Genomic DNA, 223755 nt, shown 5'->3' with positions numbered 1-223755 from the left:
ATGACCCATGCGCGTGACTTCCTGGCCTTGCCGGAAGCCAGCAAGAAAATGGAAAAAACGGCCAAGGATTTGCGTCTGGCGGTCGGTCTCGATGCCGGACGCTTTTCCTACGGTCAACTGCTCGAAAAGCCCGAATTTGCCCCGGCGCTCAAGCTGCTTGAAGAGGAAGTCAGCAACTTCGCCGCCTTGCTTGAAACCCAGGCCGAACGTGCTGAGGGCTTGGAGAAATGCTGGCAGCGGGCGCTTGAATTAGTCCAGGCGATCGGCCACTGGCAAAAGGAAGTCGATGACGGTTATGTGCGCTGGGCGGAAGCTTTCACGCATGCGCTGCAACTCAACTCGACGCCGCTTAGTGTCGCCAATATTTTCCGCAAGCAGATGGGCGGCCATCCACGGGCCTGGATTTTCACCTCGGCGACGCTCGCCGTGCAGGGCAAGTTTCATCATTACTGCGCCGAATTGGGGCTGGGCGATCCGGAGTCGGCCTGCTGGCAGAGTCCCTTCGATTACGAAAAGCAGGCCATGCTTTATGCGCCGCTCGGCATGCCGGAACCGAATTCCTTCGGTTATACCGATGCCGTGGTCGAAGCGGCCTTTCCGGCCGTGGTTGCGGCCGGTGGCGGGGCTTTTTTCCTGTGCACCAGCTTGCGCGCCATGCGCCGGACGCACGAACTGCTCAAGGCCAAGCTCAAAGATCAGGGTATCGACATGCCTTTGCTGATTCAGGGCGAGGGTAGCAAGAACGATCTGCTGCAACGTTTCCGCCATCTCGGCAACGCCATTTTGGTCGGTAGCCAGAGTTTCTGGGAAGGCGTCGATGTGCGTGGCGAGGCTTTGTCGCTCGTCGTGATCGACAAGATTCCCTTCGCGCCGCCCGATGATCCGGTGCTTTCGGCGCGTATCGAGCAGATGAAGCAGCAGGGGCGCAATGCCTTCATCGAATACCAGTTGCCGCGTGCCGTGATCAACGTCAAGCAGGGCGCCGGCCGGTTGATTCGCGATGAAAGCGATACCGGCGTGCTGATGATCTGCGATCCCCGACTTCTGTCAAAGCCTTACGGGCGGCGGGTGTGGCAAAGTCTGCCACCGATGAAGCGGACCAAGGAGTTGAAGGACGTGCTTGATTTTTTTGCCCGGCGTAACGGCAATGTTTGATCGACCAGCCCTGAATGCCGAGTTGCTGGCCGCTGGCAATCTGGACGGCAATGCGCTCCAGCAATCCCACCCCAGCTTGTTTTCAGCGGCCGAGCTGACGGTTTCGGCCGGGCAGGCCGAGGCCATGGCCGGGTTGATCGCTGCCATCGAATCGGTTGTCGCCATGCCGGCCTATCGCCAGCGTGTGCTTGGCTGGGCGCCGCTCGGCGCCCGGAAGGATGTTGCGGCGCGTGGTGTGTTTTACGGCTACGATTTTCATCTCGCGGTCGACGGCCCGAAACTGATCGAAATCAACACCAACGCTGGCGGTGCGCTGCTCAATGTCTGCCTGCTGGCGGCTCATGGCCGGCGTGATGAAGCGCAGCGCCTGCGTCAGGCATTCGTTGCCATGTTCAGGGAAGAGTGGCGGCTGATGCGCGGCGAGCAGCCGCTGAAGCGTATTGCCATCATTGATGAGAATCCGGCCGGGCAATACTTGGCGCCGGAGTTCGAGCTTTTTCGCCAGTTGTTCGAAGCGCACGGCATTGCTGCAGTCGTGGCTGATCCGGCTGAGCTGCAACGCGATGACGATCGTTTGCTGTATCGCGGTGCGGTAGTCGATCTGGTGTACAACCGGCTGACCGATTTTTCGCTCGATACTGCGGTCAACGCCGATTTGAAGGCTGTTTTCGAGGCTGATGGCGTGGTTGTGACACCGCATCCGCAGGCTCATGCACTGTATGCCGACAAGCGCAACCTGATGCTGCTTTCCGACCCGGCTGCGTTGGCCGACATGGGCGTTCCCGAGGCGACGCAACGCCTCCTGCTGGCCGGCATTCCGCGTACCGTGGCGGTTGAGCCGGGCGCGAGCGAGGCTTTCTGGGCCGGTCGAAAAAACTGGTTCTTCAAGCCGGCAGCCGGTTTTGGCAGTCGTGCCGCCTACCGTGGCGATAAATTGACCAAGCGTGTTTTCGAAGAAATCCTGCAGGGCGGTTATATCGCCCAGGAAATCGTTCCGCCCTCCGAGTTGACCGTGGCAGTGGCCGATGCGGCGCAAGTGATGAAGCTTGACCTGCGCTGTTATGTCTACGCCGGCCAGGTTCAACTGATGGCGGCCCGGCTTTATCAGGGGCAAACGACCAATTTTCGTACGCCGGGTGGTGGCTTTGCCCCGGTGTTCGCTGTATGAAACCGAGGCATCAATGAAGGTTTTTGGGATCGCCGGCTATTCCGGTTCCGGCAAGACAACCCTGCTCGAAAAACTGATTCCTGTCCTGACAGCGCGCGGGTTGAAAGTGTCCGTCATCAAGCACGCTCACCATGGTTTCGATATCGACCGTCCGGGCAAGGATTCCTACCGTCACCGTGAAGCTGGTGCAGCGGAAGTGCTGCTCTCCTGCCACGACCGCTGGGCCTTGATGCACGAACGACGCGATGAAGGCGAGGTGACGCTGGCCGAATTGCTGGCCCGGTTGGCGCCTTGCGATCTGGTGCTGATCGAAGGGTTCAAGCAGGAACCGGTGCCCAAGCTCGAAGTCTACCGGCCTGAAAATGGCAAGCCGCCCTTGTTCACCGAACGCAGCGACATTGTGGCGATTGCGACCGATGCCGAGCTGGCGACGCACTTGCCGACGTTGCCGCTCAATGATGTCGGTGCGATCGCCGATTTTGTGATGACTACTCTCGAATTGCAGGAACGCCCATGCTGAGTTTTGAACAAGCCCTGGAAAAATTGCTGGCCGCAGCCCAGCCTGTCGAAGAAATCCGCTCGCTGCCGCTGACGGCCGCTGCCGGGCGCATTTTGGCCCTCGCACAACGGTCGACCGTGGCAGTCCCGCCGCTCGATAACTCGGCGATGGATGGCTATGCCGTGCGTCTGGCCGATATCGCCGCCAAGGGGGTTCGCCTGCCGGTCAGCCAGCGCATTCCTGCCGGCACTGTCGGCACGGCGCTGCAGCCGGGTAGCGCAGCCCGTATCTTCACCGGCGCACCCGTGCCGGCGGGCGCCGATGCGGTGGTCATGCAGGAGCTTTGCGAGCACGGCGAGGGCGGGGTCGTCATCAACCATCTGCCGCGTTCGGGTGAAAACATTCGACGGGCCGGTGAGGACATTTCGGTTGGCGCCGAAATCCTGCCGGTTGGCGTCAAATTGCAGCCGCCGCACATCGCCCTGGCTGCTTCCGCCGGTCTGCCCGAGTTGCCGGTCTATCGTCGGGTTCGCGTCGGTGTCTTCTTCACCGGCGATGAACTGGTGCAACCCGGCGAACCATTGCCGCCAGGGGCGATCTACAACTCGAATCGTTATGCGCTGGTCACGCTGCTTGAAGGTATGGGCTGCGAAGTGCGCGATCTGGGCACGGTGCCGGACAAGCTCGACGCCACCCGCGAAGCATTGCGCAAGGCGGCGACCGACAATGATCTGATCATTACCAGCGGCGGTGTTTCCGTAGGTGAGGAGGATCATGTCAAGCCGGCGGTCGAGGCTGAAGGTCGGCTCGATATGTGGAAAATTGCCATCAAGCCGGGCAAGCCGCTGGCCTTTGGCGAAGTACGTCGCCCGGACGACGCCGGAAAAGCCTGGTTCATCGGTCTGCCGGGAAATCCGGTTGCTGCCATGGTGACTTTCATGGTGATGGTCCGCCCCTTCATTCTTCGCTTGCAGGGGGCGGGGCAGCTGATGCCGCGTAGTTTTGCGCAACGCGCCGATTTTGAATGGCTGCGTCCGGATGCGCGCAAGGAATTCCTGCGCGCCCGGATCAATGCCGACGGCGGCATCGAACTCTACGTCAACCAAGGCTCAGGGGTGGTAACCTCGCTGTGCTGGGGCGATGGCCTGGTGATCAATTCGCCGGGGAAAACCATTGCCCGCGGCGATCTGGTCGAATTCGTGCCTTTTGCGGAGTTGCTGTCATGAGCGTCACGATCCTCTATTTTGCCAGCCTCAAGGAAGCGCTCGGGCGCGGCAGCGAAACAATCGAACTCCCGGCCGGGGTCAACACGGTCGGTGCCTTGCGCGACTGGCTGGTGGCGCAGGGGCGGGAATCATTGGCGGTGGCGAAAAATCTTCGCTGCGCTATCAATCAGGATATGGCCGGGCTCGATGCGGCGGTGAAGAGTGGCGATGAAGTCGCCTTTTTCCCTCCGGTCACGGGCGGCTGAAAGGAAAGCAAGTAATGTCGATTCAATGGTTCCCGGGGCACATGACCTCGGCCCGCAAGAAGGCAGCCGAAACGCTGGCCATGGCCGATGTCGTGGTCGAGGTACTGGATGCTCGACTGCCCCAGGCCAGCAGCAATCCGATGATCCACGAACTGCGCGCTTTTCGGCAGCGTCCCTGCCTCAAGCTGCTGAACAAAGCCGATCTGGCCGATCCGGTAGCGACCAAGGCCTGGATGGAATATTTCGAGCAACAGCCCGGCGTCAAGGCTGTCGCCATTTCCTGCAAGAAGGCCAGCGACGTCGCCCGCGTGCCGGGGCTGGCCCAGAAGCTGGCGCCGCATCGCTGCGATGCGGTCAAGCCGCTGCGCCTGATGATCATGGGGATTCCCAACGTCGGCAAATCGACGCTGATGAATGCGCTGGTCAAGAAGCGGGTTGCAGCCGTCGGCGACCAGCCAGCCGTGACCAAGAGCCAGCAGCGCATCGACATCAGTTCGCGCCTGACCATCTACGATACGCCGGGCATGCTGTGGCCGAAGATTGCCCATCCGATCGATGGCCTGATGCTGGCGGCCAGCCACGCGGTCGGGGTCAATGCCTATATCGACGAGGAAGTAGCCACCTTTCTTGCCAGCTTCCTGCTTGAGCAATATCCGGCGATGCTGACGGCGCGCTATGGCTTTTCAACTGAAAACATGGATGGCGTTTCGGTGATCGAAGCGGTCGCCAAAAAGCGCGGCTGCCTGCTCAAGGGGCGGGGCGGTGAATATGATTTCGAAAAGGCTGCGGCCATCCTGTTGATCGATTATCGTAGTGGCGCACTCGGCCGAATCAGTCTTGAAACCCCCGTCTTGCGTGCTGAACGGGAGACACAACTGGCCGCGCTGGCAGCCGCAGCTGCTGCGGCTGATGCCGAAAAAGCCTGAAAAATCAGTGGGGCGAAAATTTATTTGTCTCTCGAAACGCAGAGTACTAGGCGTTTTCGAAACTCTTGTATATAATTCGCGCCCTGTTGGTGATCGTTATTGATCGCAGCGTAGTTCCTCGATAGCTCAGTCGGTAGAGCGCCGGACTGTTAATCCGTAGGTCCCTGGTTCGAGCCCAGGTCGGGGAGCCAAAAGCCACTGTTTCAGGTCACAACCTTCTGATTCGGCTGTCTTGAGTTGTGCCCATGTGGCTCAGTGGTAGAGCACTCCCTTGGTAAGGGAGAGGTCGGCAGTTCGATCCTGCCCATGGGCACCACACGTTTTGTTTCCGCAAGTTTGACTGCCGCTGCTAATGCATCGGCTTTTTGCGTTTACGGCCTTCGTTTCCGGAGGCCGCGAAGTTTAGACCCTGAGCAGCGCAATTTTCAGTGGCGGTTGGCCGTCATGGCTGGGGAAGTCTTCTTCCGGCATGATCCATTCGATTTCCCGTACCGTTCGACCTGATTTTTTAGCGCAACGCAGCAGCTGGTCGCCCCATATTTCACGCGACAATTGGGCTGCATTGTTGCAGCAGATCAAGGTTCCGCCCTCGTTGGTGCACGCTAGCGCCAGCTTCATCAAGGCCGCATAGTCATTGACGATGTCGACCACGCCAAAAGCGCTTTTGGCGTAGCGTGGCGGATCGAGGAAAACGAGATCGAAGCGCTTGGCTTCCAGTTTTGGAAAAGCCGGCATACGTTTGCCGCGTACCATGCTGGCCTGGCCGATGCCGGCGAATTGGCGCATGGCAGCAAAGGCATCGCTCTGGACGAAGCGCATGCGTATCGGCAAGTCGTTCAGCCGGGCATTTTCCTTGCCTACGTTGAGATTTGATTCGGCAAAATCGACGTTGACCACGTGCGTAGCACCAGCCTTGGCCGCCGCAACACCGATCCCGCAGGTATAGGCAAACAGGTTGAGAACGCTCTTGCCGGCGGCTTCCTGAAGAATCCGCCGACGACCGGCGCGCATGTCGAGGAAAAGCCAGGGGTCCTGCCCGCTGTGGCGTCCCTGGACCAGGTAATTCAAACCCAGCTCACTGAACTGCCGCTGCTTTTCGGCCTCTGCTTGCTCCTGGCCTTGCAGCGGGTTGGCAATGCGTGAATTGCTCTGGCTGCGGTCGTTGTAAACCGTGATCAGGCCGGGCAGGGCGCTCGCGTAATAGTTTTCGATGGCGATCCGCTCATCGGCTTCGAGCGGTACGTGGAAGGTCTGGATCAAAAGCAGGTCACCGTAGCGGTCGACCGTGAGACCGGGGTGATTTTCGGTGCTGCCGTTGAAAAGCCGGTAGGCGTTGGTTTTTTCGCCGTGCAGTGACTCGATGAGAGTCTGGCGGGCCGAGAAGGCTTTTTCTATAGCGCTGACAAGTGGCAGGGAAGACATGGCGGTTTCCGGTGAGGGTTACAGCAATCACTGCGGTCGACCGCAGCCAGAAAGCCGAAAACCGCCAATTTTACCGGACTCCGCCGAGGCGGAGCCGGTTTGAACCGATCAGGTGCGGAAACGTCCGACGATCTGTTCGAGATTCACGGCAACCGCTTCAAGGCTGCTGGCCGACTGGCTCATGCCGGACATGCTGTGGCTGGTTTGCTCGACCATGTTGGCGATTTCCTCGACGCGTTGGGCAATCGATGTCGAGGTCGCACTCTGTTCGCGCGTCGAGCCTGCGACTTCACGGATCCGGTCAAGTGTCTGGTGTGCTCCGTTTTCGATGCTGGTCAGCGAGTCGGCCGCCGAGGCAGCCAGTTCTGCGCCTCGCTCGACTTCTGGCAGGGCGGCATCCATGGTGCGGACAGCGCCTTCGGTTTCGTGTTGAATCCCGGCGATCATCTGCTCGATTTCGGTGGTTGCGCTTGATGTCCGTTCAGCCAGTTTGCGCACTTCATCGGCCACCACCGCAAAACCACGGCCTTGTTCGCCGGCTCGGGCAGCCTCGATCGCGGCATTGAGTGCCAGCAGATTGGTTTGTCCGGCAATATCCTTGATGACCGAGGCAATGCTTGAAATCTGGTTGGCGCGGTCGTGCAGTACCTTGATGTTTTCAGAGGCGCCCGAGACGGTCCGGGCAATTTGCTGGATCGCCTGAGTGGCCTGGTTGACCCGTTCAGTTCCCTGATTGGCCAGTTGGACTGCCGTATGGGAAAGCTGTTCGGTATCGGTTGCGTTATCGGAAATATGGTTCGAACTGACCGTCAATTGCTCGATGGCTGCTGCCATCGAAGACGTCGCATCGGCTTGCTGGTGTGCGGCCATGGCCACTTCACGCGAGGCGAGGCTGATTTGCTCCGAATTGGTCACCACATTGCGCGCATCGCGCCGGACTTGTTCAAGGATGTCGCGCAGGGAGGCAGTCATGATGCCCAGCATGAACAGCAAACTGCCACGTGGCGCATTGCCAACCGAGGTGGTCAGGTCGCCGTCGGCAATCTGCTTCATGACTTCAGCGGCCTTGGCAGGCTCGCCACCAATCTGGCCGAGAACGCTGCGCGAAACGACAAAGCTGAGCAGGCCAATGATCAAGATCGGAATCAGGGCAATGGACAGCTGGGAAATCAGGCGGTCACGGAACAACTGCTCTTCCGAGTCGAGATAGATGCCTGTGCCGATGACCCAGTTCCACGGACTGAATTTCATAACGAAAAGCAGCTTGGGGAATTGCGTTGTTCCACCTGGGCGCATGAAGGTAGTTTCGACAAACCCTTCATTGCTCGATTGAACGGAATTCATGATTTCACGAAGCGTCAGGCGCCCTTGGGCATCCTTCAGCTTTTCCATCATGTTCTGACCTTCGAATTCACGTTTGACGTGAGCGATGCCAACCCCTTCGAGGGTCCATGCATAATAATATTCAGTCTTGCCGTCAGCGCCGCCGTAGCGCGCTTCACGGATGGCCGAAGCGGCCAGTTGTTGTGCTTCCTCGCGGGTCATTTTTCCGGCCACTTCCTGGGCATGGAAAAAGCTGACAATGTTGTGGATACCCTGAACGCCGGTCCGGACTTGTTCGCGATGTCCTTCCTGCAGTGCCTGGCGAGCGCTGTTGGCACCCAGTACGGCGATCAGCCCCATGCCGATCACAGCCGCAATGACGATCAGGACGAGACGGCTGCGTAGCGAGAGATTACTCAGCATTTTTTTCCCCTATTTTGAGCGGTTTTTGTTTTTTGGTACGCATCTGTGCAAAACCAGATAATGCTAATAAAGAGCATACACCCGGATGAGGGTGGTGTGGCACAAGAGGAATATCTTGTCCGATACGGACCGTGGGTGGGCTGGACAGCCCACCCCGTGGAGGCCTAGCCAGCTTCCGGAGACGACTGGCTGGTCGGCAGAATCAGATTCAATGCCACCGCCAGCACGCCGCACAGGCTGATGCCTTGCAGCGAGAAACTGCCGATGCTCAGGCCGAGACCGCCAATGCCGGTGACCAGCGTGACGGAAACGATGCACAAATTGCGCGGGCTGGAGAGATCGACGCGTGCATCCATGATGGTCTTCAAGCCGATGCCGGCAATCGAGCCGAAGAGCAGCATCATGATGCCGCCCATGACCGGCATCGGGATGGTCTGGAGCAGGGCGCCGAATTTGCCGACAAAGGCCATCATGATCGCGAAGCAGGCAGCCCAGGTCATGACGACCGGATTGAAGTTTCGGGTCAGCATGACGGCCCCTGTTACTTCGCCGTAGGTGGTGACCGGCGGGCCGCCGAACAGGCCGACGATATTGACGGCCAGTCCGTCGCCGAGCAGCGTGCGATGCAGGCCGGGCGATTCGGTGAAGTCCTTGCCGGTGACCGAACCAATCGCCAGGACGCCGCCGACGTGCTCGACGATCGGGGCGATGGCGACCGGGATCATGAACAGAATGGCTGCCAGATTGAACTCCGGTGAGCCGAATTGCGGCATGGCGATCCATGCGGCTTGTTCGACCTTGCTGAAATCGACAATCCCGGCAAAAAGCGAGACAGAGTAGCCAACGGCAACACCGATCAGGATCGGCACCAGCTTGAGCAAGCCACGGGCACGAATGGCGGTCAGCATCGTCGCGGCCAGCGAAATGGCCGCAATCGACAGTGCCGTGCCATAGGGAACGACCTGCTGGTCGCCGGCTTTGCCGGTTGCCATATTGACCGCCACCTGGGCCAGGCCGAGGCCGATCACCATGACGACCGGGCCGATCACTACCGGTGGCAGCAGACGGTGGATGAAATTGACGCCGCGCCATTTGACCAGCCCGGCCGCAACGTAATAGAAGAAACTGGCCGAGGCGAGGGCGCCGAGCGTCGCCGGCATGCCCCAGGTTTGCACCGAGTAGGCAACCGGGGCGATGAAAGCGAAACTTGAGCCGAGATAGATCGGCACCTGGCGTTTGGTGCAGATCTGGAAAATCAGCGTGCCAACGCCGGCGCCAAGCAGGGCCAGGCTGGGGTTGAGACCGGTCAGCAGCGGGACGAGGACGGTTGCGCCGAAAGCGACGAACAGGATTTGTGCGCCGGAAAGAGCTGTCCGCCAGGTGGGTTCGTGGGTGGTGCTCATGGCTTACTTGGTTCCAAAAATCTTGTCGCCGGCATCGCCGAGACCGGGAATGATGTAGCCGTGTTCGTTCAAATGGCTGTCGACCGCAGCAGTGTAGATTTCCACTTCGGGATGAGCTGCCTGCAGCGCGGCAATGCCTTCCGGTGCGGCGACCAGCACCAGGGCGCGGACGTGCTTGCAGCCATTGCGCTTGAGCATGTCGATGGTGGCGATCAGCGAGCCGCCGGTTGCCAGCATCGGGTCGATGATCAAGGCCATGCGCTCGTCGAGCTGGCCGACGAAGCGCTCGAAATACGGCTCGGGCATCAGCGTTTCTTCGTTGCGGGCGATGCCGACGACACTGACTTTGGCACTCGGAATCAGGTCGAGTACGCCGTCCAGCATGCCGAGACCGGCGCGCAGGATAGGCACGACAGTGACTTTCTTGCCCTTGATCTGGTCGATTTCAACCGGGCCGGCCCAGCCGTCGATCGTGCAGCGTTCGAGTTCAAAATCCCGGCAAGCTTCGTAAGTCAGCAGACGGGCCAACTCAGCCGTCAGCTCGCGGAATTTCTTGGTACTCATGTCGGCCGCACGCATCAGGCCGACTTTATGTTTGACGAGGGGATGGCGGACTTCAATCACCGGCATGGTGTTCTCCAAAAGTACTATTTTTCTAAGGCTTGCAGGTTAACGGATTCGCGCTGCCGGCGCACCATCAAGCGTCAAAAAATCACGGTTTTTCGGGTGTTTCCGGGCTGTTTTGAAGTTTTAGCCAGCGTTGCCAGTGACCGCACGCCGAACGTGCCCGGCGTTCATCGCCATCCCAGCCTCCGCCGCAGCACAGACCGGTCACCGTTTCCGATTCGATCAACACGCTGGCGTTCGTCGCGCCGGGTTGGCGCGGCCCCTGCCAGCGTTCGCAACTGGCGCAACGTTTGCGGTCGACTGCTTGAATCAGCAAGATTTGGCAGCGCGGCAGGCGGCAATGCTCTGGGTGGCCGGGGTCAGCGGGCCGTTTTCCTTGCTCCAGCCCTTGATGCCGTTTTTGACGTTGTACACCTGGGTGTAACCGGCTTGTTGCGAAAGAAACTGGCTGACCGGCTTGGTCCGGTTGCCCGAGCGGCAGATGACGATCACCGGCTCATTGGGTTTGGCGACCGGCTTGATCTTCTCCAGCCAGGCTGCCGGGTCGGAGCGGCCGCGTTCGTCGAAAAAGGTAATCAGCCGGCTGCCGCTGATGATGCCGGTTTCTTCCCATTCCGGCAGCGTGCGGATGTCAATGACCGGAACGCCGCGCTTGATCAATTTGTCGAGCTCCGCATTGTCGATGTCGATTACTTCGGCCTGGGCAAATGTGGTGGCAAAGGCCAGAAAGGCAGCAAAAATCAGTCGGGGCATGGGTTTTATTCCGGTATTTAATGAACCGATTATAGATGGCCTGCAGCCCGACGGACGGAATGCGCTCTCCGGCGTGGGATAATCGCTGCTTTTTTCGGGGCAGTCATGGCGCTCAAATCGACCATCTTCAAGGCAGAGCTTCAGCTTGCCGATCTTGATCGCTCACATTTTGGCGACTATTCGCTGACCATTGCCCGGCATCCTTCGGAAACTGATCAGCGGATGATGATCCGCCTGCTGGCTTTCGCCATGTTTGCCTCCGAAACGCTGGCATTTGGCCGGGGGCTGTCGAGTAGTGAAGATGAGGCGGATCTGGCGGATACCGACCTGACCGGTTTCATCAAACGCTGGATCGACGTTGGGCTGCCTGATGAACGCAATATCCGCCGTGCCTGCAGTCGTTCCGGGGAAACTGTCGTGCTGGCTTATGGCGCGCGGACGCTCGATCTCTGGTGGCAGGCGTCGGCCAGCAAACTGGCCGGGCAGAAGAATCTGCGGGTCTATGCACTGGCGCCCGACGAGTCCCAGGCGCTGGCCGGGCTGGCGGCGCGCAACATGCGCCTGCAGTGCACCATTCAGGATGGGGTGATCTGGCTGGGCAATGACAGCAGCCAGGTCGAACTCAAGCCGCGTTTGCTGTTCGGGCCCGATCAGTAATGCTGTGAAAGAAGCGAGCCATGGCGGCTCGCTTTTTTTACGCCTGTTTTTCGCGTGCTTCCTTGTGCAGCGAGGCCCAGACCGATGCGCCGATAATCACGGCGATGACGGCGAGGGAGAAGCCGACCGGAATCTTGTAGAGATCGATCAGCAGCATCTTGACGCCGATGAACATCAGCACGATGGCCAGGCCGTACTTGAGCAGCGAGAAGCGGTCGGCCACGCCGGCCAGCAGGAAGTACATCGCGCGCAGCCCGAGGATGGCGAAAATGTTCGAGGTCAGCACGATGAACGGATCGGTGGTGATGGCGAAAATGGCCGGAATCGAGTCGACCGCGAAAATCAGGTCCGAAATTTCAACCAGGACGAGGGCCAGAAAAAGCGGCGTGGCGTAGCGCAGTCCATTTTTGATCACGAAGAACTGTTGACCGTGAAATTCGGTCGTGATGTTCATGTGCCGGCGTATCCAGCGAATCAGTCGATTGTTTTCCAGATCAGGTTTTTCGTCGGCAAACCAGTACATCTTGACGCCGGTAACCAGCAAAAATGTGCCGAAAACATACAGAATCCAGTGAAACTGGGTAATCAGCCAGGCACCGGCAAAGATCATCACGGTGCGCATTAGGATGGCGCCGAGTACGCCATAAAGTAGAACCCGTTTCTGCAGTTCGGCCGGAATGGCAAAAAAACTGAAGAGCATCATCCAGATGAAAACGTTATCGACGGCCAGGGCTTTTTCGATCAGATAACCGGTGATGAATTCGAGCGCCTTGGTGTTGGCGATTTCGCGCCCGACGTTGCTGTCGAGATGCCACCAGAGTCCGCCGGCAAAAGCCAGGCTGAGGCTGATCCAGATCAGCGACCAGATACTTGCCTCCTTGAAGCTGACGCGGTGTTCCTTGCCGCCGCCGACCACCAGCAGGTCAATTGCCAGCATGATTGCGACGATGGCTGAAAATCCAACCCACAAGCCAAGATTGCCTACGGTTTCCATGATCGTTCCTTTCGTGCATTCCAGAAAAGCAAACGGCCCGAGCCGGGTTGGGCGAGGGGCCGTGGAATGCCAAAAGGTGCCTCGCCATTGCGGCAAAGGTCTTGCTCACAGCGTTGATCTGCTGCCCGGTTGCCGGAAGGTTTGGGCCTTCGTGATGACGACAAGTCGGTTAGGAGCTACTCCCCCTTGGGTGAATCGACTGTAATCAAACCGGATCTGGCTGTCAAACGGGGGGGCTGGCTCAGTGGAAAATTTTCCAGGCCACTTCGATCCCTGAAATGATCAAGTCGCCGATGTCGGCTGAGTCGACAAGATTTGATTTTTCGCGCTGTCGGCGGGCGCGTTCTTTTTCCGTACCGAGGATTGCATCGGCCAGCATGGCCGGGTCACGTGTCGTGCGCTTGATTTCGGCTTGCTGGTAGGTGGCCAGCGCCTGTTCGACTGCTTCCGGATCAAGAATGGCGATCGGTGAGCGGCAATGCGTGCACGCATAGTCGCGCTTGATATCGACGGGCGCACCGCAACCGGTGCATCGGACACTGCCGATTCTTGCCTTGAGTTGATCGACCTCTGCCACGGTCAACTGTCGGACAAAGCCTTTTTCGATCATGAACTGGGCGAAGCTGGTGAATCGTCCGTGCTTTTGCAGGCAGCGGTGGTAATTGAAGTGTCCGCTGCGGACGATGTCCATGCTATGCAACAGGCGTTCGTCGCAGCGCGGGCAGTGGAGGCTGTCGCGTAGCGGCAGGCGTTGATCGTCGCGGTGCTGGTGAATCAGCCGGAACAGCTCGATGATGCTGCCCGGCGTCAGTTGTGCGCTTTCAAAGTCATCGAACCAGATGCCCTGGCAGGAAAAACATAGATCAAGCTCGACTTCACCGTGCAACTGGCGCGCCAGGCGCCGTTGAACCATGGGCTGTCGGCAGGAAGGGCAGGTGGCTGGGGTCACACCGGACGAATGCTGCCGAGGTTGAGCTTGACGCCTTTTTTCATCTTGCCGATGACGTGCATTTCGCACGCCTTGCAGTCGAACTTGAGGATCAGTTTTTCATTGCCGTTGACCAGGGTCATCGGGTCCGACTTCAGGTGCTTCACTTCCTTGGGGCAGAGATTGAAGCTGTAGCGCAGGCAATGGCGGGTGATCATCAGCGAGACCATGCCTTTTTCCTGGTTTGCCTCGTAAGCCTCGGCGATCAGTTTGACGCCGTGTTTTTCGTAGAACTGGCGGGCCTTGGCGTTGAACACGTTGCCGAGGTAAGTCAGTTCTTCCTGCGGGTAAGGGACTGGCTGGCTGGCCGGTGTGGCGCGGGGTGGGCGGGTGTGGGCGGCAATCCGCGCGGCTTCGAGCTTTTCGGTCGCTTCGCGGCGCAGCGCATTGATCGCGCTGGTCGGCAGGAAAAAGGCTTGCGACAGCTTCAGTTCGACCGGTTGGGCGGCAAACATCGTGTTGCCGAACTTGCCGAGTTGTTCGCTCAGACCGCTCAGTGCGCGTTCGGCATTCTTGGCCGTTTCCTTGCTGTGGGGCAGGTCGACCGTGACGCTGATCCGGTCTTCGTCGGTCAGGGTCAGCGCAAAGCCGTCGGTGGTTTCGCTGAACACCGGCTGGATCGAAATACGGCGTTCGGCCGATTCCTTCTCCAGCGAGCGTTCGAACTCCTGGTCGCGGTTGCGGAACAGCGTTGCGCCTTCGGTCAGTTCGGACGGGATTTCAACCGGGAAGAGCGTCTTGCCTTCCGCGCGGTTGATGCGCATGCCGACCACTTCGCCGTGGCCGTCATAGAAGCAGACGCCGTCGCCGTTATTGAAGTCGATTGCGCTGTTGACCGTGAAATAGCCATCACCGATCTCGGCAACCTCGCCAATCGGTTCGCCGACAAAACTTGGCGAGTCAAACGCGCCGATATCGTCCTGGCGATCGTTGGCGAAGTAATCGGTATAGCCCCGGTTGTAGGTTTTGTCCGGCTGCGGCTCGAAGGTGTAGCTGCTGTGGCCGGAGGAGGCGCGGCTGAATTCCGGGTGGTTGGCGATGACTTCATCAAGCAGCGTGCGGTAATGCGCGGTGATGTTCTTGACGTAGCTGAGGTCCTTCAGGCGGCCCTCGATCTTGAACGAACTGACGCCGGCCTTGGCCAGTGCGAGGATGTTTTCGCTCTGGTTGTTGTCCTTCATCGACAGCAGGTGCTGGTTCTCGGTGATCGTTTTGCCCTTGTCGTCGATCAGCGTGTAGGGCAGGCGACAGGCTTGCGAACACTCGCCACGATTGGCGCTGCGACCGGTGTGGGCATGGCTGATGAAGCACTGGCCGCTGTACGCAACACAGAGTGCACCATGGACAAAATATTCCAATGCAACAGTGGTTTGCGACGATATCTTGATAATTTCGTTTAAGCTCAATTCACGGGCCAGAACAACCTGCGAGAAGCCTGCATCTTCAAGGAATCTCACCTTGTCTGGATTGCGATTGTCGGTCTGCGTGCTGGCATGCAACTGGATCGGCGGCATGTCGATTTCAAGCAGACCCATATCCTGAATGATCAGCGCATCGGCACCGGCATCGTAAAGTTGCCAGGCAAGCTGCCGGCTGTCTTCCAGTTCGTCGTCGCGCAGAATGGTGTTGAGTGCGACAAAAACCTTGGCGTGATAACGATGGGCAAAGGCGGCCAGACGGGCAATGTCGGCGACGCTGTTGCCGGCCCCGTAGCGCGCCCCAAAGGAGGGGCCGCCGATGTACACGGCATCGGCGCCATGCTTGATGGCTTCGATGCCGAAATCGGCATTCTTGGCCGGGGCGAGGAGTTCGAGCGGGTGATGGATTCTGGTCATCTGGGTTTAGTACGCAAAACGCGGGGCAAGTTCTTCAATGTTGAATTCACGCAGGATGGCCTCGGCCCGTTCGCGCGCATTCTTTCGCGGTCGACCGCCGTTGCTTGCCGATTTTGAAGCGATGATCAATTCGTTTTTCATCGAATGCTCCCAGCCGACCAGTTCGGTGACGGTGACCTGATAGCCGTGCGATTCAAGCAGCAGGCAACGCAACACATTGGTCAGGTGGCTACCCAGTTCGCGGGTGTGAATCGGGTGGCGCCACAGTTCGGACAGCGATGTCGCGGCGAGAGATTCGTTTTTCCGGGCGCGCATGGTTGCGGCGACCTCGGCCTGGCAGCAAGGCACCAGCACGATATGCCGGGCCTGCTTGGTCAGTGCGAAGCGGATGGCATCGTCGGTGGCTGTATTGCAGGCGTGCAGGGCGGTGACGACGTCGATCTGCTCGGGCAGTTGTTTTGAGTGGGTCGATTCTTCGACCGTGATGTCGAGAAAGCTCATTCCCTCGAAGCCGAGCCGGGCAGCCAGTTCGCGTGATTTATCGACCAGTTCCTTGCGCGTTTCGATGCCATAAATGTGGCCGCGTTTTTCTTCCGCCTGGCGATCCTTGAAGAACAGGTCGTACAAGATGAATCCAAGGTAGGACTTGCCGGCGCCATGGTCGGCCAGGCTGCTGGCATCGGCCAGCAGCGGCTCGATGAACTGGTAAAGATGATAGACCTGCTTGAGTTTGCGGCGAGTGTCCTGGTTGAGCTTGCCGTCACGCGTCAGGATGTGGAGTTCCTTGAGCAGTTCAATCGACTGGCCGGGACGAATTTCAGGAATTTCGGCAGGAGTATTTTGCTTTTTCATAGGGCGTGATTATCGCATTCAAATGTCTGTCACTTTTGTGTCAACCGAATCGAAACTGCGTCGTTATTAGGCTCATGGTGATCCAACACCGCACTTCATACGGAGAGACAAATGGGCAGTTTGAGCAACGAATCCTTCGAACAATTCCTGGATTCCCTGAAGAAAGCCGGTATTACGATTTCAAACGAAGCCGAACTACGTGAGCGGCTGGCAGAAGCTCAACGCTGGCGTTTCGCCTTCCAGACGCTGGCAGCCAACGGCAAACTTCTCGGCATCAGTTTCGAGGATCATTCCGAAGGTCGCAACGACGCTGAAATCAGCCGTGCATTCAACGAATTCCAGTTTTCAGAAAAATCCAAGGCAGTGTTTTCTGCCAATCTGAAACACTAAGGTTTTTGGACCCCGCTACGGCGGGGGCAAAAAGAAAGACGGGCGCCGAAATGGCGCCCGTTTTGTTTTGTCCGGTCATTGCGAGTGAAGCGAAGCAATCCGGATTTTTGACGTCCACTGGATCGCTACGGCCAGCGGCCTCGCGATGACGGTGTTTTAGTGCTGCAGCCATCGCAATGATGGCGCGAGGCTCTCCATCATCGCAAGGCGGGTGCAGCGATCCTGTCTCCTTAGCGGGTAATCGGCTTATAGCGAATCCGCTTCGGCTTGGCACCTTCTTCGCCGAGACGTTTCTTCTTGTCTTCTTCGTATTCCTGGAAGTTGCCTTCGAAGAAGTTCCACTGCGAATCGCCTTCGGCTGCCAGGATGTGGGTACAGATGCGGTCAAGGAACCAGCGATCGTGCGAGATGACCATCGCACAGCCGGGGAATTCGAGCAGCGCATCTTCCAGCGCGCGCAGCGTTTCCACGTCGAGGTCGTTTGACGGTTCATCGAGCAGCAGCACGTTGCCGCCGGTCATCAGCGTCTTGGCCAGGTGCAGACGGCCGCGCTCACCGCCGGACAGGTTGCCGACCTGCTTGCCCTGGTCGGCGCCCTTGAAGTTGAAGCGGCCGATGTAGGCGCGCGACGGCATTTCGAACTTGCCGATCTGCAGGATGTCGCTGCCCTGGGCCAGTTCCTCGAACACCGTCTTGGAACCGTCGAGGCAGTCGCGCGATTGATCAACGTAGGCGATTTTGACCGTCGGGCCGATGTCGACCGTACCGGAATCCGGCTGCTGCTGGCCGGTGATCATCTTGAACAGCGTCGATTTACCGGCGCCGTTCGGGCCGATGATGCCGACGATGGCGCCGGCCGGGATGGTGAAGCTGACGTTGTCCATCAGCAGCTTGTCGCCGAAGGTCTTGGTGACACCGTTGAACTCGATGACCTTGCCGCCCAGGCGCTCGCCGACTGGAATGAAGATTTCCTGCGTTTCGTTGCGCTTCTGGTATTCCTGGCTCGACATTTCCTCGAAACGGGCGATACGCGACTTGGACTTGGCCTGGCGCGCTTTCGGATTCGAGCGCACCCATTCCAGTTCCTGCTTCATCGCCTTCATGTGGGCGTCGATCTGCTTGTTTTCGGTTTCCAGGCGGGCTTCCTTCTGCTCCAGCCAGGACGAGTAGTTGCCCTTGTACGGAATGCCGTGACCGCGGTCGAGTTCGAGAATCCACTCGGCGGCGTTGTCGAGGAAGTAGCGGTCGTGGGTGACGGCAACCACGGTGCCCGGGAAGCGGACGAGGAACTGTTCCAGCCATTCGACCGATTCGGCGTCGAGGTGGTTGGTCGGTTCGTCGAGCAGCAGCATGTCGGGCTTGGCGAGCAGCAGTTTGCACAGCGCGACGCGGCGTTTTTCACCGCCGGACAGGTTGCTGATCACGGCTTCCCAGGCTGGCAGGCGCAGCGCATCGGCAGCCAGTTCCATTTGCGCTTCGGTATCGGCACCGGCGGTCGAGATGATCGCTTCGAGGCGGGCCTGTTCTTCGGCCAGCTTGTCGAAATCGGCGTCTTCTTCAGCGTAGGCGGCATAAACGGCTTCCAGCTTGGCTTGGGCCTGCATGACTTCGCCGAGTGCGGATTCAACTTCTTCCTTGACGGTCTTGGCGGGGTCGAGTTGCGGCTCCTGCGGCAGATAGCCGATTGACACGCCGGCCAAGTGCTGGACTTCGCCATCGTATTCCTTGTCCACGTTGGCCATGATCTTCAGCACGGTCGACTTGCCGGAACCGTTCAAACCGAGCAGGCCGATCTTGGCGCCGGGAAAGAAGGAGAGGGAAATATCCTTGATGATCTGCCGCTTGGGCGGGACGATCTTGCTGACGCGCAGCATCGACATTACGTATTGAGCCATGGACCTTGCCTGTCGCTGGAAATGAATAGCCGCAAAGTCTACGAGGCTTCGCGGCAAATGAATAGTGTTTCGCCCAAAACAAAAAGGCCAATCCGGAGATTGGCCTGAATGTCTGGTTTTACTGGCGCGCCCGGAGCGATTCGAACGCCCGACCCTCTGGTTCGTAGCCAGATACTCTATCCAACTGAGCTACGGGCGCGCTGTAAAAACTCAACTTCATTGACTCACCGATTTTTGAAACCGGCTTACTGCTTTTCTGTTGGCGCGCCCGGAGCGATTCGAACGCCCGACCCTCTGGTTCGTAGCCAGATACTCTATCCAACTGAGCTACGGGCGCGCTGTCAGAGGGGCGCATTATACGTACAAAATCGCGGAATGCAAGGCCTATCCACTAAAATATCGAATGCGCCAATTTTCTGTTCGAATGCCGAAGTATCCCGAGTGCTGGCAAAGTTGCGGTTCATGCGCCAGCGGCCCGGTGTTCATTCTTGAAATTCTTGTCGAGATCGGGGACGAAATATCGTTTGGCGACAATATCCTGACGCTGGAGACCGGCAAAGTGGCGCTCGATATTCCCGTGCTGCACGCCGGCAAGGTGGTCGCTATCCACGTTATCGCCGGCGACACGGTGGATGAAGGGGCGCTGCTGCTGACGCTCGAAGCGGAGTAAGGTCAGGCAGGCAAGGGGGCGGGAATGAAGGGGAGGCGGCCCGAGTTGAGGTAAACCTCGCAACGCTCGATATAGTCACGGGTGCTTTTGGGCATCGGAGTGCGGGCTCGGGCGAGATAGAAAATCAGGTCACGCCCCTGGCGAATGAGTAGCAGGCCATCGGAGATGCGATGGCCGAACAGGTCGGGCTGGCGTTTTTCGATGGCTTGCGACCGTGGTGTGAAATTGCCCAGGCGTTCGGCGGCCGTGACCAGTTGTGACCAGACTTCAAAAATATCATGGTCGGTACGCAGGTTTTCTGCCTTGATCTTGGCGGCATTGGCAAAATCGCGAACCGGGCTTTCGATGGCTGAAAATGGTTCGATGACCGAAAAATTGTTGATCATGGCATTGGCGATTTTGTCGATATCGCGCATGGTTTGCCCGATTTTGATGTAGCGGCTTTCGTAAAAATCTTCGAGCGGAATAGAAAAAGCCCGGAAAGGCTCGCCCCACAACTCGTCAATTCCTTCTTCACCGCTGCGATGCAGGACGAAGCGGCCGAGCGCCATGGCATCAAGCAGGCATTGTCCGCATTCACGCATCAGCGCATCGTCGCTGCTGATCTCGATTCCGTCGGCCTGCAATTCGACCAGGCGCCGGAAAATATCGGTAGCCCGATTGAAATAGGCCCCGGCGAGCATTGCTGCCTTGACCCGTTTGCGCGCCGGGTCGGTTTCGGATTCGTGGGCCGCCTTGGCTTCGGCCAGTCGGGTACCGGGAATGTTGAGGCCGTGTTCGGTGTGGTTGAACAAACGGCGCGTCAGGCCCTCGATCAGTCGTTTTTTTGCTTCCAGCGTATCCGCCGGGACCGGGTAGGTCTTGATCCAGTAGCCATCATAGAAAACCCGTTCTTCTCCGTCGATCAGGCGGCGAGCTCCCTCTGTCGGATTATTTGTGGGGCAGTCTGTACTGAGTTGATCAACCGTGGTCATGGCTTTGTGGCTTTGCTTGGGCGCTTCATGTGGCTAAAACGCACTGGCGAATCTGCGTCCGGGGAAGCTGGGTGTATCGAGGGGGTGGATTCTGCACGACATTTGGGGCGCTGTCGCGCCGCTACCTTCACAAAACACTTTCAGGCGAGCAATGCAACCGACTTGATTTGTGCGTATACCGCCAGACCGGGGCGAATCGACAGGTTTTCAGCCGAGCGCCGCGTGATTCGGGCAAGCAGCGGCGTGCCTGCAACATCCAGCTTGATCAGCACATGACCCGGTGTGGTGGTGGGGGCCACTTCAACAACAGTGGCGCTGACGCTGTTCAGAATGCTGCTTTGCTCCTGGGGGACCAGTGCCAGGCTGACGTCGCGGGCATGAATGCGGCAGCGTATTGGCGTGCCGGGTGCTTCGCCGTGGCGGGATACGAAAATGGCGCCGCCCGGGAAGCTCAGTCGTGTCAGGTCATGAGCTTCATGCGCGGCAATCGTTGCCTGAATCACGACACCGGCGTCGTCGGCAAAGATACCGGGTAGATCGATGCGCGACAGCACGTCGTTCAGCGGTCCATCGGCAATCACGCGACCTGCGTCGAGCAAGACCAGATGATCGGCCAGACGTGCGACTTCGTCGGGGGCATGGCTGACATAAATGATCGGGATGGCCAGTTCGGCGTGCAGCCGTTCGAGATAAGGCAGGATTTCAAGTTTGCGCTTGAGATCGAGGGCGGCGAGAGGCTCGTCCATCAATAGCAGCGTGGGCGCAGCGAGCAGGGCGCGGGCAATGGCGACGCGTTGGCGTTCTCCGCCCGAGAGTTGTTCCGGCGAACGTTCGAGGAGCGGGGTGATGCCGAGCAATTCGGCAATTTCAGGCAAGGCGAAGCGGTTTGCTGCGGTCGACGCCCTTTTTTGCCCATATTCCATATTGCCGCGCACGGAAAGGTGCGGAAACAGGCTGGCTTCCTGAAAAACTACACCCAGCGCGCGCTGATGCGTCGGGACGAAGTGGCCACGGGATTCATCCTGCCAGACCTGTTCGCCCATCGAGAAATAGGCATGGCGAGCACGTTCAAGGCCGGCCATGGCTCGCAGACAGGTGGTTTTCCCCGAGCCGGAATGGCCAAACAGCACGCTAATGCCGCTGCCTGGCAGCGTCAGGTCGACATCCAGCTGGAAGTCCTTGCGGTCGACGCGAAATTTGGCCCGGATTTGACGGTTCATAGGACTTTTTGCCGATTCGGGCTGTAGGCGTACAAACCCAGCAAGACGATGAAGCTGAACAGCAGCATGCCGGCAGAGAGCCAGTGCGCCTGGGTGTATTCGAGTGCTTCGACATGGTCGTAAATCTGGACCGAAACGACGCGCGTTTTATCCGGGATGTTGCCGCCAATCATCAGCACGATGCCGAACTCACCGACCGTATGGGCGAAGCCAAGAATTGCCCCGCTCAGGAAACCGGGTTTGGCCAGTGGAACGACGACCGACCAGAACGCATCCCAAGGGCTGGCACGCAAGGTGGCGGCGACTTCCAGCGGACGTTCTCCGATAGCTTCGAAAGCATTGCGGATCGGCTGCACAACGAAAGGCAAAGAGTAGAACACCGAGGCGATGACCAGTCCGGGAAAGGTGAAGGGCAGCAAGCCGATCCCCAGAGCCTGGGTCAGATGGCCGACCGGACCATTCGGCCCCATGGCCAGCAGGAGATAGAACCCGAGAACCGTGGGGGGCAGCACCAAAGGCAGGGCAACGACTGCACTGGCGATGCCCTTGAAGGCGGAGCGGGTGCGCGCCAGCCACCAGGCGATCGGTGTGCCGATCAGCAGCAGCAACAGCGTGACCGTCGTGGCCAGCTTGAGGGTCAGCCAGAGCGCGGCGATGTCGGCAGAGGGGACGATGCTTTCCATGGGGAGCCGGTCAGTGCAATTGATATCCAAAAGATGGATGGCTTGTGTGAGGGCCAGAAAAGTCGCGGATGATTTGACTGCCTTGTGCGGGTTTTCCGGTCAACGGACGGATGTTGGCACAAAAACGACGGGCCGGAATAGCCGTGAGCGACTTTCAGGCTGCCCGCCGGCCTGATTATTCGCTGCCGTCCTCACCCAAACCGTATTTCTTGATCTTGTCGTGAAGGGTGGTCTTGGCGACAACCAGCGCTTCTGCTGTCCGGGCCAGGCTGCCGTGGCGGCGCAGGGCATCGGCGATCAGGGCGCGTTCGAAAGCCTCGACCGTTCCTGAAAGCGGAGTAGGGCCGTCACTTTGCGGCTGGCCGAAAGGCGGCGATCCGCTTTCGATGCCCAGTACGCAGCGGTCGGCCACGTTGCGCAATTCACGGACGTTGCCCGGCCAGTGATAGCCGACCAGCTGGCGCACACGGCCGGCCGAGGTTTCCGGAACCGGGCGCTGGTGGCGGGCCGAGGCTTGCAGCAGGAAATGCTCGAACAGCAGCGGAATATCCTCGCGCCGCTCGCGCAAAGGCGGCAGGCTCAGCGTGGCGACACTGAGGCGGTAATATAGGTCATTGCGAAAGCCGCCGCGCGCCGAAAGATCCAGCAAGTCTTCCTTGGTGGCGGCGATGACGCGGCAGTTGATCGGAATGGTCGTGTTCGATCCCAGGCGCTCCAGCGTTCTTTCCTGCAGCACGCGTAACAGCTTGATCTGCATGGCCAGCGGCATGCTCTCTATCTCGTCGAGAAAGAGCGTTCCGCCGCTGGCGTATTCGATCTTGCCGATCCGGCGCTTGGCCGCCCCGGTGTAGGCGCCGGCCTCATGGCCGAATATTTCGCTGTCGAACAAGGTTTCCGGCAGGCCGCCGCAATTGATCGCCACGAAATTTCCATCGCGGCGCAGGCTGGCATCGTGCAGGCAGCGGGCAATCAGCTCCTTGCCGGTCCCGGTTTCGCCGTGAATCAGCACATCGGCGGCACTGTCGGCGAGGCCGAGCAGCATCTGGCGAACCTTCTGCATGCCGGCCGCCCGGCCAATCAGCTTGCTTTCGAGTTGATTGCGTTGGTCGAGCTGGCGACGCAGGTTGCGAACCTCCAGCACCAGACGGCGTTTTTCCAGGGCGCGGCGGACAACTTCGACCAGGTATTCCGGGGCAAAGGGTTTCTGGATGAAATCGTAGGCGCCATCCTTCATCGCCTGTACCGCCATCGAAATATCACCGTGGCCGGTGATCAGAACAACGGGAAGTTCCGGGTCGATGAGCAGCGTTTCACGCAGGAAAGCCATGCCGTCCATTTTGGGCAGCCGGATATCGCTGACCACAATGCCGGGGAAATCGTGGCCGAGGCGGCGCCTGGCCTGCTCGGCACTGCCGACGCACTCGGTTGCGATGCCTTCGAGTTGGAGGGCCTGCTCGCAGCCAAGGGCGACGTCCGGGTCATCCTCGATGATCAGTACTTTGAGTGTTTCGGTCATGGTTTTCGGGGTTCCGCGGTCAACGGGATTTCCAGGGTGAAAATGGCACCGCCGGCCGGGTGGTTAGCGCCACTCAGCGTACCGCCAAAATCGCGCACGATGCCGGCCGAAATGGTCAGGCCGAGGCCCAGGCCCACGCCGGCTTCCTTGGTGGTAAAGAAGGGTTCGAACAAATGGGCGAGGGCTTCTTCGGCCAGTCCGGGGCCGTGGTCGCGAACGGTCAGGCGAGCTTGCTGGCCGATGGTTTCACAGCTGATTTCGAGGCACGGCGCGCTTTGTCCATCCATTGCATCAAGGGCATTGCCGATCAGGTTGACCAGCACCTGCTCCAGCCGGTTGGCGTCGCAGAGCGAGAACGGTTCGGGCAGCGGGCAGTGGCGAATGATATTGATGCTGCGTTCGCTCAGACGCTGTTCGAGCAGGGCGAGCGCGTTATCCAGCGCACTGCACAGCGCCACCGCTTGCAACTGGCCGCTTGATTTCCGGGCAAAGGCGCGTAGTTGTCCGGTGATCAAGCCCATGCGGTCGACCAGTTGGGCGATTCGTTCGAGGTTGGCGCGGGTCGTCGTCAGGTCGCCCCGGTCGAGAAAGCGTACGCCGTTGCCGGAAAGCGTGCGCAGCGCAGCCAGCGGTTGATTCAGTTCGTGGGCGATACCGGTCGATAGTTGTCCGATGACGGCGAGCTTGCCGGCCTGGACCAGTTCATCCTGAGCGGCTCGCAATGTCCGTTCGGCCCTGATCCGTTCGGCAATTTCATCCTGCAGCAAATGATTGGCGGCCGACAGGTCGGCGGTGCGTTCATCGACCTTACGTTCCAGTTCATCATGTGCTTGTTGCAGCGCCTCCCTGGCGGCCAGGCGGTCCTTCAGGTGGCGCCGGCGTTCGTCGAGCATCAGGCCGAGCATGAACAGGAAGGCAGCACCGACGCCGGCCAGTGCTGCACGGCTTTGGGCAATGTCGTCGACCTGTTCAAGGTGCGAGAGGACGGTCAGTGTCCATGGCGTGCCGGGCAGCGGGCGCGATTGCGCCAAAAAACGGCCTGCAATGGGGTAGACCGTGACCATCTCCGGGCCTTCCTTGGCAATCCGGACCAGGCGTGCGCCGTGGTCGAGTTCCTGTATTTCCTTGAGGCCGAGCGGTTTCAGGGCACGCCGGTTGTATTGCTGGGTCTGGTCAAAGGCGCTGCGCGTGTTTTCGTCAAGCGGCCGCAGCGTGGTGAATTTCCAGTCAGCGACCGAGCCCAGAATGACCACACCGTTTTCGTCGGTCACCATGACCGGCGCCTCGACGGTGCTCCATGATTTTTCCAGTTGCTCAAGGCTGACCTTGATGACGGCCACGCCTAATGTCCGGCTTTCGTCCGCCAGGGTCGACGCCAGGTAATAGCCGGGTTCGCCGCGGGTTGTTCCGATGCCGAAAAAGCGGCCGTTGCCGCTGTCGATCGCTTCACGGAAATAGGGGCGGAAGGAGAGATCTTCGCCAATGAAACTATCGGCCCGGCGCCAGTTGCTTGAAGCCACAACATGGCCGCTGGCATCGATGACATAGATCGACAGCGTGCCGGCACGATCATTCAGTTGTTCAAGGTAGGCGTTGACTTGCGGTGCCAGCTTGTTGCCCACCGGTTTCCTGAGCAGATCAAGGACGTCGCGTTCAAGCCCGAGCGTGCCGGGAAGAAAGGCATATTTGCCGATCTCGCGTTCCAGGCTGGCGGTGTAGAGGTCCAGCCGGTGCAGTCCGGTGGCTTGCAGGTCGGCAATGCCCAGTTGCTGGGCGATGCGGTGCGCAGCGAAACTGCTCAGGCCCATCAGCACGAGAAGCAGGATGAAAATCGGCAGGTGGCGCAGTGAGCGGCGGCTGGACATGGTCGGCAAGCGGTGGAGTTGCGTATGGTAGCAGGGCTTACAGCAGGTCGATCAGTTGCTTGGCGATCAGGATGCAGACAACGCCCAGAAAGGCTTTGCGGATGAATCCGGCACCATGTTTCAGTGCCAGTTGGGTGCCGACCTGGGCGCCTGCCAGATTGCAGACGGCCATGGTCAGGCCGACGGCCCACAGGATAGGGCCGTGACTGGCAAAAAAGCCGATGGCTGAAATGTTGGTTGCGACATTGACCACCTTGGCGCTGGCCGAAGCGCGTACAAAATTCATGCCGAACAGGCGAACGAAGCCGAAAATCAGGAAGCTGCCGGTGCCGGGGCCAAAAAATCCGTCATAGATGCCGATGACGAGTCCAAAGAGTGCGCCCAGCCAGGCGTCGCGCGGGCTGGCTTCGCGTTCTTCGCTCTGGCCGAGGTCCTTGCGCATGAAGGTATAAATCGCAACGGTCAGCATCATGACGACGACCAGCGGGCGCATCGCTTCGCGTGAAATCCAGGCCACCAGTGCGGCACCGATCCAGGCGCCGAGCAAGGCGGTTGCCGTCGCCGGCAGGACAATCCGCCAGGGAATGCTGACGGCTCGGGCATAGCGCCACAGCGAGGCGCTGGTGCCGGCAATGCTGGAAACCTTGTTGGTCCCGAAAAGCGTGGGGATGGCCGTTTGAGGAAATGAGGAGAGCAATACAGGAATCTGGATGAGGCCGCCGCCCCCGACGACGGCATCGACCATGCCGGCGAAGAAAGCTGCGGGAGCGAGAATGAACCAGTCGATTGTCATGATTTGCCAAAAAAAGGACCCGGTGCAAAGCGCACCGGGTCATTAAAATGGTTCGACTCGAGGGAAGCCGAACCGAGGAGAGGGTACATGTCAGGCAGCAGCGGGAACGAGTTCTTCCCCTTCGACCGGCAGGGCTTCGTCGGCATCGGCCAAGGTTTCATCAACCGGGACGATGGCGTTTTCCCACTTGGCGACGACGGCCGTGGCGATGGCGTTGCCCAGCACGTTGGTCACGGTGCGGCCCATGTCAAGGAAGTGGTCAATGCCAAGAACCAGCAGCAGGCCGGCTTCCGGCAGGCCGAACATCGGCAGAACGGCGGCCACGACGACCAGCGATGCGCGCGGTACGCCGGCAATCCCCTTGCTCGACACCATCAGCACCAGCAGCATGGTGATCTGGGCGGTCAGGGTGAGCGGGATGTTGTAGGCCTGGGCGACAAACAACGCGGCAAAAGTGGTGTAGATCATCGAACCGTCGAGATTGAAGGAGTAGCCCAGCGGCAAGACAAAGCTGGTGACGCGGTTCTTGATACCGAACTTTTCCAGTTGCTCCATCAGCTTCGGATAAACCGATTCGCTGCTGGCAGTTGAAAAACCGACCAGCATCGGACCGCGGACCAGTTTGAGCAGGCGGAAAACATCCTTGCCGAGGACAAAATAGCCGGCTGTGATCAGGACGATCCAGAGTGCAGCCAGGGCGGCGTAGAAGCTAATCAGCAGTTTGCCGAAAACCATCAGCATGCCGAGGCCTTGCAGGGTAATTGCGCCGGCAACGGCACCAAAAACGCCGACCGGGGCAAAACGCATGACGTAGTCGGTAACCTTGAGCATGACGTGGACGATTTCTTCCATCGTGCATACCAGGCTGCGGGCTGTCTGGTTATGCAGATGGCCCAGTGCCAGGCCGAAAAAGACGGCGAAAACGAGAATCTGCAGGATTTCATTGGCCGCCATCGCTTCGAAGATGTTCTTCGGGAAAACGTGAGTGATGAAATCCTTCAGGTTCAGGGCGCTGGTTTTCAGGCTCAGGGCACTGCCTGTATCCGGCAATGCCACGCTCAGTCCTTCACCTGGACGCAGGATGTTGGCAAAGACGAGGCCGAGCAGCAGCGAGCAGAATGATGCACCGACGAACCAGCCGAGTGCCTTGGCACCGATCCGGCCGACGGTCTTGGAATCGCCCATGCCGGCCAGGCCGGCAACCAGCGTTGCAAAAACGAGCGGGGCGATGATCATCTTGATCAGGCGCAGGAAAATGTCGGTCAAAATACCGAAATAAGATGCAATTTCCTTGGCCTGGGCCGGGCTGGATGCCAGCGTATTGCAGGCATAGCCGACAATGACACCGAGCACCAGGGCGATACCGATCAGGGTAGTCAGCCGGTTCATTTTCATGATGTTTTTCCTTGTTTTGAAAATTGGACGAATTCAGCCGTTCAAGCGGCGTGGGTCGGAATCATTTGCGGCCGGGTCAGCACTTCCGGGCGCAGCACTTCTGCGAGTTGTTCGGGACTCATCAGCTTGCGTTCGAGGACGATTTCAGCAACGCCGCGACCGCTCAGGTGCGCTTCAGCCGCAATCTCGGTGGCATTGGCGTAACCGATGTAGGGATTGAGTGCGGTGACGATGCCGATCGAGCGCTCGACACTGGCGCGCAGGGTTTCACGGTTGGCCGTGATGCCATCGACGCAATGGTCGGCCAGCGCCTTGCAGCCCTTGCGCAGGTGCAGCACGCTCTTGAACAGGCTGTGGGCGATGATCGGCTCGAAGGCGTTGAGCTGCAGCTGGCCGGCTTCGACCGCGAAGGTGACGGTGGTGTCGTTGCCGATGACTTCGAAGGCGATCTGGTTGACCACTTCCGGAATCACCGGATTGACCTTGCCCGGCATGATCGACGAGCCAGCCTGACGCGGAGGCAGGTTGATTTCGCCGAAACCGGCACGTGGACCGGAGGAGAGCAGGCGCAAATCGTTGCAAACCTTGGAAAGCTTGACGGCAACGCGCTTGAGCACGCCGGAAAGCTGCACGAAGCTGCCGCAATCCTGGGTCGCTTCGATCAGATTGGGGGCGGTCACGACCGGCACGCCGCTGATTTCGATCAGGCGACGGCAGACCAGCGGGGCGTAGTCGGGGTGGGCGTTGATGCCGGTACCGATCGCGGTGGCGCCGAGGTTGATTTCACGGATCAGCAAGGCGGCTTCCTTGAGGCGCTCTTCATCTTCGCCGAGCATCACGGCGTAGGTCGAGAATTCCTGGCCGAGCGTCATCGGTACGGCATCCTGCAACTGGGTGCGGCCCATCTTCAGCACATCGGCGAATTCTTCGGCCTTGCGCTCGAACGAGCGGCGCAGGTAGGCCATGGCGTCGACCAGGCGGAAAATGCCGACGTAGGTGGCCAGCTTCAATGCGGTCGGATAAACGTCGTTGGTCGACTGACTCATGTTGACGTGTTCGTTCGGGTGCAGGTGCTTGAACTCGCCCTTGGCATGGCCGAGGATTTCCAGCGCGCGGTTGGCGATCACCTCGTTGGCATTCATGTTGGTCGAGGTGCCGGCGCCGCCCTGGATCACATCCACCACGAAATGATCGTGCCACCGGCCGTCGATCACTTCCTTGCACGCAGCGACGATGGCGTCGCAGCGCTTTGCGTCAAGCAGGCCGAGCTGTTGATTGGCTTGGGCTGCTGCTTTCTTGATCTGCGCCAGGGCGCGGATCAGGTCGGGATAGACGGCGATTGAAATGCCGGTAATGTCGAAATTTTCGAGGGCGCGCAGCGTATGGACACCGTAATACGCTTCGGCGGGGATTTCTCGGTCACCGAGCAGATCATGCTCGATACGGTGGGATGTCAGCTTGTTCATTTTGTCTCCTGTTCATCGTTGTTGGCCGAGCAATTCTTGGCATTCGGCTATTCTCTTAATGCATGGTGCGTGCCAGCTTCTGGAAATGATCAGGTGACTGATTTTTATGGGGTTTATTGGGTGGTGTTTTACCCCGGTTTCGGTTTTCCGATGTTTTGGCTGCGACGGCTGTTCGGTTTTCCGAACGACTGCGGTGGTGGTCAATTAAATCCGGGATAGCCTTGCTTCGTTTGCCATCAGCCTGGTGTTGCGTTTCATATTGGGCAAAAACGCAAGCGAGCCGTGGTGGTTTATGCAATTTGCTGCCCATCGTCCGACCGTTTTGTTTTATCCTCACGGGCGTTGTTTTCACCTCGAATCGGCCTTCGCGCTGATTGCCCATCCTTATCAAGGCAAGGTTTGATATGAATTTCGGCTTCAAAGGATTTATGACTTTTCTGGCGCGGCTACTTTCTGTGGCCTGTCTGCTTGTTTCCCTGCCTGTGCTGGCAAATGATGGCGGAGGCAGCGCCGCGCCCGAGCCGCAGGTTTTCACGGTCAACGTCGGTGAGGGCAAGTATTTGCAGTTTGGCGTCGTTTTCGAAACCGCCACGCCGGAAGCAGGCCATGAACTGGCGTTGTACAAGCCGAAGATCAGGCATGCCATCATCCTCATGCTCTCCGGAGTCGATGTCGAGGAACTGCGTAGCCTGAAGGGCAAGAAAGCGCTGGCCGGCGAGATCATCGAAACGGCCAATCACGTCATCCACGAAACCGAAAAAACCGGTGTCAAGGAAGCGCTTTTCACCAGCTTCATCATTCAGTAGTTATTGATTTCAGGCAGTTTCCAAGCGGTTTGTTGCTATTTTGTTGCAGTGCACAAAATTGCTTGACAAGGTAATTCCATCCGTTAGAATGAAATCATGCTGCGGTGCACCATTGACGCCGCAAAGATTACCCCAACCCTACGGAGAAAATTACCATGATGTTCAAACCTGAAGATTTCGCCAAATCCGGTTTCAACTTTGCCCTGTTCTTTGCCAACACCGCTTTTGAAGGTGCTGAGCGTCTGGCTCTGTTGAACCTGGCTGCAGCCCGTTCGATTTTCGAAGCCTCGCTGTCCAACGTCACCGCCATCCTGGGTGCCAAGGATGTCAGCGCCTTCGTCAATCTGCAAAAGGGTCTGTCGGCTCCTTCCCTCGAAAAGGGTGTGGAATATTCCCGCAACGTGATCGCCATCGCCAACGAAACCAAGGAAAAGCTGGCCAAGGAAGTTGAAACCCACGTTGCAACCGCCAACGCCCAGGTTTCCGGTCTGGTTGAAAAGGCCCTGGCTTCTGCCCCGGCGGGTTCCGAAGTGGCTGTTGCTGCTGTCAAGACCGCTATCAAGACCGCCAACGAAGCTTACGAAGGTCTGAACAAGGCTGCCAAGCAGGCTGCTGATGTTGCCGAAGCCAGCGTTGCTGCTGCGACTGCCGCAACCATCAAGGCTGCCAAGGCTGCCTGATCGCTGTTCCGCTCCCCGACGGACCGGTTCGCTAACCGGTCGCCGGAAAGCCCTTGCTTAGCAAGGGCTTTTTTTATGGCTCAAGCCATGCTGGACAGGGCATCCATCAGTTCATCATTTCCGCCCGAATCAGCAACAAGGCCGTGCTGGGCATCGACTTCGACTGAATAACCGACGTTGCGCAAAAGCTCGGCCCAATATTCGGCATCTTCGCGCTTGTTGTGCCAGGGGCCGGCTTCGACGATCCAGCGGTCGCGATGGTCAAAACGTTTGGTCAGAACACGGAACACGCTGCCTCCTGCTTATTTCCGGCCAGCCCGGACCAGCTTGCCCTTGCCGCCGCGATTGCCACGGCAGATTTCCAGGCGCTCGCCCTTGAGCTTGCCGGCGGCGCCGTCAACCACCGGAATGATGTCATCCAGTGCGGTTTTTCCGGGGGTGGCGTCAATCAGTTTAAGGCCACGCCCCTTGGCGAGCAGGCGGATTTCATCAATGCCAAAGACCAGTGCGCGCCCGTCCTTGGTGATGCAGGCCACTTCGCCATCGGCCGGTGCCGCCATGAAGATGGCCGGGGCTTCGTTGTCGCCCAGCGTCAGGAAGGCCTTGCCGGCCTTGCCGCGCGACAGGAAATCGGCGCCCTGGCAGCGGAAGCCGTAGCCGCCGTCGGCTGCGACGAGATAGGTTTTGTCGCTGGAAACGGCGAGCGCCAGGCAGGGCTTGCCACCATCCTGGAAGTCGGTCAGCGAAGTAGCTGGCACACCATCCCCCTTGCCGCCGGGAATGTCCGAGGCGGCAATCGAGTAGGCACGGCCCTTGGTATCGAGCAAAATCAGATGGTCGACCGTGCGACACGGCAGGCAGGCCATCAGGCTGTCGCCGGAACGGAAGGTGAGTTGCGTCGGGTCGATGTTATGGCCCTGACGCGAGCGCAGCCAGCCGTGCTTGGAGACGATCAGCGTGGTTGGCTCGTCGACGATGGAGACTGTTTTGGCGTCCGACATCGTGACCTTGGCGTCGGCTTCGATCAGCGTGCGGCGGTCGTCGCCGTATTTCTTCGCATCGGCCTCGATTTCGCTGGCCACGCAGGCGCGCAGCGCCGGTTCCGAATCGAGCAGGTGATTGAGACCCTTAGCTTCTTCACGCAGTCTGGCCAGTTCCTCACCAATCTTGATGCCTTCCAGCCGGGCCAACTGGCGCAGGCGGATTTCGAGAATGTCTTCGGCCTGGATCTCGGACAGCTTGAAGTGCGCCATCAGGTCGGCCTTCGGGTCGTCCGATTCGCGGATGACCTTGATCACCTTGTCGATGTCGAGCAGGACGGCGAGCCGGCCTTCAAGGATGTGGATGCGCTTCTCGGCGGCCGTCAGGCGATGGCGTGTGCGTCGTGCCACGGTCGACAGGCGGAAACGGCACCATTCCTCGATCATGCTGTAGAGCGATGCCTGGCGCGGCGTACCGGTGACGCCGAGCACGGTCAGGTTGATCGAGGCATTGGTTTCGAGGCTGGTGTGGGCGAGCAGCATGCGGACCAGATCGTCCTGCCCCTGGCGTGAGCTGGCCGGTTCGATGACCAGACGGACGGCGTGTTCCTTGCCCGACTCATCGCGCACGCCGCTTTCCGAAATGGCCGAGAGGAAGGCGGCCTTGAGATTGAGCTGTTCCGGCGTGAACACTTTTTTGCCGGCTTTTTCCTTGGCGACCGGATTGGAGCAGGCTTCAATTTCCGACATCACGGTGGCCGTCGACACACCGGGCGGCAATTCGGTAATGACCAGCTTCCATTGGCCGCGTGCCAGGTTTTCAATTTTCCACTTGGCGCGAACGCGCAGGCTGCCGCGGCCGCTCTTGTAGGTGGCGGCGATTTCCTCGGGGCTGGAAATGATCTGCGCACCGCCCGGGTAGTCCGGGCCGGGAATCAGCGCCAGCACTTCGTCTTCGCTGAAATTCGGGTTCTTGATGATGTTGACCGCGGCATTCGCCACTTCGCGCAGATTGTGCGCCGGAATTTCAGTCGCCATGCCGACCGCGATGCCGGATGCGCCGTTGAGCAGGCAGAAGGGTAGACGCGCCGGGAGCAGGGCCGGTTCATCGTTGGCGCCGTCGTAGTTCGGCTTCCAGTCGACCGTGCCTTCGTCGAGTTCTGCCAAGAGTAGTTCGGCAATCGGCGTCAGGCGGGCTTCGGTGTAGCGCATGGCGGCGGCGTTGTCGCCGTCGCGCGAGCCGAAATTGCCCTGACCGTCGACGATCGGGTAGCGCAGGCTCCAGTCCTGCGCCATGCGCACCATCGCGTCATAGACCGAGGAATCGCCGTGCGGGTGATATTTACCGATCACGTCACCGACGACGCGCGCCGACTTCACATGGCGTGGGCTCTTGTACAGGCCCATCCGGTGCATGGCGTAAAGGATGCGGCGTTGTACCGGCTTCTGACCATCGGCAGCCGAAGGTAGGGCGCGGCCGGTGACGACGCTCATGGCGTATTCGAGATAGCGGCGGGCGGCGTAATCGGCCGGCGAGGGAATGTCCGGTGCGGCTGCGGTTGCCGATGGCGGCAGATCGGGGGGCAAATCCGGCGGTAATGCCGTTGACGGTTGTGCACCCATGGCGGGGCCCGTGACGGTGCTCTGCGGTTGATCCGCAAGCGGTTTGGCGCTGGCATCGAAAAGGTTGAGCTGGTCGGTCATGGTGTTCGGCGATTCCGGTCGGCAGGCTCGCCTGCTGAGGTCAATGGGGCAAGGTGCAAATGTTACGTGTTTTCTGATCCGGACGCTGCTCCGAGTTCGACTTGTCGGAGTTGCCGATCGCTAAAAACAGGAATGCTTACATTCCATGCATATAACTTCACCAATCATTTGGCCGATTCTGGCTAGCATGTAGCGGTGTTCCGGATTTCCGGGGCATCCTCTTGAATCAGGCTTAAAGGAATCAAAATGGGAATTTTCAGCAGCATCATGTCCAAGCTGGGTTTTGGCAGCGATTCAAAGGCGGTTAGCGATGAAACTGCCGCGCCGGCTGCCGAGTCGGCCGCTGTCGCTGTGCCGCAGGCAATCAGCGCGGTCGACGTCGTTGCCAAGCTCGAATTGCTGGCGGCGGCGCATGCCGAAAAACTGAACTGGAAGGTATCGATTGTCGATCTGCTCAAGTTGCTTGGTCTGGACAGCAGTCTGGCCGCCCGCAAGGAGCTGGCCGGGGAACTGGCTTGTCCGGCAGAAAAAATGGGCGATTCGGCACAAATGAATATGTGGCTGCACAAGACCGTGTTGCAGAAACTGGCTGCAAACGGCGGTAATATCCCGGCCGAACTGCTCTAAAAGCACGGCTGGTATTTGCCCACCAAGCCCGCGTCAGCGGTAATGCAGTTCAGTTAAGGCTCTTTTAGGTGACGAACGGCGTAACGAGCCGGTCTGGCTTTGACGACACGGGGGCATTTTCGCCCCCGTCGTTTTTCCACGATAGCCATCTGCAACTGCAAACGCAGGCGCGCCAGATGGGACGGCAGTTTCCCCGGACTCATTCCCGCCGCCCAGATCAGTTCGTGCTGGATGATGTGCAGTGCGCGCAGGAAGCTCAGATCGGTCGGAGCGACGCGCGCTTCAGTGGCCGCCTTGGCGATTTCAAGTCTGATCAGGTTGTAGGCAATTAAGGCCCCCCAGATTTCCTGATTGACCCCTTCGGGCAAACGCGAGCGCAAGGTCAGCGCTTCGCCCAGCATCGATTGTTTGAGCTCGCGGTAGCTGGTTTCAATTTCCCAGCGCCGGCGATAGCAGTCTGCCAGATCCTGCGCTTTGAAGCGGCGGCGATCGAACAATGAGGTCAGCAGTACCCGGCTTTGACCATTGGCCGACTCGACTCGAATGGCACGGGCCTCCCAGGCCTCGGGCAGATCAGGGACCTTGACGCGCGCTTGAGGAGATATACGCAAACGAACCCGACAATCCTCGGGCGTTCCCGACAGGACTTCGTATTGCGTGTTGGACTTGGCGGGGATCAGGTAATGCCGCTCGGTGCCCGCAGCACTCAAGCCCAACAATATTTCCGCAGAAACAAAGCCCTTGTCGAAGACGGTCAGGGAATGGTCCTCGATCCGACCGATCAGCGCCTTGGCGTAAAGCATTTCGTTCTGGCCGTATTGGCCAAACTCGATGGCCGAGACCAGATGGGTGGGCAGTGCCGTCAGGCTGACGGCACGCACCTGAGGATAGGAGGCCACTTTGCCGCTGGCGTAGCGTTGGGCACCAAAGAATTCGCGGTTCTCGGGGCTGTCCGGCACCCGAAAGGTGGTGCCATCGACCGCCCATAGCGAAAGTCCCTTCCACTGATTCGCGACCTTCTCCTGTGCGCACCAGGCTTGGGCCGTTTGCTCGAACAACCATTGCAGCGGGGCTTGGCCAAGGCGAGCCCGCGCCTGCGTGATCGCACTCTTGCAGACCGCCTCGATTCGGGTGTCGGGCAAGGCCAGATCCAGGGTGCTGAGTACTTCTTCCATCGACTGGCGACGAAACAACGCCAGGGCGATCACCAGCCAGACCACTTGCTCCGCCGGCAAACGACGGCGGCGAACACTCGCCACCCCATGCGCGCTGAGCGCCTGCTCAATCCACTCATACGGCAAATGAGCCGCCAGACGATCGAATCCGATCGTCGGCATGACATCTGTCGTAATGGAGAGCTGGCTGGACAACATCGTTCGCCACGTTAACCATTCGGCGAACTGTCCACAAGCCCCAAAATGAAAAATGCCGCTCACCTAAGTGAACGGCATTACCGCGTCAGCGGGCTTTTTTATTTACTTGATCCTTGCACACACTCGAACAATTACGTAGCGGCGCACTGCATGGTTGCCGGCATCTCAAGCTGGCTTGCGGCTTGCACGAGTTTCCGCCTGAAATTTTCAATCTGGCTGATACGCTGGAGGTACTCGATTTATCGGGTAATGCCCTGTCTGCCTTGCCCGACGATCTGCCGCGCCTCACCAGGCTGCGCATCATTTTTTGCTCCGATAACCAGTTCGCCGAGTTGCCCGAGGTGCTTGGTCGTTGCCCAACACTGGAAATGATCGGCTTCAAGGCCAACCAGATCAGCATTGTTTCCGGCCAGGCGCTGCCGCCGGCCTTGCGTTGGTTGATCCTGACGGACAATCGCGTTGCCGAACTTCCGCCGGAAATCGGTGATTGCGTCTTTCTCCAGAAGCTGATGCTGGCCGGCAATGCACTGCGTGCCTTGCCGTCGCGTATGGCGGCTTGTCGGCGGCTTGAGCTGCTGCGTCTGTCGGCCAATCAGTTGCCGGGACTGCCGGCCTGGTTGCTCGCCTTGCCTCGCTTGTCCTGGCTGGCTTATGCCGGAAATCCGTTTTGTGCCGATTTTGCACCGCTTGATGCGCCGCTGATCCGCGCCATTCCGTGGTCCGGTTTGCGGCCATCGATCAAGTTGGGCGAGGGGGCTTCGGGGGTGATTCATCAAGCCGAGTGGCTTGAGGGGGATCAGCGGCTGGCTGTCGCCGTCAAGTGTTTCAAGGGCGCGATGACCAGCGACGGTTTACCGCATCACGAAATGCAGGCTTGCATTCACGCCGGAGAACATGCCCATCTGATTCCGTTGCTCGGTCGGGTTATCGACCACCCGGAGCAGGTCGAAGCGCTGGTCATGGCCCTGGTCGATCCCGCGTTCGTCACCCTGGCCGGTCCGCCCAGCCTCGAAAGCTGTACGCGCGATATCTATTCCGCCGCGTTGCAGTTCCCGCTTGCGGCAGCCATCCGGCTGGCGCATGGCATTGCATCGGCCGCCCGACATTTGCATGCGCAGGGAATCATGCATGGCGATCTGTATGCACACAATATTTTGCATGCCGGCGATGGGCGGGCATTGCTCGGAGATTTCGGTGCCGCCTCCTTCTTCTCCCGGACCGACCCCACTTTGGCACGTGCGCTGCAAGGCATCGAGGTCCGGGCATTTGGTTGTTTGCTGGAGGAATTGCTCGAACGCAGCATTGTCGCGGTCGACCCGTCAAATCACCATGAATTGCTGAGTGAGCTGCAACAGCGGTGCGTCCAGGAAAATGTCATGGACCGACCGGCTTTCAGCGAAATCGAACGCAGCTTGCGGCAATGCATGTGATCCCTGGCCGTCGGTGATTCTGGCGATCTGTGCATATTGAAAATCGTATTGTCTGAATCTGTTCCTGTCCGGCTTTGGCTGATTAACTGGCGGCCATCATCCGATCAGGAGCAAATGCATGAGCAAGCCAGTCAGCAAGGTCCGGGAAGCCAAGCTGGAGTTGTACCGCAAAAGTGGGAAAATCCACGCCAAGGCAGTTGGCGGAAAATTCAATAACTTGCGCTGGGCTGTTGTCTGGCTGACCCAGATCATTTTCTATGGTGCCTGCTGGCTTGGCTGGGAAAGTCAGGGCGTGACGCGTCAGGCGGTCCTGTTCGATATCGCGCACGAAAAATTCTACCTGTTCGGACTGGTTCTCTGGCCGCAGGATGCCTTGTTGCTGGCGTTTGTCCTGATTATTGCGGCGACGGCTCTTTTTTTGGTGACGGCACTGGCGGGCCGCTTGTTTTGTGGCTTTGCCTGTCCCCAAACGGTTTACACCTCGATCTTCGTCTGGGTCGAAGCCAAGCTGGAAGGGGATCACCTGGCACGGCTGAAGCTCGATCAGAGCCCGATGAGCTGGCGAAAAGCAGCGATCAAGCTTGGCAAGCACGGCGTCTGGTTTTTGATTGCCGCCTGGACGGGGATTACCTTTGTCGGTTATTTCACGCCGATCCGCGAATTGCTCGCCTCGATTGCCGATTTTGGCACCGGGCCATGGGAAACCTTCTGGCTGGTTTTTTATGCCGCATTCACCTACATCCAGGCTGGCCTGGCCAGGGAATCGGTTTGCCAGCACATGTGTCCCTATTCACGATTCCAGGGGGTGATGTTCGATCCGGAAACGGCCAATGTTGCCTACGATGGCCAGCGCGGCGAGCCCCGTAATCTCCGGCGCCATGCGGCAGGGGCGGGCGATTGTATCGACTGCGGTGTTTGCGTTCAGGTCTGCCCGACAGGTATTGATATTCGTGATGGCCTGCAATACCAATGCATCAACTGCGGCTTGTGCATTGATGCCTGCGATCAGGTCATGGACAAAATTGGCACGCCGCGCGGCCTGATCCGTTTTGCTTCCGAGCGCGAGCTGGCCGGGCAGCCAAAGCCCGGAGGGAAACGCTTTCAGCGCCGGGTTGCCGCCTATGCCGGCTTGCTGCTGTTGTGTACCGGCATGACGCTCTGGACTGTCAGCCAGCGTTCGCTGCTGATGGTCGATGTGCTGCGCGATCGCGGTGCGCTGTTGCGTGAAACGGCGGATGGAGCGATAGAGAATTCATACACCCTGAAACTGATGAACCTTGATGAAATGACCCAGGAGTTCCAGATCGAGGTCAGCGGCGTGCCGGGGCTGCAAATTGTCGGCGCCTCCCGTTTTTCTGCCGATCCGGGCAGCATCCGGGCGGTTCCCTTGACGCTTCTGGCTCAGGGCGAGCAGCAGTTGTCGGGTATCCAGCCGATCCAGTTCAGGATCTTTGCACTCAACAATCCGGCCGCCCAGGCGCAGGAGAAAAGCAGCTTTGTTTTGCCTTAACGCTGGGCGGACAGCGCGCGTGAAACGAAATGCCGTGGCACGCGCGTTTTCGGCGTGTTGCCGGAGAACCAGGCGCGCACATCCTCATCCAGACCGATGCCGTGCATGTAGTTGTAGAGCGCCTTGTTCAGCGCCTTGCCGAGGGCGTTGTGGTCGACGCCGGTCGGGTCGATGAATTCGACATCGTTGGTCGCGAAGGTGATCGGCGGCAGGGCTTTTAGCTTGATGCCGTACTCGGCCGGGTTGAGGCCGACGGGAGAATGCACGGTGCAGGCGAAGCGGTGGAAGAAGCCGGACTGGATGCAGCCTTCCATGAACAACTGGCGCACGTATTCCAGCGCGTCGACGGTGTCCTGCACGGTTTGTGTCGGGAACCCGTACATCAGGTAGGCATGAACGAGGATGCCGGATTCGCTGAAGGCGCGGGTGACGCGCGCCACCTGATCGACCGAGACGCCTTTTTTCATCAATTGCAGCAGGCGATCCGAGGCGACTTCCAGTCCGCCGGAAACGGCGATGCAGCCGCTGTCGGCCAGTTGGTTGCACAGTTCCGGTGTGAAGGATTTTTCGAAACGGATATTGCCCCACCAGGAAATCGCCCGGTTGCGCTTCTGCAGTTCGTCAGCCAGCGACTTCAGTGCTTTCGGCGGCGCTGCTTCGTCGACAAAATGAAAGCCGGTCTGCCCGGTTTCGGTAATGATTTCCTCGATGCGGTCGACCAGCAACGCAGCCGGCGCGCCGTCGTAGCGGCCGATGTAGTCGAGGCTGACGTCGCAGAAGCTACATTTCTTCCAGTAGCAGCCGTGGGCCACGGTCAGCTTGTTCCAGCGCCCGTCCGACCACAGCCGGTGCATCGGATTGAGCATGTCGAGCAGCGACAGGTAGCGGGTGAGCGGCAGGCCGTCCCAGGTCGGCGTACCGACTTCGGCGAACGGCACATCCGGCTCGCTATTGTTGAAGTAGCGCACCTTGCCGTCGACCCGGGCGTAGGTGCGGACCAGGTTGAGGCGCGGGCGCTGGCCGGCGAGGTGCTCAAGCAGCGCGAGCAACGGGCGTTCGCCATCGTCGAGCGTGATGTAGTCGATGTGGTCGAAGACGCGCGCTTCCTTGAGCTCGCGCAATTCGGTATTGACCCAGCCGCCACCGAGCACGGTGACGATTTCCGGGTGTTGCGCCTTGATCGCCTGCGCCATCCGGAAGGCGGCGTAGACCGAGCCGGGGAAGGGGACGGAAAGCAGGACCATGGTCGGTTTGCTGCGGTCGACGGCGGCCAGGGTCAGTTTTTCCAGCGTCTGGTCGACCAGCGTGGGCGGCGTGGCCAGGGCGCGGGCCAGCGGTTCGAAGGTCGGTTGGCTGCGGGCCAGCGACTCGGCGTAGCGAACGAACTCGAAGCGCGGATCGACGGCTTCGCGCAGCACGTCGGCGACATCGTCGAGATAGAGCGTTGCCAGGTGGCGCGCTCTGTCCTGTACGCCGAGCGAGCCGAAGGCCCAGGCCAGCGGGTCGCCGCCATCGTCATCGATGTAATTGTCGAGTGAGGCGAAGCGCGGTCCTTCAGGCAGAAAATTACGGCCGCAGATGCGGTGGCCGATCGACGGGTCACGGCCTTGCAGGAAGGCGACAGCCGGGGTGATCGTCGCGCTGTAGCGGTCGAATTGTTCGTCGAAATAGGCGACTATCGGCGAACGCTTGCGTGCCGGGATGGCTCGGACATGCTCGCGGATAGCGGCCATGCCGGATGGCGAAAACAGTTCGAGAACAAGCCCCAGCGCAATGTCTTCTTGTACGGCATCGACCCCGCGCGAGCGCAGAAAACCCGTCAGGTAGGCGGTGGACGGGTAGGGCGTGTTGAGCTGGGTCATCGGTGGGATGACGGACAGGATGCGGGGCGTAGTGATGGACATGGCAGGGCGAATCATAACGGGAGGGCGCCGGATTGCGGCCGGAAAAAAACCGGGCAGTGGCTTCAGGCGCTCAGGCCGGGTGGGGCTGGGGATTGAATTTGAAGCGTTTGGGCAGGTCGACCGCGGCAATCTTGCCGAGCGTCAGTCCGTGCCAGTCAATCCGGGTAGAGCGGCCCTGCATCAGACCGAAGAAGGCATTTTCTTCGGCCGGTTGGCCGTTGATGTCGCAGCACTGGCCGATAAAAGTGGCCAGGTCGCGGTCATCGAGCAGGCCGATACCGAGTTCGGTGTCGAACAGAATGTTGCCATCGGCATCCAGATAGATGGCCTTGATGGCGCCGGTCGCCTGACCGGTCTGGCTGACCAGTTCACGTTCAGGCGTGGCGTTGAAACGAAAAACCCACGGGGTGCAGGCGAGACTGACAAAGACCCGCTGCGGCCCGTTTTGGACAAACCAGCAGCCTGATTCATCACAACCATACTGCTGGTTGATGAAGTTGATCAGGCCACTGTGGGTGACACGCTCTCCCTGCAAGCGCCAGTCGCCCCGCCGGTCGAGCGACAACCAGTCGTAACAGGCGGGGACATTCGGCCACTTGGCAATGCCGGAGAGATTAACCGTCATCAGTCGGCGTACGCTTCCATCGGCGGGCAGGCGCAATTCAGGTTGCGGTCGCCAAACACATCATCGATGCGATTGACGCTCGGCCAGAACTTGTTGGCGGCAACCCAGGGCAGCGGGAAGACGGCCTGCTGACGGCTGTACGGATGCGTCCAGTCAGCGTCGATCACATCAGCCTGCGAATGCGGGGCATTCTTCAGCGGATTGTTATCGGCTGACCACACGCCGTTCTCGATCTGGCGGATTTCTTCGCGAATGCTGATCAGGGCGGCGATGAAGCGGTCCAGTTCAGCCTTCGACTCGGATTCCGTCGGCTCGACCATGATCGTGCCGGCGACCGGGAAGGACACCGTCGGCGCATGAAAACCGTAGTCCATCAGACGCTTGGCGATGTCGATCTCGGCGATGCCGGTGGCGGCCTTGATCGGGCGGATGTCGAGAATGCACTCGTGCGCGACGCGGCCGTTCTTGCCGACGTAAAGCACCGGATAGTGCGCGTCGAGCTTGCGGGCGACGTAGTTGGCGTTGAGGATGGCCACTTGCGTGGCCTTCTTGACGCCTTCGCCGCCGAGCATGGCGAGGTACATCCAGGAAATGGTCAGGATCGAGGCCGAACCGAACGGGGCAGCGGAGACCGCACCCTGGCCGGCATTGACGCGATCGGCTTCGCCGGTGGCGGCAACGGCGTGGTCGGCCATGAACGGTGCGAGATGCGCCTTCAGGCCGATTGGGCCCATGCCCGGTCCGCCGCCGCCGTGCGGGATGGCGAAGGTCTTGTGCAGGTTCATGTGGCTGACGTCGGCCCCGATGAAGCCGGGCGAGGTCAGGCCGACCTGGGCGTTGAGGTTGGCACCGTCCATGTACACCTGGCCGCCGTGGCTGTGCACGATGGCGCAGATGTCGCGTACGGCTTCCTCGAACACGCCATGCGTGGACGGGTAAGTGATCATCAGGCAGGCCAGGTTGGCGGCATGCTGTTCGGCCTTGGCTTTCAGGTCGGTGACATCGACGTTACCGTTGTCGTCACAATCGACGACGACGACCTGCATGTTGCACATCTGGGCCGTTGCCGGGTTGGTGCCGTGCGCCGATTTCGGGATCAGGCAGACATTGCGATGGCTGTCGCCACGGCTGGCGTGGTAGCGGGAAATCGCCACCAGACCGGCGTATTCGCCCTGCGCACCGGAGTTCGGCTGCATGCAGATGGCGTCGAAGCCGGTGACGGTCTTCAACCAGTCGGTCAGGCTGGCGATCATTTCGAGATAGCCGACAGCCTGGTCGCGCGGGGCGAACGGGTGCATGCCACCGAATTCAGGCCAGGTGACCGGAATCATTTCGCTGGTCGCGTTCAGCTTCATGGTGCAGGAGCCGAGCGAAATCATCGAATGGTCGAGCGCCAGATCCTTGTTCTGCAGCGACTTGAGGTAGCGCAGCATTTCGTGTTCGGTGTGGTGCGTATTGAACACGGGGTGGCTGAGGATGGCGTCGCTGCGGAATAGTTCGTCGGGCAGCGCGGAATCGGCAGCGGCAACCTGGGCGTCGATCACTTCCATGTCGAGCGTGACCTGGGCGATCAGCTTGAACAGGGTAGCGACATCGTTGCGCGTCGTCGTTTCGTCGAACGAAATGCCGAGCACACCGGCCGAAACGCGGCGCAGGTTGTAACCGGCGGCCAGCGCATCGTTATAGACCGAGTCGGCACGGGGGCCGAGGTCGAAATGAACGGTGTCGAAGAATTGCTTGGTCAGCAGGTTGATCCCGGCGCGCTTCAGGCCCTCGGCCAGAATGGCAGTCAGGCGATGGATACGACCGGCAATGGTGCGCAGGCCTTGCGGACCGTGATAGACGGCATACATGCCGGCCATGTTGGCGAGCAGCACTTGCGAGGTGCAAATATTGGAATTGGCCTTCTCGCGGCGGATGTGCTGTTCGCGCGTCTGCAGCGTCATGCGGTAGGCGGTGTTGCCGCGCGCATCCTTGGAAACGCCGATGATGCGGCCCGGCATCGAGCGGACGAAGGCTTCGCGGGTAGCGAAGAAAGCGGCGTGCGGGCCGCCGAAACCCATCGGAATGCCGAAACGCTGGCTCGAACCGAGGGCAATGTCGGCGCCCATCGCGCCGGGCGACTTGAGCAGGACCAGCGCCATCAGGTCGCTGGCCACAGCGACGGTAGCGCCCTTGGCTTTGAGGCTGGCGATGGTCTCGCTCAGGTCGTGCACGTCACCGGTGCTGCTCGGATACTGGAGCAGGGCGCCGAAGAATTCTTCGTCCTTGACGCTGTCGACCGCGGCAATAACCAATTCGAAGCCGAAATAGCCGGCGCGCGTATTGACCACGTCGATAGTCTGCGGGAAGCAGTTGGCATCGACCAGGAAGCGGTTCGACTTGGACTTGGAAACACGGCGCGCCATGGTCATGGCTTCGGCCGCGGCGGTGGCTTCGTCGAGCAGCGAGGCGTTGGCGATTTCCAGGCCGGTCAGGTCGACGACCATCTGCTGGAAATTCATCAGCGCTTCGAGGCGGCCCTGGGCGATTTCGGCCTGATAGGGCGTGTAGGCGGTGTACCAGCCCGGGTTTTCCATCACGTTGCGCAGGATGACCTTGGGCGTCAGCGTGTCGTAATAGCCCATGCCGATGCAGGACTTGTTGATCACGTTCTTGCTGGCAATCGCCTTCAGGTCGGCCAGGGCTTCGTGCTCGCGGCGCGGCGCGGGCAGCGGCAGGTCGGCCGGCAGGCGAATGGCAGCCGGGACGGTCTGGTCGATCAGCTGTTCGAGGCTGTCGGCGCCGATGGCGGCGAGCATGGCGGCCATTTCGGTCGAGCATGGACCAATATGGCGGCCGATGAACTCGTCGTGCTGTTCCAGCGCGGAGAGCGGTTGATTGAGCGGCATGGGCTGTCCTTGCTTAGGCGGCGTCAGCCAGGCCTTGGTAGGCGGCAGCGTCGAGCATCTTGTCGAGATCGGCAACGTTGTCCGGCGTCATCTTGAACAGCCAGGCGCTGTAGGCGTCCTGATTGACCGATTCCGGTGCGTCGGCCGCAGCCTGGTTCACTTCGGTGACGGTGCCAGCGATCGGGGCGTAGACGTCAGCGGCTGCCTTGACCGATTCAACGACGGCGATTTCCTTTTCAGCATCGAAATGGGCGCCGACTTCCGGCAGTTCGACGAAAACGAGGTCGCCGAGGGCTTCCTGGGCGTGGTCGGTAATGCCGACCGTGACGGTGCCGTCAGCGTTGAGCAGCATCCATTCGTGGGAGGCAGCGTACTTGAGGTTGGCGGGGACGTTGGACATGGTTTTCTCCTGAATGGGGGGTAATTAAATGACGGCTTTGCCGTTGCGGGCGAATACGGGTTTGGTGACTTTGGCCTTGAGCAACTTGCCACGGATATCGACTTCAACTTCATCGCCGATGGCGACGCCAAGCGGCAGGCGGGCGAGGGCAATGGATTGCTGCAAGGTGGGTGAGAAACTACCTGAGGTAATTTCTCCATTGCCTTGTTTTGTAACGACAGTTTGGTGGCCGCGCAGCACGCCCTTGTCGAGCAGGATCAGGCCGAGAAACTGCTTTTGCTGGCCTGCTGCGGTCAACGCTGCTTTACCAACGAAATTGCGTTCGTCCTTCATGGCGACGGTCCAGCTCAGGCCGGCGTCGAGCGGTGAAACGCTTTCGTCCATGTCCTGGCCGTACAGATTCATTCCGGCTTCGAGGCGCAGCGTGTCGCGCGCGCCCAGGCCGCAAGGGGCAACACCGGCGGCGTTGAGCTTGTTCCACAGGGCTTCGGCTTCACCGGCCGGCAGCATGATTTCGTAGCCATCTTCACCGGTGTAGCCGGTGCTGGCGATGAAATACTGGTCGACTTCAGCGGCAAAGAATGCCTTCAGGCCTTCGGTTGCCGTCTTGGTCTGCGGCAGTACTTCCCAGACCTTGGCGCGGGCATTCGGCCCTTGCACGGCGATGATGCCGAGCGGTTCGTTGCCGTCACGGCGCTGGGTGATGCTCACGTCCAGCTTCCATTCGGTGACCTTGGCCTGCATCCAGTCCAGATCCTTCAGTGCTGTGCCGGCATTGACCACGATGCGGAAACGCGTTTCGTTGATGAAGTAGATGATCAGGTCGTCAATCACGCCGCCGGCGTCGTTGAGCATGGCGGCGTACAGTGCCTTGCCGGAAACCTGCAGCTTGGCCACGTCATTGGCGACCAGGCGGGAGAGGAATTGGCGGCAATCGGCGCCGACGACATCGACCGGGCACATGTGCGAAACATCGAACATGCCACAGTTGGAACGCACGGCATTGTGCTCTTCGATCTGCGAACCGTAGTTGACCGGCATGTCCCAGCCGCCGAAATCAACCATCCGTGCATTCATTGCGCGGTGCGCTGCGTTTAAAACCGTTTTCTTCAGCATATCAATCCTTTACGAACATTTATTAATGTCGAATCTAGAAACGGAAAAGGGGTGAAACGAAAGAACGAATCTTGCGTTTCACCCCTCTGTCCTCGATACCTGAGAGATTTGCCCCATCGGTGGGCGCTGTTGACGCCGCTCTCCAGAGTTTTTTGCACGATGCGAGCATCGTGCTTGTCCCGCGGTCCTTTTGCCTGAGCGTTTTCGGGTGAAATTGCGCCTTCGGCGGCAGACTGTATCTGCGCTCTCCCACGGAACGGGAGGCACTATAGCGGGATGCATGGGTCGAGGCAACCTGCTGCACTGCACAAGGCTCTTGGCGCCTTCGTGTTAAACTCAGCGTTTACAAATGCAAACCAAGCCCGTGATTCCGACCAATTTCGATTTTCATAGCCATTCTGCCGTTTCCGATGGTTTTTTGCCGCCGCATGAGGTGGCAAGACGGGCTGCGGCCAATGGCGTCGATCTCTGGGCTTTGACCGACCACGATACCTTGGGTGGTTTGGCCGAGGCGGCAGCGACTGCAGCCGAGGTCGGCATGGGGTTCGTCAATGGTGTCGAAATCTCGATCGAATGGCGTAACACGCCGATCCATGTCGTCGGCCTGGGTTTCGATGCGCAGCATCCGGGGTTGAGCGGTGGGCTGGAAGCCTTGCGCCTTGGTCGCGTCGAGCGGGCGCAGCGGATGTCCGATGCGCTGGCAGCGATTGCCATTCCCGGCGTGCTGGAAGGTGCGATGCGCTATGCCGGTAATCCCGACCTGATTTCGCGCGCTCACTTTGCGCGCTACATGGTCGAAATCGGCATTGCCCGCGATGTGCCGGGCGTGTTCCAGCATTATTTGACGCCGGGCAAGCCGGGCTATGTCGATCATCGCTGGGCCTCGCTCGAAGAAGCGATTGGCTGGATCAATGGCGCCGGCGGCGTTGCCGTGGTGGCTCATCCCGGTCGTTACAAGATGTCTGGCGGCGACATGCGCCGTTTTCTCGACGATTTCAAGGATCTGGGCGGGCAGGGGGTCGAAGTGACCTGCGGCAGTCATTCGCCCGATCACATCATGCATTTTGCCCGGCTGGTCCGGCACTACGCCTTCCACGCCTCGCGCGGCTCGGATTTCCACGGGCCGACTGAAAGCTATGTCGATCTCGGCAAGCTGCCGCAGCTACCGGAAGATCTCAAACCCATCTGGCGTCTGGTTCGTTAATTTATGGCTCGTGTTGTCAATATTCATCCGGATTCACCGCAGCAGCGCTTGCTCGTGCAGGCGGCCGAATTCATTCGCAATGGCGCACTGGTCGCCTTGCCGACCGACTCCTGCTACGCGCTGGGCTGTCATCTCGGCGACAAGGAGGCGATGGACCGTATTCGCCTGATTCGTCAGATGGACGATAGGCATCACCTGACGCTGATGGTGCGCGACTTGTCTGAAATCGCCCATTTCGCCCGCGTCGACAACGCCCAGTACCGCTTGTTGAAGGCTGCGACGCCGGGCAGCTACACCTTCATTCTCGAAGGTACCAAGGAATTGCCGCGCCGCGTGCTGCATCCGAAACGCAAGACCATCGGCCTGCGCGTGCCGAATCACCCTGTCGCGCTGGCGTTGCTCGAAGAGTTGAACGAGCCGCTGCTGACCACTACGCTGCAATTGCCGGGCGACGAGTTTCCGTTGACCGAAGGCTGGGAAATCCAGGATCGCCTCGAAGATCAGCTTGAGTTGATTCTCGATGCCGGCCATTGCGGCACCGAGCCGACGACGATCATCGACCTGACCGGCACGGCGCCCGAGCTGATTCGTGCCGGGCGCGGCCCGCTGGCGCTTTTTGGGCTGGATTAAGAGGTAGACCGTGGAAAGCCTGATCCAGACCATCGCCATCTCGGCCTTGCCGGTGATTTTTGCGATCACGCTGCACGAGGCGGCGCATGGTTACGCGGCACGCCATTTTGGCGACCCGACGGCTTATCTGGCGGGGCGGATCACGCTGAATCCGCTGCGCCATATCGATCCGGTCGGTACCATCCTGATTCCAGCGATGATCCTGCTTTTTTCCGGTGGCTCCTTCCTGTTTGGTTATGCCAAGCCGGTGCCGGTCGACTTTGGCCGCCTGCGCCATCCCAAGCGCGACATGCTCTGGGTGGCGGCGGCTGGGCCGGCGGTCAACCTGTTGATGGCGCTGGGCTGGGCTGCGTTGCTCAAGCTGGCCGTCAGCGCGCCGGAAAACCTGTATTCCCTGCCACTGGCTGAAATGAGCCGGGTCGGCGTGCTGATCAATTGTGCGCTGATGGTGCTCAATTTGCTGCCGCTGCCGCCGCTCGATGGCGGGCGGATTGCGGTCAGCCTGCTGCCCTATTCGCTGGCCTGGAAGTTTGCCCAGCTTGAGCGCTGGGGGTTCCCTATTTTGCTGGTCCTGTTGTTCACCGGTATCCTCGATGCCATCATGAATCCGCTGCTCGGTCTCGCGACGCGGATAATCCGAGCCATTTTCAGTTTCTAAATAAAGACTATGTACGCAGAACGTGTTCTTTCCGGCATGCGCCCGACCGGCGCCCTTCACCTCGGCCACTACCACGGTGTTCTCAAGAACTGGGTCAAGCTCCAGCACGAGCATCCCTGCCTGTTCTTCGTCGCCGACTGGCACGCCCTGACGACGCATTACGATAATCCGCAGGGTATCGAGCAGGCCAGTTGGGACATGATCATCGACTGGCTGGCCGCCGGGGTTGATCCCAACCAGGCGACGCTGTTCATCCAGTCCCGCGTCCCGGAACATGCCGAACTGCACCTGCTGATGTCGATGATGACGCCGCTCGGCTGGCTTGAGCGCGTGCCGACCTACAAGGACCAGCAGGAAAAGCTGGCCGGCAAGGATCTGACGACCTATGGCTTCCTCGGCTATCCACTGCTGATGAGCGCCGATATCCTGATCTACCGGGCCGACAAGGTGCCGGTCGGTGAAGACCAGATTCCGCACGTCGAATTCACCCGCGAGCTGGCTCGTCGCTTCAACCACATGTACGGCCGCGAACCCGGTTTCGAGGACAAGGCACGCGAAGCCGTCAAGAAGCTGGGCGGCAAGAAGGCTCGTCTGTATGAAGAACTGCGCACCCGCTTCCAGCAGAATGGCGACAAGGAAGCCATCGAGCAGGCCAAGGCGATGCTTAATGAAATCCAGCACCTTTCCGCGGTCGACCGCGAAAGACTGTTCGGTTTCCTTGAAGGCACCGGCAAGATGATCCTGGTCGAGCCGGGCTACCTGCTGACCGAAGAATCCAAGATGCCGGGCCTGGATGGTCAGAAGATGTCGAAGTCGTATGGCAACACGATCACCATGCGCGAATCCGAAGAATCGGTGACCAAGAAAGTGCGCAGCATGCCGACCGATACCAATCGCGTGCGCCGCACGGATCCGGGTGAACCGACCAAGTGCCCGGTCTGGCAACTGCATCAGGTGTATTCCAACGATGCCTGCAAGGAATGGGTTCAGCAGGGTTGTCGCACCGCTGGTATCGGCTGTATCGAGTGCAAGCAGCCAGTGATCGACGGCATCCTGCGCGAGCAGGTGCCGATGCGCGAACGGGCCCAGATGTATCTCGACGATCCGACACTGGTCAAGAACATCATTGCCGACGGCTGCGACAAGGCACGCGATCTGGCGCGTGAAACGATGCGCGATGTGCGTGAAGCCATGGGGCTTGAGTACCACTGATGCTCGATAACATTGATATCGAGGCGCTGATCTGGATCGCCATCGGCTTTGGTGGCCAGGCGCTGTTCATGATGCGCTTCGTCATCCAGTGGTGGAGCAGTGAAAAGGCCAAGATGGTCGTCATACCGGTTTCGTTCTGGTATTTCAGCCTGGCCGGCGGCATCGTGCTGACCATCTACGCCATTCACCGCAAGGATCCGGTGTTTATTTTTGGTCAGGCGCTGAGCCTGATCATCTACGTGCGCAACCTTCATTTGCATTACAAGGGCAAGGGCCGCTCGGCCGCCTCGTGAGCATGAATACTGCGGTCGACGTGCCTGTTTCGGATCTTTTTGTTCCGGTTGCCCGCATTTATGGCGAGGCGATGCAGCACCTGCCGCAGGATCTCTACATCCCGCCGGATGCGCTCGAGATCATGCTCGATGCTTTCGAAGGCCCGCTCGACTTGCTGCTTTACCTGATCCGCAAGGCCAATGTCGACATTCTCGATATCCCGATGGCGCCGCTGACCCGGCAGTACCTCAGCTACATTGATAGCATGCAGGTGAGCAATCTCGAACTGGCAGCCGAGTATCTGGTGATGGCGGCGATGCTGATCGAGATCAAGTCGCGCATGTTGTTGCCGCGCCCGAAGCTGGGCGATGGCGATGAGGCCGAAGATCCACGGGCGGAGTTGGTTCGCCGCCTGATGGAATACGAGCAGATGAAAATCGCCGGCCAGAAGCTCAACGAACTGCCGCAGGCGGATCGCGAGTTTTTCTGGGTCGAAACGCTGGTTGAAAAATCGCTTTATGTGCGTTTGCCGGAAGTCTCGGTCGATGATCTGAAAGAGGCGTGGATGTCGGTGGTTCGTCAGGCAAAATTGACGAAAAACCACAAAATCAGTCGCGAAGAGTTGTCGGTACGCGAACATATGGGCATTATTCTTCGCGTTTTGCAGGAACGCGGTGGTTTTGTCCAGTTTGAAACGCTGTTTGATCCTGAAATGGGCGCCCCGAGTCTGGTCGTTCACTTTCTCGCCATGCTTGAATTGGCGCGCGAAAAGCTGGTCGAGATTACACAGACCGAATCCTTTCAACCCATTTACGTGAGAGTGCAGCAAGGTGGAACCGAGCCTGGTCAAGAAAGTGCTTGAAGCGGCCTTGCTCGCCGCCCGCGAGCCGATGACGCCGCTCGAGTTGCGCAAAATGTTTGACGATTCCTTGTCGACCGAGATGATCCGCAAATTGCTCGATCAGTTGCGGGCTGAGTGGGAAGATCGGCCGGTTGAGCTCATCCAGTTGGCGTCCGGTTGGCGTTTTCGAACGCGGGCCGAGTATTTGCCGTATCTTGATCGCCTCAACCCGGAGAGGCCGCCACGCTACTCACGGGCGGTGCTTGAAACCCTGTCGATCATTGCCTATCGTCAGCCTGTGACGCGTGGCGATATTGAAAACATTCGCGGCGTTGCGGTAAGCAGCAACGTCATTAAAACCCTGGAAGAGCGAGGCTGGATCGACGTCGTCGGCCATCGCGAAACCCCCGGTCGGCCGGCACTGTTTGCCACGACCAAACAATTTCTCGATGATCTGGGCTTGCGTAGCGTCAGCGAACTGCCGCCGCTCGAACAAATCAGCCAGACACTGGAGCTGAACCATGAAATCTAAACGTACTCCGCTTCGTCCGTCGCCCCAGAAGGGTGAGGGCGGTTTTGAAAAACGCAGCGAACGCGGTGTCGACCGCAAGAGCGATGCGCCGCGTGGCCGTGGGCCGCGTCCGGCGCCGGTCGAGGCGGGTGAAGCCGGCGAGGGTGTGCCGACTGCAGCGCCGGCTGCGGCGCCGCGTCGCCGTTCCGGGCCGCCGGCCATCGGTCGGGCTAATCGCGGCAATGTCGCACGCAGCGGCAAGCTGATCGCCGAGGCCAAGCCGGAACGCCTGCAGAAAGTGCTGGCTCAAGGCGGTGTCGGTTCGCGTCGTGAAATGGAAGAGTGGATTGCCGCAGGCCGGATCAGCGTCAATGGCGTGACGGCTGTGCTCGGTCAAACCGTGATTCCGACCGACAAGGTCAAGATTGGCGGGCGTCTGGTCAATCTGCGCTTCACCAGCGCCCGGGTGCCGCGCATCGTGATGTATCACAAGCCGGAAGGCGAGATTGTCTCGCGTGACGATCCGGATGGCCGTCCTTCGGTTTTCTCGGCTCTGCCGCGCATCCGTGGCGGGCGCTGGATCGCAGTCGGTCGTCTCGACTTCAATACCTCCGGCCTGTTGCTGTTTACGACCTCCGGTGAGTTGGCCAACAAGCTGATGCATCCGAGTTCCCAACTGGTTCGCGAATACGCCGTGCGTGTGCTTGGCGAACTGACCGACGAAGCGCAGAAGCAGTTGCTCGCCGGGATTGAGCTTGAAGATGGCCCGGCCAGCTTTGCCTCACTGGAAGATGGTGGCGGGGAGGGGGCGAATCATTGGTATCGCGTGACTATTTATGAGGGTCGCAACCGCGAAGTGCGCCGTATGTTCGAGGCGGTCAATTGCACGGTAAGCCGCCTGATTCGTGTCCGCTACGGGCCGTTCCAGTTGCCGCCGCAGCTCAAGCGCGGCCGTGTCCGTGAATTGACCGATGCCGAGGCCAAGCTTTTTGTTCGCGAACTGGATAAGGCTATTGCGCCGCCACCTCAGGACCCGGAGAGCGCATAAAGTCGGGGGGATTCATTTACGGGAAGGGATAAACTCGTTATAATTCACGGGTTTGTTCCTCCCGCCATTTTTGGTGGGGCATCTTTTTTTCAATGAGGTGGGCGTTTCGCCCATTTTTTATTTGTGGCTATGGATTTAAATACGCTGCTTGAAACGACCGTTGTCGGTCTGGGTTATGAACTCGTCGATGTCGAGATGTCGCCACGCGGCCGGACTATTCGTGTCTTTATCGATGCGCCGGGCAAGGCGACGGGGATTGACGTCGAGGATTGCGCCAAGGTTTCCAACCAGTTGTCGCGTGTTTTCGAAGTTGAAAACTACGATTACGACCGCCTGGAGATTTCTTCGCCGGGCCTGGATCGGGTTGTCAAGAAGGCGGCTGACTTTGAGCGTTTTGCCGGTCAGGATATCCAGATCAAGCTGCGCATTCCGCATGCCGGTCGCCGCAATTTCCAGGGCGAACTGCTTGGTTGCAAGGATGGCAAGGTTGGTCTGCGCCTCGAAAAAGATGATGTGGAACTCGAATTCAATAATATCGAAAAGGCACGCATCGTGCCCCGATTCGACTGAAGGACTAGGAGGTTTTAGCCCATGAGCCGTGAACTGTTGCTGCTGGTTGATGCACTGGCCCGCGAAAAGAACGTCAACAAGGATATCGTCTTTGGTGCCCTTGAACTGGCGCTCGCTTCTGCGACCAAAAAGCGTATCCATGATGAAGCCGATGTGCGCGTTGCTATCGACCGTAATACGGGTAACTTCGAGTCCTTCCGTCGCTGGCAGGTTGTGCCGGATAACGAATACGTCAACGAATATCTCGAAACGCCGCTGTCCGAAGCCCAAAAAGAAGATCCGGAAATTGAAGCCGGTGATTCTCTCGAAGAAGCGCTTGAGCCGATCGATTTCGGCCGTATCGGCGCCCAGGCAGCCAAACAGGTCATCCTGCAAAAGATTCGTGACGCCGAGCGCGAACAGATCCTGACCGATTTCCTGGATCGCAAGGAGCACGTCGTTTCCGGCACCATCAAGCGCATGGAACGTGGTAACGCGATTGTCGAAGCCGGCAAGATCGAAGCCCTGCTGCCGCGCGACCAGATGATTCCGAAGGAAAATCTGCGGGTCGGCGATCGTGTTCGTGCCTATCTGCTGCGCATCGACCGCAATGCTCGTGGTCCGCAAATCATTCTGTCGCGTACTGCGCCTGAATTCATCATCCGTCTGTTCGACATGGAAGTGCCGGAAATCTCCGACGGCCTGATGGAGCTCAAGGCTTGCGCCCGTGATCCTGGTCTGCGCGCCAAGATTGCTGTCAAGTCGAACGATCCACGTGTCGATCCGATCGGTACCTGCGTTGGTCTGCGCGGTTCGCGCGTCACCGCCGTGCGTAACGAAATCGGCGGCGAAAACATCGACATCGTCCTGTGGTCGGCTGATCCGGCCCAGTTCGTCATCGGCGCACTGTCGCCGGCTGAAGTCTCTTCCATCGTTGTCGATGAAGAAAAGCACGTCATGGATGTGGTGGTGGACGAAGATAACCTCGCCATCGCCATCGGTCGCAGCGGTCAGAACGTTCGTCTGGCTTCCGAGTTGACGGGCTGGACGATCAACCTGATGACTCAGGATGAAGCTGGTAAGAAGTCTGAAGCCGAGCACGCTGTGACCCGCATCATGTTCATGGAAAAGCTGGATATCGACGAAGAGCTGGCTGACCTGCTGATCGACGAAGGTTTCTCGACCCTTGAGGAAGTGGCTTACGTGCCGCTCGCCGAAATGCTCGAAATCGACGGTCTGGACGAAGATATCGTCAACGAACTGCGCAATCGTGCCCGCAATACCCTGCTGACCGAAGCCATCGTCACCGAGGAACAACTCGAGAATGTGGCCGACGACCTGATTGGTCTTGAAGGCATGAGCAAGGAACTGGCCGCCAAATTGGCTGGCAATGGCGTCAAGACCCGTGATGATCTCGCGGAACTGGCGGTAGATGAACTCACGGAAATGACCGGCATCGACGAAGAGCGTGCCAAGGAAATTATTCTGAAGGCACGTGCTCACTGGTTTGAGTGAGCGGGAGGTAGCAAGTATGTCCGCAACAACTGTTTCTCAATTTGCCGTTGAACTGAAAATGCCGGTCGCGGCCCTGCTCGAGCAATTGGGCAAGGCCGGGGTTGGCAAGCAAGGCGCCGATGATTCGCTGACGGATCAGGACAAAAATCGTCTACTCGACTACCTGCGCCGTGCGCACGGTGACGAGTCCAAGACCAAGATCACCCTGATGCGCAAGCAGACGTCCGAAATCAAGGCAACCGATTCGCATGGTCGGGCCCGTACTGTCCAGGTTGAAGTTCGCAAAAAGCGTGTTCTAGTCAAGCGTGAGCTGGGTGAGCATGCAGGCGATACCATGGGTGAACTGGCAGACGAGTCCCATGAATTGCCGGTCGACGCTATCGTCGAGGTGCCGGTTGTTGAAGCTGAACCGATTCCTGAGCCGGTTGTCGAGCCTGAGCCGATGCCGGAACCCGAGCCGGAACCTGTGCCTGAGCCGGTTATCGAGCCTGAGCCGATTCCTGAGCCGGTTGTTGAAGTGGCGCCGGTTGAGGCTGTTGTTGAGGCGCCTGCGGTGGTTGTCCCACCGACCCGCGCCCAGGTTATCGGTGAAGCCGAACTGAAAGCACGTGAAGAGCAGGATCGTCGCTACCGTCAATTGCGTGAAATTCAAGAGCGCGAACTGAAGCAGAAGCAGGAGCGCGAAGCTGATCTGGTGCGCGCCCGTCAGCAGGCCGAAGCGGCGGCTGCCGCTGCCAAGGCAGCCGAGCTTGCCAAGCAGCAAGCTGCTGCCCTGGCCAAGGCGCAAGCGCCCGCTGCCGAAAAAGGTACCTTGCACAAGAAGCCGGATGCTCCGGGCAAGGATGCCAAGAAGGCTGGCGGTCGTGCCGATGATGGCAAGAAGAAGCCGGGCATCAAGACGCGTTCGTCCGATACCGGAAGCTCCTGGAAAGATGGTCGTCATGGCCACAAGAAGCATGGCAGCAAGGCCGATGACGGTCAGGGTAGCTTCCAGGCGCCGACCGAGCCGGTCGTGCGTGAAGTGCACATTCCGGAAACCATTTCTGTTTCTGATCTGGCTCACAAGATGGCCATCAAGGCGACCGAAATCATTCGCGCCATGATGAAAATGGGTTCGATGGTTACCATCAACCAGGTGCTGGACCAGGAAACGGCCATGATCGTGGTCGAGGAAATGGGGCACGTTGCACTGGCTGCCAAGCTGGATGATCCGGATGCCTTCCTCGAAGACACCCAAGGCGTCGAGCACAAGGATGTGCCCGTATTGCCGCGTGCGCCGGTTGTTACTGTCATGGGTCACGTCGACCACGGCAAGACCTCGCTGCTCGACTACATTCGTCGCGCCAAGGTTGCGGCTGGCGAAGCCGGTGGCATTACCCAGCACATTGGTGCCTACCACGTTGAAACCGAGCGTGGCATGGTGACCTTCCTCGATACCCCGGGTCACGAAGCCTTTACGGCGATGCGTGCTCGCGGTGCCAAGGCGACCGACATCGTCATCCTGGTGGTTGCTGCCGACGACGGCGTCATGCCGCAGACGAAGGAAGCCATCCACCACGCCAAGGCTGCCGGTGTGCCGCTGGTCGTGGCGATCAACAAGATGGACAAGCCGGATGCCAATCCGGATCGCGTCAAGCAGGAACTGGTTGCCGAAGGCGTCATTCCTGAAGAGTACGGCGGCGATTCGCCGTTCGTGCCGGTTTCCGCCAAGAAGGGCATGGGCATCGACGAGTTGCTTGAGCAGGTTCTGCTTCAGGCAGAAGTGCTTGAACTGACCGCCCAGAAGGATGCGCCGGCCAAGGGTCTGATCATTGAAGCCCGTCTCGACAAAGGTCGCGGTGCTGTGGCCACCATGCTGGTTCAGTCCGGTACCTTGAAGCGCGGCGATGTCGTGTTGGCCGGTCAGGTCTTCGGTCGCGTTCGTGCCATGCTGGACGAAAACGGTAAGCCGATCAACGAGGCTGGTCCGTCCATCCCGGTTGAAATCCTTGGTTTGTCGGACGTTCCGGCGGCTGGCGAAGAGGCGATTGTCCTGGTCGATGAAAAGAAAGCTCGTGAAATCGCGCTGTTCCGTCAAGGCAAGTTCCGCGACGTCAAGCTGGCCAAGGCCCAGGCTGCCAAGCTCGAGAACATGTTCGAGCAGATGAAGGAAGGCGAAATCAAGACGCTGCCCCTCATCGTCAAGGCCGACGTGCAAGGTTCCCAGGAAGCGTTGGTGCAAACCCTGGCCAAGCTGTCGAACGAAGAAGTCCGTGTGCAGATTATTCACGGTGCCGTCGGTGCGATCAGCGAATCCGACGTCAATCTGGCGCAGGCTTCCGGCGCGGTCATCATCGGCTTCAATACCCGTGCCGATGCCAATTCGCGCAAGCTGGCCGAAACCTTCGGTGTCGATATCCGTTACTACAACGTGATCTATGACGCGGTCGACGAAGTGAAATCGGCTCTTTCCGGCATGTTGTCGCCCGAGAAGCGCGAGCAGGTTACCGGTATGGTCGAAATTCGCCAGGTATTCATGGTTTCCAAGGTGGGTGCCATTGCCGGCTGTTACGTCCTGGAAGGTTTCGTCAAGCGCGGTTCCCGTGTTCGCCTGTTGCGCAACAACGTGGTTCAGTGGGACGGTGAGCTTGACTCGCTCAAGCGCTTCAAGGATGACGTCAAGGAAGTTCGCAGCAACTTCGAGTGTGGTTTGTCGCTCAAGAATAACAACGATATTCAAGAGGGCGATCAGCTCGAAGTGTACGAAATCCAGGAAGTGGCGCGTACGCTCAAATGAAGCGCGGGTTTCAACGTAGCGACCGGGTCGCGGAACAAGTCCGCCGCGACCTCGCCGATCTGATTCGTACCGAGCTGAAAGATCCGCGCGTCGGCATGATCAGCCTGACCGAGGTCCAGCTGACGCCGGATTACGCCCATGCCAAGATTTTTTTCACGACGCTCAATGCCGAGCATCTTGAAGAAATCGAGCGTGGCCTGAAGCGGGCGTCGGGTTTCCTGCGGCGTGAACTGGGGCGTCGGATTCATATCCACACGCTGCCGGAGTTGCACTTCATTTACGATAATTCGCTCGAACGCGGGGCCAGCATGTCGGAACTGATCGACCGTGCCTCGGCCCTGAGCGATCAAACGCCGGACGACTGAGTTTTCATGCAAGTCAAGAAGACCTGGAAACAGGTCGACGGTGTGCTGTTGCTCGACAAACCGATCGGCCTGACCTCCAACGACGCGCTGCAAAAGGCGCGTCGTTTGTTTTCGGCCGCCAAGGGGGGGCATACCGGGACGCTCGATCCGCTGGCGACCGGTCTGTTGCCGCTGTGTTTTGGCGAAGCGACCAAATTTTCGGCCGACCTGCTCGATGCCGATAAAACTTACGAAGCCCTCCTGCAACTGGGTGTCACGACTGACTCCGGCGATGCCGACGGGGTGGTTTTGACCACTGCTGCGGTCAACGTCTCCGAAACCGATGTTTTGGCCGTCTTGCCTCGTTTCATTGGCGATATCCAGCAGATTCCGCCGATGCATTCGGCCCTCAAGCGCAATGGCCGGCCGCTTTACGAGTTGGCGCGCAAGGGTATCGAGGTTGAGCGTGAGCCGCGTGCAGTGACGATTCACAGCATCGACATGCTGGGGCTGGAGGGTGACACCCTGAGCTTGCGCGTCAGTTGCAGCAAGGGGACCTACATCCGCGTACTGGCCACCGATATCGGTGCCTTGCTTGGTTGTGGCGCGCACCTGAAAGGCTTGCGACGGACCCGGGTGGGTGACCTCGATCTGCAGAATTCAGTAACCCTTGCCGAGCTTGAAGCACTCGATGAGGCCGGACGGGCAGGGCGCCTGCAGCCGGTCGATGCGCTGGTCAGCAGCCTGCCGGTCATTTCGGTCGAAGGCGAAGCCGAGCAACGCTTCCGGCACGGTAATCCGGTCGATTTGCCAGTCGGCATGAGCGGCAAGATCCGTGTTTATGCGGCGGGATACCTGATTGGTGTGGGCGAGCCGGGGCCTGATGGCCGGCTTTGGCCAAAACGTTTGGTACAACTCGCCGTAAAAGAGTTATAATTCAAGGCTTCCTGTTGCCAACAGGGAGTTTTTTAACTGGCGCTGGCTCTATCAAACCGGGGCGGCGTCGTAACCATGAAAGAGAGTTTGAAATGGCATTCACTACTGAAGTCAAGGCTGCAATCGTTGCAGAATTCCAGCGCGCTCCGGGCGACACCGGTTCTTCCGAAGTTCAGATCGCTCTGCTGACCGCACGCATCAACGACCTGACGCCGCACTTCAAGGAACACTCCAAGGATCACCACTCCCGTCGTGGTCTGCTGCGCCTGGTTAGCCAGCGTCGCAAGCTGCTGGACTACCTCAAGGGCAAGGATGTTGATTCCTACCGTACCCTGATTACCCGCCTCGGTCTGCGCAAGTAAGCCAGAACGAAGCCACGAAAGAGCGGCCCGGATTTTTCCCGGCCGCTTTTTTTGCTTTTTGCAGTGCTGTTTGTCGTTTTGTTGTAAGTTGTTGATAAATCGTTGTTTATTGTGTTGAGAGTGAAAGGAAACTATGTTTAATGTCGTGAAAAAAACGTTCGCCTATGGTGCCCATCAAGTCACCATCGAAACCGGCGAAGTTGCCCGCCAGGCTGGCGGTGCTGTCCTCGTTTCCATGGAAGAAACCGTGGTTCTGGTTACCGTCGTGGCTGCCAAGAATGCCAAGCCGGGCCAGGATTTCTTCCCGCTGACCGTCGATTACCAGGAAAAAACCTACGCTGCCGGCCGTATCCCCGGTGGTTTCTTCAAGCGTGAAGGCCGTCCTTCCGAAAAGGAAACGCTGACCTGCCGCCTGATCGATCGCCCGATCCGTCCGCTGTTCCCGGAAGGTTTCTACAACGAAGTTCAGGTTATCGCTACCGTGATGTCCCTGAACCCGGAAATTGACTCCGACATTCCGGCCCTGATCGGTGCTTCCGCTGCGCTGGCTATCTCCGGCGTGCCGTTCAACGGTCCGATCGGCGCTGCCCGCGTCGGTTACATCGATGGCCAGTACGTCCTGTGCCCGACCCTGAGCCAGCTCAAATCCAGCCAGCTCGACCTCGTTGTTGCCGGTACCGAAGCGGCCGTGCTGATGGTTGAATCCGAAGCCGATCAACTGTCCGAAGAGGTCATGCTCGGCGCCGTGGTTTTCGGCCATACCGAAATGCAGAAGGCGATCAACGCCATCAACGAACTGGTTGAAGAAGCCGGCAAGCCGGAATGGGAATGGCAAGCTGCGCCGAAGGATGAAGCGCTGGTTGCCAGCCTGACCGCCCTGGTCGGTGCCAAGCTCGAAGAAGCCTACAACATCACCGTCAAGCAAACGCGCAGCCAGGCCGTCAAGGTCATCCGTGCTGAAGCCGTTGCTGCCCTGTGTAGCGGTGCCGAAGGCGCCCCGGACGAAAACACTGTTGGCAATCTGTTCCACGAAATCGAAGCTTCCATCGTTCGTGGCCGCATCCTGAGCGGTGCTCCGCGTATCGACGGTCGCGACACGCGCACCGTGCGCCCAATCACCATGCGTTCCGGCGTCCTGCCGCGCACCCATGGCTCGGCGCTGTTTACCCGTGGCGAAACCCAGGCGCTGGCTGTCGCCACGCTCGGCACCAACCGCGACGAGCAGATCATCGATGCGTTGGCCGGCGAATACCGCGACCGCTTCATGCTGCATTACAACATGCCCCCGTATGCTACCGGCGAATGCGGTCGTGTCGGTACGCCGAAGCGTCGCGAAATCGGTCATGGCCGTCTGGCCAAGCGTGCGCTGCTTGCCGTGCTGCCGAAGCCGGAAGATTTCTCCTACTCGATGCGTCTGGTTTCGGAAATCACCGAATCCAATGGTTCGTCCTCAATGGCTTCCGTTTGCGGCGGCTGTCTGGCGCTGCTGGATGCTGGCGTGCCGCTCAAGGCACACGTTGCTGGTATCGCCATGGGTCTGATCAAGGACGGCAACCGTTTCGCCGTGCTGACCGACATCCTCGGCGACGAAGATCACCTCGGCGACATGGACTTCAAGGTGGCTGGTTCGACGACCGGTATCACCGCGCTGCAGATGGATATCAAGATCCAGGGCATCACCAAGGAAATCATGCAGGTTGCACTGGCTCAGGCCAAGGATGCCCGTATCCACATTCTGAACCTGATGCAGGAATCGGCTGCAGGTCCGCGTGAAGAGATGTCTGCTTACGCGCCGCGTCTGTACACCTTCAAGATCAACCCGGAAAAGATCCGTGACGTCATCGGCAAGGGTGGTGCAGTTATCCGCGCCCTGACCGAAGAAACCGGTACGACGATCGACATCCAGGACGACGGTACGATCACCATCGCCGCCACCAGCGGCGAAGCGGCTGCTGCCGCTCGTTCGCGTATCGATGCGATCACCGCGGAAGTCGAAATCGGCAAGATCTACGAAGGTACCGTACTGAAGATTCTTGATTTCGGTGCCATCGTTTCCGTGTTGCCGGGCAAGGATGGTCTGCTGCATATCTCGCAGATCGCCCAGGAGCGTGTCAACAAGGTCGAAGACTACGTCAAGGAAGGCCAGATCGTTCGCGTCAAGGTTCTCGAAACCGACGACCGCGGTCGCGTCAAGCTGTCGATGAAGGCTGTTGCTGCAGAAGAGGGTGGCGCTGCCGCTCCTGCACCGGAAGCCGCTCAGTAATAGCGTGGTCAGCGGGCCTGCTTCGGCAGGCCTCTGAAAAAACAAAGGGCGCCGCAAGGCGCCCTTTGTTTTTGCGGTTCGGTGTAAGTCGACCGCAGGAATCAGACGGGCGAATTACTTCGCCATCTGGCGTTCCTTCATTTCTTCCAGCGTCTTGCAGTCAATGCACAGCGTGGCCGTCGGGCGAGCCTCCAGGCGCTTGATGCCAACTTCGACGCCGCATTTGTCGCAGAAGCCGTAATCGCCGCTTTCGATGCGGCCGAGCGTTTCGTCGATTTTCTTGATCAGCTTGCGTTCACGGTCGCGATTGCGCAATTCGATGGCGATATCGGTTTCCTGGCTGGCACGGTCGTTCGGGTCGGCAAAGACAGTTGCTTCGTCCTGCATGGTGTGTACCGTGCGGTCGATATCTTCACCCAATTCCTTTTTGAGTGTTTCAAGGATTTTGCGGAAATGCGCGAGTTGCTTCGCGCTCATGTACTCCTCGCCCTCTTTGGGTTCGTACGGGGGGAAATGTTTGTGGAGGAGCTCTTCTGCCATTTTGCTTGTGTGTCCCAGTTACGAAAAAGGCGATTAAATATCAGATTGGCGTAGTTTTCGCAAGAAAAGTTTGTTTCAAAAACATAGGCTCCTGATCTGGTGCGGATTTCGGGGTGGTGCTATAATGCAATTCTTGTGTCGGGGCGTAGCGCAGTCTGGTAGCGCATCTGCTTTGGGAGCAGAGGGTCGTGAGTTCGAATCCCACCGCCCCGACCATCCATTTCTGGTTTTCCCCCTCTAGTGCCCGTAGCTCAACTGGATAGAGCAGCTGCCTTCTAAGCAGCAGGTCGGGGGTTCGAGTCCCTCCGGGCACACCAGCGCAAATTCTTCTGCTGCGCTTTGGTTTCGATAAATCCATTTGGTAAGTAGCTGGCGGTTCGCCGTGTTTTTCGGTGAGCCCCATTCGTCAGGCAAAGAGCCATGTCGGCTCAACCTGGCAAATCCATCATGTCGTGTGGCACGGTGGTTATGGCGCGGATAGCGCATCAAGGAAGCAAGAACGTAATAATGATTGTTGAACAATTAAGAGACAAAGCACTCAAGCTTTGCGCTGATCATGGCATTACCGCCCAGCCTTATGCTGGTGGTTGGTGGCTTGTAGGTGAAAAAATAAATCGTGTCGTTGGCGAGTTGGCTGGCCTGAGTGCCTCTGACCTGATGCCATTGCCGATCATGGCTCGATAAAACGGGTCTGCGCTGTAAAAACAAAGCCGGGGAAACCCGGCTTTTTGCTTGATTGGGCGCCACACCGGTTATGCTATGTCTTTTGCAAGACACGGCAATTCGCGGGAGAGGTTGATGCTGTCCGGAATACCTGATGATGAACCGCTGAGTTTCATTGATGAACCAGAGTTGCCCGAAGGCGGGGATTTGCCTGTCTGGCGGATTCTGGTGGTTGATGACGAGCCGGATGTCCATGAAGCCACGCTGCTGGCGCTCAAGGACATGCAGATTGAAGGGCGCGGACTGGCCTTTGTTCATGCCTATTCCGCCGGCGAGGCCAGAGCCTGCCTGACCCAGTATGACGACCTGGCTGTCGTGCTGCTCGATGTGGTGATGGAATCCGATGACGCAGGTTTGCGTCTGGTGCGTTTCATCCGCGACGAATTGGGAAATCGCGCCATGCGCGTGATTTTACGCACCGGCCAGCCGGGCTATGCACCGGAAATCGATACGATCCAGCTTTATGACATCAATGATTACAAGACCAAGTCGGAGCTGACCCGAGTTCGCCTGTTTACCTCGTTGACCGTGGCAATCCGCTCTTACTGGCAAATTCATCAGCTTGAAGCGAGCCGGCGTGGCTTGGCCCTGATTGTTGGTGCAGGTAACGAGTTGAGCAAGCCACGTGGCCTGCAGCGTTTTGCCGAAGGTGTTGTGACTCAGTTGTGTGCCTTGCTCGGGATTGGTGAGGAAGGCTTGGTCTGTGCGGTTGATGGGGATTTTGGACGTCCCCCGACCGTGCTGGCTGCCGCTGGGTGTTACGCCGGATGGATGGGGCGGTCGCTCGACGATATTTCCGACAGGCGGGTGCGCGAAGAGCTGGAGAAGGTTTTTTCCGGACGCAGCCACCAGTTTGGCGAGGCTACCTGCCTTTATTTCGGTGGAACGGGCAACCAGGCGTTGGCGGCATTCGTCGATGTCCGGCACCCACTCAGCACGCTTGATCGCAATTTGCTGGAAGTGTTCTGCAGCAATATTTCGGTCGGCTTCGAGAATATGCAGCTTTACCGCCGGATCAGTAACCTGGCTTTCGAGGATGGCCTGGTCAAGTTGCCGAATCGCAACAGCCTGCTGACCCTGATCGATCAGCGCCCCAGTGAGGCAGATACCCTGGCGCTGGTCGATATCGATGGCTTTGCCGATATCAACAGCATTCTGGACCAAAGTTTCGGCGATGCCGTACTGGTTGCTGTGGCAACAAGGTTGCGCCAGATGTTTCCGCCCACGGTGGTGGTTGCCCGCGTCGGTAGCGATGTTTTCAGCGTACTGGGACCGGCGACAGAGATTACGCCGGAAAGCATTGCACATATTTTCTCGGCGCCTTTCACGGTCGACGCAGAAAATTTGCGACTTTCGGCCACCGCTGGCCTGGTCAATCTGAGTGATTCGTCGTTCAAGGGCGTCGAGTTGCTCAAGAATGCTGCGGTTTCGCTCAAGCTGGCGAAAAACTTCAGCCGTGGCAAATCGCTTTACTTCGAGCCGGCGCACGCCAATTCGGCGCGCGAACGGATGCAACTGCTCAGTCAGCTGCGTCAGGCTTTTTCTGCCGAACGCCTTTTTCCCGTCTATCAGCCATTTGTCGATCTGGCGAGTGGCCGCTTTGTCGGGGCGGAAGTGTTATTGCGCTGGCGGACGGAGGAGGGTGCGTTCGTTCCGCCGGATCGTTTCATTCCGCTGGCCGAGCAATCCGGCCTGATGGTGGCGATCGGCGATTGGGTGATGCGCAGCGCCTTTCAGTTTCTGGCGCGTCTGGCTGCCGTCGGGCTGACTGATTTCCGGATGGCGATCAATGTGTCGCACGTTCAGTTTCGCGAACCTGACTTCGTCGACCGCCTGGTTTCGGCCATGGCTGAATACAAGGTCAGTCCGGCCAACGTCGAAATCGAGCTGACCGAATCGGTGGCCATCGACAACATCGAACTGATCGGCAAAAAGCTGGCTGCCGTGCGTGCCGCCGGCGTTGCAATCGCGATCGACGATTTCGGGACGGGCTATTCGTCGCTCAACATCATTCGCCAGTTGAACGTCGATCGCCTGAAGATCGATCGTGCCTTTGTCAGTGGTGAAGGCAGCAGCGACGATCACTACGGTATTGCCCACATGGTGATTCAGCTGGCTGAACAGCTCGGGCTGGAAACCATTGCCGAAGGGATAGAAACCGATGCACAGCGCGATTCGCTGCTGGCCATGGGCTGTCGCGATGGCCAGGGATATCTCTTTTCCCGACCGTTGCCGGCCGAGGAGTTTCTCGCCTTGCTGCGGACTTGAGCGAGCAGCCGCCCAAGTCCGCGCAGGTTTTTACTCCTTGATTGCTTCGATGGCGATGTCGATACGCACTTCGTCACCGACGTAAGGCGCGTACTTGCCGGCGTTGAATTCGGAACGCTTGACCACGGTAAAGGCGTTGGCGCCGATCGCATCCTTCTTCATCATCGGGTGCGGCATGGCCTGGAAGGAAGTCACGGTCAGGGTAACCGGCTTGGTCACGCCCTTCAGCGTCAGGTTGCCTTCGATGCTGGCCGGCTTGTCACCTTCGAAAACCACTTTGGTGGACTTGAACGTAGCCGTCGGGAACTTGGCGGTATCGAGGAAGTCTTCGCCCTGGATGTGCTCGTTGAAGGTCGGGTAGCCGGTATCGACCGATTTGGCATCAATCACGATGTCGACCGCACCGCTCTTGGCAGCCTTGTCGAAGATGACCTTGCCGGTCGTCTTGTTGAAGCGGCTGAGCTGGGTGGAGTAGCCGAAGTGGCTGTACGAGAAGCGCGGATAGGTGTGCGTGCCTTCAACCACGTAGGTTTCCGGTGCGGCCAGTGCCGGGATGGCAACGGTCGAAGCGAGGACGAGGGCGGCGGTGAGTTTGCTCAGTTTTTGCATGGTGATTCTCCTGTTTTGAGGTTGGGGTTACTTGCTGTTGGCGGTAATGCGGAATTTGATCAGGACATCGTTGGCGACAATGTCGAACTTGGCCCAGGTGCCTTCGCCAATTGAAAAATCGGCCCGGCGGATGGTGAAACTGCCATCGAAGACGCCGCTCTTGCCTTGTGCTGCAAAGGTGGCGGGGACGACAACATCCTGCGTCTTGCCCTTGATGCTCAACTGTCCGGTTACTTCGTACTTGTTGCCGCCGAGGGCCTTGACGCCGGTCGAGACAAACTTTGCCGTCGGGAAGACCTTGGTGTTGAACCAGGGTTTGCCGGCCACTTCATCGTCGCCTTCCGGTGCGCCGGTATCGACGCTGGCCAGTTCGACATCGAAGCTGGCCTTGGCAGCGGCCGGCTTGGCCGGGTCAAAAGTCAGCTGGCTGGAAAAGCGCTTGAATTTGCCGTCGACCGCGACACCCATCTGCTTGTACGTAAAGTTGATGGCGCTCTTATCGGCTTGAACCTGGGTGAATTCGGCGGCCTGTACCGAGAAGGCGGTGGCCAGTGCAAAGGCGAGGGCGATGCGTTTCATGTTAATGCTCCTTGGAATGGCGGGGCAGCATCCGGCGAAGGATGTCGTCCTTGTCGATAAAGTGGTGTTTGAGGGCGGCCGCGATGTGACCGAGCAGCGTTGCGACAAAAAGCAGGTTGAGGCCCATGTGAATGGTCTGCAGCAACTGGCCGAGTTCCTTGTCCTTGCCGATCAGGTCGGGGATCGGCAACAGGCCGAACCAGACTGTCTGGAAGCCTTTGGCTGAACTCATCAGCCAGCCGGACAGCGGGATGGCCAGCATCAGCAGGTAGAGCGCCAGGTGCCCGGCGTGAGCAATCCATTGCAGCGGTTTCGGCATGCTGGCCGGCAAGGCGGGCGGCTGATGCGTGATGCGCCAGGCCAACCGGACCAGGACGAGCAGGAAAGCACTGACGCCAGCCCACTTGTGCCAGGAATAAAGTTGCAGCTTTTCCGGCGAAAGCGGCAGGTCATGCATGTAAAAACCGAGTGCCAGCAGGCCGATGAGCAGGATGGCCATCAGCCAGTGCAGGCTTTTGGCTGTTCGGGTGTAGTGCTTTGTCACGGTCAACCTCCTTATTGCGGCAAAAATGAATAAGCGTCCATGGCGATGACGTAATCGTCGATGCCGGCATGGATGCGTTGTGGCTGTGCGTTCTGCCCGGCTGCGCCGAGGGCCACGTAAAGGGGCAGCAGGTGTTCTTCGCTCGGGTGCGCCTGAACGCCTCCGGGGGCCTGGCGGCGATAGTCGAGCAGGGCGTCGATGGCTCCGGCGCTGATCTGCTCGCTGATCCAGGTCGAAAACTGGCGGACATAAGCAGGCGTCTGCCCGTCGCTGGCTGCCGCGGCCTGATAGTCGCGCAGGTTGTGCGTCACATTGCCCGAGGTGATGATCAGGAAGCCGCGTGCAACGAGCGGAGCCAGTGCCTGACCCAGGCGATAAGCTTGCTGTACGCCGCCCCGGCTCTGGATCGAGAGCGGAATGACCGGAATGTCGGCTTCCGGGAACATCAGGCGCAGCGGTACCCAGGCGCCGTGGTCCAGGCCGCGTCCGGCATCGGCCTGTGCCGGAAGACCGGCTGACTGGAGTGCAGCGACCACTTCTTCGGCAGCTTCGCGGCAACCTGTGGCCGGGTAGCGCAGGGCATAAAGCGCTTCCGGAAAGCCCCAGAAATCATGAATGGTCTCGGGGCGGTCAGCAAATCCAACTGTCGGTTCTACCGTATCCCAATGTGCGCTGACTACGATGATGGCTCGCGGCGAGGGTAGGGCGCCCGCCGCGGCGGCGATGGCGGCTCCGGCAGCACCGGGGCGCAAGGCGAAGGTCGGGGCGCCGTGAGGTACGAAAAGCGTCGGTAGATGATGTGACATGAATGCAACTCCTGAATCGATGGGCGTACTTTATTCCTCCTTTTTGAGTCGAAATAGCAGACAATCAACAAATGTTTATTGCTAATTGAGCAACAATGGATCGACTTGAAGCCATGCATCTGTTCGTTCGTGTCGCCGAGTTGGGCAGTTTTTCTGCGGTTGCGCAGCAGTTGGGCGTGGCCCGCTCGGTCGTGACACGGCAAATTGCCGCACTCGAAAGTCACCTCGGCATCAAATTGATGGTGCGCAGTACGCGTCGGCTGGCGATGACCTCGGCGGGGACGGCTTATCTGGAAAAGTGCCGGGTGATCCTGAATCTGGTCGAGTCGGCTGAAACCGATGTGGCCCAAGAGCGCCTGGCGCCGCGCGGCAATATCCGCATCAGCCTACCGCTGACTTTCGGCATCAAACGCCTGGCCCCTCTACTGATCGAATTTTCCGGCCTTTATCCGGAGGTCAGCCTGGACATGGATTATTCCGATCGTCGGGTCAAATTGATCGAGGAGGGGATCGATCTGTCGATCCGCATCACCCGCCGGCTTGATCCCGGTGATGTGGCGCGCAAGATTGGTTCGGGGCAGATGTACGTTGTGGCCTCTCCGGATTACCTGGCGCGCCACGGTCGACCGCAGCATCCGTCCGAATTGATTCATCACGAATGCCTCGGCTACACGGCCGGTGGCAGCATGCAGCACTGGCAATTCCTGATTGCCGGCCAGCCGGAAAGTTTTCCCGTGCGCAGCAGAATCAATGCCAACAACGGCGAGGTCCTGACCGAAGCTGCTGCCCAGGGCTTGGGGCTGACCTTGCAGCCTGATTTCATCCTCGATGCATTTCTGCAGGCCGGGCGTATCGAAAGTATTCTCGACGCGTTTCCCGTGCCCGAACTGGGGATCTATGCCATGTTGCCGAGTAATCGCCATGTTCCGCACAGGGTGCGGGTCTTGATGGATTTTCTGAGCCAGCGGCTGGGTTGAGTTCAAACAATAATGTGATGACATTATTCTGGTAAGCTCATTCAGGATTTCAATAAAAAGAGCCGGGAATCGTTATGCGAATCATGATCGTCGACGACAACGCAGCCATGCGGAAAGTCCTCGCCGCCCTGTTTGTCAGTGCCGGGCATGAAGTGGTGGCCGTCCTTGAGGATGGCAGCCGGCTTGAGCAGTCTGTGCACGATACGGCGCCGGAGTTGCTCTGCCTTGACTATCACTTGCCGGGTCGCAACGGGCTGGTGTTGCTGCGGACCATCAATGCGCTGGCGCCGGATGTCGATGTGGTTTTCATGACCGCATCGAGCGAACAGAATATTGAAGGCATGGCGGCCGATGCCGGAGCAGCCGGATTTATCCGCAAGCCTTTCAGCCAGTCCCAGATCATCGACGAATTACATGCCATCGAGGAAACGCGCAAGCACGCGCGCCAGCCTCAACGCAAGGGGCCGGCCTTGTTCGGCGGTCGGGTCAGCGGCAGCGTGGTGGTGGCCGATGACAACAGTTCGGTTCGTCTGGTGCTCAAGGGCTTGCTGGAGGAATGCGGCCTGAAGGTTGTCCAGTCGGTGGCCAGCGGTTCTGAGGCGATTACTGCGGCGCGGCAGCATAAGCCGAAACTGCTCTGTCTCGACGTCAACATGCCGGTCATGGGCGGGATCGAGGCGTTGCCGCAGATCGTTGCCGCCAGCCCGGAAACAGCGGTCATCATGGTGACCGGTTGCGCGGACAAGAAACTGGTTGCCGAGGCCGCCGGTCTGGGTGCGCGTGGTTACATCATCAAGCCATTGCGCCCGGCTTACGTGCAGGATTTCGTCCGCAAGCTGTTCGGTATCTGATTTTTTAAGGGCATGCCGATGGATCGTCGCCTGTTTCTTGCACTTCCTTGGCTGTTGGCCGGCTGCAAACCGGCGTCGCCGGCTTTTCGCAATACCGAATTGAACAAGCCGGCTTTCGGCAAACGGCTGGCGCTGCAAGATCATGAAGGCCAGATGCGCTCGTTGGCTGATTTTTCCGGCAAGGTCATCATCCTTTTCTTCGGTTACACCTCCTGTCCGGACATTTGCCCGACCATGCTTGCCCGCCTGGCGGAAGTGATGAACAAACTGGGGACGATGGCCGAGCGGGTTCAGGTGCTCTTTGTTACGCTCGATCCGGAACGTGACAGTGCCGCGAGGCTGAAGGATTTCGTCCCGTGGTTTCATCCCTCGTTCCTCGGTTTGCGCGGTTCCACGGAAGAAACCAGGCGGGTTGCCGAAGAGTTCCGGGTGTTCAGCGCCCGCAAGGAAGTCGGCAGCGAGTTGGGCTACATCCTCGATCATTCGGCCGGCGCCTACTTGTTCGACCCCACCGGGCAATTGCGGCTCTACGTCGGAGACCAGGCCGGTGTCGACGATATCGTGGCCGATATTCGGCTGCTTCTGGCCGGTTGACCGCGAAATTTACTGAATGAAGGGAAGGTTCAGCGTATCGGTATCGTTCGCTGCACCGCTGAATTCCCGGCACAGATCGAGAAAGGTCTGCATCGCCGGGTTGATGTTGCGCTGGCGGTGCCGGGCAAAATAAAAGTGGCGGCGGAGATCGAATTGCGGTGTCTTGATCTCGACCAGACTGCCACGGCGGAAAGCTTCGCGCAGCGACAGGCGCGACAGGCAGCCGATGCCGATGCCCGATTCGACGGCCCGCTTGATCGCTTCGGTGTGTTCCAGTTCGAGCTGGATGTGGGCATGGGCCAGGGGGCGGGCAATTGCCCGGTCGAACAATTCGCGCGTGCCTGAACCGCGTTCGCGGACAATCCATTTTTCTTCGGCCAGCCGACTTGTCTCGGCAGCACCCGCGGCAGCCAGTGGATGATGCGGGGCACAAAAAACGACCAGTGCATCGTCGATCCACGGTTCCAGTACCAGATCCGGGTGGTTGGCTTCGCCTTCGATCAGGCCGAGATCGAGTTGATAACCGAGCAGTCGTTCGACAATGCTGTGCGTGTTGGCGACCTGCAAGCCGATTTTGGCTGCCGGATGGCGTTGCAGGTATTCGGCAACGACCAGCGTGGCCAGGTAGTTGCCGATGGTCAGCGTGGCGCCGACGGCGAGCGGCCCGAGCGTGCTGCCGGACAGAAAGCCTTCGATATCGGCCGCCCGGGCCAGCATGTTCTTGGCTTGCGGCAACAGTGCCCGGCCGGTGCCGTTCAAATGCAGCGATTTGCCGATGCGGTCGAACAAGGGGCAATCGAATTGCCGCTCCAGTTCAACCAGCGCGCTGCTGGCGGCTGATTGCGACATCGATAATTGCTCGGCTGCGCGCGAGACGTTTTCAGTCCGGGCAATGGCAGCAAAGATTTCAATCTGGCGCAGGGTGATTCGCATATCTATTTTATCGTTAGATGTTAGAGAAATTATCCGCTTATATATCTAAGAGGCAAGACCTATCATCCAGTTCAGCCAATTCTCTGCAGGAACATCATCATGAGCGCACTTGCTACCGAAAAAATTCTCTCCGTCCATCACTGGAACGACACGCTGTTTTCGTTCCGCACGACGCGCGACCCGGGGTTGCGCTTCATCAACGGCCAGTTCGTGATGATTGGTCTTGAGGTCGATGGTCGCCCGCTGACCCGTGCCTACAGCATTGCCAGCGCCAATCACGAGGAGCATCTCGAATTTTTCAGCATCAAGGTGCCGAATGGTCCGCTCACCTCGCGCCTGCAGCACCTGCAACCGGGTGATCCGATCATTGTCAGCAAGAAGCCGACGGGAACGTTGGTCCTGCGCGATCTGAAGCCGGGCAAGCGGCTTTTCATGTTTGCCACCGGTACCGGCCTGGCGCCGTTCATGAGCTTGATCCATGATCCGGAAACCTATGAAAAATTTGAACAGATCGTGCTCATCCACGGGGTGCGCCTGACCAATGAGCTGGCCTATCACGACTACATCGAGCACGAGATCAAGGAGCACGAATTCTTCGGCGACTGGGCGCGTGAGAAGCTGGTTTATTACCCGACCGTGACGCGTGAAAAATTTCGCAACAATGGCCGTCTGACCGACCTGATCCGTTCCGGCAAGCTCTACGCCGATCTCGGAATCGATCGGCTCGATCCGGCGAGCGACCGGGCGATGATCTGCGGTGGTCCCGACATGTTGAAAGACACGGCAGCTTTGCTCGACGAGCTCGGTTTCGAAATTTCGCGACATATTGGCGAAGCCGGTGATTACGTGATCGAACGGGCTTTCGTCGAAAAATAGTCGGTTTCTTCGGGCTGACGAAACGCGAACCGGCGGCGCTTTGATACAGGGGCGGGTTAAAATACTGCCTTTGTATTCCGGCGTTTCCGGATAGGGTTTTTACAGCATGCATAACATCGAAAAAGTGCCGACCGTCGGCTTCGTTAGCCTGGGTTGTCCCAAGGCCAGCTCGGACGCTGAGCGTATCCTGACCAAGCTGCGTGCCGAAGGTTACGAAATCTCGCCGAGCTACGAGAATTCCGACCTGGTGATCGTCAATACCTGTGGATTCATCGACGCTGCCGTCGAGGAATCACTCGACGCCATCGGCGAGGCGCTCAACGAAAACGGCAAGGTCATTGTCACCGGCTGCCTCGGTGCCAAGGGCGACATCGTGCAGAACACCCATCCGTCCGTGCTCGCCGTGACTGGCCCGCATTCCGCCGACGAAGTGATGGGTTACGTACATAGCCACCTGCCCAAGCCGCACGATCCGTACAGTGATCTGGTGCCGGCCCAGGGTGTGCGTCTGACGCCGGATCACTTTGCCTATTTGAAGATTTCCGAAGGCTGCAACCATAGCTGCACTTTCTGCATCATCCCGTCGCTGCGCGGTCCGCTGGTATCGCGTCCGGTTGGCGATGTACTAGCCGAGGCCGAGAATCTGGCCCGCGCCGGCGTCAAGGAAATCCTCGTCATCTCGCAGGACACCTCGGCCTATGGCGTCGATCTCAAGTACCGCACCGCCTTCTGGGGCGGCAAGCCGGTCAAGAGCCGGCTCAAGGAATTGTGCGAGGCGCTGGCCAGCTTCGGCATCTGGGTTCGCCTGCATTACGTTTATCCGTACCCGTCGGTCGATGATGTCATTCCGCTGATGGCCGAAGGCAAGATCCTGCCTTACCTCGATGTGCCGTTCCAGCACGCCAGCCCGAAAATCCTGAAGGCGATGAAGCGTCCGGCCTCGGCTGAGAATACGCTGGAACGCATCGCCAAGTGGCGCGAAATTTGTCCGGAAATCGTCATTCGCTCGACCTTCATCACCGGCTTCCCCGGTGAAACGGAAGAGGATTTCGACCAGCTGATCCAGTTCCTCGAAGATGCCAAGCTTGATCGCGTCGGTGCCTTTGCCTACTCGCCGGTCGAGGGAGCCAAGGCCAACGAACTCGGCCTGCTCCTGCCGGAAAGCGTGCGCGAAGACCGCCGTCGCTGGCTGATGCAGGTTCAGGAAGACATTTCGGCAGCCAAGCTCGAAGCCAAGATCGACACCACCATCCAGGTGCTGGTCGATGCGGTTGATGAAGAAGGCACGATTGCCCGCTCCAAAGCGGATGCACCGGAAATCGACGGCCTGGTGTACATCGACGGCTATTTTGATGCCCAGCCGGGCGATTTCCTGCAAGTGAAGGTTGTCGACGCCGACCACCATGACCTCTTCGCCCAGCCTGTCTGAACGGCTGGTTGCGCATCTGGCCGAAGTGGTCGGGGCACAGCATGTCCTGACCGATCCGGCTGAGATTGCCCCCTTCGTGACGGATTGGCGGGGGCGGTTTCATGGTGCGGCGCACTGCGTGGTGCGCCCGGCGAACAGTGCTGAAGTAGCTGCCGTGGTCAAGGCGTGTGCCGAAGCCGGGGTTCCGGTCGTGCCTCAGGGCGGCAATACCAGCCTGTGTGGTGCGGCGACGGCCGATGATGCGGGCTTGGCCATCGTCATCAGCCTGGGGCGCTTGAACCGCATTCTCGCGGTCGACCCTGCCAATCACACCATTTCGGTTCAGGCCGGCTGTACGCTGGCGGCAGTCCAGGAAGCCGCTCGCGCTGCTGGCCGGCTGTTCCCGCTGGCTCTGGCGTCGGAAGGTACTTGCCAGATTGGCGGCAACTTGTCGACCAATGCCGGCGGCGTTCAGGTCTTGCGCTATGGCAATACGCGCGAACTGACGCTCGGTCTTGAAGTCGTGCTGCCCAACGGCGAATTGTGGGGTGGCCTGCGCGGCCTGCGCAAAGACAATACCGGCTACGACCTGAAACACCTTTTCATCGGTGCCGAAGGAACGCTGGGCATTATTACGGCGGCTGTGCTCAAGCTTTACCCATTGCCGCGCAGCCTGACGACCAGTTTCATCTGCCTGGCTTCGCCGGCTGCCGCGGTCGACCTGCTGAATGCAGCAAAATCGCGATTCGATGCGCAATTGACGGCTTTCGAACTGATTTCGGAAGAGGCGCTGGGGCTGGTCCTGAAACATATTCCCGATGCGCAGCGACCAATTGCCGGTTCGCCCTGGTATGTGCTGGCCGAGTTTGCCGATGCAGCACCGGCTTCGGTCGAAGCCTGGCTGGGCGAGATGCTTGAGGCTGCAGCGATCAGCGATGCCGTGCTGGCGCAGAGCGAAACGCAGGCGAGGAAATTGTGGGCCTTGCGTGAAAATATTTCGGAGGCACAGAAAATCGAGGGGGTGAGTATCAAGCACGATGTTTCGGTGCCGGTTTCACGTATCCCGGAATTTCTCGCCTTGGCCGATGCGGCGCTGCTTGAAGCGTTTCCCGCAATCCGCATCGTGGCCTTCGGGCATGTCGGTGACGGCAACCTGCATTACAACCTGTCGAAACCCGATGCGCAGGAAAATACGGCTTTCATTGCCAGCCAGCCGCAGGTCAATCGCATCGTGCATGACACGGTCGACGCGCTGAATGGTTCGATTTCGGCGGAGCACGGGATCGGCCAGTTGAAGCGCGATGAACTGCTGCGTTACAAGAGTCCGGTCGAAATGGCCATGATGCGCTCGATCAAGCAGGCGCTTGACCCGCGCAACCTGATGAATCCGGGCAAGATTCTCTAAAACGCAGCACGGCGGGCGATGCCTGCCGGTTCAAACCTTTTCCGGGATGGCGGCCATGACTTTCAGCCAACCCTGGGCAGCCTCGTCGCCCGCGGCAGAAAAGGCCGCCGCAAGGTGGCGGGCCTGGATGCCGGTCAATTCCTCTTCCAGCGCGATCCCGGCATCGGTCAGCGTCAATTGCTTGACCCGGCGGTCATGCTCGGCCAGGTCTACGCTGACCAGCGCCGATGCGATCAGTTGGCGCAATGGCCCGTTGAGTGCCTGTTTCGATACGCCGAGGATGCCGAGCAGGGTATTGACCGATGTTTTCGGGTGGCGCCCGACAAAATACAGTATCCGGTGATGTACCCGACCCAGCCCGCGCTGCGCCAGCAGTTGATCCGGCTGCGAGGTAAAAGCACGGTAGGCGAAGAAGAACTGCTCGGCGGCGTTGCGCAGTCCATCGATGTTATTTAGGTCAACCATATTGACATGGTAGTGGGGTTTGCCTAAGCTGTCGATAGGTCAACAACATTGACATTAAACATGAGCCTAGCCAATCAAAATCCCCGTTTTTCCCAGCGTATTGCCGATCTGCATCCATCACCGATCCGCGAAATACTCGCCGTCATCGAGCGGCCCGGCATGATTTCGTTTGCCGGTGGTTTGCCATCGGCTGACACCTTTCCCGAACTCACGCTCGATGGGATGCCGATCACCAGCTTGCAATACGGGGCCAGCGAAGGCGATACAGCCTTGCGCGAGCGCGTTGCCGACGAGTTGAATGAACGCGGCCTGCGCTGCGATCCGGCCCAGGTCATCATTCTTTCCGGCTCGCAGCAGGGGATCGATCTGGTCGCCAAGCTGTTCATCGATGCCGGTACGCCGGTGGCTGTTGAATCGCCGACCTATCTCGCGGCCTTGCAGGTTTTCCGCTACTTCGGGGCGAGTTTTTCCGAGCTGGATGCCAAGTTGCCACAGGCCGGTTTGTCGAGCCAAAACCGTCCGGCTTTTGCCTACGCCATTCCGACCTTCCAGAACCCGACCGGGCATTGTTACAGCACCGCCGAGCGGGACAATCTGGCGGCTGCCTGCGATGCCTTGCAGGTGCCCTTGTTCGAAGACGATCCCTATCGTGACCTGGTGTTTGACGATTGTGACCGGACGCCGGTTTGCGCCCGGCTGAAACGTGCCTCATGGGTTTATCAGGGCTCATTCTCGAAAAGCCTGGCACCGGGGTTGCGTCTCGGTTACCTGGTTGCTTCGCCGGATTTGCTGCCCTATCTGGTGCGGCTCAAGCAGGCCGCCGATCTGCACAGCAACCGACTCAGCCAGTGGCTGGTGCTCGAACAATTGCGCAGTCCCGAGCGCACGACCAGAACAGCGGGGCTGGTCGACACCTACCGACGTCGGCGCGATGCATTTGCCTGTGCGCTGGCACAGCATTTTGCCGGATTGGCCGATTGGGAAATTCCGCCGGGCGGCCTGTTCTTCTGGTTGGAACTGAAAGCGAAAATCGACACGCGCCAGCTGTTGACCGCAGCGATCGAGCGCGGCGTCGCTTTCATGCCGGGCGAAGCATTTTTTGCCGATGCAGCGTCAGCCCGTAGTACCTTGCGCCTGAACTTCAGTCATGCCAGTGAAGCTGATGCAGAGCGCGGTCTGGCCCTGCTGGCCGAATTGCTGAAAGAGGAAACGGCTCGCCAGCTGAGGGCTGTCAGAGCTGAGAGTCGCTGAGTGGGCGAACAAATGGCAGGCTGAAACTGAAGCGGCTGCCGATGCCGACCGTGCTTTCAATATCGAGTCTGCCGCCCATCAGCTCAATCAGTTTGCGGGCAATCGGTAGTCCGACACCGATCCCACCATGACGGCGCATGGCGCTGCCGTCGGTCTGGACAAGCACGCCATCGAGCAGGCGGAGTTTGTCGGCAGCAATGCCCGGCCCGGTGTCGCTGACACAAAAACGAATGGTCAGCGCATCGTCGTTCGATGATTCGATTTGTGCCGAAATGGTGATTTGGCCGTGTTCGGTAAATTTGATGGCGTTGCCGACCAGATGCGTGAATATCTGGCGCAGGCGGTCGATATCGCCGATCAGCAGGCTCGGCAGCCGCGGATCGTCTTCCTCGACCAGTTTCAGTCCCTTGGCTTGGGCCGCGCGTTGCTGGTTGTCGAGCAGGGCGCGCAACATTTCGATCACGGCAAACGGTGCCGGGGACAGGCTGATCTGCCCGGCCTCAAGGGCTGAAAGTTCGATCAGGTTGTTGATCAGGCGCAGCAATTCGTCGCTGGAGCGACGCAAGGGAACCAGGAGCTCATGCTGTTCCGCGGTCAACGTCTCAAGACTGAGCAATTCGCCCAGGCCGATGATGCCGTTCATCGGTGTCCGAAGCTCATGACTGATATTGGCCAGAAACTCGGTTTTTGCCCGGTTTGACAATTCGGACTGCCGGCGGGCTTGTTCCAGGTGCTCGAGCAGTTGATCCTTTTCGTGTTCGAGCCGGAAACTGTCATGCAGCGTGGCGTAGAAATAGTCGGCACTGCGCGTGGCAATCAGCAGGAAGAGAAAAGTCATCATGCTGAAGGCAATGTGCAACAAATCCATACCCAGCGAGGCGATGGCCACGGCAAGGATGATCGGCCAGGCATAGAGCCGGAAGGCAATTTTGTCGGCAGCGAGAACGGGGACAGCACCGGCCACCATGCCGGCCATGACGAAGGCAGTGAATAACTGCAGGGTGGTATCGCTGTCGATCATCAACAGCAAGGCGCCAACGCTCCAGGTCAAGCCGCTGGCCATGGCGCCGACTCGCGCCCGATACTGCCAGCGAACTGCTTGTTTCTGGCGTTGCGCATCATCGAGCCGGGCATGCCGGGTGGCCAGTGCAACGCGCAGCCCGGCGACGAGTACGGCTGCAACCCACCAGGCCAGCAGCGCGGGGGAGCCGAAGATATCGTGGGCGACCCAGATCAGAAAACCGGCATTGATCACCGACATGATCTGGCCCAGCCGTACGTTGCGGTAGAGCAGTTCTACCTGACGACCAAGAAAGAAAATGTCGATGGATGGTTTCAATGCAGTGCCTGTCCGGTGGTTTTGGCGAAAAGTTCGGCGACATCGTCCGCGGTGAAACGGTATTCGCGGTTGCAAATATCGTCGCGGATCAGGATTTCACCATGTTCTTCGAGAATCGATTCGGTATCGGCCCGACCCAGGCTGATGACCATGTCGCGTACCTTGTCCCAGTCTTCCGGGCAGTGATAGACGATGGGCTGTGGGTCATAGACGCGTACGCCGTGATCGGCCGTATCTTCATGGAAGAGGCGGGTGAGCAGGGCTTCGGCATCGAGTTCGAGCAGTTCGGCAGGTTTGACCGTGCTGGCCATGTGGCTGATCCGATTCCAACCGTCCGGATCGTGATTGTCGGCTTGCGGCATCTTCTGCAGGAAGAGGCAGGCTGCGGCATTCGGGCCGGCCGTGACGAACAGGCGTGACGGCTGCTGCTCCGATTGTTCGAGGTAATGCTCGAAAATCTCGCCGATGCTGTTGCCTTCGAGCGGCACGAAGCTCTGGTAAGGCTGGCGGGCATTCGGCATATCCAGGCTCATCATTAGCTTGCCCCCTTGGTCGGCGCCAAGCAGGACCGGCACCGGGGCCGGCAGAACGACCGGGTTGCTGCGGGCCATGCCGCGCATCTGGAGTTGTTCGTTGCAATCCATGATCAGCGACTGGATCGGACCGTTGCCGCGCAGTTGCAGCGTCAGGCGACCCGGTTGCTTGAGCTGGCCGGCAATCAGCGCCGTGACAGCCGCCAGTTCGCCAAGCAGTTGGGCGACAGTCGGCTGGTAGTTGCGGTCAACCTGCATTTGTTGCCAGGAATCACCGAGATGAACAACCGCACCACGGATATCGAGATGCTCGAAAATAAAGCGGCGGATGGTGCTTTCGCTCATTTCAGTACCTCTTCGTAACGGGCCGGATCAAAACCGACCAGCAAGGTTTTGCCGGTGTCGAGCACCGGGCGCTTGATCAGGCTGGGGTATTGGGCCATCAGGCTGAGGGCCTTGGTTTCATCGACATCGGCGCGTTCTTCCTCGCTCAGTTTTCGCCACATCAGGCCACGTGTGTTGAGCAGTTTCTGCCAACCGGCACGAGCGCTCCAGTCGGGCAGGTGAGCCTCGGCCACGCCGGCTTTCTTGTAGTCGATGAATTCATAGGCAACACCTTGTTCGCCCAGCCAGGCGAAGGCTTTTTTCATGGTGTCGCAGTTCTTGATGCCGAATACCTTTGTCATTGCTGCCGATGCTTGTTGCAAAGCAGCAATCATATCAGCCCGGTGAATTTCTCTGGGTAGTCGGCGGGGGACTTTTTAGCGAAATTCGAAGGCTTCGCGATGAAAGGCCGGGGTTGGCAAACCGGCTGACTTCAAGGTTTTTTCGAGGGCCTTGCCCCAATCGGCTGGGCCGCAGAACCAGACGCTGCTGCCGCTTTTCAGTCGATGGGTGATTTCGCTGGCAGCCAGTGGACCATCGCGGCTGGTCAGTTGATGGTGCAGGCGAACGCCGGCGGCCTGGCAGCGTGCTTCGAGATTGTCCGGAAAACCGCCGGCTTGTCGACTGCAGTAGAAAAGATCGATTTCGGGCCGGGCTGCGGCCTGTTTGGCCAGGACTTCCATGCGGGCAAGGAAGGGCGTGATGCCGATGCCGCCGGCGACCCATATTTGCGGATGACCGGCCTTGTCGCGGTCGACCGGTTCGGCAAGGCCAAAATCGAATTGACCGTACGGGCCTTCGAGTCTGACCGCCTGTCCCGGTTCGAGCAGGTGCGGCAGTTGCCTGGTCAGGTCGCCCAGTTCCTTGATCGCCAGGGTCAGCGTTCCTTGTTGCGGATCCCAGGCCGAGGCGATGGTGAAGGGGTGAGCCCCTTCGCCGGGGCGACCAAAGTCAATGAACAGAAACTGTCCGGCGGCATGTCCGGGCCAGCCCTTGTGCGGCCGGCAGACCAGTTCAAGCACGTGGTCCGCGTGTCGTTGCAGGCTTTCAATCCGTGCCGGGTATTGGCGATGCCGGCCAATCCGGTTGGCCAGGGAAAGCAGGGCCGGGATCAGGCCGGCGGCGGCGAGCAGTGCGGTCAGCCAGCCGAGCGGCTGTTGCCAGAAATTGCCCGGCATGAGCAGTAGACCGTGGAATGTGCCAGCCACGAAAACAGCGCCGAATCCTTTGTGCAGCAGGCGAAACCAGCGATAGGGAATACGCCGGATCAGGGCGATCACCACCATGGCCAACAGGATGTAGCCGGCCCATTCGCCGACATCCTTGGCCAGGCTGATCCACCAGTCTTTCGGTCCTTTCGGGCCACGCACTCGTTCCGGCAACCAGCCCAGGCGGGACAGTTTCTTGGGCAGCCATTCAAGCATCCAGTGCATGAAGACGAAGACGCCAGCGCCGATCCCGATGTTGCGATGCAGGCGGTAAATCTTATCGAGCCCGCCAAAACGGCGTTCCAGCCAGCCTGGCCGTCCGGCCAACAGGATGCCGGCGCTCATCCACCAGAGCGAGAAAATACCGGAGAGAATGACCAACGTTCGCCGCCAGTCCCAGAAACCGGGGTTGCTGGCCAGGGTGTCAGGCAAGACAAAAGCGGCCCACAAACCGAGTGGCGCCAGAGCAAGAGCAAGCAGGGGATGTTTCATGATGCGGCTGAACTGAATCGTCATCCGCCAAGTTTACGTTCTGATCGGCCGGCTGTCTGTTAGCAGGTGGTCAGAAAGTGTAAGCAAATGCATCCGCTGACACGGGCCAGCGGATGCGGGTGGGGCTTTTCAGCCTTTCAGTTTGGCGAAGGCGGCGGCCATGGCGTTACCGGCCGGAGCCGGGCCGCTGCTGCGATTCTGGCTGCCGGCGTTATTGCCCGGTCGCTGCGGTCTACCTTGATTATTGCCGCGATTTGCCGGCGCCTGATCGTTGCGTTTGCCCTGGGTGGGTTCGTCGCCCATGCGCATGGTCAGCGCGATACGCTGGCGCTGGAGGTCAACTTCAAGCACCTTGACCTTGACCACCTGACCGGCCTTGACGATCTCATGCGGGTCCTTGACGAAGGTGTTGGAGAGCGCCGAAACGTGCACCAGACCGTCCTGATGCACGCCGATGTCGATGAAGGCACCGAAGGCGGCGACGTTGGTGACGACGCCTTCGAGAATCATCCCAGGACGCAGATCGCTGACCTTTTCCACGCCATCGGTGAAGGTCGCGGTCTTGAATTCCGGACGCGGGTCGCGGCCCGGTTTTTCCAGTTCGCGGAAAATGTCCTGCACGGTCGGCAGGCCGAAGCGCTCGTCGGTGTATTTGCTCGGGCTCAGGCTCTTGACCAGCCGGCTGTCGCCCATGATTTCCTTGATCGGCTTCTTCAGGTCGACAATGATTTTTTCGACCAGCGGATAGGCTTCCGGGTGCACCGAGGAGGCATCGAGCGGGTTGTCGCCGTTCGAAACGCGTAGAAAACCGGCCGCCTGTTCGAAGGTCTTGTCGCCGAGACGCGGCACTTTCTTTAGCTGGTCGCGGCTCTTGAACGCGCCATTGGCATCGCGGAACTGGACGATGTTGCTTGCCAGGCTGGCATTGAGGCCCGAAATGCGGGTGAGCAGCGGAACCGAGGCGGTATTGACGTCGACGCCGACAGCATTGACGCAGTCTTCAACCACGGCATCGAGGCTGCGCGCCAGTTTGCCTTGCGACACGTCGTGCTGGTACTGGCCGACGCCGATCGACTTGGGATCGATCTTGACCAGTTCGGCCAGCGGGTCCTGCAGGCGACGGGCGATCGACACCGCGCCACGGATCGATACGTCGAGGTCGGGGAATTCCTTGGCCGCCAGTTCAGAGGCCGAATAAACCGAGGCGCCGGCTTCCGAGACGACAATCTTGGTCAGGCGAGCTTCCGGATAACGCTTCATCACGTCCTGTACCAGCTTGTCGGTCTCGCGGCTGGCCGTGCCGTTGCCGATGGCCACCAGGCTGACCTGATGTTTTGCGGCGAGGCGGGCGATGGTGGACATCGAGCCATCCCAGTCACAGCGCGGTTCGTGCGGGTAGATGGTGGCGTGGTCGAGCATTTTTCCGGTGGCATCGACGATAGCCAGCTTGCAGCCGGTACGGATGCCCGGGTCGACTCCCATCGTGACATGCTGGCCAGCCGGTGCAGCGAGCAGCAAATCCTTCAGATTGCGGCCGAAAACGCGGATGGCTTCTTCCTCGGCCCGTTCGCGCAGCTCGTTCATCAGTTCGAGTTCGAGGTGGGTGTAAACCTTGACCTTCCAGGTCCAGCGCACGCAGTCCCCCAGCCATTTGTCGGCCGGACGGTTCTGCGGCTTGATGCCGAAGCGCACGGCAATGCGTTGTTCGCAAGGATTCGGGCCGGGCTTGAGGTTTTCTTCGTCAATTTCCGAGTCGAGCACCAGCGACACCTGCAACATGCCTTCGTTGCGGCCACGCAGCAGGGCCAGCGCGCGGTGCGAGGGCATGCTGGTGATCGGTTCGGCAAAATCGAACCAGTCGCGGAACTTGGCGCCTTCCGTTTCCTTGCCTTCGACGACGGTCGACCGCACCAGACCGTGTTCGCTGAGATATTCGCGCAGGGAGCCGAGCAGTTCCGCGTCTTCGGCGAATTTTTCCATCAGGATCTGGCGTGCACCGTCGAGTACGGCCTTGCTGTCGGCAAAGCCGGCGTCGACATTGATGTATTTGCCGGCTTCTTCTTCCGGCGTCAGCATCGGGTCGGCCAGCAGGCCGAGGGCGAGCGGCTCGATGCCGGCTTCGCGGGCGATCTGGGCCTTGGTGCGGCGCTTCTGCTTGTACGGCAGGTACAAGTCTTCGAGGCGTTGCTTGGTTTCGGCATTCATCACCTCGACCCGCAGTTCCGGCGTCAGCTTGCCCTGTTCGTCGATGCTGGCCACGATGGCGCTGCGCCGGTCTTCGAGATCGCGCAGATAGGTCAGGCGTTCTTCCAGGTTGCGCAGTTGGGTGTCGTCCAGTTCGCCGGTGACTTCCTTGCGGTAGCGGGCGATGAAAGGCACGGTGGCGCCTTCGTCGAGCAGGGCGATGGCGGCGTTAACCTGGGCAGGGCGAACCCCGAGTTCGGAGGCAATGCGTTGTTCGATCGGTGGGAGCATGGGTGCGGCAGTGCAGCAAAAAGGGGAGTGGACTATGCGGAATCCGGCGGGAAATTACAACCGCAAGCTGCTTGGTGTAGCATGCGGCGATAAGTAGTCCAATTCAGAGGAGGAATAATGCAAGTTGAAACCTATTTGTTCGGCTCGGTCGAGGTCAATCCCGAGAGCATCATCAACTTTCCGAGCGGCTTGGTCGGCTTCGAGAACAGCAAGCGCTTCATGCTGGTGCACGAAGAAAACGCGCAGGGCGGGGCGGCCAGTTTTACGCTGCAGTCAGTCGATGATCCAGCTTTCGCTGTCCAGATCATTGATCCGACTACGCTGGGTTTCAACTATGAATTGGCCCTTTCGGATTCCGAAAATGCGTTGCTGGCTTCGCCCGTGGCCGAAGATGTCGCCGTGATGCTGGTTGTGTCGCGTCAGGCTGAAAGTGCCGCGCCGGCAGTCAGCGCCAATATTCGTGCGCCGCTGGTGATCAATACCCGGGCACGTGTCGGCTTGCAGAAAGTCATGCAGACCCTGCGTCCGAACATCACGCTGAGCAACCTGGTGAACGAAGTCTAAGGATTCCTGGCCGGAATCAGACGCGGGGCTGCGGCCCCGCGTTGTCGTTTACAGCGGCGACAGCGTGTCGCGGTAACGCTGAGCGTTATCGACGTAATGCGCCGCCGATTGCTGCAGTTTGGCGACGTCTTCATCGGACAATTCGCGTACGACCTTGCCCGGTGAACCGACGATCAAGACGCGATCCGGAAAGACCTTGCCTTCCGGAATCAGTGTATTGGCGCCAACGATGCAGCCCTTGCCGATCACGGCCCGGTTGAGAATCACCGAACCGATGCCGATCAGGCTGCCGTCGCCGACCGTGCAGCCATGCAGCATGACCAGATGGCCGACGGTGACGTTGTTGCCGATATGCATCGGAACGCCTTCATCGGTGTGCAACACCGAACCATCCTGAATGTTGGTGTTGTCGCCGATGTGGATCGGATCGTTGTCGCCGCGCAATGTGGCATTCCACCAGATCGATGCATTTTTCCCCAGGCGCACATCACCGATCACCGTGGCATTCGGGGCGACCCAGGCATTTTCACCGACCACCGGTTTCTTTTCACCGAGTTGAAACAGAGACATGGATTCTCCTCTTCCGCTTACAGGCGCCAGACCTGAATACCGCGCTCGGTAAATTCAGCCGCCTTGAACATGCTCTTGACGTCGGTAATCACGCCATCACCAGCCAGTTTGGCGATGAAGTCGCTGGCTGGGCGAGCCTTGAATTCGGCATGGTTGACCGCGGCAACGATGGCGGCCGATTTCGGCAGGTCGTCCCAGGCCACCAGATCGACACCATATTCATGGCGGGCTTCGGCGGCATCGGCCACCGGATCGTGGACGACGACCTTGGCGCCATAAGATTCAAGTTCGCGGATGACATCGATCACGCGCGAGTTGCGCAGATCCGGGCAGTTTTCCTTGAAGGTCAGGCCGAGCACGATGATCGGGCAATCCTTGACCGGATGGCCGCCACGGACCAGTTGCTTGATCGTTTGCTCGGCAATGAACTTGCCCATACCGTCGTTGATGCGGCGGCCGGCAAGGATGACTTCCGGGTGGTAACCGAGCTTCTGCGCCTTGTGCGTCAGATAGTAAGGATCGACGCCGATGCAGTGACCGCCGACCAGACCGGGACGGAAAGGCAGGAAGTTCCACTTGCTGCCGGCGGCCTCAAGCACTTCGACGGTGTCGATGCCGATGCGGTCAAAAATGATCGCCAGTTCGTTCATCAGGGCGATGTTCAGGTCGCGCTGGGTGTTTTCGATCACCTTGGCGGCTTCGGCTACCTTGATGCTGGAAGCCGGATAAACGCCGGCCGTAATCACGCTGCTGTAAATATCGCTGACTGTGGCCAGGGTTTCGGGCGTGTCACCGGACACCACCTTGACGATCTTGGTGACGGTGCGTTCCTTGTCGCCCGGATTGATGCGTTCCGGTGAGTAGCCGACGAAGAAATCCTGTTTCCATTTCTTGCCGGAATACTGCTCGATGATCGGAATGCAGACTTCCTCGGTGGCGCCGGGGTAAACCGTCGATTCAAAAACGATGATGGCGCCCGGCTTCAGATTCTGGCCGACGGCTTTCGAGGAGCCGACGAGTGGGCTGAAATCAGGCTGGTAGGCGTCGTCGACCGGGGTAGGAACGGCGACGATGACAAAATCGGCTTCGCGCAGTGCGGCCGGGTCGGTGCCGACTTCGAGCAGCGTCGCCGCCTTGAGGTCGGCGCTGCTGACTTCGCCCATCGGGTCGATGTGCTGCTTGTAGCTGGCAACTTTTTCAGCCGACAGATCAAGGCCGATGGTGCGGAATTTCTTGCCGAATTCCACCGCCAGCGGGAGGCCAACGTAACCCAGTCCAACAACGGCAATTGTTTTCATCGTTCAGTTCGTCAATAAATGGTTGATTGTTCGGGCCGGTGCTCAGAGCGGATCGAAGAGCAGGGCAGCCGCCACTTTACGGCCTTCTGCCGCAAGAATGTTATAGGTTCTGCAGGCGGCCTGCAGATCCATGATCTCTATGCCGATACCAGCTGCGGCAAACGGACGGAGCAGCGGGCCGGGCGGGAAGCGCAGGCGGTTGCCGGTGCCGAGCAGGATGATTTCAGTGCCCAGTTCGAGCAGCTTTTGCATGTCGCTTTCGCCGAGCGAGGTGATATCCGCGGTCGACCACTCGGGAATGATGGATTCCGGCAGCAGGATCAGGTTTTTCTCGTATTTTTCATTGTTGACCGCAACATAACCTGCGCCGTAGGCGGTGAACATGTTGAGTCCGGCGATGTTGGATTGATGAAGTTTCACAAGGATATTTGCCTAAAAAGCCCGCCGAAATTGCGGTGCACCATTCGATAGATTAGGATTATACCTTTGGCTCATTGCCACATAGCGGGATAGCTGTCGTGAAACTTATCAAGAAATCCGCCAAACTCGCCAACGTCTGCTACGACATTCGCGGCCCCGTGCTGCAGAAAGCCAAGCAGATGGAGGATGAAGGCCACAAGATCATCAAGCTGAATATCGGCAATCTGGCCGCGTTCGGCTTTGATTCGCCTGAAGAAATTCAGCAGGACATCATCCGCAACCTGCCCAACGCGGCGGGTTACACGGATTCCAAGGGCATCTTCGCGGCGCGCAAGGCGATCATGCATTACACCCAGCAAAAGAACATCAAGGGTGTGACGCTGGAAGATATCTACGTCGGCAATGGCGTTTCCGAACTGATCGTCATGGCGATGAACGCGCTGCTCGATGCTGGCGACGAAGTGCTCGTGCCGGCGCCGGACTATCCGCTGTGGACGGCGGCAATCAGCCTGTCCGGTGGTACGCCGAAGCATTACCTGTGCGACGAGAGCAACGGCTGGTATCCCGATCTGGACGATATCCGCAGCAAGATCACGCCGAAAACCAAGGCCATCGTGATCATCAATCCGAACAATCCGACCGGTGCGTTGTATCCGGACGAGTTGCTCAAGGAAATCATCGAAATTGCCCGTCAGCATCACCTGATCATCTATTCCGATGAAGTCTATGACAAGGTGCTCTACGACGGCGTGACCCACACGGCGATTGCTTCCTTGTCCGAGGATGTACTGACCATCACCTTCAACGGCCTGTCGAAGAACTACCGTTCCTGCGGCTATCGTGCCGGTTGGATGGTCGTTTCGGGTGACAAGCGTCATGCCAAGGATTACATCGAAGGCCTCGACATGCTGGCTTCGATGCGCCTGTGCGCCAATGCGCCGGGTCAGCACGGCATCCAGACCGCGCTTGGCGGCTACCAGAGTATTGACGATCTGGTCGGCGAGGGCGGTCGCATGCGTCGTCAGCGCGATCTGGCGCACGAGCTGATCTCGGCCATTCCCGGCGTCAGCTGCGTCAAGCCCAAGGCAACGCTGTACATGTTCCCGCGCCTTGATCCCAAGGTTTATCCGATCAAGAACGATCAGGCCTTTATTTCCGAGTTGCTGCAGGAAGAGAAGGTGCTGCTGGTCCAGGGTTCCGGCTTCAACTGGCCGCACCCGGACCACTTCCGCCTCGTTTTCCTGCCGCACGAAGATGATCTGCGGGAGGCGATCGGCCGGGTCGCTCGTTTCCTTGAAAACTATCGCAAGCGTCACGGTACCAACTAAGCCGTCCGCCCTCCATCAAACCTGTCTCTCTGATACTGAAAACTATGAAACCCATGAATGTTGGCCTCGTTGGCATCGGCACCGTTGGCGGTGGTACCTGGACTGTTCTGAAGCGCAATGCGGAAGAAATCACCCGTCGCGCCGGTCGTCCGATCCAGATCACGACTGTGGCCGACAAGAATGTCGAACTGGCCAAGCAAATCACCGGCGGCGCCTGCAAGGTCACGGATGATGCCTTTGCGTTGGTCAATGACCCGGAAATCGATGTCATTGTCGAACTGATCGGCGGCTACGGTGTGGCCAAGGAACTGGTCATGAAAGCGATTGCCAATGGCAAGCATGTGGTCACTGCCAACAAGGCTCTGCTCGCCGTGCATGGCACCGAAATTTTCAGCGCCGCCCAGGAAAAGGGCGTCATGGTCGCTTTCGAAGCGGCTGTGGCCGGCGGCATTCCGGTCATCAAGGCACTGCGCGAAGGCCTGAGCGCCAATCGTATCGAATGGGCGGCCGGCATTATCAACGGCACGACCAATTTCATTCTTTCCGAAATGCGCGACAAGGGTCTGTCCTTTGACGACGTGCTCAAGGAAGCCCAGCGTCTGGGTTACGCCGAAGCCGATCCGACCTTCGACATCGAAGGTGTCGACGCCGCTCACAAGGCAACGCTGATCGCCTCGATCGCTTTCGGTATTCCGGTGCAGTTCGACAAGGCATACATCGAAGGCATCACCAAGCTGGAAGCTTCCGACATCAAGTACGCCGAACAGCTCGGCTACCGCATCAAGCTGCTCGGCATTGCCAAGCGCCGTGAAAAGGGTATCGAACTGCGCGTTCACCCGACGCTGATTCCGGCCAAGCGCCTGATCGCCAATGTTGAAGGCGCGATGAACGCTGTGCTGGTCAAGGGCGATGCCGTTGGCGCCACGATGTACTACGGCAAGGGCGCCGGTGCCGAACCGACCGCCTCCGCCGTGATCGCCGATCTGGTCGATGTCACCCGTCTGGCCACTGCTGACGCAGCCCACCGTGTGCCGCATCTGGCCTTCCAGCCGGATTCGATGTCCAACCTGCCGATCCTGCCGATGAGCGAGATCGAAACCGGTTACTACCTGCGCCTGCGCGTTGAAGACAAGCCGGGCGTGCTGGCCGATGTCACCCGCATCCTGGCCGACCAGGGCATCTCGATCGACGCCATGCTCCAGCGCGAGCCGGAAGAGGGCGAAGGCGAGACGGATATCATTATCCTGACCCACGTCTGCAAGGAAAGCGCAGCCGATGCCGCGATTGCCAAGATCGAAGGCCTGGCCGCCCAAAAAGGCAAGGTCAAGCGCATTCGCCTGGAAGAACTGCAGTAAATCGTTTCTCGACCGCATGCGAAAAGGGGCCGATGGCCCCTTTTTTTATTGGATTCCAAAATATGGTGCGGATTCGACGTCCTATTCCATTGCTTCACGGATGAGTAGTTCACGCAAATCATCAGGCATGTTCAGCGTTTCCGGGTTCCATCCCTCGATTCTCAGGATGTCCTGCATACAAGCTTCCATGATTCGATGCGCCTCAATGGCGGCCTGAGCAATCCGGTCATGAACTTCGGTTTTTAAATCATTACTGTTTCGCATCAGGCAATTCTGCTGGTAGTCATGGAGGTGGCGTAGCTTGCTTACCATCTTGGCCACCTGTGCCGGGCAGGCACACATGTATATCGTCGCCTCGTTAATAATTTTCTCTAGTTGTTCTACCGAATACAGTTGTTGCATTTCTGGCTCCAATGAGTGCTGAAAGCGCAAACGCTTGCCGACATGGCAATGTATCAAGTAATAACAAGAAAAGCAGTTACCTAATGCTTACCAAGCTGAGAGGCTTGTGTTTATGGTGTTTTTTGGACTGGAGTCGAAATTTGATCGATTGCTTTCCGCAGATGAATCTGAAAAGGAGATGGTCTCTTCTGTGTTTAATCTGGACCTTCGGCCTTTCAGGGCCCCAATGGCAGGTTTCCAATTGCTGCTGCCGTTCAGGGTAAGAGCCGAATGCGAACTACTCGGCTAATCCGGCCATTGGCCTATCGGTCGGTGTCAGGCAGCAATCTGGCGCTCACCAGCCGTTCAGCATTGGGTGGCTTTGAACGACCGCTTATTCACCTGGTGAATACGTGCTCCCGACCCAAAGCGGCAGTTGCTGACCGGGGAAAGCGGACGCTCATGAACGAGAACGAAATCGGGCTGGAGCGGCTTTTTGCAGGAAGTCTGGGTGCAGGGTTAGGCTTTTTTCGAAAAGAAGCTATCGGCCTCTCCGGTTTCGATGAACCGAAAGACTCTCGTCTTTGCGGCATCCAGCGTCGGGTAAACGGTTTTTCCCTTAGTAGCATTCATAAGAATGCGAAAGCCGCCAACGACGGGAACAATTTGAACTTCGATCTGCTTCTGCTTGATAAGGTGCCGTCCATCTTCCGCGCGCCACCTCTTCGAACTAAGGAATCGTTCTAACCGCTCATCTAGCTTTCTGCTTTCCGTTGCGACTGTTGTTCCTGTCAAGTCATCGCAACAGACGGTGCCAACGGCCATTGATTCCCAATTGAGATGCTGAACGAAGAACACATATCGAATATCGGTGCCGCAACGATCACATGTTCCATAGAGGCCTCCCAAATCGTCCTGAGCAACGCACTCCCACCCGGAGTCTGGCCGAATTTCCCCATGTTCTACTGCGTGGCAACGCTTACACAATGTCTCGCATAGCTCGAATGGGTACTCCCATGGAGCCTTCCCCGGCAGGTATTGCTTATGATGAACTTGAAGAATCACGCCATCGCCGCGGCCTTTGTTGCAATGCACGCATCTGTCGCCATCGAGTTCAATGATTTCCTCTCGGAACGAAATCCAGCGATTGCTTCGATATTGGTTCTTCATCTACCAGCGAGAGTTTCAAAGGCCTAAGTGAAGTGGATAGCGACATCGCAGGGATTCTTGGATTCTTAACTTACAACCCGGCGGGCATAAAAAATTGCCAATGGGATTGTACGGCAGGTTTAGGATAATTTACCCATCGACCGCTCCTGGCCGCCTGCAGGCTGTCGTCATTCACATTATTCCGCCTTCCGAAATGAATCCGGAAGAGGCTAGCCAAAACGCCTCCGGCGATAGGCGGCTTTAGATTTTCGGGGTGATCTAGCGCCCGAGTTTTTGGCGGATTGCCGGTAAAGCCGCCTGGGCGGCGCGTTCGCCTTCGAGCACGGCTTCATGCCGGGCGGTGAAGTCCCAGGATTTGACGTAGGGCAGTTTGGGGCGAATGACGATGTCGGCATCGCGCAATTCATTTTTGCTGATAATGCCGCCCATAATGGTGGTCGTCTGCCAGAGAATGGCCGAAATGCTGTCGATGGGCTGGCCGTTGGCCTGGCTGGAAATATCGACGGCGATGACGAAGTCGGCGCCCATCTCGCGGGCCGCCTGAACCGGCACCGGGCTGGTCAGGCCGCCATCGACATAGGTGTGGCCACGAAACTGGACGGGTTGGAAAACGCCGGGCACCGCGGCCGATGCACGCACGGCCGTACCTGTGTCGCCCGTTCGGAAAACAACGCGCTCGCCGCTGTTCAAATCGGTGGCGACGGCTGCAAAAGGCTTGTTCAGCTTTTCCAGCGGCCGTTTGTTGAGCTGCTGATTAACGTAGTCCTGGAGTGCTTCGCCCTTGAGCAAGCCGCGTCCGCCCAGCGTCCAGTCGGCAAAGATTTTTTCATCGAGCTGGATGGCGATTTTCTGGATGGCGTAAGCATCGTTGCCGCCGGCATAGAGTGCGCCGACCACGGCGCCGGCGCTGGTGCCGACAATGAAATCAGGGACGATGCCCTGCGATTCCAGCATCTTGATCACGCCGATATGGGCGAAGCCGCGGGCTGCACCACCGCCAAGGGCCAAGCCGATTTTGGGTTTCTGGACGACCGCAACCGGTGTCGGCGGTGCCGCCGGTTTTCCGGTAAGGCTGGAACAGCCGGCCAGGATGAGGGCAAAGACGATCGAGAGGGCCGATGAACAGGATTTACGCAAGGCTGAAATGAGCACGGTGTCTAGAATGGTGGACGTAGCCCACCATTCTAGCCTTGCCTCAGGGGTGTCCTGCGTAACGATCCGTATCCATCGACCCCAAGATTGTCAGGCGGTCAGTTGGTCGGTGCTGTCGCACCCGCACCCGGTCCCTGCGGGCCGGCACCGCGACCGCCGCGTTGTCCGCGTTGGCCCATCTGGCTTTGCTCGTCGAAGGCTTTTTTCTGCTCCGGGCTCAGTTGACCGTAGAAATCCTTCATGGCGACGAGATGCTTGCTCATGCCTTCCTGATGCTGCTTTTGCAATTCCAGCATCTTTTCAGCCCGTTCCGGAGCCGTCAGCTTGGCCATGTCGGCCTGAGCCGGGCGGTTGGCGGCATTGTTGAACGGATGGGATTCCTGGAACTTGGTCCAGGCCGGTTCCTGCTGTGGCGTCAGCTTCAAGGCATCGTGCAGGCGTTGCTGGTGCTGCTTCATGCGGTCGCTGAAACGCGCTTCGGAAAATTTTCCACCGGCTGAACCGTTACCCATGCAATCGCCGCGTTGGGCGAAGCTCGGGGCCGAAATCGCAACGGCACTGATCCCGACAACCAGCGCTGCGATATGCAATTTTTTATTCTTGAACATGTTTGACTCCTTGATCATGACTGGCGGGAATTCCGCGCTGGAAATGATTAAAGCGCAAACATGTAATTCAGTTATTTCTGGGGATGCCGAAAGTGTTGCAAGCTGTTTCCGGTCAAACGTCGGCTTCGACCAGGCCGCCGTCCTTTTCCATCCACGCCCGGCGTCCGGCGGCTTCGCCCTTGCCCATCAGCAGGGTGAAAGTCGCGGTCATTTCCTTGATCATTTCGCGGCTCGCCTGGAAAGGCACGAGACGGCGGGTATCCGGGCAGAGCGTCGTTTCCCACAACTGGTCCGGGTTCATTTCGCCAAGACCCTTGAAGCGGGAAACGGTGATCTTGTTTTCCGAAACGCCCTCGTCGCGCAGCTTTTGCAGCGTCTGTTCCTTTTCGGCTTCGTCGAGGCAATAGACCTTGCGCGTGTGGCCGCGGGCTTCGACATCGACGCGGAACAGCGGCGGTTGGGCGACGTGGATGTGGCCGCGCTCGACCAGTGCCGGGAAGTGCTTGAGGAAGAGCGTGAACAGCAGCACCTGAATGTGCGAACCGTCGACGTCAGCATCGGACATGACGATGATGCGGCCATAGCGCAGGCCGGAAACGTCGATGCTGTCGAGCTGGTCGATGCCGTGCGGGTCGACGCCGATGGCGACCGAGATGTCATGCACTTCGTTGTTCTTGAACAGTTGGTCGCGCTCGACTTCCCAGGTGTTGAGCACCTTGCCGCGCAGGGGCAGCACGGCCTGGGTTTCCTTGTCGCGGCCTTGCTTGGCCGAGCCGCCGGCCGAGTCACCCTCGACCAGGAAGACTTCGTTGCGGCTGAGGTCGTCGGATTCGCAATCGGTCAGTTTGCCGGGCAGGGTGGCGATGCCGGAGGTTTTCTTCTTCTCGACCTTCTGCGTCGATTTCATCCGGTTCTGCGCCGCCTTGACGGCCAGTTCGGCAATCTTCTTGCCGAATTCGGCATGGCTGTTCAGCCATAGCTCGAAAGGGTCGCGCACCATTTGCGAGACTAGTTTGTAGGCGTCGCGGCTGGTCAGTTTTTCCTTGGTCTGGCCCTGGAACTGCGGGTCGAGCACCTTGGCCGAGAGCAGGTAGGTCATCCGGCCGCAGACGTCTTCCTGTGCCAGTTTGACCTTGGCCGGCAGGATGGCATGGTGGTCGGCGAAGGTCTTGATCGCCTCGAAGACGCCGGCCTTCAGCCCGGCTTCGTGGGTGCCGCCGTCCAGTGTCGGAATCAGGTTGACGTAGCTTTCAGGCTTGCCGCCGCCTTCCTCGAACCAGGCCAGCGCCCAGGTGGCACCTTCGCCGACGGCGAAACCGTTGGCCGTCTCGACATATTTCTCGCCGACAAAAATCGGGGCAACCGGCGTGCCGACCATCATTTCATTGAGGTAATCGGCCATGCCGTTCTGGTAGCACCAGGTTTTTTTGTTGCTGGTGCCAGAATCGCCCTCGATTTCGAGGTCGACCGTAACATTCGGCATGAGCACGGCCTTGGAGCGCAGCAGATGCTCAAGCTGGCCGAGATTGACCTTCGGCGAATCGAAATATTTCGCATCGGGCGAGATGCGCACCGTGGTGCCCGTATTGCGCTGACCGCAATCGGCAATCCGGGTCAGTGGTTCGATGACGAAACCGTCGGCGAAAACGATGCGATGCACGCCGCCGCCGCGCTTGATTTCAACTTCCAGCCGGGTGGACAGGGCATTGGTCACCGAAACGCCGACACCATGCAGGCCACCGGAGAAACGGTAGGCGTTGCCTGATTCCTTCTTGTTGAACTTGCCGCCGGCGTGCAGTTTGCAGAACACCAGTTCGACCGCCGGGCGACCTTCTTCCGGATGCATTTCGACCGGAATGCCGCGCCCGTTGTCGCTCACCTCGATCACACCATCGGCCCGGACCAGGACGCCGATACGCTTGGCGTAGCCGGCCAGCGCCTCGTCGGCCGAGTTGTCGATGACTTCCTGGACGATGTGCGTCGGGCAGGTTGTCCGGGTGTACATGCCGGGACGCTCCTTGACGGGCTCGAGGTCTTTCAGGACGCGGATGGAGGAGGCGGAGTATTCAGTCATTCGTTTCGAAAATCAGACAAATTGGGCCGTCGACCGCAGCACGGCGGCCGATAAATGTTTGGGGCGGATTTTACCGTTTCGGCGGTTGGGCGAGTGTGTCAATCATCGCCCGGATAGCGCGCATCTGGACACCGTCGCGCGTGTGGTAGTCGGTGCCGGTATAGCCCCACCAGTCCCAGCAGCCTTTCGGATTGAGCAGCCATTGGGTCGAGCCGAAGGCAAAGCCGCTGCGCGCGATGGTTTGCGGATAGAGGACGATCAGCCGATTGCTGGCTGCCCAGTGGTTGTAACCGGCACCTTCGATAAAGCGGCGACCAACTTCGCCGACATTCTGGCGGCAACCGTGAAACGCCATGTGTACCCGGCAATTGCCGCTGCGGCAGGCGTTCGGGATGAAGGCGTAGCCTTCGTCGGCCAGGCTGGCATCGACGGCTGTGCCGCTGATGAAGGGGCGCTGGTCGAAGGCGATGATGTCGCCGTCTGTCGCCGAGGTCGATGGCTTGATTGAGCCGAGCAGATGGCTCAGCAACTGTCCGGCCGCATCGAAATCCTTGCAGCGGTTGATGAACGGCGGGGTCGAGGTGTTGCAGGCGTTGGGCTGGATATCGCTGACCGATGGCATGGCATGGCCGGCATCAGGCAGTTTGACGTAGCGGATGGCGTTTTCCGGCAAGGCTTCGCGGTAGAAGGCTGCCAGGGCGTCCATGACCGACGGGGCGACGGTTTTGTCGTTGCCGCCGGAGAAAAGCCAGACGCGATCGTCGCGCAGATGTTCCGGGGCATCGATTTTGCCTGCCTTGGCCAGTTGCCGGATGGTGTTCAGCGTTTCGGCCGGCTGTGGCGGCGTGTCCTTGCCGGTGGCTTCCATGCAGTTGGCGAGAGCCCGGTTAACCGAACCGCTGGCGCAGTAATACGGTCCGCCGGCGATGATGCCTGCTCCGTGTACCAGTGCTGAATAAGCGACCTGGAACTGAACGGCCATGTAGCCACCGGAAGAAATGCCGGAAACCGTCAGATCGTTTGTGGTCGCGCCGAGTTGGGGCAGGGCAGGGGCCGCCTGGGGGGCACTGGCCAGCAAGGCCAGCGAAAAGGCGAATGCCGAACGGCAGGAAAGCAGGGACATGATGCGGCAGACTCCGAAGATTGGGCCGTTGCAGGGGTAAAGCGGCAATTTCAGCCGGGGCAGGATAACAGATCGACTGCTTTATCTATCCCGCTGGTTTTATTCTTTAGAATGGCGTTTTATTCAAAATGAAAGAATTTCAATGGCCGGAGCCAGCCTGCTGCTTCTGATTGACGACATTGCCTCGGCGCTCGACGATGTTGCGGCGATGACCAAGGTTGCGGCCAAGAAAACAGCCGGTGTGCTGGGTGACGATCTGGCACTTAATGCCGAACAGGTCTCCGGGGTCCGTGCCGAACGCGAATTGCCGGTTGTCTGGGCCGTAGCCGTCGGCTCGCTGAAGAACAAGCTGATTCTGGTACCGGCGGCCCTGGCGATCAGCCTGCTGATGCCGTGGGCCATCCTGCCATTGTTGATGATTGGCGGTTTCTACCTTTGTTTCGAAGGTGTCGAGAAACTGTCCCACAAGTTTTTGCACCGCGCCGATGACGCTGCCGGCCACCATGTCGATACGGTGGCCGCAGAATCCGAGACGATCGGTAACCTGGCCGAACTGGAAGCAGAGAAGGTCAAAGGCGCGATCCGGACCGATTTCGTGCTTTCGGCTGAGATCATCGTCATTGCGCTGGGGACGGTCAGCGACAAGCCGTTCATGACCCAACTGGCCGTGCTGGCCGGCATCGGGCTGATCATGACTGTCGGTGTCTATGGCATCGTGGCCGGCATCGTCAAACTCGATGATCTGGGTTTTTATCTGCTGCGCAAGCGCAATGCGCTGGCGCGCCAGTGTGGCCGGCTTCTGGTTCAGGCCGCGCCGTGGCTGATGAAGGCTTTGACCGTCATTGGCACCGCCGCGATGTTCATGGTCGGTGGCAGCATTATTGCCCACGGCATTCCGGCCGCGCAGCATGCAATTGAACTGGCGACGGAATGGGCAGCGACAAGCGGCGGATTATCGATGTTGCTGAAAGTGCTGACGCCGGTAATGCTCGATATGGTGGTTGGTTTCGTTGGTGGTGTACTTGCCCTGGCCGGCGTTAAATGCGTTTCGGCATTGGGGCGAATCAGGAAAGGAGGCCCGCAATGAGCAAGGCACTTCGTTTGTCGGAAAAATGGTTTCGCTTCGGCCTGTGGCTGGTTGCCTTCGTTTTCGCCAGCTTTCTGATCGGGCTGGGCGGTACGATCGTCGAGAATTTGCCGAAGGTTGAGCATTACTACACGCTTGAAGATTTCATCGACAAGCCTGCCGCCGAGCAGGTGCGTGCCACGATCAAGCAAAGCCAGGCAACGGCGCAGGATGCCCAGGAAAAACTGGAGCAGGCGCGCCTGAAACACAACACGGCACGTGCCAATGCGGGCAGTGCGCGGGAAACCTTCAACAACTGGCTGGCTACCCGGCACGCGACCCAGCGGGCGGAGCAGGATGATGAACTGCTGAGCCGGACAAAAGCACTCGATGAACTCAAGGCGGCAGAACGCAACGCCCTGGCGGGGGTTGAAAGCCAGCAACAAGTTGCGCTCGATGCGCAGCAGGCCGAGCAGCATGCCCGCAATCGGTTGGGCGAACTGGAAAATGCGGCTGCCAGCCAGTTGACCGCGGCACAGCAAAGTCAGGAGTTGCGCGTCTTCGGGTATCGCCTGCTGCTGACCTTGCCCTTATTGGGGGCGGCTGGCTGGTTATTCGCCAAAAAGCGCCAGAGTACCTGGTGGCCTTTTGTCTGGGGCTTCATTTACTTTGCGTTATTTGCCTTCTTTGTCGAACTGGTGCCGTATTTGCCGAGTTACGGGGGGTACGTTCGCTACGCAGTCGGGATCGTGGTGACGGTACTGGTCGGTCGGCAGGCGATCATCGGGCTGAACCGTTATCTTGAACGCCAGAAACAGGCTGAGGCGATGCCTGATCTGGAGCGTCGCAAGGAGTTGGGTTACGACACGGCACTTGCTCGCCTGGCCAAGAAGGTTTGTCCCGGCTGCGAGCGTCCGGTTGATTTGGCCAATACCGCAATCGATTATTGCCCGCACTGCGGTATCTGCCTGTTCGATCACTGCGAGCAATGCGCCGCCCGGAAAAGTGCTTTTTCACGTTTCTGCCATGCCTGCGGTGCTGCGGCCAAGGCTGTGGCCGGTCTCTGAAGATCAGGCGGCTTGTGCCGCCTTGCTTCAGATTTCAGTCAGGACGGATTCAACCGGCAGGCGTGATTTCGGCAGCTTGGCATTGAAATCATTTGCGCTGCGGTAGCCCAGGGCCAGCAAGGCAACGCTGGTCAGTCCCTGGCTGCGCAGGCCCAGTTCTTCATCCAGGATGCGGGCATCGAAACCTTCCATCGGGCAGGCATCGATTTCGAGCGTGGCTGCGCCGAGCATGGCCGTGCCCAGTGCCAGGTAAACCTGCTTTTCGATCCAGTGCTGTGCATCTTTCTGGTCGTAGCGATGAAGATTGACGTAAAAGCTGCGCGAGGTGTTCTGGGCTGCCTTGGCTTCGGGGGTGGCAAAACGGCCATCCTGCTCTTCGCTGGCCAGCACCTTGGCCAGATGCGACTCATCGATCCCGGTACGGGCGCAGAAAACAATGACGTGCGAGGCATTCAGGATTTTCGCTGTGTTGTAGGCGAAACCGGTTTCGGTGGCTTTTGCCACTCTGGCCTTGCCTTCGGCCGTGCCGGCAATGACAAAGTGCCATGGCTGGGAATTGACCGACGAAGGACTGTTGCGCAACAGGGTCCGCATCTCGGCCAGGGTTGCATCAGGGATGGTTTTTGCTGGGTCAAAGGCTTTGGTGGTGTAGCGGGCTTGGCTGAATTGAGCGATGTTCACGGTGTTGATCCTGAAAGAAGTGGGGCCAGTATCGGGTTTTTACGCCAGCCGAAAAACTGTTTGATCGGCGAATCTGTTTCAATCAAAGATTGATAATCAGGCGGCGTCATGCTGTCTGGCATGAAAATCGTGTTTTCAGGCGGTCGACCGCAGCAGTCCGCCTGAATGGCCGGGGGCTGACTTAGGACTTGTTCTTGAGCATCCCCTGCAGTGCGGCGAAGGGATTGTGCGTCGCACCGCCGCCACGAGGCGAGTTGCTGTCGGTGTAGCCACGGTCGGCCTCGATCTGTTTCTGGTGTTCGTTGTCGTGGCAATACAGACAAAGCAACTCCCAGTTGCTGCCATCGGACGGGTTGTCGTCGTGATTGTGATTGCGATGGTGCACGGTGAGTTCACGCAGGTTGGTGGTGGTGAATTCACGCGCGCAACGACCGCAAATCCACGGGTAAATTTTCAGTGCGCGCTCGCGATAGCCTTCCGCCCGGGTATCGGCCGCCTTGCGGGCATCGCTGACGATTTTGTCGAGACGGTTGTGGTCGATGGCTTTCATGGTGTGCTTCGCTTTGGAATGGAGTAGACAGGCTGGAATCGTAGTCCGGCCAGGTGCTGTGCGGCAAGCCGGTTTGCCGCATAGAATGCCAGTCTTTGCCTTTATTACGGATCATCATGCCGCGCATCAAGATTGATTTACCCGAGACTTTCATTTTCTCAACTGACCTTCCGATCTATATCAATCACATCAACTACGGTAACCATCTCGATAATTCCGCCCTGATTTCGCTGGTTTCCGAGGCCCGAGTCCGCTTTTTCAAGTCACTCGGTTACTCCGAACTGAATGTCGAGGGGGTCGGGGTGATCGTTGCCGACGTGGCTGCCCAGTACAAGTCGGAGGCTTTCCACGGTGAAGTGATGCAGATTTCGATGACGGCCAATGATTTCAACAAATACGGTTGCGACCTGGTCTGGCAAATCACCGATCAGGCGAGCGGCCGTGAAGTGGCTCGTGGCAAGCACGGCATCATGTTTTTCGATTACACCGAACGCAAGCCCGCGACGGCCCCTGCGGCATTTGTTGCCCGGTTTGGCGACTGAGTCATGCTGCCAATTCGCTACGTCGAGCCGGTTTTCCGTCCCCCGAGCGAAGCCGATTCGCTGATTTTGCCGGTGACGGACGGTTGTTCGTGGAACAAGTGCACTTTTTGCGAGATGTATACGGCACCGCAAAAACAGTTTCGCGCTCGTGAGCAGGATGAAGTGCTGGAAAGTATCCGGCTGACCGGGCAACGCTACGGTGATCAGATCCGGCGTGTATTTCTGGCCGATGGTGACGCCCTCGTTTTGCCAACTCGCCGTTTGCTGGCCATTCTTGAAGCAATTCGAACGCACATGCCGGCGGTTCGTCGTATTTCCAGCTACTGTTTGCCGCGCAATCTGAGCAAGAAGAGCCAGCTGGAAATGAATCAGCTGGCTGCCGCCGGACTGACGATGGTTTATGTCGGGGCCGAATCCGGTGACGATGAGGTGCTTGCTGCGGTCAACAAGGGGGAAAGCTTCGAAACGACGTGTGCGGCACTCGACAAACTGGGTGAGGCGGGAATTACCCGCTCGGTCATGATCCTGAACGGACTGGGCGGCCAGTGCTGGACGCACCAGCATGCCGAAAACTCGGCTCGCCTGGCCAATGCGACGCAACCCGAGTTTCTGGCAACGCTGGTGGTCAGTTTCCCCAAAGGTGAAGCGCGCTTTCGTCAAGGCTTTCCCGGCTGGGAGCCGCTCGATCAACACCAGTTGTTCGTTGAAATGGAGCGGTTCCTGCAAGCACTTGATCTGCGTCGCACGGTGTTTCGCAGCGATCACGCTTCAAACTGGCTGGTACTCAAGGGAACATTAGGCGCGGAAAAGGAGCGGCTGTTGGCCCAGGTACGTCAGGCGATCCTGCAGCCCGAGTCCGCCGGACTCCGGCCGAAATGGGCGCGAGGCCTGTAATGGACGGGCAGGGCTGCGGTCGACGTTCATCCGGGGCCGATTTTCTTGCCCAGGTGCTTTAGAGACGTGTTTTCCGTGTTTTTTGCTAAACTTGGTCAGTTGCTGATTTTTTCTTATATTTTGCACATTTAACCGCTTTGTTTAAGCGAGCGGTCAATACAATTGTCGGGGATGACGGGTGAGTTTGCTCTCTAAAGCGGTCAAGTCGATCATGGCTCCGATTGGCAAAGCCTTGAACGGTTTGGGCATTCATGCGCTCAACTCGGTTTATGGTGTTCGCCCGAAATCCGACGCGCCATCTCCGGCGGCCGCTCCGACCAGAGCCCCCATTTCATCACTGACCACCGCACAGATTGCCGGCCTGACGTCTACGCAGATTCAGGCCTTGTCGACCACGGATATTGCCCAATTATCCGTCGAGCAACTCGACGCTTTTACGACATCCCAGATTCAGGATTTTTCCTCATCGCAGGTGGGGGCGTTTTCACCATTCCAGATTTCTTCCTTCCTGACCAATCAGATCGGCGCATTTACCTCTACGCAGCTCAGTAATGGATTCACAACGGCACAAATCGCCGCGCTGACGACTGACCAAGTGCGTCTTGGCTTGAGTACCAGCCAGATTCAAGCCTTGACTACGAGCGAGATTGCCGCACTGAGCAGCCTGCAACTTCAGAGCGGTTTGACCACCGACCAACTGGTTGCGCTGACCACCGGGCAAGTGGCAGCGTTGACCACCGGACAGCTTGTTACGCTCAGTACGAATCAGCTTCAGGCAATGGAAACGCAGGATGTGGCCGCCCTGACCAGCAGCCAGATTGCAGCCCTGACCACGACCCAGATCAGCCAGGGGCTGACTACCGCCCAACTGATTGCACTGGGGACGGCCCAGGTTGCTGCCTTGACGACGGAACAGGTTCAACGTGGTTTGAGTCCGGCCCAGCTATCCCTACTGGGATCAACCCAGATTGCCAGCCTGACTACGTCGCAAATTGGTGCGCTGACGACCGATGAAATTGCCTCAGGTCTGACGACCGACCAGATCGTTGCACTGACCACCGGCCAGATCGCCAGCCTGAACAGCAGCCAGTTGCAGGCACTGAACACGACACAGGTGGCGGCCATCGAAACAGTCGATATCGCCGCGCTGACGACCAGTCAGATCGTTGCCCTGACCACGGAACAAATCAGCCTCGGCCTCAATACCCGGCAAATTCAGGCGTTGACCACGACAGAAGTGGCGGCGCTGAGCAGTGACCAACTGCAAAACGGCCTGACGACGGATCAACTGGTTGCGCTGACGACCGGGCAAGTTGCAGCTTTGACGACCCAGCAACTGACCACGCTTGGCACGGCCCAAATCGGTGTCATCGAGACGGTCGACATTGCCTCACTGACGACCCGCCAAATTGCGGCACTGACCACCCACCAAATCCGCCAAGGCCTGACGACCGCACAATTGCAGGCCCTGAGCACGACACAGATCGCTGCACTGACCACCGAGCAAATCCAGTCCGGCCTGAGCACTAGCCAGATTCCTGCACTGACCACGGAACAGGTCGCGGCCATCGAAACGACGGATATTGCGGCCCTGACCACAGCTCAAGTCGCCGCCCTGACGACGGCCCAGATCGTTGCACTGACCACCAACCAGATCGCCAGCCTGAACAGCAGCCAGCTGCAGGCGCTGAGCACGACACAGGTGGCGGCCATCGAAACGGTCGATATCGCCGCGCTGACGACCAGCCAGATCGTCGCGCTGACCACGGAACAAATCAGCCTCGGCCTCAATACTCGGCAAATTCAGGCGTTGACCACGACAGAGGTGGCGGCGCTGAGCAGCGATCAGCTGCAAAATGGTCTGACCACGGAGCAACTGGTGGCGCTGACGACCGGGCAGGTTGCAGCTTTGACGACCCAACAACTGACCACGCTTGGCACGGCCCAGATCGGTGTCATCGAGACGGTCGACATTGCCGCCCTGACGACCCGCCAAATCGCCGCCCTGACCACCAACCAGATTCGCCAGGGCCTGACTACCGCGCAATTACAGGCCCTGAGCACGACACAGATCGCCGCACTGACCACCGAACAAATCCAGTCCGGCCTGAGTACCAGCCAGATTCCGGTACTGACCACGGAACAGCTTGCGGCCATCGAAACGACGGATATTGCGGTCCTGACCACAGCTCAAGTCGCCGCCCTGACGACGGCCCAGATCGTTGCACTGACCACCAAGCAGATCGCCAGCCTGAACAGTACCCAGTTGCAGGCGCTGAGCACGACGCAGGTGGCGGCCATCGAAACGGTCGATATCGCCGCGCTGACGACCAGTCAGATCGTCGCGCTGACCACGGAACAAATCAGCCTCGGCCTCAATACCCGGCAAATTCAGGCGTTGACCACGACAGAGGTGGCGGCACTGAGCAGCGATCAGCTGCAAAACGGCCTGACCACGGATCAACTGGTGGCGCTGACGACCGGGCAGGTCGCAGCTTTGACGACCCAGCAACTGACCACACTTGGCACGGCCCAGATCGGTGTCATCGAGACGGTCGACATTGCCTCACTGACGACCCGCCAAATTTCGGCTCTGACCACCAACCAGATTCGCCAGGGCCTGACTACCGCGCAATTGCAGGCCCTGGGCACGACACAGATCGCCGCACTGACTACCGAACAAATCCAGTCCGGCTTGAGCACCAGCCAGATTCCGGTACTGACCACGGAACAGGTTGCGGCCATCGAAACGACGGATATTGCGGCCCTGACCACAGCTCAAGTCGCCGCCCTGACGACGGCCCAGATCGTTGCACTGACCACCAACCAGATCGCCAGCCTGAACAGCAGCCAGCTGCAGGCGCTGAGCACGACACAGGTGGCGGCCATCGAAACGGTCGATATCGCCGCGCTGACGACCAGCCAGATCGTCGCGCTGACCACGGAACAAATCAGCCTCGGCCTCAATACTCGGCAAATTCAGGCGTTGACCACGACAGAGGTGGCGGCGCTGAGCAGCGATCAGCTGCAAAATGGTCTGACCACGGAGCAACTGGTGGCGCTGACGACCGGGCAGGTCGCAGCTTTGACGACCCAGCAACTGACCACACTTGGCACGGCCCAGATCGGTGTCATCGAGACGGTCGACATTGCCTCACTGACGACCCGCCAAATTTCGGCTCTGACCACCAACCAGATTCGCCAGGGCCTGACTACCGCGCAATTGCAGGCCCTGGGCACGACACAGATCGCCGCACTGACTACCGAACAAATCCAGTCCGGCTTGAGCACCAGCCAGATTCCGGTACTGACCACGGAACAGGTTGCGGCCATCGAAACGACGGATATTGCGGCCCTGACCACAGCTCAAGTCGCCGCCCTGACGACGGCCCAGATCGTTGCACTGACCACCAACCAGATCGCCAGCCTGAACAGCAGCCAGCTGCAGGCGCTGAGCACGACACAGGTGGCGGCCATCGAAACGGTCGATATCGCCGCGCTGACGACCAGCCAGATCGTCGCGCTGACCACGGAACAAATCAGCCTCGGCCTCAATACTCGGCAAATTCAGGCGTTGACCACGACAGAGGTGGCGGCGCTGAGCAGCGATCAGCTGCAAAATGGTCTGACCACGGAGCAACTGGTGGCGCTGACGACCGGGCAGGTTGCAGCTTTGACGACCCAACAACTGACCACGCTTGGCACGGCCCAGATCGGTGTCATCGAGACGGTCGACATTGCCGCCCTGACGACCCGCCAAATCGCCGCCCTGACCACCAACCAGATTCGCCAGGGCCTGACTACCGCGCAATTACAGGCCCTGAGCACGACACAGATCGCCGCACTGACCACCGAACAAATCCAGTCCGGCCTGAGTACCAGCCAGATTCCGGTACTGACCACGGAACAGCTTGCGGCCATCGAAACGACGGATATTGCGGTCCTGACCACAGCTCAAGTCGCCGCCCTGACGACGGCCCAGATCGTTGCGCTGACCACCAACCAGATCGCCAGCCTGAACAGCAGCCAGTTGCAGGCGCTGAGCACGACGCAGGTGGCGGCCATCGAAACGGTCGATATCGCCGCGCTGACGACCAGCCAGATCGTCGCACTGACCACGGAACAAATCAGCCTCGGCCTCAATACTCGGCAAATTCAGGCGTTGACCACGACAGAGGTGGCGGCGCTGAGCAGTGACCAACTGCAAAACGGCCTGACCACGGATCAACTGGTGGCGCTGACGACCGGGCAGGTCGCAGTTTTGACGACCCAGCAACTGACCACGCTTGGCACGGCCCAGATCGGTGTCATCGAGACGGTCGACATTGCCGCGCTGACGACCAGTCAGATCGCCGCCCTAACCACCAACCAAATCCGCCAAGGTCTGACCTCTGCCCAGTTGCTAGCCCTGAGCACAACGCAGATCGCCGCACTGACCACCGAACAAATCCAGTCCGGCCTGAGCACCAGCCAGATTCCGGTGTTGACCACGGAACAGGTCGCGGCCATCGAAACGACGGATATCGCGGCCCTGACCACAGCTCAAGTCGCTGCCCTGACGACGGCCCAGATCGTTGCACTGACCACCAACCAGATCGCCAGCCTGAACAGTACCCAGTTGCAGGCGCTGAGCACGACGCAGGTGGCGGCCATCGAAACGGTCGATATTGCTGCATTAAGTACGCTGCAGATCAACCAGGGGTTGGCGACGACCCAGATTGCTGCGTTGTCCACTCATCAGATTTCGGCTTTGGGTACCGAGCAGCTCAAATTTGGTTTGAGTACTGCGCAGATCCAGGCGTTGACTACCGCTGAACTGGCTGCACTCAATACAACACAAATTCAGTCGGGCCTGAGCACTGCCCAGATCGTTGCCTTGACGACCGAGCAATTTGCCGCATTCAAGACTGATCAGTTGCAAGCTTTGGGGACGGCCCAGGTGAATGCGATGGAGACCCGCGATCTTGTGGCCTTGTCCACCACGCAGATCGTCGCGCTGACGACGAGCCAGATTCGCCAGGGATTGAACACGGATCAGCTGGACGACCTGACCACGGCTCAAATTGCGGCGCTGACCACTGAGCAAATCAGCGCTGGTTTGAGTCCGGCGCAGTTTGCAGTACTGACTACCGAGCAAATTGTTGCTTTGCGGACCAGCCAGATTGTGGCCTTGACCACAGATGAAATCGCCAATGGTCTGACGACAACTCAGTTCGCAGCACTGACCACCGAGCAATTGAGCGCGCTGACCAGCCTCCAGGTTGCTGCTTTGAGTACCGACCAGATTGCCAGTTTGCTGGGTACCGCTCAGCTAGGCGTGTTGACGACCAGCCAGATTGCCAGTTTGACGACGGACCAGATTGCTGCACTCAGTACCAGCCAGATTGCCAACGGACTGGGAACCGCCCAGGTTGCCGCACTGACCACGGAGCAGGTGCAGGCGCTGACGACCCGCCAGCTGACAGCGTTCAGCACAGGGCAGATTGGCGCACTTGAAACAGCCGATCTGGCGGCCTTGTCCACATCCCAGATTGCAGCCCTGACCACCGAGCAGATCAATTCCGGTCTCAGTACGACGCAAATTGCTGCATTGACGACGACGGAAATTGCCGCCCTGACCACCACTCAGATTCAGAGCGGCTTGAGTAGCGCGCAGGTTGTCGCCCTGACCACCGGGCAAGTTGCCGGATTGACTTCAAACCAACTGGTCGCGTTGAGTACCGCACAGATTGTGGCGCTCGAAACCCAGGATATTGCGGCTCTGACCACCGGGCAGATTGCTTCCCTGGCAACCGAAGATGTCGCTGCATTGACCACGACCCAGATTCAGTCCGGTCTGACCACCGAGCAAATCGTTGCACTGACTACGCAGCAGGTTGTTGGCCTGACCACCGGACAGTTGGTTGCATTGACGACAAATCAGCTTTCGTCGATGGAAACGACGGATGTTCTGGCGCTACAAACGACGCAGCTTGTGGCTTTGACCACCACGCAAATTCAGGCAGGCCTGACGACCGATCAGGTGCATGTTTTTACAACCGATCAGGTTTCGGCACTGACCAACGATCAGCGCGCCGCCTTGACGACCGATCAACTGGCCGCCATGAGCGACCAGATCTCCTACCTCTATGTCACGCCGATCGTGCTTGATCTCAATGGTGACGGCATCTCGACCTTGAGCATGGAGAATGGCGTTCAGTTCGACATGCTGGGCACTGGCCAGAAGATCGCGACCGGCTGGATCACCGGCGGAGATGCCTTGCTGGTCATGGATCGCAATCACGACGGCCTGATCAATGATGGCAGCGAGTTGTTCGGGGGAGCAACCGTGCTGGCCAGTGGTGAAAATGCAAGCAATGGCTTTGTGGCCATGCAAGCCCTGGATAGCAACGGCGATGGTGTGCTGACGCAAGCCGATGATGCCTGGGGCGATCTCGGCCTTTGGGTCGATGGCAATGCAGATGGTGTCAGCCAGACGGATGAATTGAAAACGCTCGATTCGGTCGGTATCACACAGCTCGATCTGACTTCGGCCAGTACCGCATCGTTCGATAACGGCAACCTGATCGGCCTGACTTCAAGTTACGAGATGCAGGATGGCTCGGTGCACCAAATGGCCGATGTCTGGTTCCGGGCCGACAAGGCGCCGGCCAGTTCAACTGATACCGTGTTGCAGGGCAAGGTCAGCAGTCTGGTCGATGCAATGGCTTCGTATCCCGATACGCTGAATGCGGCTTTGCCGGGCATTGCACCACTGATCCCGGCGGCGAATGAAACCCCGGTTGCCGGCAGCATGGCTGGCATCCTGGGGAACTTCGATGCCAACGGTAATTTGCTGAATGCCAGCCCGCTGATTCAATGCACGGCACTGCCGGGCGTTTCCTGCACCACTCTGCCTGCGGGGACGGCGGGGGCAAACCTGCTCATTCCCGAACGCTAGCAGCGCCGCCTGGCGAATGTCGCGGTCAACGCTTTAACGAGCGTTGATTTCAGCCTGCAACCATTGTTCAAAGGCGAGAACAATGCTTTTTTCTGCCACGCTTTTGGCGGTGACCAGGAAATAAACGTAGGCCGAAGGCATGCTGATGGCAAAGGGAATAACCAGGCGACCGGCGGCCAGATCGGCTTCGATCAACGGTTTGAGGGCCAGCGCAACGCCTTGACCTTCCAGCGCAGCCTCAAGTGCCATCAGTGAATTCGAGAAACGTGGGCCGCGTTCGCTATCAACACCGCTGACATTGGCCAGTTTCAGCCATTCATCCCAACTCGGACGCATATCAACGAGTGGAATCGATTCGTCGTGAATCAAGGTTTGGTGCCGCAAATCTTCCGGCTGCAGCAAGGGCGACGTTCCTTCAAGCAAACGCGGGCTGCACACCATGACGAATTCCGGGGCAACGATTTTCCTGACCTGGTAGCCCGGATACTGCCCAGTGCCGAAACGGATCGCCACATCAATCCCTTCGCTGCGCTTGCCGGCTGTCGCGCCGGCAGGCACGGTCAATCCCTGCTGGCCGTCGATATTGTCGCGCAAGCTTGAAATCCTGATGGCCACTTCAGGGTGAGCAGATGAAAAGCGGGGCAGGCGAGGGACCAGCCAGCGTGTTGCAAATGAAGGCGGAGCGCTCAGGTTCAGCGCAAGCTGACCATCGAGCCGTGTCGCTTCAATACCGGCTGAAAAGCAGTCCAGGCCTTCCCGTATTTTGGGGTGCATGGCCAGACCGGCTTCGGTCAGCTGCAGGCCCTTCTGGTGGCGTAGAAAGAGGGCAACGCCGAGATGGGTTTCCAGTGTCTTGACTTGCTGACTGACGGCGGCCGGCGTAACGCACAACTCTTCAGCCGCTCGCTTGAAACTGAGGTGGCGGGCAGCTGCGTCGAAAGTACGCAGGGTGGAAAGGGGAGGAAGGCGGTAGGGCAAGAGAAATGATTCGGGTTAGCGGGTTAAGTAAAACTAATGCTGACCACAATAAATCATTGTTTGCTGCGCTGCAACATAAAACCTATATTGCAGCCATCAACTTTGTTTCATGTAAGGAAATCACCATGTCGCTGACCGAAATTATTGCTCAGTTAAATCGTTTCAAGTCGGCCAAACAGGCCGAAGTGATGAGTTATGCCGATGTTTTTGAAGCCGATGCGGGCGCCCCCGTCGTCTCGATCGGAAAAACAACGCCTTACCTGCCGGGAATGCGGATGGTTGAAAACGATGTCGATGCTTATTTCAAGGAAGTGTTTGCCGGGCCGGTGTTCTGACCCGGGCAATCGACAGATCAGATGGTCTTGCTGACACGCAAAGCGGTAAAGATCGCCAGTGTCTGCAAGACGGCGATGCCGATCAGGACATCGCTGTAACGTCCGCCGTCCATCAACTGGCCGAAAACGGCAGGGGCTAGCGCCAGCCCGACATCGAGTCCGGAATAGACAAAACCGTAAATCCGGCCGAAGGCTGCCTGACCGAAACGAGCGGTTGCTGCCCGGCGAACCAGCAAGTCGCGCGATGGGCCGGCGATGCCGGTGCAGAAACCGATTGCCGCCATCAGCGGCAGGATGCTCCAGCCAGGCAGGATGCCGATCGCGAGCAGTATGGCCAGGGCAGCAGCGGCGCCCAGTGCTGCGGTAATCAGGCGCTCCTGTTCGCCTTTCCTGGCCAGGAAGCCGCCGAGCAGAATGCCGCCAGCCCCCCCGAAAAGATAAGCCGATAAAGCGCTGGCCGCGCTGGTGATGGTCAGTCCGTAAAGCGCTTGCAGGATAGGGCTGGCAAAATTCTGAATGGCGCCGAATGCCGAAGTGATCAGCAGGAAGAACAGAAAGCAGAGCCAGACGGCACGGACCGTCAGGAAGTCGAAAATCGAGGCGTTGCTCGATACAGTTTTGTCGGCTTCCTCAATCAGCGGACTGGCTAGTGCTGAACGTCGCCAGAGCAGCAGGGCCAATGCGCTCAGAGCCAGCAGCGAGGCGCCGAGGGCGGCGTAGCGCCAGCCTGCGTAAGCGGCAATGCTGGTCATGAAGATCGGTGCCAGACCCCAGCCGATATTGCCGGACAAGCCGTGGATCGAGAATGCATGGCCCAGCCGCGGTTGCGAGACATGGCGGTTGAGTACGGTGAAATCAGCCGGGTGAAAAACGCTGTTGCCCAGGCCGGCAATCGCTGCGACGGCAATCAGCATGGCGTAGCCGTTGGCAAAATAAAGGACGACGCCCGACAAGGCGAAGCAGCAAATGCCGATTGCCAGTATGCGCGCCGCACCAAAGCGGTCGACCAGAAAGCCGGCCGCCGCCTGGCCTATTCCGGAAATGACAAAGAACACGGTCATCGTGACGCCGATGGCCGTGAAGCTCAGACCGAATTCAGCCATTAGCCATGGAAAGAGCGGTGGAAGCAGCAAATGAAAGAAGTGCGATACGCCATGTACAAAACCGATCAGCGAAATGGTTTCGAGATCGTGGCGTGCATCCGGCGAGGTATGAGATGAAGGCATGGCTGAAAAATCAGAAAACGAGCGTCTTAGTCTAGAATGCTTCGTGCTGACGTATTTTCAATAATGAGACAAAAACTATTGCAATGCTGACACATCTGCCTTTTGATCCTGTCCCGCGTCGAGCACCGACAGTCGATGAGCCGGTAACGGTCAATTTGCGGTCGCCGCCAGCCGATGTGCACGTCCCTTCGCACCGCCACGATTGGGCGCAACTGGCTTATCCCTTGCGCGGCAGCATCCGTATTTCAGCCGCCGGCATGGCCTGGCTGGTTCCGGCCTTGCGTGCCGTCTGGATTCCGCCGGGTATCGAACACGATGTCGTGATGCTGGGCAAAGTTGAGTTGCGGACGGTGTACGTGGCGGCAGAAGTGGTTCCGTTGCCGCTTGATGCCTGTGCCGTTGTCGAGGTTTCCGACCTGATGCGCTCCCTGATCGAGGCATTGAGTGAAATTGAGCCAGATAGGGCAGTCGACCGCGAAAGACGCCGCTTGATGATTGCCTTGTTGCTCGAAGAAATGCGTCGTGCGCCACCGCTCTCACTCGGATTTCCACTGCCGAAAGATCGTCGCTTGCAGGCCTTGTGCAGTGCGTTGATGGATGATCCCGGCACGCCGCTCAGCCTGACGCAGTGGGCCGAGCGGGTCGGCGCCAGCGAGCGGACCCTGGCGCGCTTGTTCAAGAGCGATCTGGGCACTCATTTCGCTGCCTGGCGGCAGCAAGTCCGGCTGGCCCGCGCGCTTGATCTGATTGGTCGCGGCTGGCCGCTTGGCGAAGTGGCGCATGCGCTTGGCTATGCCAGTCCGGCTGCTTTTTCGGCGATGTTCAAGCGGGCCTTCGGTGTTCCACCCAGCTCTTTTCTGCAAAGTGCTATCTGACGGTTGGCGCACTCGTCCCGGCCACCTATACTTGGCTTTGAACCAAAATGTCCGACAGGAAAAACAACATGACCCTAGCTCCACTCAACGACAGCGATCTCGACCGGCTCGAACAGGTACTTGAAGCCGACGTATTTCAGGGCGATGCGATGCGCCTGGACGAAATCCAGGCGATTCTTTGCGCCATTGTCAGCGGCCCGATTCCGGTTGCTCCTGCGGTCTGGTTGCCGGATGTGCTCGGCAAGGGGGCCGAAAAGACAGACGACCCGCAAGTCGCCGAGGCCCTCGAATTGCTGATGCGCCTGAACAACGATATCGCCGCAGCCCTGCTGGCTGACGAGACCGTTTCACCGGTTCTTTATCCGATTGATGAAAGCTGCGAAAACTACGATTATGCTGCCTGGGCCGATTCCTACGTCTACGGTGCGGGCCTGGCCGGTGATTGGTACGAACTGGCCGGCAAGCATGCCGAAGATCTTTCGGAATTGCTGGAGCCGATGTTCCTGCTCAATGGCATGCTCAAGGAAGACGTCGAGAAAAGTGGCGATCGCTGGTTCTCGCCGGCTGAAGAGGCTCGCCTGATCGATGATATCCAGGAAAATCTGCCGGTCATCGTCCAGGCGCTTTACAACTTCTGGCGCAATAAACGTTCGGGTGGCACGGTCCGAAACGAAGAGCCGAAGTCCGGCCGGAACGATCCTTGCCCCTGCGGCAGTGGCCGGAAATTCAAGCAATGCTGCGGTCGACCAGATAAATTGAACTGATTTCGATCCATCGCCATCGTAAAAACGGCACCCTGAATGCGGGTGCCGTTTTTTGTTGACCGGTAATTAAACTAATTCAGCGCGCCCCCCAAGGTTGTAACGGGACGGTTGATATCGCATTGGCCGGGGCCCCTTCGATGATCTTCCGGCTGATCGCCAGATAGATCAGCACGTTGCGTTTTTCATCGAAGGAACGGTGAATCGACGTTTCCTTGAACATCAGCGAAGTGTCTTCGCTGAACACAATTTCGTCCTTGCTCAGTTTGGCCGGCAAGCTGATCGGGCCGATCTGGCGGCAGGCCAGCGAGAACTGCGACGGGTCTTCGGCCAGCCCGAAAGTGCCTTTGACGCCGCCGGTCTTGGCCTGGCTGAAGTGACAGGTGACACCCGGAATTTTCGGATCGTCGAAGGCATAGACGCAAACACGATGGTTGGCCCCGATCAGTTTCCAGGCGGTGGTGACGCAGCCGACTTCTTCAGCCACCACGGGCAGGGCGGCAAAGAGTGCGGCGAGCAGGGCGATGCGTGATTTCATGGCATTCCTCAGGAACGGCTGGGCTTGCGGTTGTAGGCTGGGAGCAATTGGCGGATCAGGCTGTTTTCGCGCAGTTGCGCCTGGGTATTGTCGGCGATTTCGTGCCACTCGATGCGCCGCACCGAGCGCGCCAGACGCGCCTTGCGCTCGCTCGACGGATTGGCGACGAAATGGCCGAGGATATGCTGGCGAATGTCGCGGCAGCGACCGACGTAGAGCGGCGTTTCCGCTTGGCCGAGATGTTCGCCATAAAACAGGTAGATGCCGGGTGATTCCGGCAGTTCGTCGAGAATGCCCGGATCGATTTCGGCCGGTAGTGCCGGTGTGGCGTGTTGTAGGTCGAGCGCCGCGGCGATGGCAGCCGTGTCGCGGTCGACATGGATTTTGTGCCAGAACTGGTGAATCAGCTGGGCATCGGCCAGCGCCCGGTGACGGGCGGCCGCCACCAGGTTGTGGCGTTCGATCAGACTGTCCAGGTTGTGGCGCTTGTGTTCTGGATAAAGGTCGCGCGACAGCTTGACGGTGCATACCGAACTGGCGCGAAAAATGACGTCGAGGCGCTTGAATTCACTTTTCAGGAAACCGTAGTCGAAGCGGGCGTTGTGTGCGATGAACAGGCGGCCTTCAAGGCGGCGCAGGGTTTCGCAAGCGACATCGGCAAAGGCCGGGGCATCGGCCACCATGGCGTTGCTGATCCCGGTCAACTGCTCGATGAAGGGAGAAATGGAGATGCCCGGATTGACCAGTTGCTGCCATTCGCGCACGGTACCGTCGGGATCGACTTCAACGATGCCGATTTCGGTGATACGGTCAGTGGCGGCGGTGGCGCCGGTGGTTTCCAGGTCGACAAAGGCTAAGGGGCGCATGTCCCGGATTTTCTCACGAGCCGGCCTGTTTTTTGCACACGTGTAAGGATTCGCCGCGGATAACGACTAATCGATTGAACCTCCCGCTTTTTGCACCGTCCACCCGCAGCAGGCAAGGCACTCTTCTCGTGTCCGAAGCCATCGAAAGGCAAATCATGTTTTCGCGTCGTTTTTTTCAAGGAATGATCTTGGCTCTCTCTACCAGTTTTCTGATCGGCGGCTGTGCCGATGACAAAGTCCAGGCGACGACCGCCAAGGTTCAGCCGGCCAGCGGTCAGGTTGATTCGATTGTCCTCGGCATGGGCTGTTTCTGGGGCGCTGAAAAGCGCATGGCGGCCATCCCCGGTGTGCTCGATGTTGAAAGCGGCTATGCCAATGGCGACGTGGCAGGCACCTACGATGCTGTGCTGGCCCACGAGCGACTGCTGCAGTGGGGCAAAAGTACGCAGCGCAATCATGCCGAAGTGGTCAAGGTGACGTTCGATCCGGCCAGGGTCGATCTCGAACGGGTGTTGATCCAGTTCTGGGAAAGTCATAATCCGACACAGGGCGACCGCCAGGGCAATGATGTCGGGACCAATTACCGCAGTGCCATTTATACCCACGACGAGAATCAACGCGTTGTTGCGCAGAAGACGCGCGACGCCTACCAATCGGCCCTCAGTGCCACCAAGCTGGGCGCCATCACGACCGAAATTGCGCCGTTGAAAACTTATTTCACCGCCGAGGAATATCACCAGGATTACCTGCAAAAAAATCCGAACGGCTATTGCGGACTGGGTGGGACCGGCGTCAAGTATCCGGTTGCCGCGGTCGACGGCTCGAAAATCCAGTCGGTCGCTGCCAAGACCCCGCCGCTGGATGGCAAAAAACTCAATTTCGAGCGCCAGCTGGTCGTTTTCGAAGCCGAGGATTGTGCCTTCTGCCGCCAGTTCAAGGCCGATGTGCTGGATCACTGGAAGTCGCCGGTGGCCGTTGTGCGCACGCTCAGCCCCGAAGCGCCGAGCGGCTGGTCGCTGGAGAAAGCCTTGTTTGCCACGCCGACCATGGTGCTGTTCGAAAACGGCAAGGAAGTGTCGCGCTATACCGGCTTCAATGGGGAAACCGCGCGCTTCTGGCAATGGCTGGGGCAGCGCCTGCTGACGCCGGAGCAGCGTCGCATCGCTTTCGAACAGGGGACGGAACGCCCATTTACCGGTTCCAACCTCGATGAAAAGCGACCCGGTACCTTTGTCGATCCGGTCAGCGGCGTCGCCTTGTTCCGCAGCGATACCAAATTTGAAAGCGGCACCGGCTGGCCGAGCTTCTTCAACCCGCTGCCCGGCGCCATCTCCGAACATGTCGATGCCAGCCACGGCATGCGCCGGGTCGAAGTGCGCAGCGCCAGTTCAGGCATTCACCTCGGCCACGTGTTCGATGACGGCCCGGCACCGACCTACAAGCGTTACTGCATCAATGGCAATGTGCTGAAATTTGTGCCGGACAACGAAAAATAAAGCGTTATCCGGCCCTTAGAGACTGATTCGCGAATGGCCGATGCCGCCGCCCTTGTCTACCTTGATCTGGGCTGGAATGCGCTCTTTAAGCCCCTCGACGTGACTGATCACGCCGATCATCTTGCCGCTGGCGTTCAGGGTGTCGAGTGCGTTGAGCGCCACTTCCAGCGTGTCGGCATCGAGCGTGCCGAAGCCTTCGTCGAGGAATAGCGAGTCGATCGAGGTTTTGTGACTGACCAGGTCGGAGAGCGCCAAAGCCAGCGCCAGGCTGACCAGGAAGCTTTCGCCGCCGGACAGCGTGCGCGTATCGCGGGCAACCTCGCCTTGCCAGCTGTCGACGATGTCCAGTTCCAGTTCGCCGGTCGATTTTCGGCGCAGCAGGTAGCGGCCGTGCAGTCGGGCAAGGTGGTGGTTGGCAAGGTGCAGCAGATGGTCGAGCGTCAGGCCTTGGGCGAATTTACGGAATTTGCTGCCGCTGGCCGAGCCGATCAGGCTGTCGAGCCGTTGCCAGATATCGCTTTCGGTCGTTTGCGCTGCAATCTCGGCGAAGAGCGCCTGCTGGCTCTGGCGGGCCTGTGCGTCACGGGCGAGCAGGGCGCGCACGGCACCTAGCTGTTCGCTCAGCGTGCGTAAATCGGCTTCGCCGGCCGCCAGTTGCTGTTCAAGCTCCGGTAATTCGGAAATCGGCTGATTCTGACCGTCGACCGTGGCACTCGGCGGTGCTGCCGCCTGCAAGCGAACCTGCTTGTCACGAGCTGCATCGCGCAAGGCTTCGGCCTTTTGTTTGGCCTGCTGGCAGGTTTCCTTGAGTTGCGTCAGTCTTTGTTTTTCATCCACAGCCAGCAAGGCGGCGGAGAAGGCCGCAAGATCGGCAAAGGGGCTGGCTGTCAGCGCGTTCTGCCAGTTTTGCGTAGCTTCGCGCAGGGTGGCCTGCTGGCGGCTCAGGTCGCTGCCCAACTGCGTCTGGCGTCCGGCCAGTGCGGCCAGTTGCTGGCTGAGTTGTTCGATGGACTGGCTGTCTTGGTCAAGTCGGCGGATCAGTTCATCGTTGCCGACGGTGTCGGGGATTTCCACGACCATCGGTGCCTGGCCATCGACAACGGAGAGCGCATTGCGTCGGTTGAGCCACTGTTCAGCCTGAGCCTGTGCCGCTTCGCTGCGGCTTTGCTGGCGGCTGATGGTTTCGGCCAGTTCCTGGCGGCGGCGTTCGTTCTTCTGCCACTCCTGCCACTCGGTTTCGCGCGTTTGCAGCCAGATGGCGGGCTGATCCGGGCGGTCGTAGCCGGCGAGCGTGAAGGCGCTGTTCAAGCCTTGGTCGAGTTCATCGAGTTCCTGCTGCTGGCTGGCCAGCGTCTTTTGGTTTTCAGCCTGCCTTGCCAGACCATTGTTGAGCGCTTGCTGTTGCAAGGCGTGCTGGTTGAGCGCCATTTGCGTGGCCTGGGCGCACTCGGTCAGTTGTTTTTCGGTCAGTTTGACGGCTTGTTCGCATTGCTCGGCAGCTTGCAGTGACTGGCTCAGGGTTGCGACCAGTTGCTCGGCGGCGAGCAGGCGTGCGGCCAGCAAGCCGGCCTCCTGCCAATCGTCGATGCCTGGCGCTGTGTCGGCTAGTGCGGCGCAGAGTCTGGCCCAGTCGCTGAGTTGCCCGGCCAGTTGCTGTTCGAGCTTGAGACGCTGCGCTTCGCCTTCCTTCTGCTCGGTCTGGCTGGCGATCAGCGCATCGCGCGCTTTTTGGCCGGTTTGCGTGTTGGCTTCAAGCGCCGCTTCAATCTCCTTCACGGCGCGTTCGGTGGCCGAAATATCGAGCGATTGATACGCCGCAATGGCCGGATGCTCGGCCGAACCGCACAGCGGGCAGGGCTGGCCGGGCTGCAGATGCTGGCGATGGGCTTCCAGATCGCGGATGCGACGTTCCTGCTCCAGTAGTTTCTGCTTGTCATCGAGCTGAGACTTGAGTGACTTGTGTTGTTCGCGCAGCGCCAGCAAGGCTTTGTCCTGCACCTCGATTTTCAGGGCCAGCTGAGCCGATTTGGTTTTATGGCGGGTGTGCTGGCTTGCCAGGTCGCGGCGCTGGCCGGCGAGTTGTTCGAGCTGCCGCCAACTGCCGAGATGGTTCTGCGCGATCTGCCATTGTTGGCGCAGTTCGCCGAAATGACGCCCGGCGAGCAGCTTGTTCTGATCGTCGCGCGCTTTTTGTGCCGCAGTCTCGGCGGTGATTTTGGCCTGATTGGCGCTGTTGACCGCGACAAGCCGGGCGGCCAGCTGGCGCTCATGCTCAAGCTGCTCGCTGGCCAGTTGCTGCTGCATTTTTTGTACGCTCAGCACGTTGTTGAGCAGTGTCTGGCGCTGGTCGAACTGGCTGCGCCAGACGGCCAATTGTTCGCCCAGTCGGGCGCGTTGCGGGTGGCGGGCGCTGAATTCGGCCAGTTGCCGGCTTTCGGCTTGCAGCCTATTCAGTTGGGTGGCGGTGCGCTCAGCCAACCGTTCGGCCACCGCGCTGGCGCTGTGATGGCGGGCGTACAGCGTGGTCTGCAATTGCTGGTGCTGTTCGCCCAGCGTCTTGAGTGCTGATTCACTTTCAGCGCATTGCCGGGCGCTTTGTTGCCAGTGCAGATGCAGCGGCTTGATTGCTTCGGCCGGCTCGCTGCCGCTCAAGCGGCGGAGTTCCGGCGCGGCAGCCTCCAGCGCATTGCCGGCCGCGCGCAGTTTTTCTTCGGCGCTCCGCATTTCCTGTGCATTCAGGGCCAGATCAAGGCGCCACTGGTGCTGCTGGCGGACGAGCTGATGCTGTTGCAGCAGCGCGCTTTGCCGGGTGTCGAGACCGACAATTTCGGTTTGCTTGCTGTTGCGCTCTTCGTCGCTCAGCAGGGCCATGCCCTCGGCGCGTGCTTTCAGTTGATCGAGTTCGGCCCGCGCATTGCGTGCCTGCTCGAAAACGCGCTTCGAAATGTCGCCATAGATTTCGCTGCCGGTCAGCTCTTCGAGCAGTTCCGCCCGATCATTGGCGCTGGCATTGAGGAAGGCGGCAAAACCGCCCTGGGCGAGCAGCATCGACTTGGTGAAGCGCGGAAAATCGAGGCCGGTGATCTCGGCGATGCGCTTCAGCTTGTCGTTGGTCTGCGTGCTGAGGATGCTACCTTCGCCGTTGGCTTCGATTCTGGCCAGTTCCACCTTGGGCGCCTGCAGTGCGCCATCGAGCCTGTCGCGTGAGCGGCGCTGGCTCCAGAAGGCGCGGTAGACCGTGCCTTTGACCTCGAATTCAACCTCGGCCAGACAATCGGCGGTGTGCCGCGTCATCAGGTCGTTGTCGCTGGCCGAAATTTTGTCGAGCCGTGGCGTCTGGTGATAAAGCGCCAGACAGATGGCATCGAGCAGCGTCGATTTGCCGGCGCCGGTCGGGCCGGTGATGGCGAACAAACCGTTGTCGGTGAAGGGCGGGCGGGTGAAGTCGATACGCCATTCGCCCTTGAGCGAATTGAGGTTCTTCAGGCGCAGGGTGAGGATTTTCATAGGTCCGGCTCCTGCAGGGCTGCGACCACGCTGCGGTAACGCTCGTTGAGCGATTGCTGCATTTCGTCGCTAAGTTCTTCCTGGGCCAGACGTCGGGCAAACACATCGTTCGGGCTGAGTTCGTCCAGCCTTTCGCTTGCCGCGGCCACCAGTCTTGCGGTGGCGTTGCCGCGCTGGCGGCGGATGCGCAGCACTTCGACCGGCCAGCCTTCAGTCAGCGCTTCGATGCGCGCCGGCAGGTCGGCCAGGTAATCGTCTTCGGCAACGGTCACTTCCAGCCAGGTCGGGCGTTCACGCGTGCCTTCAGCCGCTGCCGCGCCAATCGGGCCGGACAGCGAGGCGAGGCTGCCGCTGATCGCAACCAACCCCTGAAAGCGCGGTACGGGCAGGGCGCTGACCGATTGCAGACCGTTGGCATCGAGCTCGACGAGCAGCATTTCCTTTTGCTGTTTGGCCTCGTCGAAACTGAGCGGAATGGGCGAGCCGCTGTAGCGGATATGTTCCAGTCCGCCGACTTTCTGCGCTCGGTGAATGTGGCCGAGGGCAATGTAGTCGACCGGCGGAAAGGCACTGGTCGGGAAGGCTTCGAGCGCGCCGACGTAGATTTCGCGGACCGATTCGCTGGCGCTGGCACCGACTGTCGTCAGATGGCCGCTGGCCATGATCGGCAAGCGGATCGCCAGCGCGTCCATTTTTGCCTGCGTAGCCGTGTAGACCGCAGCATAGTGCTGCTGGATGGCCTGTTGCAGCGACAACTGCTTTTCCTCGGCGCTTTGCCCGGCCTGGCTTTTCAGCAGGTCGCGCGGGCGAATGAAGGGAATCGCGCAGAGCAGGCAGCCCGGCTCGCCGTTGCGCTGGTTCAGCAGCAAAACCTGTTCGGCCGGGTCGTCGCTGATCGTCGGGATCACGCTTGCGCCAAGCCGGTCGAGCAGGGCGCTGCTTTCGCCCAGTGTCGCTGCCGAATCATGGTTGCCGCCGAGCAACACCAGCGGTACGCCAGCCGCATGCAGCCGGACAACCAACTGGCTGTACAGCTCGCGGGCATAGCTCGGCGGCGTGCCGGTATCGAAAATGTCGCCAGCAATCAGGATGGCATCGATTGCCTGTTTCTCAACCTCGATCAGCAGCCAGTCGATCAGCGCCTGATGCTCGGCCTGCCGGCTCTTGCCCATGAAGTGCTGGCCGAGGTGCCAGTCGGAGGTGTGGAGAATGCGCATGTCGGAAAGTAGAAGCCGGAAGAGGGGGGATTTTAATCGTTGCTGCGGATCGCCTTGAGCATCCGGTCATAGAGCACGACATTGACCGTCGCAGCGAGGTTCATGCAACCGTGCGTCGGGATATAGACGATGTCCTGGCACCAGTCGGTGACGCTCTTCTTCAGGCTGCCGTCTTCCGGCCCGAAAATATAAAAAGCCCGTTCCGGATGGCGGTATTCAGTCAGCGGTTTGGCCTCGGGGTGAATCTCGATCGCCACCGGCGTACAGCCAAAGGGAATCACCTGCTGCAAATCATCAACGCCGATCAGCGGTAATTGCAGATGAACCTGCTTGGTATCGGTCCGAAACTCCGCCGCCCGCTCATAACGTTTGCCGGTGTAAAACACCGAATTCACGCCGTAACACCCCGCCGCCCGCATGATCGCCCCGACGTTTTCCGGGCCTTTCGGGTTGTATAAACCAAGACAGGCATAGCCGGTGTAATCCTTGACGGCCTGGTTGCGGGTGAGGGTGGTCTTCATTCGATATGATTCAATAGTAAAAGCGCGGCCGTCATTATCTTCCGGGGAGAGGCTGTTGGGGCGGGATTGTCGAACTTGAAGTCGAGCAGGCTGGAGATATTTATGTGAGTTTCTATCAGGTATCACCCGATTGATCAGTGATCTGGCTCGATTCAGCCGGGAGCGGCCAGACTCCTGCTCCAAATCGTTGCATCCACAGTGCGCTACCGCACAGTCAATTCTTTTGTTCAACTGTCATAGTGCCGGATGCTGGCGCTGGACAAAAATAGAGCGCGAGCTCAAGCCAAATAACTGAAAGATAACCATGGATATCGTGCTCGCGGCTCTACAAAGCGGTATTGCCAGCCTTGCCTCGTATCTGGCGGCCCATGTACTGCTCTGTTTGGTGCCGGCATTTTTCATTGCGGGCGCCCTTTCGGCGCTGGTGCCCCAGCAATCGATCGTGCGTTTTCTCGGGCCCGCCGCGCCCAAGTGGGTGGCGTATCCGGCCGCTGCGGGTGCGGGTAGTTTGCTCGCTGTGTGCTCATGCACGGTACAGCCGCTCTTCGCTGGAATTTACAGCAAAGGCGCGGGGCTAGGCCCAGCCATTACTTTCATGTTTTTTGCACCAGCGGCCAACATACTCGCCCTGTCTTACACCGGGGTTGCGCTCGGTGCTGACTTTGCCATTGCCCGACTCGTGCTATCGCTGGTATTCGGTATCGGCATCGGGATGATCATGGCCTTGATTTTTCATCGCAGCGATACTGTGCGTCTGGACAATACCGCCGCCTTTGAGGGCGGTGAGGGGCTATCCCGCCATACACTAATCTTTCTCGGTGCGCTGATTGTGTTGCTGCTAGGCGGTACGCTCAAGCTGGATTTCCTGACCACACCGTTACTGAGCGTTGAACTGCCCTGGGCGACCGCGGTAGCGATTCAAAACTCGCTCAATGCGCTGCTCCCTATCGATCTGATCAAAGGCGACGAAGGCCTGAGCGTGCAGGGCGTCATTCTCATCGGCATGCTCGGACTGATTGCCCTTGCCGCTTGGCGTGGTCTGGGCAAGGTCGATGACGGCTTCACTCGTCTGACCTTCGCATCACTTGGTTTGATTGCCGCCACACTAATATTCGCGGCGCTGGGCATTGTGACCAACGATACCGGCCTCGTGGTCACCCTGTCGGGCCGCACCCTTGTCGTAGCGGCGATGCTCATCAGCTTGTGGTCACTGAGTCGTCGCTTTGAAGCATGGGATATTCAGCAATGGCTGTGGGAAACCTGGCGTTTTGTGAAGATGATTTTCCCGCTGTTGATCGTGGGGGTATTTGTGGTCGGTGTGATTCGAATGTTCATTCACCCCGAATGGGTGCAGGCGATTGCGGGCAGCAACTCGGTTTTGGCTAATATGGTGGGCGTTATGTTTGGTGTTTTCATGTATTTCCCGACGCTCGTTGAAGTACCTATCGCCAAGATGTTTCTCTCGCTGGGCATGCACCCCGGCCCACTGATCGCTTATTTGATGGCCGATCCGGAACTTTCCTTGCAAAGCATCCTTATTACGTCGGCAATCATCGGCAAGCTCAAGGCTTGGACCTACGTCGGCTTGGTTGCCGTCTTTTCTACCCTGGCCGGTTTGACCTATGGTGCATGGACGGATGGGACATCGATCAGCACCGTCGCCCTCGGATTCGTGGCGTTCATCGCGGTCTTGTTCGGTGCCTTGCATTATATGGATAAGCGGCAACATGCCGCACACGCCCTGTAGGGTGTCACTCCAAGCCGCTCATTCACTCGCAGGAGCTCCCCATGGACATCAAAATTCTTGGCAGTGGTTGTGCCAAATGCAAGCGACTCGAACAACTAACCAAAGAAGCCGCTGATGCTATCGGTGTCGAAGCCACGTTCGATCACGTGACCGATATCAATAGGATCATGGCTTATCCCATCTTGGCCACGCCGGCACTGGTGATCAACGAAGACGTCAAGGTCGCGGGTCGCATGCCGAGCAAAGAGGAGATTACCTCGTGGCTGAAGGCGGGTTAACCGCTCTGGCTGACCTGTACTGTCCGCGACAGGCAACACTGTGCCACTGCTCCACCCATATACCGGCCGTTTGACACATGAGAAGATGACCGTCACCTTTGGGCATGCTACTGCCAGTGGGGAATGGCTGCTTTCGGGAAGTGGAATGTCAGTGACCGCTTTACGGTGATCAGCCCAAGAAGGCGACGGTCGCTTCCGTGCCCATTGCCGCCCGATGACAATTGCAAGCACTCTGACGGCTTTCTGATTCCATTGCAGCCACCCCAACCCCATGAGTGAGGCCTCAATCTCGGCCAACGGTTATCGGGGCAATGTTGCCAAGTTGGCAGCTACGGGGCACTTACCACTTACGCAGAATTACAACTCTTCAAGGTGAGACACAGCAGCAGATTTGCGAATCTGGATCACATCGACAATAGGCATTTTTCCCGACGGGGCATACCCGGCATGATGAAAGCCGGACGTAGGTGAGCAGACAACCTTGCCGTTGTTCAGGGCGGCACGGGCGGCAGACAGGAATGATCCGGTTGTCCATAGCGGCGATTCTGCGACATCAGGCTGGCGACCCCGAAACCCATTGGGCAAACGACAATCCAACACCCCATTAACATAGGCTCGGTCATGGGCAATCGCGATGTCCTTGCGACTCAAGGGCAGCGGCTCGCAGAGCCGAATCGGCAATCCCTGTGCCTGCCAATCAGTAACGACCCATGCGGGTTTTTTAGGGCTGGGAGATTCTGAGGTATCCGCAACCGAGATTCAGCAGCACATGGCGACAAAGCTACCCTAGCTAGGAAATTTTGCGGCTGAGTTCGATATTGAAGCATGTATTGCCTATGCACCTCACAGAGACGACCCAGCGGTACAGACAGGTGATGCTAGCCCACTGGCTAATCGCGAACTACCTCTTGCCTCCAATGAATCGCTATCAGCCCGTACAGAAATACTGGATGACGACGAAGACTGGAACGACAGATTCCCTTTAGACGGTTTGGGGGCGGAACCGCATTGTTGGCTTTTCCATGACCTCTACGACCACAGTTATGGCTATGCTGCGCCAGCCCTCTCGCAGCATGACTGCCTGCGAGTCGGAGAAGTACGCATCGACATCGTTACTGAGCTACAACTGAAGATGATTACCGTTCGATAAATTGGCCAGGGCCAACGCCCATGTGTGTCTTGAAAGCCCCGGCTGTTTCTGGATTTATCGTTCGTGACACTTGTTGGGATGGCCCGAAGTGCTCGTGGTGCCCGTGTTTGTCGATCCGCAATAAATACAGTGCCCCCCGTCGCTACCATGTTTGTGACATCGGTCTGGATGACCAGAGGTACTTGTGGTGCCGTAGTTTGTTGAGTTACAGAACACGCAATGTTTTGAATCCACGCCGGTATGCTCATGGCACCCATGGGGGTGGCCTGAACTGTTCGTTGTTCCGAAATTTGAAGAGCCGCAGTACTTGCATTTCGTTGCCATTCTTGAACTCCTAATAGTTGAGCGGTTGTTGTTTGTTTATCTGCATCAGTCGGCCAAGAGAGTGTTGTACGGAATTATCAACTCAACTCGTTTTGCATTTTAATGCCGGTAGCCTCTTACTGAGCTGCAGTTTCCATAGGCATCCGACAGGATGTGACGGATCGATTTAATTTCGGCCTGACTGCATACATACGACACAAAATGACGCTAGTCGGCTAATAATGACATCCAGGATGGATTAGTCATCTGCCATCAATCTCAACTCATGGAATCGCTCATGCGCCCATTTTCAAAATCCAAACTCCTTGCCCTGCGACAATGCCCAAAGCGCCTCTGGCTGGAAGTTCATCGCCCGGACTTGCGAGAAGACTCCGCTGGAACGGAGGCACGTTTCCAGGTTGGTTTTCAAGTCGGCGATATTGCCCGCCAGATCTATGACGCCAGAGGAGATGGGGCGTTAATTGACGTCGGAAGCGAAGGCTTTGAGCGAGCATTCAGTCGCAGCGCAGAACTGCTTGAAACCGCTCAGCCCATTTTTGAAGCCGGTTTTTCAGCCGGTGGCGCACTGGCTTTCGCGGATGTCATGCTGCCAGAAAAAAGAAATGGGCAATTGGCCTGGCGAATGGTCGAGGTCAAATCCTCGACCAGCGTCAAGGATTACCACCGCGATGATGTAGCCGTTCAAGCCTATGTTGCCAAGTCTGCCGGCGTGCCTCTTCAAGCCATTTCACTGGCCCACATCGACAGCTCATGGGTTTACCCCGGAAACAGTGATTATCAAGGCTTGTTAAAAGAGAACGATCTCACTACAGAGGCCTTCGCCCGGCGCGAGGAAGTTGAAAGCTGGATCGCTCAAGCGCAAAACATCGTTGCTGAATCTACCGAGCCGGCAATCGCTATTGGAGCGCACTGCGACTCACCATTCGAATGCGGATTTTTCGGCTATTGCAGCCGTGATGAGCCGAAGCCGGAGTTCCCGGTATATTGGCTCCCGCGATTCGCCTCTGCCAAGGTTCGGGAACTGGCTGCTGAAGGTGTGGATGATCTCAGACACGTGCCCGACGACCTGCTTAACAGTAAGCAACAACGGGTCAAGGAACACTCCCTGGCCGGCACCGTGTATTTTGATGCGGAAGGCGCTTCCGCCGACCTCTCGCCGTATCAACTTCCCGCCTATTTCCTGGATTTCGAAACCATTCAGTTTCCCGTCCCGATCTGGAAAGGCACCCGTCCGTACCAACAGATCACGTTCCAGTTCAGCCTGCATGTTTTGTCAGCCGAGGGCGAGCTTGAACACTCAGATTTTCTTGACCTCTCGGGCAACGACCCTTCCGAAGCTTTCGCGCTAGCCTTGGTTAATGTCTGCGGCCAGCATGGACCGGTGTTCGTCTACAACGCAGGATTTGAGAAGGCCCGCATTCGGGAACTCGCCGAACGTTACCCAGAATTGAGCGAATCGCTGCTTGCTATCAACGAACGCGTCGTTGATCTTCTCCCGGTCGCAAGGGAACGCTACTACCACCCCAGCCAACAAGGAAGCTGGAGCATCAAGAAGGTGTTGCCGGCGGTCGTTCCCGAACTTCGTTACGACGCTCTTGACGGTGTTCAGGATGGCGGAATGGCCATGGAAGCTTTCCTGGAGGGCATTCACCCGGACACGACAGTTGAACGCAAATCCGAAATCCAACAACAACTCCTGGCCTATTGCCAACTCGATACCTACGCCATGGTTCGCCTGTGGCAGGTCTTTGCCGGCCGGAACGACCTGAGGCTCTGAACCATGCCCAAACGCCCTGACTCTCTCGAAACGCTTCAGATTGCATTGGAATTGATACAACGCATTCCAAAGGGTCGTACCGTCACTGCAGCAGAACTCCGGCAACAGCTTTCCGATGCCGGATTCGAGCGCGATATGCGGACCATCCAGCGACAACTGGAAACGCTGTCGGAGTATCTTGACCTTGATCGGGACGACAGCACAAAGCCTTACCGCTACTCATGGAAAGAGCGGGCAAAAGGCTTCTCCATACCCAGCCTGAGTGTCCAGGAATCATTGTTGCTTACCCTGGCAGAGCAACAACTACAAAATCTTCTTCCCGCCCGGTTGATGAAATCAATGGAAGGTTTCTTTGTCCAGGCACGCCAGCAGCTTGGTGCCCAGGACAGCACAAAGCACGAGCGAGAATGGCTGGAAAAGGTGCGCGTTGTGAGCACCGGTCAGCCCCTATTGCCGCCGAAGGTCGATCCCGATGTTTTTGAACAGGTCAGCAATGCGCTCTTCGCCAATCAGTGGCTGACCGTTGAATACAAGAACGCTGCGGGTAAGCAGACCGAAAGCCGGGTCATGCCATTAGGCTTGGCACAGCAAGGGCCGCGCATGTATCTTGTGTGCCGGTTTGACGGCTATGACAATGAGCGGAGCCTTGCACTGCATCGCATTGTTTCCGCCCGAACCTCAACCTTCACTTTTGTGCGCCCCAAGGATTTTGATCTTGGGCAATACGACAACGATGGGCGATTTGCCTATGGAGATGGGGAACTTGTTCGACTGAGCTTCCGTATTGAGAAGGAAGCTGGGCTGCATTTGCTCGAATCGCCACTATCTGCTGAACAGGAAGTTGTGGAGCTCGAGGATGACTACGAAATTTCAGCCACGGTCGTGGATTCGGCGATGCTGGAGTGGTGGTTAAGAGGGTTTGGGGAAGCGGTGAGAGATATTAAAAAATCCATGGCAGTCAATGCCGGAGGGAAAATGGCATGAATTTGTTCGTGGGTTCAAAAAATGTGGCTGTGGTGAAGCTATCAGAATGGCTGGATTGGGCCAGCGGTAACAATGACAATGTATCTATCGTCTTGCCAATGATTCAACGAGGTTCGGTGTGGAAGCCGGAGCAAATTATCAATCTCTGGGACACCTTGTTGCGAGGGATGCCGATCGGCAGTTTTATGCTGAATTCCGTTCCTCTTGGCACCAAAGTCTTGCGCATGGGTATTAAAAACGAAAAAGCGGAAGAATTGAAGAGCCCTGGGTATGCATTGCTAGATGGACAACAGCGCACATTGTCAATGCTAATTGCATGGCAGTCAAAAGTGCTGATGGATCGCCGGCTTTGGGTGGACTTTGCTGATGAGGCAAATGTAGGTCAGGTTTTCAGAATGCGAGTGACAACCGAGAACCAAAAATTTGGCTTTCAGCGGCAATCACCTTCAACCAAATTACCACTGGCGGATCGTCGAAAAGCCATCTTGGCATATGAGGCGGAACACGGAGACAAAGCTCCGCTCGATTTTTTGAAAACATGTCCATACGTAAATGGACATAGTTTACCGCTTGACCTGAAGGAGTTGATTCAGAGGTGGGTTTGCATAAATTGTTCAGAAAAATGGAAAGCGGAGGTTTGTTCGAAGCTTAAAAAGATTAAAAAATGGCGCCCCTTGTTGAATAATGAGTCAAACAAGTCTGCCTGGGAAGAATATCTCGTTTGGGATGCTCTTGACGAAAAATTGCAGATGCAAGCCATAGGGTATGTTGAATCGCTTTCATTCGCGCTAAATCAATTATTCATCCTCGAAATTCCGCTAATTAAGGTCCGCGACGAGATAATTAATAACAATGACGACTCGCTTGAACCGCCACTAGCAATTCTGTTTAAGCGAATCGGAACTGGTGGAACAGATTTGTCCACCGCCGATTATGCCTACTCAGTCATAAAAAATCGTTATCCGGAAACATATGAACTCGTAGAAACTCTTCATGGTGTTGGGAGTATTTCAACTACTCTGACTGACACAGATTTGGTAATGACCGCCTTACGTTTGGCTGTTGCTGAAACAAAGGCAACTAAGGATGTCGCCAATCCAGATAAGCAGGAATTCCATCGCATGCTTAAAATTGGTGGAGATGGACTGATTCAGAAGTTTTTTGGTCTTATTGATTCAAAAGAACTCGGACAGTCTTTCGCTGAGCTTGAAAGCATCTTGCTTTACCACAAGGACACGAATCCCAATGGACTTCCCCGATTAGCTTTCCCATTGCTGGGGCGACCATTGATTCAGGTTTTATTACGATGGATTCGTATGACCAAGGATGTGAATGGGACTTGCGAGATAAACCGTGATGAAATTATCCGTTTCGTTTTGTTCTGGATAATGTGGGTCAAAGATTCAGGAAATGCTAGCCGGATTGCATTTTCCAAATTGGAAAGTGTTAGTAAAGATTATCTTCTTGGGAAAACGATTGCTGATCTCTTAATTAAAGAGGAGGTTGCGTTTCCACTGATCAGTCCTGATGAACTGGAAAAAGTTGCAAACTTGGTGTATTCGATTTCTCCTTCAAATCCAAAAAAGCCATTGCGTGGTTGGCATGGCCGTTTTTTTGATGAAACTGACAATGAGGGTCACAAAAGTGCACGGACGTTTTATGCACGTTGGTGGAATAAAAACAACAGCTATACTCATACTGTCCTGCTTTGGTTACAACGTGAATATGTAGCAACGCTCACTGGTGTGATGTACGCGGGGCGGGAAGATGACACACCCTATGACTATGACCACCTGTGCCCGTCTAACCATTGGCATGGCTGGACAGGTGAAGGCAATAATCCTTCCAGCCTGACAATGTTTTGTGAAAACAAAGAAGCACTTGTGCGTGTTGGTAACAGTATTGGCAATCTACGGGTCTGGGATAGCGTCAAGAATCGTAGCGATGGAGATACAGCACCTGATGTGAAGCTGAAGCTGAAACAGATCGATGGGGTTGGTCAAGAGTTTGAGCCAGCCACCCAGAGCGAGCTATTGAACTGGAGTGCGATTCCGGGGACGCACACGCACGAATGGCTAAAATGTTCTCGTGATGAGAAAAATAAAAGGGTATGGGATGAAGACCGCGCAGCGGCATTCCAGAATGCTGTCGAACAGCGAACTTTCTACCTTTACAAGCGTTATTTTGATGAACTTATTTTCAGAAAATGGATGAACAGCTAAATGTCTATCAAGCTAAACTTAGATGAAACTCAATTAAATGAGCTGCGCCAAGCTAGAGGAAAAGATCCGTTACTTGTGCCGAATATATTTTGGCAAGAGTTCATTGAGAACAATGACAAAATTGATAGATCTGACTTCCCTAGCCACATTAATTTCTATTCATATGTAATTACAGATCGGGAGTGGTTTACAGATGTCATCCACTCTCTGAAGTATTTATATATCGAGAATAAACGCCTCCCGGAAAATCTGGGTGGCGTCTGGCTAACGTGCAAATTAGAACCAAAAAAAACCATGCCAAAAATCGATATATTTAACGGGGCACATCGAGTGAAAGGTAATTTCCGATCAAACGGATAGCTATATTCTAGTTCATGGTTAGTTTGATTAAAAACTAGCTCCTGCTATTTGAGGATTATCGACGATCTGGTTGCCGTGCGGTCGGGTTAGTGTGCGAATGGCAGGTACAAACAAGGCGCCGTCCGCGAAATATCGCAGTCAACGCCTTGAAACCCCAATACTTTAAGGGCTCATACCAGCGACGCATTATGTCGGAGCGCAGTCGATACTGTTTCCGTCATCCCTCATGGAAACTATGTCATGGACCGGCGCCAATTTGTGCAAACTCTGTCAGCTTTAGCTGCATCTTCGATTCTGCCCACCACGGGATTTGCAGGAGCAATGTTTTCAGGCATGCTACCGAAAAGCGCCGAGCTACTTGGTCGACCTGAAAACATATTTAATAACGATTGTTCTTGCAGGGCGCCCCGAATCGGGGTGATTGCAGTTGGTAGCCCCGGTGGAGAGGTGCTCACGAGTCTGTACGGAAGGCTTCCTCACCTAGATCGCTCAATCGCTATCGACAATTTCCCCTTGGAATTAGATCGCGTTGAGGCGAATCGAAAGATTCTCGTCAGTAACTCACTGTCTGATATGTACGGTGGTAAAACTATGCCCTCGAAGTTTCGGGAGCATTATGTTAGTTACTTGAAGGATGAAATTGCAGAAGCTGTTGCCAATCTCGACCTGGCATTTATTGTCGTGAAGATGGGGTCTTATGCCGGCACTATAGTTGCCCCCATTGTTGCTGAGGTTTTGAGGAATAAAGGGATCACGAGCATTTGTGCCGCCATCACGCTATTTCACTATCAAGAAAAATTTCGCCGGCAAGTTTCCCTGGCCGGAATGTCTGCGCTAAAGGGCATCGCGAATGCAGTCGTTCCTATCTCTAGTGAAGCGTTAGCTCAGTCAGCACGACGCACCGGTTTGCTTTCACCCAGAATGGATCGGGCGATGACCGCTTATGAGGTAGCAACACAGGGCAGCATGGTTTGGCCGACAGGGGGCCTTGAGGTACGAATGACCAATGCATTTAGACGCGATGATTTCCTTAAATCCATTCCAGCTACAACTTTTGAGCAGATCTATCGAGGTGTGACTTCACCACTTTTTGAACCTGGATTGGTCACGGTCGATCTTGAAAGCATCGAGGATGCTTTGTCCAGCGACGGCCATGTGGCGCTGGGATACGGTCACGCCGTCGGGGTGAATGCCGCAGAAAAGGCTGCGCTTACCGCGATCTCTCACCCCTTGCTTGGAATGCAACGTCTGCGTTCCGCATCAAGCATTTTTGTCTCAATAGAGGGGCCTTCTGGAAAGCGCATGAAGATAAAAGATGTAAATGGCATCTTGAATACTATCAGAGCCCCCATCGGCCATGTGGATCATGGGCAACTCATCACCTTCGGTGCGACGTATAACCAAAATTTTGCAGACGAGTATCGGGTCACTATTTTGGCGGATGGGGTATCGGCAGAAGGTGCGATACGTGTGCTATGAGCGTGGAACTATCGCCTGTAAGCAAAGTGGGGAGCAATTAAATGCCCAACATAGGTCATCACTGGAGCCTGGTGGTTTCATGAGTGGTCAGGAACTAAAATGAGCAAAAAAATCAGTAGTGCAGAATATCCGTTAGAAAAAATATTCAGTTCGGAGTTCTCTTTCAACATCCCCTGCTATCAGCCGCTCTATACCTGGGATGAGGGAAAGGTATCCCGGCTATTTGACGATCTTTATGATGCCTTTCTACGTGGGCAGGAAGATATCTATTTTTTGGGCAGCATTGTGCTGATCAAATCGGATTGGTACCCCGATGCCGATGTGCTTGATGGTCAACAACGATTAACCACCCTGACTATCTTTCTAGCCGTTCTGGCTGAAGAATTTTCGGGCGAACAGCATGCTGAATTTCAGAATTACATCTGCCAACCAGCCTGCGCTAGCCAAGTACCTAAGCCACGCCTTCGGTTACAAGAGCATGATCGTTCATTCTTTGCCGATCATGTTCAGGCTGCCCAACTCGATCTTCTCCTGAGTTATACCCCGGCAGATCTCAAGAGTGAATCCAGAATCAATATTCAGGGCTGCGCAAGAGTGTTGAGGGAAAGGCTCAGAAAGTCCTTCGGGAATGACGCCGATAAGCTTTGGGCCTTCGGCTCGTTTCTGATGAAACGTTGCTTCCTGATCGTAATGTCCACACCAACCTTGAAATCTTCTATTTCCATTTTGGCAGTACAGAATAGCCGCAGGCGTGACTATTTTCCGACCCAAATTATCGAATCAGCAATGGCCCCGACAAACCAGATCGTTATAAAGCTCATCTACGATGGCGCGTCGAGTTCGCTATGAGTAAAGAGTGAATGCAAACCCGCCTTACTGAAAACCTCTATGCAGCATTCCCGCAGTTATATCGTGGCCGCCACAAGCCACCATCTGAAAGCTCTATGTGCTGGGGCTTCGAGTGTGGCGACGGCTGGTATCAGGTGTTGTATGACTTGAGCCAAGAACTCAGCAATTATCAGGCAGCGCATCCCACCCTGAATCTCGAGGTCGTTCAGGTCAAGTCAAAATTCGGTATCCTGCGCGTTCATCTGAACTACCGAGATGCAAATACTGAGAAGTTGATTGAACTTGCCCAACAGAGGGCCGGTGCCACTTGCGAACTTACCGGTAACGCCAGTGAATTTTGTGTGCACTGTCAATCAACCGGGAGCGCTGGCGGCAGGAATACTCTTCGTTGAGTTAGCCTCAATGTTTTCAGGAAATACCGGGTAGAGCCAAGTCCTCATTTCATCTCGTTCGGGATCGCAAATGCGTTCCCCTGAGATACTTACGAGTGCAGATCCAAGCGGCATGCCGGGAGTTGGTTGTATTAACCCGGCAAATTGATAGGGCGTTTGTGTTATGATATTGACATGAACAAAGAAGATGCCCGCAAGCTCAAGCCAGAGCAACAGAAGGAGAAGCGCAAGATAGCGCTTCGGATGCGAATGAACGGACGCGAATTTGCCGAAATTGGAGAAACGGTCGGGGTGCATCCCCGTACGGTCCAATACTGGTGGTCGCGTTATCAGGCAGAAGGTCTCAAGTCGGCGGTAGAGGGTGGCAAGCGTGGCACCGAGGTGGGCGAGCGACGCACGCTGAGTGTGGAACAGGAGTGGGTGGTACAGCAGTTGATCAGTGAGAAGATGCCTGACCAACTCAAGCTGTCATTTGCGCTGTGGACACGAGCCGCCGTTCAGGAGTTGATCTATCGTCGTTTCAAGGTCGACATGCCGATTCGGACGGTGGGTGAGTATCTCAAGCGCTGGGGTTTTACGCCGCAGAAGCCACTGAAGAAGGCGTACGAGCAGAAACCTGAATTGGTGGATGCCTGGCTCAAGGAGAGCTACCCAGGCATTGCGCAGCGCGCCAAGGAAGAAGGGGCAGAGATTCACTGGGGCGATGAAACGGGCATCCGTAGCGATTGCCAGCACGGTCGAAGCTATGCGCCGGCAGGGAAGACGCCTGTTCAACGAATGCCCGGGAGTCGATTCGCCACGAACATGATCTCGACGGTCACCAATCAGGGGAAAGTTCGCTTCATGCTCTACCAGGAAACGATGACGGCCCCGGTGCTGATTCGATTCCTGGCACGCCTGGTTCGGGAGGCCGGGCGCAAGGTGTTTTTGATTCTGGACAACCTGCGAGTGCATCACAGCAACAAGGTTCGGGACTGGCTGAAAAAGCACAGCGAACACATTGAGGTGTTCTTTTTGCCCGCCTATTCTCCAGAACTCAATCCGGACGAATATCTTAACTGTGACTTGAAGGCATTGGTTCATGGTGGGAAACCAGCCAAGAATCGGGATGAACTGGAATCAAAGGTGCGAGGCGCAATGATGAAAATACAGAATCGTCCAAAACGGGTTATGTCCTATTTTAGACATCGGAAAATCCAATATGCTGCCTAATGAACCTATTGGATTGCCGGGTTAATAATTGAACATCCGTAATGGAGTGTGCAGTTGTTGCTCAATCGCCTCCAACCCTATGGCCGAGGATCGGGCCGAGCGGCGGGTGTTTAATTTGTTACCTGCCGTTCGCGCTACTCGATTTTTTGGGGGTACTGCGGCCGCTCCTGGCCGGTAGTGTGAGTCCGCCAATGGCCGCTTTGCGGTAAGCCAGTTTGAAAAGTTGAGATTTGGCTGAATGGCTGCTTCGGAGAAGCTCGACTGGCCGGATTGGGCACACTGCAGCCATTCTGCGCGGGCTGGTCAATCCAACAACCGGCGTTCTCTCCAGCTCTCGCAACGTGATCTCTGGTTTGCTCGCTTGGCTGACTGGAAAAATTGTGCGGGAGTCTGGCTACATGGTCGAATCCCTTGCCGCAATTCAGGCGCTTGAAGCATTGCATCCTGAAACCGTGGCGTGGTGGAAGCAAAATACGCTTCACCTTGTCCGGACAGGGAAGTACTTCGTGTTTCAACAAGGCGGCGGTCATGTCATCGAGTAATGCCTTGCTGTGGCGGCCTGGCCTGGTCAATTCGGGCGCATAGCTTACTTGCAATGAAGGCTGTATAAATATACAGTTATCCGGTGTGCTTTCTTGCACGCCAAACCAACTCTAGGATTCTTCGCATGCTCGACCACATGACATTTCGCGTGACTGATATTTCCCGGGCCAAGGCGTTTTACAGCGCGGCCTTGGCTCCTCTGGGCTACAGCGTATGCTTCGAAGGAAATTACGGCTCAAACATGGTGGGGCTGGCCTATCCGGATTCATCCGAGCCTGATGGCAAGAAGGCGGATGTGTGGTTTATCGACGGGCCTTCACCGTACGGTGGCCCGGCTGCAACATCCGGTTGCCACCTTGCGTGGCGTGCAAAAAATCGGGCACAGGTCGATGCCTTTTACGCTGCGGCCATAGCCGCCGGTGGAAAAGATAATGGCGCGCCAGGTCTGCGTCCTGACTATCATGCAAACTACTATGGTGCGTTTGTCATCGATCCAGAGGGCAACAACATTGAAGCGGTTTGCCATTTGCCCGAGTAATTAACACACAGGGCGTCTTTGCCCTGGTGTGTTGATATTTCCGGGTCTATTCACTATTTCCTTTTTCGAAAGTCCGGAATGAAGGTTGAACATCGAATTGCAATCGCCGCATCGCCCGAAACGATCTTCCGGGTATATGAAGATGTCCGGAACTGGCACAGCTGGGACCCTGACACGAAGCAGGCGTCTATTGACGGGCCATTTCGCGTTGGTACTACGGGTCGTATCACGCCGCCAAAGGGCATGACAGTTCCTATGCTTCTGACCGAGGTGGAGCCTGCCAAATGCTTTACGGTCGAATCGAAAATCCCGCTGTTTCGGATGCTGTTCGAGCATGAGCTTGTACCCGTGGACGGTGTCACCGAGGTCGTTCACCGGGTTACTTTTTCGGGTCTCCTGTCCTTCGTTCTGGGCCCGATGTTGTCCAGGCAGTTGAACTCAGGTCTTCCTGTCACGTTGAGCAGGTTGAAGGCTCTTGCTGAAGGTGCCGGGACGGTCTGAGGCGATCGGCGATTTTGACTAATCAGTTGATGGCTTGCTGGGGCATGGCGAATTACGCCTGTTGCTGTAAGGCGCGCTGCCTTAGTAGGCGATCTTGATCGAAATCCGGTTTTCACCTGGTTTGAGATCGAACGCACTCTCAGAAAACTTGGGTGGCCCCATGACGACCGGATTGTTCGACAAGCCGTAACCCTCTGTCGGAAACATGCCGAAGCGAAGATTGAGCTTCTGGTCATTATTGGCGTCATGATAAACCATCATCGCATAGCGGCCCGGGGCCAGGCCATCGAGGTTGAGCGTGATGTTTCCTGCACGAGCGGGCAGGGAGACGATTTTCAATGCCTTATCTTCCTTCCTGAAGCTCTCCGGGTCGCTGTAGATGGAAGCACGAATCTGGCCGCTGTCATCACGCACATTCTCCAGCTCGACGACCAGTTTGCCGCTATCGGCAATCGCGTTTCCGGTGCCCAGCAGGCAGGCCAGCAAAAACGCCCGGATCGGCCAGCGTGATGACGCAGTTGTGGTATTTCCTGTTTTCATTTCAGCTTGTTCCATGTTCATCAGAGGCAATGATCCGGCGTGTATCGGAGAGAGGTCGAGGCTGTGGAGGTCTTTGCTCTCGCTTGAATAGCGCGAGCATACCCAAGATCTTGGCGAAGCAGTTTGCTTCCAGTGGTCATGCGTGCGCCTGGCATCAAGGCGAATTTGCCCCGGTTTTGATCCCGTCGGGCAAATCGACCAGAACGACCTTTTCTTGCGCCGGATGGGTTTGGGCAAATTGCCGGATGCGTTCGATGCGCGCTTCGGTGCCGGGATGGGTGTTGAACAGGGCGGGGCTGCTGGCGCTCGCTTCTTGTCTGGCAATTTTTTCGAAGAAGCTTGTCGCACCCTCGACGTGGCCGTAAAGCCGATAGAGTGCTTCAAGCGCGTCGGCATCGGCTTCTTCTTCCTGCCCGCGACTGAAGGAGAGAACGGGCAACATGCCGAGGCCGCCGACCCATTGCTCCATCAGGCCATCGCCCAGCCCGGAGAGACTGCTCAGGGTCATCGCGACGGCGAAGCCGCGGCCGATGGCGACAATCGGGTGGCGGTTGCGGACGTGAGCAATTTCGTGGGCAACGACCATGGCCAGCGCATTCTCATCCGGCAGGCTGTCGATCAGCCCCTGAAACACGATGATGTGGCCGCCCAGTGTTGCCATTGCATTGACTGTGTCGGATGAGGCGTAATGCACCGTGATATTCATGCCGGCCGGCAGGTTCATGACAGCGCCAAGGCGGTCGGCCAGGTTTTGCAGATAGGTTTGCCGTTGCTGGTCGAGCTGGTTGCCGGCAGTTGTCGGCCACCGGGTGGCCAGGCTTTCGGCCAGGGCCTTTTCCTCGGTGAACGGAATGTGCCGGGCAAATTGGCCGGCCAGCAGCGAGACGACCAGTGTGACGACGAGAATCAGCCCCGATATGCCGGCGACCAGAAGCGCAAACTCTCGCAGTGGATGGCTGGGTGAAACGTTGATCCCTTCCGGGACGGGGCGATTCTCGTAATCGGCCATGGATTTAGCGCGGGGTGACTGCCGTGCCGTAGGCGACGACCTCGACCGCACCGATGCCTTGTGCCGCATTTTTGCTGATCGATGCGGTTTCGAGACGAATGTTCCAGACGCTGGTCGCACCGCGCGCCCGGGCTTCGGCTTTCATGCGCAGGATGGCTTCGCGTCGGGCCCGTTCGAGCAAGGACTCGTAAGCGCTGACCCGGCCGCCGATGAAGTTGCGCAGGTTGGCGACGAAACGCTTGAAAAAATCGACCGAGATGACGACGCTGCCGGAAACCAGGGCGGCATCGATTGGCCCTTGCTCGGGGATTTTTCTCTCGCTGAAGCAGAGAATGTCGCGCAGTTCCTGCTCTCTCTGAATGATGCTGCGAAAGTGGCGTTTTTCGGCGATCTGTCCGAAGACAAAGCCGAGCAGCAGCATGACGCCAAATAGAATCAGATCGTACATCGCTTAATCCACCACGACGGCCGTGCCGTAGGCGAACAATTCGGCAGCACCGACGGCAACGGAAGAAGTTGAAAAGCGGACATTGACCACGGCATTGGCACCGATGGCTGTGGCTTGGGCCAGCATGCGCTCAATGGCTTCTTCACGCGATTCAGTGAGTAGTTCGGTGTAGCCCTTCAATTCGCCGCCGAAAATGTTTTTCAGGCCGGCCATCAGGTCGCGTCCAGCGTGTTTCGAGCGAACGGTGTTGCCGCTGACCATGCCGAGGTGTTTGATGATGTTTTTGCCGGGAACGGTTTCGATATTGGTGACGATCATGGAGAGGCCTTTTAACTTTGAGTGTAAGAGTGATGATGCGTGCTGACCGCACATCGCTGGCTATTTTATGCCCCTGGTGTTATTTGAAAAGCATTTTTGTCTACGGAGGCTCAGGTCCCGCAGAAAGTCTGATAAGCAGCGGTGACTTCGGCCGGAGCCGGTTCGGCATAAAGTGCGTCAGCCGGGCGTTCGTCGAATGGTTCGGCCAGTACGCCGAGCAGGCGCTCAAAAGGCGCGAGGTCGCCACGGTCGACGGCTGCTTCGAGGGCATTTTCAACCAGATGGTTGCGGGCGATATAGCAGGGGTTGGCGCGCTGCATGATGGCCAGTTGCGCCGGGCTGCGTTGCGCCAGGCGGTTCAGCCAGCGAGCCTGCCATTCGGTGTAGCGGGGGTTCTGGCCGAGCAGTTGCTTGATCGCCGCATCGCTGCCGTTGGCGGCGTCAAACAGGGCGCGGAACGCGTTGGTGAAATCGGCTTGCTGTTGTTGCAGCAGTTCGAGGAAATCGCTTGCCAGCGCACGGTCGACTGCGGCATCGCCTTCGGCGTCCAGGCCGAGCTTGTCGCGCATGACGGCAAGCCAATGCCGGGCGTGCCGCTCGGGGAAGGCTTCGATCTCAGCGACGGCCAGGCGCATGGCTTGTTCTTCGTCCGGATCGATCAGCGGCAGCAGGCATTCAGCCAGCCGGGCGAGGTTCCACTGCGCGATGTCGGCTTGCTGGTCGTAGGCGTAGCGGCCGTGGCGGTCAATCGAACTGAACACGGTGCCCGGGTTGTAGGCTTCCATGAAGGCGCAAGGGCCGTAGTCGATGGTTTCGCCGGAGAGAGTCATATTGTCGGTATTCATCACGCCATGAATGAAGCCGACACCGAGCCAGCGGGCGACCAGTTCAGCCTGGCGTTCGGTGACAGCTTCGAGCAGCCCGAGATAGGGGCGCTCTGTGCCGGCCAGCTGTGGGTCGTGGCGCTCGATGACATAGTCGGCCAGTTGCCGGACTTTTTCCGGGCCGTGGTGAGCGGCGAAGAATTCGAAGGTGCCAACCCGCACATGGCTGGCGGCAACACGGGTAAGCAGGGCGCCGGGCAGGGCGCGTTCGCGGCGCACCATGTCGCCTGTCGCGACGACAGCCAGCGCCCGCGTGGTCGGGATGCCAAGGGCGGCCATCGCTTCGCCGACGATGTATTCACGCAGCGCCGGTCCGAGTGCGCATTTGCCGTCACCGCTGCGCGAAAACGGGGTGCGGCCCGATCCCTTGAAGGCAATGTCGCGGCGCTTGCCGTGGCGGTCGATCACTTCACCCAGCAGCAAGGCGCGCCCGTCGCCGAGGCGAGGTGAAAAGCCGCCGAATTGGTGGCCGGCATAAGCCTGCGCCAGGGGATCGGCTCCGGCGGGCAGCAGGTTGCCGGCGAGCACGGCAACGCCTTGTGGGCTGGCCAGTTGGTCGGCGTCGGCCCGCAGTTCTTTAGCCAGTTGCCGATTGAGGCGTATCAATTGTGGCTTTGGGGCTGTTTCCGGAAGGCAGCGACGATAGAAGCCGTCGAGCTGACGGGCGTAGCTGTTGTCGAAATCGAACAGGGTGGGGCTGCCGGGGGCGTTGTGGATGGACATGTTTTTTTCGGGGCTAGGCTGGTCAGGCATGCGGCGCCAGCCGGGGGGCGGGCAGCCGATGGGCGTCGGATTCGACTGGCGCCACCGGCGATGGTTCCGGAAATCCGCGCGGGTGCAGGTTTTAGCGGCAGCGCCCGCCGTGCATCCGGCTGAATCCAAGGCCGCTGCTGTCGCTGCTGCCGGGCTGGATGCAGATGGTGACGCCGAGCGAACGGGCAGCTTTGTCGATGTCCGGCGGGAAGGGCGAAAACGGCACCGAGCGCTCGATGACCGACTTGATGTAGGCAATTTCATCGGCCTGATCGCCGGCATTGAGTACGACGAAGGATTTCAGCGAGCCGTCCGGATTGAGCCTGAATTGCACCGAGGCCGGGCGTATGCCCTTGCTGCGCGGATCGTTGCGGACATAGGCGGCGCTGCGGTTGAGGCGGCGCACCAGGCCATCCATATACATTTCCAGGCTGAAAGGATCGGCCGGCGGACCGTTCGGTCGACGTTCCAGCATGGCTTCGCCGGCCTCATCCTGCGCCGCCAGTTGGCGAGCCTGCTCACGGGCCATGGCCAGCGAGCGCTGGGCCAGCGTGGGTTTGGGGGCGGCTCTGGCTTGCTGGTCTATTTCGTTGAGAAAGCTGTCCATCTCCGCTTTTTGGGCAGCAGTCCAGGTCGGTGCCGTGGGGTTGCCTGGCTTGTTGGTGCTCAGGACACGGGGGCGCGGCGTGTTTTTACTATTTTTGGCCGGTGTTGCCGCTTTCTTTTCAGGAGGTGCGGCACTTGTTTCGCTGGCGGTCGGTTGGGCTGGCGGCGCCAGGCTGGCTTCCAGACGCAATGCGCCGACCGGACTGCTGGGCGGGGCGGTGTGGACTGCGAACAAAAGCAGCAAGTGAATCACCAGGGAAACGGCGAATGCCCGGTGAAGGGCGCGCTGTTCGGGTGATATATCGGAAATCGGCATCGGCGGGATTTTAAGCGCAGCAGGGCGGGCTGATGCACCGGGAAATCGGTGGCTCAAGGTAAATAATCGAAAATGTTGCTCGGATCGCGTGACAAATCCGGTTCGCACTTGCCAGCCGAAGCGCGGCTACTCCAGCCTCAGGTATAATGCCGGCCTTCCCGCCTAACACTGAAATCACTCTCAATGGCCGACATTCTTTGCCTCAAGGGCGACGCCGCCTTTTCCGCCTTCCGTCTGCAACGCCTGCAAGCCCGCCTGGTCGCGGCGGTGTCTGACATCGAATCGGTCGTCGCCGATTACTGGCACGTTTCTGCCCTCAAGCGTGCGTTGACCGCGGAAGAGCGCGCCAAGCTGGCGACGCTGCTGGAAGAGAAGGCCGCCACTGCTGAGTCTGGCGAACTGTTCCTCGTTGCACCGCGTATCGGCACCATTTCGCCGTGGTCGTCCAAGGCCACCGACATCGCCTGGAATTGCGACCTCGATGCCATCGAGCGTATCGAGCGCGTTGTCGCCTTCCATGTGGTTTTGCAGAAAAACCGGGCGTTGACCGCAGCAGAGAAGAAAATCGTTGCTGGCCTGCTGCACGACCGGATGACCGATTCCGTGCTGCCCGGTTTCGCCGCCGCCGGCGAACTGTTCCGCCATTTCGAGCCGAAGCCGCTCAATACCGTCGACGTGCTGGCCGGCGGCAAAACCGCGCTGGTTGAAGCCAACGGTTCGCTCGGCCTGGCGCTGTCCGACGACGAAATCGATTACCTGCTCGACGTGTTCACCAAGGCCGGCCGCAACCCGACCGACGTCGAACTGATGATGTTCGCCCAGGCCAATTCCGAACACTGCCGCCACAAGATCTTCAACGCCTCCTGGGTGATCGACGGCGAGAAGAAGGACAAGACCCTGTTCGGCATGATCCGCGAAACCCATGCCGCCGCGCCGCAAGGCACGATCATGGCCTACGCCGACAACGCCTCGATCATCGAAGGCGCGACCATCCAGCGTTTCTACCCGGATGCCGACCGCGGCTACAGCTACAAGGAAGAGCTGACCCACATCCTGACCAAGGTCGAGACGCACAACCACCCAACGGCGATTTCCCCGTTCCCCGGCGCTTCGACCGGTTCCGGCGGCGAAATCCGTGACGAAGGCGCCACCGGCAAGGGTTCCAAGCCGAAGGCTGGCCTCTGCGGTTTCTCGGTCTCCAACCTGAACCTGCCCGATGCGCCGCAGCCGTGGGAAAAGGCCTATGGCCGCCCGTCGCGCATCGCCTCGGCCCTCGACATCATGCTCGAAGGCCCGATTGGCGCGGCAGCGTTCAACAATGAATTCGGCCGCCCGAACCTGACCGGCTATTTCCGTACCTACGAGCAGGATGTCGCCGGCACCGTGCGCGGCTACCACAAGCCGATCATGATTGCCGGTGGTCTCGGTTCCATCCAGGCCGAGCAGTCGTTCAAAGACGAAACTTTCCCGGTCGGTACCAAGTTCGTGCAACTCGGCGGCCCCGGCATGCTGATCGGTCTCGGTGGTGGCGCTGCCTCGTCGATGACGGCCGGCTCCAATGCCGAAGATCTCGACTTCGCTTCTGTGCAGCGTGGCAACCCGGAAATCCAGCGCCGTGCGCAGGAAGTCATCGACCGTTGCTGGCAGATGGGCAAGAACAATCCCATCCTGTCGGTGCACGACGTCGGTGCCGGCGGCGTTTCCAACGCCCTGCCGGAACTCGCCCATTCGGGCGGTGTCGGCGCCGTGTTCGATCTGCGCAAGGTGCCGACTGAAGAGCCGGGCATGTCGCCGGCCGAAATCTGGTCCAACGAATCGCAAGAACGTTACGTGCTGGCCATCCCGCCCAACCGCATCGCAGAATTTCAGGCCATGTGCGAGCGCGAGCGCTGCCCGTTTGCCGTGGTCGGCGAAGCCACTGGCGACGGCCACCTGACCGTGACCGACGACCATTTCGGCGTCAATCCGGTCGACATGGAAATGGAAGCCCTTTTGGGCAAGCCGCCGCGCATGACGCGCGACGTGACGCACCAGCCGGAAACCTTCGTCTCTTTCGACGCCGCCTCTATCGAACTCAAGGATGCCGCCTATCGCCTGATGCGTCTGCCGACCATCGCCGACAAGACCTTCCTGATCACCATCGGCGACCGTTCGGTCGGCGGCATGACGGCGCGTGATCAGATGGTCGGCCCGTGGCAGGTGCCGGTGGCCGACGTCGCCGTCACGACGATGGGTTACCAGGGTTACCTCGGCGAAGCTTTCGCCATGGGCGAGCGCACGCCGTTGGCTGTCTTCGATGCCCCGGCTTCCGGCCGCATGGCCATCGGCGAAGCGCTGACCAACCTGGCCGCCGCCGATGTCGGCGAACTCGGCAAGGTCAAGCTGTCGGCCAACTGGATGGCGCCCTGCGGCGTGCCGGGCGAAGATGCCCGCCTGTTCGACACCGTCGAGGCCGTCGCCGAGCTGTGCAAGGCGATCGGCGTGTCGATCCCGGTCGGCAAGGATTCGCTGTCGATGCGCACGGCCTGGGAAGAGGGCGGCGAGAAGAAGCAGGTGGTATCGCCCTTGTCGCTGGTCGTCACTTCGTTCGCCGCGGTCGACGACGTGCGTAAGACCAAAACCCCGCAACTGGCCGTCGGCCAGGAAGAAACCGAACTGCTGCTGCTCGATCTGGGCAAAAGGCGCCTCGGCGGCTCGGCGCTGGCCCAGGTGTATAACGCCACCGGCAGCGAGGCGCCGGACGTCGACGATCCGGCCCAGTTGAAAGGCCTGTTCGACGCCGTGCAGAAACTCAACCGCGACGGCCTGCTGCTCGCCTACCACGACCGTTCCGACGGCGGCCTGTTCGTCGCCGCCTGCGAAATGGCATTCGCCACGCGCCGCGGCGTGTCGCTCGATCTCGACGGCATCTGCTACGACGCCGGTGCCGGCGATGTCGATGGTTCCGAGAAACTGACCAACCTGCTGGCCGGCCGCGATTTCGAAAACATCGTGCGTGCGCTGTTCAACGAGGAACTCGGCGCGCTGATCCAGATCCGCCGCGCCGACCGCGAACAGGTCACGCCGATCCTGCGCGCCTGCGGCGTGCCCTACCATTTCATCGGCACGATGAACGAATGGGACGAAATCCGCGTCACCCGCAACGCCAAGCGCGTGCTGCGTGAAAAGCGCGTCGACCTGCAACGTGCCTGGTCCGAGACCAGCTACCAGATGCAGGCCATGCGCGACAATCCGAGCTGCGCCCAGCAGGAATTCGACCGCATCCTCGATGTCACCGACCCCGGCCTGACGCCGAAGCTGACTTTCGATCCGCAGGAAGATTTCACCCAGGTCTATCAGGACATCAGCGGTCGCCCGCGCGTCGCCATCCTGCGCGAGCAGGGCGTCAACAGCCATTACGAAATGGCCGCCGCCTTCGATCGCGCCGGCTTTGCTTCGGTCGACGTCCATATGAGCGACATTCTGGCCGGTCGCGTCAGCCTCAAGGACTTCAAGGGTCTGGTCGCCTGCGGTGGCTTCTCGTATGGCGACGTGCTCGGTGCCGGCCTCGGCTGGGCGCGGACCATCCTGATGCATGACGGCTGCCGCGAGGAATTCGCAGCTTTCTTCAATCGCAAGGACACCTTTGCTCTCGGCGTCTGCAATGGCTGCCAGATGATGAGCGCCCTCAAATCCATTATTCCGGGCGCCGAAAACTGGCCGGCCTTCCGCCGCAACAAGGTTGAGCAGTTCGAAGCACGTTTCGTGATGACCGAAATCCTCGATTCGCCGTCGATCTTCTTCGCCGGCATGGAAGGCTCGCAAGTGCCTATCGTCGTTTCGCACGGCGAGGGCCGTGCCGTCTTCGATAACGCCGACGACCAGAGCAAGGTGCTGTCGGCCGTGCGCTACGTCGACAACAAGGGCGAACCGACCGAAGTCTATCCGTACAACCCGAACGGTTCGCCGAACGGTCTGACCGCGGTGACCACGGCTGACGGCCGCTTCACAATCATGATGCCGCACCCGGAGCGCGTTTTCCGCACCGTGCAGATGTCCTGGCACCCAGAGAACTGGGGCGAAGATTCGCCGTGGCTGCGCATGTTCCGCAACGCACGGCGCTGGGTCGGTTAAGTCATTCGGACCTGAAACGAAAAAGGAACGCCGCGGCGTTCCTTTTTTATTGCCTGGAGATTGGTTGGCTCAAGTGTCCAGTGAAATTTCACCGATCATGAAAGTTACGGCCGATCCGGCCAGGATGACGCGGTCTACAACGATTTCGCAGTCGATATCACCCCCTCGCTGCGACAGTTGTCGGGCGCGCAGCCTGGTTTTATTGAGCTTTTCCGCCCAGTAGGGGGCCAGGGTGCAGTGGGCCGAGCCGGTGACCGGGTCTTCCGGAATGCCCAGTTTCGGCGCAAAAAAACGGCTGACAAAATCATGTTCTTCACCGCGGGCGGTCACAATGATGCCGCGCTTGTCGAGTTGGCCGAGCAGGTTCTGATTGGGCTGCAGGCGGCGGAGATCGGCTTCGCTGTCGAGTACGACCAGGTAGTCGTCAGCAACCAGCAGCGCCTCTATCGGCAAGCCTATTGCCTTTTGCAGCAAGGCCGGAACGGCGCAGGGAAGGGCTTTGATCGCCGGAAAATTCATCTGTAGCTGGTCATTTTTCCGTTCGATACCGAGTTGCCCGCTACGTGTTTCAAAAGTGATGACCGGTTTGTCGTAGCCGAGGTGTTCGAACAGCACATGGGCTGAAGCCAGCGTTGCGTGGCCGCAAAGATCGACCTCGGCAAGTGGGGTGAACCAGCGCAAGGAAAAATGATCGCCGGTCGACACAAAGAAAGCCGTTTCCGAAAGGTTGTTTTCTGCGGCGATGGCCTGCATCAAGCCATCGTCGAGCCAGCTGTCGAGTGGGCAGACCGCAGCCGGGTTGCCTTCAAAACGACGGCAGGCGAAGGCGTCTACCTGAAATTGGCGGATTTTCATCGATCAGTCCTGTCTTTCAGCTTTGGGATAGTTGGAGGCTGACCGGTCGGGCCGTTTGATCACGACGGTCAAAACTGGCCGCAATCCACCTGGGCCAAGTAAAGCGACGGGGAGGCGCGATCATTATTCTTCCGTCGCCGATGCTTTCAATCAGTGCCAGCCCGTTCGCTACGATGGTGTGCTTTTGACCGGGGCGAAGGAAAGTGTCTCCGGCTTCACCATCGACGGTTATCCAGATAGTGCCGGCAGTGCACATGATGGTCAGGCCACGGGCCTCTTCGATGCGTATCGGCTTGTTGTCGGCGAGATAAAGTTCGCCTGAGCAGAAATTGATTTTCATGATTTTCTCCGTGTTGACCGTGACGGAAAGTGTAGTTCCCTGCCGTTGAGTGATACAGTTCCAATAAACTGAAATTGTGACCAATACAGTGTCTGATTTTTATAACTGTGCTGGCCTTTGATCACGACAACTGTATTGCTCATGCTGAATACCGAACCTTTGCTTTACGAAAAACTCGCTGCCGAACTGGGTGGCATGATCGCTGGCGGTGTGTTGCGCCAAGGGGAGCGCTTGCCTTCGGTGCGCTGTCTTGCCAAAGAGCGCCGTCTTTCGGTGTCGACCGTGGTACAGGCATTCCGGCAGCTTGAAGATCGTGGATTGGTCGAGGCACGGCCGCAGTCGGGGTATTTCGTGCGTCGATCGATGGTGCTTCGTTCCGAGCCATTGCCCCGCGCCACGCCGGACGAGCCGGTGCCGGTCGATGTCTCGCAACGTCTGGTCAGCGTCTTGAACGACGCGATGAAGCCGGGCATGACGCCATTTTCAGCCGCTTTGCCGGCTGCCGAGCTATTGCCGGTGGCCGCATTGCAGCGACTTTATGCCGGTGTGGCGCGGCGCCACCCCAAGTTGCTTGAAGGCGGAAGCCATTTCAACATGAACGAGCCGGCGCTGGTCCGCCAGCTGGTTCGCCGCTCGCTGGCCTGGGGCGGGCCGCTGGCGGCCGAGGAAATCGTCATTACCAATTCGTGTACCGAGGCGCTTGGGTTGTGCTTGCGCGCAGTTACCAAGCCGGGCGATACGGTCGCCGTCGAATCACCGGCTTATTACCTGATGCTGCAACTGATCGAAACCTTGGGCTTGAAGGCATTGGAAATTCCGACCGATCCGCGCGATGGCATGTCGGTTGAAGCGCTCGACATGGCCTCACGTAATGGGCAGATTGCAGCTTGCCTGCTGGTGCCGAATGCCAGCAATCCGCTGGGCAGCATGATGCCCGACGAGAAAAAGCGTCAATTGGCAACGTTGACCGCGGCACGCGGCATTGCGGTGATCGAGGACGATATTTATGGTGACCTGTATTTTGGCAAGCAGCGTCCCTGGCCGATCAAGGCATTCGACAAGACCGGCAACGTGATGCTTTGCTCGTCATTCTCCAAATGTCTTTCACCTGCCTTGCGTATCGGTTTCGTTGCCGCCGGACGTTATCGAGCGGCGATTGCCCTGCAAAAGGCAATTACCAGCGGCGGAACCAACCCGATTACCCAGAACGTGCTGGCCGAGTATCTTGAATCAGGTTCTTACGAACGTCATTTGCGTAATTTGCGGCGTATTTATGAGCGGCAGGTGGAGAGCATGCGCGCGGCAGTCAGTCGCTATTTTCCGGCAGAAACGCGGATTTCACAGCCGCAGGGGGCTTTTGTGCTGTGGGTCGAATTGCCTGAGGAAATCGACACCAGCGAAGTGTACGAACGGGCGATCCGGGACAATCTGGTCTACGTGCCGGGGGAGTTGTTCTCGGCCAGCGGCATGTATCGCAACTGTTTGCGGCTCAATTGCGGCAACCCGCATACCCCTGAAATCGACGATGCGGTTCGTCGTCTGGGTGCCTTGATGACAAAGCCTTGATTACATCAAATTGAGCCGGTGGAAACTACGGTATCATTGGCGTTTGGCTAAGACTGGCCGGCATTGTCAGTTGCAGGCCGACAGGTGTTCGCTTCCTAAATCGTATCCGAAGGGTTTTTCCTCTCATGTTTGACGCAGTCCGGAATAACAAGAAGATCGTCCAGATATTTCTGGCTCTGATTACGCTGCCATTTGCCTTTTTTGGCGTCGAATCCTATGTGCGCAGTGTTGGCGCAGGGGACGATGTTGCCAAGGTTGGCGATAGCGCGATTACCCAGCAGCATTTCCAGCAAGCCCTGCGCGATCAGCAAGAGCGTCTGCGTGCCCAAATGGGCGGGCAGGTCGATCCCAAGATGCTCGACAACCCGCAGGCTCGCAAAGCCATTATCGATGATCTGGTGGATCAGCGCCTGCTGATGCTGGAAGCCAATAAGAAGCGCATGTTCGTCAGCGACGAGGCCATTCGCCGTACGGTCGGCGGAATCGATGCCTTCAAGGTCGATGGCAAGTTTTCGAGCGAACGCTATGAAGCCGTCTTGCGCGGACAGGGGATGACGCCGGCCAGTTTCGAGGCCCAGTTGCGCCAGGACCTGACGCTGCAACAACTGGCAGGGGCTGTTGCCCAGTCCGGTGTGAGGCCGCACAGCCTTACGGATCGCATTCTGGCTTTGCAGACGGAAAAGCGTGAAGTCATGGAATATCGTTTTGCCCTGGATGCCTATCTGTCCAAGGTCAAGCTGAGCGACGATGCCGTCAAGAAATTCTATGACGAGAATGCCCGTCAGTTCCAGATGCCGGAACAAGCCAAGGCCGAATTCGTCGTCCTGTCGATGGATACGATTGGCAGCCAGCTCGCTGTGACGGATGCCGAAATCAAGGCTTGGTACGATGGCCACAAGGATCGTTTCCTGCAGGCCGAAGAGCGTCGTGCCAGCCACATTCTGCTGGCAAGCGACAAGCACGGCAAAGACAAGGCCAAGACCAAGGCAGAAGAGTTGCTCAAGGAAATCCAGAAAACTCCTGCCGCTTTCGCTGATCTGGCCAAAAAGAATTCGGATGATCCGGGTTCTGCCAGCAAGGGCGGCGATCTCGGATTTTTCGGGCGCGGCATGATGGTCAAGCCTTTTGAGGATGCCGCTTTCAGCCAGAAAGAAGGCGATATTTCCGGTGTGGTTGAGTCCGATTTTGGCTTCCACATCATCAAGGTGACCGGTATTCACGCCGCCAAGGAAAAGCCGCTGGCCGAGGTTAGGGCCGAGATCGAAGGCGAGCTGAAGAAAACGGCAGCCTCGCGTAAATTTGCCGAAGCGGCCGAAGCGTTCAGCAATATGGTTTATGAGCAGTCGGACAGCCTGAAGCCGGTGGCCGAGAAATTCAAACTGAGCATCAAGCAGTCCGACTGGATTGGTCGCCAGGCTAACCCTGCCAATGGCCCGCTCGGTAATGAAAAATTGCTGGCTGCCTTGTTCTCCGACGATTCAGTCAAAAACAAGCGCAATACGGAAACGGTCGAGACGGCAGCCAACACCCTGGTTGCTGCACGTATCGTCGATTACAAACCGTCTGCCCTGCAGCCTTTTGATAGCGTCAAGGGCAATATCGAAAGTTTGCTCAAGCGTCAGGAGGCACAGACTCTGGCACGCAAGGATGGCGAGGAGCGTCTTGAGGCCCTGAAGAAGGGCGAGGACAAGCTGAGCTGGGGGGCTGCGAAATCGGTTTCGCGTATGGATGCACGACTTGTTCCGCCGGTTGCTGCACCCGCTATTTTTAAGATTGATACCAGCAAGCTGCCGGCCTATACCGGCGTTGATTTGCCGGGTGTGGGTTATGCCCTGTACAAGCTGACCAAGCTGGATGCCGGCGACAAGCTTGATGAGGCACGCAAGCAGGCGCTGGTACGTCAACTCGACAATCTCCATTCGCAGGAAGATGTTCAGGTGTTTCTTGCTGCATTGCGGACTCGCTACAAGGTTGAAATCAACCAGTCCGTACTGGAAGCAAAAGAGAAATAAGAGCAAACACTCTACAAAACGGGCCTTTGGCCCGTCAGACTGCTGACGAACCCCCGATTTTTCGGGGGTTTTGTTTTTCTGGTTGGAAATCAGGGAGACTCCTGGCTTCAAGCCGAAGCGAGGCGGATTCTGAAATTCAGGTTAGGAACCCCGATCTGCCAAAGATGGCGGGCGAATGGGGCGGCAAAACGGGTTCGTGCGAGGATTTTGGCCAATAAGGCTGCCGCCTTGCGGGCCAGCAGCAGGGCCATCTTCTTCATGTTCTGACAGGCCGCCGAGAGCAGGCACTGCGCCTGCACCTTGGCCAAGCCACGGAAGCGAGCGTAACGGTGGCCATGCAACTCCTTGGCATCGGCAAAGCTGCGCTCCACTGTTTCCTTGCGCCGGGCGTACAGCCGTTTGCCCAGGTCGCTCAGGCGATTGGCGTTGATCGCTTCCTTGAAACCTTCCCAGAGATGCCGGGTCACGAGCTTCTGATGGTTCCGGCTCTGCGTGCATTGCCCGCGCACGCCGCAATCGGCACACCGCGCCGGGTTCGAGGCGTATTCGCGATAACCCAGCCGGTTGGTCGTCCGGTACGGTAGAACCTCCCCGGCCGGGCAGCGGTAGCAGTCCTGGACCGCATCGTAGAGATAGTCCCGTTTGTAGAAATAGCCATCGCGGTGTGTGGGTCGCTTGTAGCCCATCACCCCGAACAGTGCCCGCTCGAGAATGCCCTTGCAGACTTGCGGGGTGAAATACCCGGCATCCAGCCCGACGGCGCCCACGGCCAGATCAAAGCGCTCCATGACCCGATCCAGGCGGGCAAGGTAGGGCTGGCTGTCATGGACATTGCCCGGCGTGACATGGGTATCGACGATCAAAGCATGCACGCCATCGACAGTCCGGTGATCCAGATAGAAGAAGCCGGTCGGCTTGTTGTCGCGGGCCATGAAACCTGCGTCGGGATCGACCGTGCTGACCTTGACCTCCTTCATCGGCGGTGTCGAATCATCGTCATCACGCTTGAGCGGCTTCTTGCCCGCGGCGGCTCGGTCCGTTTCGATGGCTGCATCCAGTTCGGCCAGGTAGGCCGCAGGGGTTTGCTCGACCTGATGCACCTCAAAATGCCGTTTGTTGGCATTCGCCTTCAGATGCGTGCTGTCCGTGTAAAGCACCCGCCCGCCAATCAGCTTATGCTCAATGGCTTGCTCGACAATCCCGTCGAAGATGCGTTGCTCAATGTCCGTCCCGACAAAGCGGCGACGGCGATTCTGCGACAGCGTCGAGGCATCCGGCACTTTGTCCGTCAGTCGAAAGCCGAGAAACCAGCGGTAAGCCACATTGACCTCTATTTCCTTCACCAGCCGTCGCTCGGAGCGAATCCCAAACAAGTAGCCAATGAACAACATCTTGAACAACACCACCGGATCAATCGCGGGTCGGCCATTGTTCTCGCAATACAGGTGCTGGGTCGCTTCACGAATGAAATCAAACCGGATGTGCTGGTCGAGCAGCCGGAGCAAGTGGTCTTTCGGGACCAATTGCTCCAACGTCACCATCTCCAGTTCCATCTGGGCAGGGTAGGCAGGCTTGAGCATGCCTGCATTATAAAAAATAAAGCCCCCAATCGCTTGGAGGCTTTGTCAGCAGTCTGACGGGCCTTTGGCCCGTTTTTTTTGTTCTGAATGCTAATCGCTGGAATTTATTGTGTGCCCCCCGGTCTGAAACGGGCGATCATGTTTTTCAACCGAGATAAAGGAATCCTGATGTCTAATACCGTAACGCTTGGCGGCAATCCGATTGAAGTGACTGGCTCTTTTCCTGCAAAGGGTGAGCAGGCTCCGGTTTTCTCTCTTGTTGCCAAGGATTTGTCGGATCTGAGCCTGGCTGCCTTGGCCGGCAAGCGCAAAATACTGAATATCTTTCCGAGTGTTGATACGCCGACCTGTGCAACGTCGGTACGAAAATTCAACCAGTCGGCCAGCAATCTGGCGAATACTGTCGTCCTTTGCATTTCTGCCGATCTGCCATTTGCCCAGAGCCGTTTTTGCGGTACCGAGGGCCTGGCTAATGTCCAGACGCTGTCAACCATGCGCGGTGCCGATTTTCTTGCGGCCTACGGTGTAGCAATTACAACCGGGCCGTTGGCAGGCCTGGCTGCGCGCGCCGTCGTTGTTCTCGATGAAAACAATCGTGTCTTGCACAGCGAGCTGGTCAGCGAAATAAAGAGCGAGCCGGATTACGACGCTGCATTGAATGCGCTTGCCTGATTGAGGGCTATGCTTTGGATAAACGGGCCCGAGTGGCCCGTTTTTATTTTGTTTCCGGCTTCCAGTAATTTAGGGCGAGATCGATGAAGCGTTGTGCCAGAGGGGTTGGCGTGCGTGCGGTGACCAGTGCGCTGGCTGCATCTGCATCTTCGTCGGTGAGTTGAATACAGGTCAGGCCAGGGATTTTTTGGCGTGTCATTCCTTCGGGGATGACCGCAATCCCAAAACCTGCTGCAACCAGAGCAAGCATCGAGGTTTTTCTTGAAATAACGGCGGCTAGCTGCGGAACAAATCCGCGGGCCAGGCAGAGATCGGTGACTCGTCGCGCCAAGCCACCACGCTCGCGGTGGACGGCTGATACAAAGCGAAAATCGGCGAGCTGCTGCAAGGTCGTGGTTTTACTTCCGGCCAGTTGATGGTTTTCAGGCACCGCAACCCAGAGGCGTTCAGTTGGCAGTGGAATGATTCGGACATCGGGGTCACGCCGTAGCACCGGTAAGCGAATCACGCCGGCATCAGCCTTGCCCTGAGCTATTTCACTGATTTGCAACTCGGATGAAATTCGATCCAGATCAATTCGTGCTCGTGCTGCCTCTCCGGTAAATTGGTGAATTACCGGGAGTAATGAATCCATCGGGATTGAGCTTGAGTGAAGGAGACGTAGAGCACCGGATTGCCCCTGGTCGAGTTGCTGGCCTTCTTCGATGGCGGAGGCGATGGTTTTTTCGAGGCTGGAAAAGCGTTCGTAGAGCAGGGCACCGGAGGGTGTCAGGCTGACACCACGCGGTTCTCGCTTGAAGAGCAGAAAGCCGACAGTTTCTTCAAGCAGGGCAATTTGGCGGCTGAGTGCCGGCTGGGCAACAAATAGTGTGTTTGCAGCTGACGTAAAACTGCCGAGTTCGGCGACAGTCAGGAAGTAGCGAATCTGGCGTTGGCTTGGCATGCTTTTTATGTATGGCAAGTTAATTAATTTGATATTTGTTGTATAGCTTACGCCAAATCACAATCATCGCCTTACTTCGATGAGATCGTGACATGCCATTTTTACCCATCAATCCTGATGTTGACCCGCTGCTTGCCATTGGACTGGCCGGGCTTGCAGTCATCATCGCCTATACGTTATTTACGCTGGTCGGCTTTGGCTCGGCATTGCTGGCCAGTCCGCCATTGGCGCAAATCATGCCGGTGGCCAGCGTGATTCCCTTGCTCGCATTGCTTGATTGCGGAGGTTCAATTGTTCGTGCGTGGAATTCGCGGCGCGAGGTTGCAATCTCCGAACTCTATCTTCTGGTGCCAGGAATGCTGATCGGGCAGGTGTTGGGTGTGAGTATCCTGGCCATGCTTCCTGCGGCGATCATGGGCGTGTTGCTAGGCTGTTTTGTGATCGGCTACGGTGCACGCAATCTTCTGTTGAGCTGGAGACCTGGCCAGCGTTCTGGTAGATCGATGCATGCCATCCCGCATGGTATTTTTGGCGGACTCCTTGGCGGGGCTTTTGGTAGTGGCGGTTTTATCTATGCCAGTTATCTGCAAACCAAGCTGGAAAGTCGTTCGGCATTTCGTGCGACTCAGGCGGTGATGATCGGGTTATCAACCGCCTGGCGTCTGGTGCTTTGCGCTGTGGGCGGATTGCTGAATGGCAAGCTCTTCCTGATGGCGCTACTGATGCTTCCAGCTGCATTGCTTGGCGGTGTTATCGGACGACACATCGACCTTCGGCTGTCGCGCGAGGGGCTCGGGCGGGTGTTGAATTTTTTGCTCTTGCTGGGCGGGCTACTTTTGGTTGTGCGCCATATTCCCCAGTTCTGAGTGACAGAAAAGCAGGATGAAAAAAAGCCGACCCGTTGTTTTTGGTCGGCTTTTTCGCGTAGACCGCGAAATCTTTCGGTATCGAAAGCTTAGGCGGGCAAGGGATCGGCGTTGCCGAGAGCAACCGTGTTCATGCCGCCATCGACGTACATGATTTCACCGGTAACACCGCTGGCCAGATCGGACAGCATGAAGGCGGCGGCATTGCCAACTTCCTCGATGGTCACGTTGCGGCGCAACGGGGCATTGTGGGAGTTGTAAGCCAGCAGCTTGCCAAAGTTACCAATACCAGAGGCCGCCAGGGTCTTGATCGGGCCGGCCGAAATGGCGTTGGCACGAATGCCTTCAGGGCCGAGGCAGAAAGCCAGGTAGCGTGTTGCTGCTTCCAGGCTGGCCTTGGCCAGACCCATGGTGTTGTAGTTCGGCATGGTGCGTTCGGCGCCAAGGTAGGAGAGGGCCAGTGCGGCGCTCTTGCGACCTTGCATCATCGGACGTGCAGCCTTGACCAAGGCGGGATAGCTGTACGAAGAAATTTCGTGGGCGATACGGAAGGCGTCACGTGTGATGCCCTCAAGAAAATCACCTTCAATGGCTTCGGTCGGTGCGTAGGCAATGGAGTGAACCAGGCCATCCAGACCATCCCAGCGTTTTGCCAGTTCAGCGAACAGATTGTTGATCTGCTCGTCGCTGCTGACGTCGACCGGAATGGTGATGTCACTACCGAATTCGGCAGCAAATTTTTTGATGCGGTCTTCAAAACGCTCGTTCTGGTACGTGAAGGCAAGTTGAGCGCCTTCACGATGGCAGGCCTTGGCAATGCCGTAGGCAATGGAGTGCTTGGAAAGCAGACCGGTGATCAGAATTTTCTTGTCGGCGAGAAAGCCCATATATTGTTCTCCCTAAGGGGTTTAGCCTCAGGATTATAAAGCATCACATGTTCGGATAGGTTGGTCCTTCGCCACCTTGTGGCACCACCCAGTTAATATTTTGTGTCGGATCCTTGATGTCGCAGGTTTTGCAATGCACGCAGTTTTGGGCATTGATCTGCAATCGTGCATTGTTACCCGACTCGTCACGCAGGATTTCATAAACGCCCGCCGGGCAGAAACGCTGTTCCGGGGCGTCATAGCGCGCCAGGTTGACGCTGATCGGCACACTGGCATCCTTGAGCTGCAAGTGGCAGGGCTGGTCTTCCTCGTGATTCGTGCTCGACAGGAAAACCGAGGACAGACGGTCGAAGGTCAATACGCCATCCGGCTTCGGATAGCTGATCGGCTCGCATTCAGAAGCTGGCTTGAGCTTGGCGTGATCAGGTGTCGCGTTGCGCAGCGTCCATGGTGCCTTGCCGCCGAAAATCAACTGGTCGATGCCGAACATGATTGAACCCAATTTCAGGCCCTTGCTCATCCATGGCTTGAAGTTGCGGGCTTGATGCAATTCTTCGTGCAGCCAGCTGTTTTTGAATGCGTTTGGATAGGTAGCCAGTTCATCATGTTGCCGCTCGGTGCTCAGCGCTTCGAAGCAGGCTTCGGCTGCGAGCATGCCGGACTTGATGGCACAGTGTGAGCCCTTGATGCGCGCTGCATTGAGGAAGCCTGCGTCATCGCCGACCAGGACGCCGCCCGGGAAGGCCAGTTTGGGCAGAGACTGGATGCCACCGGCGGTGAGCGCCCGTGCGCCATAGGCGACGCGTTTGCCTCCCTCAAGAAACTTGCGAATCTCCGGGTGTGTCTTGAAGCGCTGGAATTCTTCGTAGGGTGAAAGATGCGGATTGCTGTAGCCCAGCCCGACGACAAAGCCCACGGCAACCTGGTTGCCTTCAAGGTGATAAAGAAAGCCGCCGCCGTAGGTGTCTGGCTGCATCGGCCAGCCTCCGCTATGGACGACCAGGCCGAGCTGGTGTTGCTCGGGCTTGATTTCCCAGAGTTCCTTGAGACCGATACCGTAGGTTTGTGGATCTACACCATCGCGCAGATTGAATTTTTCTTCGAGTTGTTTACCCAGGTGGCCACGGCAGCCTTCGGCAAAAAAAGTGTATTTGCCGTGGAGCTCCATACCCATCTGAAAATTGGGGCCTTCGGAGCCATCGTGCAAACGGCCCATGTCGCCTGTCGCCACGCCCTTGACCGAGCCATCATCGTTGAACAGGACTTCCGAACCGGCAAACCCCGGATAGATTTCGACACCCAGTGCTTCTGCCTGCTCGCCTAGCCACCGACAGACGTTGCCCAGTGAAATGACGTAATTGCCTTCGTTGTGGAAACATTTGGGCAATAGACTGTTCGGAACCTTGGTTGAGCCTGTTTCTGAAAGAATGAAGAAACGGTCTTCGCTGACGGGGGCATTGAGGGGCGCACCATCTTCTTTCCAGTTGGGAAATAGTTCGGTCAGTGCCCGGGGATCCATGACAGCGCCGGAGAGAATGTGGGCGCCAATTTCTGCGCCTTTCTCGATCAGGCAGACCGAAATTTCCTGTCCTTTTTCGGCGGCAAGCTGTTTGAGTCGAATGGCCGAGGCCAGCCCGGCCGGGCCGCCGCCAACGACGACGGCGTCAAATTCCATGGCTTCGCGTTCCATGATGTCTCCTTGGTTTTATATTGTGACGTTGTAAACAATACGGTACAGTATGGAATAACTTAGATCAACCCCTTCGAATTATCAAGGCTATGGAACACAGCAAGAAACTTATTCACATCACGAAGATGCCAATTCGCTGGGGCGACATGGATGCTTACGGGCACGTTAACAACACGGTCTATTTTCGCTACATGGAGCAAGCCCGGGTCGAATGGCTGGAAGATTTGAAGGTCGAAGTACGTCCAGGTGGGTTGGGGCCAGTCATTATCAATGCCAGCTGTACCTTCCTTGTGCCGCTGAATTATCCGGGCATGGTCGAGGTTCGTACCTTTGTTGGCGTACCGGGGCGATCCAGCGTCCAGACTTATGTCGAGATGCGACTCGAAGGCAATGAAACCCTATATGCCGAAGGGGCCGCCAAGGTCGTCTGGATGGATACGCAAACCGGCAAATCGGCGCCGATTCCGGATCATGTCAGAGCGGTGATCGAAGCCGCCTGAAGCTCAGGTAAACTGGCGCTCATGAGCCAAAGAAAAATCTGGGAAAAACTTTTGTCTGCTGATCGTCCAGGGGCCGGAAAAGCGCCTGGAACGCCTGAGCGTACCCCGTTTCAGCAGGATTATGACCGCATCGTCTTTACTTCGGCCTTCCGGCGCATGAAGGACAAGACGCAGGTTTTTCCGCTGTCCAAGAGCGATTATGTCCGGACCCGGCTGACGCACAGCCTTGAAGCCAGTTGTGTCGGGCGTTCGCTGGGGGCCGTGGTTGGGCGCGAGATCATCGCCCGGCATGGCCTGCAGCATGTCGAATCAGGCGACTTCGGAGCGATTGTTGCTGCCGCTTGTCTGGCGCACGACATTGGTAATCCGCCTTTTGGCCACGCGGGCGAAGACGCCATCCGCGAGTGGTTTCGAACCTCCGGGTTGCTCGAACGCCATCCTTTTACGCCTGCCCAGCGCGCTGATTTCGAGCTTTATGAAGGTAATGCGCAGGGTTTCCGGATCGTTACCCGTCTTCAGAACCCGGCGAACCCGGGGTTGCAGTTAACGAGTGCTGTTCTGGCGACATTTACCAAATATCCACGGCCATCACATCTTGAAACATCGCTGGATGGGAAAAGCAGCAAGAAATTCGGCTTTTTCCAACAGGATGCGGCGGCTTTCGAAGGTGTTGCGCGGTCGACGGGGCTGGTTGAACGAATTCCAGGGCAAGCCTGGCGGCGCCATCCCTTGGCTTTCCTTGTCGAGGTGGCCGACGATACCTGTTACCTGATTGTCGATCTTGAGGACGCAGCCAAGCTTGGCTTCGTGCCGTATCGCGATGCCGAGTGCCTGCTGGCCGATCTGGCGGGTGACTCGGTCAGTGGTGGCCGGATGGATCGCTTGCATGACCCGAAAGAAAGACTCGAGTATTTGCGTGCCAAGGCGATTGGTCGCTTGCTCGATAGTGCGGCCGCTGTGTTCCTTGAAAATGAGGAAGCCATCCTGAATGGTCGGTTTGATGATGAATTGCTTGAGCAATCCCCGATCGCCATTCCGCTTCAGGCTGTGCTGAAACTGGCCAAGGAAACCATTTATACCGCGCGACCTGCGCTGGAAATTGAAACGGCCGGTTTTGAAGTGCTGGGTGCCTTGCTTGGCTTGTTCAGCAATGCGGTCGAAGCGAAGGCCGGGCATGCCCGATTTACCACGCGCGAACGAATGCTTCTCAAACTACTGCCAGCCCAGTTCCTGGGGCACGGTGGCGAGCCGGATGCGGACCCGTATGTCCGTCTGCTGCAAGTTGCCGATTTTGTGGCCGGCATGACCGACTCGTACGCGGTCGACATGTACCGGAAATTGAAGGGCTTTGCGCTGCCCAGCTGAATCCCGGGGCATGAGTGCTATGATCGCGCCCCCCGCCTGAAAGCGGGGGCCTTTGCGGTGCATGATGCTTGCCCCGGAGAGCGCCTGAACTCCCGATTTAAGTGCCGACCACATGATTATTTACGATTTGAGCTGTTCCAACGACCATCGTTTTGAGGGTTGGTTTCAAAGTGCCGATGATTTTGTTTCGCAACAAAATCGCCGGCTGGTGACCTGTCCTTGTTGCGATAGCCACGATGTGCGCCGCCTGCCATCGGCTGTTGCAATAGCGACGCATCGTTCCGCGCCGGTCGAAGCGCCTGTTTCTTCGCCCAAGAGCGTGCCAAGCTCCGCGATGATGCCTGCCGGTGCGCAGGCCATGGCCTTGTATCAACAACTTGTTCAAGCCATGGCCGCCGAGAGCGAGAATGTTGGGACGGCTTTTGCTGAAGAGGCGCGAAAAATTCATTACAACGAAGCTCCCGAACGTGCGATTCGCGGTCAGGCCACCGAGGATGAGTGCGAAGCTTTGCGTGACGAGGGAATTCCGGTGCTTCGCTTGCCGACCGTCAAGGATGAGGATCTGAACTGAGCCGCACAGGCTTTGCTGCGGTCAACTTCCCGTAGACGGGAAAATCAATCGGCTGGCGACGTTAGTCGATCTGCGTATTTGCGCTTCTCTGTCGCCGAGAGTTTCTTGGTCCGGTATTCCGCTTTCGATGCAGATGAGCGGTCCGGGTGTGCTTCGTAGCCGAGTAGTCTGAGCGGCGGGTGCGCGCGTGTATAGCGAGCCCCTTTTCCCTGTGCATGGGCGGCGTACCGTGCGGCAATATCAACGGTAATTCCTGTGTAGATACTGCCATCGACACATTCGATCAAGTAGAGAAACCAGGGCTTGGCAGCTTTCATGCAAGGGGCCGCGTTTGACTGGCTTCCAAGGGGTTGCCGTTCACAATCAAGCGTAAAAGTGCAGGCATGCGATCAACCACCAAGTCGGTGCTGTCGATGTTCAAGCGATGGTGTCTTTCATTTGACGATTTCATAAATCGATCTTGACCATGCCAGCCTGTTTGTCTAACGTGGAAGCACTTATGCATTTATCAAATCGAGTTGCTCATGGCCGACAAGCTTGCTTTGCAGGAAAGTAAAGAATTTCAATTGAAGGTTCTGTGGTCTGGGACAGAGGGTGTTCCCGGTGTGACGGATCGCGAAATATTCATGCGGGTGACTCAAGTGATTGCCGAGTGTGTACTTCGCTTGGCAAGGGGAGGGGAAACCACCCTGGCTTTCAACGAAGCGTCCTGGCTGCGCGAGGGTATCCGTTTCGATACGCCAGGGAAAGTATTTAAACAGCAGAACCTGACGCTGGCCATTGAAGCGACGGATCAACTGACCAAGCTCAAGTGCAAGCAACATCAATTCGTCCCTGAGCTGTTATTCGACAAGCCCAAGCATTCCGTCTGCTTTCCGCACCTTGCGACGGCTGCCCAATACAAAAAACATGCGACAAAATTCAAGCTTGAGCAGGATCTGCATTTCAGCAACCTGAAATACTGTGCATCCGGCTCGCTGTTTCTTAAAGGACGCCAGACGAACGTCAAAAAAGTGGGGTTCTTTGCCGATTATTTTCCAGCACTTGCTCAGATAGCCTCGCCCCAAACCAAACTTGAGGAAGTTTCCCATTGGGATGAATTTGTCTTTGATGACATGCGTACTGCGTGGGGCGGTGTGGATCTGACCTCCTGGATGTTGGTTAATCGCTGGCAACACAACAGCAGCAAGTTACTGGAGTCGGAACTATCCTTCAAGGTCGAAAAAACAATGCAGGGCGATTGGGATTACAAGCTTCTCAAGCAGGCTTCTGCACTTTATCTCGCGCTACAACAGTCCGGCATTTTCCAAGCGGTGCCGCCAATATTTTTCTACGACGATCCGGTTTCATCACGGCCCATCATGTTGGTCGAAGCATGATTACCCAGGCTTTCCGGCGAATTGATGCAGTCCTGGCCTTGCTCTTTTGCCTGACAGCAGTGCCTGCAACTGCAGCAGAACTTGTGCTGCGTTTTGCCAGCTACGCTACGGAGCGTCCGTCGGAGGAACTGCGCAAAATGGAGCCGTTCCAGAAAGAGGTCGAGCGTGGTTTGCGTGAGAGGGGCGTGACTGCCAAGGTCGAAGTACGGATTTACCCAACGTACGATGAGGCAATTCAGGCCCTGCATCTGGGCGAGGTCGACTTTTCCCGCCTGGGGCCGGTCAATTACGTCCTGGCAAAACAGAAAGCGCCCAAACTGATCTTGTTGGCATGCGAAGGCCATGGCGGAGACAAGGCGTTTTCTGGTGTCATCGTTGTTTCGAATACTTCCAACATTCATTCGATTGCCGATTTGCGAGGCAAAAAATTCGCTTTCGGCGACCCAACATCAACAACTGGGCGATATTTGCCTCAGGCCGAACTGGTCAAGGCGGGGCTGACCATTCGCGATCTGGCTTCCTATGATTATTTGGGGCGTCACGACAAGGTGGTTTTTGCCGTTGCGGCGGGTGCGTTCGATGCTGGTGCAACCAATGAACGAACCTTTCAAAAGTATGCGGTCGACAAGGGGCTGCGTGAACTCGCCCGCTTTCCATCGCCAACCCAGGCCTGGGTTGCACGGGGGGAGTTGGATCGCGAGGTTGTCAAGGCATTGCGGTCTACGCTTTTTTCGATGAAAGGGGCTGCCTTGGAATACATCGATCGCAATGGTTTTTTACCGAGCAATGACAGCGACTACGATGAGCTGAGGAAGACGATGAAGCTTGTTCGGGCTTTTGGAGGGTAAAAGCGCTATTGTTCAGCGGCTTCGGGAAAGATCCCGACCGATGGCACCAAGCATCTCTGCTGATTTGTCGATCGCATCTTCAAGATAGCCTTGATAAAAATCGGGCAAACGCAATCCGACGATCGGTGTAGCAAGCGGCTCGCCACCGGGACCATAAAAAGCCACCACCGGGACAAACCCTATTTTTTCCTGGCGGACAAATGTGGCGTGAGTGGATGATCGACCGTTGAAATCAGTCAGCGGCATCCCACTGTCCTGGTCTATTTGCCGGATGACAATCCGGTTTTTATAGCGAGGATCCTGCAACAGTGGTTTCAAGTGATCTCGCCTGACAATCTCGCAAAACTTGCAGTCCTGGCGACTGAACAGAATGATGAGCGGCCCCTTTTTTTGATAGGCAAGGCGAGATTCACTTTGCAGATCATGTGCTTTGTCGATTTGAGTTACTTGCGCAAACGCCGAGCAAAAGCCGGCTGTCAGGCAATAGAACAACAGAAAACAGATCAGGGAGTGCCGAGGCTTGCGGGGCTTTTGCTGCATTTCAGTTGTCGAACCGGTAGTAGTGTTTGTTTAACCAGTCTGCGACACTTTCTTCCTCTTCCGGGAACCAGCCGGCGTTGACCGTGGCGTTGCATGAAGCAACCCGTTGCTGTATCTCCAGTTTATTGGACAGCAGACGACCGTCACGGGTGTACATCTTGCTGCCATCCTGACCATACATGCGGATGTGGCAACTGGTACAGGATTTATCATGAAGCAGTCTGGCGGCTTGTAGTTGCGGGGTTTCAGCTTGTGCGCCGAAGGTGGTCATCAAGGCGATCAGCAAGGTAATCAATCGCATGCGTTTTCTCTTTGAGGGTGAATAAGGGAAGGGTCAAAATCCGGCAGCTTCTGCTTCAAGGTAGGCCAGGCTCACATATTTTCCGATGTTGCTGTCAAAACCTTTGGTGTCGAGCGAGCGGCTGGCAACACGCGAATCTCTGAGAACCAGTTTCTTGGCCTCTTCAAGTCCCAGGCCATCCTTGATGGCTTGCTCGCACGGACGATAAATTCCCTCGAATAGTTCGCGATTCCATTGGAGAACCTGGGCGCTGGCTTTTCCATGTCCAGGGAGCCAGAGATTGGCACCTGTCTTTTCCAGTCCTTCGTAGGCTTTCAGCGTACCGAGATAAGAGCCATCGTCCATGTTGGCAATTCGCCGGTCCATGGCGACGTCGCCCACCAGTACCAGTTTGTCTTCCAGCACCTCGACGCACAGGTCATAGGGCGTGTGCACGGTTCCGAAGTGATGCATGCGCAGCGTCACGTCACCATATTTCAATTCGCTGCCATGTTCCAGGGGATGAGTTGGTGGCACTACGCGTGTGCCCAGGGTGGCCTGGTTAGTCCATTGCTCCATCAAGGTTCGCCACATGTTGCCTTGAACCCCTTGTACCGCCTTGATTGTTCCTGGATGGGCGTAGATCGGCAGGCTTTCACCATAAGTTTCAACGTAAGCGTGATTGCCGAGCCAATGATCGCCGTGGTAATGGGTGTTAATGATTGCCACGACAGGCTTTTTGAAAGCCCGTCGAGCTTGCCTGATGGCCATCTCTCCGATTTGCACCGAGGCGCCTGAATCCACAACGATCAAACCTTTTGCGGTGTTCACAAAAGTGATGTTGCACATCATTCCCTGGTTTTCCGGGGTGGGAAAACCATCGGGTGAGTGGATCATCCAGACATGTTTCGAGACTTGCAGGAGCGGATGGTCTTTCACGACCGGCCCACGGACAAAATCATCAACCTCCCTGGCAAATGCACCGATTGTTTGCCAAGGCATGAATTCAATCGCTGAGAGGGTTGAAAAAGCGGCTGTACTTTGAAGAAAACGACGGCGGTTCATCAAGGTCTCCTGGCAATCGCAGCGTAAAATTCGTACTTGATTGTCTGAATGGTATTTTTGCTGGTAACGGAAGCTTCTTCCGTATTCGATTGAAAGCTAAGTGTAAGCGAATTATTATTTAATAATAAACAACTAATATTTAATCAATGGGGTGGCTTCGTGGGAAATAAAAAAACTCTTCTCTTGTGTGCAGGTGTCTTGCTCACTGCACTGAATGCACCAGTTTTTGCTGATGCAAAGGCGGATCAGGCAAGGGCGGCGGAGATCGTTTCCGGGCGTTGTTTTCTATGTCACGGACTAGAAGGTGAATCAGCCAGTGCTGTTTTCCCGAGACTTGCCGGGCAGCATTCCGAGTACATTGCGAAGCAATTGGGCGACTTCAAGTCCGGCAAGCGCAAGAGCGACACGATGAAGCCGCAGGCTGATGAACTGACGCCGGAGGAAATGAAGTCACTCGGTACTTTTTTTGAAGCCAAGACAGCCAAGCCCCGGCAAGGCAAGGATGCCGAATTGCTTGCTGTCGGAAAATTCATCTTTACCCGCGGCAACCAGTTTTCCGGTCTTCCTTCCTGTGCCAGTTGCCATGGTGCCAAGGGTTACGGTACGCCGCTGTTGCCGCGTCTGGCTGGACAACATCCGCGTTACATCGAAGACCAGTTGAAACAGTTCAACAAGCGGGAACGCACCAACGACAATGCGGTGATGCACACCATTGCATCCAAACTCTCGGAACTTGAAACGCATGCTGTGGCCGAGTACATCGCAACGCTGGATTGAGATTCACGACAGCCGATAAAAAAAGGCCGCATTTGCGGTTTCAGACTGCTGACGAACCCCCGATTTTTCGGGGGTTTTGTTTTTCTGGTTGGAAATCAGGGAGACTCCTGGCTTCAAGCCGAAGCGAGGCGGATTCTGAAATTCAGGTTAGGAACCCCGATCTGCCAAAGATGGCGGGCGAATGGGGCGGCAAAACGGGTTCGTGCGAGGATTTTGGCCAATAAGGCTGCCGCCTTGCGGGCCAGCAACAGGGCCATCTTCTTCATGTTCTGACAGGCCGCCGAGAGCAGGCACTGCGCTTGCACCTTGGCCAAGCCACGGAAACGGGCGTAACGGTGGCCGTGCAACTCCTTGGCATCGGCAAAGCTGCGCTCCACTGTTTCCTTGCGCCGGGCGTACAGCCGTTTGCCCAGGTCGCTCAGGCGATTGGCGTTGATCGCTTCCTTGAAACCTTCCCAGAGATGCCGGGTCACGAGCTTCTGATGGTTCCGGCTCTGCGTGCATTGCCCGCGCACGCCGCAATCGGCACACCGCGCCGGGTTCGAGGCGTATTCGCGATAACCCAGCCGGTTGGTCGTCCGGTACGGTAGAACCTCCCCGGCCGGGCAGCGGTAGCAGTCCTGGACCGCATCGTAGAGATAGTCCCGTTTGTAGAAATAGCCATCGCGGTGTGTGGGTCGCTTGTAGCCCATCACCCCGAACAGTGCCCGCTCGAGAATGCCCTTGCAGACTTGCGGGGTGAAATACCCGGCATCCAGCCCGACGGCGCCCACGGCCAGATCAAAGCGCTCCATGACCCGATCCAGGCGGGCAAGGTAGGGCTGGCTGTCATGGACATTGCCCGGCGTGACATGGGTATCGACGATCAAAGCATGCACGCCATCGACAGTCCGGTGATCCAGATAAAAGAAGCCGGTCGGCTTGTTGTCGCGGGCCATGAAACCTGCGTCGGGATCGACCGTGCTGACCTTGACCTCCTTCATCGGCGGTGTCGAATCATCGTCATCACGCTTGAGCGGCTTCTTGCCCGCGGCGGCTCGGTCCGTTTCGATGGCTGCATCCAGTTCGGCCAGGTAGGCCGCAGGGGTTTGCTCGACCTGATGCACCTCAAAATGCCGTTTGTTGGCATTCGCCTTCAGATGCGTGCTGTCCGTGTAAAGCACCCGCCCGCCAATCAGCTTATGCTCAATGGCTTGCTCGACAATCCCGTCGAAGATGCGTTGCTCAATGTCCGTCCCGACAAAGCGGCGACGCCGATTCTGCGACAGCGTCGAGGCATCCGGCACTTTGTCCGTCAGTCGAAAGCCGAGAAACCAGCGGTAAGCCACATTGACCTCGATTTCCTTCACCAGCCGTCGCTCGGAGCGAATCCCGAACAGGTAGCCAATGAACAACATCTTGAACAACACCACCGGATCAATCGCTGGTCGGCCATTGTTCTCGCAATACAGGTGCTGGGTCGCTTCACGAATGAAATCAAACCGGATGTGCTGGTCGAGCAGCCGGAGCAAGTGGTCTTTCGGGACCAATTGCTCCAACGTCACCATCTCCAGTTCCGTTTGGGCAGGGTAGACAGGCTTGAGCATGCCTGCATTATAAAAAATAAAGCCCCCAATCGCTTGGAGGCTTTGTCAGCAGTCTGAGGCCGCATTTGCGGCCTTTTTCAATGGCGGCGACCAACGTTCAGGCCAGCATGTCAGCCCAGATATTTTTTGCCCAACCCATAGCAACCTTGCCTTCCAGTTCATTGCGTGCGGCAGAGACTCCGCCGGCTCCCTTGACCGGTTGTACGGTCTTGGTCGCGGCGTCGTACTGGTGCACGGATGCAACGTGAATCACATTTTTGGCATCAACGAAGCTGTAGCAGGTATTCATCACCACGGGGGCCGGGTTCGGCTCCAGCCCGGCCATCAGGTTAAGGATGGCTGCTGCAGCCAGCTTGCCGTGCTGATTTGCCATGTGGCCGGATTTCGGCATGGTTGGGGCAGGGAAGATGGCATCACCCAGGACATGAATGCCTGGCGTTCTGGTTGATTCCATGCTCAACCAGTTGATATCGACCCAGCGATTGTTGATCAGCTTGATGCCTGATTTGTGGGCGATATCGCCAGCACGGTGCGGCGGAATGACGTTCAGTACATCCGCCTTGAATTTGTCGAATTCAAGTATCGCGGTATTGCTGGCCACTTCAACATCTTTCACTTCACTGTTATTGCGATACTCGATCATGCCTTTGTAGAGATCTCCCCAAGCCTTGGTGAACAAGGCTTTTTTGGACATGACGTCCTCATTGGCGTCAAGAATGACAACCTTTGATTTGGGTTTGTTCTTTTTGAAATAATCGGCAACCAGGCAAGCACGCTCGTAGGGGCCGGGCGGGCAGCGGTAAGGAGCTTTGGGAATGGAGATGGCGTAGGTGCCGCCATCTTTCATCGATTCCAGCTGCTTGCGCAGGGCAACCGTCTGCGGACCTGCTTTCCAGGCATGCAGGATTTGGGCTTGAGCATCCGCCCCTTTGAGGCCAGGGATCTCATCCCACATGAAATCGACCCCCGGTGATAGTACGAGGCGATCGTAATTCAGAGAGGCGCCGGATTTGAGCGAAACCGTACGTTTTGCCGCGTCGACCGCGAGAACCTCATCCTGGACGACACGTACGCCCCATTTGCTTTTGAGGTTTTCGTAACTGACGGTGATGTCTTCCATCGTCTTTGTGCCACCGATGACCAGATTGGAAATCGGGCATGAAATAAACGTCGGATTACGTTCGATCAGCGTGACGTGCACGCCACCCTCGCTCCACATGCGCAGATACTTGGCGACAGTTGCTCCGCCATAGCCACCACCAACCACGACTACATGACCGTTTGCCTTGCCACCCATGGCTCCGCAGCCGTACATCGAGGCCATTGCGCTGGCTGCTGCCCCCATTTTGAGGAAATCACGTCTTTTCATCAGCATCATTTTGTTCTCCCCTTATTTTTGTGCGGCGAAATAGGTGGCAATCAGGTCCAGTTGCTCGTCGGTGTAACCCTTGGAAATCTGGTGCATGATCGATGCGGGTTTGTCGCCATTCTTGAAATCAGCCAGTTTCTGGAGAGTCTTGTCTTTAGGGATGCCGGCCAGAGAGTCCAGCCCGGCACCCTTGACTGCGTTGCCGTTGGTGCCATGACAATTTGCACAGGTGGCAGCCAGATTGCGGCCAAGGTTTGGATCAGCAGCGTATGCCACGCTACTTGTGGCAATCAGGCTCACCGCAACGGCGGTAGATAGCAGTTTCATCGAGACATCTCCTCTGAGTGATGGTGACAGGGTTTATAGCCGATTTTTGTTTTTCTGGATCAGCACAGGCTCAAGGGTAAAGCCCTTTGGCCCAAATTGCATGCTGCATCGCAACAATATTAGTAGTTGACTATATAAGCATGCAGTTATACATTAATTGTTAATCTAAATCAAAAAAACGGCATGGACGAAGCTCTTCAGGTCTACGAACAAGTGGCGCATTACTTTGGATTGCTGGCCGATCCGACGCGTCTGCGCATCCTTTCCTGTCTTTGCCTGGAGGAGCGTCCGGTTCACGAAGTTGTTGAAAAAATCGGTCTGACGCAAGCCAACATTTCGCGGCACCTGAACATTCTTTACCGCGCTGGCGTGGTTGAACGGCGACGGGAGGGAAGTTCGGTTCTGTACCGTGTGATCGATCCCAATTTTGTCGATATCTGCCGGACGGTCAGCATTACGGTGGCAAGTCGGGATCTGGGCGAGCAAATGGGATTGAGCGGCCGTAAGAAGCGGTAATTCAAATTCAATAAACGGAGGGGGATCAACTCTATGGTCGATGTATTGAAACAACCAGGGCGCCTGAAGCATGCCCCGGAGAATTTTCTGTCGGAGGCGCAGGTCAAGGCCGTGGCCGCTGGGCGGCGCGATTTTCTGCGTAAAAGTTTCATGGCCGCGGGGGCGACCCTGGCTATGCCGCTGGCAGCGCGTGCGGCCAGTGAAGGAGATCGCAATATCCTGGAACTGCCGGAATGGTCCACGACCCTTGGCAAACCGGTAGCGACCAATCCTTATGGCATGCCGTCGAGATTTGAAAGCCAGTTGCTGCGTCGCGAATCCCCCGGACTGGCACGTGTGGGCGGCGCTTCGGTTTCATTTGCGCCGCTGCAAGGGTTGTTTGGCATCATCACGCCGTCTGGCCTGCATTTTGAACGTCATCACCAAGGCTGGCAGGATGTCGATCCCGCCCGGCATCGTCTGATGATCAATGGTTCTGATGATTCGCTGCTGAAAAAGCCCAAGGTTTACTCGATGGATGAACTGATGCGCCTACCTTCGGTATCGCGCATTCACTTTATCGAGTGTGGCGCGAATACCGGGTTGGAGTGGGGCAATGTTGCCGTTCCGACCGTGCAATACACCCATGGCATGCTGTCCTGTTCAGAGTTTACCGGGGTGCCGCTCAAACTGCTGCTCGAAGACTGTGGCGTCGATTACAAGAAAGCCCGCTATGTGCTGGCCGAAGGCGCCGATGGCTCATCGATGACGCGCACCATTCCGATGGAAATGGTCGAGTCCGGTGAGGTTTTCGTTGCCTATGGCCAGAATGGTGAAATGCTGCGGCCGGAAAACGGTTATCCCTTGCGCCTCATTGTGCCGGGCGTTCAGGGGGTTTCATGGGTCAAATGGCTGCGTCGCATCGAGGTCGGTGACAAGCCGTATGCGACCAAGGATGAGGCCGTGCATTACATCGACCTGCAACCGAATGGTCTGCATCGTCAGTACAGTTCCATCCAGGAAGCCAAGTCGGTGATTACCTCGCCGTCGGGCGGTCAGACGCTGCTCGACAAGGGGTTCTACAACGTTACCGGTCTGGCCTGGTCGGGTCGCGGTCGCATCAAGCAGGTTGATGTTTCTTTCGATGGCGGTATCAACTGGCAGACCGCACGGATCGAAGGTCCGGTGCAGAACAAGGCGCTGACCCGCTTCAACATCAACTGGGTGTGGGATGGCAAACCGGCGATTTTGCAGTCGCGCGCAATCGATGAAACCGGCTATGTCCAGCCGAGTTATGGCCAGCTTCGCAAGGTACGCGGGACCAAGTCGATTTATCACAACAACGCCATCCAGTCCTGGAAAGTCATTGAAAGCGGGGAGGTCACCAATGTCCAGGTTCTCTAAGTCGGTTCTCGTTTTAGCCCTTTTTGGGGTGTCGACCGCAGCATTGCCTTTCGATAACTTCAAGGGAGTTGGGCGCCAGGCGACGCCGGCTGAAGTCAAGGCTTGGGACATCGACGTGCGTCCGGATTTCAAGGGCTTGCCGAAGGGCAAGGGCAATGTCGAGCGCGGCCAGGAGGTTTTCGAAGAAAAATGTGCTTCGTGCCATGGTTCATTCGGCGAGTCGAACGAGGTATTCACACCGCTGGCCGGCGGGACGACCAAGGACGATATCAAAACCGGCCGGGTCAAGGGCCTGTCTTCTGGTGAGTTGCCGCAGCGCACGACGTTTACCAAGGTGGCTACCATTTCAACCGTCTTTGACTATATCCAGCGCGCCATGCCCTGGACGGCGCCGAAGTCGCTGAAACCGGATGATGTCTACGCCATCCTGGCTTACTTGCTGAATCTGCAGGAAATTGTCCCCGGCGATTTCGAGTTGTCCGACAAAAATATGGGCGATGTGCAGAAACTGCTGCCCAACCGTAACGGCATGACGACGGACCACGGCATGTGGCCGGGGGCTTCGGCCAAAAAAGGCGGTATCGGCAACGGCGGTACGCCGGACGTCAAGAACACGGCCTGCATGAAAAATTGCAAGAGCGAAGTGCTGATCGGTTCCACCTTGCCGGATTACGCCCGTACTGCCCACGGCGAACTGGCCGATCAATACCGCTCCTTCGGCCCGGTGCGTGGCACCCGCACGCTCGGTGCGCCTGCAGCGACCACCAAACCGGCCGCCAATCCAGCGATGGAAATGGCGACCAAAAATGGCTGCATGGCCTGCCATGGCGTCAATAACAAGATCGTTGGTCCTGGCTACAACGAAGTGCTGGCCCGCTACAAGGACCAGCCTGATGCAGAGGATCGCCTGGTGACCAAGGTCAAGGCTGGTGGGCAGGGCGTCTGGGGGGCGGTCCCGATGCCGCCGAATGGGCACTTGAAGGATGAGGACTTGAAGACACTGGTCAAGTGGATTCTGTCCGGCGCGAAGTAAATCAATTTCTGAGAGGAGAAGTTATGAACAAGCAACGTCGCAATGTATTGAAGGCTGGTTCGGGCGCTGCCCTGATGAGCATTCTCGCCGCCGCCGGCATCATCACCCCGGGCATGGCCCTGGCTGACTGGAACAAGGCAGCTTTTGACGCCAAGAGCATGGCCGATACGCTGAAGGCGCTCGGGGCCGGTTCGCCAGCCGATAGCAAGGATGTTCAGGTGACCGGCCCGGACATCGCTGAGAACGGTGCCGTCGTACCGGTTGGCGTGGCATCCACGCTGCCCAACGTGACCATGGTCGCCATCCTGATCGAAAAGAACCCGAATGCGCTGGCCGCCAGCTTCAATCTGCCGGAAGGCACCGAAGCCAATGTCCAGACGCGCGTCAAGATGGGCCAGACGTCGAATATCTACGCCCTGGTCAAATCGGATGGCAAGTTCTTCATGGCGACCAAGGAAATCAAGGTCACCCTGGGCGGCTGCGGCGGCTGATCGGTAAAGACATTTAAAAATTTAGGAGATCGATATGGCAAATCCAATGAAAATCCGCGCCGCCAATAAGGATGGCGTGACCGAAGTCAAGGTCTTGATCAGCCACGAAATGGAAACCGGCCAGCGCAAGGATGCTGCCGGGGCCATCGTGCCGGCCTGGTTCATTACCGAGCTGACGGCCAAACATAACGACAAGGTCGTGCTGTCCAGTGAGTTTGGTCCGTCCGTATCCAAAAACCCGTACCTGGCATTCAAGTTCAAGGGCGGCGCCAAGGGCGACAAGATTGTTGTTTCCTGGAAGGACAACAAGGGCGATAGCCGGGCAGATGAGGCAGCTATCAACTGATTGCAGCAAATATGGCAGCTAAACGGCGTAGACCGTAGCTGCCCGTTTTATCCCCACGGAGGAGTGAAAATGACCCATCGATTACTTGTTTATTCGGTTGGAATGGCACTTTCTGCCTGTTTTTCCGGGCTGCTGATGGCTCAGGACAGAGTTGCCGATGAGCTGGCTAAATATCGTGAAGCGCTGGCCGATGGCAATCCGGCTGATTTGCTCGAAGTGAAAGGCGAGGGCTTGTGGTCCGAAAAGCGCGGTCCGAAAAAGGCCTCGCTGGAGCAATGCGACATGGGCCTTGGCCCCGGCAAGCTGGATGGTGCTTATGCCCAGTTGCCCAAGTATTTCAAGGATACCAACAAGGTAATGGACGTTGAATCCCGCCTGGTGCATTGCATGGTGAGCTTGCAAGGCTTCAAGCAGGAGGAGGTGACAAGGAACTGGTATTCAAAGCCGGGGACTGAGTCTGATATCGAGGCGCTGGTGACTTTCATCGGGGCAAAATCGAATGGCAAGCCGATCAATGTTCCTGCCGTGCATCCCGCTGAAGCAAAGATGGCCAAGATGGGCGAGTACATTTTTTACCGCCGCGCCGGGCCGCAGGATTTTTCCTGCGCAATCTGCCATGGCCAGGAAGGCAAGCGTATTCGATTGCAGGAACTCGGCAACCTGACCACCCAGGATGGTGCCGGCACGGCAATGAAAACCTGGCCGTCCTATCGCGTCTCCCAAGGTGCGGTGTGGACCATGCAGCGGCGGCTGATCGACTGCATGCGCCAGGCTCGCTGGCCGGAGCCCAATTATCTGGCTGATTCGGTCATCGCCCTGGAAACCTATCTGCAAAAAACGGCGACTGGCACGGTCATGGAAACGCCGGGCATCAAGCGTTGAAAAGGGAGATGACCATGAAACCGAAAATTGCCATTTTTTCCTTGATGACCGTAGCAGCCACGCCTGTTTTTGCCGGCAGTCCAGCGGATATTCCAGGGGGCAAGCATGCCGGGGAGGCTGAACGGATGTTCCTGGGTTCGTTCCGGGCCGACAATCCAAAATACTGGATGACTCGCCTGGTGCAGGATGAAACGATGAAAACCTGCGGTGAGTATCGCGATAACCCGCCTCGAAAAATCGGCGAGAAGCTGGAAAAACTCAACAAAGCCACAATTCGCTACCCGGTCGATGGCAAGCTGATTGGTGACTGGAAAGAGGGCGAAAAGCTGGCAGCCGTCGGTACCGGTGGGCACATTGGTTTTATCCAGCCAGATCCCGCAGACCGTGTGCGAGGCGGGAATTGCTACGCTTGCCATGAGTTGGCCAAGAAAGAAGTGGCTTACGGGACGATAGGCCCGAGCTTGCACCACTTTAGCAAGCTGCGCGGAACCTCCGATGAAATCGTCAAATACGCCTACGACAAGATATACAACTCGAACTCGTTTACGGCGTGTACCAACATGCCCCGTTTCGGCCTGCACAGTTGGCTGACGCCGGAGCAGATCACTCACCTCGTGGCTTTCTTGGTCGATCCGGAATCGCCGGTGAATAAAGACTGAGACTTGTGTCGTTAGCCTGGCCGGTACTTCGGCCGGGCGTTTTTCAAGGATAAGAAAATGAGCATGAATCGTCGGGAGTTCCTGCAGGTCATGGCCGTCGCTGCGGCTGGTGGCATGAGCCTGCACAGTGATTTTGTCCTGGCCGAGAAGGGCGCGGCCAAATTGTATGACCTGCCCAAATTTGGCAACGTCAGCCTGCTGCACATCACTGACTGCCACGCCCAGTTGTTGCCGATTTATTTCCGTGAGCCGAACGTCAATCTTGGCTTCGGTGATCAGTTCGGCAAGGTGCCACACTTGGTTGGCGACCATCTGCTCAAGCATTTCGGCTTTAAACCGAACAGTATTGAGGCCCATGCCTACACGTATCTGAATTTCGAAAAAGCAGCCCAGACCTACGGCAAAGTGGGTGGTTTTGCGCACCTTGCCACGTTGGTCAAGCGCATGAAGGCGACTCGTCCTGGCGCATTGCTGCTTGATGGTGGCGATACATGGCAGGGGTCCGGGACGGCATTGTGGTCGAATGCCCAGGATATGGTCGATGCCTGCAAGGCGCTCGGCGTCAATGTAATGACGCTGCACTGGGAGTCGACTTATGGTGAAGAGCGGGTCAAGGAAATCGAGGAAAAAGATTTCGCCGGTCAAATTGATATCGTTGCCCAGAACGTCAAAACGACTGATTTTGGAGATCCTGTTTTCAAGCCATTCGTGATGAAGAATATGAATGGCGTGCCGGTTGCCATCATCGGGCAGGCTTTCCCCTATACGCCAATCGCCAATCCGCGCTGGCAAACGCCCAATTGGAGCTTTGGCATCCAGGAAGACAACATGCAGAAAACGGTTGATGCCGCCCGTGCTGCCGGGGCCAAGGTTGTCGTCGTGTTGTCGCACAACGGCATGGATGTCGATTTGAAGATGGCATCGCGTATCCGTGGCATTGACGCCATCATGGGAGGACACACGCACGATGGCATGCCGGCCCCGGTGATCGTCAGGAATGACGGCGGACAGACGCTGGTAACCAATGCCGGTTCAAATGGAAAGTATCTTGGTGTGCTCGATTTTGATGTGAAAAACGGGAAAATTGCTGACTTCCGTTACAAGTTGCTGCCCGTCTTCGCCAATCTGTTGCCGGCGGACAAGGAAATGCAGGCGCTGATTGACAAGGCGAGGGCGCCTTATCTTGCAAAACTCGGTGAGAAACTGGCAATTACCGAAGGCACCCTGTATCGCCGGGGGAATTTCAACGGCACTTTCGATCAGCTGATCCTTGATGCGCTGATGAAGGTCAAAGATGCTGAAATTGCCTTCTCTCCCGGTTTTCGCTGGGGAACCTCATTGTTGCCGGGGCAGCCGATCCTGATGGAGCATGTCCTGGACCAGACGGCAATTACCTATCCATGGACAACCGTCACCAACATGAGCGGGGCGATGATCAAGACCGTGCTCGAAGATGTGTGCGACAACTTGTTCAATCCCGATCCTTATTACCAGCAGGGCGGTGACATGGTTCGCGTGGGCGGCCTGCAATATACCTGTGATCCAACCGGGAAAATGGGCAGCAGAATCCAGAACATGATGTTGCGCGGTCAACCGGTAGATCCGGCCAAAATCTATAAAGTTGCCGGCTGGGCACCTGTCTCGGAAGAGGCCAAAAACTCTGGGGAACCGATCTGGGATGTGGTGGCGACCTATCTGCGTGACATCAAGACCGTCAAGCCCGTGCACTTGAACCTGCCTTCACTGAAAGGCGTCGTGAACAATCCGGGAATGGTCTGATGGGCCGATTGATCTGAGTCAACCGGCTGATGGCGGCATCTGTTTAGCATGTTGCCTCAGCCTTTCAATCTTCAGGGACATTCATGAAACGTACGCTTTGTATTCTTTCGCTGGCTTGTCTGGCCACACTTTCCCACGCTCAGGAATGGAAGCAGGGTGCAAGCGACTGGGCCAATCTGCCGACCGTCAAACAATCCCGCCAGGGGCTTTACCTGACGCCGCAGCAAGCTTATGAAATGGTTCAGAAAGAAGGGAAAAACACGCTTTTTCTCGATATCCGCACACGAGCAGAAGCCATGTATGTCGGTATGCCGAGCGCCGTTGATGCCTTGGTTCCTTACGTTGAGCACCAGGAAATCATGGGTGAATGGGATGACAAACGGAATATTTACGTGCTCGAACCGAATGTCGATTTTCCTAAAGAGGTTGAACGTCGTCTGACAGATAAAGGACTCAACAAACAATCGCGCATCATTCTGATCTGCCGTTCCGGCGATCGGAGTGCCAAAGCGTCTGACTTGTTGGCGATGAGCGGCTTCTCGTCGGTTTACAGCATTGCCGAAGGATTTGAGGGCGACATGGGCAAAGAAGGCCCATCCGCCAACCGCCGTACGGTCAACGGCTGGAAGAACGCCAATCTGCCGTGGTCCTACAAGCTCGATAAGACAAAAATGTACTTTCCGAAATAGACCGAATGGCAAACTGCCGCGCTGAAGAGGAAATCAAAGATCGAATTTGATTTCTTTTTATTTTGATAATTTAACATAATACAAATTATACGAAGTCAATGAGGCAATCTTTCAGGGTGATTCGCACGCGGCAAACCCTGAAGTCAGTTTAAGATTCGGGCATCTTGTGATCCACCTTCATCCAGCTGAAATGTCGCGCAGAAAACCGAAGAAAAAAATACGCGTCATCTATCAGTCGGCTGGTCCGTTACCGCAGCGTATTGCTCATCTCTACGTTGGACAGCTGCTTGTTTTTACCGATGCCAGTCATCAACGGCACGGCGGTCTGGCTGCCGTCCTGTTCTCCAGCCCGGAGGCTGAGCCGATTATCGAAACTCGTACGGTTCCGGCTCTCGGGAGCAATACTCTGGAGTTGCACGCCGTCCTGTTCGGTCTGCTTCAAGCCGAGACTCATTTTCCCGGAAGTCGGCTGACGGTGTTCAGCGATAACCTTGATGCGGTCAACGTCTTGAAACAAGCAAAAACCAACGGCGTTCAAAGTTTGCACGCGCTGCCTGCCGAGTTTTCTCTGTCGATTATCGAGATGGTGTTGAGTCGTGCGGAGTTCCGCTGGGTCAAAGGTCATTCGTATTGCCGAGGCAATACGCTCGCTGATCTGCACGCAGGAAAAGCCGCATGCTGAATGGTCTGCTGCGCTTGATCCGCTTACTTGCGCTTGCCGGATTATGGGTTCGGATAGCTGTTGTCACGATCGGATTTTCTCCGGCCGGATTGCTGGCTGATGAGTGTGAAAAACTGCCGGCTCCGGCGGTCGTGATCAAACGTCTTGAAGAAAAAATATCGCTCAATTTCCAGTATGGCTACCGGTCATTGACCAATATTGGCGCGGGATCGATGAAGCCTGGCAGCCTTGTGTTGGGGCTGACTCGTGGCAATGCCAGTGTTCAGTTTTCAAGCCAGACACCGGGATATGTCGACCAAAGTGGTCGCTGGGAATGCATCAGCCCGCAAATTACGCTGACGTATGGATTCAGCCCCATGACAGTCTATGTGGCGCGTGAGTTTCCCGAAGGTAGTTGTGCCTACAAGGAGATTTATGAACATGAATTACGCCATGTGAAGGCCTACCAAAGCCATATTGCCGCTATTGAGAAGGATATCGGCGAGATGCTCACCCGCCGGTTTGCGACGGGTGATGTTTGGCGCGGTCCGGTTGGCTGGGCACGAACTCGTTTGCAACAGGAGCTGGAAGAGCGTTGGGTGCCCTATGTGCAACGGGAGATCAAGCGGGTCGATGCTGCGCAGGCGCTGATTGATACGCCGGAAGAATACGAGCGGCTGGCCAATAGCTGCGATGGCGCGGTGACAAAAGCAACGCGCTGAAGAACGATCTGCTTATTTAACCTGGATCGTCACGCTGCGCCCGGAGTGCCCCCCTACTCCTCTCAGCAGTTCGGCGATATCCGTATTTTGGGTTTTCAGCGCGAAATCGATCGCCGTTTCCCCTGACTCAACGGTTTTGTTGGGTTCGGCATTGTTGGCCAGGAGGAGTTTGACGATTTCAATATGCCCGCCACGTGCAGCGGCAATCAACGGCGTCGTCCCGTTTTCGCTGGCGGCATTGATGTTGGCGCCGGACTTGATGAGCAGGCGGGCAACCTCGGTTTGGCCGTTGAAAGCTGCGTAGGCTAGCGGTGTCCAGCCCGGCATATTAACGTTCGCGCCGCCGGCAATCAGCAACTCTGCCGCTTTCAGGTGTCCGCGAAAGGCTGCCAGGCGCAATGCGGTATCACCGGCAGCATTGCGTGCATTGACCTTGGCGCGTTGCTTGATCAGAAAATCGACCAATTCGTTATGGCCATCCCGGGCGGCAAGCATGAGCAGCGTGTTCCCGTCGATATCCGTGGTGTCTACCGAAGCGCCTTTGTTGACGAGTGCGGCGATATCCCTGGTGTCGCCCAGCTTGGCTGAACTGATCAGGTCATCATAGGTGCCGGCACTGGCGATGAGTGGAAAACAAGCGGCAAATACTACGGTCAACAGTCGTTTTTTCATGATTCCCACGGCCGGCTGGCATGTTTGAACAGCGTAAAGAAATTGTTGCTGGTTGCTTCGGTGACGGCTTCGGAAGAAATGGAACGCAAGCGGGCTATTTCTTCTGCCACGTGGCGAACGTAGGCGGGCTGATTTTGCTTGCCACGATAAGGAGCCGGCGCCAAATAAGGCGAATCGGTTTCGACCAGAATGCGGTCAAGGGGGCATTTTTGAGCCACTTCCTTGACGATGCTAGCATTCTTGAAGGTGACGATTCCGGAAAATGAAAGATAAAAGCCGAGATCCAGCGCGTCGCGGGCGATATCCCTGTTTTCGGTAAAGCAGTGCATGACCCCGCCGACCGTGTCGGCCCCCTCCTCCCGCATCAGGCGCAGCGTGTCAGCGGCGGACTCACGGGTATGGATGATCAGGGGTTTGCCGCAGGTCTTCGCAGCCCTGATGTGCGTACGGAAACGTTCGCGCTGCCATTCCGGTTTGTCTTTTTGCCAGTAGTAATCCAGCCCCGTTTCACCGATTCCGATCACTTTTGGGTGTGCCGCCAGCTTGAGCAATCCTGCTTCGGTGGGTTCTTCGACATCCGTGTATTCCGGATGGACGCCAACCGTGGCATACAACTGATGATGCGCTTCCGCCAGGGCGAGAACCTTTGGAAAATCCTCAAGATTGACGCCAATGCAGACCGCGCAACCGACAGAATTTTCCTGCATGCGCTGCAGGATGTCCGACACTTGGCTGGCCAGGTCGGGGAAATCGAGATGACAGTGGGAGTCGACCAGCATCGGGGTCGTTTACAGCGTGTGCGTCGGGCGGGCAGACTGCATGACGCCGCCGAGCAGGCCTTCAATTTTGCGACGAGCTTCCTGGCCGCTTTCGTCATTGTTGAAGTGCACGCCGATACCCTGTGCTCGCCCATTTTGGGCGCCCGCCGGTGTGATCCAGATGACGGTACCGGCGATCGGCAGTTTGGCCGGATCGTCCATCAGTGAAAGAAGCATGAAAACTTCGTCACCAATGTTGTAACCGCGCGTTGTCGGAATGAAAATCCCGCCGCAGCGCAAATGGGGCATGTAGGCAGCGTAGAGCGCAGACTTCGAGTTGATGTTCAGCGAGAGAACGCTCGGACGTTGCGGAGCGGATTTAACTTCACTCATCGTTGATCAATTGGCAAACAGGGCTCGATAGTCAAGAAAGATACCTTCCAGAAAAAGACGCGCGTTCAGCGGCTGTTCGGCTTCCTGGCGGCGTGAAATCATGTGGCGGTAACAATGTAATAAACGTACAGCAGGAATCATATCAGCCAAGCCGGTCATTGTGGCCTGCTGAGGTAGAAAATATCGAGTCGGCATGCCGTTTTTGGCCAGGTTCAAATCGATCAGCCACTTTTGCAGTGCTTCAACTACGGTTTTGAGCAACAGCTTGCCCTTGCTGTCCTTGACTGCTTTTTCCAGTTCGGCCGCCATGGCCAGCGGATCAGCATGGCGACCTGCGGACAGTCGTTTGACCAACAGTTCCAGCCATGCGCCTTGCCCTGATGTTGCGAGTTCAATTGCCAGGCTGGGTGAGCCTCCGGCCAGGGCCAGCCAGCGTGCTGCATCGGGAATGCCATCGTCAGCCAGTACTTGTGCTGCAACCTTGCTTGACGGAAGGGCGACCGGCATTGTCTGGCATCGGCTCCGGATTGTTGGTAGCAAGCGAAGTGGTTCGCTTGAAACCAATAAAAACAATGTATTTGGCGCAGGTTCTTCGAGTGTTTTGAGAAGTGCGTTTGCGGTGTTTCGATTCATTGCTTCTGTCGGGTTGACCACGACAATACGCAATCCAGCTCGATGGGTACCGACAATCAGGAAGTCATCAAGACCTCGAACCTGGTCGATGGTGATCTGCTGGCTGGGTTTCTTTTTGCCCTCTTCCGCTTCCAGGTCGGCCGAGAGCGCTTCGGGTTGCAGCAGGCGAAAATCAGGATGGTTGCCTTGGCTGTACCAGTTGCATGCGAGGCAAGTGCCGCACGGAATACCTGTGTGCTGCGGTTGTTCGCAAAGCAGGCTGGCGGCAAACAGCTTGGCGAGCTCAAACTTGCCGATCCCTTTTTGGCCAACAAGGAGTAGTGCATGCGGAAGCTTTTGACGCCTGCCCTGAAGATCGCTCCAGACTTGTTCGTGAAGTTTTAATATGTTCATAAACAGGCTTCTAGGACTGTTTTTTCAATTTTTACTTTAATATCTTCAAGGCTGTGGCTGGCGTCAATGGTGCGAATCCTGAGCGGGTTTGTGCTGGCCCTCTCAAGATAGGCCTGGCGGACTCGTTCGTGAAAATCGGCGCGCTCCTGCTCGAAACGATCGAGTACCCGACTTGCCCGTGCAATGCGTTCACGTGCAACATCGAGTGGCAGGTCGAACAGCAAGGTCAGGTCAGGTTGCACATGTTCGTGAACCCAGTGCTCCAGCGCCAGGAATTTGGCGCGATCAAGTCCTCTGCCGCCCCCCTGGTAGGCATACGTGGCATCGCTGAACCGGTCGCAGACAACCCACTCGCCGCGCGCGAGTGCAGGTTCGATCAGGCGTGCGAGGTGCTCGCGACGTGCGGCGAACATCAATAGCGTTTCTGTTTCGAGGTGCATTGGATCGTTGAGCAGCAATGTGCGCAGCTTTTCCCCGAGTTCGGTACCGCCGGGCTCGCGGGTAACATGAACCGTTTTCCCTTGGGTGCGAAGCCAGTCGGCCAGCCATTCAACGTGACTGCTTTTGCCGGCACCGTCGATGCCTTCGAAAGTGATGAATTTACCTTTCACTTCCCACCTCTCTGATATTTATTGACGGCCCGATTATGTTCGTCGAGCGTGCGTGAAAATTCGCTGCTGCCATCGCCGCGAGCAACAAAGTAAACAGCCTCGCTTGCCGCCGGATGCAGTGCGGCATGCAGTGACGCAAGGCCTGGCATGGCTATGGGTGAAGGCGGCAAGCCGGCGCGCGTGTAGGTATTGTACGGCGTATCCGTTTGCAGATCGTGCTTGCGCAGATTGCCATCAAACGCTTCGCCGATGCCGTAGATGACGGTCGGGTCTGTTTGCAGCAACATCCCCTTGCGCAGGCGATTGACGAATACCGCAGCAACCAGTGAGCGATCTGCTTCCCGGCCTGTTTCCTTTTCAACGATAGAGGCCATGACGAGTGCCTCGTCGGTATTTTTGTAAGGCAATCCTGAGGTCCGCCCAGCCCATTCGCTATCGAGCTTGCGCTGCATTGCCCGGGCTGCCCGGGCGATCAGTTCCAGATCGCTGGATTGCTTGTCGAACAAATAAGTGTCGGGAAACAGCCGGCCTTCGAGTTGAGTGACAGCCAAACCAAGGCGCTCAATGATCTGATTCTCTGTCAGGCCACGCGTCTGGTGGTCGAGATCCGGGTGTTTATCGAGGCGGGCGCGCCACTGCTTGAAGGTCCAACCCTCAACCAATGTCAGTTCGCCTTGTGTTACCTCACCGCGTGTCAGTTTGCCGAGTAATTGCGTCGGCGTTATGCCTTGGCTGATCGAGTAGCTGCCAGCCTTGATACCGGTTTCCTGCTTGTTGATCCGGGCCAGCAGGGCGAGCAGCGTTGGTTCGACGCTGACTCCGGCTTCCTGCATCTGAGCGATTGCCGAGCGCAGGCTGCTACCGGGGGTAATACGGAAATCGAGCGGTGATGAGCGCAGGCTCAGTGCTTGGTTTGACCACCACCAGCCAGCCCCGGTCAGGGTGCCCAGCAGCAGTAAAAGCAGCAAAAATGATCTAAATAGTTGTCGCACGGGAACTCGTTTGCAGCAGGCTGGTCTTGCCCGTGTAGAACGAGCACCTTAATCGGGCGATATAATATCCCAAACCCCCACTGGAGCCCCCATGAACCCCACCTGGCGCAGCTTTCTGGAAACCGCCGCAGGCGTTTTCGACACTGAGTCCTCCCCTATTCTCCTGAACTTTGGCGATGCCGCCGGAGAGCTTCAGGCCGCAGACGGACAAACCATTCTTGTTCCGCTCACCCATCTTGGGCTGCTCGATGTTTCCGGTGAGGATGCCAAGTCCTTCCTGCACAGCCAGTTCACGAGCGACATCAACCATCTCGGTGCGGGCCAGGTTCAGCACAGCGGTTGGTGTACGGCCAAAGGCCGCATGCAGGCAAGCTTTCTGGCCTGGCGCGATGGAGAACGTTATCAATTGGCCATTTCAGCCGATTTGCAGGAAGCCGCGCAAAAGCGCCTGCAGATGTTCATTCTTCGTTCCAAGGTTAAATTGGCTTCGTTGACCGACAGCACGATTTTGCTTGGCCTGGCCGGCCCTCTTGCTGCCGGGCTACTGGCTGATGCCGCGCTGCCCTGCCCGGATGCAGCCATGACCAGCTTGCAGGCCGACGGTGTCACGGTCGTTCGCCTCGATACCCAGCGTTTCCTTTTGGCAGTCCCCGAATCAGCCGCGGCTGTGCTGTGGGCAAAACTCTCGGTCAAAGCTCGCCCGGCAGGCATTCCAGCCTGGCGCTGGCTGGATATCCAGGCGGGCTATCCGCTCGTCACCTTGGCCACCAAGGAAGAATTTGTTCCTCAAATGGCCGATTTCGAAAAAATCGGCGGAGTCAGTTTTCACAAAGGCTGTTACCCAGGGCAGGAGATCGTTGCCCGGACCCAATATCTGGGCAAGGTCAAGCGCCATCTGTATCGCCTGAGCAGCCCGGTTGCCTTGAGCGCGGGCGATGTGCTGCACTCGCCGGATAATCCCGACCAGTCCTGCGGCATGGTGATGACTGCAGCCCCTTCTCCGACGGGTGGTTACGAGGGGCTGGGCGTTGTGCAATCGAATTACGCCGGTAATGTTCGCCTGGGGGCCCTGACGGGGCCTGAGGTGAAGGCTGTCGCGGTCAACCCGTAAAAACGGCCCAATATGTGCCTGATTGTTCTGGGCTGGCAGGCGCATGTCGAGTTTCCGCTACTCGTCGCGGCCAATCGCGACGAGTTTTATGCCCGGCCAACCGCCTTTGCGGCACGTTGGCCGGATACGCCGCAGGTGATTGGCGGCCTGGATCTTGAGGCAGGCGGTACCTGGCTGGGCGTGACTGAGTCCGGGCGTTTTGCGGCCGTGACCAATGTGCGCGAGCCGGGTGCGAGCAAGGGGCAACGTTCGAGAGGCGAACTGACGCGTTCATTTCTGCAGTCCGATATTTCGGCCAAGCACTATATTGCCCAACTCGACATGAGCGAGTTTTCAGGCTTCAACCTCTTCGTCTCGGATGGCCATAGCCTGTATTACTGCTCGAACCGCCATACCCAGGCGCAACGGTTGCTACCGGGAATCTACGGGGTTTCCAACCATTTGCTCGACACCCCGTGGCCGAAGTTGGTCAAGGCACGCCAGGCATTTGCCGATGCCTTGCCCGGCTTGCCAGACGAAACCCCGTTTTTTGATTTGTTGGCCGATCGGGAACAGGTCGATGATGCACGTCTGCCGAATACGGGGGTACCGCAGGCCTGGGAGCGCCTGCTCTCATCGATATTCGTACAATCAGAAAATTATGGAACGCGGGCGTCGATCGTGCTTCAGCAAAAAATCGATGGTTCCTTACGCTTGAGTGAGCGCAGTTTCGGCCCCAACGGGCAGGTGCTTCAGTCTTCTGTTATTTCGACCAGCGTGTAGCATGGCACCAGGTCGAACAACTCGATGATATCGACATTGCGCATGCGAATGCAGCCATGCGATCCGGGGATGCCCATTTCTGCGCTATCAGGGCTACCGTGGATGTAGACGTAACGCCGCATGGTATCGACGTTGCCGCAACGGTTGCGGCCGGGTTCGCAGCCGGATAGCCAGAGGATTCGGGTCAGTATCCAGTCGCGTCCGGGAAAGGCTTCGGAGAGTTCCGGGGTCCAGATTTCACCTGTCGGGCGTCGGCGCACAAAAACGGTATTGGCTACCTGCCCTGCTCCGATTTTGGCTCGAATCAGATGTTGACCGCGCGGCGTCTGGTAACTGCCCGACACTTCTCCAACGCCGGCCTTGGCCGTTGAAATCGAATACTCGCGGATCAATTCGCCATGTTCATCAAAGACGCTCATGTGCTGACGGGCGACGGAAACCAGCAATTTCATGCGTTTTTCTTGCGTCGACCGGCGAAAAACTGCGACAGCATGCGGCTGCATTCGTCAGCGAGAACGCCACCTTCGACCGTTGCGTGATGATTCAGGCGCTCGACGCCGAACAGATCGACGACGCTGCCATGCACGCCGGTCTTGGCATCGCGTGCGCCGTAGATGACGCGGCTGATGCGGGCATGCATGATGGCGCCGGCACACATCGCGCAAGGCTCCAGCGTCACGTAAAGCTCGCAACCCGGCAGGCGGTAATTGCCGAGCGCCCTCGCTGCGTCGCGCAAGGCGGCGATTTCGGCATGCGCCGTCGGGTCGCTTTCACCGATCGGCGAATTGAAGCCGCGCCCGACGATTACGCCGTCACGCACGACAACGGCGCCAACCGGCACTTCGCCCAGGCATTCGGCTGCACGCGCCAGCGAAATCGCTTCGCGCATGAAAAACTCGTCGCCGAGACCGTTGACCGGTTCGGCGACGTCCGTCTCGAAGAAGGGTTCGAACGCGTCGCTCATTCCCACTCGATGGTGGCTGGCGGCTTGCCCGACACGTCGTACACCACCCGGTTAAGGCCGCGCACTTCGTTGATGATGCGGTTCGAGACCTTGCCGAGCAAGTCGTACGGCAGGTGCGCCCAGTGCGCGGTCATGAAGTCGCTGGTGACCACGGCGCGCAGCGCGACGACATTCTCGTAGGTTCGGCCATCGCCCATCACGCCAACACTCTTGACCGGCAGGAAGACGGCAAAGGCCTGGCTGGTCAGGTCGTACCAGGTCTTGCCGATGTCGGCCTCGGTACAGGCACCGGCGGCAACATCGCGTTCGGTGGCGACGGTGGCACGTAGTTCGTCGATGAAGATCGCATCGGCGCGTTGCAACAGGTGGGCCGCCTTCAGGGTGACTTCGCCGAGGATGCGCACGCCCAGGCCGGGACCCGGGAACGGGTGGCGATAGACCATTTCGCGCGGCAAGCCGAGCGCGACGCCGAGTTCGCGGACTTCGTCCTTGAACAGCTCGCGCAGCGGTTCGAGCAGCTTCAAATGCATGTCTTCCGGCAGGCCGCCGACGTTGTGGTGGCTCTTGATGGTGTGGGCGCCCTTCTTGCCCTTGCCGGCCGATTCGATCACGTCCGGGTAGATCGTGCCCTGGGCCAGCCATTTTGCGGAGACCAGCTTCTTCGACTCGGCCTGGAAGACTTCGACGAATTCTTTGCCGATGATCTTGCGCTTCTGTTCCGGGTCGGAAACACCGGAAAGCTTGCCCATGAAGGCGTCGACCGCGTCAACGCGAATCACCTTGACGCCGAGATTACGGGCGAACATATCCATCACCATGTCGCCTTCGTTCAGGCGCAGCAGGCCGTGATCGACGAAAACGCAGGTCAGCTGGTCGCCGATGGCGCGATGAATGAGTGCGGCGGCAACGGAGGAATCAACGCCGCCGGACAGGCCGAGGATGACGTCATCCGTGCCGACCTGGGCGCGGATGGAGGCAACCGCTTCGGCGATGTAATCGCCCATCACCCAGTCGGTACCGCAGCCGCAGATGCCATGCACGAAGCTCTCGAGAATGGCGCGGCCCTGCACGGTGTGCGTGACTTCCGGGTGAAACTGCACGGCGTAGAACTTGCGGCTCTCGTCGGCCATGCCGGCGATCGGGCAGGACGGCGTCGAAGCCATGGTCTTGAAACCGGCGGGCAATTCCATCACGGAGTCGCCGTGGCTCATCCAGACCTTGAGCATGCCGTGGCCTTCGGCCGTCGTGAAGTCGGCGATATCCTTCAATAGTGCGGTATGGCCGTGGGCACGGACTTCCGAATAACCGAATTCGCGCGCCTTGCCGGCGGCCTCGGCGGTCATCACCTTGCCGCCCAGTTGCTGTGCCATGGTTTGCATGCCGTAGCAGATGCCGAGTACCGGAATCCCCAGATTGAACACCACTTCCGGCGCGCGTGGCGTATCGCCTTCGGTCACCGAGCTCGGGCCGCCGGACAGGATGATGCCCTGCGCGCCATAGCTGCGGATGAACTCTTCGGAAACATCGTACGGATGAATTTCGCAGAACACCTTCGCTTCGCGAACGCGACGGGCGATCAGCTGGGTGACTTGCGAACCGAAATCGAGGATGAGGATTTTCTGGTGAGCCATTTCAGAACCTTGAAAGAACAAGGGCGGCTCGGAGCCGCCCTCTGGGACACGGAATTAATTAGTCGAGGTGGTAGTTCGGTGCTTCCTTGGTAATCTGCACGTCGTGGACGTGAGATTCGCGGATGCCGGCCGAAGTGATTTCGACGAAACAGGCGTTGTCGTGCATGTGGGCAATCGTCGGGCTGCCGAGGTAGCCCATCGAGGAGCGCAGGCCACCGACCAGCTGGTGGATCACGGCGAGCACCGAGCCCTTGTAAGGCACACGACCTTCGATACCTTCCGGCACGAACTTGTCGACGTTGTTGGTGTTTTCCTGGAAGTAGCGATCCGACGAACCAGCCTGCATCGCACCCAGCGAACCCATGCCGCGGTAAGACTTGTAGGAGCGGCCCTGGAACAGCTCAACCTCGCCCGGCGCTTCTTCGGTGCCGGCGAACAGGCCGCCCAGCATGACCGTATCGGCACCGGCGGCGATCGCCTTGGCGATGTCGCCGGAGTAGCGGATGCCGCCGTCGGCGATCATCGGCACGCCGCTGCCCTTGAGGGCTTCGGAAACGTTCTGGATGGCGGTGATCTGCGGCACACCGACACCAGCAACGATACGCGTCGTGCAGATGGAGCCGGGACCGATCCCGACCTTGACACCATCGGCACCCATGTCGACCAGTGCACGTGCTGCATCGGCCGTGGCGATGTTGCCGCCGATCACTTCGATCTGCGGGAAATTTTTCTTGACCCACTGGACGCGGTCGAGCACGCCTTGCGAGTGGCCGTGTGCCGTATCGACGACGATTACGTCAACGCCAGCTTCGGCAAGTGCTTCGACACGTTCTTCGGTGCCGGCACCAACGCCGACGGCAGCACCAGCACGCAGACGGCCGGTGGCATCCTTGTTGGCCAGCGGATGTTCGGTGGACTTCAGGATGTCCTTGACGGTGATCAGGCCGCGCAGGTGGTACTGGTCATCAATGACCAGTACGCGTTCCAGGCGATGCTTGCGGATCAGTTCCTTGGCGTCTTCGACGCTGGCTTCCTCGTTGACCGTCACCAAGCGCTTGCGCGGCGTCATGATCATCCGGACCTGCTGGTCGAGATTGGTTTCAAAGCGCAGGTCGCGGTTGGTGACTATGCCGACTACCTTGCCGGCCTTGTCGATGACCGGCAGGCCGGAAATCTTGTGCTGACGGGTGATTTCGATCACGTCGCGCACCGTCATCAGCGGCGAAACGGTAATTGGATCGCGCAGAATGCCGGATTCGAAGCGCTTGACCTTGGCCACTTCGGCCGCCTGGGCCTTGGCAGAAAGGTTCTTGTGGATGATGCCGATGCCACCTTCCTGAGCCAGTGCAATGGCCAAGCGACCTTCCGTCACGGTATCCATGGCGGCGGACAGTAGCGGCAGGTTCAGGGTGATGTTGCGGGTCAGACGTGTGGCCAGGCTGACATCGCGTGGCAGAATCTGAGAGTGTGCGGGGACGAGCAGGACGTCGTCAAAAGTAAGGGCTTTTTGCAGAATGCGCATGGCCTTTAATCCAAGGTCACAAAATCGTATTATACAGAAAACCTGCAAAAACCCGGATAGCCCATGAAAAGACTCTTGATTATTGCTTTCGCCATGACGTCGACCGCAGCAAGCCTGTGTGTGCAAGCCCAGACTTACCAGTGGAAGGATGCCAACGGTAGAACGATCATTTCCGACACGCCGGGACCCGGCGCTGCCAAATCCCCGCGCTCAACTGGCAATGCCGCACCCGCTCCGGCGCCTGCGGCTGAAAAGGCCGGCGAAGCGGTGAAGGCGGCACCACCGCCGCCGCAAAAGTCGATTGCCGATTTGAATCTTGAATTCAAGAAGCGTCAGCAGGATGCCAAGGAGAAAGCTGACAAGGAAGCCAAGGATCAAGCGGCTCGTGCCGAGAATCAGGAAAACTGCGAGCGGGCCAGAAGAACGCTGACGGCCTTGCAGAATGGTCAGCCGATGGCGCAGCTGAACGAAAAGGGTGAAAGCCAGCTGATGGACAACAGCCAGCGCGAACAGGAAATGGAGCGCGCCCGTCGTTTCGTCACCGAGGCTTGCCGATAGCGAACTATCCGCCGATATGGATCAGGCCTCGGAGGCGTCGGTATCGCCGGCGCCTTTTTTCATGACCTTGCCTTCGGCGGCACGCTGTTTGCGCACTTCTTTCGGGTCGGCAATCAAGGGGCGATAAATTTCGACGCGATCCCGATCGCGCAGTACGGCATCGGTTTTCGACAGCTTGTTCCAGATGCCGAATTTGTTTTTCTTCAGGTCGATTTCAGGGTGTTTTTCAAGTAGACCGGAAGATTCGAGGGCTTGCTGCAGTGTGGCGCCAAGCGGCAATTTGACACTGACCAGGGCCTGTTTTTCGAGTTGCGCGTAGCACACTTCAACATTGATCATTTCAGCCATGGCTGGCTCCATAAACTTGGGCGGCACGACGCACGAAGGCGTCAACAAAAGTGTTGGCAATATGGCTGAACACCGGGCCAATGACTTTTTCGAATAATTTGCTGGAAAACTCGTAGTGCAGTTGGAATTCGATCTTGCAGGCATTATCGGCCAGTGTCTTGAAGTGCCATGCGCCCTCCAGGCGACGGAAAGGGCCATCGACCAGGCGAATTTTCATCAACTTCGGCTGATCCTTGTCGTTTTCCGTCGTAAACGAGGATTTGACCGCGTGGTAGTTGATATGCAGCGTCGCTACCGTTTTCAGCGCATCGCGAAACTTGACTTCGGTTTTGCTGCACCAGGGCAGAAAAGCCGGATAGTCTTCGCAGGCATCGACCAGCGCAAACATGCGCTCGGCGGATTGCTCAATGAGTACTGTTTTTTCGACCAGAGCCATGCGGCAGCCACGTTCCTGTATCCTGTAGAATTCACGATTTTAATGGAACACCGGCAGCATGAGCATTACGGCCAACAAAAAAGCCTTTCACGAATACTTCATTGAAGAGAAGTACGAGGCGGGTATTGCCCTCCAGGGATGGGAGGTCAAGGCGATTCGTGCTGGCCGGATGAATATCAAGGAATCCTACGTCATCATCAAGAATGGCGAAATTTTCCTGATTGGCATGCATATCACGCCCCTTCCTACGGCGTCGACGCATGTCAATCCTGACCCGACCCGGACTCGCAAGCTGCTGCTACATGCCGCCGAAATCAATAAATTGATCGGCAAGGTTGAGCGAGCCGGCTTCGCCCTGGTGCCGCTTGACCTGCATTACGCACGCGGCCGGATCAAGCTCGAGGTTGGCCTGGCCAAGGGCAAGAAGCAGCACGACAAGCGCCAGGACGAGCAAGAAAAAGACTGGACGCGCGAAAAAGAGCGTTTCCTGAAAGAGCAAAAAAACTAAAGTGAGCGTCGATGCCCTGCTCTACTGGGTCGGCATGGCGGCTGTGGCCGTCAATGCGCTGACCGGAGTGCTTGATTCACGGCGCAAGGAAATGGACCTGATTGGCGCCTTGCTGGTTGGCGTTGCGACCGCGCTGGGTGGCGGTACGATTCGTGATTTGCTGCTCGACCGGAATGTTTTTTGGGTCGTCGATCAAACTTACCTGGTCGCTGCACTGGTCACCGGGCTGCTCAGCTTTTTCATCGCCCGCGCCTTCGACATTGCGCCACGACTGTTCTTGATTCCCGACGCCATCGGTCTTGCGCTTTTCGCCATCGTCGGCACCCAGGTTGCCTTGCAATGGCATACCCCCTGGTTGGTAGCCAGTCTGATGGGCGTCATTACCGGCGTGCTGGGCGGGGTTTTGCGCGACATTCTGTGCAACGACGTGCCCAGCATCTTCCTCAAGGGCGAGCTTTATGCCTCGGCCGCATGGTTCGGCGCCCTGGCATTGATTGGTTTGCAAGCCATCGGGATGTCGCCTGTTGCAGCAACCTGGGTGGCCATGGCGCTGGTCCTGGCGCTGCGTTTGCTAGCCATGCGCTTTCATATCACCTTGCCGGCTTTTGGCCAGGCCAGAGCAGCGCGTTGAAGCGCCCTTCCATCAATTACTCCGGAATCCCATGCTGAATATCGACATTGTTGCCGACATCGTTTGTCCCTGGTGCTTCATCGGCAAGCGCCGGCTTGAAACAGCGATTGATCTGGTGCGTCGGGAACTGCCCAATTTTGAATACAGCACCTGCTGGCGCCCTTTTTTCCTGAACCCTGATACGCCGCCGGAAGGTGAGCCTTACCTGCCTTTTCTTGAACAGAAATTCGGCGGCAAAGCAGCTGTGGAAGCTTTGTTCGAACGTGTTCGCGAGGCCGGACGGGCCTACGGCATCGACTACGCTTTCGAGAAAATCAGCCTGCGTGCCAATACTTTCCAGGCGCATCGACTGCTTTACTGGGCGCAGCAACACGGCAGTGCCGATGCCTTGATCGAGCGCTTATTCGTCGCCCAGTTCCAGCGTGGCGAGCATGTGGGGGATGGCGCGGTACTGGTCAATATTGCGGCTGAATGCGGTTACCCAGCCGCGGAAGTTGCCGCTTATCTGACGTCGACTGCAGATGCTGCACTCGTTCTGGCTGATGCGCAGGAAATTCGGGCGATGGGCGTGCGCATGGTGCCCACTTTTATTTTGGAAGATCAGCACGTCATCGTGGGGGCTGAAGATCCGGCCGTATTGGCCAATGCCATCCTGCAACTGGCTGGCGCCGCGAAATAAAATGCTGAAAACAAAAAAGCCCTGATTGCTCAGGGCTTTGATGATGTTGTTGGCGGAGTGGACGGGACTCGAACCCGCGACCCCCGGCGTGACAGGCCGGTATTCTAACCAACTGAACTACCACTCCATGCTGCGTGCCGGGAAACCCCTGCACTGCGAACGGGGCGCATCATAGCACGGTCTTTGCGAACGGGAAGGCCTGCGCGCATTGCAGGATGATCTTTTTGGGGTGTCAGGGAAAGAAATGAGCACGATCGGCAATCTCAACTATCGGTGGTCGCAGGCTTTGGTCAGCGGTTTTGTTGCAGCCGGTGTGGCGCGTGTGGTGATTTCGCCCGGTTCGCGCTCGACACCGCTGGCGCTGGCCATGCTGCGCCAGCCCGGGCTGATCTGCGATGTCGCGGTCGACGAGCGTTGTGCGGCATTTTTTGCGCTTGGCCAGGCCAAATCCAGCCGGCAGCCGGTTTTGTTGCTGGCGACATCGGGAACGGCACCGGCCAACTGGTTGCCAGCCGTGATCGAGGCCAGTCAGTCCGGGGTTCCGCTGATTTTGCTGTCGGCCGATCGCCCTCCCGAGCTCCAGCAATGCGGCGCCAATCAGACCGTCAATCAGAGTGCGATGTTTGCACCTTATGTTCGTGCCGCACATTTGCTCGGTGCGCCTGATGCCGGCTTTGATCCTGGCTGGCTGCACCGGCTGGCGGCCCAGATGTGCGAACAGGCAAGCTGGCCTCGTCCCGGCCCGGTCCATCTCAACCAGCCATTCCGCGAACCCTTGTTGCCGAACGAGCCGCTACCGGATGTCCAGGATTTGCCGAAAATCCGGATCAGCCAGCCCGTCATGGCGCCGGAGCCGCAGGCGATTGCCGATCTGGCCAGAACCATTTCCGGGCGCCCCGGGGTGATCATCGCGGGTGAGTCACCGTTCGATTCCGGCTATGCCGAGGCGTTGACCGCGCTGGCCGGTCAACTGGATTGCCCGATTCTGGCCGAGCCCTTGTCCAATCTGCGCTTCGGAGCGCATGACCGTACCCGCTTGTGTGTTCGCTACAACCGCTGGCTGGCAGATCCGGCCTTGGCCAGTCGCTGCCGACCCGAATGGGTGCTGCGTTTTGGCGCCACGCCGGTCACCCGTCATCTGCAACAATATCTTGCTTCGGTTTCAGGCACGCATGCCTGGATCGAGCCGACACCTGGCTGGAGCGATCCGGCGCATCGTCTGACGCATTTGCTGCGTGCTGATCCGGCGGCGGCTTGCCGAGCCCTGCTGGCGGCAGCGCCCGCAGCGGTTGCCCCCGCCTGGCGAGAAGCATTCATCGCTGCCGAAACGCAGGCAGAGGCAGATCAGGCAGCGCCGCACATTGCCGCCTTGATCGCCGAATTGCCGGATGATTGCGCCGTCTTTGTCGGCAACTCTCTGGCTATTCGCCAGTTGGACAGTAATTCCGGCGGGGCCGACAAGGCCTTGCGCTTCTACGGCAATCGCGGGGCGAGCGGTATCGACGGCAATATCTCGACAGCCGCGGGGATTGCCGCAATTCATGGTCGTGTCGTTGCGCTGCTGGGCGATCTGACTTGCCAGCACGATCTGGGCGGACTGGCTTTACTGCAGGGGCGAAATGCTGTTGTTGTCGCGGTCAACAACGCAGGTGGCGGCATTTTCGATTATTTGCCGCAAGCTGCGCTCGCTGAGTTCGAAACCGGTTGGCGAACGCCCCAGCAAATCAATTTCCGCCATGCGGCACAGACTTTTTCCCTGGGCTACCACGCCGCAGAAAGCATCGATGCCTTTGGCCAATCGTTGCAGGCCGCGTTCCAGTCCGGCGGACCGCAGTTGATTGAGCTGCGCCTTCCCTGAATCCTGCGGTTGATGGGACAATTGCGCCCCTGCCGTATCACGCAAAGCACCGAGTAATGAGCAAAGAAGCGCCTGATCTATCCAAGCATACCCCGATGATGCGCCAGTATCTGGCGCTAAAAGCCCAGCATCCGACGACCATTCTGTTTTACCGGATGGGCGATTTTTACGAGCTGTTTTTCGAGGATGCCGAGAAGGCTGCGCGACTGCTCGATATCACGCTGACGTCTCGCGGACAGACGGCTGGTGTACCGATCAAGATGGCCGGCATTCCCTTCCACTCGCTCGAACCTTATCTGGCGCGGCTGGTCAAGCTCGGAGAGTCGGTTGTCATCTGCGAGCAGGTTGGCGATCCGGCGACGAGCAAAGGCCCGGTCGAACGTGCCGTCAGCCGCATTGTCACGCCGGGGACGCTGACCGATGCGGCGCTGATCGACGACAAGCGCGATATCTGGCTGCTCGCGTTGACCACGACGCGCAACACGGCAGGCCTGGCGCGGCTCAACCTGGCGAGCGGTGAATTCATCCTGACCGAAGTGCCGAGCGACCAGATTGCGGCAACGCTGGAACGCATCCGGCCGGCCGAAATTCTGTATCCGGAAACCTGGACGCCGGATTTTTCAATCGAGGCCGCCCGTACGCGCCAGCCTGACTGGTATTTCGAGTACGACTCAGCCAAACGCTTGCTCTGCGAGCAATTCAAGGTCGCTTCGCTGGCCGGTTTCGGTGCCGAAGGCCTGCGCCCGGCGATTGCTGCCGCGGGCGCCCTGCTGCAGTACGCCCAAGCAACACAGACCGGCAATTTGCCGCATTTGCGTGCGTTGACCGTGGAACTCGAAGGCGCTTACCTCGGCCTCGATCTGGCCACCCGGCGCAATCTTGAATTAACCGAAACGCTACGCGGGCAGCCGTCGCCGACTCTCTGTTCGCTGCTCGACAACTGTGTGACCAGCATGGGCTCTCGCCTGCTCCGCCACACCCTGCATCATCCGCTGCGCGAACGCGCTATTCCGGCGGCCCGCCACGGGGCTGTCGAATCGCTGCTCGAAGACTACGGCCGGATGGCTGGCGAGGTGCGTCGCGAGTTGCGTGGTATCGCCGATATCGAGCGCATCGCCGGCCGGATTGCACTGCGCAACGCCCGGCCGCGCGACCTGGCCAGCTTGCGGGAATCGCTTCTGCGGCTCGACCCGCTGCGCCAGCCGCTCGATGGGTCGATTTCCCCGTTGCTCGGTCAATTGCTTGAAGCCCTGCAGACGCCGGCTGCTGCGCTTGATCTGCTGATTCGCTCGATCGCCGCCGAGCCCGCCGCCCAGGTGCGTGACGGCGGCATCATTGCGCCGGGCTACGATGCCGACCTGGATGAACTGCGCGCGCTGAATGACAACTGTGGCGCTTTCCTGGTCGATATGGAAATCCGCGAACGCGAGCGCACCGGCATTTCCAGCCTCAAGGTCGAGTTCAACAAGGTGCATGGCTTCTATATCGAAGTCACCCACGCCAATACGGACAAGATTCCCGAGGATTATCGCCGTCGCCAGACGCTGAAAAATGCCGAGCGCTACATTACCCCGGAGTTGAAGGCGTTCGAGGATAAGGCGTTGTCAGCCCAGGAGCGTTCGCTGGCCCGCGAAAAGCTTCTTTATGAAACCATCCTCAGCGAGTTGCTGCCGGTCGTTCCCGTCCTCCAGACCATCGCCCGTGCCGTGGCGCAGCTCGATCTGCTGGCCGGCTTTGCCGATACGGCGCTCAAGCGCAACTGGAGCCGACCGGAATTCAGCGATGAAATCGGGTTGACCGTGACAGGCGGCCGTCACCCGGTTGTTGAAGGCGAAATGGCCAACAGTGCCGAAACCTTCATCGCCAATGACTGCCGATTGGCGGAAAACCGTCGCCTGCTGCTGATTACCGGCCCGAACATGGGCGGCAAATCAACCTATATGCGGCAAACGGCCTTGATTGCCCTGCTCGCCCATATTGGCAGCTACGTACCGACCGAGCGTTGCGTACTAGGCCCGCTGGACCGCATCTTCACCCGGATTGGCGCTTCGGACGACCTGGCTTCAGGCCGCTCGACCTTCATGGTCGAAATGACCGAAGCGGCCGCCATCCTGCACCACGCCACGGCCAACAGCCTGGTCCTGATGGATGAAATCGGTCGCGGCACCTCGACCTTCGACGGCATGTCGCTGGCTTTTGCCATCCTGCGTCACCTGATCGACAAGAACCGCTGCCTGACGCTGTTTGCCACCCACTATTTCGAATTGACCCGCCTGTCGCATGAATACAGCGAACTGGCCAATGTGCACCTCGATGCAGTCGAACACAATGACCGTATCGTCTTCATGCACTCGGTCGAGGAAGGCCCGGCCAACCAGAGCTACGGTATCCAGGTTGCGGCCCTGGCCGGCATTCCGAATAGCGTTGTGCGCGCGGCCCGCAAGCAGTTGCGCGAGTTCGAACAACGCGCGGCAATCGATCCGTTGCAGCCCGATCTGTTTACGCTGAGCGATCCCGAGCCGCCGGAAGCCGAGCCGCATCCGGCGCTCGATCAATTGGCCGGCATCGATCCGGACAGCCTGACCCCGCGCGAAGCGCTCGATGCCCTGTACGCCCTGAAAGCCATGATACGGCCATGAGCAGATGGCTGTTCCTGCTGGTTTTTCTGGCTACCGGTGTCGAGGCTGAAAGCTGGCGCTTCGGCCTGATCGGCGACGTGCCCTATTCCGACTACGAACGTCGCGAATTGCCCCGCATGATCGAGGCGATGGCCGATACGCATCTTGATTTCATCGCTCACATCGGCGATATCAAGCACGGCAAGGATCGCTGCGACGACAGTTTGTTCGACGATCGTTATCGACTATTCAACGCCGCCAAAGTGCCGTTTGTTTTTGTGCCAGGCGACAACGAATGGACTGATTGCGACCGTCCTTCAAACGGTGCCTACGATCCGCTTGAACGACTGGACGCCTTGCGTCGCCTGTTCTGGAAGGATGGGTATTCGCTCGGCCAGAAGAAAATGGCGCTGGAAAAACAAGCCGGAAAATATGTCGAACACGTTCGTTTCCGGCTTGGTCCGGTCTTGTTCGTGACATTGAATGTGCCGGGGAGCAATAACAACTTCGGTTTGACGCAGGAAGCGAAGCCGGAATTCCTCGCCCGCAATCCGGTTGTGCTGCAGTGGATCAAGGACAGTTTTGCCCTGGCCAGACGTGAGCAACTGGCGGGTATTGTGCTGATGTTTCAGGCCAATCCCGGTTTCAGGCACTTTTCACAAAACCTGACCCACCTGGCGTACAAGGATTTTCTGACCACCTTGAACGATGAAATGCAGCATTTTTCCGGTCAGGTCGTTGCCGTGCATGGCGACACGCACATCAGCCGCATCGACCATCCCTTGCGGGATGGCAATGGGAAGCCCATCGAACGGTTTACCCGCGTTGAAACTTTCGGTTATCCGCAGATGGGCTGGACGCGCGGGGTCATCGATACCGACTCCCCGGCGCTTTTCCGTTTTGAAACTTATCGCTGGCCAGCCAGGGCTCAGTGACAGGTTTCCTCGTCATCGTCCGGATCATGGACATGACCGTGTTCGATTTCTTCTGCGCTGGCCGGGCGAACGGCCGTTACCGTGCAGGTGAAAACCAGTGCCATGCCGGCCAGCGGGTGGTTGCCATCGAGCACAACCTTGTCATCGGCGATGTCGGTGACGCGATAGATGACGAAATCCTCGTCGCTACCCTCTTCCGGGCCGCCTTCAAACTGCATGCCAACCTGCAGTTCCTTCGGGAAATCCTTGCGCGGCTCGATTTGCACGAGTTCGGCATCGTAGTCGCCGAAAGCTTCATCCGGCTGAAGCTTGACCTTGATCGTTTCGCCGACTTTCTTGCCTTGCAGGGCTTCTTCGATCAGCGGAAAAATATCGTCGTAACCGCCATGCAGGTATACGAGCGGCTCGCGGCCTTCATCGACGACCTCGCCATCGGGATCGGTAACGTGGTAATCGAGCGTGATAACGCTATTCTTGGCAACCTGCATATTCATGAGTTCAATTCCTTGACGAGGCACAACACGTCCAGTGCGTGACTCATATTGTGACGTTGTAGAGGAGCTGGCCAATCGCGCCAGACCGGGCGAAATTGTACCTCACACGGAGGCGGCACACGCGGCTTTGCCGGTTTGCAATATTTCGGGAACTCCTGGAAAAAGCTTTGTCTAATCGCCCTCAAAACTCGAATATCAACCAACCAACAGAGGGTATCAAATGGATGAATTTTCCTGGGTAGGCGCTGGTTTTGCAGCCTTCATCGTATGTTTTGCCACGTTCATGATTTTCAATATGGGCAAAAATGTGAATGACGAAATCTGCTGAACCTGTTTTCGCTTCATACCATGCCGGCAGTGTGCCGGCATTTTTTTGGGCGGCTGCATCCGGCCGCAATTGTTGTTCAGGTCTGGCCTTCCCGCGATAGCGCCTTGACCAGTTGCAGCACTTCCAGTGCGTGCCCCTTGTAATTGACGTTGTACAGCGCGTGGCGGATCGTGCCGTGGCGGTCGATGATGAAAGTCGAGCGAAGAATGCCGTACTTGCGATGCCCGTCGACCTCCCTGGCCTGCCAGACGCCGTATTGCTTGCAAACGACCCCCTCTGCATCTGACAGCAATTCAAGACCGATGCCTTCCTTGTCACGAAACTCGGCGTGTTTCAGGCAATCATCGCGGCTGATCCCGAACAGGACGCAGTCGTGCGCCGTAAAATCGTTTTCATGATCGGAAAAATCAGTCGCTTCCTTGGTGCAGCACGGTGTTCCATCCTTGGGGTAAAAGAATAGAACGATCAGTTTCCTGCCTTGGTAGTCGGCCAGGTCGACAGTCGCCATGTCGGCATCCGGTAAAGCGAATGCGGGTGCTTTTTCTCCAACCTTGAGCAGCATGATGTTCTCCTGAAGCGCTCTGCGTGGGGGACTGCTGAGAGCGATTCTAGCGGAGTGAAAACCCGGTGACTACTGCGGTCGACCGTAAAATTCCGGCTATTTTCCGGGAACTTTTTCCGGAATCTGGACGAAGCTTTCGTCCTGTTTGATCATGCCCAATTCGAAGCGGGCGCGCTCTTCGATGGCTTCATAGCCCTGTTTCAAGTCGCGGACTTCGGCATCGAGGCCCGCGTTCCTGATTTCCTGCTTTTTGGTGACATCCTTCTGCTGCTGCAATTGACGGTCGTACTCCCATACCTTCAGCCAGCCGCCCTTACCCACCCACAGGGGGTACTGGAGCAGGCCGATGGCTGCGAGGAGGCCGACCGTCAGCCAGCGCATCTGCGTTTAGCGCAGGTTGTAGAAGGTTTCGCGACCCGGGTAGGAGGCGGTATCGCCCAGATCTTCCTCGATGCGGATGAGCTGGTTGTACTTGGCGATACGGTCTGAGCGCGATAGCGAACCGGTCTTGATCTGACCAGCATTCAGGCCAACAGCGATGTCGGCGATGGTGCTGTCTTCGGTTTCACCCGAACGATGCGAGATGACTGCGGTATACCCGGCGCGCTTGGCCATTTCGACCGCAGCGAAGGTTTCCGACAGGGTGCCGATCTGGTTGATCTTGATCAGGATCGAGTTGCCGATGCCCTTCTTGATGCCTTCCTTGAAGATGCGGGTGTTGGTGACGAAGATGTCGTCGCCAACGATCTGCACCTTGTCGCCAAGGCGGTCAGTCAGCAGCTTCCAGCCATCCCAGTCAGCTTCGGACATGCCGTCTTCGATGGAAACGATCGGGAACTGGTCAGCCAGGTTGGCCAGGTAGTCGACGAACTGGGCCGAGGTTAGCTCCAGGCCTTCGCCAGCCAGCTTGTACTTGCCGTCCTTGTAGAACTCGGAAGCGGCGCAATCGAGCGCCAGCAGCACGTCCTGACCCGGCACGTAACCGGCCATTTCGATGGCTTCCATGATGATTTGCAGGGCTTCGGCATGGCTGCCCAGGTTCGGGGCAAAGCCGCCTTCGTCGCCGACGGCGGTCGAGTGGCCCTTCTTGTTGAGCAGCTTCTTCAGTGCGTGGAAGATTTCAGCGCCACAGCGGATGGCTTCGCGGATGTTCGCGGCACCGACCGGCATGACCATGAACTCCTGGATGTCCAGGCTGTTGTTGGCGTGCTCGCCACCGTTGATGATGTTCATCATCGGGACCGGCATCTGCATCGGGGCCATGCCGCCGAAGTAACGGTAAAGCGGCATGCCGGATTCTTCGGCGGCAGCCTTGGCGACGGCCATGGAGACGGCCAGGATGGCGTTGGCGCCGAGGCGGGACTTGTTGTCGGTGCCGTCGAGGTCGATCATCGTCTGGTCGATGAAGGCTTGTTCCTGAGCGTCGAGGCCGATGATGGCTTCGGAAATTTCGGTGTTGATGTTTTCAACAGCCTGCATCACGCCCTTGCCAAGGTAGCGGCTGGCATCGCCATCACGCAGCTCGATGGCTTCGCGGGTGCCGGTTGAGGCGCCAGATGGAACTGCGGCGCGGCCCATGACGCCGCTTTCGAGCAGCACATCAGCTTCAACGGTGGGATTGCCGCGGGAGTCAAGAATTTCCCGTGCTACAACATCAACGATGGAACTCATATTTCTTCCTTGTTATCAAAAGGTTGAAAGGATTAATTAAACCAGATTGTCAACGCCGGCAATAACCAGCATATTCATTTCGGCGGCATTTTCGCGCACCTTGCGTGCAGCCTGATATTCAGTCGAGTGGTAAAAACGTCGGGCCTGCTCGACGGATTCGAATTCGACGATGACCATGCGTTGCGGCGGAGTCCATTTGCCTTCAAGAACTTCGGAATTGCCGCCGCGTACCAGATATTGCCCGCCGTAATGAGCAATGGCAGCCTGCGCCAGGCCTTTGTAAATATCGTAGGCGGCCAGGTCGGTGACCTTGGCTTCGGCGATCAGGTAGCCTTTTTGACTCATTTCAGTTCTTCAAAGCCAGCCGACTTGACGGCCTTGTCGAGCGCGACCAGGGTTGCCAGCAGGCTTTCCATGCGGGCCAGCGGCCAGCTGTTCGGGCCATCCGACCAGGCCTTTTCAGGGCATGGGTGGGTTTCCATGAACAGGCCGGAAATGCCGACTGCAACGGCAGCACGTGCCAGAACAGGAACGAACTCACGCTGACCGCCTGAGGTTGTGCCCTGCCCGCCTGGCAACTGGACCGAGTGCGTGGCATCGAAGACGACCGGGCAACCGGTTTCACGCATGATCGCCAAGCTGCGCATGTCGGAAACAAGATTGTTGTAACCGAACGACGCGCCACGCTCGCAGACCATGATGTTGTCTGCGCCGTTATTGACTTCACGTGCCTTGTCGACGACGTTTTTCATATCGCCCGGCGCCAGGAACTGGCCCTTCTTGATATTCACCGGCTTGCCGCAAGTTGCGACGGCGTGGATGAAATCAGTCTGGCGACAGAGGAATGCGGGGGTCTGCAGCACATCGACGACACTTGCCACGGCAGGAATGTCTTCAATGGTGTGCACGTCGGTCAGCACCGGCACGCCGATCTGGCGCTGCACTTCCGAAAAGATGCGCAGACCTTCTTCCAGGCCGAGGCCGCGCACCGATTTTCCGGAGCTGCGGTTAGCCTTGTCGTAGGACGCCTTGAAAATGTACGGAATACCGAGTCGACCGCAAACTTCCTTCATGTGGCCAGCCACATCGAGGCAGAGTTGTTCGGATTCGGCGGTACAAGGACCGGCGATCAGGAAAAAAGGCTGGTCAAGACCAGCCTCGAAACCGCAGAGTTTCATTTGCCTTTGACCTGCTGATTGGTCAGCGCTGCCTTGACGTAAGACGTGAACAGCGGGTGACCCTGACGCGGGTTGGAGGTGAATTCCGGATGGAACTGGCAAGCCACGAACCACGGATGCACGTCGGCCGGCAGTTCAACCATTTCGCACAGGTCGGTGCCCGGGGCGCGACCGGCAACGATCAGGCCCTTGGCTTCGAGCTGGGCGAGCAGCGTGTTGTTGACTTCGTAGCGATGACGATGACGCTCGGTGATCTCTGCGGCACCGTAGATCTGACGAGCCAGCGAACCTTCAGCCAGTTTGCAGACCTGGCCGCCGAGCCGCATCGTGCCGCCGATATCGGAATCTTCGCTGCGCTTTTCAACCTTGCCGGAAGCATCGTGCCATTCCGTGATCAGGCCGATCACCGGGTACGGCGTATCCTGGACGAATTCGGTCGAATGCGCTTCGGCCATGCCGGCCACGTCGCGGGCAAACTCGACTACGGCCAGTTGCATGCCGAGGCAGATGCCAAGGTACGGCACCTTGTTTTCGCGGGCATAGCGAATGGCGGCAATCTTGCCTTCCGTGCCGCGACGACCAAAGCCGCCTGGGACCAGAATGGCGTCGAGGTCTTCGAGCACGCCGGTGCCGTTCTTTTCGATATCTTCGGAATCGAGATAAACGATATTGACTTGGCTGCGCGTATGGATACCGGCATGCTTGATCGCTTCGATCAGCGACTTGTACGACTCGGTCAGGTCGACATACTTGCCGACGAAAGCGATCTTGACCTGGTGCAGCGGGTGCTCCAGGGCGACGATCAGGTTTTCCCAAACGGTCAGATCGGCCGCCTTGGCCAGGATGTTCAGCTTGTGGCAGACGATTTCGTCGAGCATTTGCTCATGCAGCATGCCCGGAATCTTGTAGATCGAGTCGGCATCGAGACACTCGATGACGGCTTCCGGCATCACGTTGCAGAACAACGCGATCTTGCGGCGCTCTTCGACCGGGATCGAGCGGTCGGCGCGGCACAACAGGATGTCCGGCTGGATACCGATTTCGCGCAGCTCCTTGACGGAGTGCTGGGTCGGCTTGGTCTTCAGTTCGCCGGCGGTCGGGATGTAGGGCAGCAACGTCAGGTGCATGTAGCAGACATTGTTGCGGCCTTCCTCGATGCCCATCTGGCGGATGGCCTCAAGGAACGGCAGCGACTCGATGTCACCGACCGTACCGCCGACTTCGACGATGGCCACATCGGCACCTTCGGCGCCGGCCTTGATCTTGAATTTGATCTCGTCGGTGATGTGCGGAATGACCTGCACGGTCTTGCCGAGATACTCGCCACGGCGCTCTTTCTTGAGCACGGTGTCGTAGATCTGGCCAGTCGTAAAGTTGTTGCGCTTGGCCATCTTGGCGCTGGTGAAGCGCTCATAGTGACCGAGGTCAAGGTCAGTCTCGGCGCCGTCTTCCGTGACGAATACTTCGCCATGCTGGAAGGGACTCATCGTGCCGGGGTCGACGTTGATGTAGGGGTCGAGCTTGAGGTGGGTAACTTTAATGCCGCGGGATTCCAGAATGGCCCCGAGCGACGCGGCGGCGATGCCTTTGCCCAATGAGGACACGACACCACCCGTAACGAAAACAAATTTGGTCATGGAAAGACAGGCTGCGGGAAAGCCGAATGATAGCCGAAAAGGGTGAAAACCCCCAAGCTTGTCGACACAAATCGATATTCCCGATGCCATTTATGCGTACACCGTAAGTCCTTTACTCTTTGCTAAAATTCCGGGTTAGCCAGCCACCAGACACGCCATTGAAAAACATTCTCGTCGTCAATTTTTCGCAAACCGGGCAACTTTCGGCGATTACCGAACAGCTGATCGGGCCCTTGCGGGCGGCGGGACATCGGGTGCATCTGGAGACGCTGGTGCCGCAGGCTGCCTTCCCTTTTCCGTGGTCGCTGGTTGATTTTGTCGATGTCTTTCCCGAGTCGGTCCAACTCGATGCACCACCGCTCGAGCCGCTCGGCATCCCGGCAGATGCCGATTTCGACTTGATCATTCTGGCCTATCAGGTGTGGTTCCTTTCACCGGGATTGCCGATGACGGCCTTTCTGCACAGCCCGGAAGGTCGCCGCTTGATAGCCGGCAAGCCTGTGGTCACCGTTGTTGCCTGCCGCAACATGTGGCTTTCTGCCCAGCAAACAATGCAGCGCCTGATCGCTGAAGCGGGTGGGCAACTGCGTGACCATATCGCTTTTACCGATCAGGGGCCTGCCCTGGCGACTTTCATCACGACACCGCGCTGGGTGCTGACCGGCAAGCGCGATCGTTTTTTGGGCTTGCCGCCTGCCGGCGTCGCACCGGAGGCAATTCGCGGCGCCAGTCGTTTTGGCCGCGCCCTGGGCGATGCGCTGCAGCAGGATGGCGAAAAATCGGGGCATGCCATGCTCGCCGGCTTGCAAGCCTGCAGCGTCAATCCGCGCCTGGCGATCAGCGAGCGTGCCGGCATGCGCGCTTTTCGCGTCTGGTCCAAGCTGATTCGTTGTTTCGGGCAGCGGGGCCAGTGGCGTCGTCGCCCGCTCCTGCTGGTGTTTGCGATTTATCTGATTGCCATGGTGTTAACCGTCGTTCCAACAAGCCTGTTGTTACAATGGCTGCTTTCTCCCCTGCTCAAACCGCGACTGGCACGGCTACGCGCCGAACTGGAGCGCCCATCGGGTTCGCAGGACCATAACTTGCAAAAATATGAACAATAGCGGCAAGGTCTATATCACCGGCTCTTCGACATTTCTGCCCAATGCACCGGTCGGCAATGATGAAATCGAAAACATTCTTGGCATGGTTGGCGGCAAGCCTTCGCGTGCCCGGCGTATCGTTCTGCGTAATAACGGTATCCGCCAGCGTTACTACGCCATTGACCCGGCCACCGGCCAGGCGACGCACACCAATGCGGCGCTGACGGCGGAAGCCGTGCGTCGGCTGGGCGATATCGGGCCGATCGATTGCCTGGCAACCGGCACTTCAAGACCGGATCAGTTGATGCCCAATCATGGGGTGATGGTGCATGGTGAATTGGGCATTTCGGCCTGCGAAGTCGTGTCGACCGCAGGCATCTGCGTTTCCGGTCTGACGGCGCTCAAATATGCCTATCTCGCCGTGCTTGCCGGCGATGCTCAAAATGCGGTTGCAACCGGCTCCGAACTGGCCTCGGCCGGTCTGCACGCCCGCAATTTCGAAGCCGAACTGGAACATCGGATTACCGAACTCGAAACGAATCCTGAAATTGCCTTTGAAAAGGACTTTCTGCGCTGGATGCTGTCCGACGGCGCGGCTGCCTTCAATTTGCGCAACCAACCGGCGAGCAGCGGTTTGTCGTTGCGCATCGAGTGGATCGACATCCTGTCGCAAGCCGGCCAGATGGATGTTTGCATGTACGCCGGCGGGGAGAAGCTGGCGGATGGTTCGCTCAAGGGCTGGCAGGCTTTTCCGTCGGTTGAATGGGCCGGACGGTCGATTTTTTCGGTCAAGCAGGATGTTCGCCTGCTGAATGACAACGTCGCATATCAGACGATCGGGAAAATGCTCGAAAAAGTCACGCTCAGTCGTGGATTGACGCCTGCCGCGGTCGACTGGTTCTTGCCGCACATGTCTTCCGAATATTTCCGCCAGCCGATGGCGGACTGCATGCAGGCGCTGGACTTCGCTGTGCCGCAGGAAAAATGGTTTACCAATCTGCAGAGCAAGGGCAATACCGGGTCGGCCTCGATTTTCATCATGATCGACGAACTGTTGCGCAGCGGTTGCCTTAAAAACGGCGATCGCCTGCTTTGTTTCATCCCCGAAAGTGGCCGCTTCACCGGCTCGCTGATGTACCTGACGGCGGTCGACCATGCTGGATAACGAAGTTCCCCAAGAAGGCAATGTGACGCTCGGCGGTCACCGCAAGGCGCTCTACGCCCGAGGTGCCGATGGCAAACTGCATATTGTCCAGTCGGCCGGCTGGGAAGTTGAGGAAATCGTCACCCTGCAGGCTGTTGCAGACCTCAATCGGCTGGCCGAGGAGGCTCGCCAGCGCGTTGCCGCCGGCCTGACTTCGCCGCTCGAATACCACATGCACAAGGTACGCATGGATATCCCCCTGCTGTCGCAGGTCAGCGGCATCTGGCAATGGCGGATTCGCCGGCATTTCCGGCCAGCCGTTTTCGCTGCTTTGTCGGATCGCTTGCTCGGCCGCTACGGCGAAGCCATGGGGCTGAGCCTTGAACAACTGAAAAAGATCGACTGATGACCTTCCAGCACAGCCAGGCTTCCCACTGCGAAAGCGGCGTCATGTCCGCCATGTTGCGCCATCAGGGCTTGCCGATGTCGGAAGCGATGGCTTTCGGCCTGTCGTCGGCGCTCTCCTTCGCCTACCTGCCTTTCGTCAAGATCAACGGCCTGCCGCTGGTTGCCTACCGCATGCCGCCGAAATTCATCATCAAGGGCCTGCAAAAGCCGCTCGGCCTGAAAATGCGCTTTGAAACCTTCCGGACGCCGCAAGCTGGCGCCCGTCGGCTCGATGAATTGCTCGACGACGGCCAATTGGTCGGGATGCAGACTTCGGTTTTCTGGTTGCCTTACATGCCGGAAGACCTGCGTTTCCATTTCAATGCCCACAATGTGCTGGCCTTTGGTCGCGATGCAGCGAGCGGTGATTACCTGTTGTCCGATCCGGTCGTCGAAACCACCGTGACCTGCCCGGCTGACGCGCTGCAGCGCGCCCGCTTCGCCAAGGGCGTACTGGCCCCGAAAGGGCTCATTTACTACCCGCTCGGCAAACCGCTCGAGCCTGACTGGCACAAGGTCTTGCCGGCCGCCATCAAGAAAACGACGCGCATCATGCTCGACACGCCGCTGCCGATCATCGGCGTGCGCGGCATCCATCGACTGGCCAATGCCATCGAGCGGCTGGAGAAAAATACCGATCCGGCCGCCAGCAAGATGTTTATCGGCCAGGTTGTCCGCATGCAGGAAGAAATCGGCACCGGTGGTGGCGGTTTCCGCTTCATTTACGCGTCGTTCCTGCAGGAATCGGCCGATTTGCTCGGTCGACCGCAGCTTGACGAACTTTCCGAACAGCTGATCGATATCGGCGATGAATGGCGCGAGTTCGCGCTCTCCACGGCACGCATGATCCGCGACCGCGAGCCGCTCGCTCCGGCTGCGCTGGCCGACAAGCTCCGCCGGATTGCCGGGCGCGAGCAAGCTTTCTTCCGCGATCTGCGTCGCGCCGCCTGATGCTGCAGATCGACGGTGTTTCATACCGTTATCGCAATGCCGCGCAAGCGGCGCTGCAGGATGTCTCGCTGAGCATTCCGTCGGCCGGCATCTATGGCCTGCTTGGTCCGAACGGGGCCGGCAAGACAACGCTGATTTCCTTGCTCGCCGGGCTGTTGACCGCGACACAAGGCCGTATCGTCCTTGATGGCCAGGCGCTCTCCGATATCCGGGCAGCACAGCCGCGCAGCATTGCGCTGGTGCCGCAGGATTACGCGTTTTACCCGATGCTGACGGTGGCCGAAAACCTGCGCTTCTTTGCCGGCGTGCTCGGTTTGAAAAATGCCGAGCTGGCGGCCGAATGCACCGCTGCGATTGATTTCGCCCGGCTTGAACAGGTGGTCGATCAACGGGCCGAACAGCTTTCCGGCGGTTTGCGCCGGCGCCTCAACCTGGCCATCGGCCTGCTCGGCAAACCGCGCCTGCTGCTGCTCGATGAGCCAACTGTCGGTGTCGATCCGCAATCGCGCAGCTTCCTGCTCGAATCCATCGCCGCCCTGCCCGCTGCCGGCACCACGGTGATCTATACCAGCCACTATATGGAAGAGGTCGAGGCCATCTGCCAGAAAATCGCCATCATCGACCACGGCAAGGTGCTGGTCGAAGGCGGGCTGGATGCGCTGCTGCATTCCCCTGAACCGGTGCTTGAACTGACGCTGGATAGCGCTTTTCCGGCCGGATTGGCTGAGCGTTACCCCGTGCTTGCCGGGCACAGCGGCCAATATCGCCTGAAACTGGCGTCGACCGCAGCCTTGCCGCGGTTGCTCGATGAACTGGCCGCAGCCGGCGTCGAAGTCCGTCAGCTCAACCTGGGCCATCATGACCTGGAGCAGGTCTTCATGCGCCTGACGCAACGTTCGCTGCGCGACTGAACGATGTCACCCCGCCTGCTCGCTCTCTGGCTCAAGGAAACCATCGCACTGCTGCGCGACCGGCATGGCCTGCTTGCCCTGTTCATCATGCCGACCGTGTTCATCCTGGTCATGACCATGGCGCTGCGCGATGCCTTTTCACCGGGCGTGACGATCGATGCAGCCTATGTCGTGGTCGACCTCGACCATAGCCCGCATTCGGGCGCGCTGATCAAGCGTCTCGACAAGACCGCCGCTTTCCGTCGGCTGCCGCTGGAAGACAGCCCCGATCTCGCCCGCCAGGGCATTCTGCAAGGTCGCCAGACGCTGGCGCTGGTGCTGCCCAAAGGCTTCGGCGAACGCCTGCTGACGCCTTCCGGCGCCGACGGGCAAGCCAGCGAACCGTTGCAGTTGCTGCTTGACCCGGCGCTCAATCCGGCGCTGCAACTGGCTTTTCGCAATCAGGTAATGGCCGCCCTCGGTGCTTTGCGGGCCGACGAACTGACGCGCAAGGCTGGCAAGCTTTTCGGCCTGCCGCCTACTGCCGCCGCCGATAGCGAGAAGGACTGGCTGGATGAAATTCGCAGCGAAGCCGTGCGCAGTGACGCGAATCCCGGCATTCCCTCGTCGGTCCAGCAGAATGTGCCGGCCTGGCTGATCTTTGCAATGTTCTTTGTCGTCATTCCCGTTTCGTCGATTTTCATCATCGAGCGCCAGCAAGGCACGCTGCAACGCCTGCGCGCCATGGGCGTTCCGTTTCATCTGCTGCTTGCCGGCAAATTGCTGCCGTTTTTCATCGTCAATCAGTTGCAGGCCTTGCTCATGGTGCTGGTCGGCATCTATCTCGTGCCGCTCTTCGGCAGCGAAGCGCTCGACATGCCGGGCAAGCTGCCGCTGCTTTTCAACTGGTGGATCGTTTCGGTCGCCGTCAGCCTGGCTGCCGTGGCCTGGGCGCTGCTTGTCGCCAGCCTGGCCCGGACCTCGGAACAGGCAACCATTGTCGGCGGCGTCGGTAACATCCTGATGGGCGCGATTGGCGGCATCATGGTGCCCAAATTCATCATGCCGGCGGCGATGCAGACCCTGGCCGGTTTTTCGCCGATGGCCTGGGGGCTGGAAGGTTTCCATATCGTGATGTTGCGGCATGGCAGCCTGGGCGATCTGTGGCCCAGCCTCGCCCGCCTGCTCACTTTCGCCGCCTTGTCGCTGCTCGCTGCCATGTGGCTCAATCACCGTACCCGAACTGCCCAATCATGAACGCTGCCCTCTGTCTTGAACTCAAGCAACTGATCGTCGAAGCCTGTGACAAGGATTGTGATCCGGCCAGCATCGGCGACGACGAACTGCTGTTCGGGCCGGAAGCCGCGTTACAACTCGATTCGCTCGATGCCTTGCAGGTTTCGATGGCGATCAAGAAAAAATACGGCCTGCGCCTGCCGGACAGCAAGGAAACGCGGCGCATTCTGTCGAGCGTCGGCAACATGGCCGAGCATCTCGACGCCTGGCTTGCCAGCCGGGCATGAAGCGTCCCGTCCAGATTACCGGCAGCGCCCTGCTTTGCGCCCGGGGGGCAACCCCGCAGGCTGTTGCCCAGGCGCTGTGGGATGGCGAATGCAGTTCGCAGATGCGCCCGCTGGGTGAGCGCAGCTTTCCTTTCTTTGCCCTGCCGCTCGATGATACGGACTGGATGACACGGGCCGAGCAGGCCGTCCGCCGGGTTGTTGCGCAGCTTGGGCCGCTGGCACCGGAAACGCCCTTGTTCATTGCCTCTTCGTCCTACCAGATCGGCCATTTCGAGCAGCAGGCCCGGGCCGGACAACTGGACATGCCACCGGCCAGTGCCTCGTTCAGTCGGCAGATTGCTGACTGGGCCGGGCTGAGCGGACCATGCAGCAGTATTTCCAACGCCTGCATTTCGGGATTTTCGGCGATTGATGCGGCCCGCAGCCTGATCGCCGGCGGCCGGATCGACGAGGCCATCGTGCTCGGCATTGAGCTGGCCAACGACAGCACGCTGGCCGGCTTTGCAGCGATGGAACTGCTGGCCCGTCGCAGTTGCAGGCCGTTTGCGCCGCAGCGCGATGGTCTGGTGCTGGGTGAGGCCGTCTCGGCCATCCGGCTTTCTGCCGCGCCGGGGCGCTGGCGTATCGCCGGCCTGCGTACCGGCATCGACGCCTATTCGACGACGGGGCCGGACCCGGATGGCGGCCCGATTGCCCGTCTTGCGGTCGACTGCCTGAACGAGGCAGAAATGAAACCGGCCGATATCGAGTTGCTCAAACTCCAGGCGGCCGGTTCGCCCGGCACCGACCTGGCCGAAGCCAATGCCCTGCGCCGGATTTTTGGCAACGCCGTGCCGCCGCTGATTTCCTTCAAACCGTCTTTTGGCCACACGCTGGGCGCCAGCGGCATTGCCGAACTGGCGACGCTGATGGCTTGTCTCGATGGCGAGAAAATCCCGGCGACGCCCGGTTTCTCGCAAACCGACCCCGAAATCGGCCTGCAATTGATGGTCGACCGCAACAATGCCTACGTCGAGCGAGCCATGCTCAACCTGGTCGGTTTCGGCGGCGGCTTGGCAACGATGATCATCGAGCGTCAAGCATGAACTACCTGAACGCAGCATGCAGCCAGTCTTATGTGCCGAAAGATCTGCCTGCGGCGGTGCGCGCCGTGCTCGGCAAGCCTTTGCGCCGGGCTGCCGGACTGACCCAACTGGCGTTGCTCGGGGCGCTGGCTTGCATTCCACCGGAACGACGCAAACAGCCGACCGCCCTGCTCTGGCAATCCAGTCACGGCCCCCGGCTGGAAACGCAGGCCTTGCTCAACGAAGTCTGTCACGGCACGGCCGAACCGCTGCCTTACGATTTCCTGGCGACCCAGCCGGCGATTGCGGCGGCGCAAATCCAGCCTTTCCTGCTGGGTTTGCTGTCGGCGACTCATTTCCCGCTGGCCGAAGCCGGCCATGCTCACTGGGCGATGTTGCTGGCACTGGCCGACCATTGGCTGGCCGAAGGGCGCTACGCGCAGGTGCTGATCGCCCACCTCGATGCGCTGGCCGATGTCGCGGCCGGTGAATGGCTGCTGCTCAGCCGTGATCCCCTTGAAAACTCGCTCTGCCGCCTCCAGATAGATAGCCCGCCGTTGCCGGAAACACTGGCCGACAGCCCCAATTTTCCCGCCTTGCTGTGCCGCCAACTGGCGACTGGCAGTGCGTCCAGCTTTCAGATTGCCTCGTCTGGCCTGCCCGGCCCGGCACTGGCATTTGCCCGACTTTAACTTTTACAGGCTCAAACCATGTCCCAATTCCACTTTGACGTTTCCCTCGAAGAATTCGAAAGCAAGGTTCTCGCGCCGGCGCAGGAAGTGCCGGTTGTCGTCGATTTCTGGGCACCGTGGTGCGAGCCGTGCAAGACCTTGAAACCCTTGCTGGAAAAGCTGGCCGAGGAATATGCCGGTCGTTTCCTGCTGGCCAAGGTCAATGCCGATGAATCGCCCGAGCTGGCCCAGCACTTTGGCGTGCGCAGCATTCCGACGGTCAAGGTCCTGTTCCAGGGGCAGTTGGTCGATGAATTTACCGGCGCTTTGCCGGAGGGCCAGATTCGCGCTTTTCTCGACCGCTTTGCCCTGCCGCCGGCCACCGGCAGCAACCCGCGTGAAGAAGCGGCAGAACTTTGTGCCAACGGCCAGTTCGAAGAGGCATTGGCCAAGCTGATCGAAGCCAGCCGTGCCAAACCGGAAGATCAGGCGATTCAGCTCGATGCCGTTGAAGTCCTGATGCATCTTGGCCGCAACGACGAAGCCGGCGAACTGCTCGGCGGTGAATACAGCCAGGAAGTCGATCGGGCCAACGCCCTGCGGGCCCGTCTGGCGCTGACCGCCGGTGCTGCCGATACGGCCGAGATCGAAGCCCGACTGGCGGCCAACCCGGCCGATCATGCTGCCCGTCTCGAACTATCACGCGCCTATGCGGCACAAAGCCGCTTCCGCGAGGCACTCGAAGCGGCGCTCGAAGTGGTCATCCGCGACCGCAGTTTCGACGAAGGGGCCGGCCGCAAGGCGGTGCTGCAATTGTTCGAAGCACTCGGTGGCAGCGATCAATACGACGATCTGATCCGCGAATTCCGGCGCAAGATGTCGGCCGCGCTGAACTGAGCGGTCGCCGCGACCGATGGCGCAAAGCAGGCCCATGCGGTTTGCTTTGCGCTGAATGACAGCGTTCAGCCATGAAACTGTTCTACACCGATATTTTTGTTCTCCCGCTACCGGATGGCCATCGCTTTCCGATGGAGAAATATTCCCGCTTGCGCGCTGCCCTGCTCGACAGTGGCCTGTTTGCCGAAACCGACTTTCACCTGCCGGCAGCGGCCAGCGATGAAGCGTTGGCCCGCGCGCATGATCTTGAGTACATCCAGCGTGTTTGCCGCGGTCAACTGAGCGAATCGGAACAAAAAGCGATCGGCTTTCCATGGAGTGCGGCGATGGTTGAGCGCTCCCGCCGCTCGGCCGGAGCGACGCTGGCAGCCTGCCGGGCCGCACTTGACGATGGCGCAGCCGCCAACCTGGCCGGCGGCACGCATCATGCCTTCCGCAATCGCGGCGAAGGATTTTGCGTTTTCAACGATGCGGCAGTGGCTGCGCGAGCCATGCAGGCCGAAGGTCGTGCCGGACGGGTGTTGATCATTGATTGCGATGTTCATCAGGGCAATGGCACGGCCAGCATCCTGGCTGGCGATGACAGCATTTTTACTTTCTCGATGCACGGGGCGCACAATTTCCCGTTCACCAAGGAAATCAGCGACCTTGATATCGAACTGCCCGATGCTTGCACCGATCAGGCTTACTTGTTGCGCCTGGCCGATGGCCTTGATCTGGCGTTCGATTTGTCGCGACCGGATCTGGTGATTTATCTGGCGGGTGCCGATCCTTATTACGACGACCGTTTCGGTCGTCTGAGTCTCAGTTTCGATGGCCTGGCCGAACGCGACCTGCGCGTTTTCGAACATTGCCGGCAGCATCAGGTTGCCGTGGCTGTTGCCATGGCTGGCGGCTATGCGCGGCGTATCGAGGACACGGTCCAGATTCATTGCACAACGATCAAGCAGGCTTTTCGGCTGTTTCCATAGGCGTTGTCGGGGGATTATTGATTGACAAACCCGTTTGTCGAATTGATAATGATTCTTGTTAACGAATTGGTGATGCTTCTTGCTATCGCCAAAAAAATCAATTTGCACGACGTTTATTAGCCAGCCACCCACGGCATCCGCCCCAGGCAGCTCGCCAGATCTGATTATTCTGGGGAATTTCATGGGTTATGCCGTTGTCCCGCCGCATCTTTTAAAGCGTCGCTATCTTTCCGTTGTTATCAGCTTGCTTTGCGCTGGTTTGTCGCCAAATGTCTTGGCCGAACCAGCCGCTACCCTGGCCAGAAGTGAACGTCCGGGCGGCCTGCAACTGGCCGACGTAGTTGTTTCGGCAACGCGCACTGAACAGGATGTGCATGATGTGGCCAACACCATCACCAGTATTTCCGACAAGCGCATCGAGCAGGAGCAAGCTGCCGACATCAAGGATATGCTGCGATACGAATCCGGTGTCTCGGTCCGGTCAGAGCCAAATCGGGCTTCCGGCGTGTTTCGCGCCACCGGCCGGAGCGGTAACGAAGGGATCAATATTCGTGGGCTTGAGGGCAACCAGGTCCTGTTGCAGGTCGATGGCGTCCGCCTGCCGGCCAGTTATGCCAGCGGTCCTTATGCGGCCGGGCGCGGCGACTATATCGATATCGAGGCTTACAAACGGGTTGAAATCCTGCGTGGCCCTTCATCGACCCAGTTTGGCAGCGACGGGCTGGCCGGCGCCGTTTCTTTCCTGACCAAGGATCCCGGTGATCTGCTGACGCTGGGCAAACCTTCGCAAACGGCACTCAAACTCGCTTATTCCACGGTCGACAATAGCTGGACCACCGTTCCCTCGTTCGCCTATGCCGATGAAACGGTCGAGGCCATGCTGCTGGCCAGTTTGCGGCGAGGCCATGAAACCGACAACAAGGGCGACAACCACGCCAGCAATGTCACGCGTACGGTACCGAACCCACAGGATACGCAGTCGAATTACGTGCTCGGCAAAGTCGTCATCAAGCCGAACAGAAATCACAAGATCAAGCTGACGGCAGAAAACCTGGATCGCCAGGTCGATACGACCGCTCTCAGCTTCCTCGGCGATGCCTATGCTGCAGCCGGGCTGAATCAGGTGGCCCTGCGCGAGGATATTACGCGCCGCTTGTTCAAGCTCGATTACGACTACAACAATATCGACAACCCACTGTTCCAGCGGATGACGGCCGCCTTGTACAACCAGCAATCGGAAAATCGCCAATGGGGTCTGGAAGGCAAGAGTACCGCCAGTTCGTGGGGCACTTCACGTTGGCGTGACACCCGGTATGCCGAAGAGGTGATTGGCGGCAGCTTGCAACTGGAAAGCAATTTCGGTGAATACATCAGCCACCGGATCATCTACGGCATGGATGCCAGCACAACCGAGGTCACCTCGCTCAAGGATGGCTACAACAGCGCCGGGGCAGCTTTCGTCAAAAACAAGAGCTTCCCGGATACCGACTACAGCTTGCTTGGTGCCTTTGTCCAGGATGAAATCGGCATCGGCCCGTTCAGCCTGATTCCCGGCGTTCGTTTTGACAGCTTCAAGATGACGCCCAAGGCCGACAGCCTGTACCGGGTCAATAACACAACCGAACCGGCCAAGCTCGATGGACGCGAGGTTTCGCCGAAATTCGGCGTAATCTGGAAGCTCGACCCGATGGCCAACCTGTTCGCCCAGTACGCTCACGGTTTCCGCGCACCGACGCCGACCCAGGTCAATGGTGGCGTCACCAACCTGACGGCCGCCGATCCTTATACTTCGCTCGGCAATCCTGAACTCAAGCCGGAAACCAGCGATTCGGTCGAACTGGGGATACGCGGCAGGAGCCAGTCGGTACGGTATAGCGCCAGCGCCTTCCGCGGTGAGTACAAGAATTTCATTGCGAGCAACGTGCTGGTCGAATCAAACGCCGCTCCGACGCCGGATGTTTACAAGACCATCAACCTGAGCAATGTCGAAATCAGCGGCTACGAATTTCGTGGCGACTGGGCGTTTCATCGTGACTGGAGCGCTTCGGCCAGTTATGCCCACACCATCGGCGATGCTCGGCAGAACGGCGTAAAGACGCCATTGGCAACGATTGATCCGGACAAGGTCGTTCTTGGCTTGCGCTATGACAACGGCCAGCAATACGGCTCGCAATTGATGCTGACCGCGGTCGAGCGCAAAAAGCGCAATCCTGATACGACAAGCAGCTACAACACCGGCGGCTTTGCGATTCTCGACCTGACCGCTTATTACCAGATCAACAAAAATCTCACCCTGAACGGCGGCATTTTCAACCTGTTCGACCGCAAATATTTTCTGTGGGCCGATGTCCGCAATCAGTCGCCGACGTATGCCCAGATCGATGCATTCAGCCAGCCGGGACGCAATGCTTCGCTCAGCCTGAAATATCAGTTCTAGCCGGCAGCCCATCACTCAACCAGTCCGCTTTGCGCTGGCAGCCAGCTCACCAAGGTTGCCAGCGTCTTTTTTGGAATCCCCATGTCTGCAAAAAAAACCGAAGCCGATGCCTTGATCGGCACCCTGCTGTCGCAAATGACCGAATTCTCATGCCTCGGTTGTCCGCAGCAGGCACTCGACATACGTCGTCAGTTGGCTCGCTTGCAACGCTATCCGGACAGCGAGATTGCCCCGTCACTGAAACAGCTGGGACGACATCTCGAACAGGAATGGACGCAACTCCATTTCGCCATTGCCGATGATCTTTCCCCCGATACCGGCGACCAGCTGGCCGTCTTCCACTGATTCAACCGATTGCCTGCCAGGAAACGCATGTCTTTGTTAAGCCGCATTTTGCTCGTCGCGACCCTGCTGTTTACCCAGTGGGCGTCGGCTGAGTCCATTCTCATCATCGCCACCTCTCCGGTACCCCCTGCCAAATTCAGGACGGTTGCCGAAATCGGTGCGGCGCATGGTTTCAAGGTCGAAGCGCATTTCGCCGAACGACTGCCCGTCGAGCAGATCGATACCTTGTTCAAGGGCCACGATATCGTGCTCTTCGATGCCGCGCGCAGTCACATGCAGGATGCGGTCAAAGGCAAACTGGCCAAGGTGCTGCCCGGCCTCAAGGCGCCGCATATCTGGATGCGCGACAACGGGCCGCTGGCTGAAGGTTTCCCCAAAGCCGTTGCCGAACGTCTGCACGCCTATTACACCAACGGCGGCCGAGCCAATTACGAAGGCTTCTTCAAGACGCTGGCGGCCGATCGGCGCGGCCAGTCGACGGCGGGTATTGCGCCGCCCTTCATTTTCCCGGATGCCGCGGTCTACCACCCGAAAGCACCGAATTTGATCTTCGCCACACCGACCGACTATTTTCGCTGGAAAGGGATCGATCCGGCCAAGCGGCCGCCGACCGTGGCAATCGCCTTTCACCAGATCTACATTGGTGCCGAACAAACCGCCTTCATCGATGACATGATTCGCCGCATCGAGGCTGCCGGCGCTATTGCACTCCCCTACTACGCCGGGGTTCTCGGTCCGCACGAAGCGATGCTGACGGCCGGCGGCAAAGTGGTGGCCGACGCGGTGATCAACACCCAGATCGTGCTCGACCCGGAAGGCCGGCGCAGCGAACTGGCCAAGCTTGGCATTCCGGTCATCCAGGCGCTGGCCTACCGCAAGGGCGACGAAGCAGCCTGGCGGGCAGATCCGCAAGGCTTGCCGCTGATCGATGTACCGTTCTATCTGGCGCAAGGCGAATACGCCGGGATCATCGATGCTGTGGTGAGCAACACGACGCGCAAGCCGGATGGCGAAACCCATGTCATCGCCGAGCAGACTGCTGCCGTGACCAACAAGGCGTTGAATCTGGTCCGTCTGCAGCGCCTGAACAACGCCGACAAGAAAGTCGCCGTGTTCTACTGGAATTACCCACCGGGCGAAAAAAACCTGTCGGCCTCCTACCTCAACGTCACGCGCAGCGCCGTCGCCACCTTGAAAATGCTGCAGGCCGCCGGCTATGACACGCGCGCCGACGAAGAAACCGTGCTGATCAACAATCTGCAGCGCCTGCTCGCGCCTTACTATCGCGATGGCGAACTACAGTCATTGCTCAACGACGGGCTGGCCGAGCGCCTGCCGGTCAAGACCTACCGCGCCTGGCTGGATGGACTGCCGCCGGACGTGCGCAACGAGTTGAACGAACGCTGGGGTGCGCCTGAAAAATCGGCCATGGTCATCGTCGACCGCGGCGAAGCGGTGTTCGTCATCCCGCGCTTTGCGGCCGGCAAAATCATCTTCACGCCGCAGGCCCCGCGCGGCGAACGCTGGGAAGAAAAGGAAAAGGCGCTCTACCACTCGACCAAGGCTGCCCCATCGCACTTCTACCTGGCCCAGTACCTGTGGGCGCGGGCCGGTTTCAAGGCCGATGCGATCATCCATTACGGCACGCACGGCTCGCAGGAATGGCTGCCAGGCAAGGAGCGCGGGCTGTCGATGTCCGACTACCCGATGCTCGCCGTCGGAGATGTGCCGGTCGTTTATCCCTACATTGTCGACAACATCGGCGAAGCGCTGCAGACCAAGCGTCGCGGCCGGGCTGTCACCGTCAGCCACCAGACACCGCCCTTCGCACCAGCCGGCCTGCATGATGTGCTGACCAAAATCCACGACCTGCTGCACGCCTGGCTGGCCCAGGACGAAGGCTCGGTGAAGGGCAAGCTGGCGGTCGACCTGAAAAAACAGGTCAAAACCGAACGCATCGGCAAGGACATGGGCTGGAACGACGAGCGCATCGAGCGCGAATTCCCGCTGTTCATCAACGAACTGCACGACCACCTGCACGAACTGGCGCAGACCGCCCAGCCGCTCGGCCTGCACACCTTCGGTACGCCACCGCTCGAAAAGCATCGCCTCGGCACCGTGCTGCTGATGCTCGGCAAGCCCTACTGGGAAGCCGCCGCCCGCGCCGCCGGGGTCAAGGAGGATGACCTCGATGAAACCTTCGTCGGCGACTATCAGAAACTGGCCGAGTCGGCGCCGTGGCAACTGCTCACCAGCTACCTGGCCGATGGCAAGGTACCGGCCGACGCCAAGCTGGCCGGACAACTGGCCCAAGGCAAGCGCTGGTATGCCGATCTCGGTGCGGCCGGCGAAATGGATGGCCTGCTCTCGGCGCTGGCCGGCCAGCATCGGCCGACCTCCTACGGCGGCGATCCGATGAAGAACCCGGATGCGCTGCCAACCGGGCGCAATCTGTACGGCTTCGATCCGTCACGGGTGCCGACCCAGCAAGCCTGGGCCGCCGGCAAGGAAGCCGCCGAAGCACTGATCGCCGCGCACCGGGCAAAAGCCGGCAAAGCGCCGAAGAAGCTCGCCTTCTCGTTGTGGTCGGTCGAAACCATGCGTCACCAGGGCCTGCTCGAAGCGCAAGCATTGTGGGCGATGGGCGTCGAACCGGTGTGGGATAGCGGCGGTCGGGTGATCGACGTCAGGCTGGTGCCGCGCGAGCAATTGCAGCGACCGCGCGTCGATGTCGTGCTCTCGGCCACCGGCCTCTATCGCGACCATTTTCCGAACGCCATGAAGCAACTGGCCAAGGCGGTCGAACTGGCGGCCCGCGCCGAAGAAAGCGACAACCCGATGTACGCCAACAGCCGCGCCATCGCTGCCCGTCTGGTCAAGCAAGGCGTGCCGGAAGCGGCAGCCAGGAAGGCATCGGAGACGCGCATCTTCTCCTCCGAATCCGGCCGTTACGGCACCGGTCTGGACGATGCAGCACTGGCCACCGACACCTGGAAGAACAAGGCCGAGGGCGACCGCAAGCTGGCCAATATCTACCTTTCCAAGATGCAGTTTGCCTACGGCACCGACGAATCGACCTGGGGCAGCAAAGGCATCGCCGGCAGCGAGGGCAAGGGCGGCCAGGTCAATCTCTACGCCGAGCACCTGAAAGGCACCGAAGGCGCCGTGCTGTCGCGCACCTCCAACCTCTACGGCATGCTGACCACCGACGATCCCTTCCAGTACCTCGGCGGGATCGGTGCGGCGGTGCGCCAACTCGACGGCAAGGCGCCGGAACTCTACATCTCCAATCTGCGCGGAGCGGGACCCAATGCGGGCTCGGGCAAGGTCGAGGGCGCCGCCCAGTTTCTCGCCAAGGAGCTGGCGACCCGCAATTTCCACCCTGGCTATATCAAGGGCCTGATGGATGAAGGCTATTCCGGCACGCTGCAGGTGCTCGACTCGGTCAACAACTTCACCGGGTGGACCACGGTGTCGCGCGAAATTGTCCGCGACGATCAGTGGCAGGAGTTCGTCGATGTCTATGTTCGCGACAAGCACAAGCTCGGCTTGAAGCAGTGGTTCGAGCAGAACAACCCGCATGCGCTGGCCCAGACGATGGAAAAAATGCTGGAAATGGCCCGCCAGGGTTACTGGCAGGCCGATGCCAAGACCGTCGCCGAACTCAAGGAGCGTTATCGCGAACTGGCCAAGCGCCATGATGTACAGAGCAGCAATGCCGCCTTCGAAAAATTTGTCGCGCCGGGCTTCGGGCTGGCTGCCACACAGCCGGCAGCGCCCTCCCCGACCCAGCCGCAGCGCGCCGCCGATCTCTCACCGCCGCCAGCCGCACCGAAACCGCCACCGATCCAGGGCATGCGGCTGGAAAAAGTAGAGAACACGCCACCCCCTGCCCCGCCGGCCGTACTGGCCTTGCTTGGTTCTTCGCTTCTGTTGCTGGCGACCTGCGGTGGCGGCTTGTCGGCCCTGCGCCGTCAAAATCGGAGTCATCGATGACCAAGCGGATGGCGCATCGACTGCTGGCCGGATTACTGCTGCCGTCGCTGGCGTTGGCCGAAGTTGTCCCGACTCTTCGGGAAGTGAGCGTCAGCGCCCGCAGCGATGGCGATGAAGAGCGCCGTGCCGCAGTGACCCAGAAAACCGTGCTCGACAAGACGGAAATCGAGGCTTTGGGCGGGTTGACCGTCGGAGAGGTGATTCGCAAGCTGCCCGGCATCGAAGCCGGCGCGCATAACGGCGATGGCGGACCGAGCGCCAACGCGCGCGGCATGGGGCGCGATGCGGTGCAGTTCCTGGTCGATGGCGAACGCCCCTCGGCCAATGCCCGCTACGCGCTGACCACGGTCGGCCGCCTGCCATCGGGCGAGCTGGAACGCATCGAAATCCTGCGCGGCGCCTCGGCCGAGCATGGCGGCTCGGCCCCGCTCACGGTCAATCTGGTGATGCGCAAAGCGCGTCCGCAAGACTCGGCCAACATCAAGCTAGCCGTCGGCCAGCGTGGCGATGAAGCCAACACGCAATTCACCGCCAGCCTGGGTGGCGGCGACAAGGCGTTTTCGTGGGTTTTTCCGGTGACGGTCAATCATCACGGCATGCCGCTCGACAAAACCACCTCCCGCCAGGTGTCGACCGCAGGAAACCGGACGTTGTGGCAGGAAGAGCGCGAGCAAGGCAATTACCAGCTCGATGAGTTGATCCTTTCGCCCCGCCTCAGCTGGCGCGAAGCGAGCCACAGCCTGACACTGTGGCCCAGCTTGTATCACAACCAGGGCGAGCGGCGGACGAGTCTCACCCGTCAGGCTTACAGCAGTCCGGCAAGCGGCAGCGGACTGATGGCCGATGGTGGTCGGCGGGAAGATGAAAATAGCCACTTGACGATTGCCCGTTTGCGGGCCGAAGGCGAAACTCGGCTGGCCGCCGGCAAACTCTCGGCGCGCGCGGCGGTGATGGACAGTCAGCGCCGTAGCGATACCGACCGTCGCTGGACGGATGCCGGTGGCAGCAGCAGCGCCGCCCGTGAAGCATTGGCGCGCGATGAAAACGAGTTTTCATCGGCCATCCGGCTTGACCGCAACATCGGCGAAGGCCTCTTTTCGCTCGGTCTGGAGCAAGGCTGGCTGCGCCGCGAGGAACGGCAGGCGGTGAGCGGTGCGAGCAACTACCGCAGCCAGCATCAGGCTGAAGCCCGGCAATGGACCGCCTGGCTGCAGCATGAATGGACGGCCACCCAGGCGTTGTCGCTGACCGGCGGTTTGCGCGGTGAAGCGATTCGGCTTGAAACCGATGGGCGCAGCCAGAATGCCGGGCAAGTCGCACCATCCTTGGCTGCCCGCCTCGAACTGACGCCCGGCCTGATTTTCCGGACCTCGCTCGGGGCCGGCATCAAGGCGCCGAAATTGGATGAAATTTCCGGGTTGACCGTGCAAGGCAGCGGCTATAACAGTCCGCTCGAAGCCGACCGCGCCGGCAACCCGAATCTTGTCGCCGAACGCAACATCAATTGGGAGGCCGCGCTCGACCAGCAATTGGCAAACGGTGCCGGCAGTGTCGGAGCCAACATCTACTTGCGGCGTACCGAAAATTTCATCGAACGACGCACGCAACAGGAAGCCGGACGCTGGGTCGATCGCCCCTACAACGAAGGGCGCGCCCAGCACTACGGGCTGGAGCTCGACAGCAAACTCAAGGGTGACGCCTTCGGCTTCAAGGGCAGCACCCTGCGCAGCCATCTGACCCTGCCGCAAGGCCGGGTCGATGATGAGCGCCTCGGTGTCCAGCGCGATGTTCGCGACCTGCCGCGTTACCAGCTGACCCTTGGGTTCGATCAAAGCCTGCCTTTCCTGCAGGCAACAACCGGCTTCCAGCTCAACCAATTCGGCCCGAGCCGCAGCGCCGTGGCCAATGAACTGAGCAACCGGCAACAAGCCCGTACCTTGCTCGATCTCTATGCCGTTCGCCGCCTCACCGCACAACTCAACCTGCGCCTTGAGGCCCAGAACCTGCTGCGCGCCGATACCCGCCGGGTGGCCGATGCCCGTGATGCGAACGACAACTGGCAACTGAACAGCACCGAACGCGGCCAACGAACCCTGATGCTTTCGCTGGAAGGCAAATGGTGAACGAACTCCCCCCTTTGATAAGGCGCACGCGTGGCCTGATGTCAGTTGCTTTCATCGGCATCGCTCTGTCCCTGTTTTTTCACACGCCGACACCGGCGCTGCTCGGTATGGCGATCATCGGCAGCATTGCCTTGATCGCCGGTGTCCGCTATTCGGCTTGGCAATGGCTCATTTTTTACGTGGTGATTTGCATTCAAGTCATTGTCGTTCGACTGCTTCAAGACAATGACTTTGCCATCGTCCAGTGTCTTGCCTTGCAAATTGCCATTGCTACCGCCGTGCTCCGTATGCAAGGTACCCGGCCAACGCGGGAAGGCAAGTGATAGATCGCCAGCCCTCACCCAAAACTTGTCTTAACCAAACCATTTTTAATTAGATAGGAATTTCTATGTCAAACCTTGTTGAACTAAGCATGTACCAAATTTCGCAGCTGTTCCTGCTGCCAACTCTGGCTCTGATTTCCGGCCTTTTTCTTTATGCTTTCTGGGTGCTTGGTGAGTTTCTGTTGCTCGCGATGTATCGAAAAAAAGGATTGGGCCGACCGCTGGTCAGCGATTTTCGCCAAAATCCGGCGTTGACCGCGGACCAGCTCGACCTGCTCGCCCACAAGGCGCTGGAGAACCCGCGCATCGCCAGCCGGGTGACGCCGATGCTCGGCCTGGTGGCGACGATGATCCCGATGGGTCCGGCCCTGAAATCATTGTCCGACGGCAACCTGGCCCAGGTGTCGGAAAACCTGACGATCGCCTTCTCGGCCGTCATCCTGGCACTGATCGCCGCCTCGATCACCTACTGGGTGGTCAATGTCCGCCGCCGCTGGCTGGCCGAGGAAATGCTGGAAATTGAAACCCTGCGCGGAGCCGCAGCATGAGCCTGAAACTGCTGCACGAACCGGAAACCGAGGACCCGATCCTGTCGGTGGTCAACCTGATCGACATCTTCCTCGTCATCATCGCCGCGCTGCTCATCACTGTCGCCCAGAACCCGCTGATCAATCCCTTCAACAAGCAGGACGTCACCGTGATCACCGATCCGGGCAAGCCGAGCATGGAGGTAATGATCAAGAAGGGCGAAAAAATCGAGAAATACAAGGCCAACGGCAACATCGGCAGCGGCGACGGCGAAAAGGCCGGCGTCGCCTACAAGATGAAGGATGGCTCGATGGTTTACGTCCCCGAAGGTGTGCCGGCCAATTAGCGCAGTTATTCCATGAACTTTTGAAAGCCAATGTGCCGCAACCCAAAATCCATCCGCATCGCATTCTCGAATGCCTCAACAGTCGCCGCTTCGGCGTCGAATACCAGCCGCTGGTGTCGACCCGTACCGGTGATGCGCAGTGCCATGAAGCACTGGCCCGTTTCATCGATACGACCGGCCACGCCTTGCCGCCCGATCATGTATTCGAGGCTTTGCATGCCAATCCCCTGCTCCTGCTGCATGCCGAACTGGAAATGAAGCGTCTGCAACTGGCCGAGGCACCGCAGCATGGCCTGCTCTTCGTCAACCTCGATCCCGACAGTTATGCCGTGGGCGAAGCCGAGGATGGTGAAAACGTTTTCCTGCCCGTTTTGCGGCAGCAACGCAGCCGGCTGGTGGTCGAAGTGATCGAGAACCTGCATTTGCAGGACGTCGATCTCTCCGAGCGCATGATGCGCCAGCTCGACCAGGAGAAGATTCGCCTGGCAATCGACGACCTGGCTTCGTCACGCGGTCTGGTTTCCTATGCCGCACTGATGCACGCAGCCTTCCTGAAATTCGACCGTTCTTGGCTGGTCGGCGAAATGTCGGCCAAGCAGCGCACCATCCTGACCTGGGCGCTGGCCCAGGCGGCCGATCTCGGGCTGACGACGGTGCTTGAAGGGATAGAAACCGAGGATCACCTGGCGATGGCCCGACAAATGGGGTTCGATCTGGTGCAGGGCTTCCTTTTCCGGGATCGCTTCATCCGGCGCGGCTGTCTGGTCAAACCGGCCGACCGGCAGAAACAAATCGCCTGACGAGTCATATTGCTTGACCCGAATCGCTTTATTGATAATAATTCTTATTTAGATCGAAGGCGTCATTCCTTGAATCGGAAGACGCTTTCCCTCCCCCGATTCAGCCAGCCATCCGGGTATCCGGCCAGCCAGCCAGTTTTTGTCAAAACGTCTGGAGTGCCTCATGGATAACACCGACCTGTTTGCTGAATGCCGGCGATCAGCCACGAACCACCTGCTTTCAGCATCTGTCCCTGTTTTTCGGCGTCACCCGCCACGGGTTTTGTCGTTTTTAGCCCGTTGACCGCAGCAGACCGTCAAATTCACTGAAAGAAAAGAATATGTCCCGTTACACCGGCCCCCGTCTCAAGGTTTTGCGCGCTCTGGGCGTCGATCTGCCCGGCCTGAGCCGTAAAACGATGCAGGATCGACCGCAGCCCCCCGGTCAGCATGGCGCACGCAAGCTGAGCAGCCGCAAGTCCGAATTTGGCTTGCAACTGATGGAAAAGCAAAAGTTGCGTTACAACTACGGCCTCTCCGAGCGCCAGTTGCGTCGCGTCGTGCTGGATGCCAAGAAGGATCGCGGCGCGACCGGTGACAAGCTGGTTGAACTACTCGAACGCCGTCTCGACAATCTTGTATTTCGGGCCGGTTTCGCACCCACCATCCCGGCCGCCCGGCAACTGGTCAGCCACGGTCACTTCGCCCTCAATGGCCGGCGTGTCACGGTTCCATCGATTCGCATCCGTGTCGGCGATGCCTTCGGCCCGACCGAGCAAGGCGGCAAACTCACCGCCATTCGCAGCGCCCTCGAAAGCCCGGCACTTGAACGTCCGGAATGGATCGCGCTCGACAGCACGACACTGACTGCCCGCCTCAGCCATCTGCCGGATGGTACGTCGGCCCCCTTCCCGATCGACTTGCAGCGCATCGTCGAGTATTACGCCACCCGAATGTAAGGATGAGCCATCCCATGCAACACCAGAAACAAACAGTCAAAACGCCATTCAACCGGCACTTGCGTCACTCACAGGACAATCTTCCGGCCAGCCCGCCGGCCAGCCGGAGCGATGGCCACAGAATCACCAGCCAGAGCCTGTTCGGCAATCATCAGGAGATCAGCATCATGCATGGCGGCGAACGCTACAGCTTGCGAATCACCCGCCTGGACAAGCTGATTCTGACCAAATAACCATCGACCCAGACCGCTTTGCCAGCCACCTGAAGTGCAGGAAGCCAGCCTATTTCCATGATTTCAGGAGGCTTCATGCACCCCACTCATCCCCGCTTCAGACTGCGCGTCGGCACGCTTGCCATCCTCGGTGCGCTTGGCGGCTTCGCGCAGGATGGCTTGACCGAAGAAACGACGCTGAAACAAACCGTGGTCAGCGCCACCTTGTCCGAACACGAAACCCGCACGGCACCGGCGTCAATCAGCGTGATCAGCCGTGAAGAGCTTGAAGAGCGCAACGCTACCGATTTGCTCGATGCCGTCCGCGGCAGCCCCGGCATCACGCTTTCGCCACGCCAGGTCGGCGGTCGCAAGACGCTGGCGTTACGCGGGCTGGAAGGCAAACACACGCTGACGCTGATCGACGGGCGCCGCATTGCTCCCTCTGACGATGTCGTTGGCCATTCCGACTACCAGTACGGCTGGCTGCCAGTTTCAGCCATCGAACGGGTTGAAATCATTCGCGGCCCGATGTCTACCCTGTATGGTTCCGAGGCGCTCGGCGGGGTGATCAATCTGATCACCCGCCAACCCAAAGACAAATGGATCGGCTCGTTGATGCTTTCGGGGTCGGCCCTGGCCGACAACGATGGCGGCCAGGGAGCTCAGGGCTCGGTTTTTGCCGCCGGCCCGGTCGGCGAACGGGTGACGCTGCGCGTCAATGGTGAGAGCACGCAACGTGCTGCCGTCGCCAACAAGGACGACCGGCGCTATTCGGAAATCGAGGGACGCAAGACACGGACTGCCGGTCTGGGCGGCACCCTCAAGTTGACTGAGTCGCAAAGTGTCGATGTCCAGTGGAGCAAGGGCGACGAGGTACGCACTTACGACGATGTGAGCAGTGCCGGAAAAACTTACGAAAATCGCTACGACATCGAAAAGTCCCAAGCCAGCATCGCCTGGAAAGGCGAGTTCGGTGCCTGGCGCAGCCAGGTTCGGGCTTATCGCAGCGAAATCGACGTGACCAATACGCGAACCAATGGCGTCAGCGCAACCCGGCCGCAAAACATGAGCGACGAGGTTGTCGATGCCTTTGCCGCGATCAAGCTGGGGGGGCAGATCATCACGATTGGCGGCGAGCACCGGACGGAATCGCTGAAAAACAGTGGCCTGGTCGGCGGCAAGGACAGCGCAACGCACAAGGCACTGTTCATCCAGGACGAAATTGCGCTCGGCAGCAGCGTGATGCTGACCGCCGGCGTGCGCGGCGACGAACACGAACTGTTCGGCTCGGAAGCCAGCCCGCGCGCCTACCTGGTCTGGGAAGCCAGTCCGGAACTGGTCATCAAGGGGGGCTACGGCCACGCCTTCAAGGCGCCGACGCTGAAGCAGATTTCGCCCAGCTATATCGGTGCCGAAGGGCCGCATACTTTTCTTGGCAACGGCAACATCCAGCCTGAAAAATCCGACTCGCTCGAAATCAGCGCCGACTGGAAGCGCGGCCCGCTCAATCTGCGGGCAACCCTGTTCCACACCAAGGTTGACGATCTGATCACCTATCGCCTGATCAAGACGGTCGGCATTCGCCGTACCTATCTTTACGACAACGTCGACAAGGCAACGATCAACGGTCTGGAAACCGGCTTCAGCTGGAATGTCGGCAGCAACTGGCTGTGGAACGTCAATCTGACCCTGCTCGATACCCAGGATGAAACGACTGGCAAGGCATTGAACGATCGGCCGGGAGTATCGTTGGCTTCAACCGTCGATTGGACCATCGGCCATGGCTGGAGCAGTCGCGGCGGGGTTGAATACTATGGCGATCAAAGCAGCAGTACCGGCGACCTGCCCGCCTATGCTTTGTGGAATGCCAGTGTCGGCAAGCGTTTCGACCAGACATTCAGCCTCCGGGCCGGCGTCAACAACCTGACCGATGTCCGGCTGGCCGAAAAATCAGCCAATTTCGGCTATGCCGAACTGGGGCGCAATCTGTATGTGACGCTGCGCGCCGATTTCTGAAGCCGGACAACTCAGTACGCCCGGATGCGATCTGTCGCCTCCGGGCGTTTTACTTTGGACGACAAAAATGACATCAATCAAATTAACAATCATTCTCATTTGGTAAAGTGTTAGCGTTTTCTGATTAATGATCAGGCAAGCCAGCCTACGCCAGCCAGCCGCATTCACTGGAGCTGTTCATGGACTTGCCTCGCCTTAGTACCGTCACGATTGCCCTGCTTGTTGCCTTTTCCACGGTCAACGCCCAGGAAAGCACACTTTCTGCTGTCAATGTCACCGCCAAGGGTTATGCCGCCAACGATCTCGATACGCCGCTATCGACCACCACGCTCGACCGCGATGAAATTGCCCGGCGCGGTGCGGCCAATGTCGGCGATGCCTTGCGCGGAGAGCCCGGCATCGCCATTTCGAACGATAGCGCCCAGGGGCAGAATCCGGTGATTCGCGGCCTCGGCAAGGAAAGCACCGTCTTGCTGGTCGATGGCATGCGCTTCAATTCGGCCCAGCCGGCCGGCGCGATTGCTTCGTTCATGACACTCGGTCTGGCTGAACGGATTGAAGTGATCAAGGGCGGTGCTTCGGTCCTCTATGGCACCGGGGCGCTCGGTGGCGCGATTAACGTCCTGCTGCCGCAAGCCCGGTTTGTTCCCGGTTTCGGACTGGAAACCGGTGTCAGTTTCGACAGCGCCAGCCAGGGTATGCGCGGTACGGCCGTACTCAACGCCAGTGCCGGTGATCATGCGTTGATGCTCGGCGCTTCGCTGGCCAGGATCGATGATTACAAATCGCCGGAGGGCAAGGTTGCCCGCACCGGCTATGACTCGGATGCCTTGATCAGCCAGTACCGTTTCCGGATCGATGCCCGGCAGCAATTGCGTATTTCAGCCCAAATGCACAAGGATGAAGACGTCTGGTACGCCGGTTCGACCAAGCCGCATGCCAGCCCGCTAGTCGGCAGCACCACCGTGCATTCGCCGGAACAGGAGCGCCGCCTGCTTGAGATCGGCTACAACCGCCAGGGCACAGGCGAAGCGCCGGTCAATCTGGATCTCCGCGTCTATCGGCAGGAAATGGAGCGCAACATCAATTCCTGGGCCAACAATCTGAATCGCGACATCGTCACCAACCGGGTCACTTTCGAAACCAACGGTTTCGATGCCAAGGCCGATTGGCTGGTTCATCCGCAGCACCTGCTGTCCTTTGGCGTCAATGCCTGGGAAATGAGCGGCAATCCGGATCGCAAGATGGCCAGTGCGGCGCCCTTCACCACGCTGAATGCCAACAATCCTTTCCAGGATGCCAAGATCAGGGCGCTCGGCTTTTACGTCCAGGACGACATGCGCTTCGGCCGGCTCAACCTGCTGGCCGGGTTGCGCTACGACACGGTCAAGAGCGAGGCCGCCAGCATGGGCAACGGTGCCCGGACGACCGGTCTCGACGGCTCGGACAGCGCCGTTTCAGGCAGCTTTGGCGCCATTTACGAAGTCGCCCCGCTGTTCCGCCCCTACGCCAATTACGCCCGCGCTTTCCGGGCACCGGGGATGCGTGAGCGTTACGAGTCCGGCCTGCGCGGCGATGGCTATTTCTATGCCGGCAGCCCTGAAGTCGAGGCCGAAAAGGCCGACCAGTTCGAGATTGGCATCAAAGGCGCGAATACCACGGTCGACTATGGCATTTCGGCCTTTTACAACCAGATCGACAACTACATGACCGGCCAGATTCTGAGCGGTGCAGCCGCTACGGCCGCATGCGGTGCGCCAAATGCCGGCAACTGCAAAAAAACGGTCAATCTCGGCAGCGCCACGCTTTACGGTATCGAAGCGCACGCCCGCTGGCAGTTTGTCGCCGGTCAGTGGTTGAGCGCTGGCTACTCGCGTATTCGTGGCGAAAACGACGATCTCAACGAACCCTTGTTCCAGATGCCGGCCGATGAAGTGTCGCTCGGCTGGATGGGGCGCGTCATGCCTGGCGTGAAGGCCGACTTCACGCTGCGTCTGGTCGACCGCCAGGACCGGGTGGCGACGCAATTCACGCGCGGTGCCGAAAACGCAACCGCCGGTTTCGTTACGGCCGACCTGGGTGCCAGCTGGCAATTTGCCAAGAATCAGAGCCTGCGTTTTGCGGTCAGGAACCTGGCTGACAAGATTTACCATGAGCACCTGACCGAAGGTGTTTCCGGCGCTGAAATCAAGGCACCGGGCCGTAGCGTCCAGCTTGCCTGGCGCGGTAGTTTTTAATCCTTTTCGAGACCCTGCCTGTGAAATCCTGCTTTGCCCGCTTTACCGCCCTCGCCCTTCTCAGCTGGCTCGGCCTGGCACCGGCCCAGGCCGAGCGCCTGCCCAAGCTGGTTCTGTCAGGCCCGCCGGCAGCGGTCTCGACGCCGCTGATTCACATGATCGACAGCGGCGCCTTGAAAGATATCGCCGATCACGTCGAATTCCAGACCTGGAAAGATCCGGATCAACTGCGTGTGCTGGTACTCGGCGGCAAGGCGGATTTCGTGGCAATGCCAAGCAATGTCGCTGCCAATCTGTATAACCGCGGTGTCGGGCTCAAGTTGCTCAACATCTCGACCTGGGGCGTTTTGTGGATGGTTTCGCGTGACAAGACGGCAAAGACGCTGAGTGATTTCAAGGGCAAGGAAATCGCCATGCCTTTCCGCGCCGACATGCCGGACATCGTTTTTGAACTGATTGCCGAAAAGCAGGGACTCGATGCCAAGAAAGATTTCAAGCTGCGTTATGTCGGC

The 223755-nt window shown here is 58.3% G+C and carries 217 protein-coding genes, 7 tRNA genes and 2 riboswitches (2 of these 226 running past the window's edge); of the genes, 123 read left to right on the top strand and 101 right to left on the bottom strand.

Going from position 1 to position 223755, the window contains the following annotated elements; all coding sequences use genetic code 11:
• From KI614_RS09220 to KI614_RS09185, 8 genes are all read left to right on the top strand, one after another.
• Positions 1 to 1155: the 3' portion of an ATP-dependent DNA helicase gene (locus KI614_RS09220; protein WP_226404915.1), read on the top strand. Its footprint begins 783 nt before the window's first position; the window shows 1155 of its 1938 coding nt (coding positions 784–1938); its start codon lies off the left edge, out of view; the stop codon is at positions 1153 to 1155.
• Complete coding sequence (locus tag KI614_RS09215; protein WP_226404913.1) at positions 1148 to 2323, top strand: hypothetical protein; 1176 nt, start codon at positions 1148 to 1150, stop codon at positions 2321 to 2323. Before KI614_RS09220 ends, KI614_RS09215 begins: the two co-directional genes overlap by 8 nt.
• A gap of 13 nt (positions 2324 to 2336) precedes the next feature.
• Complete coding sequence (mobB, locus tag KI614_RS09210; RefSeq protein WP_226404911.1) at positions 2337 to 2843, top strand: molybdopterin-guanine dinucleotide biosynthesis protein B; 507 nt, start codon at positions 2337 to 2339, stop codon at positions 2841 to 2843.
• Positions 2837 to 4048, top strand: coding sequence for a gephyrin-like molybdotransferase Glp (glp, locus tag KI614_RS09205; protein WP_226404909.1), 1212 nt, complete (start codon positions 2837 to 2839; stop codon positions 4046 to 4048). The genes mobB and glp overlap by 7 nt, the downstream gene beginning before the upstream one ends.
• A complete protein-coding gene (gene moaD, locus KI614_RS09200; protein WP_226404907.1) occupies positions 4045 to 4293 on the top strand; it encodes a molybdopterin converting factor subunit 1 in 249 nt (82 codons plus the stop codon). Before glp ends, moaD begins: the two co-directional genes overlap by 4 nt.
• Before the next feature lie 14 nt (positions 4294 to 4307).
• On the top strand, positions 4308 to 5219 hold the full coding sequence (ylqF, locus tag KI614_RS09195) for a ribosome biogenesis GTPase YlqF (protein ID WP_226404905.1): 912 nt from the start codon (positions 4308 to 4310) through the stop codon (positions 5217 to 5219).
• A 115-nt stretch (positions 5220 to 5334) separates the two neighbouring features.
• Positions 5335 to 5410, top strand: a tRNA-Asn gene (locus tag KI614_RS09190).
• Between the two features lie 50 nt (positions 5411 to 5460).
• Positions 5461 to 5535: transfer RNA gene (locus KI614_RS09185), tRNA-Thr, on the top strand.
• Positions 5536 to 5621: 86 nt separating this feature from the next.
• On the opposite strand, the gene KI614_RS09180 is transcribed toward KI614_RS09185, so the two are convergent.
• The 6 genes from KI614_RS09180 to KI614_RS09155 form a co-directional block, all read right to left on the bottom strand.
• A complete protein-coding gene (locus tag KI614_RS09180) occupies positions 5622 to 6641 on the bottom strand; it encodes a class I SAM-dependent rRNA methyltransferase (protein WP_226404903.1) in 1020 nt (339 codons plus the stop codon).
• Positions 6642 to 6749: 108 nt separating this feature from the next.
• Entirely contained in the window at positions 6750 to 8387 is a 1638-nt protein-coding gene (locus KI614_RS09175) for a methyl-accepting chemotaxis protein (protein WP_226404900.1), read from the bottom strand.
• Positions 8388 to 8551: 164 nt separating this feature from the next.
• Positions 8552 to 9790, bottom strand: a complete 1239-nt coding sequence (locus tag KI614_RS09170) for a uracil-xanthine permease family protein (RefSeq protein WP_226404898.1) — start codon at positions 9788 to 9790, stop codon at positions 8552 to 8554.
• Between the two features lie 3 nt (positions 9791 to 9793).
• On the bottom strand, positions 9794 to 10420 hold the full coding sequence (gene upp, locus KI614_RS09165) for a uracil phosphoribosyltransferase (RefSeq protein ID WP_203466824.1): 627 nt from the start codon (positions 10418 to 10420) through the stop codon (positions 9794 to 9796).
• Positions 10421 to 10502: 82 nt separating this feature from the next.
• On the bottom strand, positions 10503 to 10733 hold the full coding sequence (locus tag KI614_RS09160) for a hypothetical protein (protein WP_226404896.1): 231 nt from the start codon (positions 10731 to 10733) through the stop codon (positions 10503 to 10505).
• Positions 10727 to 11170 carry a rhodanese-like domain-containing protein gene (locus KI614_RS09155; RefSeq protein WP_226404883.1) on the bottom strand — a complete coding sequence of 148 codons (444 nt, stop codon included), beginning with the start codon at positions 11168 to 11170 and terminating at the stop codon, positions 10727 to 10729. The genes KI614_RS09160 and KI614_RS09155 overlap by 7 nt, the downstream gene beginning before the upstream one ends.
• Positions 11171 to 11275: 105 nt before the next feature.
• Between KI614_RS09155 and KI614_RS09150 the strand changes: the two genes are divergently transcribed.
• Positions 11276 to 11827 (top strand): YaeQ family protein, encoded by a 552-nt coding sequence (locus KI614_RS09150; RefSeq protein WP_226404880.1) that lies wholly within the window; start codon positions 11276 to 11278, stop codon positions 11825 to 11827.
• Positions 11828 to 11864: 37 nt separating this feature from the next.
• Here KI614_RS09150 and KI614_RS09145 read toward each other — a convergent pair whose 3' ends face one another.
• The 4 genes from KI614_RS09145 to KI614_RS09130 form a co-directional block, all read right to left on the bottom strand.
• Positions 11865 to 12821: a TerC family protein gene (locus tag KI614_RS09145; RefSeq protein ID WP_226404878.1), complete on the bottom strand. Its 957-nt coding sequence runs from the start codon at positions 12819 to 12821 to the stop codon at positions 11865 to 11867.
• Between the two features lie 241 nt (positions 12822 to 13062).
• Positions 13063 to 13734: a hypothetical protein gene (locus KI614_RS09140; RefSeq protein WP_413464142.1), complete on the bottom strand. Its 672-nt coding sequence runs from the start codon at positions 13732 to 13734 to the stop codon at positions 13063 to 13065.
• Between the two features lie 32 nt (positions 13735 to 13766).
• Entirely contained in the window at positions 13767 to 15644 is a 1878-nt protein-coding gene (locus KI614_RS09135; protein ID WP_226404874.1) for a peptidase U32 family protein, read from the bottom strand.
• Positions 15645 to 15650: 6 nt separating this feature from the next.
• Complete coding sequence (locus KI614_RS09130) at positions 15651 to 16496, bottom strand: class I SAM-dependent methyltransferase (RefSeq protein WP_226404872.1); 846 nt, start codon at positions 16494 to 16496, stop codon at positions 15651 to 15653.
• 111 nt (positions 16497 to 16607) lie between these two features.
• Between KI614_RS09130 and KI614_RS09125 the strand changes: the two genes are divergently transcribed.
• On the top strand, positions 16608 to 16886 hold the full coding sequence (locus KI614_RS09125; protein ID WP_226404870.1) for a hypothetical protein: 279 nt from the start codon (positions 16608 to 16610) through the stop codon (positions 16884 to 16886).
• Positions 16887 to 17116: 230 nt separating this feature from the next.
• Here the strand turns inward: KI614_RS09125 and ettA are convergent, their stop codons facing one another.
• The 3 genes from ettA to KI614_RS09110 form a co-directional block, all read right to left on the bottom strand.
• Entirely contained in the window at positions 17117 to 18781 is a 1665-nt protein-coding gene (ettA, locus tag KI614_RS09120; RefSeq protein WP_226404868.1) for an energy-dependent translational throttle protein EttA, read from the bottom strand.
• A 122-nt stretch (positions 18782 to 18903) separates the two neighbouring features.
• A tRNA-Arg gene (locus KI614_RS09115) sits at positions 18904 to 18980 on the bottom strand.
• Between the two features lie 61 nt (positions 18981 to 19041).
• Positions 19042 to 19118, bottom strand: a tRNA-Arg gene (locus KI614_RS09110).
• An 87-nt stretch (positions 19119 to 19205) separates the two neighbouring features.
• On the opposite strand from KI614_RS09110, the gene KI614_RS09105 reads away from it, so the two are divergent.
• The gene (locus tag KI614_RS09105) at positions 19206 to 19451 is read left to right on the top strand and encodes a biotin/lipoyl-containing protein (protein WP_226404866.1); all 246 of its coding nucleotides are present in this window, start codon (positions 19206 to 19208) and stop codon (positions 19449 to 19451) included.
• A 2-nt stretch (positions 19452 to 19453) separates the two neighbouring features.
• On the opposite strand, the gene KI614_RS09100 is transcribed toward KI614_RS09105, so the two are convergent.
• From KI614_RS09100 to KI614_RS09060, 9 genes are all read right to left on the bottom strand, one after another.
• On the bottom strand, positions 19454 to 20425 hold the full coding sequence (locus tag KI614_RS09100; RefSeq protein ID WP_226404864.1) for a hypothetical protein: 972 nt from the start codon (positions 20423 to 20425) through the stop codon (positions 19454 to 19456).
• Positions 20426 to 20565: 140 nt separating this feature from the next.
• Positions 20566 to 21645: a molybdenum ABC transporter ATP-binding protein gene (modC, locus tag KI614_RS09095; RefSeq protein WP_226404862.1), complete on the bottom strand. Its 1080-nt coding sequence runs from the start codon at positions 21643 to 21645 to the stop codon at positions 20566 to 20568.
• Positions 21642 to 22328, bottom strand: a complete 687-nt coding sequence (gene modB / locus KI614_RS09090) for a molybdate ABC transporter permease subunit (RefSeq protein WP_226404860.1) — start codon at positions 22326 to 22328, stop codon at positions 21642 to 21644. The genes modC and modB overlap by 4 nt, the downstream gene beginning before the upstream one ends.
• Positions 22329 to 22503: 175 nt before the next feature.
• The gene (locus tag KI614_RS09085; RefSeq protein ID WP_226404847.1) at positions 22504 to 23844 is read right to left on the bottom strand and encodes a sigma-54-dependent transcriptional regulator; all 1341 of its coding nucleotides are present in this window, start codon (positions 23842 to 23844) and stop codon (positions 22504 to 22506) included.
• Entirely contained in the window at positions 23841 to 25709 is a 1869-nt protein-coding gene (locus KI614_RS09080; protein ID WP_226404834.1) for a sensor histidine kinase, read from the bottom strand. Before KI614_RS09080 ends, KI614_RS09085 begins: the two co-directional genes overlap by 4 nt.
• Positions 25710 to 25746: 37 nt before the next feature.
• Positions 25747 to 26502: a sulfite exporter TauE/SafE family protein gene (locus KI614_RS09075; protein WP_226404832.1), complete on the bottom strand. Its 756-nt coding sequence runs from the start codon at positions 26500 to 26502 to the stop codon at positions 25747 to 25749.
• Positions 26503 to 26592: 90 nt separating this feature from the next.
• Complete coding sequence (locus KI614_RS09070; RefSeq protein WP_226404830.1) at positions 26593 to 27897, bottom strand: dicarboxylate/amino acid:cation symporter; 1305 nt, start codon at positions 27895 to 27897, stop codon at positions 26593 to 26595.
• 41 nt (positions 27898 to 27938) lie between these two features.
• Positions 27939 to 29363, bottom strand: coding sequence for an aspartate ammonia-lyase (aspA, locus tag KI614_RS09065; protein ID WP_226404828.1), 1425 nt, complete (start codon positions 29361 to 29363; stop codon positions 27939 to 27941).
• A gap of 55 nt (positions 29364 to 29418) precedes the next feature.
• A complete protein-coding gene (locus KI614_RS09060) occupies positions 29419 to 29745 on the bottom strand; it encodes a hypothetical protein (RefSeq protein WP_226404826.1) in 327 nt (108 codons plus the stop codon).
• A gap of 46 nt (positions 29746 to 29791) precedes the next feature.
• On the opposite strand from KI614_RS09060, the gene fliL reads away from it, so the two are divergent.
• The gene (fliL, locus tag KI614_RS09055) at positions 29792 to 30169 is read left to right on the top strand and encodes a flagellar basal body-associated protein FliL (protein WP_226404824.1); all 378 of its coding nucleotides are present in this window, start codon (positions 29792 to 29794) and stop codon (positions 30167 to 30169) included.
• A gap of 155 nt (positions 30170 to 30324) precedes the next feature.
• Positions 30325 to 30849: a phasin family protein gene (locus KI614_RS09050; RefSeq protein WP_203466804.1), complete on the top strand. Its 525-nt coding sequence runs from the start codon at positions 30325 to 30327 to the stop codon at positions 30847 to 30849.
• Between the two features lie 80 nt (positions 30850 to 30929).
• On the opposite strand, the gene KI614_RS09045 is transcribed toward KI614_RS09050, so the two are convergent.
• Positions 30930 to 31139, bottom strand: a complete 210-nt coding sequence (locus KI614_RS09045) for a hypothetical protein (protein WP_203466803.1) — start codon at positions 31137 to 31139, stop codon at positions 30930 to 30932.
• Between the two features lie 12 nt (positions 31140 to 31151).
• On the bottom strand, positions 31152 to 33533 hold the full coding sequence (gene parC / locus KI614_RS09040) for a DNA topoisomerase IV subunit A (RefSeq protein WP_226404822.1): 2382 nt from the start codon (positions 33531 to 33533) through the stop codon (positions 31152 to 31154).
• Between the two features lie 246 nt (positions 33534 to 33779).
• On the opposite strand from parC, the gene KI614_RS09035 reads away from it, so the two are divergent.
• Positions 33780 to 34160 carry a DUF3597 domain-containing protein gene (locus tag KI614_RS09035; RefSeq protein WP_226404820.1) on the top strand — a complete coding sequence of 127 codons (381 nt, stop codon included), beginning with the start codon at positions 33780 to 33782 and terminating at the stop codon, positions 34158 to 34160.
• A 53-nt stretch (positions 34161 to 34213) separates the two neighbouring features.
• Here the strand turns inward: KI614_RS09035 and KI614_RS09030 are convergent, their stop codons facing one another.
• Positions 34214 to 35533 (bottom strand): IS4 family transposase, encoded by a 1320-nt coding sequence (locus KI614_RS09030; protein WP_226404818.1) that lies wholly within the window; start codon positions 35531 to 35533, stop codon positions 34214 to 34216.
• Positions 35534 to 35646: 113 nt separating this feature from the next.
• On the opposite strand from KI614_RS09030, the gene KI614_RS09025 reads away from it, so the two are divergent.
• Together KI614_RS09025 and ccoG are read left to right on the top strand one after the other, a co-directional pair.
• On the top strand, positions 35647 to 36963 hold the full coding sequence (locus KI614_RS09025; RefSeq protein ID WP_226404814.1) for a leucine-rich repeat-containing protein kinase family protein: 1317 nt from the start codon (positions 35647 to 35649) through the stop codon (positions 36961 to 36963).
• Between the two features lie 118 nt (positions 36964 to 37081).
• On the top strand, positions 37082 to 38473 hold the full coding sequence (gene ccoG / locus KI614_RS09020; RefSeq protein WP_226404812.1) for a cytochrome c oxidase accessory protein CcoG: 1392 nt from the start codon (positions 37082 to 37084) through the stop codon (positions 38471 to 38473).
• Here ccoG and KI614_RS09015 read toward each other — a convergent pair.
• The 5 genes from KI614_RS09015 to gcvT all read right to left on the bottom strand — a co-directional run bounded on the left by KI614_RS09015 (position 38470) and on the right by gcvT (position 45409).
• Positions 38470 to 40377: a B12-binding domain-containing radical SAM protein gene (locus KI614_RS09015; protein WP_226404809.1), complete on the bottom strand. Its 1908-nt coding sequence runs from the start codon at positions 40375 to 40377 to the stop codon at positions 38470 to 38472. The genes ccoG and KI614_RS09015 overlap by 4 nt on opposite strands.
• A gap of 70 nt (positions 40378 to 40447) precedes the next feature.
• Positions 40448 to 41002: a DUF2946 family protein gene (locus KI614_RS09010; RefSeq protein WP_226404807.1), complete on the bottom strand. Its 555-nt coding sequence runs from the start codon at positions 41000 to 41002 to the stop codon at positions 40448 to 40450.
• Positions 41002 to 43893: an aminomethyl-transferring glycine dehydrogenase gene (gene gcvP, locus KI614_RS09005; protein ID WP_226404805.1), complete on the bottom strand. Its 2892-nt coding sequence runs from the start codon at positions 43891 to 43893 to the stop codon at positions 41002 to 41004. The genes KI614_RS09010 and gcvP overlap by 1 nt, the downstream gene beginning before the upstream one ends.
• A gap of 13 nt (positions 43894 to 43906) precedes the next feature.
• Complete coding sequence (gcvH, locus tag KI614_RS09000) at positions 43907 to 44293, bottom strand: glycine cleavage system protein GcvH (protein ID WP_226404803.1); 387 nt, start codon at positions 44291 to 44293, stop codon at positions 43907 to 43909.
• Between the two features lie 24 nt (positions 44294 to 44317).
• Positions 44318 to 45409: a glycine cleavage system aminomethyltransferase GcvT gene (gene gcvT / locus KI614_RS08995; RefSeq protein ID WP_226404801.1), complete on the bottom strand. Its 1092-nt coding sequence runs from the start codon at positions 45407 to 45409 to the stop codon at positions 44318 to 44320.
• Between the two features lie 76 nt (positions 45410 to 45485).
• Positions 45486 to 45565, bottom strand: a riboswitch (glycine riboswitch).
• 16 nt (positions 45566 to 45581) lie between these two features.
• A riboswitch (glycine riboswitch) is annotated at positions 45582 to 45671 on the bottom strand.
• A gap of 87 nt (positions 45672 to 45758) precedes the next feature.
• Between gcvT and KI614_RS08990 the strand changes: the two genes are divergently transcribed.
• The 15 genes from KI614_RS08990 to pnp all read left to right on the top strand — a co-directional run bounded on the left by KI614_RS08990 (position 45759) and on the right by pnp (position 60531).
• On the top strand, positions 45759 to 46613 hold the full coding sequence (locus KI614_RS08990; protein WP_226404799.1) for a 3',5'-nucleoside bisphosphate phosphatase: 855 nt from the start codon (positions 45759 to 45761) through the stop codon (positions 46611 to 46613).
• Positions 46614 to 46616: 3 nt separating this feature from the next.
• Complete coding sequence (locus tag KI614_RS08985) at positions 46617 to 47243, top strand: L-threonylcarbamoyladenylate synthase (RefSeq protein WP_203466793.1); 627 nt, start codon at positions 46617 to 46619, stop codon at positions 47241 to 47243.
• A 10-nt stretch (positions 47244 to 47253) separates the two neighbouring features.
• Positions 47254 to 47901: a site-2 protease family protein gene (locus tag KI614_RS08980; RefSeq protein ID WP_203466792.1), complete on the top strand. Its 648-nt coding sequence runs from the start codon at positions 47254 to 47256 to the stop codon at positions 47899 to 47901.
• 9 nt (positions 47902 to 47910) lie between these two features.
• A complete protein-coding gene (locus KI614_RS08975) occupies positions 47911 to 49113 on the top strand; it encodes a tryptophan--tRNA ligase (RefSeq protein WP_203466791.1) in 1203 nt (400 codons plus the stop codon).
• A complete protein-coding gene (locus KI614_RS08970; RefSeq protein ID WP_203466790.1) occupies positions 49113 to 49406 on the top strand; it encodes a lipid-A-disaccharide synthase N-terminal domain-containing protein in 294 nt (97 codons plus the stop codon). The genes KI614_RS08975 and KI614_RS08970 overlap by 1 nt, the downstream gene beginning before the upstream one ends.
• 2 nt (positions 49407 to 49408) lie before the next feature.
• Entirely contained in the window at positions 49409 to 50248 is an 840-nt protein-coding gene (locus KI614_RS08965) for a segregation and condensation protein A (protein WP_226409287.1), read from the top strand.
• Between the two features lie 28 nt (positions 50249 to 50276).
• Positions 50277 to 50759, top strand: a complete 483-nt coding sequence (gene scpB / locus KI614_RS08960) for an SMC-Scp complex subunit ScpB (protein WP_264178123.1) — start codon at positions 50277 to 50279, stop codon at positions 50757 to 50759.
• Positions 50749 to 51786 carry a 23S rRNA pseudouridine(2605) synthase RluB gene (gene rluB, locus KI614_RS08955; protein ID WP_226404783.1) on the top strand — a complete coding sequence of 346 codons (1038 nt, stop codon included), beginning with the start codon at positions 50749 to 50751 and terminating at the stop codon, positions 51784 to 51786. Before scpB ends, rluB begins: the two co-directional genes overlap by 11 nt.
• Before the next feature lie 129 nt (positions 51787 to 51915).
• On the top strand, positions 51916 to 52356 hold the full coding sequence (gene rimP, locus KI614_RS08950; protein ID WP_226404781.1) for a ribosome maturation factor RimP: 441 nt from the start codon (positions 51916 to 51918) through the stop codon (positions 52354 to 52356).
• Positions 52357 to 52377: 21 nt separating this feature from the next.
• Entirely contained in the window at positions 52378 to 53850 is a 1473-nt protein-coding gene (gene nusA / locus KI614_RS08945) for a transcription termination factor NusA (protein ID WP_203466786.1), read from the top strand.
• Between the two features lie 16 nt (positions 53851 to 53866).
• Positions 53867 to 56626 carry a translation initiation factor IF-2 gene (gene infB, locus KI614_RS08940; RefSeq protein WP_226404779.1) on the top strand — a complete coding sequence of 920 codons (2760 nt, stop codon included), beginning with the start codon at positions 53867 to 53869 and terminating at the stop codon, positions 56624 to 56626.
• Positions 56623 to 56991 (top strand): 30S ribosome-binding factor RbfA, encoded by a 369-nt coding sequence (gene rbfA, locus KI614_RS08935; protein WP_203466784.1) that lies wholly within the window; start codon positions 56623 to 56625, stop codon positions 56989 to 56991. The genes infB and rbfA overlap by 4 nt, the downstream gene beginning before the upstream one ends.
• A gap of 6 nt (positions 56992 to 56997) precedes the next feature.
• Entirely contained in the window at positions 56998 to 57906 is a 909-nt protein-coding gene (gene truB, locus KI614_RS08930) for a tRNA pseudouridine(55) synthase TruB (protein WP_226404777.1), read from the top strand.
• Between the two features lie 92 nt (positions 57907 to 57998).
• The gene (rpsO, locus tag KI614_RS08925; RefSeq protein ID WP_203466782.1) at positions 57999 to 58268 is read left to right on the top strand and encodes a 30S ribosomal protein S15; all 270 of its coding nucleotides are present in this window, start codon (positions 57999 to 58001) and stop codon (positions 58266 to 58268) included.
• Positions 58269 to 58401: 133 nt separating this feature from the next.
• A complete protein-coding gene (pnp, locus tag KI614_RS08920) occupies positions 58402 to 60531 on the top strand; it encodes a polyribonucleotide nucleotidyltransferase (RefSeq protein WP_226404775.1) in 2130 nt (709 codons plus the stop codon).
• Between the two features lie 114 nt (positions 60532 to 60645).
• Here pnp and dksA read toward each other — a convergent pair whose 3' ends face one another.
• Positions 60646 to 61071, bottom strand: coding sequence for an RNA polymerase-binding protein DksA (gene dksA, locus KI614_RS08915; protein WP_203466780.1), 426 nt, complete (start codon positions 61069 to 61071; stop codon positions 60646 to 60648).
• Positions 61072 to 61210: 139 nt separating this feature from the next.
• On the opposite strand from dksA, the gene KI614_RS08910 reads away from it, so the two are divergent.
• The 4 genes from KI614_RS08910 to KI614_RS08895 all read left to right on the top strand — a co-directional run bounded on the left by KI614_RS08910 (position 61211) and on the right by KI614_RS08895 (position 64062).
• Positions 61211 to 61287 (top strand) — tRNA-Pro (locus KI614_RS08910).
• 24 nt (positions 61288 to 61311) lie between these two features.
• Positions 61312 to 61388 (top strand) — tRNA-Arg (locus KI614_RS08905).
• A gap of 103 nt (positions 61389 to 61491) precedes the next feature.
• Positions 61492 to 61755 (top strand): hypothetical protein, encoded by a 264-nt coding sequence (locus KI614_RS08900; RefSeq protein ID WP_226404773.1) that lies wholly within the window; start codon positions 61492 to 61494, stop codon positions 61753 to 61755.
• 114 nt (positions 61756 to 61869) lie between these two features.
• Entirely contained in the window at positions 61870 to 64062 is a 2193-nt protein-coding gene (locus KI614_RS08895; RefSeq protein ID WP_226404770.1) for an EAL domain-containing protein, read from the top strand.
• Positions 64063 to 64092: 30 nt separating this feature from the next.
• On the opposite strand, the gene KI614_RS08890 is transcribed toward KI614_RS08895, so the two are convergent.
• The 4 genes from KI614_RS08890 to KI614_RS08875 are packed head-to-tail and all read right to left on the bottom strand — an operon-like array spanning position 64093 to position 66600.
• The gene (locus tag KI614_RS08890) at positions 64093 to 64671 is read right to left on the bottom strand and encodes a YceI family protein (RefSeq protein WP_226404768.1); all 579 of its coding nucleotides are present in this window, start codon (positions 64669 to 64671) and stop codon (positions 64093 to 64095) included.
• A 27-nt stretch (positions 64672 to 64698) separates the two neighbouring features.
• A complete protein-coding gene (locus tag KI614_RS08885; protein WP_226404765.1) occupies positions 64699 to 65250 on the bottom strand; it encodes a YceI family protein in 552 nt (183 codons plus the stop codon).
• Between the two features lies 1 nt (position 65251).
• A complete protein-coding gene (locus tag KI614_RS08880) occupies positions 65252 to 65749 on the bottom strand; it encodes a cytochrome b (protein ID WP_413464197.1) in 498 nt (165 codons plus the stop codon).
• A 56-nt stretch (positions 65750 to 65805) separates the two neighbouring features.
• Positions 65806 to 66600 (bottom strand): DODA-type extradiol aromatic ring-opening family dioxygenase, encoded by a 795-nt coding sequence (locus KI614_RS08875; protein WP_226404761.1) that lies wholly within the window; start codon positions 66598 to 66600, stop codon positions 65806 to 65808.
• A gap of 95 nt (positions 66601 to 66695) precedes the next feature.
• Here KI614_RS08875 and KI614_RS08870 point away from each other — a divergent pair, with 95 nt between their 5' ends.
• The 3 genes from KI614_RS08870 (at position 66696) to KI614_RS08860 (ending at position 69022) form a co-directional block, all read left to right on the top strand.
• A complete protein-coding gene (locus KI614_RS08870; protein ID WP_226404759.1) occupies positions 66696 to 67577 on the top strand; it encodes a LysR family transcriptional regulator in 882 nt (293 codons plus the stop codon).
• A 74-nt stretch (positions 67578 to 67651) separates the two neighbouring features.
• The gene (locus KI614_RS08865) at positions 67652 to 68428 is read left to right on the top strand and encodes a response regulator (protein WP_226404757.1); all 777 of its coding nucleotides are present in this window, start codon (positions 67652 to 67654) and stop codon (positions 68426 to 68428) included.
• An 18-nt stretch (positions 68429 to 68446) separates the two neighbouring features.
• Entirely contained in the window at positions 68447 to 69022 is a 576-nt protein-coding gene (locus tag KI614_RS08860) for an SCO family protein (RefSeq protein WP_226404755.1), read from the top strand.
• A 9-nt stretch (positions 69023 to 69031) separates the two neighbouring features.
• Here KI614_RS08860 and KI614_RS08855 read toward each other — a convergent pair whose 3' ends face one another.
• The gene (locus KI614_RS08855) at positions 69032 to 69955 is read right to left on the bottom strand and encodes a LysR family transcriptional regulator (RefSeq protein WP_226404753.1); all 924 of its coding nucleotides are present in this window, start codon (positions 69953 to 69955) and stop codon (positions 69032 to 69034) included.
• A 99-nt stretch (positions 69956 to 70054) separates the two neighbouring features.
• Here KI614_RS08855 and KI614_RS08850 point away from each other — a divergent pair, with 99 nt between their 5' ends.
• The 3 genes from KI614_RS08850 (at position 70055) to KI614_RS08840 (ending at position 73644) form a co-directional block, all read left to right on the top strand.
• Positions 70055 to 70831, top strand: a complete 777-nt coding sequence (locus KI614_RS08850) for a ferredoxin--NADP reductase (RefSeq protein ID WP_226404751.1) — start codon at positions 70055 to 70057, stop codon at positions 70829 to 70831.
• Positions 70832 to 70937: 106 nt separating this feature from the next.
• On the top strand, positions 70938 to 72260 hold the full coding sequence (gene rimO, locus KI614_RS08845) for a 30S ribosomal protein S12 methylthiotransferase RimO (protein ID WP_203466734.1): 1323 nt from the start codon (positions 70938 to 70940) through the stop codon (positions 72258 to 72260).
• Positions 72235 to 73644 (top strand): FAD-binding oxidoreductase, encoded by a 1410-nt coding sequence (locus KI614_RS08840; RefSeq protein WP_226404748.1) that lies wholly within the window; start codon positions 72235 to 72237, stop codon positions 73642 to 73644. The genes rimO and KI614_RS08840 overlap by 26 nt, the downstream gene beginning before the upstream one ends.
• A gap of 30 nt (positions 73645 to 73674) precedes the next feature.
• On the opposite strand, the gene KI614_RS08835 is transcribed toward KI614_RS08840, so the two are convergent.
• On the bottom strand, positions 73675 to 74109 hold the full coding sequence (locus KI614_RS08835) for a MarR family winged helix-turn-helix transcriptional regulator (protein ID WP_226404746.1): 435 nt from the start codon (positions 74107 to 74109) through the stop codon (positions 73675 to 73677).
• A 60-nt stretch (positions 74110 to 74169) separates the two neighbouring features.
• Here KI614_RS08835 and KI614_RS08830 point away from each other — a divergent pair, with 60 nt between their 5' ends.
• The gene (locus KI614_RS08830; protein WP_226404744.1) at positions 74170 to 75360 is read left to right on the top strand and encodes a PLP-dependent aminotransferase family protein; all 1191 of its coding nucleotides are present in this window, start codon (positions 74170 to 74172) and stop codon (positions 75358 to 75360) included.
• Here the strand turns inward: KI614_RS08830 and KI614_RS08825 are convergent.
• From KI614_RS08825 to KI614_RS08805, 5 genes are all read right to left on the bottom strand, one after another.
• Positions 75341 to 76699 (bottom strand): sensor histidine kinase, encoded by a 1359-nt coding sequence (locus KI614_RS08825; protein WP_226404742.1) that lies wholly within the window; start codon positions 76697 to 76699, stop codon positions 75341 to 75343. The genes KI614_RS08830 and KI614_RS08825 overlap by 20 nt on opposite strands.
• A complete protein-coding gene (locus tag KI614_RS08820) occupies positions 76696 to 77577 on the bottom strand; it encodes an Hsp33 family molecular chaperone HslO (RefSeq protein ID WP_226404740.1) in 882 nt (293 codons plus the stop codon). Before KI614_RS08820 ends, KI614_RS08825 begins: the two co-directional genes overlap by 4 nt.
• A complete protein-coding gene (locus KI614_RS08815) occupies positions 77574 to 77918 on the bottom strand; it encodes an arsenate reductase (protein ID WP_203466728.1) in 345 nt (114 codons plus the stop codon). The genes KI614_RS08820 and KI614_RS08815 overlap by 4 nt, the downstream gene beginning before the upstream one ends.
• A 75-nt stretch (positions 77919 to 77993) precedes the next feature.
• Entirely contained in the window at positions 77994 to 79316 is a 1323-nt protein-coding gene (locus KI614_RS08810) for a ferric reductase-like transmembrane domain-containing protein (protein ID WP_226404738.1), read from the bottom strand.
• A gap of 129 nt (positions 79317 to 79445) precedes the next feature.
• The gene (locus KI614_RS08805; protein ID WP_226404736.1) at positions 79446 to 81791 is read right to left on the bottom strand and encodes a Tex family protein; all 2346 of its coding nucleotides are present in this window, start codon (positions 81789 to 81791) and stop codon (positions 79446 to 79448) included.
• 117 nt (positions 81792 to 81908) lie between these two features.
• Between KI614_RS08805 and fliW the strand changes: the two genes are divergently transcribed.
• Positions 81909 to 82355, top strand: coding sequence for a flagellar assembly protein FliW (gene fliW / locus KI614_RS08800; protein ID WP_226404734.1), 447 nt, complete (start codon positions 81909 to 81911; stop codon positions 82353 to 82355).
• Between the two features lie 48 nt (positions 82356 to 82403).
• On the opposite strand, the gene KI614_RS08795 is transcribed toward fliW, so the two are convergent.
• From KI614_RS08795 to KI614_RS08785, 3 genes are read right to left on the bottom strand one after another with little or no spacing between them, the layout of a single operon-like run.
• Positions 82404 to 82925 (bottom strand): gamma carbonic anhydrase family protein, encoded by a 522-nt coding sequence (locus tag KI614_RS08795; RefSeq protein ID WP_226404721.1) that lies wholly within the window; start codon positions 82923 to 82925, stop codon positions 82404 to 82406.
• A gap of 17 nt (positions 82926 to 82942) precedes the next feature.
• Positions 82943 to 84223, bottom strand: coding sequence for a nucleotide sugar dehydrogenase (locus tag KI614_RS08790; RefSeq protein ID WP_226404719.1), 1281 nt, complete (start codon positions 84221 to 84223; stop codon positions 82943 to 82945).
• Positions 84224 to 84265: 42 nt separating this feature from the next.
• The gene (locus tag KI614_RS08785) at positions 84266 to 84643 is read right to left on the bottom strand and encodes an Mth938-like domain-containing protein (protein ID WP_226404716.1); all 378 of its coding nucleotides are present in this window, start codon (positions 84641 to 84643) and stop codon (positions 84266 to 84268) included.
• A 98-nt stretch (positions 84644 to 84741) separates the two neighbouring features.
• Here KI614_RS08785 and KI614_RS08780 point away from each other — a divergent pair, with 98 nt between their 5' ends.
• Together KI614_RS08780 and KI614_RS08775 are read left to right on the top strand one after the other, a co-directional pair.
• Positions 84742 to 85971, top strand: a complete 1230-nt coding sequence (locus KI614_RS08780) for a pyridoxal phosphate-dependent aminotransferase (RefSeq protein WP_226404714.1) — start codon at positions 84742 to 84744, stop codon at positions 85969 to 85971.
• Between the two features lie 44 nt (positions 85972 to 86015).
• Positions 86016 to 87326 carry a homoserine dehydrogenase gene (locus KI614_RS08775; RefSeq protein WP_226404712.1) on the top strand — a complete coding sequence of 437 codons (1311 nt, stop codon included), beginning with the start codon at positions 86016 to 86018 and terminating at the stop codon, positions 87324 to 87326.
• Positions 87327 to 87407: 81 nt separating this feature from the next.
• On the opposite strand, the gene KI614_RS08770 is transcribed toward KI614_RS08775, so the two are convergent.
• The gene (locus tag KI614_RS08770; protein WP_226404710.1) at positions 87408 to 87728 is read right to left on the bottom strand and encodes a hypothetical protein; all 321 of its coding nucleotides are present in this window, start codon (positions 87726 to 87728) and stop codon (positions 87408 to 87410) included.
• A gap of 441 nt (positions 87729 to 88169) precedes the next feature.
• On the opposite strand from KI614_RS08770, the gene KI614_RS08765 reads away from it, so the two are divergent.
• A complete protein-coding gene (locus KI614_RS08765; RefSeq protein ID WP_226404708.1) occupies positions 88170 to 88454 on the top strand; it encodes a hypothetical protein in 285 nt (94 codons plus the stop codon).
• A 681-nt stretch (positions 88455 to 89135) separates the two neighbouring features.
• Here the strand turns inward: KI614_RS08765 and KI614_RS08760 are convergent.
• From KI614_RS08760 to KI614_RS08745, 4 genes are all read right to left on the bottom strand, one after another.
• Entirely contained in the window at positions 89136 to 90029 is an 894-nt protein-coding gene (locus KI614_RS08760) for a patatin-like phospholipase family protein (protein WP_226404706.1), read from the bottom strand.
• A 98-nt stretch (positions 90030 to 90127) separates the two neighbouring features.
• Positions 90128 to 90637 (bottom strand): Spy/CpxP family protein refolding chaperone, encoded by a 510-nt coding sequence (locus KI614_RS08755; protein ID WP_226404704.1) that lies wholly within the window; start codon positions 90635 to 90637, stop codon positions 90128 to 90130.
• A gap of 112 nt (positions 90638 to 90749) precedes the next feature.
• A complete protein-coding gene (parE, locus tag KI614_RS08750) occupies positions 90750 to 92711 on the bottom strand; it encodes a DNA topoisomerase IV subunit B (protein WP_226404702.1) in 1962 nt (653 codons plus the stop codon).
• A 70-nt stretch (positions 92712 to 92781) separates the two neighbouring features.
• Positions 92782 to 93834: a poly(3-hydroxybutyrate) depolymerase gene (locus tag KI614_RS08745; RefSeq protein ID WP_226404700.1), complete on the bottom strand. Its 1053-nt coding sequence runs from the start codon at positions 93832 to 93834 to the stop codon at positions 92782 to 92784.
• Positions 93835 to 93976: 142 nt separating this feature from the next.
• Here KI614_RS08745 and KI614_RS08740 point away from each other — a divergent pair, with 142 nt between their 5' ends.
• Positions 93977 to 94921: a DUF808 domain-containing protein gene (locus KI614_RS08740; RefSeq protein WP_226404698.1), complete on the top strand. Its 945-nt coding sequence runs from the start codon at positions 93977 to 93979 to the stop codon at positions 94919 to 94921.
• Positions 94918 to 95967 carry a serine endopeptidase gene (locus KI614_RS08735; protein ID WP_226404696.1) on the top strand — a complete coding sequence of 350 codons (1050 nt, stop codon included), beginning with the start codon at positions 94918 to 94920 and terminating at the stop codon, positions 95965 to 95967. Before KI614_RS08740 ends, KI614_RS08735 begins: the two co-directional genes overlap by 4 nt.
• Positions 95968 to 95994: 27 nt before the next feature.
• Here KI614_RS08735 and nfsB read toward each other — a convergent pair whose 3' ends face one another.
• The 3 genes from nfsB to KI614_RS08725 are packed head-to-tail and all read right to left on the bottom strand — an operon-like array spanning position 95995 to position 97198.
• Positions 95995 to 96648, bottom strand: a complete 654-nt coding sequence (gene nfsB / locus KI614_RS08730; RefSeq protein WP_226404694.1) for an oxygen-insensitive NAD(P)H nitroreductase — start codon at positions 96646 to 96648, stop codon at positions 95995 to 95997.
• Positions 96645 to 96770, bottom strand: coding sequence for a hypothetical protein (locus KI614_RS16365; RefSeq protein WP_264178056.1), 126 nt, complete (start codon positions 96768 to 96770; stop codon positions 96645 to 96647). The genes nfsB and KI614_RS16365 overlap by 4 nt, the downstream gene beginning before the upstream one ends.
• A gap of 59 nt (positions 96771 to 96829) precedes the next feature.
• Positions 96830 to 97198 (bottom strand): YajD family HNH nuclease, encoded by a 369-nt coding sequence (locus KI614_RS08725; protein WP_226404691.1) that lies wholly within the window; start codon positions 97196 to 97198, stop codon positions 96830 to 96832.
• A gap of 116 nt (positions 97199 to 97314) precedes the next feature.
• On the opposite strand from KI614_RS08725, the gene KI614_RS08720 reads away from it, so the two are divergent.
• From KI614_RS08720 to KI614_RS08710, 3 genes are all read left to right on the top strand, one after another.
• Positions 97315 to 97740 carry an acyl-CoA thioesterase gene (locus tag KI614_RS08720; RefSeq protein ID WP_226404689.1) on the top strand — a complete coding sequence of 142 codons (426 nt, stop codon included), beginning with the start codon at positions 97315 to 97317 and terminating at the stop codon, positions 97738 to 97740.
• Positions 97741 to 97743: 3 nt separating this feature from the next.
• Positions 97744 to 98634, top strand: a complete 891-nt coding sequence (locus tag KI614_RS08715) for a radical SAM protein (protein WP_226404687.1) — start codon at positions 97744 to 97746, stop codon at positions 98632 to 98634.
• Between the two features lie 178 nt (positions 98635 to 98812).
• Positions 98813 to 105574 carry a heme utilization protein gene (locus KI614_RS08710; protein ID WP_226404685.1) on the top strand — a complete coding sequence of 2254 codons (6762 nt, stop codon included), beginning with the start codon at positions 98813 to 98815 and terminating at the stop codon, positions 105572 to 105574.
• 33 nt (positions 105575 to 105607) lie between these two features.
• Here the strand turns inward: KI614_RS08710 and gcvA are convergent, their stop codons facing one another.
• Positions 105608 to 106552, bottom strand: a complete 945-nt coding sequence (gene gcvA / locus KI614_RS08705) for a transcriptional regulator GcvA (RefSeq protein ID WP_226404682.1) — start codon at positions 106550 to 106552, stop codon at positions 105608 to 105610.
• A 5-nt stretch (positions 106553 to 106557) separates the two neighbouring features.
• Here gcvA and KI614_RS08700 point away from each other — a divergent pair, with 5 nt between their 5' ends.
• Positions 106558 to 106887, top strand: a complete 330-nt coding sequence (locus KI614_RS08700; protein ID WP_226404680.1) for a hypothetical protein — start codon at positions 106558 to 106560, stop codon at positions 106885 to 106887.
• 17 nt (positions 106888 to 106904) lie between these two features.
• Here the strand turns inward: KI614_RS08700 and KI614_RS08695 are convergent, their stop codons facing one another.
• Complete coding sequence (locus KI614_RS08695; RefSeq protein WP_226404671.1) at positions 106905 to 108113, bottom strand: MFS transporter; 1209 nt, start codon at positions 108111 to 108113, stop codon at positions 106905 to 106907.
• Between the two features lie 83 nt (positions 108114 to 108196).
• Here KI614_RS08695 and KI614_RS08690 point away from each other — a divergent pair, with 83 nt between their 5' ends.
• Both KI614_RS08690 and KI614_RS08685 read left to right on the top strand, forming a co-directional pair.
• Positions 108197 to 108988 (top strand): AraC family transcriptional regulator, encoded by a 792-nt coding sequence (locus KI614_RS08690; RefSeq protein WP_226404669.1) that lies wholly within the window; start codon positions 108197 to 108199, stop codon positions 108986 to 108988.
• A 68-nt stretch (positions 108989 to 109056) separates the two neighbouring features.
• Positions 109057 to 109752: a YecA family protein gene (locus tag KI614_RS08685; protein ID WP_226404667.1), complete on the top strand. Its 696-nt coding sequence runs from the start codon at positions 109057 to 109059 to the stop codon at positions 109750 to 109752.
• 76 nt (positions 109753 to 109828) lie between these two features.
• Here KI614_RS08685 and KI614_RS08680 read toward each other — a convergent pair whose 3' ends face one another.
• Positions 109829 to 110287 carry a CreA family protein gene (locus KI614_RS08680; RefSeq protein WP_226404664.1) on the bottom strand — a complete coding sequence of 153 codons (459 nt, stop codon included), beginning with the start codon at positions 110285 to 110287 and terminating at the stop codon, positions 109829 to 109831.
• 8 nt (positions 110288 to 110295) lie between these two features.
• Complete coding sequence (locus tag KI614_RS08675; protein ID WP_226404662.1) at positions 110296 to 111153, bottom strand: exonuclease domain-containing protein; 858 nt, start codon at positions 111151 to 111153, stop codon at positions 110296 to 110298.
• A gap of 188 nt (positions 111154 to 111341) precedes the next feature.
• Between KI614_RS08675 and msrA the strand changes: the two genes are divergently transcribed.
• A complete protein-coding gene (gene msrA, locus KI614_RS08670) occupies positions 111342 to 112649 on the top strand; it encodes a peptide-methionine (S)-S-oxide reductase MsrA (RefSeq protein WP_226404659.1) in 1308 nt (435 codons plus the stop codon).
• Positions 112650 to 112664: 15 nt separating this feature from the next.
• Here msrA and KI614_RS08665 read toward each other — a convergent pair whose 3' ends face one another.
• Genes KI614_RS08665 through KI614_RS08655 form a run of 3 tightly spaced genes read right to left on the bottom strand, consistent with a single transcriptional unit; the run spans position 112665 to position 117894 of the window.
• Complete coding sequence (locus KI614_RS08665) at positions 112665 to 116156, bottom strand: AAA family ATPase (RefSeq protein ID WP_226404657.1); 3492 nt, start codon at positions 116154 to 116156, stop codon at positions 112665 to 112667.
• Entirely contained in the window at positions 116153 to 117373 is a 1221-nt protein-coding gene (gene sbcD, locus KI614_RS08660) for an exonuclease subunit SbcD (RefSeq protein WP_226404655.1), read from the bottom strand. Before sbcD ends, KI614_RS08665 begins: the two co-directional genes overlap by 4 nt.
• A 32-nt stretch (positions 117374 to 117405) precedes the next feature.
• Positions 117406 to 117894, bottom strand: coding sequence for an RNA methyltransferase (locus KI614_RS08655; RefSeq protein WP_226404652.1), 489 nt, complete (start codon positions 117892 to 117894; stop codon positions 117406 to 117408).
• Between the two features lie 304 nt (positions 117895 to 118198).
• Here KI614_RS08655 and KI614_RS08650 point away from each other — a divergent pair, with 304 nt between their 5' ends.
• Both KI614_RS08650 and KI614_RS08645 read left to right on the top strand, forming a co-directional pair.
• Positions 118199 to 119641, top strand: coding sequence for a permease (locus KI614_RS08650; RefSeq protein WP_226404650.1), 1443 nt, complete (start codon positions 118199 to 118201; stop codon positions 119639 to 119641).
• A 41-nt stretch (positions 119642 to 119682) separates the two neighbouring features.
• A complete protein-coding gene (locus tag KI614_RS08645) occupies positions 119683 to 119919 on the top strand; it encodes a thioredoxin family protein (RefSeq protein ID WP_226404648.1) in 237 nt (78 codons plus the stop codon).
• 357 nt (positions 119920 to 120276) lie between these two features.
• Here the strand turns inward: KI614_RS08645 and KI614_RS08640 are convergent, their stop codons facing one another.
• Positions 120277 to 120600, bottom strand: a complete 324-nt coding sequence (locus tag KI614_RS08640) for a hypothetical protein (RefSeq protein ID WP_226404646.1) — start codon at positions 120598 to 120600, stop codon at positions 120277 to 120279.
• A gap of 1070 nt (positions 120601 to 121670) precedes the next feature.
• On the opposite strand from KI614_RS08640, the gene KI614_RS08635 reads away from it, so the two are divergent.
• The 11 genes from KI614_RS08635 to KI614_RS08585 all read left to right on the top strand — a co-directional run bounded on the left by KI614_RS08635 (position 121671) and on the right by KI614_RS08585 (position 132250).
• Entirely contained in the window at positions 121671 to 123170 is a 1500-nt protein-coding gene (locus KI614_RS08635) for a DUF2779 domain-containing protein (protein WP_226404644.1), read from the top strand.
• Between the two features lie 3 nt (positions 123171 to 123173).
• Complete coding sequence (locus tag KI614_RS08630) at positions 123174 to 124154, top strand: helix-turn-helix transcriptional regulator (protein WP_226404642.1); 981 nt, start codon at positions 123174 to 123176, stop codon at positions 124152 to 124154.
• Positions 124151 to 126376 carry a DUF262 domain-containing protein gene (locus KI614_RS08625; protein ID WP_226404639.1) on the top strand — a complete coding sequence of 742 codons (2226 nt, stop codon included), beginning with the start codon at positions 124151 to 124153 and terminating at the stop codon, positions 126374 to 126376. The genes KI614_RS08630 and KI614_RS08625 overlap by 4 nt, the downstream gene beginning before the upstream one ends.
• Entirely contained in the window at positions 126377 to 126736 is a 360-nt protein-coding gene (locus KI614_RS08620; protein WP_226404637.1) for a hypothetical protein, read from the top strand.
• 240 nt (positions 126737 to 126976) lie between these two features.
• Positions 126977 to 128215 carry a hypothetical protein gene (locus KI614_RS08615; RefSeq protein ID WP_226404635.1) on the top strand — a complete coding sequence of 413 codons (1239 nt, stop codon included), beginning with the start codon at positions 126977 to 126979 and terminating at the stop codon, positions 128213 to 128215.
• A gap of 99 nt (positions 128216 to 128314) precedes the next feature.
• Positions 128315 to 129064 (top strand): DUF262 domain-containing protein, encoded by a 750-nt coding sequence (locus KI614_RS08610; RefSeq protein WP_226404632.1) that lies wholly within the window; start codon positions 128315 to 128317, stop codon positions 129062 to 129064.
• An 11-nt stretch (positions 129065 to 129075) separates the two neighbouring features.
• A complete protein-coding gene (locus KI614_RS08605; RefSeq protein ID WP_226404630.1) occupies positions 129076 to 129456 on the top strand; it encodes a hypothetical protein in 381 nt (126 codons plus the stop codon).
• Positions 129457 to 129630: 174 nt separating this feature from the next.
• Positions 129631 to 130668 (top strand): IS630 family transposase, encoded by a 1038-nt coding sequence (locus tag KI614_RS08600; protein ID WP_226404628.1) that lies wholly within the window; start codon positions 129631 to 129633, stop codon positions 130666 to 130668.
• Positions 130669 to 130898: 230 nt separating this feature from the next.
• Positions 130899 to 131210 (top strand): hypothetical protein, encoded by a 312-nt coding sequence (locus KI614_RS08595; RefSeq protein WP_226404625.1) that lies wholly within the window; start codon positions 130899 to 130901, stop codon positions 131208 to 131210.
• 125 nt (positions 131211 to 131335) lie between these two features.
• On the top strand, positions 131336 to 131749 hold the full coding sequence (locus tag KI614_RS08590; protein ID WP_226404623.1) for a VOC family protein: 414 nt from the start codon (positions 131336 to 131338) through the stop codon (positions 131747 to 131749).
• A 78-nt stretch (positions 131750 to 131827) separates the two neighbouring features.
• A complete protein-coding gene (locus KI614_RS08585) occupies positions 131828 to 132250 on the top strand; it encodes an SRPBCC family protein (RefSeq protein WP_226404621.1) in 423 nt (140 codons plus the stop codon).
• 81 nt (positions 132251 to 132331) lie between these two features.
• Here the strand turns inward: KI614_RS08585 and KI614_RS08580 are convergent, their stop codons facing one another.
• The 6 genes from KI614_RS08580 to KI614_RS08555 all read right to left on the bottom strand — a co-directional run bounded on the left by KI614_RS08580 (position 132332) and on the right by KI614_RS08555 (position 137061).
• On the bottom strand, positions 132332 to 132811 hold the full coding sequence (locus KI614_RS08580) for a DUF2141 domain-containing protein (protein WP_226404619.1): 480 nt from the start codon (positions 132809 to 132811) through the stop codon (positions 132332 to 132334).
• Positions 132812 to 132944: 133 nt separating this feature from the next.
• A complete protein-coding gene (locus KI614_RS08575; RefSeq protein ID WP_226404617.1) occupies positions 132945 to 133799 on the bottom strand; it encodes a M48 family metallopeptidase in 855 nt (284 codons plus the stop codon).
• 4 nt (positions 133800 to 133803) lie between these two features.
• Positions 133804 to 134247, bottom strand: coding sequence for a YbjQ family protein (locus KI614_RS08570; RefSeq protein ID WP_226404615.1), 444 nt, complete (start codon positions 134245 to 134247; stop codon positions 133804 to 133806).
• Positions 134248 to 134250: 3 nt separating this feature from the next.
• Entirely contained in the window at positions 134251 to 134565 is a 315-nt protein-coding gene (locus tag KI614_RS08565; RefSeq protein WP_226404612.1) for a YbjQ family protein, read from the bottom strand.
• A 110-nt stretch (positions 134566 to 134675) separates the two neighbouring features.
• The gene (locus KI614_RS08560) at positions 134676 to 136172 is read right to left on the bottom strand and encodes a protein adenylyltransferase SelO (protein ID WP_226404610.1); all 1497 of its coding nucleotides are present in this window, start codon (positions 136170 to 136172) and stop codon (positions 134676 to 134678) included.
• A gap of 121 nt (positions 136173 to 136293) precedes the next feature.
• Entirely contained in the window at positions 136294 to 137061 is a 768-nt protein-coding gene (locus KI614_RS08555; protein WP_226409285.1) for a hypothetical protein, read from the bottom strand.
• A gap of 246 nt (positions 137062 to 137307) precedes the next feature.
• On the opposite strand from KI614_RS08555, the gene purL reads away from it, so the two are divergent.
• Entirely contained in the window at positions 137308 to 141237 is a 3930-nt protein-coding gene (gene purL, locus KI614_RS08550; RefSeq protein WP_226404607.1) for a phosphoribosylformylglycinamidine synthase, read from the top strand.
• A gap of 69 nt (positions 141238 to 141306) precedes the next feature.
• Here purL and KI614_RS08545 read toward each other — a convergent pair whose 3' ends face one another.
• Positions 141307 to 142092: a PhzF family phenazine biosynthesis protein gene (locus KI614_RS08545; RefSeq protein ID WP_226404605.1), complete on the bottom strand. Its 786-nt coding sequence runs from the start codon at positions 142090 to 142092 to the stop codon at positions 141307 to 141309.
• Between the two features lie 16 nt (positions 142093 to 142108).
• On the bottom strand, positions 142109 to 142432 hold the full coding sequence (locus tag KI614_RS08540) for a DUF2917 domain-containing protein (RefSeq protein WP_226404603.1): 324 nt from the start codon (positions 142430 to 142432) through the stop codon (positions 142109 to 142111).
• A gap of 141 nt (positions 142433 to 142573) precedes the next feature.
• Here KI614_RS08540 and KI614_RS08535 point away from each other — a divergent pair, with 141 nt between their 5' ends.
• Both KI614_RS08535 and KI614_RS08530 read left to right on the top strand, forming a co-directional pair.
• Positions 142574 to 143998 (top strand): PLP-dependent aminotransferase family protein, encoded by a 1425-nt coding sequence (locus tag KI614_RS08535; RefSeq protein ID WP_226404600.1) that lies wholly within the window; start codon positions 142574 to 142576, stop codon positions 143996 to 143998.
• Between the two features lie 125 nt (positions 143999 to 144123).
• Complete coding sequence (locus tag KI614_RS08530) at positions 144124 to 146010, top strand: SurA N-terminal domain-containing protein (protein ID WP_226404598.1); 1887 nt, start codon at positions 144124 to 144126, stop codon at positions 146008 to 146010.
• 107 nt (positions 146011 to 146117) lie between these two features.
• On the opposite strand, the gene KI614_RS08525 is transcribed toward KI614_RS08530, so the two are convergent.
• A complete protein-coding gene (locus KI614_RS08525) occupies positions 146118 to 147590 on the bottom strand; it encodes an IS1182 family transposase (RefSeq protein ID WP_226404595.1) in 1473 nt (490 codons plus the stop codon).
• Between the two features lie 168 nt (positions 147591 to 147758).
• Between KI614_RS08525 and tpx the strand changes: the two genes are divergently transcribed.
• Positions 147759 to 148262: a thiol peroxidase gene (gene tpx, locus KI614_RS08520; RefSeq protein WP_226404593.1), complete on the top strand. Its 504-nt coding sequence runs from the start codon at positions 147759 to 147761 to the stop codon at positions 148260 to 148262.
• A 43-nt stretch (positions 148263 to 148305) separates the two neighbouring features.
• Here tpx and KI614_RS08515 read toward each other — a convergent pair whose 3' ends face one another.
• Entirely contained in the window at positions 148306 to 149205 is a 900-nt protein-coding gene (locus KI614_RS08515; RefSeq protein ID WP_226404591.1) for a LysR family transcriptional regulator, read from the bottom strand.
• Between the two features lie 92 nt (positions 149206 to 149297).
• Here KI614_RS08515 and KI614_RS08510 point away from each other — a divergent pair, with 92 nt between their 5' ends.
• Positions 149298 to 150071 (top strand): sulfite exporter TauE/SafE family protein, encoded by a 774-nt coding sequence (locus tag KI614_RS08510; RefSeq protein WP_226404577.1) that lies wholly within the window; start codon positions 149298 to 149300, stop codon positions 150069 to 150071.
• Positions 150072 to 150160: 89 nt separating this feature from the next.
• Here KI614_RS08510 and fabI read toward each other — a convergent pair whose 3' ends face one another.
• Both fabI and KI614_RS08500 read right to left on the bottom strand, forming a co-directional pair.
• On the bottom strand, positions 150161 to 150958 hold the full coding sequence (fabI, locus tag KI614_RS08505) for an enoyl-ACP reductase FabI (RefSeq protein ID WP_226404575.1): 798 nt from the start codon (positions 150956 to 150958) through the stop codon (positions 150161 to 150163).
• A 43-nt stretch (positions 150959 to 151001) separates the two neighbouring features.
• Positions 151002 to 152648 (bottom strand): electron transfer flavoprotein-ubiquinone oxidoreductase, encoded by a 1647-nt coding sequence (locus KI614_RS08500; protein WP_226404573.1) that lies wholly within the window; start codon positions 152646 to 152648, stop codon positions 151002 to 151004.
• Positions 152649 to 152737: 89 nt separating this feature from the next.
• On the opposite strand from KI614_RS08500, the gene KI614_RS08495 reads away from it, so the two are divergent.
• From KI614_RS08495 to KI614_RS08485, 3 genes are all read left to right on the top strand, one after another.
• Positions 152738 to 153148 (top strand): acyl-CoA thioesterase, encoded by a 411-nt coding sequence (locus KI614_RS08495; protein ID WP_226404571.1) that lies wholly within the window; start codon positions 152738 to 152740, stop codon positions 153146 to 153148.
• Positions 153149 to 153169: 21 nt separating this feature from the next.
• A complete protein-coding gene (dgt, locus tag KI614_RS08490) occupies positions 153170 to 154513 on the top strand; it encodes a dGTP triphosphohydrolase (RefSeq protein ID WP_226404569.1) in 1344 nt (447 codons plus the stop codon).
• A gap of 112 nt (positions 154514 to 154625) precedes the next feature.
• Positions 154626 to 155084 (top strand): DUF1178 family protein, encoded by a 459-nt coding sequence (locus tag KI614_RS08485; protein WP_226404567.1) that lies wholly within the window; start codon positions 154626 to 154628, stop codon positions 155082 to 155084.
• 44 nt (positions 155085 to 155128) lie between these two features.
• On the opposite strand, the gene KI614_RS08480 is transcribed toward KI614_RS08485, so the two are convergent.
• Entirely contained in the window at positions 155129 to 155401 is a 273-nt protein-coding gene (locus KI614_RS08480; RefSeq protein ID WP_226404565.1) for a GIY-YIG nuclease family protein, read from the bottom strand.
• 207 nt (positions 155402 to 155608) lie between these two features.
• On the opposite strand from KI614_RS08480, the gene KI614_RS08475 reads away from it, so the two are divergent.
• Positions 155609 to 156463, top strand: a complete 855-nt coding sequence (locus KI614_RS08475; protein WP_226404563.1) for a hypothetical protein — start codon at positions 155609 to 155611, stop codon at positions 156461 to 156463.
• On the top strand, positions 156460 to 157311 hold the full coding sequence (phnD, locus tag KI614_RS08470) for a phosphate/phosphite/phosphonate ABC transporter substrate-binding protein (RefSeq protein ID WP_226404561.1): 852 nt from the start codon (positions 156460 to 156462) through the stop codon (positions 157309 to 157311). Before KI614_RS08475 ends, phnD begins: the two co-directional genes overlap by 4 nt.
• Positions 157312 to 157323: 12 nt before the next feature.
• Here phnD and KI614_RS08465 read toward each other — a convergent pair whose 3' ends face one another.
• From KI614_RS08465 to KI614_RS08455, 3 genes are read right to left on the bottom strand one after another with little or no spacing between them, the layout of a single operon-like run.
• Positions 157324 to 157851 (bottom strand): hypothetical protein, encoded by a 528-nt coding sequence (locus KI614_RS08465; RefSeq protein WP_226404558.1) that lies wholly within the window; start codon positions 157849 to 157851, stop codon positions 157324 to 157326.
• A gap of 1 nt (position 157852) precedes the next feature.
• Entirely contained in the window at positions 157853 to 158152 is a 300-nt protein-coding gene (locus tag KI614_RS08460) for a cytochrome c (protein WP_226404556.1), read from the bottom strand.
• A 33-nt stretch (positions 158153 to 158185) separates the two neighbouring features.
• Positions 158186 to 159196 (bottom strand): MBL fold metallo-hydrolase, encoded by a 1011-nt coding sequence (locus tag KI614_RS08455; protein WP_226404554.1) that lies wholly within the window; start codon positions 159194 to 159196, stop codon positions 158186 to 158188.
• Positions 159197 to 159355: 159 nt separating this feature from the next.
• On the opposite strand from KI614_RS08455, the gene KI614_RS08450 reads away from it, so the two are divergent.
• The gene (locus KI614_RS08450) at positions 159356 to 159973 is read left to right on the top strand and encodes a c-type cytochrome (RefSeq protein ID WP_226404552.1); all 618 of its coding nucleotides are present in this window, start codon (positions 159356 to 159358) and stop codon (positions 159971 to 159973) included.
• Positions 159974 to 160086: 113 nt separating this feature from the next.
• Here KI614_RS08450 and KI614_RS08445 read toward each other — a convergent pair whose 3' ends face one another.
• The 3 genes from KI614_RS08445 to KI614_RS08435 all read right to left on the bottom strand — a co-directional run bounded on the left by KI614_RS08445 (position 160087) and on the right by KI614_RS08435 (position 163255).
• Positions 160087 to 161559 carry an IS1182 family transposase gene (locus tag KI614_RS08445; RefSeq protein WP_226404550.1) on the bottom strand — a complete coding sequence of 491 codons (1473 nt, stop codon included), beginning with the start codon at positions 161557 to 161559 and terminating at the stop codon, positions 160087 to 160089.
• A gap of 97 nt (positions 161560 to 161656) precedes the next feature.
• Positions 161657 to 162937 carry an NAD(P)/FAD-dependent oxidoreductase gene (locus KI614_RS08440; RefSeq protein WP_226404548.1) on the bottom strand — a complete coding sequence of 427 codons (1281 nt, stop codon included), beginning with the start codon at positions 162935 to 162937 and terminating at the stop codon, positions 161657 to 161659.
• Positions 162938 to 162949: 12 nt separating this feature from the next.
• Complete coding sequence (locus KI614_RS08435; RefSeq protein ID WP_226404546.1) at positions 162950 to 163255, bottom strand: c-type cytochrome; 306 nt, start codon at positions 163253 to 163255, stop codon at positions 162950 to 162952.
• A 183-nt stretch (positions 163256 to 163438) separates the two neighbouring features.
• On the opposite strand from KI614_RS08435, the gene KI614_RS08430 reads away from it, so the two are divergent.
• From KI614_RS08430 to KI614_RS08380, 11 genes are all read left to right on the top strand, one after another.
• Positions 163439 to 163771, top strand: coding sequence for an ArsR/SmtB family transcription factor (locus KI614_RS08430; protein ID WP_226404544.1), 333 nt, complete (start codon positions 163439 to 163441; stop codon positions 163769 to 163771).
• 33 nt (positions 163772 to 163804) lie between these two features.
• Positions 163805 to 165154 (top strand): sulfite dehydrogenase, encoded by a 1350-nt coding sequence (gene soxC / locus KI614_RS08425; protein ID WP_226404542.1) that lies wholly within the window; start codon positions 163805 to 163807, stop codon positions 165152 to 165154.
• Complete coding sequence (locus KI614_RS08420) at positions 165138 to 166187, top strand: c-type cytochrome (protein WP_226404539.1); 1050 nt, start codon at positions 165138 to 165140, stop codon at positions 166185 to 166187. The genes soxC and KI614_RS08420 overlap by 17 nt, the downstream gene beginning before the upstream one ends.
• 23 nt (positions 166188 to 166210) lie before the next feature.
• A complete protein-coding gene (soxY, locus tag KI614_RS08415) occupies positions 166211 to 166678 on the top strand; it encodes a thiosulfate oxidation carrier protein SoxY (RefSeq protein ID WP_226404537.1) in 468 nt (155 codons plus the stop codon).
• A gap of 34 nt (positions 166679 to 166712) precedes the next feature.
• The gene (soxZ, locus tag KI614_RS08410) at positions 166713 to 167024 is read left to right on the top strand and encodes a thiosulfate oxidation carrier complex protein SoxZ (protein WP_226404535.1); all 312 of its coding nucleotides are present in this window, start codon (positions 166713 to 166715) and stop codon (positions 167022 to 167024) included.
• Between the two features lie 69 nt (positions 167025 to 167093).
• Positions 167094 to 167906 carry a sulfur oxidation c-type cytochrome SoxA gene (gene soxA / locus KI614_RS08405; protein ID WP_226404533.1) on the top strand — a complete coding sequence of 271 codons (813 nt, stop codon included), beginning with the start codon at positions 167094 to 167096 and terminating at the stop codon, positions 167904 to 167906.
• A gap of 14 nt (positions 167907 to 167920) precedes the next feature.
• The gene (gene soxX / locus KI614_RS08400; RefSeq protein WP_226404531.1) at positions 167921 to 168565 is read left to right on the top strand and encodes a sulfur oxidation c-type cytochrome SoxX; all 645 of its coding nucleotides are present in this window, start codon (positions 167921 to 167923) and stop codon (positions 168563 to 168565) included.
• Between the two features lie 57 nt (positions 168566 to 168622).
• On the top strand, positions 168623 to 170344 hold the full coding sequence (soxB, locus tag KI614_RS08395; protein WP_226404529.1) for a thiosulfohydrolase SoxB: 1722 nt from the start codon (positions 168623 to 168625) through the stop codon (positions 170342 to 170344).
• 83 nt (positions 170345 to 170427) lie between these two features.
• A complete protein-coding gene (locus tag KI614_RS08390; RefSeq protein WP_226404527.1) occupies positions 170428 to 171033 on the top strand; it encodes a rhodanese-like domain-containing protein in 606 nt (201 codons plus the stop codon).
• A 190-nt stretch (positions 171034 to 171223) separates the two neighbouring features.
• Positions 171224 to 171715, top strand: coding sequence for an RNase H family protein (locus KI614_RS08385; RefSeq protein WP_226404525.1), 492 nt, complete (start codon positions 171224 to 171226; stop codon positions 171713 to 171715).
• Complete coding sequence (locus KI614_RS08380) at positions 171709 to 172416, top strand: hypothetical protein (protein WP_226404523.1); 708 nt, start codon at positions 171709 to 171711, stop codon at positions 172414 to 172416. The genes KI614_RS08385 and KI614_RS08380 overlap by 7 nt, the downstream gene beginning before the upstream one ends.
• A 12-nt stretch (positions 172417 to 172428) precedes the next feature.
• Here KI614_RS08380 and KI614_RS08375 read toward each other — a convergent pair whose 3' ends face one another.
• Genes KI614_RS08375 through mltG form a run of 6 tightly spaced genes read right to left on the bottom strand, consistent with a single transcriptional unit; the run spans position 172429 to position 176844 of the window.
• Positions 172429 to 173088: an ankyrin repeat domain-containing protein gene (locus KI614_RS08375; RefSeq protein WP_203466657.1), complete on the bottom strand. Its 660-nt coding sequence runs from the start codon at positions 173086 to 173088 to the stop codon at positions 172429 to 172431.
• Entirely contained in the window at positions 173085 to 173867 is a 783-nt protein-coding gene (locus KI614_RS08370) for a TatD family hydrolase (protein ID WP_226404521.1), read from the bottom strand. The genes KI614_RS08375 and KI614_RS08370 overlap by 4 nt, the downstream gene beginning before the upstream one ends.
• A 9-nt stretch (positions 173868 to 173876) precedes the next feature.
• Positions 173877 to 174239, bottom strand: coding sequence for a PilZ domain-containing protein (locus tag KI614_RS08365; RefSeq protein WP_203466655.1), 363 nt, complete (start codon positions 174237 to 174239; stop codon positions 173877 to 173879).
• Positions 174240 to 174245: 6 nt separating this feature from the next.
• Entirely contained in the window at positions 174246 to 175265 is a 1020-nt protein-coding gene (gene holB, locus KI614_RS08360) for a DNA polymerase III subunit delta' (RefSeq protein ID WP_226404519.1), read from the bottom strand.
• Complete coding sequence (gene tmk / locus KI614_RS08355) at positions 175262 to 175876, bottom strand: dTMP kinase (protein ID WP_226404517.1); 615 nt, start codon at positions 175874 to 175876, stop codon at positions 175262 to 175264. Before tmk ends, holB begins: the two co-directional genes overlap by 4 nt.
• On the bottom strand, positions 175873 to 176844 hold the full coding sequence (gene mltG, locus KI614_RS08350; RefSeq protein WP_226404515.1) for an endolytic transglycosylase MltG: 972 nt from the start codon (positions 176842 to 176844) through the stop codon (positions 175873 to 175875). The genes tmk and mltG overlap by 4 nt, the downstream gene beginning before the upstream one ends.
• A gap of 115 nt (positions 176845 to 176959) precedes the next feature.
• Here mltG and KI614_RS08345 point away from each other — a divergent pair, with 115 nt between their 5' ends.
• Positions 176960 to 177979, top strand: a complete 1020-nt coding sequence (locus KI614_RS08345) for a YgfZ/GcvT domain-containing protein (RefSeq protein ID WP_226404513.1) — start codon at positions 176960 to 176962, stop codon at positions 177977 to 177979.
• Positions 177980 to 177991: 12 nt separating this feature from the next.
• Positions 177992 to 178741, top strand: a complete 750-nt coding sequence (locus tag KI614_RS08340) for an NRDE family protein (protein WP_226404511.1) — start codon at positions 177992 to 177994, stop codon at positions 178739 to 178741.
• Here KI614_RS08340 and KI614_RS08335 read toward each other — a convergent pair.
• The 4 genes from KI614_RS08335 to guaB form a co-directional block, all read right to left on the bottom strand.
• The gene (locus KI614_RS08335; protein WP_226404509.1) at positions 178711 to 179193 is read right to left on the bottom strand and encodes a L,D-transpeptidase; all 483 of its coding nucleotides are present in this window, start codon (positions 179191 to 179193) and stop codon (positions 178711 to 178713) included. The two genes, KI614_RS08340 and KI614_RS08335, sit on opposite strands and share 31 nt — an antisense overlap.
• Positions 179190 to 179630, bottom strand: coding sequence for a tRNA adenosine(34) deaminase TadA (gene tadA, locus KI614_RS08330; protein WP_226409283.1), 441 nt, complete (start codon positions 179628 to 179630; stop codon positions 179190 to 179192). The genes KI614_RS08335 and tadA overlap by 4 nt, the downstream gene beginning before the upstream one ends.
• 71 nt (positions 179631 to 179701) lie before the next feature.
• The gene (gene guaA, locus KI614_RS08325; protein WP_226404507.1) at positions 179702 to 181336 is read right to left on the bottom strand and encodes a glutamine-hydrolyzing GMP synthase; all 1635 of its coding nucleotides are present in this window, start codon (positions 181334 to 181336) and stop codon (positions 179702 to 179704) included.
• A gap of 58 nt (positions 181337 to 181394) precedes the next feature.
• On the bottom strand, positions 181395 to 182858 hold the full coding sequence (gene guaB / locus KI614_RS08320; protein WP_226404504.1) for an IMP dehydrogenase: 1464 nt from the start codon (positions 182856 to 182858) through the stop codon (positions 181395 to 181397).
• Between the two features lie 63 nt (positions 182859 to 182921).
• Here guaB and KI614_RS08315 point away from each other — a divergent pair, with 63 nt between their 5' ends.
• On the top strand, positions 182922 to 183416 hold the full coding sequence (locus tag KI614_RS08315; protein ID WP_226404502.1) for a DUF4124 domain-containing protein: 495 nt from the start codon (positions 182922 to 182924) through the stop codon (positions 183414 to 183416).
• Positions 183417 to 183437: 21 nt separating this feature from the next.
• Here the strand turns inward: KI614_RS08315 and KI614_RS08310 are convergent, their stop codons facing one another.
• Both KI614_RS08310 and KI614_RS08305 read right to left on the bottom strand, forming a co-directional pair.
• The gene (locus tag KI614_RS08310) at positions 183438 to 183764 is read right to left on the bottom strand and encodes an RnfH family protein (RefSeq protein ID WP_226404499.1); all 327 of its coding nucleotides are present in this window, start codon (positions 183762 to 183764) and stop codon (positions 183438 to 183440) included.
• Positions 183757 to 184200 carry a type II toxin-antitoxin system RatA family toxin gene (locus KI614_RS08305; RefSeq protein WP_226404497.1) on the bottom strand — a complete coding sequence of 148 codons (444 nt, stop codon included), beginning with the start codon at positions 184198 to 184200 and terminating at the stop codon, positions 183757 to 183759. The genes KI614_RS08310 and KI614_RS08305 overlap by 8 nt, the downstream gene beginning before the upstream one ends.
• 58 nt (positions 184201 to 184258) lie before the next feature.
• Between KI614_RS08305 and smpB the strand changes: the two genes are divergently transcribed.
• Genes smpB through KI614_RS08290 form a run of 3 tightly spaced genes read left to right on the top strand, consistent with a single transcriptional unit; the run spans position 184259 to position 186018 of the window.
• A complete protein-coding gene (smpB, locus tag KI614_RS08300; protein ID WP_226404483.1) occupies positions 184259 to 184708 on the top strand; it encodes an SsrA-binding protein SmpB in 450 nt (149 codons plus the stop codon).
• A 1-nt stretch (position 184709) separates the two neighbouring features.
• A complete protein-coding gene (locus KI614_RS08295; protein WP_226404480.1) occupies positions 184710 to 185339 on the top strand; it encodes a trimeric intracellular cation channel family protein in 630 nt (209 codons plus the stop codon).
• A 31-nt stretch (positions 185340 to 185370) separates the two neighbouring features.
• The gene (locus tag KI614_RS08290) at positions 185371 to 186018 is read left to right on the top strand and encodes a DsbA family oxidoreductase (RefSeq protein WP_226404478.1); all 648 of its coding nucleotides are present in this window, start codon (positions 185371 to 185373) and stop codon (positions 186016 to 186018) included.
• 50 nt (positions 186019 to 186068) lie between these two features.
• Here the strand turns inward: KI614_RS08290 and KI614_RS08285 are convergent.
• Positions 186069 to 186145 (bottom strand) — tRNA-Asp (locus KI614_RS08285).
• A 117-nt stretch (positions 186146 to 186262) separates the two neighbouring features.
• On the opposite strand from KI614_RS08285, the gene menD reads away from it, so the two are divergent.
• The 3 genes from menD to KI614_RS08270 are packed head-to-tail and all read left to right on the top strand — an operon-like array spanning position 186263 to position 191429.
• A complete protein-coding gene (gene menD, locus KI614_RS08280) occupies positions 186263 to 187876 on the top strand; it encodes a 2-succinyl-5-enolpyruvyl-6-hydroxy-3-cyclohexene-1-carboxylic-acid synthase (RefSeq protein ID WP_226404476.1) in 1614 nt (537 codons plus the stop codon).
• Positions 187877 to 187932: 56 nt separating this feature from the next.
• Positions 187933 to 190515, top strand: coding sequence for a DNA mismatch repair protein MutS (mutS, locus tag KI614_RS08275; protein ID WP_226404462.1), 2583 nt, complete (start codon positions 187933 to 187935; stop codon positions 190513 to 190515).
• The gene (locus tag KI614_RS08270; protein WP_226404460.1) at positions 190512 to 191429 is read left to right on the top strand and encodes a hypothetical protein; all 918 of its coding nucleotides are present in this window, start codon (positions 190512 to 190514) and stop codon (positions 191427 to 191429) included. The genes mutS and KI614_RS08270 overlap by 4 nt, the downstream gene beginning before the upstream one ends.
• Here KI614_RS08270 and KI614_RS08265 read toward each other — a convergent pair.
• From KI614_RS08265 to KI614_RS08230, 8 genes are all read right to left on the bottom strand, one after another.
• A complete protein-coding gene (locus KI614_RS08265) occupies positions 191423 to 191923 on the bottom strand; it encodes an FKBP-type peptidyl-prolyl cis-trans isomerase (RefSeq protein ID WP_203466637.1) in 501 nt (166 codons plus the stop codon). The two genes, KI614_RS08270 and KI614_RS08265, sit on opposite strands and share 7 nt — an antisense overlap.
• A 181-nt stretch (positions 191924 to 192104) precedes the next feature.
• Entirely contained in the window at positions 192105 to 192320 is a 216-nt protein-coding gene (locus KI614_RS08260) for a hypothetical protein (RefSeq protein WP_226404458.1), read from the bottom strand.
• 7 nt (positions 192321 to 192327) lie between these two features.
• On the bottom strand, positions 192328 to 192810 hold the full coding sequence (locus KI614_RS08255) for a peroxiredoxin (RefSeq protein WP_226409281.1): 483 nt from the start codon (positions 192808 to 192810) through the stop codon (positions 192328 to 192330).
• Between the two features lie 99 nt (positions 192811 to 192909).
• Positions 192910 to 193194, bottom strand: coding sequence for a cell division protein FtsB (ftsB, locus tag KI614_RS08250; RefSeq protein ID WP_203466636.1), 285 nt, complete (start codon positions 193192 to 193194; stop codon positions 192910 to 192912).
• A gap of 6 nt (positions 193195 to 193200) precedes the next feature.
• A complete protein-coding gene (gene eno / locus KI614_RS08245) occupies positions 193201 to 194484 on the bottom strand; it encodes a phosphopyruvate hydratase (RefSeq protein ID WP_203466635.1) in 1284 nt (427 codons plus the stop codon).
• Between the two features lie 36 nt (positions 194485 to 194520).
• On the bottom strand, positions 194521 to 194829 hold the full coding sequence (locus KI614_RS08240) for a DUF1330 domain-containing protein (RefSeq protein ID WP_226404456.1): 309 nt from the start codon (positions 194827 to 194829) through the stop codon (positions 194521 to 194523).
• Positions 194826 to 195662, bottom strand: a complete 837-nt coding sequence (kdsA, locus tag KI614_RS08235; protein ID WP_226404454.1) for a 3-deoxy-8-phosphooctulonate synthase — start codon at positions 195660 to 195662, stop codon at positions 194826 to 194828. Before kdsA ends, KI614_RS08240 begins: the two co-directional genes overlap by 4 nt.
• Positions 195659 to 197299, bottom strand: coding sequence for a CTP synthase (locus KI614_RS08230; RefSeq protein ID WP_226404452.1), 1641 nt, complete (start codon positions 197297 to 197299; stop codon positions 195659 to 195661). Before KI614_RS08230 ends, kdsA begins: the two co-directional genes overlap by 4 nt.
• A gap of 158 nt (positions 197300 to 197457) precedes the next feature.
• Here KI614_RS08230 and KI614_RS08225 point away from each other — a divergent pair, with 158 nt between their 5' ends.
• The 24 genes from KI614_RS08225 to KI614_RS08110 all read left to right on the top strand — a co-directional run.
• Complete coding sequence (locus KI614_RS08225) at positions 197458 to 198402, top strand: dialkylrecorsinol condensing enzyme (RefSeq protein ID WP_226404438.1); 945 nt, start codon at positions 197458 to 197460, stop codon at positions 198400 to 198402.
• Entirely contained in the window at positions 198392 to 199546 is a 1155-nt protein-coding gene (locus KI614_RS08220) for a beta-ketoacyl-ACP synthase III (RefSeq protein WP_226404436.1), read from the top strand. The genes KI614_RS08225 and KI614_RS08220 overlap by 11 nt, the downstream gene beginning before the upstream one ends.
• Positions 199536 to 199931, top strand: a complete 396-nt coding sequence (locus KI614_RS08215) for a hypothetical protein (RefSeq protein ID WP_226404434.1) — start codon at positions 199536 to 199538, stop codon at positions 199929 to 199931. The genes KI614_RS08220 and KI614_RS08215 overlap by 11 nt, the downstream gene beginning before the upstream one ends.
• Positions 199931 to 200923 carry a BtrH N-terminal domain-containing protein gene (locus tag KI614_RS08210; RefSeq protein WP_226404420.1) on the top strand — a complete coding sequence of 331 codons (993 nt, stop codon included), beginning with the start codon at positions 199931 to 199933 and terminating at the stop codon, positions 200921 to 200923. The genes KI614_RS08215 and KI614_RS08210 overlap by 1 nt, the downstream gene beginning before the upstream one ends.
• Positions 200923 to 201834 (top strand): ABC transporter ATP-binding protein, encoded by a 912-nt coding sequence (locus KI614_RS08205; RefSeq protein WP_226404418.1) that lies wholly within the window; start codon positions 200923 to 200925, stop codon positions 201832 to 201834. Before KI614_RS08210 ends, KI614_RS08205 begins: the two co-directional genes overlap by 1 nt.
• A gap of 3 nt (positions 201835 to 201837) precedes the next feature.
• Positions 201838 to 203070 carry an ABC transporter permease gene (locus tag KI614_RS08200; RefSeq protein ID WP_226404415.1) on the top strand — a complete coding sequence of 411 codons (1233 nt, stop codon included), beginning with the start codon at positions 201838 to 201840 and terminating at the stop codon, positions 203068 to 203070.
• Entirely contained in the window at positions 203067 to 203336 is a 270-nt protein-coding gene (locus tag KI614_RS08195; RefSeq protein ID WP_226404413.1) for a phosphopantetheine-binding protein, read from the top strand. The genes KI614_RS08200 and KI614_RS08195 overlap by 4 nt, the downstream gene beginning before the upstream one ends.
• On the top strand, positions 203333 to 204421 hold the full coding sequence (locus KI614_RS08190; protein ID WP_226404411.1) for a beta-ketoacyl synthase N-terminal-like domain-containing protein: 1089 nt from the start codon (positions 203333 to 203335) through the stop codon (positions 204419 to 204421). Before KI614_RS08195 ends, KI614_RS08190 begins: the two co-directional genes overlap by 4 nt.
• The gene (locus tag KI614_RS08185; protein ID WP_226404409.1) at positions 204418 to 205092 is read left to right on the top strand and encodes a hypothetical protein; all 675 of its coding nucleotides are present in this window, start codon (positions 204418 to 204420) and stop codon (positions 205090 to 205092) included. Before KI614_RS08190 ends, KI614_RS08185 begins: the two co-directional genes overlap by 4 nt.
• Positions 205093 to 205110: 18 nt before the next feature.
• Positions 205111 to 205968, top strand: coding sequence for a tetratricopeptide repeat protein (locus KI614_RS08180; RefSeq protein WP_226404407.1), 858 nt, complete (start codon positions 205111 to 205113; stop codon positions 205966 to 205968).
• Between the two features lie 71 nt (positions 205969 to 206039).
• Positions 206040 to 206939, top strand: a complete 900-nt coding sequence (locus KI614_RS08175; RefSeq protein WP_226404405.1) for a histone deacetylase — start codon at positions 206040 to 206042, stop codon at positions 206937 to 206939.
• A 181-nt stretch (positions 206940 to 207120) separates the two neighbouring features.
• Positions 207121 to 209376, top strand: a complete 2256-nt coding sequence (locus tag KI614_RS08170; RefSeq protein WP_226404402.1) for a TonB-dependent hemoglobin/transferrin/lactoferrin family receptor — start codon at positions 207121 to 207123, stop codon at positions 209374 to 209376.
• Positions 209377 to 209457: 81 nt separating this feature from the next.
• Positions 209458 to 209721, top strand: coding sequence for a hypothetical protein (locus KI614_RS08165; RefSeq protein ID WP_226404400.1), 264 nt, complete (start codon positions 209458 to 209460; stop codon positions 209719 to 209721).
• 27 nt (positions 209722 to 209748) lie between these two features.
• On the top strand, positions 209749 to 213717 hold the full coding sequence (gene cobN, locus KI614_RS08160) for a cobaltochelatase subunit CobN (protein WP_226404398.1): 3969 nt from the start codon (positions 209749 to 209751) through the stop codon (positions 213715 to 213717).
• Positions 213714 to 215840, top strand: a complete 2127-nt coding sequence (locus tag KI614_RS08155) for a TonB-dependent receptor plug domain-containing protein (protein ID WP_226404396.1) — start codon at positions 213714 to 213716, stop codon at positions 215838 to 215840. The genes cobN and KI614_RS08155 overlap by 4 nt, the downstream gene beginning before the upstream one ends.
• A 38-nt stretch (positions 215841 to 215878) precedes the next feature.
• Entirely contained in the window at positions 215879 to 216163 is a 285-nt protein-coding gene (locus KI614_RS08150; RefSeq protein ID WP_226404381.1) for a hypothetical protein, read from the top strand.
• Positions 216164 to 216252: 89 nt separating this feature from the next.
• Positions 216253 to 216711: a MotA/TolQ/ExbB proton channel family protein gene (locus tag KI614_RS08145; protein WP_226404379.1), complete on the top strand. Its 459-nt coding sequence runs from the start codon at positions 216253 to 216255 to the stop codon at positions 216709 to 216711.
• Positions 216708 to 217037, top strand: coding sequence for a DUF2149 domain-containing protein (locus tag KI614_RS08140; RefSeq protein WP_203466615.1), 330 nt, complete (start codon positions 216708 to 216710; stop codon positions 217035 to 217037). The genes KI614_RS08145 and KI614_RS08140 overlap by 4 nt, the downstream gene beginning before the upstream one ends.
• A gap of 32 nt (positions 217038 to 217069) precedes the next feature.
• Positions 217070 to 217837: an EAL domain-containing protein gene (locus KI614_RS08135; protein WP_226404376.1), complete on the top strand. Its 768-nt coding sequence runs from the start codon at positions 217070 to 217072 to the stop codon at positions 217835 to 217837.
• Positions 217838 to 218157: 320 nt separating this feature from the next.
• Complete coding sequence (rpsD, locus tag KI614_RS08130) at positions 218158 to 218775, top strand: 30S ribosomal protein S4 (protein ID WP_226404374.1); 618 nt, start codon at positions 218158 to 218160, stop codon at positions 218773 to 218775.
• A gap of 14 nt (positions 218776 to 218789) precedes the next feature.
• Complete coding sequence (gene hemP, locus KI614_RS16360; RefSeq protein WP_264178054.1) at positions 218790 to 219008, top strand: hemin uptake protein HemP; 219 nt, start codon at positions 218790 to 218792, stop codon at positions 219006 to 219008.
• 75 nt (positions 219009 to 219083) lie between these two features.
• Positions 219084 to 221006 (top strand): TonB-dependent receptor plug domain-containing protein, encoded by a 1923-nt coding sequence (locus KI614_RS08120; protein WP_226404371.1) that lies wholly within the window; start codon positions 219084 to 219086, stop codon positions 221004 to 221006.
• Positions 221007 to 221185: 179 nt separating this feature from the next.
• Positions 221186 to 223243, top strand: a complete 2058-nt coding sequence (locus tag KI614_RS08115; protein WP_226404369.1) for a TonB-dependent receptor — start codon at positions 221186 to 221188, stop codon at positions 223241 to 223243.
• Positions 223244 to 223263: 20 nt separating this feature from the next.
• Positions 223264 to 223755 carry the 5' portion of an ABC transporter substrate-binding protein gene (locus KI614_RS08110; protein WP_226404367.1) on the top strand. The gene runs 501 nt beyond the window's last position, so only the first 492 of its 993 coding nucleotides appear in the window; its start codon is at positions 223264 to 223266; its stop codon lies off the right edge, out of view.

The sequence above is a fragment of the Dechloromonas denitrificans genome, from assembly GCF_020510665.1.
Classification (GTDB): domain Bacteria; phylum Pseudomonadota; class Gammaproteobacteria; order Burkholderiales; family Rhodocyclaceae; genus Azonexus; species Azonexus denitrificans_B.
This window is presented reverse-complemented; position numbering and strand designations above follow the sequence as displayed.

What these genes read in the sequence shown, in the direction of transcription:
- KI614_RS09215 (WP_226404913.1), top strand. Translation starts at nt 1,148, where the DNA reads ATGTTTGATCGACCAGCCCTGAATGCCGAGTTGCTGGCCGCTGGCAAT.
- mobB (WP_226404911.1), top strand. Translation starts at nt 2,337, where the DNA reads ATGAAGGTTTTTGGGATCGCCGGCTATTCCGGTTCCGGCAAGACAACC.
- glp (WP_226404909.1), top strand. Translation starts at nt 2,837, where the DNA reads ATGCTGAGTTTTGAACAAGCCCTGGAAAAATTGCTGGCCGCAGCCCAG.
- moaD (WP_226404907.1), top strand. Translation starts at nt 4,045, where the DNA reads ATGAGCGTCACGATCCTCTATTTTGCCAGCCTCAAGGAAGCGCTCGGG.
- ylqF (WP_226404905.1), top strand. Translation starts at nt 4,308, where the DNA reads ATGTCGATTCAATGGTTCCCGGGGCACATGACCTCGGCCCGCAAGAAG.
- KI614_RS09180 (WP_226404903.1), bottom strand. Translation starts at nt 6,641, where the DNA reads ATGTCTTCCCTGCCACTTGTCAGCGCTATAGAAAAAGCCTTCTCGGCC.
- KI614_RS09175 (WP_226404900.1), bottom strand. Translation starts at nt 8,387, where the DNA reads ATGCTGAGTAATCTCTCGCTACGCAGCCGTCTCGTCCTGATCGTCATT.
- KI614_RS09170 (WP_226404898.1), bottom strand. Translation starts at nt 9,790, where the DNA reads ATGAGCACCACCCACGAACCCACCTGGCGGACAGCTCTTTCCGGCGCA.
- upp (WP_203466824.1), bottom strand. Translation starts at nt 10,420, where the DNA reads ATGCCGGTGATTGAAGTCCGCCATCCCCTCGTCAAACATAAAGTCGGC.
- KI614_RS09155 (WP_226404883.1), bottom strand. Translation starts at nt 11,170, where the DNA reads ATGCCCCGACTGATTTTTGCTGCCTTTCTGGCCTTTGCCACCACATTT.
- KI614_RS09150 (WP_226404880.1), top strand. Translation starts at nt 11,276, where the DNA reads ATGGCGCTCAAATCGACCATCTTCAAGGCAGAGCTTCAGCTTGCCGAT.
- KI614_RS09145 (WP_226404878.1), bottom strand. Translation starts at nt 12,821, where the DNA reads ATGGAAACCGTAGGCAATCTTGGCTTGTGGGTTGGATTTTCAGCCATC.
- KI614_RS09140 (WP_413464142.1), bottom strand. Translation starts at nt 13,734, where the DNA reads ATGGTTCAACGGCGCCTGGCGCGCCAGTTGCACGGTGAAGTCGAGCTT.
- KI614_RS09135 (WP_226404874.1), bottom strand. Translation starts at nt 15,644, where the DNA reads ATGACCAGAATCCATCACCCGCTCGAACTCCTCGCCCCGGCCAAGAAT.
- KI614_RS09130 (WP_226404872.1), bottom strand. Translation starts at nt 16,496, where the DNA reads ATGAAAAAGCAAAATACTCCTGCCGAAATTCCTGAAATTCGTCCCGGC.
- KI614_RS09125 (WP_226404870.1), top strand. Translation starts at nt 16,608, where the DNA reads ATGGGCAGTTTGAGCAACGAATCCTTCGAACAATTCCTGGATTCCCTG.
- ettA (WP_226404868.1), bottom strand. Translation starts at nt 18,781, where the DNA reads ATGGCTCAATACGTAATGTCGATGCTGCGCGTCAGCAAGATCGTCCCG.
- KI614_RS09105 (WP_226404866.1), top strand. Translation starts at nt 19,206, where the DNA reads ATGCCGAAGTATCCCGAGTGCTGGCAAAGTTGCGGTTCATGCGCCAGC.
- KI614_RS09100 (WP_226404864.1), bottom strand. Translation starts at nt 20,425, where the DNA reads ATGACCACGGTTGATCAACTCAGTACAGACTGCCCCACAAATAATCCG.
- modC (WP_226404862.1), bottom strand. Translation starts at nt 21,645, where the DNA reads ATGAACCGTCAAATCCGGGCCAAATTTCGCGTCGACCGCAAGGACTTC.
- modB (WP_226404860.1), bottom strand. Translation starts at nt 22,328, where the DNA reads ATGGAAAGCATCGTCCCCTCTGCCGACATCGCCGCGCTCTGGCTGACC.
- KI614_RS09085 (WP_226404847.1), bottom strand. Translation starts at nt 23,844, where the DNA reads ATGACCGAAACACTCAAAGTACTGATCATCGAGGATGACCCGGACGTC.
- KI614_RS09080 (WP_226404834.1), bottom strand. Translation starts at nt 25,709, where the DNA reads ATGTCCAGCCGCCGCTCACTGCGCCACCTGCCGATTTTCATCCTGCTT.
- KI614_RS09075 (WP_226404832.1), bottom strand. Translation starts at nt 26,502, where the DNA reads ATGACAATCGACTGGTTCATTCTCGCTCCCGCAGCTTTCTTCGCCGGC.
- KI614_RS09070 (WP_226404830.1), bottom strand. Translation starts at nt 27,897, where the DNA reads ATGAAAATGAACCGGCTGACTACCCTGATCGGTATCGCCCTGGTGCTC.
- aspA (WP_226404828.1), bottom strand. Translation starts at nt 29,363, where the DNA reads ATGAACAAGCTGACATCCCACCGTATCGAGCATGATCTGCTCGGTGAC.
- KI614_RS09060 (WP_226404826.1), bottom strand. Translation starts at nt 29,745, where the DNA reads ATGGGCAATCAGCGCGAAGGCCGATTCGAGGTGAAAACAACGCCCGTG.
- fliL (WP_226404824.1), top strand. Translation starts at nt 29,792, where the DNA reads ATGACTTTTCTGGCGCGGCTACTTTCTGTGGCCTGTCTGCTTGTTTCC.
- KI614_RS09050 (WP_203466804.1), top strand. Translation starts at nt 30,325, where the DNA reads ATGATGTTCAAACCTGAAGATTTCGCCAAATCCGGTTTCAACTTTGCC.
- parC (WP_226404822.1), bottom strand. Translation starts at nt 33,533, where the DNA reads ATGACCGACCAGCTCAACCTTTTCGATGCCAGCGCCAAACCGCTTGCG.
- KI614_RS09035 (WP_226404820.1), top strand. Translation starts at nt 33,780, where the DNA reads ATGGGAATTTTCAGCAGCATCATGTCCAAGCTGGGTTTTGGCAGCGAT.
- KI614_RS09030 (WP_226404818.1), bottom strand. Translation starts at nt 35,533, where the DNA reads ATGTTGTCCAGCCAGCTCTCCATTACGACAGATGTCATGCCGACGATC.
- ccoG (WP_226404812.1), top strand. Translation starts at nt 37,082, where the DNA reads ATGAGCAAGCCAGTCAGCAAGGTCCGGGAAGCCAAGCTGGAGTTGTAC.
- KI614_RS09015 (WP_226404809.1), bottom strand. Translation starts at nt 40,377, where the DNA reads ATGTCCATCACTACGCCCCGCATCCTGTCCGTCATCCCACCGATGACC.
- KI614_RS09010 (WP_226404807.1), bottom strand. Translation starts at nt 41,002, where the DNA reads ATGACGGTTAATCTCTCCGGCATTGCCAAGTGGCCGAATGTCCCCGCC.
- gcvP (WP_226404805.1), bottom strand. Translation starts at nt 43,893, where the DNA reads ATGCCGCTCAATCAACCGCTCTCCGCGCTGGAACAGCACGACGAGTTC.
- gcvH (WP_226404803.1), bottom strand. Translation starts at nt 44,293, where the DNA reads ATGTCCAACGTCCCCGCCAACCTCAAGTACGCTGCCTCCCACGAATGG.
- gcvT (WP_226404801.1), bottom strand. Translation starts at nt 45,409, where the DNA reads ATGCTGAAGAAAACGGTTTTAAACGCAGCGCACCGCGCAATGAATGCA.
- KI614_RS08990 (WP_226404799.1), top strand. Translation starts at nt 45,759, where the DNA reads ATGCAAACCAAGCCCGTGATTCCGACCAATTTCGATTTTCATAGCCAT.
- KI614_RS08985 (WP_203466793.1), top strand. Translation starts at nt 46,617, where the DNA reads ATGGCTCGTGTTGTCAATATTCATCCGGATTCACCGCAGCAGCGCTTG.
- KI614_RS08975 (WP_203466791.1), top strand. Translation starts at nt 47,911, where the DNA reads ATGTACGCAGAACGTGTTCTTTCCGGCATGCGCCCGACCGGCGCCCTT.
- KI614_RS08970 (WP_203466790.1), top strand. Translation starts at nt 49,113, where the DNA reads ATGCTCGATAACATTGATATCGAGGCGCTGATCTGGATCGCCATCGGC.
- KI614_RS08965 (WP_226409287.1), top strand. Translation starts at nt 49,409, where the DNA reads ATGAATACTGCGGTCGACGTGCCTGTTTCGGATCTTTTTGTTCCGGTT.
- scpB (WP_264178123.1), top strand. Translation starts at nt 50,277, where the DNA reads ATGACGCCGCTCGAGTTGCGCAAAATGTTTGACGATTCCTTGTCGACC.
- rluB (WP_226404783.1), top strand. Translation starts at nt 50,749, where the DNA reads ATGAAATCTAAACGTACTCCGCTTCGTCCGTCGCCCCAGAAGGGTGAG.
- rimP (WP_226404781.1), top strand. Translation starts at nt 51,916, where the DNA reads ATGGATTTAAATACGCTGCTTGAAACGACCGTTGTCGGTCTGGGTTAT.
- nusA (WP_203466786.1), top strand. Translation starts at nt 52,378, where the DNA reads ATGAGCCGTGAACTGTTGCTGCTGGTTGATGCACTGGCCCGCGAAAAG.
- infB (WP_226404779.1), top strand. Translation starts at nt 53,867, where the DNA reads ATGTCCGCAACAACTGTTTCTCAATTTGCCGTTGAACTGAAAATGCCG.
- rbfA (WP_203466784.1), top strand. Translation starts at nt 56,623, where the DNA reads ATGAAGCGCGGGTTTCAACGTAGCGACCGGGTCGCGGAACAAGTCCGC.
- truB (WP_226404777.1), top strand. Translation starts at nt 56,998, where the DNA reads ATGCAAGTCAAGAAGACCTGGAAACAGGTCGACGGTGTGCTGTTGCTC.
- rpsO (WP_203466782.1), top strand. Translation starts at nt 57,999, where the DNA reads ATGGCATTCACTACTGAAGTCAAGGCTGCAATCGTTGCAGAATTCCAG.
- pnp (WP_226404775.1), top strand. Translation starts at nt 58,402, where the DNA reads ATGTTTAATGTCGTGAAAAAAACGTTCGCCTATGGTGCCCATCAAGTC.
- dksA (WP_203466780.1), bottom strand. Translation starts at nt 61,071, where the DNA reads ATGGCAGAAGAGCTCCTCCACAAACATTTCCCCCCGTACGAACCCAAA.
- KI614_RS08900 (WP_226404773.1), top strand. Translation starts at nt 61,492, where the DNA reads ATGTCGGCTCAACCTGGCAAATCCATCATGTCGTGTGGCACGGTGGTT.
- KI614_RS08895 (WP_226404770.1), top strand. Translation starts at nt 61,870, where the DNA reads ATGCTGTCCGGAATACCTGATGATGAACCGCTGAGTTTCATTGATGAA.
- KI614_RS08890 (WP_226404768.1), bottom strand. Translation starts at nt 64,671, where the DNA reads ATGCAAAAACTGAGCAAACTCACCGCCGCCCTCGTCCTCGCTTCGACC.
- KI614_RS08885 (WP_226404765.1), bottom strand. Translation starts at nt 65,250, where the DNA reads ATGAAACGCATCGCCCTCGCCTTTGCACTGGCCACCGCCTTCTCGGTA.
- KI614_RS08880 (WP_413464197.1), bottom strand. Translation starts at nt 65,749, where the DNA reads ATGGCCATCCTGCTCATCGGCCTGCTGGCACTCGGTTTTTACATGCAT.
- KI614_RS08875 (WP_226404761.1), bottom strand. Translation starts at nt 66,600, where the DNA reads ATGTCACATCATCTACCGACGCTTTTCGTACCTCACGGCGCCCCGACC.
- KI614_RS08870 (WP_226404759.1), top strand. Translation starts at nt 66,696, where the DNA reads ATGGATCGACTTGAAGCCATGCATCTGTTCGTTCGTGTCGCCGAGTTG.
- KI614_RS08865 (WP_226404757.1), top strand. Translation starts at nt 67,652, where the DNA reads ATGCGAATCATGATCGTCGACGACAACGCAGCCATGCGGAAAGTCCTC.
- KI614_RS08860 (WP_226404755.1), top strand. Translation starts at nt 68,447, where the DNA reads ATGGATCGTCGCCTGTTTCTTGCACTTCCTTGGCTGTTGGCCGGCTGC.
- KI614_RS08855 (WP_226404753.1), bottom strand. Translation starts at nt 69,955, where the DNA reads ATGCGAATCACCCTGCGCCAGATTGAAATCTTTGCTGCCATTGCCCGG.
- KI614_RS08850 (WP_226404751.1), top strand. Translation starts at nt 70,055, where the DNA reads ATGAGCGCACTTGCTACCGAAAAAATTCTCTCCGTCCATCACTGGAAC.
- rimO (WP_203466734.1), top strand. Translation starts at nt 70,938, where the DNA reads ATGCATAACATCGAAAAAGTGCCGACCGTCGGCTTCGTTAGCCTGGGT.
- KI614_RS08840 (WP_226404748.1), top strand. Translation starts at nt 72,235, where the DNA reads ATGACCTCTTCGCCCAGCCTGTCTGAACGGCTGGTTGCGCATCTGGCC.
- KI614_RS08835 (WP_226404746.1), bottom strand. Translation starts at nt 74,109, where the DNA reads ATGGTTGACCTAAATAACATCGATGGACTGCGCAACGCCGCCGAGCAG.
- KI614_RS08830 (WP_226404744.1), top strand. Translation starts at nt 74,170, where the DNA reads ATGAGCCTAGCCAATCAAAATCCCCGTTTTTCCCAGCGTATTGCCGAT.
- KI614_RS08820 (WP_226404740.1), bottom strand. Translation starts at nt 77,577, where the DNA reads ATGAGCGAAAGCACCATCCGCCGCTTTATTTTCGAGCATCTCGATATC.
- KI614_RS08815 (WP_203466728.1), bottom strand. Translation starts at nt 77,918, where the DNA reads ATGACAAAGGTATTCGGCATCAAGAACTGCGACACCATGAAAAAAGCC.
- KI614_RS08810 (WP_226404738.1), bottom strand. Translation starts at nt 79,316, where the DNA reads ATGAAACATCCCCTGCTTGCTCTTGCTCTGGCGCCACTCGGTTTGTGG.
- KI614_RS08805 (WP_226404736.1), bottom strand. Translation starts at nt 81,791, where the DNA reads ATGCTCCCACCGATCGAACAACGCATTGCCTCCGAACTCGGGGTTCGC.
- fliW (WP_226404734.1), top strand. Translation starts at nt 81,909, where the DNA reads ATGCAAGTTGAAACCTATTTGTTCGGCTCGGTCGAGGTCAATCCCGAG.
- KI614_RS08795 (WP_226404721.1), bottom strand. Translation starts at nt 82,925, where the DNA reads ATGTCTCTGTTTCAACTCGGTGAAAAGAAACCGGTGGTCGGTGAAAAT.
- KI614_RS08790 (WP_226404719.1), bottom strand. Translation starts at nt 84,223, where the DNA reads ATGAAAACAATTGCCGTTGTTGGACTGGGTTACGTTGGCCTCCCGCTG.
- KI614_RS08775 (WP_226404712.1), top strand. Translation starts at nt 86,016, where the DNA reads ATGAAACCCATGAATGTTGGCCTCGTTGGCATCGGCACCGTTGGCGGT.
- KI614_RS08770 (WP_226404710.1), bottom strand. Translation starts at nt 87,728, where the DNA reads ATGCAACAACTGTATTCGGTAGAACAACTAGAGAAAATTATTAACGAG.
- KI614_RS08765 (WP_226404708.1), top strand. Translation starts at nt 88,170, where the DNA reads ATGAACGAGAACGAAATCGGGCTGGAGCGGCTTTTTGCAGGAAGTCTG.
- KI614_RS08755 (WP_226404704.1), bottom strand. Translation starts at nt 90,637, where the DNA reads ATGTTCAAGAATAAAAAATTGCATATCGCAGCGCTGGTTGTCGGGATC.
- parE (WP_226404702.1), bottom strand. Translation starts at nt 92,711, where the DNA reads ATGACTGAATACTCCGCCTCCTCCATCCGCGTCCTGAAAGACCTCGAG.
- KI614_RS08745 (WP_226404700.1), bottom strand. Translation starts at nt 93,834, where the DNA reads ATGTCCCTGCTTTCCTGCCGTTCGGCATTCGCCTTTTCGCTGGCCTTG.
- KI614_RS08740 (WP_226404698.1), top strand. Translation starts at nt 93,977, where the DNA reads ATGGCCGGAGCCAGCCTGCTGCTTCTGATTGACGACATTGCCTCGGCG.
- KI614_RS08735 (WP_226404696.1), top strand. Translation starts at nt 94,918, where the DNA reads ATGAGCAAGGCACTTCGTTTGTCGGAAAAATGGTTTCGCTTCGGCCTG.
- KI614_RS16365 (WP_264178056.1), bottom strand. Translation starts at nt 96,770, where the DNA reads ATGCCAGACAGCATGACGCCGCCTGATTATCAATCTTTGATTGAAACA.
- KI614_RS08725 (WP_226404691.1), bottom strand. Translation starts at nt 97,198, where the DNA reads ATGAAAGCCATCGACCACAACCGTCTCGACAAAATCGTCAGCGATGCC.
- KI614_RS08720 (WP_226404689.1), top strand. Translation starts at nt 97,315, where the DNA reads ATGCCGCGCATCAAGATTGATTTACCCGAGACTTTCATTTTCTCAACT.
- KI614_RS08715 (WP_226404687.1), top strand. Translation starts at nt 97,744, where the DNA reads ATGCTGCCAATTCGCTACGTCGAGCCGGTTTTCCGTCCCCCGAGCGAA.
- KI614_RS08700 (WP_226404680.1), top strand. Translation starts at nt 106,558, where the DNA reads ATGATTCGGGTTAGCGGGTTAAGTAAAACTAATGCTGACCACAATAAA.
- KI614_RS08695 (WP_226404671.1), bottom strand. Translation starts at nt 108,113, where the DNA reads ATGCCTTCATCTCATACCTCGCCGGATGCACGCCACGATCTCGAAACC.
- KI614_RS08690 (WP_226404669.1), top strand. Translation starts at nt 108,197, where the DNA reads ATGCTGACACATCTGCCTTTTGATCCTGTCCCGCGTCGAGCACCGACA.
- KI614_RS08685 (WP_226404667.1), top strand. Translation starts at nt 109,057, where the DNA reads ATGACCCTAGCTCCACTCAACGACAGCGATCTCGACCGGCTCGAACAG.
- KI614_RS08680 (WP_226404664.1), bottom strand. Translation starts at nt 110,287, where the DNA reads ATGAAATCACGCATCGCCCTGCTCGCCGCACTCTTTGCCGCCCTGCCC.
- KI614_RS08675 (WP_226404662.1), bottom strand. Translation starts at nt 111,153, where the DNA reads ATGCGCCCCTTAGCCTTTGTCGACCTGGAAACCACCGGCGCCACCGCC.
- KI614_RS08665 (WP_226404657.1), bottom strand. Translation starts at nt 116,156, where the DNA reads ATGAAAATCCTCACCCTGCGCCTGAAGAACCTCAATTCGCTCAAGGGC.
- sbcD (WP_226404655.1), bottom strand. Translation starts at nt 117,373, where the DNA reads ATGCGCATTCTCCACACCTCCGACTGGCACCTCGGCCAGCACTTCATG.
- KI614_RS08655 (WP_226404652.1), bottom strand. Translation starts at nt 117,894, where the DNA reads ATGAAGACCACCCTCACCCGCAACCAGGCCGTCAAGGATTACACCGGC.
- KI614_RS08650 (WP_226404650.1), top strand. Translation starts at nt 118,199, where the DNA reads ATGGATATCGTGCTCGCGGCTCTACAAAGCGGTATTGCCAGCCTTGCC.
- KI614_RS08645 (WP_226404648.1), top strand. Translation starts at nt 119,683, where the DNA reads ATGGACATCAAAATTCTTGGCAGTGGTTGTGCCAAATGCAAGCGACTC.
- KI614_RS08635 (WP_226404644.1), top strand. Translation starts at nt 121,671, where the DNA reads ATGCGCCCATTTTCAAAATCCAAACTCCTTGCCCTGCGACAATGCCCA.
- KI614_RS08630 (WP_226404642.1), top strand. Translation starts at nt 123,174, where the DNA reads ATGCCCAAACGCCCTGACTCTCTCGAAACGCTTCAGATTGCATTGGAA.
- KI614_RS08625 (WP_226404639.1), top strand. Translation starts at nt 124,151, where the DNA reads ATGAATTTGTTCGTGGGTTCAAAAAATGTGGCTGTGGTGAAGCTATCA.
- KI614_RS08620 (WP_226404637.1), top strand. Translation starts at nt 126,377, where the DNA reads ATGTCTATCAAGCTAAACTTAGATGAAACTCAATTAAATGAGCTGCGC.
- KI614_RS08615 (WP_226404635.1), top strand. Translation starts at nt 126,977, where the DNA reads ATGGACCGGCGCCAATTTGTGCAAACTCTGTCAGCTTTAGCTGCATCT.
- KI614_RS08610 (WP_226404632.1), top strand. Translation starts at nt 128,315, where the DNA reads ATGAGCAAAAAAATCAGTAGTGCAGAATATCCGTTAGAAAAAATATTC.
- KI614_RS08605 (WP_226404630.1), top strand. Translation starts at nt 129,076, where the DNA reads ATGCAAACCCGCCTTACTGAAAACCTCTATGCAGCATTCCCGCAGTTA.
- KI614_RS08600 (WP_226404628.1), top strand. Translation starts at nt 129,631, where the DNA reads ATGAACAAAGAAGATGCCCGCAAGCTCAAGCCAGAGCAACAGAAGGAG.
- KI614_RS08590 (WP_226404623.1), top strand. Translation starts at nt 131,336, where the DNA reads ATGCTCGACCACATGACATTTCGCGTGACTGATATTTCCCGGGCCAAG.
- KI614_RS08585 (WP_226404621.1), top strand. Translation starts at nt 131,828, where the DNA reads ATGAAGGTTGAACATCGAATTGCAATCGCCGCATCGCCCGAAACGATC.
- KI614_RS08580 (WP_226404619.1), bottom strand. Translation starts at nt 132,811, where the DNA reads ATGAACATGGAACAAGCTGAAATGAAAACAGGAAATACCACAACTGCG.
- KI614_RS08575 (WP_226404617.1), bottom strand. Translation starts at nt 133,799, where the DNA reads ATGGCCGATTACGAGAATCGCCCCGTCCCGGAAGGGATCAACGTTTCA.
- KI614_RS08570 (WP_226404615.1), bottom strand. Translation starts at nt 134,247, where the DNA reads ATGTACGATCTGATTCTATTTGGCGTCATGCTGCTGCTCGGCTTTGTC.
- KI614_RS08565 (WP_226404612.1), bottom strand. Translation starts at nt 134,565, where the DNA reads ATGATCGTCACCAATATCGAAACCGTTCCCGGCAAAAACATCATCAAA.
- KI614_RS08560 (WP_226404610.1), bottom strand. Translation starts at nt 136,172, where the DNA reads ATGTCCATCCACAACGCCCCCGGCAGCCCCACCCTGTTCGATTTCGAC.
- purL (WP_226404607.1), top strand. Translation starts at nt 137,308, where the DNA reads ATGGCCGACATTCTTTGCCTCAAGGGCGACGCCGCCTTTTCCGCCTTC.
- KI614_RS08545 (WP_226404605.1), bottom strand. Translation starts at nt 142,092, where the DNA reads ATGAAAATCCGCCAATTTCAGGTAGACGCCTTCGCCTGCCGTCGTTTT.
- KI614_RS08540 (WP_226404603.1), bottom strand. Translation starts at nt 142,432, where the DNA reads ATGAAAATCAATTTCTGCTCAGGCGAACTTTATCTCGCCGACAACAAG.
- KI614_RS08535 (WP_226404600.1), top strand. Translation starts at nt 142,574, where the DNA reads ATGCTGAATACCGAACCTTTGCTTTACGAAAAACTCGCTGCCGAACTG.
- KI614_RS08530 (WP_226404598.1), top strand. Translation starts at nt 144,124, where the DNA reads ATGTTTGACGCAGTCCGGAATAACAAGAAGATCGTCCAGATATTTCTG.
- KI614_RS08525 (WP_226404595.1), bottom strand. Translation starts at nt 147,590, where the DNA reads ATGCTCAAGCCTGCCTACCCTGCCCAGATGGAACTGGAGATGGTGACG.
- tpx (WP_226404593.1), top strand. Translation starts at nt 147,759, where the DNA reads ATGTCTAATACCGTAACGCTTGGCGGCAATCCGATTGAAGTGACTGGC.
- KI614_RS08515 (WP_226404591.1), bottom strand. Translation starts at nt 149,205, where the DNA reads ATGCCAAGCCAACGCCAGATTCGCTACTTCCTGACTGTCGCCGAACTC.
- KI614_RS08510 (WP_226404577.1), top strand. Translation starts at nt 149,298, where the DNA reads ATGCCATTTTTACCCATCAATCCTGATGTTGACCCGCTGCTTGCCATT.
- fabI (WP_226404575.1), bottom strand. Translation starts at nt 150,958, where the DNA reads ATGGGCTTTCTCGCCGACAAGAAAATTCTGATCACCGGTCTGCTTTCC.
- KI614_RS08500 (WP_226404573.1), bottom strand. Translation starts at nt 152,648, where the DNA reads ATGGAACGCGAAGCCATGGAATTTGACGCCGTCGTCGTTGGCGGCGGC.
- KI614_RS08495 (WP_226404571.1), top strand. Translation starts at nt 152,738, where the DNA reads ATGGAACACAGCAAGAAACTTATTCACATCACGAAGATGCCAATTCGC.
- dgt (WP_226404569.1), top strand. Translation starts at nt 153,170, where the DNA reads ATGAGCCAAAGAAAAATCTGGGAAAAACTTTTGTCTGCTGATCGTCCA.
- KI614_RS08485 (WP_226404567.1), top strand. Translation starts at nt 154,626, where the DNA reads ATGATTATTTACGATTTGAGCTGTTCCAACGACCATCGTTTTGAGGGT.
- KI614_RS08480 (WP_226404565.1), bottom strand. Translation starts at nt 155,401, where the DNA reads ATGAAAGCTGCCAAGCCCTGGTTTCTCTACTTGATCGAATGTGTCGAT.
- KI614_RS08475 (WP_226404563.1), top strand. Translation starts at nt 155,609, where the DNA reads ATGGCCGACAAGCTTGCTTTGCAGGAAAGTAAAGAATTTCAATTGAAG.
- phnD (WP_226404561.1), top strand. Translation starts at nt 156,460, where the DNA reads ATGATTACCCAGGCTTTCCGGCGAATTGATGCAGTCCTGGCCTTGCTC.
- KI614_RS08465 (WP_226404558.1), bottom strand. Translation starts at nt 157,851, where the DNA reads ATGCAGCAAAAGCCCCGCAAGCCTCGGCACTCCCTGATCTGTTTTCTG.
- KI614_RS08460 (WP_226404556.1), bottom strand. Translation starts at nt 158,152, where the DNA reads ATGCGATTGATTACCTTGCTGATCGCCTTGATGACCACCTTCGGCGCA.
- KI614_RS08455 (WP_226404554.1), bottom strand. Translation starts at nt 159,196, where the DNA reads ATGAACCGCCGTCGTTTTCTTCAAAGTACAGCCGCTTTTTCAACCCTC.
- KI614_RS08445 (WP_226404550.1), bottom strand. Translation starts at nt 161,559, where the DNA reads ATGCTCAAGCCTGTCTACCCTGCCCAAACGGAACTGGAGATGGTGACG.
- KI614_RS08440 (WP_226404548.1), bottom strand. Translation starts at nt 162,937, where the DNA reads ATGATGCTGATGAAAAGACGTGATTTCCTCAAAATGGGGGCAGCAGCC.
- KI614_RS08435 (WP_226404546.1), bottom strand. Translation starts at nt 163,255, where the DNA reads ATGAAACTGCTATCTACCGCCGTTGCGGTGAGCCTGATTGCCACAAGT.
- KI614_RS08430 (WP_226404544.1), top strand. Translation starts at nt 163,439, where the DNA reads ATGGACGAAGCTCTTCAGGTCTACGAACAAGTGGCGCATTACTTTGGA.
- soxC (WP_226404542.1), top strand. Translation starts at nt 163,805, where the DNA reads ATGGTCGATGTATTGAAACAACCAGGGCGCCTGAAGCATGCCCCGGAG.
- KI614_RS08420 (WP_226404539.1), top strand. Translation starts at nt 165,138, where the DNA reads ATGTCCAGGTTCTCTAAGTCGGTTCTCGTTTTAGCCCTTTTTGGGGTG.
- soxY (WP_226404537.1), top strand. Translation starts at nt 166,211, where the DNA reads ATGAACAAGCAACGTCGCAATGTATTGAAGGCTGGTTCGGGCGCTGCC.
- soxZ (WP_226404535.1), top strand. Translation starts at nt 166,713, where the DNA reads ATGGCAAATCCAATGAAAATCCGCGCCGCCAATAAGGATGGCGTGACC.
- soxA (WP_226404533.1), top strand. Translation starts at nt 167,094, where the DNA reads ATGACCCATCGATTACTTGTTTATTCGGTTGGAATGGCACTTTCTGCC.
- soxX (WP_226404531.1), top strand. Translation starts at nt 167,921, where the DNA reads ATGAAACCGAAAATTGCCATTTTTTCCTTGATGACCGTAGCAGCCACG.
- soxB (WP_226404529.1), top strand. Translation starts at nt 168,623, where the DNA reads ATGAGCATGAATCGTCGGGAGTTCCTGCAGGTCATGGCCGTCGCTGCG.
- KI614_RS08390 (WP_226404527.1), top strand. Translation starts at nt 170,428, where the DNA reads ATGAAACGTACGCTTTGTATTCTTTCGCTGGCTTGTCTGGCCACACTT.
- KI614_RS08385 (WP_226404525.1), top strand. Translation starts at nt 171,224, where the DNA reads ATGTCGCGCAGAAAACCGAAGAAAAAAATACGCGTCATCTATCAGTCG.
- KI614_RS08380 (WP_226404523.1), top strand. Translation starts at nt 171,709, where the DNA reads ATGCTGAATGGTCTGCTGCGCTTGATCCGCTTACTTGCGCTTGCCGGA.
- KI614_RS08375 (WP_203466657.1), bottom strand. Translation starts at nt 173,088, where the DNA reads ATGAAAAAACGACTGTTGACCGTAGTATTTGCCGCTTGTTTTCCACTC.
- KI614_RS08370 (WP_226404521.1), bottom strand. Translation starts at nt 173,867, where the DNA reads ATGCTGGTCGACTCCCACTGTCATCTCGATTTCCCCGACCTGGCCAGC.
- KI614_RS08365 (WP_203466655.1), bottom strand. Translation starts at nt 174,239, where the DNA reads ATGAGTGAAGTTAAATCCGCTCCGCAACGTCCGAGCGTTCTCTCGCTG.
- holB (WP_226404519.1), bottom strand. Translation starts at nt 175,265, where the DNA reads ATGAACATATTAAAACTTCACGAACAAGTCTGGAGCGATCTTCAGGGC.
- KI614_RS08345 (WP_226404513.1), top strand. Translation starts at nt 176,960, where the DNA reads ATGAACCCCACCTGGCGCAGCTTTCTGGAAACCGCCGCAGGCGTTTTC.
- KI614_RS08340 (WP_226404511.1), top strand. Translation starts at nt 177,992, where the DNA reads ATGTGCCTGATTGTTCTGGGCTGGCAGGCGCATGTCGAGTTTCCGCTA.
- KI614_RS08335 (WP_226404509.1), bottom strand. Translation starts at nt 179,193, where the DNA reads ATGAAATTGCTGGTTTCCGTCGCCCGTCAGCACATGAGCGTCTTTGAT.
- tadA (WP_226409283.1), bottom strand. Translation starts at nt 179,630, where the DNA reads ATGCGCGAAGCGATTTCGCTGGCGCGTGCAGCCGAATGCCTGGGCGAA.
- guaA (WP_226404507.1), bottom strand. Translation starts at nt 181,336, where the DNA reads ATGGCTCACCAGAAAATCCTCATCCTCGATTTCGGTTCGCAAGTCACC.
- guaB (WP_226404504.1), bottom strand. Translation starts at nt 182,858, where the DNA reads ATGCGCATTCTGCAAAAAGCCCTTACTTTTGACGACGTCCTGCTCGTC.
- KI614_RS08315 (WP_226404502.1), top strand. Translation starts at nt 182,922, where the DNA reads ATGAAAAGACTCTTGATTATTGCTTTCGCCATGACGTCGACCGCAGCA.
- KI614_RS08310 (WP_226404499.1), bottom strand. Translation starts at nt 183,764, where the DNA reads ATGGCTGAAATGATCAATGTTGAAGTGTGCTACGCGCAACTCGAAAAA.
- KI614_RS08305 (WP_226404497.1), bottom strand. Translation starts at nt 184,200, where the DNA reads ATGGCTCTGGTCGAAAAAACAGTACTCATTGAGCAATCCGCCGAGCGC.
- smpB (WP_226404483.1), top strand. Translation starts at nt 184,259, where the DNA reads ATGAGCATTACGGCCAACAAAAAAGCCTTTCACGAATACTTCATTGAA.
- KI614_RS08290 (WP_226404478.1), top strand. Translation starts at nt 185,371, where the DNA reads ATGCTGAATATCGACATTGTTGCCGACATCGTTTGTCCCTGGTGCTTC.
- menD (WP_226404476.1), top strand. Translation starts at nt 186,263, where the DNA reads ATGAGCACGATCGGCAATCTCAACTATCGGTGGTCGCAGGCTTTGGTC.
- mutS (WP_226404462.1), top strand. Translation starts at nt 187,933, where the DNA reads ATGAGCAAAGAAGCGCCTGATCTATCCAAGCATACCCCGATGATGCGC.
- KI614_RS08270 (WP_226404460.1), top strand. Translation starts at nt 190,512, where the DNA reads ATGAGCAGATGGCTGTTCCTGCTGGTTTTTCTGGCTACCGGTGTCGAG.
- KI614_RS08265 (WP_203466637.1), bottom strand. Translation starts at nt 191,923, where the DNA reads ATGAATATGCAGGTTGCCAAGAATAGCGTTATCACGCTCGATTACCAC.
- ftsB (WP_203466636.1), bottom strand. Translation starts at nt 193,194, where the DNA reads ATGCGCTGGCTGACGGTCGGCCTCCTCGCAGCCATCGGCCTGCTCCAG.
- eno (WP_203466635.1), bottom strand. Translation starts at nt 194,484, where the DNA reads ATGAGTTCCATCGTTGATGTTGTAGCACGGGAAATTCTTGACTCCCGC.
- KI614_RS08240 (WP_226404456.1), bottom strand. Translation starts at nt 194,829, where the DNA reads ATGAGTCAAAAAGGCTACCTGATCGCCGAAGCCAAGGTCACCGACCTG.
- kdsA (WP_226404454.1), bottom strand. Translation starts at nt 195,662, where the DNA reads ATGAAACTCTGCGGTTTCGAGGCTGGTCTTGACCAGCCTTTTTTCCTG.
- KI614_RS08230 (WP_226404452.1), bottom strand. Translation starts at nt 197,299, where the DNA reads ATGACCAAATTTGTTTTCGTTACGGGTGGTGTCGTGTCCTCATTGGGC.
- KI614_RS08220 (WP_226404436.1), top strand. Translation starts at nt 198,392, where the DNA reads ATGAACAATAGCGGCAAGGTCTATATCACCGGCTCTTCGACATTTCTG.
- KI614_RS08215 (WP_226404434.1), top strand. Translation starts at nt 199,536, where the DNA reads ATGCTGGATAACGAAGTTCCCCAAGAAGGCAATGTGACGCTCGGCGGT.
- KI614_RS08210 (WP_226404420.1), top strand. Translation starts at nt 199,931, where the DNA reads ATGACCTTCCAGCACAGCCAGGCTTCCCACTGCGAAAGCGGCGTCATG.
- KI614_RS08205 (WP_226404418.1), top strand. Translation starts at nt 200,923, where the DNA reads ATGCTGCAGATCGACGGTGTTTCATACCGTTATCGCAATGCCGCGCAA.
- KI614_RS08200 (WP_226404415.1), top strand. Translation starts at nt 201,838, where the DNA reads ATGTCACCCCGCCTGCTCGCTCTCTGGCTCAAGGAAACCATCGCACTG.
- KI614_RS08195 (WP_226404413.1), top strand. Translation starts at nt 203,067, where the DNA reads ATGAACGCTGCCCTCTGTCTTGAACTCAAGCAACTGATCGTCGAAGCC.
- KI614_RS08190 (WP_226404411.1), top strand. Translation starts at nt 203,333, where the DNA reads ATGAAGCGTCCCGTCCAGATTACCGGCAGCGCCCTGCTTTGCGCCCGG.
- KI614_RS08185 (WP_226404409.1), top strand. Translation starts at nt 204,418, where the DNA reads ATGAACTACCTGAACGCAGCATGCAGCCAGTCTTATGTGCCGAAAGAT.
- KI614_RS08180 (WP_226404407.1), top strand. Translation starts at nt 205,111, where the DNA reads ATGTCCCAATTCCACTTTGACGTTTCCCTCGAAGAATTCGAAAGCAAG.
- KI614_RS08175 (WP_226404405.1), top strand. Translation starts at nt 206,040, where the DNA reads ATGAAACTGTTCTACACCGATATTTTTGTTCTCCCGCTACCGGATGGC.
- KI614_RS08170 (WP_226404402.1), top strand. Translation starts at nt 207,121, where the DNA reads ATGGGTTATGCCGTTGTCCCGCCGCATCTTTTAAAGCGTCGCTATCTT.
- KI614_RS08165 (WP_226404400.1), top strand. Translation starts at nt 209,458, where the DNA reads ATGTCTGCAAAAAAAACCGAAGCCGATGCCTTGATCGGCACCCTGCTG.
- cobN (WP_226404398.1), top strand. Translation starts at nt 209,749, where the DNA reads ATGTCTTTGTTAAGCCGCATTTTGCTCGTCGCGACCCTGCTGTTTACC.
- KI614_RS08155 (WP_226404396.1), top strand. Translation starts at nt 213,714, where the DNA reads ATGACCAAGCGGATGGCGCATCGACTGCTGGCCGGATTACTGCTGCCG.
- KI614_RS08150 (WP_226404381.1), top strand. Translation starts at nt 215,879, where the DNA reads ATGTCAGTTGCTTTCATCGGCATCGCTCTGTCCCTGTTTTTTCACACG.
- KI614_RS08145 (WP_226404379.1), top strand. Translation starts at nt 216,253, where the DNA reads ATGTACCAAATTTCGCAGCTGTTCCTGCTGCCAACTCTGGCTCTGATT.
- KI614_RS08140 (WP_203466615.1), top strand. Translation starts at nt 216,708, where the DNA reads ATGAGCCTGAAACTGCTGCACGAACCGGAAACCGAGGACCCGATCCTG.
- rpsD (WP_226404374.1), top strand. Translation starts at nt 218,158, where the DNA reads ATGTCCCGTTACACCGGCCCCCGTCTCAAGGTTTTGCGCGCTCTGGGC.
- hemP (WP_264178054.1), top strand. Translation starts at nt 218,790, where the DNA reads ATGCAACACCAGAAACAAACAGTCAAAACGCCATTCAACCGGCACTTG.
- KI614_RS08120 (WP_226404371.1), top strand. Translation starts at nt 219,084, where the DNA reads ATGCACCCCACTCATCCCCGCTTCAGACTGCGCGTCGGCACGCTTGCC.
- KI614_RS08115 (WP_226404369.1), top strand. Translation starts at nt 221,186, where the DNA reads ATGGACTTGCCTCGCCTTAGTACCGTCACGATTGCCCTGCTTGTTGCC.